Source organism: Treponema ruminis, from assembly GCF_014201975.1.
In the GTDB taxonomy this organism is placed as follows: domain Bacteria; phylum Spirochaetota; class Spirochaetia; order Treponematales; family Treponemataceae; genus Treponema_D; species Treponema_D ruminis.
This window is the reverse complement of the sequence record NZ_JACHFQ010000004.1, coordinates 1-230,686: the sequence shown is the minus strand read 5'-3', so window position 1 is coordinate 230,686 and position 230,686 is coordinate 1. Positions and strand designations below refer to the sequence as shown.

Below are 230,686 nucleotides of genomic sequence, written 5' to 3'. Positions count from 1 at the left end.
TGTTGTGTAGCTAAGATTGCCTACGTAAAGTCTCATATAGTCCTCAAAAAAAATAGAATGCGAATATTATAGCATATTGTAAAATAAAATACAAAAAAAATGTGGAGGGCTTTCCGCGATTTTGATATACTGAATACTATGATTAAGCAAGAAATTAAAGACAAGGACCTGCTCGAACATCTGGGCAGGATTCATAAAGATGAGATGACCATGTTCGTCATGGCAGACGGTCAGTTCCGCGGTGCATTTTTTAACGGAACAAGGCTCGTAAACCAGATGCGCGCCCAGCACAATCTGGGCATTCTTGAAACCATGATTTTAGGTCAGGCCATGCTTTGTGCCGCCATGCTGATTCCAACAATGAAGGGCCGCGAACACCTCACTTTCCGCTACGATACTAACGGACCTGCGGCAGGCTTTTCAGTTGAAGCAGACTCAACAGGCTATGTACGCGGATTTTTGCTTCAGGACAGGATTCCAATCGAAAAGCCTCTGGAAAACTGGGATTTAGCTCCATTTTTGGGCGAAGGCACCCTCACAGTTTCCCGAATCGGCGAAGGAATGAAGGCACCCCAGGTCGGCACGGTCGAAATCATGTACAAAAACATCGCAAAAGACCTTGCCTGGTACTTCCTTCAGAGCGAGCAGATTCACACCGCTTTCAACACAAGCATTCAGTTTGACAAGGAAGGACGCGTAATCGGAGCAGGCGGCATGTTCCTGCAGCATGTTCCGGAAGCCGGCGGCAAGAGCAAAATCAGTGCCCAGACAGAAAATTCCGGAGCCGAGGATAAAAAGACAGCCGAAGAAGACTTGATCCGCCGTGCAGAAAATGCCTTCCGCGCAATGCCTTCTATCGGAAAATGGTTCAGTGACGGCGGCGACATGGAAGATGTAATTTACGGTCTTTTCCGCGAATTCAATCCGACAGCAGTCTTGAACCGCGACATAATTTTTGACTGTCCGTGCAGCACAGAAACTTTTGCAGAGCACATCAGGCACCTTCCAAAAGCAGAGCTCGAAGACATCATCGCGCATGATCCGGATCCGCTGGAAGTTGTCTGCCACTGCTGCGGAAGTCGGTATGAAATAAAAAAATCAATGCTGAAATAAAGCGTTAAAAAAATCAACTGGATAAACAAAAAAAACAGGCTCCCAGTCGTGATAACGGCTTATCGAAACCTAGGGAACGACGGCGTAGCCGGCAAAATGCTCCGATGGAGCATTTTGAGTGAGTCTCCGAACAGCTATGCTGTGAAGGCCTGCTAGCCTGCTACACGCGTTTTGTGCCCGTAACTATATAAGTTTGCCGCTCACGCGGCAGCACAAAACGAGTGTTTTCGTAAGCCGTTTCACTTCTTAACGCCTGTTTTTTTTGCATCTATCGTCTTTTTTAAGAATTTATTTCACAAATTCCTTTTTCAAGAAATCGAGATCAAGTTCTGGATAAAGGACGAACTTGCTCAAGAGGGCCTGGACTCTTTTTGATGCGGCTTCTTTTACGGCCGGGTCAAGGTTGATTTTACCCTTTGCTGGCTTTCCTTCTTTTGTGAGGCCTGGTTTTGTGCCTTTGAGGACCTGGTCGATGATTGAGGCAACTTCCTTCATTTCATCCTCGCCCATACCCAGCGTTGTGAGGGCTGGAGTTCCAAGGCGAAGGCCAGATGTCCACCATGCGCCGTTTTTGTCGTATGGAAGGGCGTTTGCGTTTACTGTAACGCCGCACTCGAACATAGCTGCCTCAGCCTGCTTTCCAGTCAAGCCGTAAGAAGTAACGTCTGCGAGCATGAGGTGGTTGTCAGTGCCGTCGGTCTGCAAGCGAACGCCCAAATCCTGCAAAGCTTTTGCCAAAGCCTGTGCATTTTTAACAACTTTTGCGGCATATTCCTGATAAGCAGGAGTGTTTGCTTCCTTAAATGCGATTGCCTTTGCAGCCATAACGTGTGGCAAAGGTCCGCCGAGAACCATCGGACAGCCCTTGTTAACGTAGTCAGCGAATTCTTTTTTGCAGAGAATCATAGCACCGCGTGGACCACGCAAAGTTTTGTGGGTTGTAGTTGTAACGATATCTGCCCATTTTACTGGATCATAGTCACCAGTGAAGACTTTTCCGGCAACGAGACCTGCGAAGTGAGCCATGTCTACCATCAATACTGCTCCGCACTTGTCTGCGATTTCACGGAAGCGCTTGAAGTTGATTTTGCGTGGGTAAGCTGAGTAGCCTGTGAGCAAAATAAGAGGCTTAACTTCCATTGCCTGCTTTTCGATTGCATCGTAGTCCAAAAGACCTGTTTTTTCATCAACACCATAAGGATGGCTTTCGAACATGCGGGCAGAAACGTTCATTTTGTAACCGTGAGTGAGGTGACCGCCGCAAGAATAATCCAATCCCATCAATTTCTGATTTCCGAAGCGCTTGCGGAGTTCTGCGAACTGTTCTGCAGTCAAGTCATTCAAAGATTTTACACCAAGTTCTTCGAGAGTAGGGGTCTCAACCTTTGCAGAAAGGATTGCCCAGTAAGCAACCAGGTTTGTGTCTGCACCAGAGTGTGGCTGAACATAAGCATAATCTGCCCCGAAAAGCTCTTCTGCCTCGCGGGCTGCTTCCATCTCAACAGCGTCAACGTTTACACAACCGCCATAGTAGCGGTGCTCTGGATATCCCTCAGCGTATTTGTCAGTGAGCAAGTTGCCCATGGCAGACTGAACAGCGAGAGAACAGTAGTTCTCAGAAGCAATCAATTTGAGGTGGCTTCGCTGATTCTGGATCTCATTTACAACAGAAGCGGCAATCTTAGGATTAACCGAAGCAACCTGCTGCAAATTCGCAACATAAGCACACATTGCGGCGCTAGGCTTTCCACCGCAAGACGAAAGGTAATTTTCCAATGGTGTAGACATAAAAAATCTCCCAAAAAAAGTGATAAGTGAGTTTATCAAAAAAAGCATATAAGTTCAACAATACTATTAATAGAAACATTTCGAAAGAAACCGCCCCTATCCACTTTCTAAAAGCATGTTTCCTTTTTTCAATTGATTTGTTATATTAACGTTATGAAAGTCACATCTATCAAAAAAATTTTTATTACGCTTGCCCTTGCGGCAGTATTTGCATCATGCGCATCAACGCCAAAAGAAATTCCTCAGGATTTAACAGCCCAGGAGCTGATTCAAAAAGGTCAGACAGAATTTGAAAACGGAAGATACAAGGCATCCCTTCGATATTATAATGCCGTCACAGAAAGATTTGCGGGCGAACCGGCAGTTTACGTCGAAGCCACATATGAAATCGGTCATCTTTTCATGAAGCAGAAAAAATACGATAAGGCCGAGGCTGTCTTCCAGGATTTAATCGACCTTTACGCCGCAGCCCAGCCGGGAACCCTTCCAGGCTCATACCGAAAGTTGTCTGAGCTCGAAATGGAAAAGATTCAGGCTAAAAAGCAGTAAGGGTTTTAGGGGCAGGAAGCGACCCGCTTGCGGCTCAAGCCCAGCTTTCGCCTTCGGCGACCGGCTCCCCAGGAAGGCTTTTTCCTCCCTGAATTATCGGCCACGGTCGCTCTTGTTGTCCGGCACGATTATCGCGTCAATCACAAGACCTTTCTGCTCGGCAAGGCGGGCGACCAAATCTTTAGAATACTTTCCGCTTCCCCTCGGACTTGGGTGAGGCTCAGCATCGCCAATCAGGATTATTTTCCGCTCGGCATCATTTCGCCACTTGTAATATTCAATCGAAGCATAAAGAGCCTCGTAAACAGCCTCAGGAATGTCTCCGCCCTCAGTACCATGTATATAGAAGCCATTTAAATTCTTTTTGAAATTCTGGACATTTTCAGTGAATTCGAACTTTTTGACCGGCAGATCCATCCACTTGTAGGTGTCGCCGTAATCGCGGTAAAGCAAAAGCCCCAGCCTCAGGCTCTTAAATTCCTTCACTTTTTCAATCAGCTGGGGAACCCAGACTTTACGCAGTTTTTCAATGTCATCCTTCATGCTGCCCGTAGTATCAATCGCAAAAATGACATCAGCCTCATCCTTGTTTTTGATTCTTTCGATGGCAGCCATAATATCGTCAGGAAGGGAGTCTGGTCCCTTTGAGTAAACCATTTCACCGCCGCCAAAAGCCGCAATATTCTTAAAACTCTCGGCTGCGTCAGGATTGTAGTCATCGGTAAGGACGATAACTTCAGGTTCTTCCGGGATTGGCTCAGGTTCCGGCTCGGGTTCAACTTCCTTTACAGGCACTTCGTCAATTTCAGGCTCCGGCTCCGGCTCTTTTGGAGGTGGAAGAGGCTTTTCCTTTACGACAGCTTTTCCCAGATCAAACATAAAGGGGTTGTCAGCATAATCACCGGTATAGTCACCATATTTTTTTTCAAAAGAACGGATGTTGATGAAGGTTCCCCGGCCGATTTTCAAAAGACCGTTGCGGGTCCATGGATAACCATAGGCGATTTCTGAAGGAATGAAGATATGAAAGGCTTCTCCGAAAAGTGAATCAGGCTCAGGAGTTGAGTCCATGAGGGGATATTTTGCCCCTTCTGAATCAAGAACTTTGCCGTTAAGATAGCGTATTTCGTCACCATTTATGGAATTATACTCAAGGGCACGGTAAGCGTAGCTGTCCTGCTTTCCTTCCGGGTCTTTCGTAGTCTCAACAAGCATTACCGACTCAATGCGGCTTTTCTTCCTTATATAAAGGTGATATCCTTTTGCCGAGTCAAAATTGGCTCCATCATCATAGACAAGACGCAAATCTTCAGGATGAATGAGAATGTCTTCCGCCGCAAAAGTTATTTCAAGAGAAAAAATCATCAGAAAAAACAAAAGGATACTTTTCTTCATATTCTAACAATCGGCACGAAAGAATATTGAATTTAGATAAAAGTATGCTATAATAAAATGTCTGAATAATGCTAAGTTTTCAGATTTTGATTATTACGGTAAAATCATGGACGAAATAAAGTTGGAATTCACTAACGTTGACATAAGCGAATTCTTCGATCAAAGCGAACAGCCTCAGGAAGAAATAGATACAGGAATCGTTGTATTCACAGAGCACCAGAGACAGCTGGTTCACACACTCCGCGACAAGCTCACGGGCGACAATGAAAATCAGCTTGCCCCTTTGAACAAGCGAATCGACGACCTTAAAAAACTCGCAATTGCAATCGCAAACTTTCCTTCACTTTTGGAAAGGGCAGACCTTACAGGCGGCACACGCACGCCAAATTCCCTGATAGACTCTCTTGTAAATTCAAATCGTGAGGGCGACACTACCCTTCAGCTTCCGTCAAAGGCTACTCTGGGCAAGGGCTTTCTTGTTGCAAAGCTGCACACATTTTCTTCCATTGAAAAGATTGCCCGCTCAGCAAACCTCGACCAGAAATTCATTCATCAGATTCACGACGAAACGATTTCCATGATGTTCCTCCTTCTTGCCGAAGATGTCTACCTTAACCTCATCCGCGACACAAGCCTCACCATGGAAACCCGCCGCCAGCTGGCCCTGGCCCTTCTCCTTCTTTGGGAACACCGGGCAGACCAGAATATCTCAGACATTTCACCGGTCTTGCAGGCAGTCTGGCAGGCACGCACACGCTTGGCTCCGGCTTTCGGCACCATGATGGGTACAAGCGAGCTCATTATGATTTCCTTCCAGCTTGACGAGCAGTGGTCTCAGTTCATCAAAACCAAACTGGGTGAGCAGGGCGTCAATCAGGCCATGGAAGAATTTCTTTTCGGCATTTCATACGAGCAGATTACCAAGCTCAAAAGCCTTCTTCGTGAACGTGGAATCGCCGCAATCGGTCGTGACGAAGTCTCTTCATTTCTGGGCACAGACGTCAAAACAGACGTAAGCGAGGACTACCGCGATTTCTTCCAGCAGTATTCCCTGCGCCGTGACAATGCCCGAGCCCGAAAGCGCCTCGATCTGCCGGGTCCTCACAAAACCCTCGAAGATTACTTCATCAGCTTTGTAATGGACATGAACCGCGAAAAACAGGAAAAAGACCTGCACAAGCACGAAAAAATTTCAGAATCGGCAGCAGCAAACGCTTGATTTTTTTTGTATTTTTTGATAAATTTGCGGAACTTACGGATTCTTCCGGGGTCAGGAGGTGAACACACATGGCAACAATCTTGGTTGAAGATACAGAGAACCTTGAGAAAGCAATTAAACGCTTCAAGAGAATGGTTGAAAAAGAAGGTATCATCCGCGAGTACAAAAAGCGTGAGTACTACGAAAAACCATCTACAATCCTGAACCGCAAGAACAAGACTCTTCAGCGCAAAATGATGAAGAAGACTCGTAAATCACATGATTCACGTTCAGCTTACTAAGTTCAGAAAACCTTCAGTCTTAACTGAGGGTTTTTTATTTTTTACAGCATTATTACTTTTCTCCTGCGCCACAAACCAAAATTTTCCCAAACAGGCGCAAAATCCCCAAAGCTATCAGGAAGCCGCCCCTGCACCAGAAAAAGAAAACCAGAGCGAATCCAGATTTAAATGGCAGCAGGTTCAGAATGCTGACTGGGCCCAGTATTTTTTCTATGAAAACAAAGAAGTCCCCCTCCGCTACCACTGCCTGAAAATCAATCTGGAGGATGAAAATTTATCAATCCTCACTTTTCCGGCTTCAAAAAATGACTTTACTCACAAAAAGGGCAAAAAAACAGACTTTTTCACAGGACTTACGGCCCAGGAATTTTCAGAAAAGACAAAATCAGTCATAGCCATAAACGCTTCTCCATATTCAGGAAAATTCAAAAACAGCAGGCTATCCCTTCTCTCTTCACCAAGGAAAATCGTCGGCATTCATATCGTAGACAAAGAAATCCTCTCGCCGCCGGTCAGGAAATACAGCGCAATCTGTTTCAAAAAAGCGGAAAAAGGCTTTACCGGAGAAATATTAAAAAAGCAGGAATCCCAGAATTTTACCGACTACGACTTTGCTTTCGCGGGCTTTTTTACAATCCTCAAAGACTTTCAAAAAGAATCTTTCCCGGCCCAGAACTCCGACTCCCGCACGGCCCTGGGGCTTTCTCAGGACGGCAAGACACTCTATCTCCTTATAGTAGAAGGAGAAAAAAAGACTCAGAGTACAGGCCTTTCCTATCAGAAATGCGCCGACATAATGCTTGAACTCGGTGCCAGCGATGCAATTCAGCTTGACGGCGGCAATTCGACAAGCCTCTTCATAAACGGCCGGAACAGTCTGGCCTACACAAGCAGGATTAAGAATGCGGTTTTCATCGGGTTCTCAAATAAATGATAAAAACGGCCTTAAATGATTTTATTGACGATAACGGTTTTATAAGATATTATTAAGGATATGGGAATTGCGACAAGCCAACAGCTTACAAAATATTACGATCAATACCGTGACACCGAAATCACATTTACAAAGGACATAATTCGTGCACTGGGCCTCGACCCACGCCAAGTCTATGTAAAGTGTAACGGCGGTCAGTGGCCTTGTATCATCAACTCTACTTCATTCCAGCACGCAAAAATTATTGTCGGCACAAAAGGTGGCGCATTCCAGGCTCTCGCAGCAAAGAACAATCCTACGGCCAACCTCCGCTTTTGTTTTAACGAGCAGGAAGGCGATGGCATCATAACATTTCTAGTTTCTTCACGAGTTGCTGAAATCCGCCCTTACATGAATTCAAAAGATCTTGTAATTGTAACGCTTCAGTTTGCGGCACGTCCGCCAGATGATTTAATCGAAATTTGCGGCCGTCTGCTTGAGGCAAATGCAAATGCAGTCCGCCGCCGCGAAGAGCGAATTCCAATCACTGAAGACAGCAAACGCAAGCTCAACCTTGCCAAAGAAGAATGTAACGTAATCGTTCAGAGCGTTCCCCGCCATTGTGTGGTCCGCGACATTTCCTTCTCAGGCGCAAGGGTCATTCTTATCGGCCTCTCACAGTATCTTGCAGGCAAGGAAGCAATCCTTCGCCTTGAATTCAACGAACCAAGTGAAATCATATCAATCCGCGGCACAATCGTTGCAGCAGATTTGATCCAGGGCCGCAAGGACATTTGTATTGCCAGCCTCAAATTTGACGAAAGCTCGCTTCCACTGTCCTTCAAAATGCACCTCAACACATATTTAACGGCAGTCCGCAAAGTTCAGCTTTCAGCATCAGAGCAGATTGCCCAGCAAAAGGCGGCTCAGGAAGCCCAGTCGGCACAAGCAGTTCAGGCTCAGCCTGCTCCGTCTGCACAGAGCGTTGCAAGGGCAGCAGTTTCAGCTCTGGCCCAGCAGACAGGTCTTGTTCCGCCGGCACAGGCACAGGCTCAAAACGCAGCCCAGTCTGCTCCACAAGCGGCTCCTGCACAAGCTCAGCCAGCTGCCCCGGCCCAGCCTGCGGCAAGCAGTGAACAGGCAGCAAGTCCTGCTCCGGCAAGTGCAGAAGCAGCCGCCGCTCCACAGGCCTAACAGATCAACAAAAGCACTGATTAATCAATTTGAGCGTTAATCAGTGCTTAAGTTTTTTTCAGACAAAATTTTACATATCCCGTTATAATTTTACACACAAGAAAATTTCCAGGAGTTTTTATGAATCCAGTTTCTCCTTTAGACTCAGTTTACTTTATCGACATTCCAGAGGGCTTCACTCTTTCGGACAAGGCTTTCCACCTCGATACAACAATTCCTCTTCCTGTACAAAAAAAAGCAGAGGACGCCCCAGGCACTTTCAACATGAAGGAGCTTACCGAAGAACAGATTCTCGCAGGCCTTCTTTCAATCATGGCTTACGACCCAAAAAACGAGCACATTCTCTATTACCGCTCAATTTTGCAGCATGCCCGTCCAAACCTCAAAAAAGAACTTGGCGAGGCGGCAATCCTCAAGGCTAAAAACGAGGATTACGAGCTTGCCGAAGAAATTTTTCGTGCCCTTCATGGCTTTGATCCTGAGGACATGACAATCATCCTCAACATGGCCCTCTTCTTTGACCAGCGGGCAGATTCTTACCGCCGCTCAGGCCTGCACGAAGACGCCGATGCCTACGACGAGGACGCTCTCAACTACTACCGAGAGGCACTTGAGGCAGAACCGGCTTTACCGGACGCTTTTTTCAACGCAGGATTCTACTACCTCAAAAAGCACAGCTACAAAGAGGCAAAGGACGTTTTCGAAACTTACCTTGCCCTCACCTGTGACGTAAAGGACGAAGATTTGGGCGAAAACGGAATCTACAAAAAGAACCGTGCCCAGGAAATCCTGAACAACATCGCAAACCGCAACATGGACGACGACCACTTCAAGACAGCCTACGACCTTATCAACCGCGGCCAAGAAGAAAAGGGACTCGAAGAAATCCGCAAATTCATCGAAAAGAACCCCAACGTCTGGAACGCATGGTTCATGCTGGGCTGGGGATTACGAAAGCTTGCCCGCTACGATGAGGCAAAAATGGCTTTTGAAAAGGCTCTCACCCTCGAGGGCGGAGATACAAGCGACACATACAACGAACTTTCAATCTGTCTTCTCGAAAAAGGCGACCTCAAGGGAGCAAAAAGACTGCTCGAAAAGGCACTGGTCAAGGACAGCGAGAATACAAAAATCATTTCAAATCTGGGATATCTGGCCCTCAAGGAAGGAAATCCTGGCATGGCAGCCGGCTACTTCCAGACAGTTTTGGAAATCGATCCTGACGACAAGCTCGCAGCAATGGAACTTGCAAAGCTGGATGTCTAATTTCTGCTAAAAATCTAATTTCAGCTTATCGCCCGCCTTGATTCCCACTTTCTGGTACCAGCCCTGGGGAACTTCGAGGGCGTAAAGCACTTTTGTACTGCTGGTCACGTTTTCAAGGCTGTAGGGCGTCATGTCCAGAATATCACGAATGCGGCCGTTCTTATCAATGTAAGCAATTGAAAGTGGATGAGGCGTATTCTTCATCCAGAAATCAAGCACCTGCTCTTCCTCAAAAATAAAAAGCATTCCGGTTCCGTCCGGGATAGTCTGCCTGAACATAAAGCCGTTCTGCCTTTCCTTAAAAGTTGAGGCAACTTCCGCCTTTACAAAGACTTCCTGGCCGTCAGATTTTGTTATGGTCAGTTTTTTAACAGGCAGATTTGACTTGGATGAACATGCAGAAGAAAATACAGCAAGGGCAAGTATTAAAAATAAAAGAAAAGATTTTTTCATTTGAGACATTCCACTTTTAAAGATATTCAAGCCTTACAGGGAATCCAAAAAATCATCCCGGGCTTTTTCGGCGCTTGTTTTTTCGACGTTTGAAGACTCTTTTTTGCTGTCAAAGGCCTTTGCATCAGTGTATTTGAGAGTGAGGGGCTTTTCCAGCGACAAAATCACGTCACCGTCACGCCAGACAGATTTTTTTGGGGAAAGTTCGTCCGGCTTGCCGTATTTTTCGCAGAGCTTTGAAAAGACTGAATAATGGTCAAGCTTGCTTTTATCAAGATTGAGGGTGATTATATAAAGCTTGTCGTTGGCAAACTGAAACCAGCACCTGCCCAGAAAAGAAAATCCGTACTGGGAACCGTCAGTCTCAATCAAAAACTGGCCGTCCGAAGGTGAAAGGGAAACATCCCTGTCTCCGCGATAACCAAACTGATGATCATTTTTAAGGGCTTCCTTTAAAGAATCAATGTCCATTCCCAGTTTTGCGGAAGAATATCCGTTTGGAAGAGAAAAAAGCGGAATGCAGAGAAAAACAAAAGCAAATAGCGCGAAAACCTTTTTCATAGCTTTCCTATTGATTTTGACGCTGGAGCTGCTTGCGGTAGAATTCGGCCTGTTTGAGCAATTCAAGACAATCAGGAATCAAAATCTTACCTTTTTCGATTCGGATAAGAGGAGAATTCATAAAGTTGTAAAGGCAGCGGGCCTGATCATTCTTTGAAAGGCCGCACATTGTCGCAATATCCTCGGCCGTGAAATTCGTCATGAACTGAGAGCCCTTGCTTACATTGATACGCATTTTCTCAAGCTGAAGGGCGAGCATGTCCACCATTTGAGCGACCGGATTTGAACGGAGCAAGGTGTTTACAAGCTGCCTCTGCATAGACCAAAGGCGCTCTGAAAGTGTTGTAGTGAGGCGGTCAACCATCTGGGCCTGAGTAGTTACCATCTGATTGAAGTTCTGCATGTTGATTGACATGACTACGCTGTCTTCTGTGGCAATCGCATTTGCAGAACGCGGCTTGCGCTCCAGCAAAGCCATCTCACCGAACATATCGCCTGCCTTGAGCATGGCAAGAGTGATTTCCGTACCGTCAACGACTTTTGAGATTTTGATTGAACCAGACCTGATGATGAACATGTCCGGTCCGTTCTGAGCCTCTGAGAAAACCATGGAACCGCGCGGATACTTTCGGACCAAGTCCTGGCTGGGCTCGACATAAGGAGCATTTACGCGGGGCTTGAGGACAGCGATTCGTTTGAGGGCCTTTTTGGCATTTTCGCTGTTCTTTTCCATTTTGATGTACTGGTAGTAAGCGAAGAAAGCGATGTCAAACTGCTGCTGGGCATCAAAATAAGCACCGACATTGTAAAGCTGCTCGTAATCATCACGCGAAGTTGAGCTTTGAGTCTGCTCCATGAGGGTTTCATTGACAACACGCATTCGGTTTGCAAAAGTACGGATGATTTTCAACGCGACGGCAGTATTTTTTTCAATCAGTTCGATATATTGCTCACGCTGAACTGCGATACAAACGACATCAGAAATTGCATAACAGGTTTCAACCTGGGCTCGGCGGGACATACATGAAATGACACCGACAAAATCGCCAGGTCCGAGAACAACAGGCTGGCTGCCGGGCACTTCGTTCTGATGAGTAAGCTTTACATGACCACTCTGAATAATATAAAAACGGTCAGGATTTTCTTTTCCCTCGACCAGAACGTATGTATCTTTTTTAAAATTTACAAATGATAACTGAAGCACTTTTTTTCACTCCGCCTTCTCTTCATTATAATGCATAAACTGCAAATTGTCTCTATCTTTATATCGTCAAAAGTGAAATTATTCTTTTATAAAAAATTAGGATTCTACAAATAAAATTTCATTTTCAAGCCGGATGCCTTTTTTTTCAAAGACGATTTTCTTGACCAGATCGGAAAGCTCCCTGATGTCGCTGGCACTGGCCTTCTGCTCCGGATTGATGATGAAATTTCCATGCCAGGAAGCAATCTGGGCGCCCCCCACAGAAAAGCCCTTCAAGCCGCACTCGTCAATCACTTTTCCAGCGATAATTCCATTGGCCGCATCGTTTTTAAATGCAGAACCAGCACTTGGAGAGCGGAAATGGCCTTTTTCCTTGCGGTCGCTCATGCACTTTTCAGATTTCGAGGCGTCAAAGCCATTGGTGACAGTAAATTTTGCAGAAAGGATAATAAAGGGGGAAAGTCTCCCCCCTCGCTCACACTCCGTTGTTCGCTCCCCTCTCTGCGGGGAGTACCCCGCAACGCCCCCACCCGGCTGAAAGGGAGATCTTTTATAGCCCCAGTCAGAAGCTGCTTTTTCGTATATACGAATTTTCATGTCGTTCAAATCAAGGTAATCCACCGAAATCAGATTGTCGCAGGCACTCAAACCAAAGCAGGTCGCATTCATAAAAAGCGCGCCGCCAACCGTGCCGGAAAGGCCTGTGAAGGATTCAAATCCGCCCAAATCATTTTTCTTACAGAAAGAAATCACGCTGCCCCATGAGGCACCCGAATCAAGCTCAATGATTTTAGAATCATGAAGATTTTCTCCCCCGGTAACACCCTCAGGGCCCGCACTGACATCTGTGAGCGACTTTACTACATTCATCTTCCGGGTAGAAATCACGGCATCAAGGCCGTCATCGCTAATTATCACATTGGAACCGCCGCCGAGGACAAAAAACTTTATATCATTCTCAATAAAATAGCGCAGGGCAAAAATGAGGCTGTCTGAATCAGCAGGCTCAAGAAAGATTTTAGCCGGTCCGCCGACATGCATAGTCGTATGTGAAGCAAGGCTTTCATTTATTTTTACAGCACCAGTAAAATTTCTGCTGTCATTGAAGAATTGTTCGATTTGTTCTATATTATTCATTATATTTATTATAAAAGGAAACAGGATTTTTAGAAATATGTCTTTAAGATTATTCAATACCATGGGACGCGCGATGCAGGAATTTGAGCCTATTCAGGCTGGTCATGTCGGTTTTTACGGCTGCGGTCCTACGGTTTACAATTATGCTCATATCGGTAACCTCCGTGCCTATGTTTTTCTGGACATCCTCGATAAAACTCTCAAATATTTAGGCTACGACATCAAGCATGTAATGAACATCACTGATGTAGGCCACCTTACCGGCGACGGCGATGACGGTGACGACAAAATGCTCAAAACTGCCGAAGAAAGACACCAGAGCGTTCTTGAGGTCGCAAAATTCTACACAGATGCCTTCATGAAGGACATTGACGCCCTCAACATCCGCCACCCGGACGTAATCTGTAAGGCAACTGAGCACATCAACGAAATGATTGAGCTCATCAAAAAACTTGAGGCAAACGGCCACACTTACATGGCAGGCGGAAACCTCTACTACGACATCTCAACTTACCCTGATTACGGCAAGCTCGCCAACCTTGACCTGGAAAAACTCGTTGCAGGCAAAGGCAAGCGCAAGGAAGTCGTAATCGATGAAAACAAGCGCAATCCGGGCGACTTCGTCCTTTGGTTCACAAAATCTAAATTTGAAAATCAGGCCATGACCTGGGATTCGCCATGGGGACGCGGCTATCCTGGCTGGCACATCGAGTGCTCGGCAATGAGCATGAAATATCTCGGACAGCACATCGACATCCACACTGGCGGAATCGACCACGTTCCTGTTCATCACACAAATGAAATCGCACAGAGCGAAGGAAGCTTTACAGAAGAAGAGCGCAAGGCTGGTCCGTGGGTCAAATATTGGCTCCACAACGAATTCTTGATTCTTGAGGGCGGAAAAATGTCCAAATCAAGCGGACACTTCATCACCTTGCAGACTGACCTGCCGGCAGAAAAAGGCTATTCCCTCACAAGCAAGGGCTATGCGCCCCTCGACTACCGCTTCTTCCTGCTTGGCGGCCACTATCGAAAACCGCTCGTATTCTCTATTGACGGAATGGAATCTGCAAAGAACGGCCGGGCAGCCCTGAATGAGCGGGTTGCAAAGCTCGTCAAAAAAGCTGAGGAAAGTGAAAACTTAAAACTGACGATTGAAAATTACCAGGAAGTCCTCAGCAAGACAGCCTCTTCAATGGAAGAAAGCGAAAATCTGAAAAGATTCAAGGAAGGCCTTGAAAACGACCTGGCCACTCCTGTCGCTCTTTCTGCCATGCAGAAGGCTTCAAACGGCAAAAACCAGAAGGCAAGCGAGGCTCTGGCAGACATCTTCACAATGGACAAGGTAATTTCGCTTTCAGTCATTGAAAACGCAATCAAACTTGCCCAGAAACAGGCCGAGGAAGCAAAGGCTGGCACTGATGACCACGCAGGAGATCCTGAAGCAGAGGAAATCACGGCACTGGTAGCAGAGCGAACAGCAGCCAAAAAGGCAAAGGACTTCGCAAAAGCCGACCAGATCCGAAATGACCTGGCTGCCCGTGGAATCACAATCATCGACACTCCACAGGGCCCGACCTGGAAAAGAAACTAATTTTTTTGTAACTAATTTCAGACATCATTGTTAATAAGACGAGGAAGGGAAAATGACGGATTTACAGATTCATAAAACATATGCGGCTGACAATCCGTCTGACTTCAGGGCTATTTACAAGGAAACATTCCCCCTGCTATACAAGGTGGCGTGGCGAGTTGTAAATGACGAAGAGGCTGCTGAAGACCTGGTTCACGACTCTTACATCAAGGCTAGCGAAAAGAAAATGGTCTTTCCAAGCCTTGACGATGCAAAATTCTGGCTTATCCGCGTAGTCAAAAACGCAAGCCTCAATTATGCAAAGCGCAAGACCCGTGAGGCAAAGGCTTATCACAAAGTCCTCTACGAAAGCAAAAAGTCTTCCGAAAGCGCGGACACAAATCTGCTCAAGGAAGATGCAAAGCGAATCGCCCTCGAAGCCCTCAACAAACTCCCGAAAAGTTTGCGCGAAGTCCTGATTTTGCGCGAATACGGAGACCTCAACTACAAAGAAATCGGCAAGGTGCTGGGCATTACCGAAGGCAATGTCAAAATCCGCATGTTCCGTGCGCGAGAGCAGCTTGAAAAGATATTGGAGGCTGATGATGTCTACATCTCTTGAAAAAGATTTACATTCCGTGTACATCGACGGCGAAATGCCAGAGAGTTTCATTTCTCAGTACGAAAGCATTGTTCAGGCAGATTCGGGCGAAAAATCCCGGCTTGAAAAAATGCAGAAAATACACTCGCTTTTGCAGGAAGATTCAAGCGAAAAGACAGTCTCAGACCAGTTTATCGAAGAAAGTTTTGCCCGCCTGCAAACAAAAATGCGCTACGCAAAGAACGTTGAATTTGCAGAGCCGCCAAAATCCTTCGTATCTCCATTCATCAAATACGCATCTTCATTTGCGGCCGCGGCGGCTGTATTCGCAGTCGTCTTCATTCCGCTTCACTATAATTCGCTCAGCAAGGCCAAGGAAACGGCTGTTGCGGCGATTTCAATCATTAAAGGCAAGGACATTGAACCAATTGCCAAAAAAGATGTCGTAATCGACGGCAACATAAATAAAGAAGATTTGCCAAAAGTTCTGGCGGTCAAATCCGAAAGCAAAAAGCCTCGGGCTACAGAAAATCCGGCATCTTCAAAGGTGGCTTCCCAAGAGTCTTCTGCAATCGCAAAGGCAGAATCTCCAGAAGCAGAAAGCACGGAAGCTTTACCGGTCGAGCAGAAGACAATCTATGCGACAAACCTTGCCTCAAACGGCAGCAATTCTTCAATCGGACACCGTTTCCGCGAAAGGCTCACGGCAATAGCTCCTTTCGTTCCGGATTTTTCATCATCTTCCATCACGATTTCTGTTCCAAATTTTCAAGAAATCGGTAATAATATGGAGATGATGGATCTTCCAAATGAGCAAGGAAACGAACAAGAACAAGAATAACATTAAAAATATTTTTTCACTTCTCTTCCGAAAGTACTCTTTTTTCAGGGTGCTTTCTTATCTTTTTGTCATTGTAGCCGTACTGTCTGCAATTTCAGTGGCAACCGTTAAATCAAAGAAAATACCGGTAATCGCGTCATTGAATCCGGTCGTCGGTCAGGCCGGCGATACAATGGTAATCCGAGGGTCAAACTTCGGGGCAATCCGGGGCACAAACTATGTTGAAATCGGCGGAAACAGGGTCACAGCCTCTGGCTATCTTACCTGGGCAGAAAATTTAATCAAGCTGACTATTCCGGGCAATGTTCAGGACGGTCTTGTAGTCGTCGTAACAAAGGCAGGCAAGTCAAAACCAGGATTTTTTGCAAATGAGGCAGAAATTCCTGTAGCCGTCCCCAAAAACATCAAAACCCTGCAGCCGGTCATCACGGAAGTCACTCCGCCGTCTGGAAGCTACGGCACCCTTCTTACAATCAGGGGCTCAGATTTCGGAACGGCCCGGGGTGAAAGCAAAGTCGTTTTTGCGGCAAATGCCGAAGAATCATCTCTGGGAAGCGGTCAGGGCGAACTTGCGGCTGATTTTGATTTCAGCACAATCGCAGCCAGCGAATCTGATTACGACTACGAATATTGGAGCGACTCAGAAATCCGCGTAAGGATTCCGGACGGAGCGGCAACAGGCAGCCTTTATGTCCAGACGGAAAAGGGCAAGAGCAATCTGGTTCAGGAAGAAATCAAGCTTGCAGCAGGCGAAAAATCATATCTTTCGCGAAAGACTTACATTCTGCAGCTGAATTCCGACATTGACTCAATCGACACTAAAAACGGCACCAACATCACCCTAAGAATTCCGCGACCGGTCGCAAGCTCATGGCAGCCGATGGTAGAGCTCACGGAATGCCAGCCGGAGCCGGTTATTTCTGAATATAAAAACACGGTAATTCATCAGATCTGGCTGAAAAAGGCCACTTCAAAAAGCGAGAAGATCCGCTTCAGCCATAATTTTGTCGTCTCAACTTATGCAATACAGACAAAAATCAATGAAAAGGCAGTCAAGCCTTATTCTCAAGAGGCAAAAGCCCGTATTTTGTTTAAGAACGCCGTAAATCCGGATTCCTTGATTCAGAGCGGCAAGGAAGAGATAAAAGCCCTTGCAAAAGAAATCATCACGGTCAACGGCAAGGTTGAAAAAAATCCCTACACAATGGCCAGACTTGTCTATGACTATATGATTCAAAACTATAAAGTCCGGGATGAACTGAGGAAAAGCGATGCCTCACCTTTGGATCTTTTGAAGTCAAAAAGCGGAGACGCCTACGATATGGCTATTTTCTATACCAGCCTTCTCCGCTCCCTTGAAATTCCAAGCCTGCCAATCGCTGGTATTCTTGTAGATTCAGAGATGAAAACCCGAGCCCACTGGTGGACTGAGTTTTACATCGAGGGCTTCGGCTGGCTTCCGGTGGACATTTCACTGGGAATGGGACTCCCCTACAAATCATTCAGGCCGGTTGAAAACGATGCAGAATTTTACTTCGGCAATCTGGACGGCCAGCATATCGCCTTCTCAAAAGGCTGGAAGGAAATCAAGCAGACAATTTCTCAAAACAGCAAGATTGTCTACCGTCCAAAAACATACGCATTACAGTCAATCTGGGAAGAATCAAGCGAGGGTAACGTAAACTACAGTTCCCTCTGGAACGACCCGATTGTACTTGGTTTATATTAATCAGGAGGTTTTATGAACACAAAGGTTTTATCTGTTGGTGGCTCTATCGTAGCTCCAGAGTATCCTGACACGGAATTTGTCTCAAAATTTGTCGCAATGGTCAAAGACTTTTTGAGCAAGAATCCAGAAGACAGACTCATTCTGGTTGTTGGTGGCGGCGGCCCTGCACGCATTTATCAGAAGGCATTCCGGGAAGTTACCGGCACAGGCGAAAATGCGGGAACAGACGCAGCAGACTGGATTGGAATTATGGCTACACGCTTGAACGCACAGTTCGTAAAGGCAAGTTTCGGCGATTTGTGTAAGGAAGCTGTCGTAACAGATCCGACAGTTGCAAAAGACTTCACAGGAAAGATTCTGCTTGCCGCAGGATGGAAGCCAGGCTTCTCTACAGATAACGATGCCGTTCTTCTGGCAGAAAAATTCAACGCAGACACAGTTGTAAACCTTTCAAACATCGAAAAAGTCTACACTGATGACCCTCGCAAAAATCCGGACGCAAAACCGCTCGACGAAATCAGCTGGGCAGATTTCCGCAAAATGGTTGGTGATGAATGGGTTCCAGGCAAAAACTGCCCATTCGACCCGATTGCAAGCAAAAAGGCTCAGGAAATGGGCTTGAAGGTTATCTGTGCAGGCGGAAAGAACATCGAAAATATCCGTGCAATTCTTGACAACAAGGAATATGTAGGCACAACAATCAAATAAGATGATTTTTTGATTAAGCTGATAAAGACGAAAGCCACACTTAACAAGTGTGGCTTTTTTATTATTTTTTTGCCAGGGCTGTGTTGCCTGGAGTTGAATAGAAAGCGAGGACTTCTGTAGAGAATTTGCTCTCCAGATGAACCCGGTAATTTGAAATTTTAGCTACATAATTGAGCGTGTGCTGGGGAGTCTTGTTCTGCTTTACGCGGGAAGCTCCGGCATTGTACATGGCCAGTGCTGTAATTTCGTTACCGGCAATGTCCATGCAGTAACGTAAATGACTCATTCCATATTTTGCACTCACTTTCGGGTCAAAGAATTCTGACTCAGTGAGCTTTGGGAATGTGGCGCTGTTGAGCTGGAAAAGACCACGGTCAATTGTGCGGTTGGTGTTTGCATTTACAGCGTTTGACTTGAAACGGCTTTCAACAAATGCAAGGGCGAATGCAAGCGAAAGCGGAATATCGTTCTTGTCGGCATTTTCAAGAATTGCAAGGGCAACTTCACGATTGCTTGTAACATGAGTGTAGAACCACTCAACCGCCGGGCGAGATTGAGGCTGACGATACAAAGCCAGTCCCTCATCATCTTCTGGAGAATAGTCATCTGCGTATTCTGTCTTAAAGCCGGCCTCTGCAAAATATTCCTCAGTGAAATCCATGCTATTGAGCATATTGAAATCTGGGATTTCTTTTTCCGGCTCTTTCTTTTCGGCGGTAGACGGAATCAGCATAAAAACGAGCAGACAAACTGCCAATAAAAGAGAACTGAATGCTAATGTTCCGCCGAAAATTCTAGCGTTAACTTTATTCATGCCACCCATGATTGCAAAAAAACTATTTTCAGTCAATGGAATTTTCAGAGAATTTTATGTTTTCACGCTGAAAATTCCGCATTTAACGCGCTTTTTCGCAATTTTATTATTTTAATACCATTGTTTTACAGTTAGTATAAAACAACATCACTTCCGGCATTTTCCTTGCAAAAGAAGCAATACTGCTGATGTTTAGCAGAAAGTTCTTCAATGTAGAATGATTTATGTTCAAGAACTTCAGCTGGAATTGCAAAGCCAATAACTGAGACACAATCCTTGATTCGGCGGGCCGTGTGCTTCATTGCGGCCGTAAACTGCTCATACCCTGCGCTTTTATCAAAAACAGGTTCGATAAAAACGAAGAGATTTTTTTCTTCAAGAGCCTTTAGATCGTCACGGAGCTTTGCAAGAAAATCTTCGTTATACTCCTCTGCCCCGCCCTCTACGCTGCTCCATTTTACAGGATAAGCCTTGCCCTCTGTTGGAAAAGCTTCTCCTGAAACTTTATAGAGTTTGCTTTCTTTTACTTCAAATAATCGCTCTAATTTCATAGCAACCTTTTAAATAGTAAAAAATCTCTACTGTAGCTAGTAGAGATTTCCATTGAGAAATAATCTTATTCTTCTTAATCCTATTCGGTAAGGATTTTGATAACCTCAGCCTTATCCTGAGTGTTCAAAATCTGTGCTCGTTTCTCAGCACTCTTGAAGAGCAAGCTTACTTCTGCAAGGAACTGAAGGTGTGGCCCAGTTTTGTTGATTGGCGAAAGAGTCATGATGAAAATGCGGCATGGCTCCTGATCCAAAGAATCAAAATCAACCGGATTGTCAGAAATACCAATACATGCAACCAAATCAGCGACTGTGTCAGTTTTGCCGTGTGGAATTGCAATTCCGTGCTTCATGCCTGTAGACATTTTGCGTTCGCGGTCAAGCACACATTCGCGAGCCGTAGCCTTATCTGCTACTTTCCCAGCTTTAATGAGAATATCAAGCATCTCATCGATAATTTCTTCTTTAGTTTTACCTTTGAGGTGCAATTCTACTGTGTCAGGTGTTAATACTGTCTTTAAGTCCATATATTCAGTGTAGTTTCCATGTAAGCCAAAAGTCAAGTAAAAACGCTACCAATAGTGTAATTTTTTTTGTATAATAAAATCATGACTACAATCGATAAATTCCTTTCGGACATTCAAAAGATAATCAAATTCGACCGTGCAAACAACGGCGGCCACTACGATGCAAAAAGAGCCTGCACTCAAATCGCAAAACTTTTCGCAAACAACAACCGTAATCTCGGTTCACTTGCACTTTCAATCAGCGATTACTGGCTCAACACCTATATCCTGGGCTCAGAAGACTTGGCAAATGAACCAAGCGAGCAGAATATCGAGCGAATCAAGGCATTTCAGAGCTTTGCCGACAGCGAAGAAGACGCTGATTTTTCAGTTCTTACATCAGATGACTGGGAAACACTGCGCGATTTCGTTGACGATGAGGCAGAAAACCTTGACCTTGACTCACTCCAGAGCATGATGAACCTGATTTTGCAGAATGGTGCGCTAGAATAAAATGAATTTGTACGAAAATTGCCGTCAGTGCCCGCGAAACTGCGGGGTAAACAGAAAATCCTCACTCGGTTTTTGCAAGGAACCAGAATCCATCCGAATAGCCGTGGCCTGCCTTCATTTTGGCGAGGAACCCCTGATTACGGTTCACGGGGGTAGCGGCACTATTTTCTTAACTGGCTGCAATTTACGTTGTGCATTCTGCCAGAACTACCAGATAAGCCAGCAGGGAATGGGAGCTGAAGTTTCCAAAGAAGAATTTGCTGAAATTTGTCTGAGGCTCGAAGAAGCAGGTGCAGAAAACATTAATCTTGTAACAGGAAGCCATCACGTTCCTGCAATTGCAGAAGGACTTGAAGAAGCAAGGAAAAAGGGGCTTAAACTTCCGGTCTGCTGGAATTCAAGCGGCTATGATTCAGTTGAGTCTTTAAAAATGCTGGACGGCCTTGTCACAATCTATCTTCCTGACCTCAAAACCCTCAGTTCAGAACTTTCAAAATCCCTTTGCGCTGCCCAAGACTATCCAGATCGGGCAAAAGAAGCGATTTCATGGATGATTGAGCATAATCCCCTCAAAATTGAGAGCGTTACAAAGGAAGTTGACGGAAAGAAAGTCTCAAAGGACAAAATCTTACAGGGCGTAATAGTCCGTCACCTTTTCTTGCCGGGAAGATTTTTTGAGACGGCTGATGTTTTGGAATGGCTTAAAGGCAATGCAAACGGAAAGGCAATCATTTCGCTGATGAGCCAGTACACGCCGGTTCCATTTAAAGGCAGCAAAGAAGAACTTGCAAAGCGAAAGGCATCACTTTCTTCTATAGAAAACCGCCTTGTAAATGAAAACGAGGATGCAGATTTAAAAGATTTAATCGAAGCATACGACTTTGACTATCTTTTCTACCAGGATTTATGCGCCGACACCGAATGGCTGCCCGACTTCGAGCGAAAACAGCCATTCAGCTACGCACTCGCCCGCCCCGTCTGGCATTGGCACTACGGATGGTGCGAGTAGATTCCACTTATTCCTGAGAATCGTGAATCTTTACTACCTGTGCGATTTTTTCAATCAGCTTTTTGTTCTCGGAAAGCTTTTCGACCATGACCGGCATTCGCCATGTCCAGTTGAAAGCAGTTACCGAGCCAGGTACATTGATTCGTTCCGTCTTAACATCAGGAGCATAGTACTTTGAATCAAGGTAAAGCCAGTCCTGCAAAGGATTTACGAACCAGGCACCGCTTGTTTTGGCCAGAGTTTCGAGAAGCAGCTGGGCTGTTTCAGGAATAAGTTCATCCGTAAAGTGGAAATTGTAAGCCTCGGCACCAAAAGAATCGATGTCGTACTTTTCAAAGAAGTGCTCAGGACTGATTTTTTCGGCAGGAATTCCAATGTGCTTGATTTCCTCACCGTACCATTCTCGCAGGGTTGAAGAGTCATGAACACTGGTCGTTACGATGCTGAGCTTTCTGTAGCTCTTAAGGCTTACGAAAGGCTGATTTGTCTTTTCCCATTTTCGGCACCAGCGGATAACTTTAAGGCCCAGAATTCCATATTTATCGAGAACAGTTTCCATGCATGGAATATAAACTCCCAAATCCTCGCCGCAAGGTGTCATTTTAGATTCAGAGATAAGAGCAGAGAAAATTTTTTCGGCTTGTTTCTGCCAGAGTTTTTCCTGTTTTTGAGAAACTTCGTAGAAAATTCCGCCAAGAATGTCCTTTTCACCCTGAGAGAGGGTGTTCCAGGCTCTTGTTTCGTAATATTTCCACAGGGGGGCGAATTTATTTTTGCCGACTTCGATTAAAGTGCGGTTTTTCCACCATGCGCACAGGCGGTTGAAGATTTCCACCTGAATTGACTGGTCGATTCCGTACTTATCAATATTGATTTTTCGAATGTCAGCTTCGGTTTTTACGTTTGCCTTGAAAAGCCAGAGTTCTTCCCAACCGATTCTGTCACAGACCATGCTCAAGATTTCACGGGTAGTCTCCGGATTGCCAATGAGGCGGATAAAGTCTTCGGTAGGAATATGAGGCTGAGAAAGCCAGCGGATGCGCTCTTTTGAAAAGCCTGCCTTGATGAGCTGAGCTTCTGTAATCGGTTCGAAAGGCTCCGTGTGGCCCATTTCAGCGGTTGACTCACCGTCAGGAATAGTCCAAAGGCGGAAGAAGCCCGGAATATGGTCGAGGCGGTAGGCATCAAAGAATTTTGAAGCAAGTCTGATTCGAAGCCGCCACCATGCGAAATTATCTTTTTCCTGACTCGGGAAATCGTAGCATGGGAAGCCCCAGTTCTGACCGGTCGGATTTTCTCCGTCAGGAGGTGAGCCGGCCTTGCATTTCTGGTTAAAGACTTCAGGACAAGCCCAGACATCGCAGGAATCTTCGTTTAGCAAAATAGGAAGGTCGCCCTTGAGAACGATTCCAGCTTTTCGGACATATTCAGCAGCCTTAGCAAACTGGCGGAATGCCACGAGCTGTTCCCAGGCATAGAAATACATATCCTTTTTGAGGGATTCATCCTTCCACATAGCCAGAATTTCTTCTTTTGAGAGCTTTTGATAAGATTTATCCCATTCCTTCCAGCTTGCCTGCATGAATTTATACTTCAGATATTTGTAGACACAATAGAAAGGAAGCCACTCTTCATTTTCTTTGATAAAATCTGTGATTGTCTCATTCATTTTCGGGACATTTTTACTGCCAGCCGAATGAACGAGCTGAGAGAACATCTTGCGCAGGAAGAAATCCTTTGAATTTACGATGAACTCATAGTCAAAACGTTCGTCTTTTTTATGCTGAAGATATGCCTCGTAAGTTTTTTTGAAGTCTGAGTCCTTTTCGAAGCAAATCTTGAATTCTTCGAGATCTTCCAAATGAATGTACATTGGATGAAGGGCAAAAGCCGAAAGAGAAGAGTAAGGTGAACTTTGCATACCTGTGTCCAAAACAGGAAGGAGCTGGATTACAGAAAGCCCAGCCTTTGATGCAAAATCAGCAAATTCGATAAGTGAGCAAAATTCTCCAACAACTGGAGTTGATTCTGTGCGCAATGCCGACAGGGGGATTGCCACACCGGTCTTGTTTTCAATCATTTTTGAATTGTAACACATAAGTTTTCACAAATAAAGGAAAAAAAGTCAGAAAAGATATAATAAAAGTCTGAATTGTTGTAAAAAATTCACATTTTTTGCCAAAAGATGGAAAAAAAGTAGATTTTCTTAAAATAAAAGGATTTTTTTAGTGCAATAAAACGGATTCATGATATAATAGTTGAAATCAATTAAAAAATACTGGGGGCATATTTTGACCTACTCGTACAACGAATTTCATATTGCAAAATCTGTTCGTGATGCATGTAATTTTTCACAGGGCTTGTTTGCCTCGTCAGGTAACGTAATTCTTGCAAATATCAAGGCAGTTCGTGATTTTCAAACTCGCTTCAATGAATATCTTATAAGAAAGAATAAAACACAAATTTCAGCAGGAACCCTCAATGCAATGGGCCTGCTCGACGAAATTTTCCATCTGGCCTGCTACACTTACCGCCGCCAGAAATACCCTGATTCTTTCAAGGAACTTCTTTCAGATTTGGAAGCTTCTTTCGGCAAGGATGTAATCAATCAGGTCATTCTTGATTTCTGCGCAGAATTCCCGCCCACCGAAGTTTACAAGGGTAACATTTCTATAGAAGATTATTTAAACACCGAGCTTACAGAGCGCAAGACCGGCCGGGTCCGCACAAACCGGGAGCAGGTTCTTGAAGAGCTGGTCATGCTTCATCTCGACAATGAAAACCCGGCATTCAAACCTTTCATCGATCTTTTTGATGATTCAAAGCTTGCTTCCAATCCGAAATGGTCAGCAATCTGGACTCAGATTCAGGCATATTTCAAAAAGCTTCCTTACTGGGGCACTTTCGGTCACGATTTAATCACCTTCCTCAGGGAGCCTGTTAATTTTGCACCGGACAACCTTCAGGAACAGCTCAATTATGTCCGCACCCACTGGGCAGACCTGCTTGTTCCGGGCGAGGGCGAAGGCGAAGATTACTGGCTCAAGCGTCTTTTAGGCGGAAGTGACCTCCTTGCTGAGGAATGGAAGGCAGCCTGGCACCCGACGAACGGCGGGGATGCAGACATGTCTCCTCCAAACTACGATTACCTTATGCGCGAGTACGAGCGATTCAGCGACGACAAGGAATGGATGCCAAGGGTTGTCCTCATGGCAAAGACCGTCCTCGTATGGCTCTACCAGCTTTCAAAAAAATACAAGCGCGAAATCAACCGCCTCGACCAGATTCCGGACGAAGAACTTGACCTGCTCCGTGATGAAGGATTTACAGGCTTGTGGCTGATTGGTCTCTGGGAGCGAAGCCAGGCCAGCCGCACAATCAAGCAGATTTGCGGAAACCCTGAGGCAGCGGCTTCGGCATATTCTTTGGATGACTACGAAATCGCATGGAATCTCGGCGGCTGGGACGCACTTGCAAACCTTCGTGCCCGGCTCTGGCAGCGAGGAATCCGCCTTGCAAGCGACATGGTTCCAAACCACACAGGCATGGACGCCCGCTGGGTTGTCGAAAAGCCGGATCTCTTCGTTCAAAGGCGGGACTGTCCCTTCCCTTCATACACATTCAACGGCGTAAATTTAAGCCACGACGGAAGGGTTGCCGTTTATCTTGAAGACCACTATTACTCAAAAACTGACTGTGCCGTCTGCTTTAAGCGAGTTGATACGGCTACAGGTGACACGCGATACATTTATCACGGAAACGACGGCACCGGCATGCCATGGAACGACACGGCCCAGATTGACTTTTTGAATCCGGCCGCCCGCGAAGAAGTCATGCAGAAAATTCTTCATGTTGCCCGGAACTTCCCTATCATCCGCTTTGATGCCGCAATGGTTCTTGCCAAAAAGCACATCAAGCGCCTCTGGTACCCGGAGCCTGGAAAGGGCGGAGACATTGCCAGCCGCTCAGAATCAGCCCTTTCTGCACAGGAATTTGAAAACCGGATTCCAAATGAATTCTGGCGTGAAGTCGTTGACCGCGTTGCAAAGGAAGTTCCTGACACCCTCCTTCTCGCCGAAGCTTTCTGGATGATGGAAGGATACTTTACGCGCACGCTCGGAATGCACCGTGTTTACAACTCAGCATTCATGAACATGCTCAAAAAAGAAGAAAACTACAAGTACCGCCAGACGGTCAAAAATACAATCAACTTCGATCCGCAGATTCTCAAGCGCTATGTAAACTTCATGAACAACCCGGACGAAGAAACTGCCGTAGCCCAGTTCGGTAAAGGCGACAAATATTTCGGTGTCTGTACCCTCATGGCCACAATGCCTGGTCTTCCTATGTTTGGTCACGGCCAGATCGAAGGCTTTGAAGAAAAGTACGGCATGGAATACACAAGGGCCTACAAGGACGAGCAGCCTGACGGATATCTGGTCGAACGCCACAAGCGTGAGATTTTCCCTCTCCTCAAAAAGCGCTATCTCTTTGCTGGAGTTGAAGATTTCCTCTTCTACGACGTATGGAACAACGGCAGCGTAAACGAAAACATCTTCGCATATTCAAACCGCTGCGGAAACGAATATACGGTTGTCTTCTATAATAATAAATATGAGAGGGCAAGCGGCTGGATCAAGCAGTCTTGTGAATACGCTGTCAAAACAGGCAGCGGCGAAAACGACAAAAAGCTCGTCTCACGCTCAATCTCAGAGGGACTGGGGCTTCTGGCCGAAGATGACTACTACACGATTTTCCGCGAAGACAGGAGCAACCTCTGGTACATCAGAAAGTCCCGCGATATCTGCGAGCAGGGCATGTTCATCTCGCTCAACGGATTTGAAACCCAAATTTTCATGGACATCCGTCAGGAACGTGATGTAAACGGCTCCCTCAAAGAACTCTGTGACTTCCTGGGCGGAAGGGGCTGTCAGGACCTGCACACGGCATGGCAGGACTTGCACTACAAGAACCTCTATCAGGCCTTCCAGAACGTTATTTCTTCGGAACTCTGCACTGCCCTCGGCAGCCTCAAAATGAGCGCAAAGGAACTCAAAGAGGCAGAATTGAAGAAAGCGACAGCTTCTGGCGTCAAAAAGCTTATCTCTACCCCTCTCGAATATTTCTACAAGACAGCCAACGAATTTGCTGAAAAGGAATACATCGTAGAGCAAAAGGAGCTTATTGCAAAGGAAAAGGCAGAAATTGAGCTCCAAATTGAAGAAGAAAAAACAAAACTTGAAGTTGCAGGAAATCTTGCCAAGGCAAAATCTTCTGCAAAAGCCAAAAAACTCTCTTCTCCTTTTCTCAAAGAACTGGAGAAAAAGCTGGCCGCCCTTGAAAAAACGACCGTCAAGTTTACGCCTTTTGTCCTTCCAAAATCATTTGCTTTCCCAAGCGGGCGAAAAATCACGAACGATGAGATTTACCTCTACATTTTCAGTGCCCTCGCTCCTATCGCAGAAAGCAAGTTTGCCCGCAAGTGGAGTCTGGAAAGAAAGATTGCAGAATTTACAGGCAATACACCGATCGGCGACATGACTTCATTCGATTTCTTCAAGCGTGCATTCATGATTGCAGAAGAAAAATTGCCACGGCTCACTGAAGCTTCAGCAAAAGAAGACTTGCTTGCAATTGCTTCAAATCTTGCCCTTTCAGAAAATTCATGGACCTTGCTGGGAGCAAACGAATTCAACGGCACAAAATGGTTCAATAAAGAAAAAATGGAATCAAGCCTTGATTTGTACAAGAAGATTCTTCTTCTTAAGGCGAGCGCAGGCAAAAAAGCAGCAATTGAGTCCCTCTTTAAGAAACTCAATGCCGCTCAAAAGAAAGCTGAATACAAGTGTGAGGATTTCGTTAAGGCATTCAAGCCAAAGACTAAAGCTCGTCAGCAATAATCAGCATGACTTCCTCTGAAGAACTGACACAAGGATGCTTGAGTTCAGTTGGGATGAGGGAGTCTGGATTTTCGTTGGGGAGTTCAGGAGCCTTACCCAAAGTATGGCGGATAAACTCGCTGTCAAGAGCCGGGTGGTCGCGCATTACAAGAACAACCGATGAACCTTCGTCACCGAAGATGTCGTTGCGCTTGAGTGCGGCGGCATAAGCCCGGCTCGTTGATTTATTGGCATAAATTCCATAGTCCTTGAAGAGTTTCTGGCAGGCGGCTTCGGTCTCTTCTTTTGAAACCTGAGCCGGATAAACGAAGTGCTTGAGCATAAGGGAACTTGTCGTAAAAATCTCTTCCAGACGCTCAAGGTTTGACGGACTTGCAGGATCAGCATTTCCCCGGTTTTTCAAATCAACGATGCTGTCCATAATCTCGCAGTTTCCTTCCAGGTCAACTTTGATTTCATCGCTGGTCGGGCAGATAAATCCGTTAACCGGCAGGGAAAGCCGCCATGAATAAAGGCCTGCAACCAGATTTGAATAGTTTCCGCAAGGCATTGCATAGAAAATACCGCCAGTCACCTGATTCTTTAGCTGACTGAAAGCATATGGATAGAAAAAAGTCTGAGGCATGAGGCGGCCGATGTTTGCAGTATTTGCAACAGTGAGATTGTATTTTTCGACCAGAGAACGGTTGGCAAAAATCTCCCGGACAAGCTCATGACAGCATTTTTCATCACCGTCAACTTCAACTGGAAGCACGTTTCCGCCGTTCCAGACAAAATCTTCTTTGATTAAACCTCGGACAAAGCCCTTTGGAAACAAAAGGACAGCCTTTAAGTTCTTTTTGCCGCGAATGGCACGCGCAAGGCTTGAAGCAATCTCGCCGGTTGTAGCGTCAAGAAAAGTAGCCGTGCCCCCCTGCAGGGTAAGGATTGTTTCGAGACAGTTTACAAGATATGAAACGCCGAATTCCTTGTGGCTGCCGGACGGAGTGTGATAAAGCTCAAGGGTAAAAAGATTTTCGTCAATTTTCTGGACTTTTGGAGAAAAAGGAAAAGCCTTTGTCGCAATCGTCTCACAAATAATCGGCGAAAATTCTGTATTGATGCAGGCAGAAGTCAAAGTGCCCGCAATGCTTGAAAATGAAGTGTTTTCATTCGTGTACAAAATCCATTTTCGTAAATCTGCGAATTCTTCAGGAATATACAAACCGCCGTCTTCCGGCATACAGTCAAGAACTGCTTTCGCAAAATTTACAGACTCAGACGGATTTCTTGTAGAAGTAAATTTCATGCTGCCCCCTGTAAAAAAGGATTACTTCAAGTGGAGCCTGGCATACACGCTACCAGAATTAAGAATCTGCAGAATATCAGGTACTTTTTTGTAGAAAGTACGCTTGGCGTAGATTTCATCCTCTACACCTATTCTAACGCGCTTTGATACAGGAATCTCGAATCCAAGGTTCGTAACGCCAATAAATTCCCAGCCTGAACTTGGACAAGCAGAATCTTCCTGAAGCTGCTCATAATAATCATACATTGCATATCCGCGGAAATTCAAGTTTAAAGTTTTGCCTTTCTCGCTTATATAGCGCAATTTTAGCACAGTCATAGGACCAGTCGTCATGCTGTAATCCCTGACAACGCCGGCTGTCTGCTTGACGACCGGGCGGTGATAATAATAGTAGTCCGTGGTGCCCATTACGTTCCATGCGCCGTGAAGCTGCCATTCAAGATTTGAATTTTCAAAACGATGGCGCTGCTTGATGGCAAGACCAGGGCCGAGAGCAGAAAGTTCATAGAACTGATGCCAGTCGAACTCATATTCCATTACAAGACCGAGAGTTGTATCAGAGTTTTCAGAAAATTGAGGAGCGCGGGCAAAGAGCATTCCGTCACTAAGAATCCGGATGTCGTACATAATCTTTTTGTCCAGTTCCGTGTACTGACAGACAGAGCCTTTTCCCGAACCTTTTCCTACTGAAGCTGAAATTTCCAGCTCAAACTGAGAATAAGGATCATTTGAATCATGGCCGTAAGGGTCATTGTAAACGATATAAATCGAAGGATTGAAATAGAAAGGATAAACTTCATGCTGATCATAAAGAGAAGAATCAAAATCTGAAATCTCCGTATAGGCGCGTGAAGTTCCAACATTGAATTTGAGGGACAATTCATGAATGTTGCGGCTTGTTCCCAGGGGCTTCTGCCTGAGCCAGGCCTGACTCCAAATCCTCATCGGGTTTACTGCAAGGCCCAAAAGGCTTGAAATTTCATCAGCATTCAAAGAAAGTCGGTAAAGCATTTCGCCCATCGCAAAAGAACCAACCGTCGTGTAATAAAGGTCGTTGGTTGAAGGAGCATTTGTCTCACAGAGATATTCCCAGAAACTTGCTCCGACAAGGGTAACTGCGAAAGATTCAAGCTGATTGAGGTTTGCGTTTCGTGAAGACTGGTAGTAAAGTCCGCCCTGGTAAGGATGAAGGACGAAATTTGTCCAGTACCAGTCACGGTCGTACAAGACTTCGCGCTCCCAGAAATGGTTCCATTGCTCCGGTCCTACCTGAGCCCAGCCAGAACCAAGAACCCAGCGGTTGTATGATGCAAGGCCTACGTTGAAGAACAACATTCCGCCGATTGCAGTAAACCAGTGTTTTTTGCCGTCATTTTCGTGAAGCCAGCCGGAAGACTCCGATTCAGAAGACTCGACAGAAAAAGTTACGTCTGAATCTTCTGAAGCCTGAGCTTCACCAGCCTGGGCAAAAAGAGCTTGATTAAGAAGCAAAGCACCAAGCAGCAATACTGATAAAATCTTTCTCATTTTTATTTTCCGTTTTAAGCTTTAGTTTTCGAATTTTTTGATGATGATACAGCCGTTGTGACCGCCAAATCCAAGGGAAGCACTTGCGGCAACTTTTACATCACAGGCAATGCCCTTGTTAGGAGTGTAGTCCAAGTCACAGCCACCCTCTACGTCCTGATTTTCGATGTTGATTGTAGGCGGAATGAAGCCCTCGTTGATTGCCTTTACGCAGAAAAGAGCCTCGATTGCACCGGCAGCACCGACCAAGTGGCCTGTCATGCTCTTTGTTGAAGAGATGTGCAGTTTTCGAGCGTTTTCCTCACCCAAAGCAAGCTTGAGCATGGCACTTTCACCGGAATCATTTGCGTGGGTAGAAGTGCCGTGAGCGTTGTAGTACTGGATTTCGCTTGGAGCAAGACCTGCATCCTCAAGGGCAAGCTGAACAGCCTTTGCAGCACCGCTTCCATCAGGGAGAGGGGCTGTGATGTGATAGCCGTCGCAGCTTGAACCGAATCCTGCAACTTCTGCATAGATTTTTGCGCCGCGAGCCTTTGCGTGCTCATATTCTTCGAGGATGAACATGGCCGAACCTTCTGCCATTACGAAACCGTCACGGTCCCGGTCAAAAGGACGGCTTGCCTTTTCAGGATTGTCATTGAATTTTGAGGCAAGTGCCTGCAATTTTACGAAAGTCGCAATGCTGAATTCTGTGATTGCGGCCTCTGTACCGCCAGCCAGCATTACGTCAGCCCGGCCGGAACGGATTAAGTCACTTGCAAGGCCCAGGGAATCAGTGCCCGAAGCACATGCTGTATTGATTGTCCATGAAAGCCCCTGGAATCCGTAGTAGATGTTTACGTTTGCAGCAGCCTCGTTTGAAATCATGAGCGGGGTTGTGAGCGGTGGAAGACGGTCAGGACCTGCAGAAGGATCGCAGAATTTGTTGAAGCCAGCCTCTGTTGCCTCGATTCCGCCGAGACAGTTGCCTACCATGACGCCCATTTTTTCGGCCTTTAAAGCCTCTGGAGTGTAACCGGAATCAGAAATTGCCTGAGCTGAAGCGGCAAGACAGAATTTTGAGAAACGAGCCATCTTGCGGGTGGCCTTTGAGTCGATTCCGTATTTTGTGATGTCAAAATCCTTTACCTCAGCGGCAACTTTTACAGGAAGACGGCTTGAATCAAAAAGCGTGATGTTTGTAACGCCGCATTTTCCGTTTTTAACGCTATTCCATGTTTCTTCGACTGAATTTCCAACAGGTGAAACACATCCCAAACCTGTGATTACAACTCTTCGCCTTGACATAAAATTCATTTTCTCCTATTTAAACAAAAAAAATCCACAACAGTAAAAACTATTGTGGATATTATAGCGAATTTTAAGTATCTTGCAAATCCTAGTTTTTTGCCTTATCTTTTGGCAGGACTTTTGCATCATCAAGAAGGAGGGCGTTTGCCTCGGCATACTGGATGCAGCGTCGCTCCCAGTCGGCACCGCCATGCTTGTCAAATTCCTTGAGCCACATTTCCCAGGTATCCAGATCGCGGCGGCCTGTTACGAAGTCTTTTACACATTCTTCGTAGAAGCCCTTGAGCTCTTTTGAAATTCCAGGGAGATTGGCAACAGCAACTGTCCACGGCTTACTCTGCATGTCGCGAAGGAGCTTAAGAGGACTCATTTCCTTGCCGTTTATTGAATACCATGTCGGATAGCGGGAAATAAGTTCGTCATCACCATTATAGAAGACAAGGTTTCGAAGCTGAAGAACCGGGGCGGCAGCCTTTTGAGTATAGGCATATTTTGGATCAGGAAGACCTTCAGTTGTGATTCCGCCGTTATCGTCAATCATGTAGTTTACAGCTTCTTCACCGTATGCAGCAGTGATGTAGCCGTCCGTACTCATCCATTCAAGGAATTTAGCAATAATCGGAAGTTTTCCAAGTTCCTGAGCCCGGCGGGAAACCGCATAGATTCGGTAACCGGTAGCATAGGCACCAACAGAAGACTTGCCTTTTGGTCCGACAGGAGGATCAATCAAAATCCATTCTGCATCAGGGAAGCGCTCGTCAAAATCTTTATAGTTGGATTCAAGGGCAAAAGCGGCGTTCTGTTCACGCATCATGCCGATTTTTCCGGACTTCCATGCCTCACGGAAGCTGTTTTTAGAATGAACTGTCCAGCGGGGATCGATAAGACCGTCTTCCGCAAGCCTGTGGATATATTCAAGAGCCTGCTTGTACTCTGGTTTATGAATGTTGAGGCCGGCATTGCTCTTTGTAGAATTGAATGTACCTTCTACTCCAAAAGCTCCAAAGAAAGGCGCAAAACGGCAGCCCAGGCCTTCTTCAATGGCACGAATATCAACATAAGCGCCATATCCATAGGTGTCATTGCGACCGTTTCCGTCCGGGTCATTGAATGTAAATGCTTTCATTACATCATAATAGTCATCCAAAGTGACAGGGATTGGAAGACCCAGGCGGTCAAGCCAGTCTTTTCGGATCAAAATACCCTCGTTGCGGTCAATTGAGCCAGACTGAGAAAGACCGTAGCAAATTCCGTCAAAGGAAGCTGCCTGTTTTGAGGCGTCATCGTACATTTTGACAGTTCGCTCCGGCATCAGGGCGTACAATCCGTCAACGCGGGTAACATAGTTTTCACGGACAAGAGTTGTAAGGACATCGCGGTTGACCATGAAAATATCTGGCAGAGAGTTTGATTTTGCAGCATCAAGAAGAACCTCCGCCTGCTCATCCTTGTTTGTAGGAAGAGGAACGGCATTAAGAGAAATACCCAAGTCCTTTTCAACGTGGTCAATCAAAACGCTGTCTTCTGGCAAAGGTGCGGCATCACTTGTGTATGGACTGTACCAGAGCTCAAGTTTATTAAGCTCACCGATACCTTCAAGGTCGATCCGTTCACAAGCGGTAAACAAAAAGCCCGCAGCCAAAAAAGACGAAATAATTCCTGTAAGTTTTTTCATGGACAAATCCTTTTTTTATTTCTTCTATATATTATCGGCAAGAAAGTGAATAAAAGCAAGAATTTAAATAGCTTCGAGGGCCTGCTTCAAGTCAGCGAGGATATCCTCTGTGGCCTCGATACCGCAAGAGAAGCGTACCATGTCAGGGCCTACTCCGCATGCTACAAGCTCTTCGTCAGTAAGCTGGCGGTGAGTTGCAGAAGCCGGATGAAGGACACAGGTGCGGGCATCAGCGACATGAGTTGCAATCATGGCAAGCTTGAGGTTCTTCATGAATTTTTCAGCAGTCTTTCTTCCGCCCTTTACGCCGAAACTTACGACACCACAGGTTCCGTTAGGCATGTATTTCTGGGCAAGCTCGTAGTATTTGTTGCCTTTGAGTCCCGGATAGTTGACCCATGCGACATTTTTGTGGCTTGCAAGGAATTCTGCTACAGCCTGACCGTTTGCACAGTGCTGCTTGATTCGGACTGGAAGGGATTCGATTCCCAGGTTCAAAAGATATGCGTTCATCGGAGCCTGGATTGAGCCGAAGTCACGCATGAGCTGGGCTGTACATTTTGTGATGAAAGCACCCTCTTTGCCGAACTTTGTGGCATATGTGATTCCGTGGTAGCTTTCATCTGGAGTGCACAAGCCCGGGAACTTTTCGGCGTGAGCCATCCAGTCGAATTTTCCTGAGTCAACGATACAACCGCCGACAGTTGCGTCGTGACCGTCGAGATATTTTGTTGTTGAGTGAGTTACGATGTCAGCGCCCCATTCAAAAGGACGGCAGTTGATTGGAGTTGCGAAAGTGTTGTCTACGATGAGGGGAACTCCGTTCTTGTGTGCGATTTTTGCCCAGCGTTCGATGTCAAAGATTGTGAGGGCCGGGTTTGCAATTGTCTCGCCAAAGACAGCCTTTGTGTTAGGCTTGAAAGCGGCCTGAATTTCTTCGTCGCTTGCGTCCGGGGAGATGAAAGTGAAGTCAACGCCCATTTTTCGCATGGTGACGTTGAAAAGATTGAAAGTGCCGCCGTAAATTGAGCTTGAAGCTACGATGTGGTCACCGTTCTGGGCGATGTTGAATGTGGCAAAGAAGTTTGCAGCCTGACCGCTTGATGTGAGCATTGCGGCAGTTCCGCCCTCAAGGGCACAGATTTTGCCTGCAACCATGTCATTTGTCGGGTTCTGCAATCGTGTATAGAAATATCCCGAAGCCTCAAGGTCAAAGAGCTTGCCCATGTCCTCGGAAGTATCATATTTGAAAGTTGTAGACTGAATAATAGGAATCATTCGAGATTCGCCGTTTTTAGGCTGATAGCCTGCATGAATACATTTTGTTGCGTTTTCCATTTTTTCCTCGTAAGAATATTTTAGAGAAAAAATGAAAAAAAATAAACCACAGTTGAACAAAGATTTAGACAGATTATTTTTTCTTTTGCTCGGAAAGGCTGTTGCGCTCCCAGAAAACTCCCTTGCTGTAACCCTGAATTGACTTGTCGCTTTCGGCACGGGCCAGGCGTTTTTCTGCCCAGAGACAGTATTCTTCGTTCTGCTCGATTCCGACATAGCGGCGGCCGAGTTTTTTTGCCACCACGCTCGCAGTTCCGCTTCCAAGGAAGGGGTCAAAGACGATGTCGCCTGGTCGGCTTGAAGCAAGCACAAGCTTTGCGTAGAGTTTTTCAGGCTTTTGGGTCGGGTGGTCGGTGTTTTCGGGCATTGACCAGAAGGGAATCGAAATGTCATCCCAGAAGTTTCCCGGATATGTGAGGCGGAAGTTGCCGTCCTCGCTTTCGTCCCAGTCCTTGGGCTTTCCGTTTTCCTTGTAAGGGGCGATTACCCTGCGCTTCATTTTTACGGATTCGACATCGAAGTAATAATCCTTGGGATTTTTGACCGCAAACCAGATGTCTTCCATTGAGTTCTTCCAGTTTGAAGAAGCCCCCCTGCCCTTTTCGCGCTGCCAGGTGATTCTGTTTAGGACTGTAAGTTCCTTTTCAACAACCCTCTGAAGGGAAGAAGTGCACTTCCAGTCGCCACAGATATAGAGGGAGCCTGTGGGCTTTAGTTTTTTACACACGAGCGGAAACCAAGTGGAAAGATAGTCGTCGTAAGACTCTTCCGAGCGGGCATTAAAGACCTTTCCGTGAAAATCCTTGGTGAGATTGTAAGGCGGGTCGATTATGATTAAATCCGCGAATTCATCAGGAAGAAGAGGAAGGACTTCAAGCAGGTCAGCGTTTATTGTTTTGTCGAGGATTTTTTCGACCGGGCAAGAAGAATCATTTCCCAAAAAAGAAGACAAATCTTCTATATTAATAAGCCGTTCCTTGAGAGCGGGAATTTCAGATTCTTCCAGGGTGAGGGTGCGGTTTCTTGGTGCTTTCGTTTTTTCTGTATTCACTTCTAATCCTCAAAATTTAGCGGGCGTTGCGGGTAGGGAGCGACCCTTCAGGGGCAAAACCTGCGAGGCAGGTTTTGAGCGAGTCTCGGTGAAGGCTGCGCCTGAACCGTACCCGCAGAAGGGGGTGTCGGCGCAACGAAGTGCGACGCAGGGGGAAGGCTTTCCCCCTTAATCTCTTCTTCTTCCGCGGTTTGCAATCAGGAGAATACGCACGAACGATGCGATTGCACTGAGCGCACTGGCGACGTAAGTCATGGCTGCAGCCCAGAGAACGCTCCTTGCGCCCGAAAGTTCTTTTTTATCTACAAAAACACCGGCTTCCTTGAGGATTTTAAGGGCCCGGCGGGAAGCATCGAACTCGACAGGAAGGGTTACAAGGTAAAAAAGCGTAGCGCCGGCAAAAAGAAGGAGGCCGATGTCTGTAACCAACTGCAAAACCGGGAGGCGGCCTTCTGCATAAGCCGATGCCCCGAAACCGATTCCAATCAAGACCATAAGGGGGCCAAGCCGGGAACCCAGGTTTGCTACAGGAACAAGGGCGCGGCGGAAATTGAGAGGAAAATAGCCGACGTTGTGCTGGATTGCGTGGCCTGTTTCGTGGGCTGCAACTCCAACTGCCGCAATCGAGGTGCTTGAATAGGTTGAGTCACTGAGGCTCAGTATTTTTGTAACAGGATTGTAGTTGTCGGTTAAATTTCCGTGGATATGTTCGATTTTAACGTCGGTGATACCGTTTGCACGGAGCAGGATTGCAGCCGCCTGGGCTCCGGTAACTCCGCGCTGGGTGCGGATTCTGTCATATTTTGCAAAACGTGATTTTACAGCCGCACTGGCCCACAAACTGAGCAGAAGAGCGGGAATAACAAAAATCAGATAAGTGTAATCAATTCCGTAATAGTACATACACTAATTATAGATTAGGAATGAGAAATGAGCAATCAGTGGTTATTTTCACACACTTTTCTTTGTGCTATTATCTTTTCATGCGTAAATTTGCTATCTGGTTAAAGAATCTTTTCAAAAAAGACATCATGCTTTCCGTGTCGCTTGCGGTGGCAATCATATCACTTTTCATCACTCCGCCATCAAAGGAACTTCTGCACGACATCAACTGGCGCACTCTTGCAACGCTTTTCATGCTGCTTTCCGTTCTGGAGGGATTTAAAAGCGAAAACATCTTTGAGCCGCTTTTGAAAAGGACAAAAAACCTTTCATCGATGAAGACCCTCACTGTCTTTTTTGTCTACTGCGTCTTTTTCTCGTCAATGTTCGTCACAAACGACGTTTCGCTGATTATTTTCGTTCCGCTTACAATAATAATGTTCCGGGCTGGCGGTCAGGAAAAATACATTCTTCCCGTCCTCACTTTTGAAAACATCGCCGCAATCCGTGGCTCGCTTTTAACTCCTTTCGGAAGCCCGCAGAACCTCTTTCTTTATGCAAAGAGCGGCATTTCAACGCCGGAATTCATGAAGATGATGGCTCCACTTTGGATTTTCAGCGCTTTTCTTCTATATATATTCATTTCGATTCTGTATCGTAAAAATTCAAAGGAAAAGATTGAGATTAAGGAAGAAATTGTCTCAGAACCTGAAACAGCAAAAAAAACACACCATAAAAGGCGAATCATGTATCAGGTGCTTTTTGTGATTGTCGTTGCTTCGATTGTAACACGCACTCATTACTACCCTGTCGTGCTCGGTCTTGTATTCATTACGCTTTTGATTGGCGACCGGAAGATTCTCGTCAAAACAGATTACGTTCTTCTGCTCACCTTCCTCTGTTTCTTTACCTTCTCGTCTTCAATCTGCCGTCATCCGGCAATTTCGGGCTTCCTTGAGCGCTCAGTCGCAGGTCATGAATATATCTGGAGTATTCTTTTGAGCCAGGTGATTTCAAACGTTCCTGCAAGCATCGTTCTTTATCCTTTCTCTACGAATCTCCGTGCCCTTCTTTACGGTTTGGACAGCGCTGGCTTGTGTTCTCTGATTGGAAGCCTTGCAAGCGTAATCAATCTCAGGCTTTACATGAGGGAATATCCGGGAAAAGTTTTTGCATTCATCAAGACTTTCACATGGATAAGCCTCGCATTCTTTGCGGTAGTTGTTTTGCCGCAGCTCGCGCTCATCAAGTATTTTCTCTAGACAAAAAAAAATCCGTCTCGACTTGAGACGGATTCTCGATTTAATCAAACTTATTTTTTTGATTTAGAATCAGTTGCAGCCAATGCTGCGAGAAGAGCGTAGTTAGCAGCAAGTCTTTTTGACTGTTTTTTGCTGTTAGCTCGTGTTGTTTTGTTGCTAACCAATGGGCGGAAGCGTCGTGCAAGTCTCATACAATTCTCCTTGAAAAAATGTGAATCAATTATAACAGAAAAAGGATTGCCATATCAAGTACGGCAATCCAAGTCCTTAATTATTTAAGATTTACCATTGACTTATCGTAATCTGTTGGTGGAACGAATCCCATCAAAGTCATGAGTGTTGCAGGCCAGCTTGAGATTCCAAGACCGCTGTTCAACTCGAGATCATACTCGCCCTTGTATTCTGGATCGTAGATGATGCCTGGAACCGGGTTCAATGAGTGAGATGTCTTTGGCTTTGGCTCGCCGTCTGCACCTATAGCAACTGAACCGTCTTTCTTGTGCTCGTACATATCGTCTGAGTTTCCGTGGTCAGCTGTAAGACAGAGGATACCGCCTGCCTTTTCGATAGCTGCCTTAAGACGTCCAAGCTGAAGGTCCATACCTTCCATAGAACATACAACAGCGTTGAATACACCAGTGTGTCCAACCATATCACCGTTAGGGTAGTTGAGACGGATGTGATCATATTTTCCGCTTTCGATAGCTTCGATTACCTTGTCAGTAATTTCTGCACATTTCATCCATGGGCGCTGCTCGAATGGAACAACATCAGATGGAACTTCGATATATGTTTCAAGATTCTTGTCGAATTCACCAGGGCGGTTACCGTTGAAGAAGTATGTAACGTGACCGTATTTCTGAGTTTCAGAAATTGCCATAAGATGAACACCAGTCTTTGTAAGATATTCACCCATTGTGCGGTCAATGCTTGGTGGGTTTACGAGGAACTGAGCCGGCTTGTGGTTATCACCGTCGTATTCCATCATGCCTGCATATTCAACAGCCGGGCGGCGTACGCGGTCAAAGTGTGGGAAGTTGTCTTCTTCGAATGCTGCAGTAATTTCAAGAGAGCGGTCACCACGGAAGTTGAAGAAGATTACGCTGTCGCCGTCTACGATTGGTCCGACAGGTTTTCCGTCTTTTGCAATTACGAACTCGTGCATATCCTGGTCGAGAAGGCCAGCGTTTTCGTTACGGTATGTATTGATAGCTTCAGTAGCAGAAGCGAACTGACGGCCGTCAGCAAGAACATGAGCGTGCCATCCGCGCTCAACCATGCTCCAATCTGCACCGTAGCGGTCCATAGTGATGTACATACGTCCACCACCAGAAGCAATCTGATAGTCTACATCGCTGAATTCAGCAAGGAATTTTTCAAGAGGTTCAAAATATTCAAGAGCAGATGTTGGAGGAACATCACGTCCGTCCAAAAGTGCGTGTACGCGCAAAGTCTTTACACCTTCTTTGTGAGCCTGAGTAATCATAGCCTTAAGGTGATCAATGTGAGAGTGAACGTTTCCGTCAGAAACAAGACCAATAAGGTGGAATGTAGAGTTTTTGTCCTGAACATTCTTTACGAGCTTTTTCCAAGTTGCACCCTGGAACATGCTGCCAGAAGAAATAGACTCACCAACAAGCTTAGCACCCTGAGCGAATACGCGGCCACAACCCATAGCGTTGTGTCCAACCTCAGAGTTACCCATGTCGTCATCAGTAGGAAGACCTACGGCTGTACCGTGAGCCTTGAGCTGAGTGTGAGGGCAGTTTTTTGTGAACCAGTCGAGGTACTTCATTTTTGAAGCTTTAACTGCATCACCCTCTTCGTATTTTCCATATCCAACGCCGTCCATAATTACGAGAACTACAGGACCACGGCGGCCTTTCCAGTTTGGATTTTTTTCCAAAGCATGCATTGTGTCTGCCATTTATATCTCCTATAAAAAGTCAAGAAGAATGTTTCAACATTCGATTGACTTTTTAATGCCACTTCGCAATGAAATGAGAAGCGGCAGTTAATGAAGCAAGTTTCCAACGGAAACTTGTCATGATAAAAAGCAGACAATATTTCTGGCTGCTTTTTATCTTTATCTCCTTAAATCAGATTAAATAATACTGTTTTTAACGGCTTTGTACAATTATAAATGGCAGGCAGATTTTCATAGATTAAGGAATTTTCCCGCTATCTTACCAGTCCGCGGCCACCCTTCATGGCGATTTTGGATTTGTACATTTCGCCGTCGGCTCGCTCGAAGACTGACTGGAAATCTTCGTCTGATTTTGGGTCATAGACTGCAAGGCCGGAAGCGATTGAGATTCTTTCGAAGGCTTCGTTCTTTTCTGCGACAGGCATTGCCATTTCAAGGCGCAGGTCGGCAAGCAGTTCTTCCTTGTTTTCGAAATCTTTTCCAGTGATGATTGCTACGAATTCATCGCCGCCGATACGGTATATCGTGCTGTAAATGAAAGTCTTGCTGATTAAGTTGCAGGCACACTTTATCAAAAGGTCGCCAGCTTTGTGTCCGAATGAATCGTTTATGTTCTTGAGGTTGTTGACGTCAAAAACGATAACTCCGAACTCCAGAGCCAGGTTGGAAACCTTGTTTCTCCTGATTTTTTCATTCATTTCATCGCGGGCGTCGATGTAGGCACGCTTGTTTTTTACGCCTGTCATCGCATCAAGATAGGCAAGATTGTTGATATATTCAAACTGCCTCTTGAGGGACTTGGCCATGAAGGCAAAATTTCCTGTGAGCTCGCCCACTTCATCATTGCTCTTGAAGTCGAATTCAACGTCGTAAACACCGGCAATGATGTTTTTTGCATAGAATGAAAGTTTTTTGAGCGGCCGAGTGAATTTATCAGACATCCACACGCTCCACAAAGATACGAGCAGGGAAATCACAATCACGGAAATTATCAGGCTGTAAATCAGCTTGGTGCGCTCATGGTCAATTTCTTCGGCAGGAACGCTGACCACAAGCAGAAGGTCGCTTTCAAGCTCCTTATAAAGCATGCGGTATTTCTTGCCATTGTTTTTGTACTCGTAAAAGCTGGAATTCAGCTCACTGTTCTCAATCAGCTTAAAGTCCCGGGAATATTCAAAAAGCTTTGTACCTGCCGGAACCGAACGGTGGTAAACGACTTTAAAACTTTCGTCCGTCAAGAAAGCATAGCCTGAGTTATAGATAGTGATTGAATTTACAACGGATGCGATGTCATCAAAATCAATGTCCATTCCGACCAGGGCAATCAGTTTTTCATCTTTGAAGACCGGAATACCATAGGAAATGACATACTCATTAAAATCTTCATTATAATAGGGGGCAGTCCAGACACCATTTCTAAAAAGTCCGTCATGGTAATACCAGCTGTTGTCAAAATCCAAATCAGGAATCGGGAAATTTTTCAATGAATCCTGAATGAGGATGCCGTCCTTTTTGCGCCAGAGGAAACTCTTGGTCTCATTTGTGAGTTTAGGAGAGAATTTGACATAAAGTGCCATTGCAGGAGCGGTACATCTGGAAATGTAATGGGAAAGATCCACAAGATGAGAAAAATAGCCGGAAAATTTTGCTTCGTTGGCCAAATCACCGATATTTTCGAGCTCAGTGCGGACATAATGGGCTAAAACCGTTGAAGACTGCTCCACCTCAAAGAACATGGAATCGAGACCGACTGTCTGGGCCTGAGCCATCAAATCAAGAATTTTTGCAGAACTTCGCTTTACGGCCGTGCTTGACCAGAAGACACCGAATCCGCCGATGACGACTGAAGCCGTAAAAATACCTGCGAGAACTATAAAAAATACCTGATATTTAATAGTTTTCATTTGGAAGCTTTATCAATTCCATACATTGTAATGAGTTTTCGTCTGCAAGAAAAGTATGCGGGAACGAGAAAGGCATCGGCAAGCACCCAGGCAAGAGGGCTTGCAAGACATGCTCCCTGGAATCCCAAAAGCGGAACGAAAACAAGACCAATCACACCGCGCCCGATAAGCTCAAAAACTCCTGCAAAAATAGCGAGCCGTGAAAATCCCATGCCCTGAATCATGAAGCGTACGACGTTGACCAGAGTGAGAAGCCAGTAAGTGCAGCCGTTGGCCATGAGGAAGTAAAAAACGTGCCGGATAACGAATGCCGTAGTCTCCGGAGATTCAGTTTTGCTGATGAAAAGGACAGCCAGATTGTCCGTAAAGAAGAAAAGAATCGCAAGTGCCATAAAAGACCAGACGAAGCCGATTGCGCTGCCCCAGAAAAGGCCCGGATTGAGGCGTTCGATTTTTTGAGCTCCCACGTTCTGACCGCCGTAAGTTGCCATTGTCGTGCCCAGGGCGTCGAATGGTACCGAGAAGAAAATGCTGATTTTTTGAGCCGTAGCCATTGAAGCGACATAAACCGAGCCCAAAACGTTGACTGAGCTTTGAAGGATTACAGAACCGATTGCAGTGATTGAATACTGAAGTCCCATTGGAACGCCTATTCCAAGCAGGGCAAGGCATTTTTTGAGGGATGGAACTTTTTCTTCTTTTTTGAGGCGGAGGACTTCAAATTTTGCCCGCATATAAAAGAAACAAAGGATGCCCGAAAAAGCCTGGGAAATTACAGTCGCATAGGCCGCACCCGGAATTCCCATTTTAAGGACCGCGATAAAAAGCAGGTCAAGGGCGATGTTGAGGCAGGCAGAAATGATGAGAAAATAGAGAGGTGTCTTTGAGTCGCCTACGGATCGGATTATGCCAGAAAGTATATTATAGAAGAAAGCGACCGGGATTCCCGCAAGAATAATCACGAAGTAAGAATATGACATGTCCAAAATGTTTTCCGGCGTCTTGAGGAAGACCAGCATTTCGCGGCAGAAAATCACTGAAAGGCTGGTAATAACAAGTGAAAAAATGAGGACTAAAATCCATGAATTGAAAATGAATTGACGCATTGAAGAATAATCACCGGCACCGAAACGCTGGGCAACAGGAATGGCAAAGCCCGAGCAGACTCCCATGCAGAAACCGATGATGAAAAAGTTGAGGCTGCCAGTTGAACCGACGGCGGCAAGGGCATCAACGCCAAGAAACTGTCCGACGATGATTGTATCGACAAGATTGTAAAACTGCTGGAAGAGATAGCCAAAAAATACAGGAACCGCAAAATTGAAGATGATTCTTAACGGATGTCCTATGGTTAAATCTTTTGTCATGAATAAAACTCCGCCTTGACAAGTTCGAAGATTTCCTTTTCATGTGAATCTGAAAATTGGAAAGTCTCAGCCCGAGAAAAGCATAGCACATTATGGCTTTCAATTTCCTTAAAAAAGGGGAAAAATTCCTGACAATTCTGCTCAAAATGAAGCCAGCAAAGAAGATAGATGAACTGACCGCCCTGGGTGTAGCTGGCTTTTTCTGCAAGGGGGGAATGAATCTCCACGTTCCTGATGTGGGTGGCACCGATTTCGTCCTGATTTTCCTTGTCTATGTCCATGCAGGATTTGAAGAGATTGTAGGCCTTGAGAAGGTTCTGCTCGTCCTTGTCGATTGAAGCGGCCCGGTCTGACTGTTCTCCCAAAGCCTCAAAGGGAGCGCGGAAAACCTTGTAGGTCGAAACCACGGAAGAACGGAGTTTTTCGCCACGCTCGCGGAGTTTTTCTTCTATATAACCATTCCTGACCTTTTCCGGGGAAGGGACTCTTACTGCATCTGGAGATTTATTGAATCGGGATAACTTCTGAGAAAAATTTGAAAAGACCTCGGCAATGTTCTGTGACATAGTAACTCCAAAGGAAAGGACACGAATTATATTTAAATAATCAGTGCAATCTGTATAATTATTATTACTTTCAATTTAACTATAACATAAACATTAAGGAAAAGAAAATGAAAAAAACTAACGCAATGCGAATTTTGGACGGCCTTAAAATCAAATATGAAACTCTCTCTTATGATGACGACGGAGAGCACGAACTCAGCCGGGGAGCGGCAACTAAGACAGCAGAGAAACTGGGCATAAATCCAGCCGCCTGTTTCAAGACAATCGTAATGAGAAGTGAGACAAAGCAGGTATTCGTTTTCTGCCAGAGCGCCCTTCACGAAATCAACCTCAAAAAGGCAAGAAACGCATGCGGAGCAAAGGAAATAAATCCTGTAAAGCCGGATGAACTTCTGGCCCTCACAGGCTATATCCGAGGGGGCTGTTCACCGCTTGGAATGAAAAAGAAATTCCCGACTTTTATCGATGAGTCAGCCCTGAGCCATGAAAAGATCTATGTGAGCGCGGGAATGAGGGGCGAGCAGATTGCACTCGCTCCAGCCGATTTGATTAAAGCGACCGAAGCCGAAGCAGTTGATTTGATTCTTGAAGGCTAAAGTCCTAAAGAAATGCCTGTCTGGAAGAAGGGTCTGCCGCCAAAATGAGGGATTTCAAAGTAGATTCCGATGTGCTTTTCGGGGCAGAACTGGATTCCGAAGGGACAGACGTCAAAGCAGAAATTAAGCTTTTTGTCCTCGTCATCGACGTAATTGAGCCAGCCGATACAGATTTCACCATAAAGAGAAATGCGGGTGCCGATGTCACTGAAGACAAAATGGCCGTAATCAGCATGGGCACCGATGTAGTAAAAATTCATCGAAATGGTCTCGTCCTTGATGCGGCCGTCTGACTGCTTGCGGGACCCCTCCCATGAATCAAGAGCCGCTCCCAGCATGAAGCCCCAGCGCTGATTTGAAATCGGCGGGAAAATCGTAAGGTTCAGGTCGGTGGCGAATTTAGGAAGAGTGCTGTCATAATTTCCGTCAACTGCAAAAGCAGAACCAAAAACGTCAGCAAAACCGACGACAAAAGACTGTACCACACCGTGAGTCGTGAGCATGGGGAAAAATGGCATGGCGCCCCGGATTTCGATAAAGCGGTGACTTGTTAAGCTTGCAAGATTCTGGCCGAAGGAAGGAGTTGACTTTTCAGCGGCAGAGTCTTCTGAAATTTCCTGAGCAAAGGCAAAAGTGCCGGAAAGAAGGATGAAAATCGGGAAAAGTTTTTTGATAAGTTTATTCATAAAAGCTCCTTAAAGTTTATTTTAACATTTTATCCACATTTTATCAAATTTTACTCACTTTTGAGATTTAAATTATAATTGAAAATATTGCCATTTTCTGCTATTCTTTGCCGTATGAAAGAACTCGAACTTAAATACGGATGTAATCCAAACCAGAAGCCTGCAAAGGTTTACGTAGACGAAGGCGATCTTCCAATCACTGTTTTGAACGGAAGACCGGGATATATCAACCTGCTCGACGCACTCAACGGCTGGCAGCTTGTAAAGGAACTCAAGGAAGCAACTGGCCTTCCAGCAGCTACAAGCTTTAAGCACGTAAGTCCTGCCGGTGCCGCTGTCGGAAAGCCACTTTCTGACACGCTCAAAGCCATTTACTTTACAGACGGCGTTGAACTTACACCACTTGCTTCTGCTTATGCACGCGCCCGCGGAGCAGACCGAATGAGCTCTTTCGGAGATTTCATATCTTTGAGCGATGAATGTGACGAGGCTACAGCCCTTTTGATTAAAAAGGAAGTTTCTGACGGTATCGTAGCACCTGGCTATTCACCAAAGGCTCTTGAAATCCTCAAGGCAAAAAAGAACGGAAACTACTGTGTAATCCAGATTGACCCAAATTACGTTCCGCCTGCAACAGAAGTAAAGCAGGTTTTCGGCGTAAAATTCGAGCAGGGACACAATTTCCTCAAGATTGACGAATCATGCCTTTCAAACATCGTTACAAAAAACAAAACTCTCAGCGAAGATGACAAGCACAACCTGATTATCGCGCTGATTACACTCAAATACACCCAGTCAAACTCAGTCTGCTATGTAAAGGACGGACAGGCAATCGGTATCGGAGCAGGCCAGCAGAGCCGCGTTCACTGTACACGACTTGCAGGTCAGAAAGCTGACAACTGGTGGCTGCGCCAGAGCCCGAAAGTCCTCGGCCTCCAGTTCGTAGACGGAATCAAGCGAGCTGACCGCGACAATGCAATCGACGTTTACATCGGTGATGAATACGAGGACGTTCTTGCCGAAGGCAAATGGCAGAACATCTTCAAGGTAAAGCCGGAAGTCTTCACACGCGAAGAAAAACGCGCTTGGCTCGACAAGAACACAAACGTAGCAGTCGGTTCAGACGCCTTCTTCCCGTTTGGTGACAACATCGAGCGAGCAAGAAAGAGCGGCGTTACAGTAGTAGCTCAGCCGGGCGGTTCAGTCCGTGACGACCAGGTAATCGAAACAGCCGACAAGTACAACATGGTTATGTGCTTTAACGGAATAAGACTGTTCCATCACTAGTTTCTAAGATAATACCCACACGGATGTGGGTGATAAGCAAAGAGAGGGCTTCATTGGAAGGCCTCTTTTTTTGTTGTTATGAGCCCGTGCCATCGTATTTCCTAGCTCCAAGCATCCAGAACCTATAGCTCAGATAGAAAAATACAAGTCCGAGCAAAGGCGAAAGCCATGAAAGCAGCGGGATTGAGTCCGGGCGCAACAGCACGAGCGACGGATAGTAGGCAATGAATGCAATCGGAATCACAAAAGTGAATACGAACCTGAAAACCGTGCTGAAAATGCTTGCCGGATATTTTGCAAAATCCTTGAATCGGAACATGATTACCATTACATAGCCAGAATTCTGAATCCAGAAGCAGGTCGCAGCCGCAAAATTCATTATTGCAATCATAAAAAGTGACGCCGCAAAAAGAAAGAGAAGCGTCTGGCAAATCGTCATGAAATTCACCGGAATTCCAAGGTGGTGCCAGGCATAGACTAAAGTTCCGCCTCCGAACACGAGCTGTCCCAGCCCCTTCACGTCAAAAACTTCCGAAATGAAGTAAAAAAACATGTTTATGGGTCGGAAACAGTATTTTATGAAATCCCCGGACTTCACAAGATGACGCAGATTCCAGTTGTTGTCAAAGAAGCACTGAACCGGAGTGAGTGCCAGAAGTGAAAATCCGTAAAGGAAGAGCATTTCATACATGGTCCAGCCGTTTATCGACGGAAAATTGCTGAAAAGAATATAGAAGGTCACGAATCCGACCAGGTTAGACACAATCATTCCGATTGTCGAAATTATGAAGTCGGCCCGGTAACTCATCTTGCTTTTTAAATCCTGAACAAGAATCTTTCTGTAAATGCTGAGATAGAACCTCAGTCCCCTTTTTCCCCTTAAAGTCATAACCTAGCCTCCGTTTACAGTGATTTTTTTGAGCGAAAATTTCCAGAAGATGCTTCCAAGCAAGGCAAGGGCGGCGAACCAGAAAAGCTGCATCAAAAGGGCAGAAAATACCCCGCTTTCAACCGTATAGCCTTCTTTTTGGAGCAGGATGCTCAGCGGCGTGTCGTAAATGCAGCGGAATGGCAGTAGCTGAACCACGGCACGAAGTTTTTCCGGGAAGAAAGCAAGTGGAATCGATGCCCCGGAAAGAAGGAGTACGATGCATTCCTTTACCATGTTGATTCCCCAGGTGGATTCCGTGTGAAGGCAGATTGTCGCCACAATCATGTCCACGCTGAAATTGATGTTAAGTGCCAGCAAAACCGAAATCATAAAGAAAACCAGATTCAGTCCCATCGGAATCGAACCCCTGGTCAGGACGTTTATGATTATGAAAGTCGGCAGGAAAGTCAGAAAGAAGGAGACGATGTTCTCGCCGAAAAAAGACCAGAAGCTGTAGCGGCGGAAACTCATCGGCTTCAAAAGTTTGAGCACTATTCCTCCGCTCTGAATGTCGCGGCTCATTTCCCAGACAAGGAAGACTTCAAGGAAATTGAAGAGCGCGGTCGCAAGTACCAGATAAATGAGGGTATCGTTCAAGGTCATTCCGTTCACGACATCCGTTCCAGAAGAAGCGTAAATCGCACTCCAGAGAAAATAAATCAGCACCAGATAGACCAGATTCCCGAAAAGAGTGACGAAGATACTCAGCCGGTAGTTGAGCCGCTCCATTATGCCGATTCGGGCAAGGGCAAAACAGCTGTTCAATGTCATAAAAACCTCCATCCCTTACGCTGTTTTTGACGCGGCGTTTTCGTAGATTTTCTTGATTACTTCCTCAGTGGAAATATCCTCAATTTTTATGTCCTTTATGTTGCCCCGTGACTGATACTCAGAGATTACGGACATGACGTTGTTTTTTGACTCGTCCACCAAAATTTCCTTCCAGCCAATTCCTTCCATGTTGAGCCTTACGGTGCGGTAGGAACCGAAATATCGCTTGAGGTGTTCGATGTCATTGTCGTAAACCATGCTTCCGTGGTCGATTATTACAATCCTCTGGCAGAGAGCGTCCACGTCCCCCATGTCGTGAGTGGTAAGGATTACCGTAGTGTTTTTTTCCTTATTCAGCCCCTTGATAAGGTTTCGGATTCTTGCCTTCATAGAAACGTCAAGTCCGATTGTCGGTTCATCAAGAAATACGATTTTCGGATTATGCAGGAATGCCGCAAGGATGTCACTCAAAGTCCTCTGCCCCAGCGACATCTGGCGGACAGGCTTGTGCAAAAGGTTATCGATATCCGCAAGTTCCCGGTAAAGCTCAAGCATTTTGTTATAATCTTCTGTCGGAATCATGTAGATTTCCTTGAGGAGCTTGAAAGATTCAATCAGGGGAAGTGACCACCAGAGCTGGCTGCGCTGTCCGAAAACGACGCCTATATTTTCTGCATTTTTCGTGCGGTTTTTATAGGGAATATTGCCGTTTACAATAATCTGGCCCCGGCTTGGCTCCAGAACGCCTGTCATCATCTTGATTGTCGTGGACTTTCCGGCTCCGTTGGGCCCCAGATAACCGACAATCTCGCCCGCTTTTATCTTTATCGAGATATTATCCACCGCTTTTACAGTCCTGTAGTCGCGGGAAAACAAATCCTTGAGGCTGCCCGCAAGGCCTTCGTGGCGGTTGAGAACCTTGAATTCCTTGACGACGTTTTTCATCACAATGGCGTTTTCTTCATTCATAAAGCAAATCCTCCGTTTTTTTTGTATTGAACTTTGTTTTGTTTGCGATTATACTTCTTTAAAAAATGTAAGAAAACAATGTTTTTTACATATTTTGATAACAATTTTCGACATCAAATGTAAGATTGTTATTATTTCAAGAATAAGTTAGGTAAAAAAATGAACAAGGAAAAATGCGGAATAATCATGAAGCGCAAGGACGGCTCGGAAATCGTCAACTACAATGATGATTCTTTTCCTGCCTACATCCACGACGGCTACATTTACCAGAACTGCACATGGGAGCGGGTTCCCCACTATCATGATGACATCGAATTCATTTCTGCTTATTCAGGCGACATGGGCTTTTCCGTAGACGGAGTGAACATCACCCTCAAGGAAGGAGAAACCCTCTTCGTCAATTCAGACAGAATCCACTGGTCCTTTACCCAGAAAACCAGCGTTACAAGATATTTTATCGCAGTCCTTCATCCAAGCATCATCTGCTCAACTCCCGCTGTCGAAGAAAAGGCGGTAAAGCCAGTTATCACGGATAAAAGCGTGCCCTTCATTCATTTTAAGGCAGAAGACTATGACGCGGCGGCAATCCAGCACATCATCAGGGATTTGTGCCGTGACAGGGATGCCAGCGAGTTTACGATTACCAAGGCTTTTTTTGAGCTCTGGGACATAGTCATGCACCGCTTTACGGACGCCTACCGGGTTCACATAAACCACATCGAAGACGGTGACAGCCACAATGCTAAGTTAAAGACCATGATGTCCTATATCGACGCCCACTACAATGACCAGCTCACCCTCAAGGACATCTGCCAGGCAGGCGGTGTGAGCCAGAGCCTCTGCAATCAGATTTTCAAGAGGCTCACGGAAAAATCCCCGATTGAGTACCTGCTTCAGTTCAGGAGCCGCAAGGTCGCCGACCTGCTTGAAACCGGCAGCATGAGCATGGCAGAAATCGCGGAAATCACGGGCTTTTCAGGAGCCAGCTACATGGCAGAGACTTTCAAGAAGTTCTATAAAATGTCGCCCAGGGATTACAGAAAATCCGCCGGCAAAAAGACCATCAAAAAGGAAATATAAAATGAAAGCAATTAAAGACTTTACCCACTTGCTCTTTGACCTTGACGGGACCCTCACCGAATCAGGACCGGGAATCATGAATTCGGCACAGTACGCCCTCTCCTACTACGGAATAAATGACGTTCCCCAATCAACCCTGCGTAAATTCATCGGACCGCCGCTCATGGATTCCTTCAGGGATTTCTTCGGCTTTTCAGAAGAAAAGGCGCGAGAGGCAATGAAAAAGTACCGCGAGTATTTCAGCGAAAAGGGGCTTTTTGAAAACACAGTCTATCCCAAAATCAGGGAAAGTCTCACAGCCCTCAAGGCCCAGGGAAAGCACCTTTATGTCGCGACAAGCAAGCCACAGATTTTTACGGACAGGATTCTTGAAAAGTTTGAGCTCGCAGACTTTTTTGAATTCGTAAGCGGGGCTGACGTCGAGGAAACAAGAGGCGAAAAAGTTCAGATAATCAATTATTTAATAGAAGAAAAGAAGCTTGAAAAAGAAAAGCAGGAAGGAAAACTCCTGATGATAGGAGACCGAAAGCACGACATCATCGGTGCCCACAAAGCCGGTCTTCCATGCTGCGCCGTCCTCTGGGGCTACGGAAACCGCGAGGAATTCAAGGAATTCGAAGCCGACTACGTCATTGAAAAGCCGGAAGATTTGCTCGGCTAAAAAGCACGGAAGAGCCCTGCACGGATGCAGGGAAAAAGCTGAGAGAGAAAATTCTGTTTGCCTTTAGGTGAACAGAATTTTCTCGTAGCATAAAAAATTACAGGATGTAATTTTTTATGCATAGATTGGGCGAACTTTGATTACGCCGTCAATTGCTTCGAATGCCTTGAGAGTGTCACCCTCAACTTTTCCGTCAACATCGATAAGGGCATAAGCCAAATCATTCTTGTTCTGGTCAACCATGCTTGCGATGTTGAGTTTTGCGTTACCGAGGACTGTTGTGAACTGAGCAATCATGTTAGGAACGTTTTTGTGTGCGATACAGAGTCTGGTTCCGTTTGCAGGAATCTCGTTGTTCAAGAAAGTCTTCGGGAAGTTTACAGAGTTACGGATTTCGCCGAGTTCGAGGAAGTCACGGAGCTCTTTTACAGCCATTACAGCACAGTTGTCCTCTGCCTCTGGAGTTGAAGCGCCCAGGTGTGGCAAGCAGATTACCTTGTCGCATTTGAGGAGCTCTTCGTCAGCAAAGTCAGTGATGAGGGCTGAAACTTTTCCTGATTCCAAAGCAGCGAGTACATCAGCGTTGTTTACAAGACCACCGCGGGCAAAGTTTACGATGCGGACGCCGTCCTTCATTGTTTTGATAGAAGAAGCGTTGATCATGCCCTTTGTGTCGTTTGTCTGTGGAACATGAACTGTGATGTAGTCAGATTTTGTATAAACGCCTTCGAGAGTGTCAGAGATTTTGACATTGCGGTCGAGGGCCAAAGCTGCCTTTACAGAAAGGAAAGGATCGTAACCGATTACGTTCATTCCCAAAGCGATTGCTGTGTTTGCAACCATTGCACCGATTGCACCCAAACCGATTACACCGAGTGTTTTTCCCTTGAGCTCTGGTCCTACGAACTGAGACTTGCCTTTTTCTGCGAGGGCAGGAATCTCATCGCCTTTTCCAGCAAGACCTGCAACCCATTTATTTGCGGCAACAGCCGGTCGGCTAGAAAGCAAAAGACCCAGGATAACGAGCTCTTTTACAGCGTTAGCGTTTGCGCCAGGTGTGTTGAATACGACAACGCCCTTTGCAGCAAGTTCTTCGCAAGGAATGTTGTTTACGCCAGCACCTGCGCGGCCGATAGCCTTAACAGATTCTGAGAGTTCCATTCCGTGCATGTCAGCAGAGCGGACGAGGATTGCATCCGGATTGTTGATGTCAGTAGCGATTTCATAGTCATCGCGAGGAAAGTTTTCCAGGCCGATTGTGCTGATTTTATTAAGTGTCTGAATTTTATACATGATATTCTCCAAGTTTTTTATCCACAGATTGGCACCGATTTTCACAGATTATATATATTTTTAATCTGTGTTTATCTGTGGAAATCTGTGGATGCTATTCCTATTTATTTTCTGCTGCGAATTTTTTCATGAACTCAACGAGAGCCTTAACGCCTTCGAGTGTCATTGCGTTGTAGATTGATGCACGCATACCGCCAACAAGACGGTGACCTTTGAGGTTTACGAGGCCAGCTGCAGCGGCTTCCTTAACGAACTTGTCGTTGATTTCCTTCTCTTTTGCAAGAGCAGTTTTTTCTGCATCTGTGCGGTCAGCTTCGTCTTTTTTGCCGGCAGCAGCAGTTTCAGCAGTAGAGTATTTTGTGAGGAAAGGAACGTTCATCAAAGAGCGGCTTCCCTTCTCTGTTGTTGCGTGATAGAAATCGCTTGAATCAAGGAAGTTGTAAAGGTAATCAGCCTTTTCCTGGTTGCGTTTGAGCATTCCTTCTGCTCCGCCGTTCTTTTCAATCCAGTGAAGAACCTTGTCCAAAACGTAGATTGTGTAGCATGGTGGTGTGTTGTACATGCTTCCGTTGTCAGCGTGTGTTTTGTAAGCGAGCATTGTCGGAGTTCCCGGCAAGCAAGCCTCTGGCTCTGGGATCAAGTCTTCACGGACGATTACGAGTGTAACTCCGGCTGGAGCCAGGTTTTTCTGTGCACCTGCGAAAAGAAGACCGAATTTTGAAACGTCGAGTGGTTCGCTCAAAACGCATGAAGAAATGTCGGCAACCAATGGAATATTGCCTGTGTCAGGGATGTACTCGTAGTGAGTTCCCATGATTGTATTGTTGAAACAGATGTAAACGTAGTCGTAGTCACCTGTTACTTTTTCAACTTTTGGGATGTAAGAATAGTTTTTGTCTTTTGAAGAAGCGATTACGTCAACTGCGATTCCGAGTTTTTTTGCTTCTGCGGCAGCTTTTTTTGCCCAAACACCAGTCTCGATGTAAGCAGCCTTTTTGTTTTTGATGCCGAGGTTTTCAGCAACCATAGCGAACTGTGTAGAACCGCCGCCCTGAACGAAAAGAACCTTGTAGTTCTCAGGAACGTTCATCAATTTGCGGACCATTTTTTCTGCATCTTCAATGATTGGCTCATAAGCCTTTGAGCGGTGGCTCATTTCCATTACGGACTGACCTGTTCCGTTGTAATCAAGCATTTCTGCTGCACATTCATTCAAAACTTCTTCCGGCAGGCAGCTTGGACCTGCGCTAAAATTGTAGACTCTAGCCATTTTTTTCTCCTATTCCAAAGGGGGAAGCCTCCCCCTCGCTCCAAAACTTTGTTTTTCCGCTACCCCTTCTGCGGGGACACCCCGCAACGCCCCGAAGCAGCATCTGTGAAATCTTTCACAAAATTGATGACAAGAGTGTAGTGACAAAAAGAAACAAGGTCAAGAAATCTTAAGAAATTCGGGTCATTTACTGTGAATTATTTCACGATAAAAAGATAAAAGGAAACTTTAAGGCCTCTGTCGAAAAAGTCCTTTCTCCAACACTATATTTAGCGTGCTTTTACACAGAATCAAAAATAAAAACGCTATTTTTCAAAATTCTATTGTCTAACTCTACCATTTTCGCTATATTATTGATAACAAATAAGACATTGCTTGGAAACTACAAGCCCTTTTAAGTCGATTTTGGTCACATCCTTTCACCTCACTTTCCTTCTGGAACTTATGTGTCTCGGTGTCTCCATGCGCTTTCTGGGCCGTATCTTTGCCAAGTGATTTCAAATAAAACTTTTAGGAGATTTTTTATGGCAGAACAGGAAGCCTGGAAAGGATTCTACGGAAGACTTTGGAAGGAAGAAGTTAACGTTCGTGACTTCATTCAGGAAAACTACACACCGTATGACGGCGACCAGAAATTTTTGGCTGGCCCAACAGACGCAACAAACAAATTGTTCGCAGAACTTCAGAAGCTTCAGAAAGCAGAGCATGACAAAGTTTCTATCGGCAAAGACGGCAAAAAACGAACTGGTGTTCTCGACATGGACACAGACATCGTTACAGGCCTTACATCACACGCTGCAGGCTATATCTGCCCAGAGGGAAAAGAGCTTGAGCAGGTTGTAGGTCTCCAGACTGACAAACCACTCAAACGCGCTTTCATGCCTTTCGGTGGAATCAAAATGGCAGAGCAGTCATGCGAAATGTACGGCTACACACCAAATCCTGAGCTCCACAAAATCTTCACACAGTATCACAAAACACACTCAGACGCTGTATTTGACATCTACTCACCAGAGATCCGCAAAGCACGCAAAGCACACATCTTGACTGGTTTGCCTGACACATATGGCCGTGGCCGTATCGTTGGTGACTACCGCCGTGTTGCTCTTTACGGTATCGACTTCCTCATCGAGCAGAAAAAGGCTGACTTCGCTAACATCGGCGACGGAACAATGACAGAAGAAGTTGTACGTCTCCGCGAAGAAGTTGCAGAGCAGATCAAAGCCCTCAACGGCATGAAAGAAATGGCTAAAATCTACGGATTCGACATTTCTAAACCAGCTACAAACGCAAAAGAAGCTGTTCAGTGGCTCTACTTCGGCTACCTCGCAGCTATCAAAACACAGAACGGTGCAGCTATGTCTATCGGTCGTGTTTCAACATTCCTCGACATCTACATCGAGCGCGACTTGAAGGCTGGAATCATCACTGAGGCACAGGCTCAGGAGCTCATCGACCATCTCGTTATGAAAGCTCGCATGGTTCGCTTCGCACGAATCGAGTCTTACAACCAGCTCTTCTCTGGAGACCCAATCTGGGCTACTCTCGAAGTTGGTGGTCTTGGACAGGACGGCCGCTCAATGGTAACAAAGAACGACTTCCGCTTCCTCCACACATTGGAGAACATGGGTCCTTCACCAGAGCCAAACATGACAGTTCTCTACTCAAAGAGATTGCCAGAAGCATTCCGCAAATACGCTGCAAAGATTTCTATCGATACATCTTCAATCCAGTACGAGAACGACGACGTTATGCGCCCAATCTGGGGTGATGACTACTCAATCTGCTGCTGTGTATCTGCTACACAGACTGGTAAAGAGCTTCAGTTCTTCGGTGCACGCGCTAACTTGGCTAAAGCACTCCTCTACGCTATCAACGGCGGAAAAGACGAGGGCGACGGTCTCACACCATACGCACAGGTTGGTCCAGAATATGCACCAATCACTTCTGAGTACCTCGACTACAACGAAGTTGTTGCAAAATACGACGCAATGCTTGAATGGCTCGCTGACATCTATGTTAACTCACTCAACGCTATTCACTACATGCACGACAAATACTACTACGAGGCAGCTGAGCTCGCACTCGAAGATACAGATGCAAAACGCACATTCGCAACTGGTATCGCAGGCTTCTCTCACGTTGTTGACTCACTTTCTGCTATCAAATATGCAAAAGTCCGCGTAATTCGTGACGAGAAAGGCTTGGCAAAAGACTTCGAAATCGACGGAGACTTCCCACGCTACGGCCAGGATGATGACCGCGCTGACGACATCGCTGTATGGCTCTTGAAGACATTCATGACAAAAATCAAGAAGCACCCGACATACCGCAACGCAGAGCCAACAACATCTATCCTTACAATCACTTCAAACGTTGTTTATGGAAAAGCAACTGGCGCTCTCCCAGACGGACGCAAGGCTCACGAGCCATTCTCTCCAGGAGCTAACCCAGCTTACGGTGCAGAGACAAAGGGTCTTATCAAATCCCTCAAGTCTGTTGCAAAACTTCCATATCACTACGCTCTCGACGGTATCTCAAACACACAGACAATCAACCCGTCTGCTTTGGGACACGATGAGAACGAGCGCATTGACAACCTCGTAAACGTCCTCGACGGATACTTCTCACGCGGTTCACACCACTTGAATGTAAACGTCTTCGGCGTAGAGAAGCTCAAGGACTGCCAGGCTCACCCAGAGAAACCAGAATATGCTAACTTCACAGTTCGCGTTTCAGGTTATGCAGTTCGCTTCATCAACCTTACAAAAGAGCAGCAGGACGATGTTATCGCTCGTACTTGCCACGCTTCATTGTAATAAAACTCTTTCCGGCTTTGAAAAATAAGCTGGATAATTAATTAAAAAATGGGGCTTCCAGTGAGAACCCGTCAAAGAACTCGCAGTGAACAAGTTCAGGCGAGTTTTTGCCGGAACCTCACTTCCGCCCCATTTTTTATGCCTTTTCTTTCTTTTTAAAGACGGGCGTGATTTTGTTACAATGAATCGTGCTCAGTTTTCATAGGGATTTTTCAATTTTTCGTTTTCATTTTTCAATTTGCTAGAGAGGTACAAAAATGGCATTATCAGGATACATTCATCAGCTGGAATCTTTTGGATGCGCGGACGGACCGGGGTCTCGCTTTATTATTTTCTTTTCGGGCTGCCCTTTCAGATGTCTTTACTGCCACAATCCTGACACTTGGGAAATGACACGAGGAAAGCCCTACACTGCCGACGAACTTTTGGATGAGGCTGAGAGCTGCCGGGATTACTGGGGCAAAAAGGGCGGAATCACCGTTTCAGGCGGCGAACCGCTTGCCCAGCTTGATTTTTTGCTGGAACTTTTTACAAAGGCAAAGGAGCGCGGAATCAACACCTGTATCGACACGGCTGGCGGTCCTTTCAAGCGCGAGGGCGAATGGTTTGAAAAATTCAAAAAGCTCATGGAAGTAACTGACATTCTTCTCGTTGACATCAAGCATATCAATGAAGAAGAGCACAAAAAACTCACGGGCCTCACAGGCAAAAACGTTCGTGACATGTTCGCCTATCTCGACGAAATCAAAAAGCCTATCTGGATCCGCCACGTTCTGGTTCCGGGAATCACTGACAACGACGAATATCTTACTCAGACACGAGATTTCATCCGCACCCTGCACAATGTCGAGCGGGTTGAGATTCTTCCTTATCACGGCCTTGCAATCAGCAAATACAAGGACCTTGGAATCGAATATCCTCTCGAAAAAACAGAAAGCCCGACTCAGGAGCGCGTAGAAAATGCCCGTGCTATACTTGAATGTGAAAAATATGTAAAATGGAAGGAATAAGATAACTTGCTTACAAAAGAGGAGTAACAAATGAAGAAATTTTTACTTTCGGCGATTTTCATTTCGCTGGCTGCACTTTCATTCATTGGCTGCGACAAAAAATCAGATTCTACTGTTAAAACCCAAGGCACTGACTCAAGGCACACAATCAAAGTCGGCTACGTTCAGGTCGGTCACGAATCTGCATGGAGAAACGCAAACACCCTGTCCTTCAAATCAACATTTACCGCAGACAGCGGCTACGAATTCCTTTTCGTTGATGCTGACGGAAGCCAGAAGGTTCAGTTTGACGCCATCCGTAATTTCATTGCCCAGAATGTCGATTACATCGTTCTTGCTCCGGTCGTTGAAACAGGCTGGGATGACATTCTCAAGGAAGTAAGGGAAGCAGGAATTCCGGTCATTCTTTCAGACCGCCAGATTAAGGTCAGCGACGAAAGCCTTTACCTCTGCTGGGTCGGCGCAGACTTCCTCCAGGAAGGTAAAAACGCCGTAAAATGGCTCACGGCTTATCTCGAAAACAAAAACCTCGGTACCGAAGAAATCAATATCGTTCACCTGCAGGGAACAATGGGAGCTTCTGCCCAGGTCGGCCGCACACAGGGCCTTATGGATGGAATCGCTTCTTATCCAAACTGGAATCTTGCCGCACAGAAATCCGGCAACTTCACGACAGAGGGCGGCAAAAAAGCCATGCAGGAAATCATCAAATCTGTCGGAATCAATAAAATCAACGTGCTTTACTCAGAAAATGACGACATGACTTTGGGTGCCATCGAAGCCATCAAGGAAGCTGGCAAAGTTCCAGGCGACGACATCATCATCATTTCTTTTGACGCCGTATACAAGGCATTCATGAAAATTATCACAGGCGAAATCAACTGCGAATGTGAATGTAACCCGCTTCACGGTCCAAGAGTCGGAGAAATCATCCGCACTTTGGAATCAGGAAAGCCGGTCGAAAAAATCCAGTATGTAAACGAATCTGTATTCGACCACACAAACGCACAGGCAGTAATGCTCACACGCCGCTACTAACAGCCTATACAATCGATGAAAAAAGCCGGGAAAACCCGGCTTTTTTGTTATACCACGAAATTGGCAAGAATTTCTGACAGCATTGGAATCAGCTGCTTTTTGCGGCTTACTACGTCCTTCAGGAAGTAGACCTTTTCGTCCTGCTTAGGCAGGTTGAGGAACTGCAGGAAGCGTTCTTCGCCAGCAACCAGCATGACCGAGCTGAGGGTTGAAATATCCGTGACCAAAAGGGATGCAAAAAGAGCTCCCCTGGCCTTTCTCTCAATTTCAAGCCCGTCCAGGAATTCTTTCTTACGCTCGAGGATTTCGTCCGTGCCGTCAACTTCAATCTGACTTACGGTGAACTTGATTTTTCCCTCGTCGTATTCCTTCATATCCTGATTGATGACTTCTTCTGAAGAGCGGCCGCCAATTCGGCTTCCGGCCTTGATGATTTCCTCGCCCAGTTCCTTTACCTTAAGGCCTGTAAGTTCAGAAAGGAAATTAGCCGTATCAACATCGATTTTTGTTGTCGTCGCGCTCTGCAAAATCAGAGTGTCGCTCAAAATTCCACAGAGAAGGAGTTTTGCAACATCAAGAGGGATTTCGATATTTTCTTCGCGGAAAAGGCGGGTGATAATCGTTGAAGTTGAGCCCAGAGGCCTGTTGATGAAAGTAATCGGAGTTTTTGTGCTTGCAGAGCCCAGCCTGTGGTGATCAACGATGTCGAAAATCTTGAAATTTTCAAATCCGTCAACAATCTGAGTCTTTTCGTTGTGGTCAACAAGGGCAAGACCGACTTTTGCATCGTGATGGACATCGATTTCGCTCAAAACGCCGATAACCTTGTTCTCATCATCAACTACCGGCAGAATCTGGCTTGCAACGCCCTTCAATCTCGGCATAATCTGCTGAATTGAATCTTCCGGCTTAATGGGCTGGATTGTCTGGTCGCAAAGGACGCGGACAGGTGTTGAATAAAGGACCAGCATCGATGTTGAAGCCGTGTCATACTTACTGACGATAATGCTTGTTCCGGCCTTTTTAGCCTTTTCGATAATCTCATCGCTTGGAACGCGGCCGGCACTCAAAATCAGGGTCCTAACCTTTCTCTCAAGACAGAGATTCTGGATATCCTCGCGGTCACCTGTAACGACTACAATACTTTCATTGTGGGTATGGCTGTCCAGAGTCAGCTTGAAGGAGTCAAAACTTGAAGCCCCGGAAACGATTGTGTAAGTGTGAAGGACATCTGCGTCATCTCCTCGGCACAAAACCTTTCCGCTCAAAGTCCTGCTCATGAGATTTACGTCGGTTACAACCGAAATATGGTGCTCAGGATTGAGGATATGGAAAATATTGTTGGTAAACGAGTTGTAATTGAGAAGGGCCTTGTAATGTCCCTGGTCATCAACAACCGGAAGAACCTTGCGGCCATGTTCGCGCATGAAAATCGACGCTTCCCAGAAGGGAGTGAGCTGATTGATGACATCAGCCTTGTCGTTCATGTAATATGCGACCCGGGGATTCATGTCCGGGATGAATTCCGGCGGTGTGATTCCGAATTTTTTGTAAATGTACTCAGTCTGCGGATTCAATTTTCCAGCACGACAGGCTTTATACTCAGAAAAGCCTTGAGCATTCTTAAAAGCCGCATAGGCCGTTGCCGAAACAACAGAGTCAGTATCAGGATTTTTGTGTCCGAAGACAAAAATTGTTTTTTCCATAGTTTATTTTCTTCTGCTCTTCTTAAGAACCGGCTCACATGTAAGGTTTACGCCCAGCTTCTTGAAGATTTTTCGGTCTACTTCTGAAAGCATGACCGTAGTGTGAACCTGGCAGCCCTTAAGTTTTGGAAGCTGGTCCAGGGCCTTCTTGCAGTTTTCGTTTGAAGGAGAAAGCATTGCAAGGGCAACGAGAACCTCATCGGTGTGGAGACGAGGATTGTTTCCTGCAAGATAGTTGACCTTCATGTTCTGAATCGGCTCAATCATGTCTTTTGGAATGAGCTTAACCTTGTGGTCGATTCCAGCCAGGTGTTTTGTTGCGTTCAAAAGGAGAGCCGCACATGTTCCCAAAAGGCTTGAAGTTTCTGAAGTGATGATAGTTCCGTCTGCAAGCTCGATTGCAGCGGCAGGAGCATCAGCCTTGGCACCTCGCTCATTTGCAGGAATAACGACCTTGCGATCTTCCGGAGTGATTTTAGCCTGCTTCATGAGAAGGGCGATTTTATTGACTTCGCTTTCCGTGGCCTTGTCTTCGACCAGATCATCGAGGGCCGTAAAATAGCGGCGGATGATTTCCTGATTTGAAGCCTCGCGACAGGCCTCGTCGTCAAAAATACAATAGCCGGCCATGTTTACGCCCATGTCAGTAGGAGATTTGTAAGGGTTTTCGCCGTAAATTCCTTCAAAAATTGCGTTCAAAACAGGGAAAATCTCGATGTCGCGGTTGTAGTTTACGGTTGTCTCGCCATAAGCTTCAAGATGAAACGGGTCAATCATGTTGACGTCATTCAAGTCAGCAGTTGCGGCTTCGTAAGCGAGGTTTACCGGGTGCTTCAATGGAAGGTTCCAGATTGGGAAGGTTTCGAATTTTGCGTATCCGGCCTTGATTCCCCTCTTCTGCTCCTGGTAAAGCTGGCTCAAACATACGGCCATCTTGCCGCTGCCCGGTCCCGGGGCGGTTACAACTACGAGCGGGCGGCTAGTCTCAACATAATCATTCTTTCCGTAACCGTCGTCCGAGTCAATCAATGCGACGTTCTGAGGATAGCCCTCAATCATGTAGTGATAGTAGCACTTGATGCCCATTCTTTTAAGCTTGTTCTTGAATGCCTTTGCGCTTTCCTGACCTTTAAAATGTGTAATTACGACCGAGCCGACCATGAGTCCAAGATTCTGGAACTCATCGCGCAGGCGGAGAACGTCTTTGTCGTAAGTGATGCCCAGGTCCCCGCGAACCTTGTTTTTTTCGATGTCAACAGCACTGATAGCAATGACAATTTCTGCCATATCAGCGAGTTGCATGAGCATTTTGAGCTTAGAATCCGGCTGGAATCCCGGAAGAACGCGGCTTGCGTGGTAATCATCAAATAATTTGCCGCCAAATTCCAGATAAAGTTTATTGCCGAACTTGGCAATCCGTTCCTTAATGTGTTCCGACTGTATCCGCAGATACTTCTCATTATCAAATCCGTTTTTCATAACGGAATTAGATTATAGCAAATATCACAGAAAATTTAAACCACAGATTACACTGATTGCACAGATTTTTTAGGGGAGAAGTCTCTCCCCTACGCCGCACTTTGTTGCGTCGTACCCCACTCTACGGGGCTAATGCCCCGTAACGCCCCAAACTACTCGCTTAAAAGCACATCTTTGAGAATCGAAAGGCCTTCGTCGATTTCCTTGTAAGAAATGTTGAGAGGCGGAACAATTCGGAGGGTATTTTTACCGGCAGTTGATGTGAGGAGACCTTTTGCTAGGAGCTTCTTTTCAACTTCAACGGCATTTACAGGCTCAATCATGTCAACGCCAATCATGAGGCCCTTTCCGCGGATTTCGCCGACGCATTTTGCCCCGAACCCTGCAATTGCCTTTCGCATGTACTCGCCTTTTTCGCTTACGCTTTCAAGGAAGCCTGGCTTTGTAAGTTCATTGAGGACAACGAGACCTGCGGCACAAGCCAATGGGTTTCCGCCGAATGTAGACTGATGGTCTCCGGCCTTAAATACGTCAGCAGCCTTACCACGGATCAAAATGCCGCCGAAAGGAACGCCGCCGGCTGCTCCCTTTGCAAAGCTTACGACTTCAGGCTCAAAACCGAGCTGTTCGCTTGCAAGCAGGGTGCCTGTTCGGCCAAAGCCGGTCTGAACTTCGTCTGCCATGACGATTGCGCCTGCTTTTCTTGCGGCATCTGCGGCAGCCTTTGCCCACTCAGCATCAACGATGTTTACACCGCCCTCGCCCTGAACACACTCAATCAAAAGGGCTGCGGTTGTGTCGTCAAAAGCAGTCTTGATTGCTTCCCAGTCGTTTGCCTTGATTGTCTTGAAGCAGTCAACATAAGGAGCAAAGCAGGCAGGATGGAATTTGTCCTGACCTGTTGCAGTCAAAGTAGCCAGAGTTCGGCCATGGAAAGAAGATTCCAGAGTATAGATTACGCGGCGCTTTTCTCCGCCGTTCAAATATCCGTATTTTCGTGCCAGCTTTATTGCAGCTTCGTTTCCTTCTGCACCTGAGTTTCCGAAGTAAACGGCATCAAAGCCTGTCCGACCAAGCAGCTCAGTAGCATACTGAACGCCGATGTCGCTTACAAAATAATTGCAGACATGAATCTGTTTTTTTGCCTGTTTTGAGATTGCCTTTACGAGCGGCTTGAAATTGTGTCCGAGGCAGTTGACGGCGATTCCCGCCAGAAAGTCGATGTATTTCTTGCCGTTGATGTCATAGCATGTTGAGCCCTTGCCCTTAACCATTGTGACGTCGAAGGAGCCATAATTATTTACTACAATTTTTGAAGCCATAGAACCTCCTAAACTTGCATAATTATACAGAGTATGCGTATATTTATGCAAGCATAAAGTGAAGTTTTATTAGACTTCAAAGAGGTCTGTGCTCAAATATCTAAGGCCTGTGTCCGGGAATACGACTACGATGTTCTTTCCGGCAAATTCCTCGCGCTGAGCGATTTTTGTTGCTCCCCAGAGGGCGGCACCGCTTGAATTTCCGACGAGAACTCCGTCAGTCTTTGCGACTGTTCTTGCGGCTTCAAAAGCGCCATTTGTGTCAGCGACAAATACCTCATCAAAGATTCCTTCCTTTACCTCGCCGTTTTCCTTGAGGCTCAGAGGAACCCGCTCAAGAGGGACGTCCGTAAAATTATGGATTCCGGTGAGTTTTGTATCACTTGCACCCGGCTCAATGGCAAAGATTTTTACACCCTTGCTCTGCTCATGAATGTAATCCGCAATTCCACGGAGAGTGCCGGCAGTTCCGACGCTGGCAACTACAGCAGACAGGTCGCCCTCTGTGTCTTCCCAGATTTCCCGGCCGGTCGTATCGTGGTGGGCTTTTGGATTGAGGGGATTTACCATCTGGTCAACGAAGTAGATGTCGTCTCCGGCAGCCTGTCTGTCGCGGATATGCTGCTTCAAGATATTTGTAGCGGCAACGAAATCATTGTTTGAGGCTTTGAGGGCATCCTGCAATTCAGGAACCTCACCGATTTTTGTTACATTGGCACCGAATGCCTTCATGACCTGTAATCTTTCCCGGCTGACACCTTCCTGCAGATAAATCTGAACTTTGTAGCCCTTCATTGCACCGATTGCACTGACGGCTATTCCTGTATTTCCGCTGGTGTATTCGATTAAAGTCGTTTTTCCAGGCTGGATTTTTCCGGCTTTTTCAGCATCCTCGATAATGCGCAAAACAATACGGTCCTTGATTGAGCCAATCGGATTAAAATATTCGACCTTTGCAAGCAAGTGAGCCTTCAAGCCCAGTTTCTTTTCGTAGCCCTGCAAGCGGACAAGCGGGGTATGTCCGACCAGTTCTGTAAGCGATTCATGAATTTTCTTCGACATTTTCTATCTCCTTTTATTTTTTCAATAAAAATATATCATCGCAATTTTCAAGGGCTGTCTTGTCGTGGCTCACCAGAATTACGGTTTTGCCCTGATTCGAAAGTGCTTTAAAAATGCGGGTGATTTCTTTTGTCTGTCTTTCGCTGACGGCATCAGTCGGCTCATCAGCGACGATAATTTTCGGGTCATTCATAAGGGCCCTTGCAATCAGAAGCCGCTGATTTTCTCCCCCCGAAAGAAGGGATGGATAGAGCTGCTCCAAATCGGCAATCTCAAAATCAGCAAGAAGTTTTTTTGCTCGCTCTATTATCTGATCTCTTGTAAGCTTTGATTTTTTGGAAAGAAGGGCCGGAAGCGCGACATTATCCAGCACGGTCAGGTTTTCCAGAAAGCTCTGTTCCTGAGAGACAAATCCAATATTTGCATTTCGGAAGGAAGAGATTTCCTTATCCGAAAGAGAAAAGATGTCTTTTCCGTCGATAAAAACCTTGCCGGAAGAAGGCCTCTGAAGTCCTGTTATAATAGAAAGAAGTGTGCTCTTTCCTGCTCCTGATTCACCTGAAATGCCGAGGAAAGTTCCGTCTTTAACGGTCAGGGAAAAATCTGAAAAGACGGCCTTGCTTCCCCGGGGAGTCGGAAAACTTTTATACAGGTTCTTAACTTCAATCATTTTACATCTCCGTAAGGCTCAATTTTTGACACACGAAGGGCTCCCCTTAAAGAGGCAAGCAGGCAGGAAAGAAGAGTCACCACAAAAACCCCGGCCGCGAAAGCCAGAATATAACCAGGACCGCTCATGGCAAAAGGAAGGGCAATCTTCTGGGAAATCAGGGCATTGAAGGGAATTATCACCAGGGCCGAAAGTCCTGTTCCAAAAAGACTGCCGCCGGCTCCCAGAATCAAGGCCTCGTAAAAAAGGACTGAACGAAGGCTTGACCTGTCCGCTCCAAGCACCCGGAGAATCGAAAATTCCCGCCTACGCTCGTTAATCGTAATCGTAAAGACAAGTGAAAGCGAAAGGGTCGTAATCAGAAGGACGAGAATCGAAATCGAATACAAGAATACCGAAATCGAAGAAAGCCTTTCAGAAAAATTGCGGATGAATTTTTCTCCAACAATGACCTGAACCTCTGGCAGGATTTTTTTAATCCTCAAGGAAGTGGCATCCGGGCTGGCTCCCTCTGAAAGCCTGACCAGCACCGTGCTGACCTTGTTTTTTGTGTCACCGTCGGAAATAAAGCCGAATCCGCGCGAGCTTGCATCCTCAAAAATGTTATCGAGGCTTGCAAAATCGCAGAAAATCACATTGTCCATTCCGCTTCCGCTTTTTGAAAGGCGGGCAGAAATCTTGTGCTCCCTTCCGAAGAATTTTACGCTTCCCTTTTCTACGCTCACGTTGCTTCCTGAAAGAAGGAATTCTCCATTTGAGTCAGTTTTTATCCGGCTTCTTGACCAGTTCTGAACGATAAAATCGCTTTCCCGGTCAAAACCGATAATCTGAATCGGAAAATCACAGCAGCTTTCAGAAAGGCTTGTAAGGTAAAACTGGGCGCTCGCCTTTTCAACTCCCTCAACCGAGCGAACCGCATCAAGGACAGAAGAGTCCATGTAAAAGTAATTTGGTTCGCCGGAAAGAAGGATATTCTCTGCCCCCCTCTCATAGCCTTTTGGAACTACGAGCAGATCTGCGCCCATTCTTGAGCGGAGCCCGGCAATTCCAGCTTTAAGGCTTTGAGAGAAAAGAAGGGAAGCGAACAGGACGGCGGAGGAAAGAGCGACCAAGCCGGCCATTAAAACCGTTCTGTAGGCTTTCTTCGAAAGATTTGAAAGTGCGAGCGATTTTTCAACCGCTGACTTTGAGCTCAGCGTTTTTTCCATAAAGTTACCAGCTGAAATGCAGAAATAAGGAAAATCAGGATTCCGAAGACCAGAACCGTCGGGGCAGTTACTGCATGACAGTGCATTTTTGGCATCGTGCAGACTTTTGCGAATGTGTAGGGTGCGATTCCAACCAGAAGTCCCAGAAGAGCCGTTACAGCTGAAAGTACGATGTTCAAATTTTTCATTTTTTTAACTCCCATTTTTTTAATTTACAGCGAAGTGAAATCTTTTCTTTCACCGTTGATTTCCCTGTAAGTTTTTGTCGCCTTGTCGTAAGAGTAGCCGTCCGGAACTCCGAAAAGCTCGATGTAGCTCTGGGCTATGTATTTTTCGATGTCGGTCGTCTTTTTTAAGATTCCGGCCTCCTGAAGCTGGCGGGCAGCCTTGTCGAATGTTTTTTTACCCAGAGAGCGGCTTGGGATGAAGTTCAATTCCTCAAGAAGCTCAGCGTTGAAGTCCAAATCACCTGCCACGAGGTTGTTTTCAATCTGCAGCTGGGCGGCAAGTCTTGGCTCGGCTTCAACGAAAGCACTGGCTTTCTGCAGGGCCCTTGTTACGGCAGCGGCTCCCTCAGGATTTTCGCGGAGCAGCTTGTGGGTTACGAACTGCTGGCAGCAATATTCGTTTACGAATTTTTCATCTATTCCAGTGTCGAGGATTTTGCGGAAGTTGTAGGCACGCTCGCCTTTTGTTGCGACCGGGTCATGGGCTCCGATTACATCGACGGCACCGTTGTTCAATGCGATTGCAAGGTCAGCTGAAGCATAGGCCAGGAATTCGACTTCGTTATTTTCAGCCGTAACTCCGATTCCCTCGTCCATGAGCTTTCGCTTGAGGTTCATTACGCTTGAATCAGCCAGTCCCGGAACTCCGATTTTCTTTCCGCGAAGGTCTTTTGCTGAATAAATGTCTGAGTCAGAGCGGACATAATATTTTGTACAGCCTACATGGATTCCAGAAGTGTAGGCAATCGGAAGACCGTTTTCGATTGCCTGCATTTGGGTTGCGTACAAGCCATAACCCGCATCGACTTTGCCAGAAGCAATCATTTCGGCCAGTGTGGCTCCACCCTCAACAACCTGAACATACTCAGCTTTCTGTCCGATTGCGGCAAGTTCCTCTTCAAAAAGCCCCATTTTCATTGCGACGTGAACCGGAGCGGCACAAAGAGTTCCTGTCTGGAAGTTGATGCGGACAACCTTCTGGGCAGAATCCGAAGAAGCAGCCTGTTTTTTGTTGCAGGCGGTGAATGAGAGGAAAGACACAAGTGCCATTCCCATTAAAAGTGATTTTTTCATTTTTACCTCCAAAATATTGTATTTTTTATTTCATGGCTTAGGGATGCGTAAGGCGCGAAGCGTTCCAGAGCGACCGCAGGGAGCGGCGGAATGAAGCGCAAGCGGAACCTGGAGCAGCCCGCCCCGCCTGTTCCCTGAGCGTAGTCGAAGGGCAGGCGGGGAAGCCCCTAAATCGTGTATTCCACCTCTTGAACTTTGCCCGCATAGTCCAGAATTTCCAGAATCTGAGTGCGGTACTTCAAGAAGACGTCCTGGCCACGGGCACGCGGATGACCAAGCTCAATCTTTATGATTTTTTCGACTTTGCTTGGACGGGCCGACATAATCACAACATAGTCGCTCAGATAAACCGCCTCATCGACATCGTGCGTGACCATCACCATCGTGGTGTCGTGCTCTTTTTTTAGCCGCAAGATTTCGTCCTGCATGGTCATTCGGGTAAAGGCATCGAGGGCGCCAAGGGGCTCGTCAAGAAGGAGAATCTTGGGATGACCGACGAGTGCCCTCGCAAGAGAGGCCCTCTGGTTCATGCCGCCCGAAAGCTGGTGGGGATAGGACTTTTCAAAGCCCTTGAGTCCGACAAGATTTATGAACTCATCGACATCAGCCTTGCGGTTTTTGTAGATATGGCGGGCCCTAAGGCCGAATGCCACGTTGTCCCGGATTGTAAGCCAGGGAAAGAGATTGGCCTGCTGAAAGGCAAAGCCCCGGTCGCTACCCGGTTTTGTGATTTTTGTGCCGTCTACGCTAACCTGGCCTGCCGTGGGACTTTCAAGCCCTGCGATACAGCGGAGAAGAGTGGTCTTTCCGCAGCCCGAAGGTCCGATCAGCGAGACAAAAGAGCCCGCCGGAATCGTAAAATCCACGCCGTTCAAAGCCGTGACCTGAGAACTTCCGTCCGAGAAGATTTTTGTGACTTTACTGATATTAATTTCGCCTGCCATTGAAGCCCCTTTATTTTTACCTATCTTCCTAGTAGGTTATTAGTTTTTAAGAACCTTGTCAAGTTAAATTTTTCATGAGAACAAAATATGACAAGAAATAAGCAAAAAAAAACAAGTAAATTAGTGAGGGATATGCTAAGATTCAGAAAAGAACGGAGGTTTAGTAAGATGGTTGACGTAAAAGGTCGCTGGGCTTTTATTACCGGAGCAAGCCGCGGAATTGTTGTGGGAGCATTTGTCGATGATAAAAAATCCGGCCGATGCTTTGGTACGGCTGAATTTTACGGAATGTGTCTTGAAGAAGCTGTCGCCCACGCAGAAAAAGACATTCCAAAATATCTCGGCTCACTTGACTGATTTTAAGGGGCATGTCCCCTACACTATTTTTTAGGAGAAAACATGAATTACAAACTTTTGAACAATATTAAAAGCCCTGCGGACTTAAAAAAGCTTTCCCTTGAGGAAATGAATAAGCTTTCAGCAGAAGTCCGCGAGGCACTTTTTAACAGGCTTACAAAAATCGGCGGTCACTTTGGCCCGAATTTCGGCATGGTTGAAATGACCATTGCCCTTCACTATGTTTTTGACTCACCGAAAGACCAGATTGTTTTTGACGTTGCCCACCAGACCTATACCCACAAAATGCTCACGGGGCGCGCTCAGGCTTACACTGATGACGAACACTTCCGTGATGTATGCGGCTTTACCAACCCGGTCGAGTCAGAGCACGACATGTTCTACATCGGCCACACATCAACTTCGATCAGCCTTGCGACAGGTCTTGCAAAGGGGCGTGATCTGGCTGGCGGCAAGGGAAACGTGATTGCGGTAATCGGTGACGGTTCCTTGAGCGGCGGAGAGGCTCTTGAGGGACTGGATTATGCAGGTGAGATGAAGTCAAACCTCATCATCATAGTTAACGACAACGAGCAGTCTATTGCAGAAAACCACGGCGGCCTCTACAAAAATCTTGCAGAACTCCGTGCAAGCGGCGGAAAGTGCCAGACAAACCTTTTCAGGGCAATGGGACTTGATTACCGCTATCTTGAAGAGGGCAACGATATTGCAAGCCTCATCAAGGCATTCAAGGAAATCAAGGACATCGACCACCCGACAGTCCTTCACATCCACACTTTAAAGGGCAAGGGCTATCCTCTCGCAGAAAAAAACAAGGAAAACTGGCACTGGGCAGCCCCTTTTGACCGCGAGACAGGCGAAAGAAAATTCAAGGGAAGTGGCGAATCTTACAATTCAATTTTCGCTGACTACATGCTCGAAAAAATCAAGAAGGATAATAAGGTCGTTGTCGTGACGGCGGCTGTTCCTGGAGCTGTTGGACTTACACAGGATGTCCGCGAAAAAATGGGCGATAATTATGTCGATGTTGGAATTGCCGAAGAGCAGGCAACTGCAATGTGCTCGGGAATTGCCAAAAACGGCGGAAAACCAGTCTTTGTTACGAACGCGACATTTGCCCAGAGAATTTACGATCAGGTTACACAGGATGTGAGCCTCAACAAGAGCGCGGTGACAATTCAGCTTCATTCGACTTCGATTTTTGGAATGGGAGACGCAACCCACATCGGAATTTCGGCGATTGGCATTTTCGCAAACATTCCGGGCCTGACATATCTCTGCCCGACAAACAAGGAAGAATATCTTGCCATGCTTGAATGGAGCCTTGAACAGAAGGAAAGGCCGGTTATCATTGCAGTTCCATGCGACGGAGTGAACAAGGCCCAATATCCTGTCGAAAAGGACTTCGGAAAGATCAAGTATCAGACTTGTGAAAAAGGCGAAAGGCTTGCAATCCTTGCTTTGGGAGACTTTTTCAGCATCGGAAAGAAAGCCAGTGACTATGCCTCAGAAAAGCTGGGCAAAAAAGTCACTCTGGTAAACCCAAGATTCGCTTCGGGCGTGGACACAAAGCTTTTGGACCAGCTTTGCAAAAATCACGATGTATTTGTAACTCTCGAAGACGGAATTGTTGAGGGTGGATTCGGTCAGAAAATCGCATCGTATCTCGGCCGCAAGAATGTCAAAGTCCTGAATTACGGCTTTGAAAAGAAATTCTACGACGGGATTCCGGCTCAAAAGGCTCTGGAAGAAGCAAGAATCACTCCAGAACTGATTTGGGAAGATATTTTGTCAATTCAAAAGTAATTTTCGTGACGGTTCCCTCCCGCGGCTCAAGCATAGCTTTCGCCGAGACTCGCTCAAAACTTGTGAAACAAGTTTTGACGGCTTCGCCGTCGCTCCCTACCGCGCTCGAAGCATAGCTTCGAACGAGACTCTCTAAAAACTCACCTCGTGAGTTTTTGCCCTGCTTCGCAGTGCCGTTCGCTACCACTTAATCAGCCCTTTCTGCCAGCCTAGGACTCGTTGGCGGACTTTGAAGAGGGCGGTGATGATTACGGTACAGAAGACGGCTATCATGATGAGGCCTGCGTAGACTCCTGAGTAGAGCATCATGGCCTTCTGGTAGCTGATGTACCAGCCGATTCCGTATTTGGCACCGAACATTTCTGCTGTCATAAGCGCGATGAAGGCGGCACAGATTCCGTTGAAAACGCCTTGAAAGATGTTTGGCAGGGCTGCAGGGACTGCAATCCTGAAAATCTGGAAGAAAGTTCCGGCTCCCAGCGTGCGGCCGACTTCAAAGTAGACCTTGCTGGTGTTCTGGATTCCTGAGCTTGTCATAAGCTGAACCGGGAACCAGACTGCAAGGGCGATGATAAAAATGCTTGCCCCCAGGGGAGTCGGGAAAGTCGTCAAAACAAGTGGAATCCATGCCGTAGCCGGAATCGGACCAATCAGTTTGATGTAGGGGTTAATCCAGTAATAGACTTTTTTTGAAAAGCCCAGGCACACACCGGTGATAAATCCCGCAATCGTGCCCCAGATTACTCCCAGAATCAAAAGCCTGAACGAAAATCCGATACATTTCAGTAAAAGCCCTGTCTGCTCCACAAAAACCGCAAGAATATTGTCAAAAGTTGGAAAGAAAATCACAGGAAGCAGGGCAAGTTTTGCGGTCACGAGATTCAATGCAGAAAGCAAAACTCCAGCCCCAAAAAAGAAAGCCCCCTTCTCCACCAGAGCTTCACGTATTTTCGCAATACAGAAAGACAAAGCAAAAAAGGCAAGCGTGACTGAAAGCAATATATATAGAAGAAAGTTGTAATAATGCCTGCCCGCCGCCGGATGAAGAGGACTGTCGGGGAAAATTGTTTGCACCAGAAGCGCAAAAAGCACTCCCAGCGCAGGAAAAGCACGATAAAGAACGTTTTTTAAATTCTGCATTTTTACCTCTTATAACCTATTAACTAACTAGGTATAATATATAAATTATTACCTACTAAGTCAATAGTTAAATAAGGCTAAAAAATGTGGCTTTCCCTTTTTTTGTGTGAGATATAATAGTCGTTCAGTTTTGAAACGGCTTCTTCTATCTCAAAGGGGGCTTCGAGACAGTTAACCTTGTTTTCCTGAAGCAGGCGGTGGGGCTTGGGTCCGATTTTAGCAACAAGGAAATAGGTGCAGTCGCTTACAGTCTGGCCGACTTTTACCGCAAAGTTACTTCCGCAGGAGCAGCCGCTTTCACATTCCTCCTTTTCGGGGTCGCGGGTGATTTTCCGCTCTTCCAGAAAAGAATAGCTTCCGTCGCTCTCGTTCACCTCGTAAACTGAAACTGATTCAATTTCACCGAAGTGAAGGTTTACGTTCTTTTTGTCAGAAGTTCCGATTGCAATTTTGTATGCCATAAATCCTCCGTTGTGCTTCTTTAGAGAACCTGAACGTTCTTGTCGATTGTTCCGTGCTTGAAGATGCCCGAATAAATTTCTTCGGTGAGTTTTAAGCCGCCCGTGTAACCTGTGAAAGTTTTGTTCAGAATTACGTCGTCCACAATCGGCATGCTCAGGTGAATCAGCATATTGTTGTTCTTCTGGGCAACGATTTTTTCCCAGGTGCTTCCGAAAATCACGGCTCTTTTTGAAGTGCCAATCAGTTCGAAAAGTTTCTGCTGGATTTTTCCGCCGTCACTTTCAAAATAAACCACTTCCCTGATTTCTTTGCCCAGAGTTTCGATTGTCTCAAGAATTTTTTCCTTTATTGTGTCTGTTGGCGGCACGTCAGTGATGAAAATTCCTTTTGGCTGAAGTCCAAGCTCGTTCACAAGATAATCCGAAACGCCGATTGCATATTCAGAATCAGCAACGAGATACAAATCGTTCGGGATATTGCTCCTGAAATCCGACATGAAGTCAGCAAGGCCCACGATGTAGCTGTAGAATTTTTCTTCTTCCTTTTTGATTACGGCCGTAACTTTTTCAAGGTCAAGGTTTGCGAAGGCCGTAAGTTTTTTGAGGAAGAGACTTGTCGCTTTTCCGCCCACAGGAAGATACGGGAAGTGGAAAAAAGGCGTTCCGTATTTTTTCTTCAAGAGCTCCACGGTTTTGAGTCCTATCCATGGTGAAAGGAGGATGTTGAATTCTGCGTTGGGGATGTTCTGCCACTCAAAGATGCCTGCACTTTCATATCCGAAGAGAATGTTCACCTTAAGGCCGATTGAAGTCAGAATCCGCTTGATTTCCTCAAGGTCTCCCCGCCAGAAAGGATCCTGATTTGGAACGACAGAAAAGACATTCACCAGTCCTTTCTGAACTTTTGGAGTCACGTTTCCAACGAACTGCTCGATAATCGAATTGACCACAAGCTCGTGTCCCTGATAGTTGTTGCCGGTAAAGCCGGAAGTTTCCGCACCCACGACAGGCCTTCCTTCCTCGCGGAATTCATTTGCAATTGAAACGATGTCGTCGCCGATGATTCCCGAAGTACAGCCCGAAAGAAGGACAAATAAATCCGCATCCAGAACCTTGAAAGCATTTTCCGTAAGAGTGCGAAGCTTGTTTTCTCCGCCAAAAACGACTTCCTTAGTGCCTGTATTGGTGCTTGAAATCTGTCCGCCGCCGCCAAAGCCTTCTCCCTGATTTCCCGCACACTGGGAAAGAGTCAGAAATGTTTTTGAAGCACAGCCCGGACCCGCGTGAACGATTGGCAATGCTCTCGGGATTGCAAGGACTGTAGTCTGGGCCGCAAGGGCACATGAAAATCTTGGTTGTTCAATCAATTTGCTCATTTTGTTTCCGCCTTTTTGTCAAAATAGAATGGGTCTTTCTGGTTAATCCACCATGAACTGTAAGGGAACTTCACATGCTCCGAAATCGTCTTGAAGAATTTATTTGAGTTCAAGGCGTCGATGATTCTTGCTCCCAGATTTACAGAACCGTCGTAGCAGCTCAAAACGTTGATGTCGTTTGCGCGGATTGAAGGGATTCCGAGTTTTGTTCCGATTGTGGCGATTGAGTCGTGCCGTGTAATCAGGATATCCGGCTTGAGTTCGCTAAAGATTTTGTACATGATGAAAGGCTGTTTGTTACAGACCGAGAAACGCTCGACATCGCCCGTGTATTTTATCATTTCACCAAGAGTGTCCAGGGACGGATTTTTTGTGTCCGTGGTCTGGTCGTGGTGAAGTGTCGTAACACCAACGACTTCCATTCCGTATTCGCGGACCATGTTTGTAAGATAGTGGGCGAAAGAATCTCCTGAATAAACGTAGGCTCTTTTTCCCTTAAGGATTTTTCTGTAACCTTCGATAATCGGCTTGATTCTCTCGTTTTCTTCTTTTATAAGTTTTTCTGCAAGTTCAGTGCGGTTTGTAAGTTTTGCAAGCTCGCGGAACCAGCGGTCAGTCCATTCAATTCCATAAGGTGAAGAAACTTTGAGCTGGGGAACGCCGTAATTCTGCTCAAGGGCCGCCGCTCCATAAGTTCCCAGTGACTCACAGATTGAAATTGTGCAGGCAGCCTCAGACATTATTGCAAGCTGGTCTACGCTGGAGTTCGGAACAATAAGGTTCGGACGAAGATTGATTCTCTTGAACAAAGCCGTGTAAGCGTCCTGCCCCGCAAAGTTTATGATGTTGACCAGATCTTCCTGTTTTTTGGTCGGTTTCTTTACGATTTTGCGCAAGATTCCATGGAAAACAGCATCGAAGCCGCTCGTCCAGGTCTTTGATTTGAAGCCTTCGCAGTAAATCGGCACAATCGGGATTCCAAGCTCGCTTTCCGCCTCGTCAACGACGCTTTCAATGTCATCACCGATAATTCCTGCTGCACAGGAAGAGTGAATCAGAATCGCCTTGGGATGGAAGCGGTCATAAGCTTCACGAACTGCCGCTTTCAGGATTTTGACTCCGCCGTAGACAGTTGAATCGATTCCGATGTTGGTGGAAATGACCTGAATTTTCGGTGCTTCGATTCCACGAACTTTGCTTGAAGCTTCAACGCGCTCGTAGATTGAAACAGGCGAAAGACAGCCCAAAGGTGAATGAACGACGATTGCCGCATCACGAATCATGTAGGAAAGGACTTCCGCACAGCCCTGTGAACAGTCGCTGCACTGAGAGTAGATTCGCTCGTCATCCTTTACGGCCCGTTTGCTCGAATCTTTTTGCAATGTGCTGGCTCTTCCGTGAAAAGCAAGCACCGCACCGAGACGATTGTCTCTTGTTTCGACTTCTGACTTTACAATATCAATTGCCATTTTAGTACCTCCAGTTTTATTTGAATCAGGCTAGATTTCTTTGTAATCAAAGCCAGGGAATTTGTTGTCGTTTTCAAGGAAATAGGTCCACATGTCCCGATAGAAATTGTCTTCCGGAAATTCCTGGATTATCTCTTTCAGTGCACTTGCATAAAGGTCGATGTCAAAGAATTCCTCCAGCTTGGCATTGGTCTCAATGTAGTTCCAGTTGGCAAGAATCTCGTAAATAGAAAGCACGCCGTTGTAATTGGGATCAGGATTGTATGAGCGGTCGCCATTTGTCTCCTTTTCGTAGATGTAGCGGGTAATATAGTCAACATTCTCGCCTGTGAGCCGGGCAAGGCTTTTTACAGATTCTTCAGGATTCGTAATATAATCCTTGTAGGCACGAATCTGACCTTTGAGGTAAGCCTTGTATGCATCCTTGTTTTTTGAGAATGACGGTCCATAAGCGTACTGACGGCAGCAGACATAATCTTTCTGAAGGTGAGTAAGATGGAAGACATGCTCAAGACCGATTGAGCAGGCCGCCTCCAGATATTCAGAAGAAATAAGGCCGATATCAAGAGTTCCTTTCGCAACTGCCGAAGAAATTGCAGGATAGCCGTCGATGATTCTGTAGTTTATGTCCTCGCCGACCTTGTAGCCGTAGTCATTTCCCAGAGCAGCCTTTGAAATCATTTCTGCCGTGGAAAGATGGATGACTCCGATTGTCTTTCCCTTCCAGTTTTTTGGATCGCGAAGGAATTCTGCCTCATCTTTTCGGGCAACGACTTCCATTCCGCCGGAAAGGGTTCCTGCAAAAATCGTGATATCCGCACCTTGTGCCCCGTAACTGATTGGCGGAATAACCTGCTGATAAGCCGCATCAAGCTTTCCGGCCACAAGAGCTTCCGGAGTTCCAATCATTTCAAGCGTGGTGTAATTCGGCTTGAAACGATAGGCTTCAAAATAGCCCTTTTCCTGGGCAATTTGAATCAGGGGATTGACGACTTTGTTTGCCGTTACAGCGATGTTGAAAGAATAATATTCTTCCGCAGCCTTTTTCCCATTGCAGGAAGAAAGGCCAAGCGCCAAGACGAGAGCCGTCCCAACCATCATGAATTTTGTCTGTTTTTTCATAATGTACCTCTTCTATTTTTATTTTTTTAATTTCTAATTTAGTAATTCCACTTTATGTAATGCTTTTTTGTAACATCAATGAGCGAATTCAACACCGTAACCACAAGTCCAATGAATATGATTCCTGCTATTGCCTTTGTGTAGTTGGCAAAATTCAGTGAGAATCGGACATAGTAGCCCATGCCGCTGTCAGCACCAAGCATTTCAGCCACCGTAAGCGTCATGAGAGCCGTAGCGAGCTGAATTGGAAGTGCGTTTATAAGACGCGGCATGTTGAATGGAATGATGATTTTGAACAGAATCGTGGGCGTGGAAAGATTTAAAATCTTTGCGGCATTGATGATTTTCTGCTCAACGAAAGCCGTGTTGTTGATTGAGCCCATGAATCCGCCCCAGAAATTGCTGAGAAAAATTACGCAGAGAGATGCCATGCGGAAAGTGGGCACGATAAGCACAATGTAAGGCGTGTAAATAAGTGCCGGAACCGTGGAAATCGCCTTGGCAATTGGGTAAATGGCCTTTGTGAGCCTGTCATTCCAGCCGACGAGAGTTCCCAGAATTGTTGAGGAAGCTCCGGCCAAAACCATACCGATGACAATCAAAATCATTGAATTTACAAAGCCTGTCAGAATCACCTTCCAGTCAGAAAGAAAGACATAGAAGACATTTTCCGGAGCAGGAATAAATATGTATGGAAGAAGATTGAGGCGAGACACACAGAATTCCCAAATCAGCAGGAAAATAAAGACGAAAGTCGTGATGTCAAGAGAAGACTGGCGTTTTTTGATTTTTGTAAGTCCCAGATGAAATCCCAGCTCAATGAGCACAAGCACAATTCCAAAAACAAGGGGAGATTTTAGGCCTGAGCGCATTTCTGAAGCATATTTACTCGGAAGAAGAAAACACAAAAGGATAAGCAGAAAAAGTAAATTTGGAAGGTTAAAGATTCTTTTTTTCATATTACCACCTCATTGTCGTTTACAAAACTCGTGACTTCGTTATAGAACAGATGATTGAGTTTTTTGCTCAATCTTTTGTATTCCGGGCTCTCATACACCGCTTCCCTGACCCTTGGACGTGGAATGTCCACGTCAATAACTGAATGAATTCTGAGCGGCATCATGAACACGATTTTATCTGCCAGCAGGATTGCCTCGTTCAAATCGTGGGTTACGAATACAACCGTCTTTTTCTTTTCATCCTCGCGCCAGAGTTTAAGAAGCAGAGCCTGCAGATTCTCGCGGATTTTTGCATCCAAAGCTCCGAAGGGTTCGTCCATCAGAAGGATTTCCGGATTGCAGGCCATAGCCCTGGCGATTGCAACACGCTGCTGCATTCCGCCTGAAAGCTCACCGGGAAGCTTGTCCTCGTAGCGGTTGAGCTCGACTTTTTTAAGGAAGTCGTCGGCGATTTCATCAGCTGCCTTGTGTGAAATTTTTTCGCCCTTCTTTTTCCTTGTTTCATAGACGGCGAAAGAAACATTTTCCCGGGCAGTCATCCATGGAAAAAGCGAATAATTCTGGAATACCACGGCTCTCTCCACGCCGGGGCCAGAAATATTCCTGCCGTTGATTTTGACAGTGCCGCTGGTAGCCTTGTTCAGTCCCTCAAGAACCGAAAGCAAGGTGCTTTTTCCACAGCCACTCTGCCCTACGATACAGATAAACTCTCCTTTTTTGATGTCCAGATTGATGTCTTTCAGAGCCTCGTAAATTGAATTTTCAGATTCATATACGAGCCCCAGATTTTTGATTTCAATCGCAACTTCATCAGTTTTTTCAGAATCAAAAGGAACGATATATTCAGTCATGAACCCTCCTATAATGCCGGCAAGAAAGCTATAACCTACCAACATGGTATGTTATATAGGAATTACAAAATCTTGTGAAATATAAATTTTTTATTAAGGCTATAGTTTTTTTTGATATGTAAAAAAAGGCTGCCCTTTTTGAAGGCAGCCTGAAAGAATTGACAAAATGAAGCTTATGAACCAAGTTTTTCCTGGAAAGTTTGGCCCGTAATTGTTTTTCCCTCAAACATAGTGTTGTAAATGTCTTCCATGAGGCGAAGTCCACCCTGATAACCAACATAAGTTTTAGAAAGGATTAGCTGCTGGTTTATAGGTGCACTTGAATACAGGAAAATATTTCCAGTTTTCTTTGTATATGCCCTTTCCCAGTCACTTCCGAACACAACCGCACGGCCAGACTTCTTCAATTCAGGTTCGATTGCGAATTTAATTTTTTCAGAATCGGGCTCAAATACAAGCGTATCTTTATGTTCAGGGAATTCCGCCTCAAAAACGCGCCTTACAAAGCCTTCATTTTTCTGATTCGGATTGTCAGTCACAAAAACGCCTTTCGGAACATAACCGACTTCTTCCTCGAGGAATTTTGTGATTCCAATGGAAGAAAGGCTGTCACCAGTCACGTACAATTCATAGGGCAGGTTAATTAGAAGCGTCGCAAAGAAATCTGCCGTGCCGACAAAGTAGTCATAGAAAATTTTTTCCTCACGCTCAATGACTGACTCAACAAATTCTTTTTTTAGTCCTGCAAACTTTCCTACTTCCCGCAAAAAACGGCTGCTTTCATTACCGCCCACAGGCAGAACCGGATAATGAAGGTATGGAGTGCCGTATTTCTTTTTAAGATGCTCCACGACATCAAGCCCGACCCAGGGGGAAACAAGCAGATTGAATTCAGCGTTCGGAATATTTTTCCATTCAGAGACACCGGCACTGCTCGTGCCAAAAAGAATGTTTACTTTAAGGCCCAGTTTTTCAATCAATTCTTTTAATGCCGCAAGGTCGCCACGCCAGAAAGGATTTTGAGCCGGAACGTCTGCAAATACATTCACAAGACCTTTTTCAACGGCAGGGCGAACGTCACCGACGAACTGATCGATTATTGCTTTTTCGACAATTTCATGACCAACATAACTTGTGCCCTTAAATCCCGAAGTCTCTGCACCGACAACAGGAAGCCCCTGCTCTGCAAATGATTTTGCCACGCTTGCAGTGTTGTCACCGATGATGCCCGCCGTACAACCGGAAAGAAGAACGAATAAATCTCCCTTCATTACTTTGAGCGCGCCCTCAACTTCGCTCCGCAATTTTTTTTCACCGCCAAAAACAACGTTGCTTTCGTCAGTATTTGTGGACGGAACCTGGTTTCCGCCTGCATAACATTCCCCCTGATAGCCGGAAGTCGCAAATTCATGAACAACTCCAGAACATCCAGGTCCTGAATGAACGACAGGGATTGCCCTTGGAATTGCAAGGACTGTATTTTGTGCCCCAAGCGCACAGGTGAATCTTGGTTGTGAAATTTCTCCATTCATAAATTTTTCTCCTAATTATTTTTCTACAAAGGTGAATGGATCTGTGTCTTCACTCATCCACCAGTCTGAATATGGAAGGACTGTATGCTTTGCAAAATTCTTATACAGCTTTTTTGACTGCATTGAACGCTTGATGCGTCGCCCCAGGTCAAGGATTCCGTCATATCCAACGGCCTTATCCGAGTCATTTTCCATGATTGCAGGAATTCCCAGCTTAAAGCCAAGAACCGCAAGCCCCGGATGGCGAACAAGCAGAAAATCCGGTTTTAATTGTTTGAGGAATTTGACGACCTGATAGGGCTGTTTATTACAAATCGAAACATTGGGCACGTTTCCGACGGCCTGTACGAGATATTTCGCTGTGTTTACTTCCGGATTATCATATTTTTTATCGTGGTGAAAAGTCGTGATGCCGATAACTTCAAGTCCCAAATCGTGAGCGACACTGGCAAGATTATGAGCAAAAGCATCGCCTGCAAAGACATAGACCTTTTTTCCCTTGAAGAATTCCCTTAGAGAATCCAGTTCCGGTTTAATTCGCTCATGCTCGCTCCTGATTGCAGCCTCAACGATTGAGTGTCTGTTTGTAAGGGCTGCCACAGCACGAAGCCAGCGGTCAGTCCACTGCAAGCCATAGGGAGAAGGGGCTTTTACCTGTGGAACGCCGTATAATTCTTCAAGCTTGTCGCTCATGAATGTAGCAAGGGTCTCACAAATTGAAGATGAACAGGCAGCTTCGGTCATTTCTGCAAGTTCTTCTGTGGTACGGGTCTCAATCAAATAGTTTGGACGAAGCCCGATGGTCTTTAAAAGCGGGGAAAATGAATCAATTCCGTTAAAATTGAAAATATTGACCAGGTCTTCCTGCTTCTTTTTGGGTGGTTTTACGGCAGCATTGAGAACCGCATTAAAAGAAGCATCAAAACCTGTTGACCAGATTCGAGACTTAAAGCCTTCACATTCAACGGCAAAGACAGGGATTCCCAATTCGTCCGTCATTTCCTCTGCAAGCGACTGCACGTCATCTCCGATAATGCCTGACGCACAGGAAGTTGTAATATAGATGACTTTTGGATTATATCGTTTGTATGCTTCATCGACGGCATGGCGCAATTTGTTTATGCCGCCATAAATTGTGTCCGATTCCTGAATATTTGTACAAATTCCATGATGATGGAAGTCCCGGTTTCCGCGCATCTGAGCAACATTCGTATTGGTAAAATAGTTTGCAGAAATTCCGGCATAGCAGCCAATTGGAGAATGGGATACAACAGCTGCATCCAATACGGAATATACCTGCATGATGGCACAGCCCTGCTGACAGTTCCCACACTGACTGAAATTAAAGCGGCCAATCTTAAGTTCATTTTTTTCTGAGCCTTCCACAAGACCTTTTGCATCTCCATGATAGGTCAGAATTGTTTGCAGTCGTTTTTCACGAATCTCAACTCTTTTTTGTAGTCCTTTACTCATTTTTGTACCTCATTTTATTAGTTTGTCAATTATTTTTTCCGTATGAAGATGCAGATAATCAGATTGAAAATCTAGTTGAAAAGTCAGGGTATTGATTATTATTCGCTTCAAAATATGTCCACATATCCTTATAAAAATTTTCATCCGGGTACTCGCTGATTACTTCTTTTAATGCCTGAGCATATAAGGAGATATCAAAAAATTCCTCGAGCTTCCTTAATGACTTTCCCTCATCTGCCTGAAGGTACCCCTGCCCCAGCATAGTCGTAAATACTTCAAGGGTTCCGTTGTAATTGGGATCCGGATTATATGTCATGTTCTGGCTTCCTTCACTGTCATACATATATTCGCGGACAAAATCAAAATCCTGACGTGAAGCGCGGACGATTGCATTTATAGCCTTCTCTTCATCGGTCTTGTAGACTTTAAATGCCCGGATCTGCCCCTTAAGGTAGGCGATATAAGCGTCTCTGTCAGAACGAATTTTTGGTCCATTTGCGGTCTGACGACAGCAAACATAATCTTCCTTTAGAGTTGTCTGCGGAAAAAGGTAAACCAGTCCCTGAGATATACAGCTGTCCACAAAAAATGAATCTACGATTGCAATATCTGTCGTTCCGTTCAATGTGGCGGCGATAATTGCTTCGCATGAGTCAAAGAGCTTCCAGTGAACATCTTTTTCCAATTCCCACCCCTTATTTAAAAAATATCCCTTTGTAATAAATTCATCAGTTGAGAAAATTCGGTCTGCGATTGTCAGCCCGCGCCAGTTGTCAGTATTTGTCAGGTCAACTTTTGCAGCAACTTTTTTGTTTGCAAGAATCGCTTCACCGCCAGTAATTGTTCCTGCAAAAAGCGTCAAATCAGCTCCTTGAGCGGCCTGTGCCAGTTCGGGAATGATTTCAACGTACAGGGTGTCAGTTTTTCCGACCTGAAGGGCCTCGAATTCTGCGGAACGGTCAAAGCGGTCGAATTTCAGGCTCAATCCATATTCCTTAAAATATCCTTCCTCATCAGCAAGCTGAATCAGGGGATTTACATAGGGATCTCCCATATCGACGCCGACACTCAATGAATATTTGCCGGCAACCTTCTTTTCATTACATGACAAAAAGAGAGCGCTTAGACAAGCTAATACAACACAAGCAGTTTTTTTAAAATTTGATTTTTTCATAGTTTTTCCTCTTTTAAGTTTTATTAAACGACCTTTCGTTCCTTTGATTCATCCCAAATAATGCTCTTGTAAAGCAAGTCAAGATTTTCAGAAACCGGAGCGTCTTTTGGACGCACTATCACGTCTGCAAATTTCTCATAGCGTTTTAAAGTCGGAAGTTCGCTTTTCAGATAGCTTTTACGCAAGTCTTCTTCCGTCTCGACCTTATCGTTTACGGCATAGTCATATAAATTTGCGAATTTGCCATAGGAAAACAGCAGAGGATTCTTTTTGCTTTCATCTTTCGCACCTTCTGTTGCTTCCTCAATTATTCTTTTTGCGCCAATCTCCAGATCGCCGTCGAGCCAATAAAACGTACCAATTTGGCTCAGGACACGGTAACCGTCTTCATTTCCTGAAAATCCGCTGCCAGTCGAAATTACAGCGGAGAGTTTCTTTTCATTTTTAAACCGCTCGACCAAAAGACGGCCTACTCCAGCTTCCGCAAAATTATAGCCTTCCTGACCACCATAAAAATAAAACTTTGTAATATGAATTCCGCAAATCCTTGAAACTTCCTGATCAGTGTCAATGAAGGGAACTCCAAGTTTTTCGGCCAGTGCCTTGCCAAGCGTTGTTTTGCCTACATGCTGCGCGCCTATCAAAATAATGCAGGGTTTCATTTTGACCTCCTCGTGTAGAAAGTGAATTTATCAAATTCAACCTACTGACACGCTATGTTATACAAAAAGAAAAGAATCGTGTGAAATACAAATTTTCTATAAAAGTTAAAGATTTTAGCTATTTATATATATTTTCTATATCAGAAATAAGATTTTCTTATATCGTTTGCGTGATTTTAAAACAAAAAAGCTTTCCTTCATTCCACAAAACCTGTGAGCATAAAGGAAAGCTCTCTGTTTTTTATACAGCCGGTCGTATTTTTTCTTCTTTATCCCATCTACCGTCCTATTGGTTAAAGTGTTTTGGGATACAGTTTTTCAAAATCAGGATATGTATTATTGTGGTTCACAAAATAAGTCCACATGTCCTTATAAAATTGATCCCCAGGATTTTCAGCAATGACTGCCTTAAGGGCATCTGCATATATCGAGATGTCAAAATAATCTGCGAACGGACGGGCATTTTCCCGTTCAATGAAGCCAAGCTCCAGCAGTACGTCATATTGTGGAGCACATCCGTTATAGTATGGATCCGGAATGAAGGTAATGTGGCCTGTACCGTCCGGATCATAAATATGCTCATAAACCCACTGGTCATCCTGACTTGTTACTTTTTTTATTACTTTGACAGTTCCCTTTTCGTTGGTGTTGAAGTATTTCCATGAATAAATCAGGCCTTTTGTCCAATTTACAAATGACGCACGGTCAGCCCTCAATTTTGCTCCGTTTGCTGTCTGGCGGCAGCAGGCAAAATCCGGTGAAAGGTCAACGAGCTCACCAATCTGAACAAGACCTGAAGCTTCCGCAACTTCTCTTAAAGCATAATAGGGTGAAATTATATCTACATCTCCATGCTTGCAGGCGGCAATTATTGCCTCATCATTTTCAAAATACTTATAGGTCACTTCATCGTAACCGATTCCATATTTTTCTTTGAGAGAGGAACGGATTACACACTCGTCTGTAGCACCTGCAAATACACCGATAGTTTTTCCCTTCCAGGTTGCCGGATTTTTTGCTTCTTCTGCGACGCTTTTGTTTGCAAAGAGCAAAAGTCCACCACCCATGGTTCCCGCAAATATGACGATATCGCTGCCATTTCCACCGGCGATTATTGACTGCTGCAGGGCGTTCAGCCTTCCGTCACTCTTTCCTGCCAAAACAGACTCCAGTCCGGTTGTATATTCCAGAACCGGATAGACTCCATGCTCTTCAGCGATTCCGCCTTCTGCGTTTAGGTGAAGGATAGGCGAATAATTTGAGCTTAAAAGAAGGGTCAGATTCAGGACGGGAAGATTTTTGGCATTTTTTTTAGCGCAGGAGCCCAGTAACACTGTCACCGCAAGAGTTACGCTCAAAAATCCAAGTTTAATTATGTTTGTTTTTTTCATGTCTTTTCCTCTTTTTTCAATTCTGAGTTAATTTTTCAGCTTGCCGTACGCTCACTTTTGTCATCCCAGACAATGCTGTCATAAAGAAGCTGGACATTTTCTTCAACAGAGGCGTCTTTAGGGCGGACAATGACATCTGCGAGTTTTTCAAATTCTTTCAGAGACGGAATCGTAACCCTGAGATAACTCTGGCGAATATCCTCAAAAGTTTCGACTTTATCATCAAGGTGATATGAATACAAATTATAGAATTTGCCATAGGTCATTAAGTGGGGATTCTTTTTGCTTTCGTCTGTAGTAGCTTCCTCGACAATTCTCTGAGCACCCAAATTGATGTCGCCGTCGAGCCAGTAAAGGGAACCGATTTTACGGAGCTCCTCAATGCCCGTTTCGTCCTGGAAAAACCAGCTTCCTGTTGAAATGACTGCCGAAATAGGCTTGCTTCCACTCAGTTTTTCAACAAGGATTTTACTGGCCTCAGTTTCAGCCCAATTGTAGCCGTCCTTTGCTCCCCGCTCATATGTAAACACGGTAATGTGCTTGCCAAAAGTTTTTGTTACAATCTGGTCCGTGTCATAAAAAGGAACGCCCAGTTTTTCAGCAAGTCCTTTTCCAAGAGTTGTCTTTCCGACATGCTGTGCTCCCATCAATACAATGCAAGGTTTCATATATTTTCCTCCAATTTTTTTAATCTGATTTATACTGCTTTTTGATAGTCAGGCTTTACATCCTCATCCCAGACAATGCTGTCATAAAGAAGCTGAACATTTTCTTCAACCGAAGCATCCCCTGGACGAACGACCACATCCGCAAGGCTTTCATATACTCCCAGTGAAGGAAGCGTCAATTCCAGGTGGTGCTTACGGATATCCTCAAGTTTTTCTACTTTTGGAACTGAAAAATACACATTGTAGAATTTTCCATTCTTCATAAGGTAGGGATTTATTTTTGCAGGATCAGTAGTTGCTTCTTCCATGAGGCGCTGGGCACCAAGTTCTATGTCACCGTCAATCCAATACAAACTTCCGATTTTACGGAGTTCAGCGATTCCCGTGTCGTCCGCCCAAAAGCCACTTCCGGTCGAAATTACGGCAGAAATCGGGGCAGAATTTTTGTATTCCGCTACCAGACGCTTGCACATTTCTGTTTCAGCCCAACTGTAGCTTTCATAACCACCTTCCGCGAAAAAAACACAAATATGCTTCTGAAAGGTTTTTGTAACCATCTGGTCAGTGTCATAAAATGGAACTCCCAGTTTTTCAGCAAGACCTTTACCGAGCGCCGTCTTTCCGACATGCTGTGCTCCCATCAATACAATGCAAGGTTTCATATATACACCTCCGTATAAATTTTAGATTACGCTATTTATACAGAATGTTGACAGGTGTGACAAATACAAATTTCCTATATAAGATATAATTAAAAAATATGTATACAAAAATCTTATTACTGCTATTGAGAAAAAATATTGGCAGAGATATGAAATATATTTTATAAGTATAGCTGGTAAATTTTTACCGGGAAGGGCAGCAGGTTATCTGACCTCTTCTAAATCTGCTGCTTTTCCTTAAAAAATCAGCCGCATCTGGAGCCAGACCACGCCGCCGTGGGTGGAATCCGAGACGCCCTCGCTCACAAAGCCGAATTTCTCGTAGAATGTGCGGAGTTTTTTCTTACAGGTAAGCACGATTCCTTTCCTGCCCTGGTCTTTTGCGTCAGAAATGACCTGCTCCATTACTTTGGAAGCAAAGCCCCTGTGCTGGAAGGCAGGATTTGTGTCCACGCCAAAAATCATCTGCCAGTCGCCCTTTTCTTCGTGGAGCAAAGGATTGTCGTACATTTCGTCCGTCAAATCTTTCCGGCTTGTGACAAGGCCGTTGATGAAGGAAATCAGTTCCCTTTCATTTCCAGTCTCGTCACATTCAAACAGGAGCCAGAAGTGATTTGGAAAGACTTTAAGCCGTCTTTCAATTGATTGCCGGCCTGCAGCCTCAGCTGGTGGAAAGCAGAGGGATTCAACCTCGCTCAGTTTTTCAAGGTCATTTAGACTCGCGTGTCGGATTTTTGTCATACAGCTTTCCTTGCAGGTATTGTGTCCTAAATAATGTAGTCAGAAGGCGGCAATATTCGCTTTAAAAACTGCTTTGTCCGCTCTTCCTTGGGGTGATAAAAAATATCGTTTGGAGAACCTTCCTCAACGACGTAGCCCCCGTCCATGAATACGACTTTATCGGCCACCTCTTCGGCAAAGCTCATCTCGTGAGTCACGACAATCATCGTATGGCCTTCCTTTGCAACCTGCTTTATAAGGGCAAGGGTTTCGCCGACAAGTTCAGGGTCCAGGGCACTGGTAGGCTCGTCAAACAGAATCACCTCAGCGTCCTGAGCCACAGCCCGGGCTATTCCCACACGCTGCTGCTGGCCTCCTGAAAGCTGGCTTGGATAGTAATCTTCTTTGTCGGAAAGGCCGACTTTTTTAAGTTCCAGTTTTGCCCGCTCAATCGCCTGAGCCTTTGGAACTCCGTGGCCCGTGACCAGAGCCTCAACAATATTTTCAAGTGCGGTCTTGTTCGCAAAGAGATTGTAATTCTGAAAGACCATTGAAGTTTTTCTTCTGACGTTAAGGACGTCCTTTTTCTTTGCGGCGTGCAGGTCCACCGAAATGTCTCCGATTGAAAGAGTGCCCTTGTCTGCCCTCTCCAAAAAATTTATCGAGCGCAAAAGGGTTGTCTTTCCGCTGCCGCTTGGGCCCAAAATGACGACGACATTTCCGTCTTCAACCGTAAGGGAAACATCATGCAGCACTTCAAGATGGCCAAAAGATTTTTTCACATGCTCAAGTTTTATCATTTTCCTCACCTTTTTTTCGACAGATGCTTTTCCAGGCGAACCAGGAAGAATTCAACGACCGCGTTTACAGCCCAATAGATAATCGCCGCCGCCACATAGCCTTCAACGTAGCTGTAAGTGTCCGCACAGGGAATCGTGGAACCGTTCAGCACGTCCACCACGCCAAGGACAAGGACAATCGAAGTGTTTTTGATTGAACCCAGCGTGTTGTTCGTAAGATTCGGCAGGGCAACAGGAATCATCTGGGGAATTATGATTTTTTTAAGTGCCTGAAAAGTCGAAAGTCCGCAGCTGTAGGCCGCCTCGTACTGACCTTTTGGAATGGCCAGAAAAGCTCCGCGAATCGTCTCACTCAGAATGATTGTCCTGCTCAGCGTAAATGTAAAATAAGCCAGCAGCATGGTTCCGTTTTTGCCGGGCTTAAAGCAGCTCAGGTAAATCAAGTGAAAAATCAAAAGCGTAACCATGAGCGGAATGCCTGAATAGACTGCGACGAAAACTTTAAACACTTTCTCAACAACCGGAACCTTGAAAATCCTGGCTACCGCAATCAAAGTTCCAAGGACAAGGCCCAGAGCCAGCGGGATCAGGGCAAGTTTGAGGGTGACGGGAATAAAAACCACGCCCGAAAGAAGGCACTTCCAGAGATACTCAAAACTGAATTTCATACTGCCCCCATCCTTACAGGCTTCGCACCGAAAGTCAGCTTTTTGTCGATTTTTGTGGTGATTGCCGTGAGTACAAAATTAATCAGCACAAAAATCACCGCGATAATCACGTAGCTTTCAAGGCTGTGGCCTGTTGTGGCTCCAAGCGCGCTGGCTCTTCCGATAATGTCAATCACGCCAATCATAAAGACCAGCGAAGTTTCCTGAAAAAGACCAATCAGAGTAAGTCCGGTTGAAGGAAGGGCAACCCGCACAGCCTGGGGAAGAACAATCCTGACAAAGGCGTTGAATTCAGAAAATCCGCAGGCAATGGCCGCTTCCCTCTGACCTTTTGGAATCGAAAGAATGGCACCACGGAAAATCTCGCCCAAAAAGACTCCCTGATTTAAAATCAAGGCCAGGTCAACGAAAATGATTTTTTCCCACCTGCGTGAATCAATTCCGAAAAAAGTCTTGAGCACGATTGGAAGTGCGTAATAAACCACCAGCATCTGAACCAGAAGGGGCGTTCCCCGCTCAAAGGAAATGAATACCGTCAGAATCTGATTGAGAACCGGAATTTTTTTGATTCTGGCAGTCGCAATCAGAAGGGCAAGGAGAAAGCCCAAAGTGAAGGCAACCGCCACAATCTCAAAAGTAATCGGAAGCTTTACAATCAGAATCGGAAAATTCTGAATCAGCCTTTGCCAAGAAAATAAATCCGCCATAAGCTAAGCCATTTCTTTGTTTTTATTTGTTGATGTTTTTAGTCGTGTCTGAGCCCAAGTCTTTGATTGCAAGTTTTGCAAGCTCGCCTGAATCAATCAGTTTTTTGAGGGCTCCGTCTACATCAGCCTTGAGGGTCGGATTGTCCAGATTGAAAATGAAATAAGCCGCTGAAGTTGAAATAGGCTCCTCAACGAGACGGAAAATTCCACCATATTCTTTTTGAATCTGGTTGAAGCTTGGAATATTTGTGAAGAATGCGTCATAAGTGCCGTTTTTCATTGCCGCAACGACCTGCTCGTTAGTCAGCGCCGCTGTAAGAATGGCATTAATCTGCTCGTTCGGGTGGTCTTCGTTCCAGTGCTGAAGAATTGCTCCAGTCGCGCTTCCAGTTTGAGCCTGAGCCGCCTTTCCAACCAGGTCTTTGAGGGAGTGAACGTCAGTATTTTCCTTCAATACGACGATGTATTTTGAAAAGTCATTGTAGCCGTATTCCGTAAAAAGATAATTCTTCCTTCGCTCCGGATTTGACTCATAGGCATGGGCACCGATGTCAACTTTTCCTGCTGAAAGGGCAAGCAGAATGTTCTTGAAGTCAAAAGTCTGGAATTCAAATTTATACTGGGGCAAAAGCTCGTCAATCGCCTTCATTACGTCAATCTCGTAACCTGCAAGCTCACCCTTTTCATCAAGATAGCAGTAAAGCTGCATGTCAGAGCCTGTACCAACGATAACGGTCTGAACTTCAGTCTTTTCCTTTTTGCATGAAAGTAAGCCAAAAGTCAAAAGGGCAAGTGCCAAAGCCAAAACAGTCTTACCAAGATTTTTTAAAGTAAATTTTTTCATAAAGCCTCCTCTCTAGGTCGTTATTACCTAGCACAGTAGTAGGTATATATTTTTTTAAGAATCTTTTCTAATATATTTTTTTTATAGGTGTTATAGGATTTTTCTATAAGTTAGGACAAAAAAAATTCTTAAAAGAATTAAACTGTGACTGTAACTTCGACGATGCTCAGTGACCGTACGAATTTAGCACACAAAGCCCGCGATATTCAAAGTCCGCCGCACCGCATCGATGTAATTCAGGCTGATTTTTTCGATTTTTACGCTGCTTTTTGAAATGTAGCCCAGCTCAAAACTGTGGCTAAGTCCGTCATCGGGATTCTGTAGCGGAACAAGGACAAAATCTTCGTTCGTTTCTTCTGCAAATACACCGGAAAGAAAAGTGTAGCCGTCAAGAGTTTTTAGAAGGTTCAGTTCCGTGGCCCGGTCAGCAACCGTAATCGCCTGATTCAGGCCGTAGCGTTCAATCACTTCATCGGAGAAAAATGACTTAACATCGTCGGTGTCAAAGGTCACGAAGCGGTAATCCGAAAGTTCGTCGAGCGAGACCGACTCTTTTTTTGCCAGCGGATGATTTTTGTGAAGGTATACAAAGGCATTACATTCGGTGAGATGATGAAATTCAAGGTTATTCGATTTGAGACTTTTTGAAATTGACTCGCGGTTGGAATCACTCAAGTAAAGAATGCCGATCTGGCTTTTTCCGAGGGCAACATCCGCAATCACAAGCGAAGCTTTTTTTTCGCAGAAAGCAAAATCATAGTCCTCGTCCGAAAAATCCTTTACGATTTCGACAAAGGCCTTCCGCGCAAAGGCATAATACAATGTCGTGACCGAAAAAGTTTTCTTTTCTGACGAAGTATATTTTTTGAGAAGTCTTTCGTAATGTGAATAAAATTCTCTGGCGTCACGGATGAATCTCGCACCAGTTTCTGTCGGCTTCACTCCGCGGGCTGTGCGGTTAAAAATCTGAAAGCCAAGCTCATCTTCCGCGTCATGCAGAGAAGCTGAAAGAGAGGGCTGCGAGACAAAAAGCCTTTCCGCAGCCTTGTTGAGCGAAGTAGAATCTGCCACGCCAAGAATGTATTTTATTTGCTGTAGAGTCATAAAACTCTAGCGTTTGCTTTCAGCGTTGATGAACTTTTCGTTGCTCTGCTCGTACCACCATTTTGTATACGGAAGCTTGATTCGGGCGGCAAGGTTTTTCTCGAATGAGCGGTTTGTAACGGTGTCGCGAATCAGTTTTGCAAAGCTCAAAGTTCCCTCGTAGCCAAAGACTGTGTACTCGTCGGCAACGAAGACTGCGGCATAGCCCTGCTTGATTGCCCAGACGGTTGTACCCGGGTGTCGGCTAAAGTAAACGTCAGGCTTGTAGCGGTTGAGGATGTTCAAAACCTCGTAGTTCTGCTGGTCGGCCACGGCAACCTTCATGTCCTTAGGGCTGTTTTTGAGCAAATGCTCCAGTGCCGGCGGAACTTCCCCGTTGTCGTACTTGTAATCGTAGTGCCATGCAAGGGCGTAATCGATTGTCATGCCGAATTCCTGCAAAACGCGGGCAATCTCGTAAGTAAAGCCTGGTCCCATTCCGATTACAGCCCGAAGTCCACGAAGCGGCTTGATTGCCTCTTCAATCTGCGGAATAAAAATCTCGCGCTGTTTTCTGATGTAAGCTTCAACCTGCTCACGGCGGCCAATTGCATCCCCGATTCCACGAAGCCATGTTTCAAATCCTGTAACACCTGAATGGTTGATTGTGCGGACATAAGGAACGCCGTAAGTCTCTTCCAAAGCGTTTCCAAGATAAGTTCCCAGAGTACCGCAGATACAGACCGTTGCCAGAGCCTCGCTCAAATGGCTAAGTTCTTCGATTGTCGAGTTACAGTACAAAAACTGAGGATCTGCGTCAAAGACTTCGTTGAAAATCTTTGTAATCTGAGGGCGGGCGCTCTCGTAGAAGTTCTTGATGTTGATGATTCTACGTTTTTCTTTCGGTGGCTTTACGATTCCCTGCAAAACGGCGTGATCGGAAATATCAAAACCACTCGCCCAGATTCGGCTCTTGAAGCCTTCGCAGTGAACAGGAATCACAGGAATCGGAAGTTCCTCGTTGATTTCGTCGGCCAGCCCGTCAACGTCCTCACCGATAACGCCCGAAACGCAGGAAGTCGAGATAAAAATTGCGTCCGGCTTGTAAGTGTTGTAGGTGTGCTCAACGATTTTGCGCAGGTCATTCATCGCGCCAAAAACCGTGTCCTTTTCGTTCAAGTCCGTGCAGACAAAGACCGAATTTGTGGTTTTGTTGATTCTGGCTGCAATCTGGCCGAATTTTACGTTGTCGTTTGAGGCCATTGCGGTACAGCCTGCCGGTGCATGATAGACGACTGCCACATTTCGGATTGCGGCAAGGGCATTCAAGGCACAGCCCGAAAGACATGAGCTTGATTGTGAGAAGCATCGCTCGCGGTTTTTGAGTGAGCCGCATTCTGAACGGTATACGAGCGTTTCAAGGTCGCCCACAAAACCTGTGATTGAGCCGAGTCGGTTTTCACGAACGGCAAGATTTGCGTTTTTAAAGTTATATGGCATGGTTATCTCCTAAAGTTTCAATTTGCTCATTGCGGCTGAGAAAATCTGCTCAAGCAGATGAAGTCCGCCTGAGTAGCCTGCGATGTGGTCGTTGATTACGAGCTTTTCAAGCATCGGATAGCTTACGTTCACATAATGCGCACCGATTTCAGCAGCAAGCTTTTTCTCCCAGTTGGAGCCGATAATCAGCGGAGTGCCCGCAAAGTCGGTCTTTTTAATCTGCTCGTGAATGTCGTGACCGTCTGTCGTAAACTGAACTTCTGCCTGAATTCCGTAGTTGAGATTTGAAATCTCATTGGCAATCTGTGTACGGAAGGCTTCCGGCGCATCGTCAGTGATAAAGACTTTCTCCGGGAAGAGTCCCATGTCGTTTACAAGGAATTTTGTGACTGCCATAGTGTACTGGCTGTCGCTTGCAACCGTAAAACGCTTGCCCAGGATTCGGGTTTCAAGCAGGGTGTCTGCAAATCGCTCGATATAATAGTAGAATTCAGCTTCTTTTTCGGTGATTACCTTTTCAACCAGATCTTTATCCGCCCCAGTGAATTCCTGTACAGCACGAAGGAATTTTGTAGTTTCTGTAGCACCAATCGGCAGAATCGGATAATGCAAAAGCGGAACCTTGAATTTTGTCTCAAGATATTTTGCGCTTTCCAAACCAACCCACGGCGAAATCAGAATCGTGAACTCAGCCCGTGCGGCATTTTTGATGTTCTCGATTCCTCGGCCAAAGCCGAAGATCGTATTTGGTTTGAGACCGATTGCAGAAATCAGGCTCTCAATTTCACGAAGGTTTCCGAGCCAGTAAGGATCCTGCTGCGGCGGGCCTGCGAAAATGTTGACCAGACCTTTGATTGTTCCGCCGGCTTCTTCACGCTCGTCGCGGACTTCCGGGCGGTTAAGGTACTGTTCGAAGATTGACTTCAAAATCCAGTCGTGGCCCACGTAGTTGTTGCCTTTAAAGCCAGGAGTTTTTGCCCAGATTACAGGCTTTTCTTCGTCCTCAAATTCCTGAGCAACTTCCTTGATGTCGTCGCCGATAATCTCGCCCGTACATCCAGAAAGTACCACGAACAAGTCAGCGTCGATTACGCGCAGTGCATTGTGAATAGTCGAGCGCAATTTTTCAGCACCGCCAAATACAACTTCCTTCTCCGAAATCGAAGTACAAGGGAAGATGTTCGGGCTGTATCGTCCGCTGGTTCCATTGTTGTCGTTCAGTTTTGAAGCACATCCCGGTCCCGAATGAAGAACAGGAATTGCCCCCGTAATCGACTGAACAGTCTGCATAGCCGCCAACGCACACTTGTATCGCGGCTGATCAAGAATTTTCGCCATACCTAATACCTCTTTTGTTTTCTTTCTTTTATTTTTATTCTGTATTCGTTGATTTTTGCTATTGCTTCTTCAATCGGAAGAACTATGTCGTAGGCAGTCACGTCGTATTTTGCCAGTGCACGGATTGCATGCGGGCCTATGCGCGCAACCAGAACATAGTCAACATCGCTCAGAGCCTTCGCAATCTCGTCCATGGGAGAAGAGCCTGATCCCGCTCCGTTGTGACCGCCGCAGCCAGAATCGCTCCCAGACTGCACTCCTCCACAAGAGCCGCCTGAGCAGGCAGCCGTGACATCTCTCTCCCCGATGTCCTCTGCCTTGCCGCTCTCTTCATCAACTTCGAAAATCAAAAAAGACTGAACATGTCCGAAATGAGAATCGACTGTTTTTCCATCGCTCGTGGCAACCGCAACCTTATATTTTTCTGACATAGTACCCCTGTAAAGCAAAAGATTGTTTCTGGTAATACGGATAACCTATCGCCTTACTAGGTTTATTCTATAGGTTTTAACCTACTTATGCAATAGCTAAAACCTTTTTTTTTATATTTCTGAAAATTTACCTTGACAATTTGAGGCAGAGGCATTATTATAATTTTTAGATTGTATACAATCTAATTTAGTTAAATATTTATTCAAACGGAGGTTATATGAAATTCGCTGTAAGATATTACACTAAAACCGGTAACACAAAGCGTCTTGCAGAAGCAGTTGCAAATGAACTTGGCGTTGAAGCCCTTCCAATCAGCGAAGGCCTTAACGAGCAAGCCGACATTTTGTTTTTGGGAAATTCTTACTATGCTTTTACAATCGACCCGGAAGTCCGCTCTTTTATCGCTGGTCTTTCAAAGGACAAAGTCGGCAAGATTGTAAACTTCGGTTCGGCAGCCCTGCTCAATTCAACTTACAAAAAAGTAAAGGCCGAAGCCGCTAAAGTCGGAATTCCAGTTGATGAAAAAGAATTCCATTGCAAAGGCGAGTTCAAGGCACTCCACAAAGGAAGACCAAACGAAGATGACTTAAAGGCTGCAAGAGAATTTGCACGCCAGTATAAATAATCAACACAAACACAAGGAGATTAAACTATGATTTATGATTACGAAGTAACAACAGGCAAAGGCGAGACACTTAAACTTTCTGAGTACAAGGGAAAGGTAATTCTTATCGTAAACACTGCAACAGGCTGCGGATTCACCCCACAGTACGCACCAATTGAGCAGCTTTACAAGGACTACCACGAAAAAGGCCTTGAGATTCTTGACATTCCTTGCAATCAGTTTGGCGGTCAGGCTCCGGGAAGCGACGATGAGATTCACGAGTTCTGCTCACTTCACTACAACACAACCTTCCCGCAGATGAAAAAATCTGACGTAAACGGCCCGAACGAACTTCCTCTCTACACATACCTCAAATCTCAGAAAGGATTCGAAGGCTTTGACGAGCATGAGTTGAAGGGAGTTCTCGAAAATATGTTCAATGCCGCAGATCCAGACTGGGCTAAAAAACCTGGCATCAAGTGGAATTTCACAAAATTCCTTGTTGACCGAAGTGGAAACGTAGTAGCCCGCTTTGAGCCTACTGCCGACATGGCCAAAGTTGAGGAATGTGTCAAGGCATTGCTTGGCTAAGTTTTTGCCCTAAAGGCAGCTGGCGGTTCTTGAGAAAATAAAGCGGCTCAAAAAAATAGGCTTTAGCGGGCGCAAAAATGTTTTGAGTCTTGGCCTGAACATTATTTTTGCGGCCGCACTGCTTGCACTCTTCCTAAAAGATGGAAAAGGAAACACTTGCGAAACTTTGACAGAAATCACACTCTTCAGCTTTTATTTTCCATAAAATAATCAAGCAGCTCATAAATCCATTCATGCAGATTTGTAAAATTAAATCCCAGTTCGCGGGCTTTGTCGGTGTTTATGCTGTGCTCAACTTCACCGTTATAGGGAGCATTTTCGCCATCGCCAGAAATAACCGCCTTTGAGCCAGATTTCTTTTCGATATATTCTATGATTTGCCTTAAGCTGACTGTGCCACAAGAAGCCCCGTTTACAGCCCCCTTAAAATCTTTGTCTGCAAGAAAAGCCATAAAGGAACCGGCTTCATCGGAGCGGATAAAGCTCATCTGACAGTCAAGGTTGTCGATTTTCATGGGAAGTGAATTAAGGACGTGCTCAACATAGAATTGCAAGCGCCTGGTGTAGTCATCTTTTCCGATTACATAGGGGTAACGCACCGCAATAAAATTTCGGTCTGAATATTTCTGCCACAAGGCACATTCCGCCTGGCGTTTTACCTCGCTGTATGAAAAATCAGGCCGGTCGCACCAGACAAGTTTTTTTGAAAGCGGATCGAATTCAGATTCTTTTATATCAAAATGCTTTTTTTCATAGACGGCCGTGCTTGACATATAAATGTATTTGTCGCAATCAAGCACGTCCAGCAATTTTCTGATGTCATTGGAACTGTAGGCAATCTTATCAATCACAAGATCAAAATGTCTGCCGGAAAGCACATTCTTTAAGCTTTCGGCGTTCGTCCGCTCAAGCACAAGACGGCTGACTCTTTCACCATAAGAATCTGATGAAGTGCCCCGCGTCGCAATCGTAACTTTGTGGCCATTTTTTAGAAGTTCATTTACCGTGTGAATTCCAAAAAATCTTGTTCCGCCCAAAACTAAAATATTCATGCTTAATTTTAACTTATACAAAAGCAAAGAATCAATCCCGAAAAATTCCTTGCTTTTCAGATATTCCCAACTTACAATTATAAAATCATCTGGCACATACCACTATTACGGAGGAAAAATGTTCGGCTTCAATTATTATACACCTACAAAAGTCGTGTTCGGAAAGAACACCGAAGAAAAAGTCGCGGATTTGATTAAGGAATTCGGCGGAAAGAAAGTTTTGATTCATTATGGCGGCGGAAGCGTGGTTCGCTCAGGTCTTTTGCCTCGTGTCAAAGGCTTTTTGGACAAAGCCGGAATCAACTATCTGGAACTTGGCGGTGCTGTTCCCAACCCTCACCTTGGGCTTGTACGCGAAGGAATTGAACTTTGCAAAAAAGAAGGAATTGATTTCCTCCTCGCAGTGGGTGGCGGAAGCGCGATTGACTCAGCAAAGGCGATTGGTTACGGTGTGGCCAACGACGGCGATGTGTGGGATTTTTACGACTACAAGCGAAAAGTAACAGGCTGTCTTCCGATTGGCGTTATTCTCACGATTGCGGCAACAGGAAGCGAAATGAGCGATTCTTCTGTTATCACAAAGGAAAAAGGGCTTGTCAAACGCGGATATTCAAGTGATTTTGGCCGTCCGCGCTTTGCAATCATGAACCCGGAACTTACGATGACCTTGCCGGATTATCAGACTGCCTGTGGCTGCACGGACATAATGATGCACACAATGGAACGCTATTTCACGAACGGCGGCAACATGGAAATCACCGACTCAATGGCAGAAGCCCTTCTCCGCACAGTCAAAGAAAACGCAAAGATTCTTGCAAAAGATCCCAAGAATTATGACGCACGTGCCGAAGTCATGTGGGCAGGAAGCCTCGCGCACAACGGACTCACAGGCTGCGGAAACGACGGCGGCGACTGGATGACTCACAAACTGGAGCACGAGCTTGGAGGTCTTTACGACGTGGCACATGGTGCAGGGCTTGCGGCAATCTGGGGAAGCTGGGCACGATACGTTTACAAAGACTGCCTCCCCCGCTTCAAAAAATTCGCAATCAATGTAATGGACGTTGAAAAGGCTGGCACAGATGAAGAAATCGCGCTCAAAGGCATCGAAGCCATGGAAGATTTCTACCGCGAAATCAAAATGCCGACAAATCTCCGCGAACTGGGCGTAAAAGCCTGCGACGAAGACTTAAAACTCATGGCACACAAATGCTACGTGGGCACCGGCGGCCCCAAAGGCTCAGCAAAACTTCTGAATGAAGAAGATATGCTGGAAATTTTTAAGATGAGCCGGTAAAAGGAAATAAGTGGGCGTTGAACTAACGCCCATCAAGATAAGCGTTCAAAAACTTAGAAGCCAGGCTGTCTGGGAGAATATTCTTTCGGGCTTCATCTGGAGCAAACCATTTGTAAGAATCAATTTCTTTGTTCGGATTAAGTTCGCTAGCATCTTTTACGAAAGCCGTAAAATTGCACATAAGCGTGTTTGACTTTTCAAAGAAACTCGTTCTGTTGAAATGAACTCGGCTTGCAGTCATGCCTGTTTCTTCCTTGATTTCACGAACGGTGGCATCCTCAAGCTTCTCACCACGGTTCACATAGCCCGCAACAAGAATATAAACAGGCCGCCCATATTGCTGAATCAGAAGAATCTTTCCAGTTGACTCATCAATAACAATCATGCTGACAGCCACGTTATAAAGCGGGAACCGATACTGACCGCATTTTTCGCAATAAGGAACAAGCCCCTCACCTTCAAGCTCCTTTTCGACAAGAAGCGTACCACATTCTGTGCAATATGAACTCATGGAAATATTGTAGCAGGAAAAATTGAAGTGGGTAAGATAGTGGAGAAGAAAGCCAACAAAAGAATTTATTGGAAATTTTCAGCAATCATGTTAATCTGTTTCTATGCAGAAATCTACAACGGCATTTTTGAGCAGCAAAGGCAATTATTCAACTTTCTCTTTTAATGGCACAACCCTGACATTTTTGACTTCAAAGAATCTTGAGCGATACACAAAAGTCAAAAAATGGGATAACGGCTACATTGTCGTCATGGCAAAAAACAAATCGAAGAAATAGCAGAAAAAGCATTGTATAATTAAATAGCAAGGAGATTTTACAATGAAAAAAATATTATTGACTTTAATTTTTGCACTGCTTCCATTCACAATTTTAGCAGCTCCATTTGGCTTGAAAATGGGAATGTCTCTTGATGAAATCTCTGCACAATGTGAAGAAGAGCCTTCTTTTATGAAAGATGATGTCTATCTGGTGAAACCAAAGAAAAGTCACCCGATGTTTTCATATTATGCGGTATATGTAAATGAAAAGGTTGGTTTATATCAGATAAGAGCAATTTCTGACTCCGTTACATGTAACAAATATGGTACGGAAATTCAAAATGCTTTTAATTCTGTAAAAGACAGAATCGCTAAAACTTACGGTAAACCGAAGATCATAGATAAGGTTGATCCTAACATACATTCTTTTTTACAAAAAGCTGAGCATTGGTTTCAAAACTTAAAAGACGGTTCTTGTCAGCTTTCTGCAATTTGGGGTGAGAATACTCAACTTGCCGATGATTTAGAAACAGTTGCTTTGGACTGTGTAGCTGATAACAGTGTCTTTCATTTTGAAGATGCTCATCTTGTTCTATACTATTATTTTAGCAATGCTAAAGCTGTCGAAGATGAGCAAGATGATGTGTTTTAGAAATAATCCCATTATCTTGACTTTTACCCGAAATATGCTATATTAAAAAAGACGGAACACCATAGCAATGTGGTTGTCTCCTTTCAGCTGATTGAAAGCCTGCCAGAGTTTGACCACACGGGCAGGCTTTATTTTTGCTTCTTACAAGATTACTTGAAGAGAGCGAGTGCTTCTATAAGCAAAGTTACAATCGCAATGCCAAGCATCGCTTTTTCGTAATTCGTCATATCTGCACGAGTCTCCCATTCGTTAAGATTAGGAGACAGCCCACCTTGCTTGGTGTTCCAACGATTTAAATTTATACTATATTATTATACTAGTCAAGCATTTCTGTTATTCAATTCGCAACTTGTTTTCTGTGCAAATTCTGATATACTTTTGATATAAAATGTCAGCACTCAAAATAAGTACATATTGCGAAACAGAATAAAAATCATTCTATCATTTTATGGAGGATTCCCATGATTTTTGATTATTCAGATGGTGATTTTATTATGCCACTAGACGACAGCATGGGCATGGACTCTGACGGTAATCTGCACATGCGCATGGACGACAATTTATCTATGGAAATGGATTCGGGAGATCTTCATTTTACTTCCCCATGGAATAGAACTGACGATACTGATTTAAGCAATGAAGAAGATGATGATGACAATGATTTTCTTGGTCTAGGCAGATTCTTTCGTGGATTATGGTAACAAATTGATTATTCAGTCTCGCACAATCGAATCTATTGACTTTAGCCACCACACGGGTAGGCTTTATTTTTGCTTCTTACAAGATTACTTGAAGAGAGCGAGTGCTTCCATATAAACATTGCGACAGAATCAGAATAATGTGCTATAATCTATTCAAAAAAAGGACTAAATCATGAGCATTCTCCGCGTATTATTGTGCATTCTCTTTCCGCCACTCGCAGTTTTGGACAAAGGCTGTGGCTCAATCATCATCGTTACCCTTCTTACACTTGTCGGCTGGGTTCCCGGCGTAATCGGGGCTTTGGTGATAAACAACAAGTAACGCGGCTTTTCGGGCATCGTCGCGCTGCTTGAATGTCGGAGTTTCAAGTGCTAATCAGCAGTTTCCTAAGCCCTGACAAGTTTTCGAATTCCCTTGATTTTTGAAAAGATTAATGTCGCAGCAAATGAACTCGTAAAAGTCAGGGCAAAAATCAAAAGAATATACACAAACGGCCTGGATTCGGCGAAAGACTTGTACGGAATGAGCACGAGAAAAACGTCAAGAAAAAAGACATGCGTTATATAAACTCCAAACGAACTAGCCGAAAGAAGCTGCACTGCTTTTCCTTTTGTTTCCTGGCCTCCAGATATGGAGTTCATAAGCGTAAAAATTCCCACACCATAAACGAATGCAGGCAAAGTGTTCATCTCCACCATATAATCACGAATTTTCGGATTTGAATTGATTTTGAACTGAACGGAAAGCACAATAAAAACGAGGGCGACAAAACCAGAAACGATAATAAGGCTCCGGAGTTTACCTTTTGGCGGGAAAGTGACAAGATACCAGCCAGCGAGCATATACGGAATATATCCAGTGGCATATTCAAAATGGAATTTGTTCATAAAATCACGAACTGTGAAATCCATTCCATAAGTAAAAACACCTAAAGACTGAGAAGCAAACTGCACCACAATTGCAAGAACAATGAAGCCCAGAATATAATTACGGTTTTCCTTTTTCACGAAAAGCCTCAGAACAGGAACCGCAAGATAAGCCCCCACAAGCATAAACAGATACCAAAGATGCGGGAACCGACCTCTAAGCCGAAGAAGATAATCCAAGAACAATTTTGATTCGACTGGTTTTCCAGCAAACCGGGGAAGCCCAAAAGTCCGCCACGACGCATAGAAAAAAAGCCAGAACAAAAGGAGCATACAGATTCCCAAAAGAGACTTCGAATAAAATCGCTGCGTATCAAACTGTTTTTCCTCGTTCAAAAGCAGCGCCCCCGAAAGAAGCATAAAAAGCGGAGTTCCTGCACGCCCAAGACCATTAAAAATGTTTCCGATAACAAACGTGATATTGTCTGTGTCAGGATCAAAATATGTTACGACATACGCCGAAACATGAATCATCACAACCATTAAAATTGCAATTATCCTGATTAAGTCATAGCCAAAATCTCTTCGTGCAGCCATTCCCAGCTTCTCCTTTAAGAAAAATATATAACTATTTTAAGGAAAATACCACTGGGATAGGCGATATTTTTGCGTCTCACAAAATTAGAATCGCAATGACAAGAATCACCCGTGAGAAAAAGTTTCCTTCGTGTTAACCCGGCCCATGTAGATTTCACTTCCGATGTCGTACTCGCCTGGAACTCCGATTGCATCCGCACGGCAATGAGCACAGTGGGTAAAAATGTTTATGTATGGGAACGCGGCTTTTCGGGCATCGTCAAGCTGCTTGAATGTCGGAGCTTCCAGGTGCTTAAGCTCATTCTGAGGAATCAGCGGAATGATGTTGTAGATGTGCGCGCCTGCGTCTTTTACAGTGTAAGCGATTTCTTCTATGTGGCAGTCATTGATTCCAGGACATAAAACCGTATTCACTTTGATTAACATTCCTGTGTCTGAAAGGCGTTTGATTCCTTCAATCTGATTTTGAATCAGAATTTTTGCGGCCTCGACTCCTGTGTAAATTTTTCCGTGATAAATTATTCGGTTGTTGAGCTGGGCTTCGATTTCCGGCTGTACGGCATTGACTGTGACTGTGAGCGTGTCTATTCCAACCTCAACAAGCTCGTCCGCCTTTTCCGGCAACAAAAGTCCGTTGGTGCTCATACAGCGAATCAGCTGAGGAAATTCTTTTTTGACAAGCCGGAATGTTTCAAGCGCGTAGGGAGTAGCAAGCGTGTCACCAGGTCCTGCAATTCCCACGACTGTAAGTTCCGGGCAGCGTTCGAGCGCGCGGCGGATGTATTCACAGGCTTCTTCGGGTTTGAGAACGGTGCTTGTAACGCCCGGTCTGTTCTCGCTTTCATTGATTTTTCTGTCACAGAAGCGGCATTCAATGTTGCAGCCTGGGGCGACTGGCAAGTGAATACGCCCCTTGTTGTGTTTGTGCGGCCCGAAACACGGATGCTCGCGGTAAATTGTCTGTTCGTCCAATGCCATTTTGTACCTCTTAAAACTTGGCGTTAGCCATCGGGCACGGATGCCCGATAAAATGCAACTTGCAAAGCAGTTAGATATTCCTAGTAAAATAGTAGGTTTATACTACAGGCAATAGCCTACTTAGTCAATAGGGTTTACTCATCTTCTGCGGACCTGCTATCATTAACTTATTGTCAACCAATAATATCATTTTTAAGTTTACATTCTTCCAGATTTTTGATAGACTTTCATACAATTACACTCGGGTAATGTCCAAGCATCTTTGTCAGTCACCCCCCGAATGTAATTCTCAAAAGGACTGATAAAAAATGTCAAATTTAAAAATAAGCGAACTTGCATCAAAAATAATCGATGGCTTCCGACTTTCACGAAATGACGACCTTTCCTTTTTTAAGGATTGCAATCTTGACGAGCTTACAGCTGCTGCCGACAAAATCCGAGAGCATTTCAAGGGCGAGAACGTGGATTTATGCACTATTATCAATGGCAGGAGCGGTCGCTGCGGTGAAAACTGCAAATTCTGTGCACAAAGCGCGCACAATCACACAGGCTGTGAAGAATACAGTTTTTTGGATGATGAAAAAATCATTCAGGCGGCAAAAGCAAATCAAAACGAAGGCGTAAACAGATTCGCAATCGTCACGGCAGGAAAAGCACTTACTGGAGAGGATTTTGACAAGGCGATTCATGTTTATGAGCGAATGAACAAAGAGCTTTCGATAAATCTCTGCGCGTCGATGGGATTTATCACGCGCGAGCAGTTCAAACGCTTAAAAAAAGCCGGAGTCACAAGCTATCATCATAATATCGAAACTTCACGCCGCAATTTCCCGAACATCTGCACGAGCCACACTTACGACATGAAAATCGAGACAATCAAAATCGCACAGGAAGAAGGTCTTTGCGTCTGCTCCGGCGGAATCATCGGCATGGGAGAAACCTTTGAAGACAGAATCGACATGGCACTCTCTCTTTCTGAGCTTAATATCCGCTCAATTCCGATTAATGCGCTTATGGCAATTCCGGGCACTCCGTTTGCGCAAAACAAGCCTCTCTCCGAAGAAGAAATCTTGCGCACAATCGCAATGTTCCGCTTCATTAATCCCCAAGCAAACATCCGTCTTGCTGCCGGCCGAAAACTTCTTAGCGAAAACGGCAAAAAAGCATTCCAGAGCGGGGCAAGCGCGACAATCACAGGAAACATGCTCACCACAAGCGGAAGCACAATCCAAGGTGACATAAAAATGCTTTCTGAAATGGGCCGAAGCGTCAAAGCCATAAAAGGAAGCACCTGCGACTCATGCGACTGCGGATGTGGTTCTGACTGCTGTGACTCAACTTGCTGCGATTCCAGTGACTGCGGATGTGACTCCAATGACTGTGGCAGCTCTTCCTGTGCTTCTGAATGCTGTGATTAATACACAGCAAAGAGACGGAGTGCAACAAACTCCGCTCGCTTTTGAGAAAATTTCCCTATTTTGCTAAATTCACAAGCCACTTCTCCTTTTTAAGCCAGAAGTGGGCGATTGCGATTTTGGGGATTTCCACGGCCTTGATAATCGCATACATTGCAACAGGACCAATCAGAGTAAACTTGGCCATGAAGAAGATTCCAGGAATAACGATGAAAAGATTACCGATTCCATCCACGAGCATTCCCATCATTGTGTCGCCGCCAGCCCTGCTCACCGAAAACTGTCCGTTTATGTAAACCCAAAGCGGCATATAAAGAGCCATCACAAAAACCATCCGCGAACAGATATTCTGGGATTCGAAGCTGAGCTTTCGGAATACGATTGGGACCAAAAACATGCAGCCCAAACCAACGATTGTAAAGAACAGTCCGAAAATTTTTGCACCATTTAAAAGCCAGACTTTTTCCTGGCGGGCCTTTTCGAGACTTCCACTGCCCAAGTCCTTGCCGATGATTACGCCGGTTGCTGTACAGATTCCGCTGAAAGCCACAAAAAACAAGTTGGCGATTGCGAAACTTGCCGACATTCCCGAAACTACATCCGCACCACCCCTTCCATTGTAAAGAGCCGTTGTGATTGTTTCAGCAAGTGCCCAGACCATTTCCGAGCACATTATCATCCATGCTTTTTTGAAAATTTCTTTGAAGAGACCGAAATTCACGCGGAATAAATCGAAAAACTGAATTACGAAAGGCGGGCGTTTTTTTATCATGTAGAAAATGAATGCCAACATTTCAACCAGCCGAGCGATAACCGTGGCGATTGCGGCTCCCTGAACTTCCAGGCGGGGAAAACCGAAATGCCCGTAAATCAAAATGAAGTTGAGGACTGTGTTCACGACCGTAGCGATTACGGAAATCACGAGAGGCACGCGGACTTCACCAATTTCTCGCAGGGAAGATGAAATCATGGTTGAGATAATCCACGGAAGGCCCATGACGCCCATAATCCGCATATATTTGACGCCCTCATCGAGAATCAATGCAGCCTGGGAGTTTCCCACAACCATAAAGCTCAGTATTTTGCGCGGAAAGACAAAACACGAAAGCATATAGATTGAAAGCACACAAAATCCAGCCCAAAGCTTGAAGCAAAAAGCCTGCCTCATTCCGTTCTGATCTTTTGCCCCGGAATATTGGGTCATAAAAATGCCGCCAGCCATGCAGATTGTGTTGGCAAATACCATGAACATAAAAAGAATCTGCCCGCAAATATTTACGCCGGACATTTTTACGTCTCCGAGGCCGGAAACCATAAAATTGTCAATCAGAGAGACAAGATTCTGAATCAAAAGTTGAGCCATTACGGGAACAGCGATTTTGAGCGCATCAAGATAGAATGAAAATGAGCCAAAACCGCTAAATAATCCGCATTTTTTTTGCAAAGACTGCATATCCTAAATCTAGCAGAAAAAATCTGCTAATTCAATGTGAACTTTACCGGGTATCGGTAACGTACCGCGCAATTTTTTCCATTTGCGTTCGCAGGAACACATGTCACGCCCTCCAGAGCCTTTACGGCAGCCTGAGCAAAACCGTGGCCTGGGTCTTTCAGGACTTTTATCTTCTTTATGGAGCCGTTTGAGTCGATGAAAAGCTCCAGATAGACCACGGCTTCGATTCCCTGTTTGAGTGCCATCGGCGGATAGACAATTCGCGAAAGCACTTCCCGGCTCGGGATAATCGGAACGGAAGAAATTTTGTGCTGAGGGAGATAGACAATTTCCTCACGCTCGACTACAACTTCTTCCTTTGTCTCCACGAAATTCTCAGAAGCCTTGGGCTGATTTGAAACAGTCACAACTTCCTTCTTTTCGACTGGAGCAGGCGGAGGCGGAACAAATTCCTGAACATCCACGAGTTTAAAAACCTCGGCTTCCCTAAAATCAACAGTATCAATCTCTTCTTCTTTTGCTGTAAAATTGATGAAATAAAATGCCGCCAGATGAAGAAGAAGTGCGAAAGCGAAAAGTAACGGGCGGGCAAATCCTGAATATTTAGAAATTTTTTCTGCACTCATTTTTATATTCCTTATTTTTCCTTTACGACAAAACTTACAACCCTGTGCTGAAGCGACTGCAAAACAGCGACCACCGAATTCACGTATTTGTAGGGCGTGTCCTTATCCGCAATCACATGAATCCGGACGGAAGGATTTTCTGCGATTGCAGCAACGATTGCCTTTTCCAGAGAAATTGAATCCAGCTCATTTCCGTCAGCTGAAATGATTCCGTTTTTCTGAACCCATATCTCAAAGTTTGAATCGGCCTGAGTCCGCTCCAGAACAGTGCTTTCCGAATAATTGATTTTCTCTTCATAACGCTGATTCATAAGGGAAATCAGCATGATGAAAATCAAAAGCAGGAAGCCGATGTCTGACATTGATGATGTTGTAATCGACGGATTCCGCCTTTTCATTTTTAGCTTGACCATAATTTACCTCGCTTAGCCCGCGTTTTCCATTCTGAACGAAAAGTTCTCGACTTTCAGCTTTCTTATCGTTGAAATCACATCTACGACACTCTGGTAGTGCGCGTCCGGTGAAATCGTAAGAAGGAATGTCATGTTCGGCCACTTCTGGAGCTTAGCCGTAACTTTTTGTGACAGCTCGTCAATGGCAACTTCGTTTCCTTCTATTAATATTCTTCCGTCCGCAAGCAGGCTGCATTTCAATATGTCCTCGGTATTAACCACAATCGGCTTTTCTTTTGAAGGAAGGTTCAGAAGGAAGCCCTTGTTCACGTTAAAGCCCGCAATAACGATGAAGAAAATTATCAGCAGGAAGGAAAGGTCGTTCAAAGAACCAGAACTTCCCGCGTCCTCAACATTATGCCGTACAAAGCGTTTTATCATCTCTTTGTTCCCCGCTTGTCAGTCAAATGGCCTTTGCTTCGATTAACTCTGGAACCAGATCATTGATTGCCTTTGAAGTCTCTGCCGCAAACTTGTCGATTTTCTGAATCAGGAGATTGTATGCGACGAGGGCGACGATTGCAATAATCAGACCGAAAACAGTTGTAATCAAAGCCTCGTAAATGCCGCCTGCAACGAGCTGTGCGTTTACGTCCGTTGCCTCTGCGATTGACTTGAAGGCTCCAATCATGCCCGAAACTGTTCCCAAAAATCCTGCGAGCGGTGCAAGTGAAGAAAGAGCTGTGAGATAGTTGAATCCGTTCTCCATTCGGCGAAGTCGTTCCTGAGCCTCGCTTTCTGCGGCGCGCTCCATTCGGCTCTCACCGTATTTTGCGTTCTGCAGGAGTGCAAGAAGAACTGATGCAACTGTCTGTTTGTGTGTGCAGGAAGCCAGAAATTCCTCGGCCTCTTCTTTTTTGCCCTGCTGCAAGTAATCCATGATTTTGTTTCGGATAGGCGCGACCTTACAGTTGTGCCATGCAAGATAAATGCAGCGTTCGATTACGATAGCGATTGTCGCCACAGAAAAAGCAAGGAGAACCCACATGAAAGGGCCGCCGAGCTTGAACAATTCGATTAAACTAAAACCTTTTTCCATTTTTTTACTCCTTAGCAAGTCAACGTTATCGGCTTGTTAATTATAAGACACTCCGGAACGGCCGAAGTGTCACTTTTTTTAAGCAAATTTTGTATTTTTTAGAACTTTACTTTCATGCCGACCGACGGAATCGGGATTCCCATGTTGAAATCAGCAGATTCTGCAACATCGCTCATTTCGCCTGTGTATTTGTTGAATGATTTGTCGCCTTTTGGTGAATAGAGATTTACAAATACATCCTGGAGCGCGAAATAGAATTCCCATGAAGTCTTGTCGTTGTTTGATTTCCACTCGTAAGCAATTCGCAAGTCAATCGGGCATGAAATCTGATTTCGCAAAGTATCGCTGTAGAATGAGCTTCGTGTGTAACGCTGGATAACAGTTCCGTCATCCAATCTTGCGGCATAGCATCCAACATCGCCAACTTTGTCCTTTGGTGCACCGGTCGCAAGAGTGCCTTTTACCGTGAAAGTCCAGTTTTTTCTAAAATGCCAGTTTGATACGAGATTCAATGTGTGGAATCTGTGGTAGCGCGGATAATACCATTCATCAAGAGGATCGCCGTACATTGAGTTCGGAGCATAAACGCCGCTCTTGATTCCAGCCGGATTTTTCATTCTTGCCCAGCTGAATGAGTAAGAAAGATAACCGTCCCATGCTCCGCCAGCCTTTTTCTCAATCATCGAATCAATTCCGAATACATGGCCCTTTCCGTTTGAATCGGCACGAATTGCAACGTCCTGGAAGTTGCTGCTGGCATCCGTAGAAGAATATGCATAGATTCGAGAAAGGTAGTAGCGGTAGTAAGACTCAAGCTTGAAATTCCAGCCGCTTTTCAAATCAACGTTTGTGCCAAGGACACTGAAAATTGCCCGGTTCGAATGCATCTCAAAGCTTTCAAGTCCCATGTCCTTTGTGAAAATCATTGTTTCGCGAGGGATTGAAACGAAGAGGCCTGAGCCCGCCGTGAATGAAACCTTGTCAAAGAGGCTGGTATTTCTCCACGGAGTATAGGTGACCGAAGCACGCGGGCAGACATCAGGAATGAAATTCATGGTATAGTCGTCGCCGCTGTTCCTCAGGCTGATGAATTCACCGCGCACGCCAAGTTCAGACTGGATCAAATCATTGTCGTTGCCGAAAGTCCAGCAGAGGAAGGCCGCGTGATCATAAATACAGTTTCCGTCACTTACGCTTGAATAATCCACCCGCCTGAAAAGATTTGTGCCATTGATTTCGATGTCAGTCCAGCCGTTCTGCTTTTCAGTAGTTTTTGCAGTTGAGAAAGTTTCTTCAACTCCGACGCAGAGGTGATTTCTCTCAGTCAGCTCGATTTCTGACTCAAGTCGTCCTGAAACAAGGTGATTGTCAATTTTTTCAGTAATCTGTGACTTCAATTCAGGAATATTGTATGAGCCTCCGTTTTTTACACCCGGGAAGGCAGAACCGTACTTGCTTACGAATTCATCGTTGTACTTGATCGAGCCGCTTTCCGTAACGTTCATGTCCATATCCTCAAACATTCCGTTGTAGGCGAAATTTCCGTGGAAAAGCAATTTATCGTTCGCAAGATATTTTACGTTGATGCCGCCAAGTGCCTGATAAATGTCGTAATCCATAATTGCCTTTGTTTTCAGTCCGTCTTTTTCTTCAGTCTGATTCATTTCAAGGCCGTCACTTCCGAAGAAGCCGATTACAGAAACAAAAAGCTCAGGAGTCGGTGTAAGGTTTGTCTTCATGAAGACATCGCGGATGTATGGAGCCCGCTTGATTGAATCAAGGTCGCTGCTGCCCATTTTCTTGAAGGCCCAGACGACAGGATCAAGATAGCTGACATGAGCTCCGAGAAGCATTCCGCCCACATCCTTGCCAAAAGGAATCTGGGCAAAGGCATCGGCACAGGTCGTTGAATATCCTGCATTTAAGTGGAAATTTTCATAGTCAGGTGTAATTGTCGTTGCTTCAAGAAGACCTGCGCTGGCACGGCCATACTTTGCAGAAAATACGCCGTTTGAAAGCTTGATTGTGTCAGTCATTGACGGATTGAAGATTGAAACTCCACCGCCCCAGTGCCAAGGGAAGATTGTGTACATTCCGTCGAGCAGGCAGGCTGCTTCTCTTGGATCACCTCCACGGATTGAAGGCTCGCTGCCCCAGGCTCCGCTGAAAGAAACTCCTGGCAAAGTGCGGATTGAAGCCATACAGTCCTCTGCGATACCGATGTTCGCCGTCGTGTGCATCTGCTCTTTTGACATTACTGTCGCAACACCGATTTTTTCCTCTTTTTTCTCAGGAGCCGCACGGTTTACGACAAGTTCCTTACCCTCGATTACGTCAGCGATGCTCATATAGATTGTCAGGCTCTCGTCTGTAGAAGAAAATTTTACGCTGCCATCGCGGTAGCCGGGGAATTTTGCCTTGACGGATCCGGAAGTAACTGAATCAGGAATAGAAAGAAGGACATTTCCGTCCTCGTCGGCAATTTCTGTGATTTTGGGGTCGGACTCTAAAGATACTTTTGCTCCCTCAAGCGGGAAATCCAAATCTTTGTCCATGACTGTGATTTTCAGCCCGTCTGCGAAAAGAAAGGCAGCTGAAAATGCAATGATTAATGTGACAATTTTTTTCATTTTGATAACCTCGTTGCTTATTAGACACCCGAGGTCATCAAAACTGTTACTTTTTTTTACATCAGATTTTTTTAGTTGACTGAAAAACGGACGCCGAAATCGATTTCCGGGTAGAGTTTCATGTCACTGGCATCGATTTTGAGCTTGTTTTCGGTGTGCTCAAAGGCTTCGGCATTTTTTTCGTATTCAATTGCAAACAATATGCCGCCGAAAAACTGAAGATGCTGAAGCGGCGTAAATCCGATTGAAAAGCGTACTGACGGGAAGAAATGAGTCTTGTACTCAAAAACGTCGTCCTCATCATCGCCTTTTGCCCGGGCTTCTGCCTTTTCTTTTTCGATAGTAGCATCATCCTTTTTGGCAGTTACGAAATTTGCCAGCCATTCAACATCGAAATTGAATTTGTCCACACAGAGGCGGCTGCCAAGTCCTGCGATATAAAAGGCGTCCTTTTCCTCATCAATCCATTTTCCGAAAGCATTTTCGCGTGCGACAGATGCACCCAGAACAGTGTAGAGGCTTTTTGCTCCCGAATTGAGGGTGTAGCGCAAGTTGTCATTTGAAGTATAGGAAAGGCCGAATTCAAGAATGCCGTTTTTCGAGATATTCAAAAGGCCCAGCTGAACTCCATTGTATTCGCCAGCGATATTGACCACGCCAATCTGAACCAGTCCGTCAGGAGAATCTTTCGCAATGTTTACGACTCCGGACAACTGACAGCCACGGAAATTCCCGGCATAGTTGGCGATACCTGCAAGCTGGAAGCCCTCAAAGTCATCGGCCTTATTCAAGATGCCGGCTGCCTGAAAGCCCCTGGTCTTTTTTGCCACGTTGAAGATGCCCGCCGCCTGCATACCGGTCAAATCATGGGAAACGTTAAAGATTCCTGCGGCCTGTAAGCCCTCTACATCATGGGCGCTGTCAAAAATTCCTGCCGCCTGCAAGCCCATCATGTCTTTCGTAACGTTGAAGATTCCGCTCGCCTGAACGCCTTTTAAATTTTCCGCCTGATTAAAAATTGACGTGTACTGAAGACCCTCAACATAAGCCGCGCGGTTGGCAAAATAGCTGAACTGAAGGCCACGCATATAGTCAGCCTCGTTGAGGCCAAATGCCAGCATGGCTCCGTTTGCCTTGTAAACTTTTGAGTGCAATAAGCCCAGAGAAAATGAAGTCACTACCCTTTTGTTGTAACCCCTTGAAAGTTCATTGTTAATCAGGGAGAACTCAACAGGAACATAGACTTCCTCTTCCGACAAATCCAGATGGAAGCCGATTATATCATCAGCAAGAGAGCTTTCTTCATCGTCCTTAGATTTTTTATCCGCAGGATTTTCTCCACGGAGACGGTGAAAGGCGGCCGCAACCGGCATCAATGAATTTGGTGAAAGCTCGTAGATTTTTCCTGAATTAAGCTGGAAGGAGCCCTGCAAAGTCGCACCCTTTCCGATCAAGGTTGCCCCGTACTCGCCTTTTTCAAGAGCCAGGTAAAGGGGATTGTCATTCAGCTTGTTGATTTCAGAAACCAGCTTGCCGTTTTTGTCGCGGAGAATCAGCCGGCCCTTCAAATCAGGAGTCAGCATTACGATACTGTCAGAATTTGAAATATCCGAAAGAACCAGGTCGCCTGAACCTACAAGAGTGATGTTATAGTTTGGATGCTGGGGACCAACCGTGCTGTTCTCAGTTTTTGAAAGAGTCTCGCTAAAGGCATATGAATAAAGCTCGTTCAAAGTGACTTTTTTATCGCCTGAACTGTCAGCAGCACCACGCAAGCCTGTGAGCATTGCATTGGTAAAGAAGGAAGAGCCGATTTCGTCTGATTCCTGGGAAAATTCCTGGGAAGAGCTTGAAGAAAGATAGGCATGGCCCTTTACGACAGCTGAATCATCAACGAGGAAGGGCTTTTGCTTTTGGCCGCCCTTGGTTCGGATGAAATTTCCTGAATAGCATGAATCAAGGATAACGACGTGAACGTCACTTGGAACATTTGTAATGGCCGCCTTTAATTCTGAATATGAATAGCTTGATTTTCCCAGCAGCAGGGCACTTTCATCAGAATGTCCTGAATAATAGAAGAGAAATTCAGAGCGCTTTGACTTATGCTTGTTGGCGTTTATCATTGAAGATACTGACTCCATGGCATCGTCCAAATCAGAGCGGGTCGGATCGAGCAGGAGGATTCCGTTGGTCTGAGGAATGCCGCCAATCTCGGACATTGTTTTCTTGAAGGCAATGGCGTCTGTTCCGGCATACAAAAGCCTCTGGTGCTCCTTGCCGCCATTATTTGAGCCGATGAAAATCGCATAACGCTCTACACCTGAAGCCGAGTTTTCATTATTCTGGGCAAAAAGTGAAGATGAAACGAATATAGTCAGTGCTGTCAGGGCAATTTTCAATTTTTTCATTTTGGAATTCTCCCCTACCTTTTGTTATTTTTTGTTCAGGACGAAAATTGAGCCGTCACAACCTTTTGGAAGATATGAACCTTTTTTGAGGAAGTCCACGCTGTATGAATCTTTATTGATTTTTTCGATATTGGACAAATCAAATTCATTTTTTGAGGCCACGAAGATAAAGCACTCGTAGTCAGGAGCATTATCAAGCGAGTATGAAAATGGAAGGGGCACTTCTTCGCCGGTTTTCTCAAGTTTCTGAGCCTTCCATGAATTTTCCGGGTAGTGGCGTGTGACGTTTCCGTTTCCATCCACGCTGAAAATAAGGCCGTAATTGTAAAGGCCAGGCGTATATGTAATCTGAATCAAATCGTTTTCAGAAGCCGCTTCCCCGTTTTTGAGGATAATCGCTTCGTTGCCGCTCTGACGGTAAAGCTTAATCTGATGGTGACCATTTCCCTTGATTCTTACAAGACCTGATTCATCTGCGCCAGAAAAATTCCTGATGACGAGGGGGCTGGCCAGGGCCAGGGCAAGCATGGCAGCCAGAGAAAACTTCCAGACAGGAGCCGGAGCCTTTTTTGCAGGCTGGCTGACCTTGTTTTTTTCGGCAAAGGCCTTTTCAATGATTTTATCCTGCATCTCGTCAGCCGGATACATTGCCAGAATTTGCTCGTTTGACTCCCGAAGTTCTGCAAGAGCAGCCTGGAGTTCTTCCTTTCCATATTTTTCGTAGTAGTCTTTTTCTTTTTTCTCACCAAGGAGAATTTCTTCTAATAACAACTGTGGAATCATATACGCCCCCTGTTCAAATAATTCATGGAATACTTTTTTAACTCGGCAATTCTTTTGCGGACCCCTGATACAGACATTCCCACTTGCCCGGCGGTCTCTTCAAGCGTGAGTCCGTCAACAAAATGAATCGTCGCTATTAGCGCGTCTTTTGAATCCCGGCCTGCAAAAATGTTTTCAAGAATAATTCCCGCCTCGATTTTGTCGCGTTCAATTTCTGAAAAATCGTCCGCTATCGTTTCGGAAATGATCTCGAAATCAGGACCTGCACGCAATTTGTCTGACCTGATTTTGTTAAGGCAAATTCTTGTCGCCGTCACATAAAAAAGGCTGGCACAGGCATCTTTGATTTTGCATTTGCTGTCAAGAATACGAAGAAAGACATCCTGCATGGCATCGAGGGCTTTTTCCTCATCCTTAAGGATTGCCCGGCATCGCCTCAAGACCATGGGACCGTACTTTTGATACAGTTCAGCAAAATCACGGTTAGTTAAAGTCTTCATTGCTGTAAATAACTCCGTTAATTATTAGACACTTTACATTAGCATATTTGTCACTTTTTTTTAATGGAATTTTATGATATAATTTGAACATGGAATTAAAAAAAGCGACTTATGGAATAGTCGGACTGGGCATCATGGGCGGCTCTTTCGCCAAGTCCATCCGTCAGAATATCTTGAGCCAGGCAGGAAGCTCCGGCAAAGTTCTTGTCTGTAACCGAAGCACAGCCTGTCTTTCCCAAGCACAAAGCGAAGGCGTTGCCGACCAGACCTTTACCAGCGACAGGGTTGCAGAAATGCTCCCCCTCTGCGACGTCGTTTTCGTCTGCCTCTACCCTCACGCCACCATTGACTTCATGAAGGAGCACCGAGACCACTTCAAAGCCGGCGCCATCGTCACGGACATTTCAGGGGTAAAGGGCATCTTTGAAAAATCCATGCCGGAAATTCTCCGCCCGGACGTTGACTTCATCATCGGTCACCCAATGGCTGGCGGTGAAAAGGAAGGCTATGCCAATTCCGATGCAAAATTTTTCGTAAACCACAACTACATCCTCTGTCCGTCGAGCTTCAACAAGGCAGAAAACCTTGACTTCATGCGCAGCCTGGTTGCAGAAATGGGCTTCACCCGCATCACAGAAACTTCATGCGATACCCACGACTATAAAATCGGCTTCACAAGCCAGCTCTGCCACGTTATCGCCAGCGCCCTTGTCGAGAGTGCCGAAGACCCTGAAATCACGGCTTTTGGCGGCGGTTCTTTCGAAGACCTCACCCGAATCGCAATGATTAACGCTCCCCTCTGGACTGAGCTTTTCATTTCCAACAAGGAAAAACTTGTTTCCCACATCGAAAATTTCGAAAAGCAGCTTGAACGCTTCAAAAAATACATCACAGAAGAAGATTCAGAAAGCCTGCGCCAGATGCTCAGCCACACCCGCGAGCAAAGGCTCAAAATGGGAAGCATACGTACTGTAAGGAAATAAAGCCATAAAGTAGACGATAAATGCTGAACGTGATATACTAACTCGTTATGAACAAAGACGAAATCTTGGACAAGGCAATTCGCCGGGTGCCAGACTTTCCAAAGCCTGGCATTCTTTTTTTTGACGTTACCAGCATTCTCACAAACCCGCCGGCTTTCAAGCACACAATCGACCGCATGGTTGAAATTTATTCTGCAAAAAAGCCGGATGCAATTGCAGCAGTTGAGTCACGCGGTTTCCTTTTTGGAGCTCCTTTGGCAGAAAAGCTCGGAATTCCGCTCGTCTTAATCCGCAAAAAGGGCAAGCTCCCAGGCGAAGTTTACAGTGCAAGCTACGCACTTGAATACGGCGAGGCCACAATCGAAGCCCACAAGGCCGATATCGAAAAGGGCAAAAGCTATCTCGTAATCGATGACCTAATCGCAACAGGCGGCACCCTCAATGCCAGCAAAAACCTCATCGAACAGGGCGGCGGCAAAGTTCTGGAGTTCTTCGGAGTAATCGGAATCCCAGAGCTCAACTACGAAAAAGCCCTTTCCCCGGTTCCAGTAACAACTTTGATTGATTTGTCAGAGAAATAAAAAAAGCCCTCGGTTCATCGCCGAGGGTTTCTTGTTTATAGGGTTTCAGCCGCACGAATGCGGCAGAACTGCAAATTATGCGCGTTTGAGGTGGATTGCAAAACCGCCAACTTCTTTGTCGAGGTAAACAACCTTGAGTGGAGAAGCGTTTTCTTTGCCTGTCCATTTTGCTGTTTCCATAACAGGGTTGAATCCATATGGCTTCAAGAATGCGAGGGCGCGCTCTACGTTGTTGCAGACCATTGAAATGTGACCGTGAGTTCCGCGGCCGTTTTCTTTCATGATTTCAACCTGCTCAGAAGCGAAGATTGAAGAGTTGCCGAATTTTGAAGCGAATCCGAAGAGTTCGAACTGTGCTGCGATTTCTTTAGCCTCAGCTTCGTTCTTTGCATTGATTCCCATGTGGTCAATGTGGAAGTTGTGCATTGCCTTTACAGCATCTTTACAAATCTGAGTGATTTCGTCCCATTTTTCGCCCTCGATGAGTGGCTTTTTAACCATCCAGGTTCCGCCCATGCAGAGGATGTTCTTGCGTTTTGCATACTCGCCGACGTTCTCTGTTGTTACGCCGCCAGTTGGCATGAATGTACACTGTGGGAAAGGACCGCCAAAGTCGTCGATGATTTTGTATCCGCCCTTGCGCTCAGCAGGGAAGAGTTTGAGGTGTGTAACGCCCTTGTTGATGCAGGCAGTGATTTCTGACGGATTTGAGATTCCAGGCATTGTCGGAACCTTGTTTTTGATACACCAGTCAACTACGTCCGGGTTGTATCCTGGGCTGACGATGAATTTTGCACCAGCCTTAACTGCTTTTTCAGCCTGCTCAACGTTGAGGACAGTACCTGCACCAACGAGCATGTTTGGTTCAGCCTTAATCATTGCCTCGATAGCCTCAGCTGCACATGCAGTGCGGAAAGTTACCTCAGAAGCAGGAAGTCCGCCCTTTACGAGAGCGTGTGCCAGGTCAGCTGCCTTAGAAGCGTCTTCAATTGCGACAACAGGAATAATACCGATGTCACGGAATGTGTCATAAATATCTGCCATTTCAATAACCTCTTATTGTTAATTCTTTAACTACCATTATAGAAAGAATTCACAAATTTGCTTTGATATAATCCTACCAGTATTTTCAAAAAAATGTCTTTTATATTTATGGCGCAATCAACTGGCTGCGGGTGTTCCGTGGTTCGCTAACGCTCATTGCGGGCAAGCCCGCAACGCTGCGCGCCACTTCATACCCGGCGCGGCATTTACCGGTTACTTTACAGCCTTCTTCAGTTTTTCAACCATTTCCTCGAATTCTTCCTGAGTTGCGTTGTTGCCCATCATCAGAAGGTTTCGGATTGGAAGACCGTCGAACATCTCGTCACGCATTTCCTGAGAAATAGCCTCTTTTGAAGACTCGCCCTCTTCCTGGTCAGAATGAGCCTCGGTAAAGTCGCGCAGAATCTTTGCGGTTCTTTCGTCACGAAGGATGTCGCCTGCACAGGTGTCCGGCGTGATTTCCAGAGGAATCTTCTGGCTTGTCGTAAAGTCAAGAGTCTCGCTCAGGCGGATGTCACGGCTTGAAGCTCCGATAAGAATCTCGTATTTTCCGCTTGCGGCATACCAGTCGTGAATGTCTGTGTTGTACCATGCGAGGCTGCGCTTATCCAGAGTGAATTTGACCTCAGCAGATTTTCCAGCAGCGATGAAGACCTTTTCAAAGCCCTTCAATTCCTTTGCAGGGCGGCTTGCAGAAGCAGTTTTGTCAGAAACATAGAGCTGGACGATTTCCTTTCCGTCAACTTTTCCTGTGTTCTTGACCTTTACTGTAACTTCGACAGTCTCATTGTCAGAGAATGATTTTTTGCTCACTGAAACTGACTCATATTCGAATGTTGTGTAGCTAAGTCCGTGTCCGAAGGGGAAGAGAACCTTCATTTTGCGGGTATCGTAATAGCGGTAGCCCACGAAAATTCCTTCGCCGTAGTTTGTATTTGTCTTGTCGTTTGCAAAGCATGTGAAAGAAGGAGTGTCCTCAAGGCGCAGAGGGAATGTTTCGGCAAGCTTTCCGCTCGGATTTACCTTTCCGAAAATTACGTTTACGACAGCCTCTCCAACTGCCTCACCGCCAAGATAAGCCTCAACGACAGCATTTACCTTTTCAACCCACGGAAGGACGACAGGAGAACCGTTGTGAAGGATGACGATTACACGCTTTCCAAGAGCTGCGATTTTTTCGATAAGCTCGTTCTGCTCTGCCGGCAAATCGAGGTGCTTTCTGTCATAGCCTTCGCTTTCAAAGCTGTCAGGAAGACCTGCGAATACGACGACAGTTTCTGCCTTCTGAGCAAGGGCAAAGGCTTCGTCAATGAGAGCCTTGATTTCAGATTCGCTCTTGCCCCTGTTCTCGCTGAAAAATCCCTTTGCATAGTCAAAGGCGATTCCCTTTTCCTTGAGGGCAGAGATAGCGCTTGTTACGTTCTTTGTGTTGATGTGGCTTGAACCGCCGCCCTGGAATCTTGGTTTTTCCGCAAACTCACCGATAACGGCGATTTTTGAGCCTTCATTGAGAGGGAGCACGCCGTCGTTTTTGAGAAGAACGATTGATTCTTCTTCGATTTCGCGGGCAATCTTGTGGTGCGCCTCAAAGTCGAAGCAGCCTTTCTGGCGGTTGTCTTCAAAATCATATACCCAGCGGAGAATTCGCCTGCATGTTTTGTCCAGAGTCTTTTCAAGCTCAGGATTCTTTTTGACGGCTTCGAGGACCTTTTTGTCGTTTACGCCGCGGCTTGCAGGCATTTCAAGGTCACATCCGGCTTCGAGGGCTCGGACACGGTCGCTTACGGCCCCCCAGTCACTCATTACGAGTCCCTTAAAGCCCCATTCCTGGCGGAGAACCTGATCCAAAAGCCACTTGCACTCGCCTACATATTCACCGTTAATCAGGTTGTAGCTGTGCATGATTGTAGCAGGCTGAGCCTTTTTGACGGCAATTTCAAATGCAGGAAGGTAAATTTCACGCATCGTGCGCTCGTCGCAGTTTGAAGAATTGGTAAGGCGGCGGTATTCCTGATTGTTCAGGGCAAAATGCTTGAGGGAAGTTCCGACCTTCTTTGACTGAACCGCATTGATGTAAGTAGCGGAAAGCTCACCTGCAAGGTAAGGGTCTTCGCTGACATACTCAAAGTTTCGACCGCACAAAGGAGAACGCTTGATGTTGATTGCAGGTCCCAGGATTGTTGAAACGTCTTCTGCCTGACACTCGTCGCCCAGAGTTTCACCGAGTTTTTTAAGCACTTCACGGTCAAAAGAACTTGCCGTAGCACATGCAGCCGGGAAACAAACAGCCTTGATGCTGTCGTTCATGCCCAGATGGTCGCCGGCCAGATCCTGCTTGCGAAGTCCGTGAGGACCGTCACTAACCATGATGTTTGGAACGCCGAGCCGCTCCACAGTTTTTGTATGCCAGAAATCAAGTCCGCTCAAAAGACCGCACTTTTCTTCCAAAGTCATTTTCTTAACAAGTTCTTCAATCTGAGAATCTGAATGTGCCATAAAACGCTCCATGATAAAATTTATTGTGTCAGACAATTATATTGGTGAAATTTTTATAAGGCAAGAAAATTCTTGATATCTGAATAGGTCGATTTTGATATATTTCAGAAATTGTATTGACATTATTATTTAACAGTGTTAAGTTATCAATGTTAAATAATAACGGGAGAAAGAAAATGAGGACTGCAAATCCGAACATAAAGCCGCTCATTAAGGAAAAGACACTGAATCTTCTCATGCACAAAAATCCGGATCAGATTGGAATGCGGGACATAGCAAAAGAATGCCAAATTACCGCAACTTCCATCTACCACTACTACACAGACAAGGACAGGCTTTTTCAGGAAATTTCACTCGACTGCCTTTACGAACTCAACGAAAGAATCAAGGCGGCCTCAAAAAACGGCAGCAGGGCAAGGGAACAGATAAAAAACGCAATCTCCGCTTTCCGGGACTGGAGCTTTGAAAATCCAAGGCGGGCCCTTCTCGTCATGCAGGGAATCAAATCGGCGGACGATGTAAGTCCCCAACTAATAGAAGAATATTACGTCTGCAACCGGACAGGCGAAGAACTTCTAAAAAAAGCCGTCGAAAACGGTGAGGCAAAGTCAGAAAATCCCCGGCTTGACGTTGCCCTGCTTATTTCAGGCTTGTGGGGCTGCACGGAAGCTGTTTTGTTGAAAAAAAGCGACGTTGAATACTGGAAAAAAGGCAGGGAATTCACGGACTCATTCATCGATTTGTGGATGAAGTCAATTTTTAAAAAATAATGCCTTAAATGGCGAAGGAGAATATTATGAAAAAAATTGTATCGGCAGCAGCAGTCTTAATTCTTGGAACATCTGCACTTTTTGCAAGGGAAGTCAAAATTTCAGTTGGAGCCGGAGAAAACTGGAAGGGAAGGCACACGCCACAGTTTGCAGTCTGGCTTGAAGACACTGAAGGAAACTATATCCGCACCCTCTACGTCACCGCAAAGGCAAGTAAAAAAAACTGGATTTTCGCACCATCAGAAGGACGCCCGGAGTCGCTTCCGGTCTGGTATCACGCTTCAAAGCAGGACACTCGCAAGGGAAAGGAAGCTCAAAAAGCAAACGAATTCCTGGGTCTTGATGCGGTGACAAGCGCAACACCAAAAGGCGGAATAATCTTCGAGGATGAAATCGAGGACACATCCTGCATAATAAAGGCGGAATTCAACCTCAGCTTTGACTACAACGAATTCTACACAAAAAAGAATTCAAGCGATAACGGTCAGCCATCAGTCGTATACCAGGCGGAACTCACAGAAGGCGAAAGCGAGGAAGTAAAGCTCAACTTCGCAGGAACAGGCTCTCTTGACGGTTCGGACGGTCAAATCCACAAGGACACGGAAGGACTCACGACAGCGACATCAATCGTAAAGCTCACGGCGGTAACATTTCCCAAGAAATAATTTTTAGCATCAGGAGTTAAAAAATGAAAAAGATTACAAAAATTCTATCAGCAGTTATCGCACTTTCAGGAATTACAGCCTTTGCAGAAGAAGCAGGAAATTTCTCCCCCCTCAAAATGCAGCTTGTTACGGATTTTGCCTATTATCCAGAATCAAATCCAAAAAAAGGAAAAGGCACGACTTTTGCCCCGATAACAGGAGCCTTTGACAACGTCGAGTGCCGCACGACCTTCAATGCAGACTACAAAATCGACACCCCCCTCGGAAAGCACTGGCTTCTTGCAAGCTCAAACGTGATTCTTTCCGGAGCATGTGAGCTTACACCGGTTTCAGTCCGACCTAAAATCAGCGTTGGCTTTCAGCCCCTGCCTTTTTTTGTGGTAAAGGGCGGATCTTCCGTCGGATTCGGCTGGAACTATTTGGGCTTAGGCGGAATCCGTGAATTCAACCAGGGAAAAAGGGAATACGAGGAAATTTCAACATTCAGCCACCCTTATTATGACTTTTGGGGACAGGCAATGCTCATGTTCGACACAGGCGCCATCATCCCCGGAGACTGGAATCATGTCGTAATGCTGGCCACATTCAAGGCTTTCTACTCGTCAATCGCGGGATTTGAAAAAGGAGAGCCTTATGAGTGGCAGTGCAGCAAAAACAAGGTCGGCGGCGCCCAGTACGAAGCAAGCGGTCTTCTCGCATATCAAATGCCGATTGTCCTTTCAATGGCCGGAGTCATGTATGCGGCAGAAGGACACTTTAAAGGAAGCGACTACGGCGATTTTGACAAAAACTATGACGGTTCTTTCGTCACACACTCAGTCACTCCGATTTTCCAGTTTAAACTCGGCGAAAAGGACGAACTTTTCTGCCTCTTCAACTTTTCAAGCCGCCGAAGATTCACGGAAAAGCTTAAAAAGGACGAGGATGCGCTTTTCATGAAAACAGACGGAAGGGAATGGTTCTTCAACCGGATTGCCTTAAGCTGGACCCACAATTTCTAAAGTCAAACACCAATAGGAGAAATGTCATGAATATCCTTATACTGAACGGAAGCCCCCGCAAGCAGGGCAAAATCTCAAGTCTTCTTCATGAGGCGGAAAAAAGCCTTATCGAAAAGGGAAACAGCGTAACTTTCATCGATGTTTCTTCTATTAAATTCAACTTCTGCATAGGATGCATGGCATGCCGGTCAAAGGGCAAATGCATCCTGCCCCAAGATGATGCCCACAAGGTAGCCGAGGAAATCAAAAAATGCGACGGAATCATCGTAGGCACTCCAGTCTACTGGGGCAACATGTCAGGCTCGCTCAAAAGCCTCTTTGACAGAATGGTTGCCGTAATGATGGGAGAATCAAAGTGGGACATACCCGTTCCACTCCACAAAGGAAAAAAGGCCCTAATCATAACATCCTGCACCACTCCCTTTCCATTTAACATTCTTGCCGCCCAGACGACAAAAGCCGAAAAAGCACTCAAGGAAATCTTGGGTTACTCAGGCTTCAAGGTAAGCAAAAAAATCCGCCTGGCAGGCACAAAGGGAATGAAGGAAGTCCCGGCAAAAGCCCTCAAAAAAGCCAGAGAAGCGGCAAATCTTTTCTAATCTCTTCTTGCATAATTCTAATCTCATGGTAGACTTTAAGGGCTATGCAAAAAGAAGAAAATTTGACTTTTGAAGAAAGAATATCCGACATCCGAGCAAAGTGGGCTTCAAGCGACAAAAAGCGGGATTCAAAGCTCAGCGTCCCGGAGGGCTTAAAATGCCACTACGACATTTCATACGGTCCTCACGGAGAAGCAAACCTGCTCGACATATACATGAGCGCAGAAACCTGTGAAAAGCAGGCTGCAATCGTTAACATCCACGGAGGCGCCTGGGTCTACGGAAGCAAGGAAGTCTACAAATTCTACTGCATGTCACTTGCAAAACGGGGTTTTGTCGTCGTCAACATCAACTACCGCTTAGCCCCGGAAAATCTTTTTCCTTCAGCCCTCGAAGACATAAATCAGGCACTTACCTTCATCGAAAAACAGGGCGAAGAATATTTTATCGACAGGGAAAAACTGATTCTTGTGGGAGATTCTGCAGGCGGTCAGCTGGTAAGCCATTATTCCGCAATCTTCACAAATCCTGACTATGCAAAAGAATACGGATTCACGCTACCAAACATAAAAATCAGGGCAGTTGGATTAAACTGCGGACTTTATGATACAAAAAAGGCCGTAATCAATGATTACGACGGAATGTACAAAGTCTGCTTCGAAAAAGATTCTGATTTTACCGACAGGAATTTTCTTTCAAAAATCGACGTCATTTCAAACATCACCTCTGACTTTCCGCCCTCTTTCGTTATGTCGAGCCATGAAGACTTTCTTTTATACGAAGCCCAGCCCATGTACGATTTACTGAAAAGCAAGGGAGTCGAATCAATCCTTAAAATCTACGGCAGCAAGGGAAACCGCAAAATCGGACACGTCTTCCATGTAAACATGAACCTGGCCGAAGCAAAAATCTGCAACGATGACGAATGTGACTTTTTCAGAAGGTTTGTTTAAGGAACAATAATCGACAATATCTTCGAAATTTGATAGAATCCTCTATATTATTTTATAAATTAGAGGCTTTTTCATGTACCCATTTCAGAACATTGAGCCAAAATGGCAGAAGTATTGGGACGAGCATAAGACTTTCCGTGCCGTCGAAGATGAATCAATTCCAAAAGAAAAACGACGCTATGTTCTAGATATGTTCCCATATCCTTCAGGAGCCGGCCTTCATGTAGGTCATCCGGAAGGCTACACCGCAACTGACATCTACTGCCGCTTCTTGCGCATGAAGGGTTACAATGTCCTTCATCCGATGGGATACGACGCTTTCGGTCTTCCTGCAGAAAACTACGCAATCAAGACAGGAACTCACCCTGCAACTACAACAAACGCAAACATCGAGCACTTTACTCAGCAGATTAAAGCCCTCGGTTTCTCTTATGACTGGGACCGCGAAATCCGCACATGTACTCCGGATTACTACAAATGGACTCAGTGGATTTTCCTCCAGCTCTTCAAAAGAGGCCTGGCTTACGAGGCACAGACTCCAATCAACTGGTGTCCTAGCTGTCTCACGGGACTGGCCAACGAGGAAGTAAAGGAAGGTCACTGTGACCGATGTGGCGCCCAGGTTACCCACAAGGTTATCCGCCAGTGGATTTTGAAAATCACAGCTTACGCTGACCGCCTCCTTGAAGACTTGGACGGCTTGGACTGGCCAGAGAGCGTTAAGGCAATGCAGAGAAACTGGATTGGTCGCTCAGAAGGTGCAGAAGTAAACTTCACCGTAGCAGATAAAGACGGAAACCCAACTGACCAGAAGCTCACAGTCTACACAACCCGCTGTGACACTCTCTTCGGTGCTACATACATGGTAATTTCACCAGAGCACAAACTTGTAAAAACACTCACAACAGCTGAACAGAAAGAAGCCGTTGAAAAATACGTTGCCGAGGCAGCAAAAAAATCTGACCTGGAGCGAACTGACCTTGCAAAAGACAAGACTGGCGTTTTCTCAGGAAGCTACGCAATCAACCCTGTAAACGGTAAGCTTATTCCAATCTGGATTGCAGACTACGTTTTGATTTCTTACGGAACTGGTGCAATCATGGCTGTTCCTGCCCACGACACACGCGACTGGGATTTCGCAAAGAAATTCGGCCTTCCAATCATCGAAGTCCTCAAGAGCGAAGTTGACGTTCAGAAACAAGCTTGGACAGAAGACGGAATCCACGTAAACTCAGAATTCCTGGACGGCCTCAACAAAAAAGACGCTATCGCAAAAATGCTTGAATTCCTGGGCGAAAAGGGAATCGGCAAAAAGGCAGTAAACTACAAGCTCCGCGACTGGGTATTCAGCCGCCAGCGATACTGGGGTGAGCCTATTCCTCTAGTTCACTGTCCTGACTGCGGCATCGTTCCAATCCCGGAAGAAGAGCTTCCTCTTGAATTGCCAAACGTCAAAACTTATCAGCCGACAGGTACAGGCGAATCTCCACTGGCAGGAATCGATTCTTGGGTTAACTGCAAGTGTCCTAAATGCGGAAAAGATGCACGCCGCGAGACAAACACAATGCCTCAGTGGGCAGGTTCTTGCTGGTATTACCTCCGCTACATCGACCCGACAAATACAAAATGCTTTGCTGACAAGGCAAAGGAAAGCTACTGGATGCCGGTTGACCTCTACGTTGGTGGTGCTGAGCACGCAGTTTTGCACCTTCTCTATGCACGTTTCTGGCACAAGGTTCTTTACGATTTGGGAGTTGTCTCAACAAAAGAGCCTTTCCAGCGCCTCATCAACCAGGGCATGATTACTTCTTTCGCTTTCCAGAGAAAGAACAAGTCCCTCGTTGCAGTTGACATGGTCGAAGAAAAGGACGGCAAATTCTATTCAACAGAAGACGGCGAAGAGCTTGAGCGCGTAATCGCAAAGATGTCTAAGTCACTCAAGAACGTCGTAAACCCTGACGAAATGATCAAAAACTACGGCGCAGACTCTGTGCGCATGTACGAAATGTTCATGGGACCGCTCACTGTTTCAAAACCTTGGAACACACAGGGCTTGATCGGCGTAAACCGCTTCCTCGATAAAATCTGGACTTTGAGCGACAAGCCGATGACAGACGTCGACATCAAGGGAAAACTCGACAAAGACCTGGCTGCCTTGCGCAAGACTTACGCAAAGACAGTCAAGAAAGTCACAGAGGACACAAACAACCTCGACTTCAACGTTGCAATTTCTCAGATGATGATTTTCGTAAACGAAGCTAGCAAGTTCGATTCACTCCCTCGCGAAATGTGGGAAGGATTCGTTCTCCTGCTTTCACCATACGCTCCTCACTTGGGCGAAGAGCTCTGGGAAAAACTCGGCCACAAGGAAAGCTGTGCTTACGCAAAATGGCCTGAGTTCAGCGAAGAGTTCTGCAAGGACGACACAAAAGAGTTCCCTGTCATGATTAACGGTAAGCTCCGTGCAAAATTCGAAGCCGCCGCAAACACAGACAACGCAACCCTCGAAGCAATGGCAAAAGAAACCGAAGGCTTCAAAAAGTTCACCGAAGGAAAGACAGTTAGTAAAATAATTGTTGTACCGGGCAAATTAGTCAACGTTGTTGTAAAATAATCCAGCGAGAATTTTACGCAAGTAAAATTCTCGTTAGAATGGCGTAGCCATTCATGCAAATTGGTTAACGTCGTCGTAAAATAACAGTTAACCCAAACCATGCGTAAGCATGGTTTGGGTTCCCCCCTTTCATGACAAAAATTTGATATTTTTAGTAAAAATCAACCTTTACAATCTGCAAATTCTATAAGATAATTTTAGTACATTTTATCCACATCTTTAGCGTTTACTTCCCCATTTAAAAATCGTCGTTTTTTATATCTTTTTCTGGAGGAAGAATGAGCAAGCGCAAGTTTTCATTCAAATCAATAAGGATGAGCCTTATCCTTTCGCTGGGTATTGCCATGGTTGTCATTTCACTTTTTATGACATTCATGATTGGCAAGACGGTTCTTAACAGCAACAAAGAGCAGATTACAACAAGTATCGTCACTCTTACTGAAAACAAAAGCAATTCAGTCGAAAAGAAAATGACGGAAATGGTTTATTCTGCCGAGGCTTTTGCAGGTCTCTTGGGCGGTTCATGGGCAATTCCGGAAAAGCAGCGCTCAACTTCAATCGAACAGGAAGTCCGCGCAATGGTCAAATCGTCTACGATTAATTCAGCATGGGCCTACTGGATTCCAAATATGTTCGACCACAAGGACGAAAGACGAGCTGACAGCAAGGACAATCCGACAGGTCAGTTCAAAGTCCACTACATCCGCGACAAAAACGGCCGAATCAAAAACGATATCGTCACTGAATTCACCTCTCAGGAAATAAAAGAATACACTGATGCGGCAATCACCTTCATCAACGAGCCTAGCATCACAACTCTCGACGGAGAGCGAGTCCTCAGTGCAAAAGTTTTCTCACCGATTCAGAACTCTCTGGGCCAGCGCACTGGTATAGCCGGAATCGACATCGTACTTTCAGGCCTTGAAAGCATGATGGACGGATCTTCAATCTACAAAAAGACAAACTGCCAGTTCCTCACTTCAACTGGCGTAGTTCTTGCTTCCAGCGATGGAAGCTCAGTCGGCTCAAAAAGCGGCCTTTTCTCAGATTACAAGGACTTTTTTGAAAGCCGGGATCCAGAAAGCGGAACCTTAGATCCTTCAACAAAGCACTTTACGGCAAAAGTCAATAACACAAACATGTTTATAACTGTCGTTAAGACTCAGGTTGACCGTTCAGGCTCATACTGGTACTTCGTTTCAATCACGCCTCTCAAAGTAATGGACGAAAGCGCCTGGCGCACAATCTGGAACATCGTATTCGCATTTGTACTTCAGATTATCATCGTAATGGCAATCGTTTATCTCGTCGTTTCAAAAATCACCAATCCACTCAAAACTACGGTAAACGCCCTTCAGAACATCAGCGAGGGCGACGGTGACATGACGGTACGCCTGCACTCAAATCAGGCCAACGAAATCGGAGCCATGTGCGAAAGCTTCAACAAAACGATGGACAAACTTTCTTCTTCTATTAAAGAAGCCAAGGATTCAAGCGCAGAAATGCACGGAATCGGTAACGAGCTCAATGACTCAATGGCCCAGACTTCAATGGCCGTCACTGACATCACTTCAAGCATTCAGTCAATCCAGAATCAGATGCAGGAACATGCGGCTGGTGTTGAGGAAGCCCGCTCAGTCGTCGAGCAGATTGTAAAGAACATCAAAAAGCTCAACGAGAATATCGAAGTTCAGGCTTCAAGCGTAAATGATTCTTCTGCGGCAGTCGAGGAAATGACGGCAAACATCCGAAACGTAACGACAATCCTCGAAAACAACCGCCAGTCAATCACCTCTCTGGAGCAGGCTTCTGAATCCGGTCAGGCCCTCATCAACAACACGGCAGACCTTTCCGCAAAAATTCAGGCCCGCTCAAAGAATTTGCAGGAAGCATCTATCGTAATCAAAAAGATTGCTAGCCAGACCAACCTTCTTGCAATGAATGCGGCTATCGAAGCGGCACATGCTGGTGACAGCGGTCAGGGCTTTGCAGTCGTAGCTGGTGAAATTCGAAAACTTGCCGAAGAATCAAGTTCTCAGGGTACAAAAATCCAGAATGAGCTTATGGAAGTTTCAAACCTCATCGATGAAGTCACAAAATCAACAAAGACGGTTCAGGACCAGTTCAACAGCATCTTCGGGCTTACAAAAACAGTCAGCGAGCAGGAACACGTAATCGTCGAGGCAATGAAGGAACAGAACAAGGGAAGCGAACAGGTTCTCGACCTCATCCACACAATCAACACCATCACAGGCAGCGTCAAGAACGACTCAGACCAGATGATGGAAGGCAGCAGACAGGTTTCTTTCGAAATGGATTCAATCGCAAACATGACTACGGACGTCAATACAAACGTAAAGAACATGACGGAAAAGACTGATGCGATCGGCGAATTCTCAAAGAAGGCCCAGCATTGTGTAGAAATGAACGTAAACAGCATTGCAAAACTTCAGGAAGCAATGAACAAGTTCAAGGTTGAGTAGACGGAGGCGATTTTATGAAAAAATTATTTCTTGGCATGACTATACTGGCTCTTTGTGCTTTTTCGGCATTTTCTCAGGTAAATGTGGAACTTCCGAAAGGCCCGGTAGAGCTTTTTGACGGATTTGAAAAGGGAAATTACTGGATTTGGGCAGGATTTGACTATGACCAGTACGGCCCCCACAAAATTTCCAACGGAGCTAACCTCTCGATGGACTGGGCTTCAGAAGGACGCCACTCCCTTGAGCTCACGATGGAAGCCATGGGGCCTGGTTCATCAAAATCAGCCTCATGGTTTTATGACGGCACAAACGATTTGAGCGGTACAAAATATCTGGCCGTGGACATCTACAATCCGGAAGACTACACCTACAACATTTACGCTGTCCTGCAGGCAACGAATGAATGGAAGTGGTGCCAGCCGCCTCAGAGCTACCAGCTTGGAAAGGGAGTCCACACAGTCGTTTACGATTTCCGTGAATTCACAAGTTTTCTGAGCGACGTCCGCCGAATTTCAATAAACTGCGACAACTGGATGGAATACAACAAGGAATCGCACATTTATATCGATAACATCCGGCTGATTAAATAAAAATTAGAATCCACCAAGCTCGCTCAGAAGTGCGTCCAGTTTGATTCCATAATCCGGGTCTGTAGCCCAGTTTTTGGCAAGGTCGTGGACGGTATGGGCGAGCTTTACTTTATGTGGCCAGCTGTATCGCGGGTCAACAAGTTCCTGATTCAATTCAACATCAACCGTAGTGGCATAGGCCTGCAAGTGCTGGATATGGGCACGCACGCCAATCTGCTCGCTTTCAAAATATTCTCCGGGGTGCTCAGCATCCATTGCCCCCAGTCCGCAAAAATTATTCATTTCAGGCAGAACAAGATTTCCAAAACCCAGAAAGCCTGTCTCATGGCACATCTGAACAAAGGCCACATCCGAATTGATTCCTTCGATTGCGGCTTCCTCAATGTAAAAGCCCGCCAGTCTCTCAACTTTTTCTTTATCCGAATCAGGCTTGTGGTTCATGAAGAATTTTACAAGCTGCTCCTGATTCTTGATTCCGCTTCCCAAAAGTTCACGCGAACATTCTTCCCGGACAGGGGGAGTCACGCAGGAAAAGAAAACTGAAGAAATGAGGGCCAATCCCAAAAAGATGGAAAAAGCCCTCTTAAAGCATAAAGCCTTACCTTGATTTTTAAAAATTGATTTTTCCATGCTCAAATTATCGGCTTTTCAAAAAAATTTGTGATTTTTTTCATTTTTTTTGAAGAATTTTCGATTTGCATTGCCGAAAACGCAAAAATTTTTCCTATATATATAGTGAAAAAAGAGAGGACAGAAAAATGAATGATTTAATTAAATTCCCGGATTCAGCAGCCCTTGAAGAAAAACTCGAAATCCGCGAGCTGGCACTAAAGCACGGACTATCCTATCCCAGCGAGGCGGAGCTTATCATGCTTATTCTTGGAAGCGGAACAAAGGACAGGCCCATCAGGGAACTGGCAAAAGAAGTGCTTTCAATCGTAATGTCGTCCAACGATGAAAACCTGCTGGACAACCTCATGACCATAAAGGGAATGGGAAAATCCAAGGCGCTTATGATTGCGGCGGCTCTGGAATTCGGCAAAAGATGCAACAGGAATCCTCAGGCAGCCCTTTCAAGCCCGGCGGACATAGTTCCCTACATTCAGAATTACGCCATGCAGAAGCAGGAGCACTTCCTCTGCATAAGCCTGAACGGAGCCAGGGAAATAATTTCAATCCGGGTCGTCTGCACGGGATGCGGCAACATGGCTGTCATCAGTCCGGCGGAAGTTTTTTCGGAAGCGGTAAAGGAGCACGCATCGGCAGTCGTCATAAGCCACAATCACCCTTCTCAAAATCCTGAGCCCTCAAAAGAAGACCTGCATACGACGATAAGGCTTTATCAGGCGGCGGAGATTTTAGGAATTTCCCTGCTCGACCATATAATCATAACCAAAAACAGATATTTCAGTTTTCTGGAACATGACTACATGGACGAAGAAAAGCTCTTCGATTTATTGTGAGAAGATTTGTTTTGCGTTATTATAGAAGATATGAAACGAAGCATTTTTATTTTTGGTCTTATTACATTTTTGTCATTCTCCCCGCTTTTTGCCCAGCAGGTGGCAGATTCTTCACAGGCAGGAAGTGATTCACAGGACGCATTTGCAATCATTCCAAACCTGGAGCCGGAAGAAGTCAGGGATATCGAAAGTTCACGCACAAAAGTGATTTTCAAGACAAACGTTAAAAATTGCAGGATTTCCCTCAACCACGAATTCCAGGGATATTCAAAACTCAGCCTGCTTAATCTTGTCGAAGGATTCTATCTTCTTCGAGCCGACAAGGAAGGCTACGATTACCAGGAAAAATTCGTTTACGTTGAGCGGGGCAAGGAAAAGACCTTCTACATCGAACTTGAGCCCAACGAAGAAACAAAAAAGAAGCTTGAGGCAAGGGCAAATGCCCAGTCAGAGGCAAAAGCTACTTCTCAGGCAGAAGAGCCAAAAGCAGAGGCTGAGCCGGAAGTTTCAACAGCAGCCGACCAGTCAATCGGAGACATTCAATGAAGCTTTATTCACGCTCACAGCTAATAAAAACAGCCCTGATCGGGGCTGCTGCAGGAGCAATATTTTCAACTTTCGGTCATCTTTCTTTAAGCCGCCAAAAGCCCCAGGAAAAGACTGAGGAAGCAACATCCCAGGCAGAAGTTTCTGAGACCAAGGCAGCCGCCGAGGAAGTTTCAGAGATTATCTCAAGCGCAGACTCTCCTTCCTCACATTTTATCGAAGAAAAGCCTGTCCAGGTGGCAAAAACTTACGACTCACCCTACACCCAGGACGAGCAGCAGAACATTTCAGTCTACGAAAAGTGTAACGAAGCCGTCGTAAACATCACAACCCAGGTTATGGGAATCAACTGGTTCTTGGAACCAGTCGTTCAGGAAGGCGGCTCGGGTTCCGGCTCAATCATCGATAAACGGGGCTACGTCGTCACAAACGTACACGTCATTTCAAACGCAAGCAAAATCAACATCTCCCTTTACGACGGCACTTCTTACGAGGGAATCGTCATCGGAAAGGACGTTGAAAGCGACATCGCCGTAATCAAATTCAATCCGCCGGATAACGTTACCCTCAAGACAATTGATTTCGGAAACTCAAACAACCTCAAGGTCGGACAGAAGGTAATCGCAATCGGAAACCCCTTCGCCCTTGAGCGCACCATGACAACCGGCATCATTTCAGGTCTCGGCCGCCCGATTCAGGAAAGCACAAACGTCATCATCCGCAACATGATTCAGACTGACGCCGCAATCAATCCGGGCAACTCAGGCGGACCCCTTCTCGACACAAACGGCAAGATGGTCGGAATCAACACGATGATTATCTCAAACTCAGGCAGTTCTGCAGGAATCGGCTTTGCAGTTCCTGTAAGCACGGCCCGCCGCGTTGTAGACGACCTCATCAAATACCGAAAAGTCAACCGCGGAGTCCTCAAAATCGCTCCGGTTCAGATGACTTCATCAATCGCCCGCTACGCAGGTCTTTCAATCAACTACGGAATTCTTGTCAGCGAAGTAGAGCGCGGATCATCAACCGAAAAATCAGGAATCCTAGGCGGAACTGAGCAGGTCCAGTACGGAAGCCGCTTCAACCCGACTACGATTTACCTGGGCGGAGACATCATCACCGGAATCGACAACATCACTGTAAGAACTTACGCAGACTACACAAGCGCTTTGGAATCAAAACGCCCGGGCGACACGGTTACGGTCACAGTCTTCCGCGAAGGTGAATTCAAAAAAAATCAAAGTTACCCTCGATGGAAAGGACTCCAGCCAAAACCGCAGCTCAGCTTCCCTTTCAGACATGCAGGAATCTTCATTATAAAGATGCCACTTAAGAAAAAACTCTGTCTCACCACTTCAATCATCCTCTCCCTCTGTGCTTTTTCTGCACATGCCCGCAAAGTCACTTTCCCTGTGAACGGACTTATGATGTCGGTAAAGGAGCCGGTTCCAGTCGATTTGGAGTGGGATGAAAATACTTTTGTCACAAGCAATCCCCATGCCTACAACCACCAGATTGCCCGCCTTTCAGCAATGCTTTCTACGATTTCCTATGTCCACGTCGACGAAAATCCTGATTCAAACGAAATGCTGAAAAGCTACGAAGTTCTGGGCTTCAAAAAAAGCAACATCTACTGGAACTACAATCTGGACTACAAGAACCACGTTGATAAGGACAATCAGGCCGCCTACAGTTTTGCCTTCAAGGACATTCAGACTGCGGCCGGCACAAAAAAACTCGTATTCCTTATAATCCGCGGCACCCCCCTCAGTGCAAACGAATGGCACTCAAACATCAACATCAGCAATTCGTCAAAGGAAAACGTAGTGATTCACGAGGGCTTTCTTTCAACCTGCGAAATCATAAAAGCCGATTTTTACAGGTTCCTGGAAGAAAACTCAATTTCAAAAGAAGACTCATATTTTCTGATTACAGGTCACAGCCGGGGAGCTGCCATTGCAAACCTTCTGGGAGCCATTTTTTACGACGAGCAGGAAATCACAAGCAATAAAGTTTTCGTCTACACCTTCGCAAGCCCGAACGTAAGTCAGGACAAGCGCACTTCCGACGAAAAATACAACTTCATCTGGAACATAGTAAATGCAGAGGACGCCGTTCCTTCAGTTCCGCCCAACCGGGGCAAGTGGCAGTGGAAAAAATTCGGCCAGACCCGCTACATCGTAAATTACTGGAACTGCGACCTTGAAAAATACTCCGGGGACTACCTTCCCCGCATGAACGAATACTACAAAAAGCTGCTTTTCAGGGATTACGCCCCCTTCAAGACAGGACCATTTCTGCCGGTTCAGGCTGCCAGAGTCCTCACAGGCGTTTTCAGCGATGTCGGCAACTATTACGGTCGCGGACTTCACTTTTTTGCTGGCGTTGGCCTGGACTTTGCCTTTCCAAACGAACCAAAAGACAGAAAAGCAGCAAAAGAATCAGAAGAAAAGAAACTTCCTCTGCTTCTCCGCCCCTTCCGCTACAACATAAACAAGCACTACGACCACGGATTTGAATACCTGATAGATGCGGCTGTCGACATGCATGCCTGTGAATCATATCTTTCCTGGATGCTGGCCTTGAACGAGGACGAAGTTTTCGCCACTCTCGGCAGCTCGGAAATCGTAATCGGCGGTGCAATCGACTGTGCCATTTACGACAATGAGGGCAAACTGCTTGCAAAAGTCATAAACGGAGCGCCGGACTTTTTCACAATCAATGCGCCGGCTGTCGTAATGCAGCTTCCATACCACAATGTCCTGGGCTTCCCTGCAAACCAGAGCCTCAACGTGATTGTTCACAAGGACAGCCTTATCCGCACGGGAGCCAGCTACACAATCGAGCAGTACGACGTCAGCGGAAAGCTTTTAAGCACAAGCGAAAAATCAAAACTCAAGCCGTCCTGGTCACGTTCATTAAAATTTGAAGTGGGGCCCAAGACTCTGAATGAAAGCGAGCTTGACTGCGAGGAACTTTCCAGAAAAGAAGCAAAGGAACTTGTAAAAAAATTCGGCCTCAACGAAAATTTCAAATTCATGATTGAGCCTGAAATTTCCCTTTCTTTCGACAGAATCCTCAACGCTGGCGTCAGAATCGGAGCCCCGGTCTTCTACGGAACGGCACTCGGCGAAATCCACTCGACAAAATCTTTCGGACTTGCAGGCGGAATCGGCCACCAGCACATAATTTACGGCCGTGTCCTCTTCGACACAGAGCTTTTCGCCCGCTGCGTCTGGACAAAAGTCGACGGCGAGAGGGAATTCGACTTTGTTCCACAGGCTCGCCTCTCTCTGGCCTACAAGCCTCTCAGAAGAGGTCATTATTTTATGTCGGCAACCTTCGACATGCACATCGAGGGCTACAACGACGCGGCTTTTTCAAGCACGGCAAGAAAAACGCGTTTCGGCACAATCAGACTGGGCGAAAAAACAGAGCTGCAGCCGGCAATTTCAATCGGAGCAAGGTACTAAAATGTGCGACAAAAACAAAATCATGATTTTATGCAAGGTCGTTGACAATTTCGGCGACATCGGAGTCGTTTACCGCCTGGCCCGCGCCCTCTCAGACCTGAGAGCCGGCCTTGAACTCACTCTGATCGTAAGCAACCTCGAAAGTTTTCACAAAATGGCAAGCCAGATTGATCCCGAAAAGACGGTTCAGGATTTCAAATACAAAAATTCCACCTGGAAAATCATAGACTGGAACCTTACGCAATCACCAGTCAGCACTGAGGACTTTTCAATTATCCTGGAGTGCTTTCAGTGCGGTCGTCCCGACTGGCTTGAGGACCTTCTTTTTGCAGACGATTTTACACGCACGGTTCAGATTATCCAGATTGACTACCTCACGGCCGAAGATTACGCCGACGAGTTCCATCTTTTAAAAAGCGGCACCAGAAAGGCAAACATCAAGAAGGTCTTTTTCATGCCGGGCTTCACGGACAAAACGGCAGGGCTCATCATCAATAAAATAGAAGATTTTACGGGGGCTTCGGCTTCGCCGTCGGGCCTTACGCCCTTCGCTAACGCTCATAGCCTTACGGCTACTTCGGGGCTTCATACCCTAGCCCGCTCAGAATTTAAGATTTTCTTCTTTGCCTACGAAGACGACTGCACATCCGTCGTAAAGGGAATAGCTGACTTTCAGGAAAAGATGCGGGAGAGAAAGCCGGATTTTTCAGTCACGGTCTTTGCCGCAGAGGGAAAATCATGCGCTCCCTTTGAGGAAAGCTGGAAAAAGGCTGGCACGCCTTTCAAACTGGAAAAAGTTCCCTTCATGCAGCAGGAAGAATTCGACTATTTCATCACTCAGATGGACTTTCTTTTTGTCCGCGGAGAAGATTCCCTTGCACGCGCCGCCCTTACAGGTCTTCCATACATCTGGCAGGCTTACAAGCAGGACGAAAACTACCAGCTGGTAAAGGTAAATGCCCTTATCGAGCGAATGCGGCCATATTTTGCTCCCCAGGACTTTTCTCCAGTCGAAGGATTCTGGCAGAATTACAATGACTATGAAAAGGCGACGGAATCAGAAGCCCTCACGCAAATGCTTTGTGACTCAGCCAATCAGAAAAACACCGGCGGATTTAAGGATTTTGCGAGAAAACTCCACGAAAACGGAAACCTGGCAGAAGCTCTTTTAAACTACATTGGCACGCTGAGCATCTGAAACCTTTTGCAGCTCAAAATTCCTGTAGGGACTTGACGGCAGCGTAAAGCGGTAGGGATTGTCCTCGGCGTTGTTGACGTTTGAAACAGGCACAATATCGCCGTTTTCCTTTTTGAAATACCAGCCTGAAGGATCGGTAAATTCGAGGACGACCAGCTTTTCACATCCGTCAAAGGCCTTGGCTCCGATTTTTTGTACGCTGGCCGGAATCGAAATGTGCTCAAGATTCTTGCAGCCGGCAAAAGCCTGATTATTGATGGAAGTAATGTTCTGCGGGAAGTTTATGCTGATTAAATTCTGGTTGTCCTTGAAGGGGCTGTCATAAACTTTGTTGAGTTCCCTAACGGAAGACAAATCCAGAGAAACCAAAACTCCGCTATCACGGATTATGCGGGCGATATTGTGAATCGCCATGTTGCCGACAGTTCCATTGGCAATGACATTGACTTCGCTTTTGTGGGGGAGCATATGCAGGGCAGTTTCGAAATCAGCTACCTGAACAGTATTGTCACCATTTGTAACTTCTACGACTGATGCTGAAAACGAAGACGCTTCATCACCTTCATGGGAAATTACAATCATAAGACGTGAAAATTTTCGCATAGGCTCCTCTCCTCTTGGCAATAATTTAATATTCATTATAGCATATATTCAGTATATTTCAAGATTATTTCTTTCAGATTGTCCGATAATATAATATGTTTTTGAAAAAACTCCTTTTCACTTCAATTTTCCTCATTATCGCCTCACTTTCCTTTGCCTGGGAAAAAGTTCAGGTCGTGCTTCCTTTTAAAAGCGGCGGAGAACTTTACACAAGCTTTTACTGCTTTAACGATCTGGCCGAGGGCAAGAAAATCGCCCAGGAAATTTTCAAAGTAAAAAGATTTGACGAGCTTGCAAAAGGAGAAAAGGAAAAAATGATTCCGGTTCCGCTGGGAACAAGGGTGGGCTACTACGACATGGCGATTTTCTGCTATGGAGAGGAATTCTGGCTTTTCGAAAACAGGAACGGATTTTTATGGGGCCGGGGAATGCTTCTGGCCAAGCCGCGAAAATAAGAATATCTTAATATTTCCTAAAAATTCAATTTAGATTTTGGAGATTCCATGATATAATTTTTACGTGCAAAAAAATAAGATTCTGTTTTTAACATTTTCTTTTTTTATCCTCTTCCTTTCATCCTGTGTAAGCCCTAAAAAGCAGATTCAGTCGCAGGAAATCCTTAATTTAAAAGACCGCCTCTACTGGGCAGAATGTGACAGAAACAGCACTATCGAAGACGTTGAATCACGCCGCTTCCACAAATTCAGCACGGACGGAATCGGAAACATACAGAAAGTCATAAAACCCGGTCAGGAATATATCTGGCTCATGATGGTCTTTCCGGTTCCAGAAAATCTCCGTCACAAATCCCTTGCCCTTCTCATAACCTACCTTCATTTCGCGGACAAAGTCTGGGTAAACGGCAGCTATGTCGGAGGCTACGGCCAGTTCCCGCCCAACGAGCGCAGCGTTCTCTGGGGCACCCATTTCTATTCCATTCCGGCTTCCGTCCTCAATTCAGTGGGCCGCAACGTGATATTCATAAAAGTCTACTGCAAGGGTGTCAGCGGCATTTCAGACACAATCCTTTTGGGCGAACACGACAAAATCGCCTCGATAAACACCTTCCTCAGCTTCTTTCAGTCAACAATCTATCTTTTTGCGGAAGGCGGCATGCTTTTTACAACAATCCTCTTCCTTTTGATTTTCTTGTGGCGCAAAAAAGAGCGGGCCTACCTTTCATTTTCATGCCTCTGCATCGCATCAATGCTTTTTACGCTTCCATTCTTTTCGCCCAATCTTCCCCTTCTCTCCAGCAATCAGATTTCCTTCCTCTTTTTTATAAAATCAACCATGTGCGAAGGACTCTATCTGATTGTATTCTCGCTCGCAACTCTGACAATCCAGTTCATCAAGGGCAGCGAAACAAAAATTTACCGAATCGTAAGGCTTTCAATCCTCGGCTTCTGTTCACTGATAACCTTCTGTGCACCGGATTACGGATTTCTTGAACTCATCTGCCCCCTCATGCTCAGTCTTTCCGGCCTTCAGCTTTTTCTGGGCTTTCTCTTCGTGGTCAAAAAAAAGCAGAGCAAGGAAGAACGGAAGAATTTCAGGATTCTCATATCAGTCCTGATTCCACTTTCAGTTTCAATCATCATCGACTTCATCATCAAGGGCTTTTTCCAGAAAATCGACATTCCCTACATCACGCTTTTCGGCTGGCAGCTTTCAATCCTCTGCTTCCTCATCCTGCTCAGTACCAGATACAACCGGGCCGTCTCGCAAAACGAATACCTCAACATCAATCTCCGCAAGGAAATTGACCGGCAGACTCTGGAACTTTCAAACAAAAACAGCGAGCTTGAGCAGCAGATTTTCCGCGCCCAGACCGATTTGGAAATGGCCTCCCTCGTTCAAAAGAAATTCTTCCCCTATCCGCCTCAAAAACTCCGGGGCTGGGATATTTCCGTCAGCTACAGTCCCCTGGACAAAGTTTCAGGCGACATGTACGACTTTTATGTAAAGGATAACACACTCAACGGCTTCTCATTATTTGACGTTTCAGGTCACGGCATTGCGGCCAGCCTCGTCACCATGCTGGCAAAGAACATAATCTTCCAGTCCTTCATGCGAAATATGCAGAAGAACGAGACAGTTTCCCGCACCCTCTACGAAATCAACGATGAAATCATCGAGGCAAAGGGCGGAATCGAAAATTACCTCACAGGCCTCATGTTCCGCTTCAAGCCATTCAACGAAAAGGACGTCTGCAAGGTCGAAATGGCAAACGCAGGCCACCCAAATCCATTTCTCTATTCAGCGGAAGACGGAATCTGCGACGAAATCAAATCGGGCAGCAATGTAGACCACCACGGAGCAATCGGCCTCGACTTCATCACGGTTTCCTTCCCCCAAATCAGCTTTAAAATGGCCGAAAACGACATTCTTCTATTTTATACGGACGGCCTCACGGAAAGCCGCAACACATCAAACGAAATGTTCGGCAAGGAGAGGGTCAAAAACATAATCCGCTCGAGCTATGCAAAAGATTCCCAGGGCATCATGGAAGACATAATCAGCGCCTTCAATGACTTCACGAAAGGGGTCAAACGTGACGATGATATTACGATAGTTATCCTAAAACGCGAAAATTCTTATAATTTTGTCGAGGAGTTAATGGAAATATGACAGCACAAAAACAATGGTATGATGACGATGGAATCACCTTCCACTCAGAGCATAAAGTTCAGTTCTCACAGAGCGATTCAAACAAAAGAATGAGCCTCTACGACCTTCTTCGTGTCAGCAGCGACATGGCAGTCGAAGATTACGCACAGAGGGGCATGGACAGGGACACACTCACCCAGCACGGCTATGCGATTCTGGTCTCAAGGACGGCATTCAGATTCCACAGGATGCCCAAGGAAAACGAAAACTATGTCTTTACAACATATGAGGAAAAGGCAGAGCCCCTTCAGCTTGTCCGAGCCTACGAATTCACCACGCCAGAGGGCCAGCCTTTAATCACAGGAATCTCTTCATGGCTTTTGGTTGATCCGGTCCTCCACAGAATCATTCCGACCAAAAAATTTGACATGAGGAAGCCAGTGGAATCACAAAAAGAGCACGACTGTCTCAAATATGGCAAGATTCAAATCCCGGAAGACCTGGAAAAATGGGACGAAAGAATCATAAAATACTCGGACATCGACGGAAACAACCATGTAAACAATGCACGTTACGGCGCATTCGTTGCAGATTCAATTCCGGCTGATTTTCGCACGACAACATTCACTGATTTCAGGCTCAACTACGCAAAAGAAGCAAAACTTGGTCAAAAGCTTGAAATTTTTGGCAAAATCAACGAATCAGAAAAGAAGCTCACAATCGTAGGCAAAACCGAAGAAGGAGTTTCTTTTGAAAGCGAATTATTTTATTCCTGAGGATTTTAGGCATCAATGAAGAGAAAGATTTTTTTTCTGGCCTTTTTTTTGATTTTCTCTACAAGCCCTTTTTTTGCTCAACCAGGCGGAGGAAGGGGGCCTTCTGGTCATGGCTGGCCCGGCGGGCCCGGCGGCTCACATTCTCCGTCAGGTCCGGGGGCAGGTCGAGGCGGGCACAGCGCACCAATAAATCCCGGCAATCTGAACACAAGCGGCACATACTCTTTCAACGGAATGCGTTTACCCAGCAAGCACGATCCGTTTCAAGTCGTGCATATCGAAACAACCTCCGAAATCATTCTCATAACTTTCAACATTCCTATAAATCCATCGACCTGCAAACGTGAGAATATTTTTATAAATGGAAAGGAACTCGATGAATCTTCGGATTTCCGCTACAACAAAACCGGTAAAATTCTCGAAATCAAAACAAAATTATCAGTCGGAACGAAATTCACTCTGGAATTCAAAAATTTAAAGTCCTATGATCAGGAAGAGCTGAAAATCAAAAAATTCGGCTCTCTTTTACCATGGACATCAAAAGAATATTCATGCAAAACATCTGCACCCCAAGGAGACTAGCGCATGAGATCCCTCGCACAAAAAACAGCCATCAAATTCTCATTCTTTCTTGCGCTTATGGAGCTGGCACTTGCCGCGCACTTTGTTTACATCGTTGATTTAAATGCACGCAGAACAAAGGATAATGAAATCCACACGGCCCTTGTTTCAATTCTGGACGCACTTAAAGGTGAAAATTCGCTTTATGCCGCCGAATCAAAACTTCCTTACTATATCACATACAGCATTTACGATGGTGAGACAAAAGAAATTCTTGCGACAAACGGGCCATTAATTCCAATTCTCCCCGAAGCAGAAGAAAAACCCAGAATTTATCAGAAAAAATCATTTTATACGGACGGTGACTTAAATGTCGTTTATCAAACCCATAAAATCAAAAAAGGAAATACAACTTACGTAATTCAAGTTTCAAATTCCATTGACCGTGACAAGATGGCAAATATTTTCAATTTTATGACACCGAAATCACTGGCACTGGGATTTATTCCGCTCCTTATAATCTCGTATTTCACTTCATTTTTTATCGCCAAACGAACGCTAAGGCCAATCGTAAAAATGACAAAGGCCGCTGCCAGCATTTCCACCTCAAATCTTGATGCCCTGCTCTCGGTCAGTTCAAAACATGACGAGCTTGATTCACTTGCACACACGTTCAATGATCTTTTCCGCCGTTTAAAGCAAGATTTTATAGCGTTAAATTCAGCGAATCAGGCAAAATCCAGTTTTTTGAGCAATATGAGCCATGAAATCCGAACTCCAATCAACGCAATTCTTGGTCTTGACGAAATGATTACACGAGAAAGCACGGAGCCGCAGATTCAGTCTTATGCGAGGGACATCCAATCCAGCGGCAAATCGCTTCTTTCTATAATTAACGACATTCTTGACTTCTCAAAAATAGAAGCCGGCAAAATGGAAATTATTCCAGTCGATTATGATTTATGCACGACAATTATCGACCTGGTGAACATGGTTTCGGGAAGAGCCGAAAAAAAGGGGCTTGATTTCATCATCAACATTGACAAATCCATGCCCCACAAGCTCAACGGCGATGAAACACGAATCAAACAATGTATTCTCAATATTCTCACGAATGCAATCAAATATACGCCAAAAGGTTCTGTCACGATGAACATCGGCTTTGAAAGAGCAGGAGAAAACAAAATCAACCTTTGGGCGCAGGTAATCGACACAGGAATCGGTATCAAGCAGGAAGACATCAAAAAACTTTTTGACCCGTTCGAACGAATTGAAGAAAGACGAAACAGGACAATCGAAGGAACAGGTTTGGGCATGAATATTGTCAAAAACCTTTTGCAGGAGATGGGTTCCAAACTCGACGTTAAAAGTGAATACGGCAAGGGAAGTGATTTTTCTTTCAAAGTGACTCAGGAAGTCCTCGACTGGGATGAGATTGGCACATACGAAGAAATTAAAGAAAAAGTTGAGGAAGAAGCCGGAGCCTACAAAGAAAGCTTTCAGGCTCCGGATGCAAGGATTCTCGTTGTTGACGATACACCGCTCAATCTTACTGTAATAAAAGGGCTTTTACGCAGCACAAGGATTCAAGTTGAAACTGCAGAAAGTGGATTCGATGCGCTTAAAATGGCCCGGGAAAAGCAGTACGACGTTATCCTGATTGACCACCGCATGCCGAAAATGGACGGAATTGAAATGCTGCACGTCCTCCGGGGCGAAGATACCAGCATAAACCGCCTCACCACCTGCATTGCCCTCACGGCAAACGCAATTTCAGGCGCCAGGGAAATGTATCTTGAAGCGGGATTCGAAGACTATCTTTCAAAGCCTGTTGAAGCCAGCAAGCTTGAGGAAACGCTGGTACGCTATCTGCCGGCAGAAAAAATCCTCCACTCAGGACAGGAAGGCTACATCGAAAAAGACAATTCATGGAACGGAGTCGAAAGGCGCAAAAACGTAACGGCCAGCAAAGAAATTCATCTGGCCCTGGACCTCTGGAAAAATCTTTTCGGACTGGATATTTACTCAGCAATCCACAATTGCAGCACAGGAGAAATATTCCTGGACGCCAGCAGGAACTTCTATGACGCCATCGAAGAAAAAGCCGCTTTAATCGAAGAATATCAGAATACAGAAAAATGGAATGACTACACGGTCCTTGTTCACGCCCTCAAAAGCAGCGCCCGCCTGATTGGAGCAATGGAACTTTCCGAGCAGGCCGCCTTCCTGGAAAAATGCGGAGACGAGGCAAAAATCGGAGATCAGGAAGCCCTGGCATTAATCAAGGAAAAAACTCCCCAGCTTCTTGAGCTTTACAAGAGCTACCATAAAAAGCTCGCATCCCTTCTGGGCATCCCGCAAAGTCCACAGGAAGACACCCGCCCGCAAATCGAGCCAGCAAAACTGGAAGAAGCCCTTTCAGCATTAAAGGAAGTGGTAAGCGTATTTGATTTTGACACTGCCGACGCAATCATGGAAGAACTAGAAAAATACTCAATGCCGGCCGAATACAAAGACCGTTACGAAAAAATAAGAAAAGCAGTGCAGGCAGTAGACAAAGTTGAAATTATGAAATTATTAGCTTAAATATCAAGTTTAGATTCACTAGATAAAATAAAAAAAAGACGGTCTCCCGTCGAAGACCGTCTTTTTCGTGCCAACAAAAGCTGTTTATTAGTCTTTTGCGCGTTCTACGAATGAACCGTCACGTGTATCGATTACGATGCGGTCATCTGTGTTACAGAACAATGGAACTTTAACTTCCATGCCTGTGTCGAGAGTAGCTGGTTTTGTTGATTTACCAGATGTATCGCCTTTAACACCTGGCTCACAGTATGTGATTGTGCGTGTTACCTGAATTGGCAAGCGAACACCAACCGGCTTCTCGTTGTAGTATGTGATTTTTACTTCGTAGTCATCATCCGGAGAGATGTAACCAGCGTTGTCGCCGAGGTAGTCCTTCTCCAAAGTGATGTCATCGAAAGTTTCCTGATCCATGAAGTGGTAGTCGTTTCCGTCGATGTAAGAAAGTTTTACGTTCTTTTCAACGAGCTCAACTTCCTCAAATTTTTCGCCAGCATCAAGACCCAAGTCCTGAGTTCCGCCTGTGACAATGTTAGCAACGCGGAGTTTTGTAACCATGCCCTGGCGACCAGACTTCTGACCGAGCATCTTCTGAACGATGAGTGGAGCACCTTCATACATGAAAGCTGTTCCGACTTTGATTTCGTTTGTCATCAACATAATATGTTACCTCAAAAAATAAAGCTTTATGAGAATATTTTAGTGTATTTTCGGGAGATATTCAACAGTTAGCAAAAGACAGGGAAAAACATGGCGCCAATCCACTGGCTACGCCCTTCCGCAGCTTGCTAACGCGCGGTCGCTATGCGACTGGCTTCGCCACTGCTACACGGCGGGGGCGGAGAGTGGTGGGAGAAAAATATGTTTTACGCTAAGATTAGAAATATCAATCTTTATCTATACCATAGTACATATCAAAAACTTCGTCTTTTATATCTTCAAACAATGGCAACCCCAATTTTTTCAATTCCGCAACAACTTGCTGACCTCGCAATGATTTCAAAGCATCTGAAAAAAAAGCAATAATTCCAGCCGCAGTTGTTTGTTGTTCCATTATACTTTTTGTTTTTAAAACACTATTTCGAATATCATCAGAAAGCTTTTCAGATTTTAGAGTTATATTTGTTGTATTGTCGAGGATATAACTTAACATTTTGTCCTTTTCAGGTTTATGAAGTTCATACAACAGTTCTGACATATCTGAACCAAGTTCGAATGCAGCTTTATCCAAAGATTTTTTCCATGCACGATATGTCTCAATATCATAATCCCAATATTCTGGATGAGCCACTTCATTACGAATCGAGATAATAGAAACTTTGTTTCTGCGATTTACGAAAAGATTGAAATTGTCAAGATTAAAGAAATTAGAATCGGATTTTTCGCGAAACAAATTCCAGTTTTCCTTTAAAAGTTCCAATAAGTAATAACTGTCAATTTCATAGAGATGATTCCATTCTTTTTTGAAAACTTTCTTTTTTTGTAAAAATGAATCTACATAATAATCACGCCAATCTACTTGATTTAATTGAGAAAACTCAGTTTCGAGCAAATTGCCTAATTTTGGCGTTATAGCATACAGTTTTTCGTAAGTATCCTGTAAAATTCTGATTGATTCCATATTTTGACCTCGCTTATTTGTTTTTTATACAAAATGGACAAAGTCGTATTTCTTTTTTTGTCAATTCGGCATTTTTTACAGCGATTTCTTGCGTTGGATAAATATTTATTATAGCGTTATCTAATTTTATCTCACTATGTTTCCATAACTGACCACAGTTTGATATATGAATATGAGCATAAGATTTTTTACGAACTACATATTTCCAACCTGTCAAAATTACAGATTTATCCATTTCATCTTTACTAACAAAATCTTCTGTTTTTACATTCTGAAATTTTTTAGTAAAATACATTTTGAAAGATGTTGAATCGACAACACCACCAACATAGTATTTCCCATATTTTACAGATTTCATTGCGTTACAGATATTTGCAGAATCATGATTTTCACACAATTCTGCAACGCAAGGCCATTTACGAATGTCTGCAACCGATAAAATAATTTCATCTTCTACATAATTGGAAATAAAATCTTCAATGAATGAAATAATTTGCTCTTTTTTGCTCATTTTTTTTCTCCAATATCATTCTCAATTAATCGTAAGATCAATCAGTAACTTCTGTCTTTTACAGTTTGCAAATCTCAGCCCTAACATCATTTTCAATAATATCGGTAATCGCTTTGCGTACTTTCATATCAACAAAGTTTTCGGCTTCCTTAAAGCCTGAAATTTGTTCGGCTGTCTTACTGAATGAAAAAATTGATTCATTGCTGTTCCTTACATCGATTGAAACCGATGGTTGTACAACTATGGTGTCTGAAAAAACAGCCTTTTCAGCTTGAATTGTTACTAAGATAGAATATGAATATTCTGAATTTTTGCGACTGTAGCCTGCATCTGAAATAACCTTTTCTACCAATGCTTTATATGCTTTTCCATCACTGTTTATGATGACTTTCATAGAAATATTCAACTTGGTACTTGCTATTTTTTCATCAATACCTGCAATTACGGAAATATCTTTTTCATATTTTTCATATCCAGACTTATAAAGTATCAAAGAAAAATCGAGCACATCGGAATATTCTTGTCCTGCAATTTTGCTTTCATTAAACAAGGCAATTTTCTTAAATGGGTCTTTTTCATTTAGGGCAGAATTGTAAAACGAATAGAAGCGTTTTTGAGCCGAAATGATTGTACTTTCGTAATTTGAAAAAGCTTCTTTTCTGTTCAGATATGCACAATCATAATATTGCTTATCGCCGAAACTCCTCCAACTTTGGGTATGCTGAACCCCGGCAAGCGTAATTTGAGATTTTACAGTAATTTCACGGTCAATTGATTCTCTGTTTTCTCCCGTGTTAACAAGCGTTTGATGCGCTTTTGTGACTGAATTGATTTCGTGAGTAAAATATGCAGCAAGATTCGCTTCTGCAAGAGTTCTTGCAAGTTCTTCTGTGCTTGCATGAGCGATGCCTGTCACATATTCTTTATGCGGAAAAAACTGCTCGATTGTGTACGAATCTACCCACAAAGGTTTCTCGTATTTTGGAATAGAAGAACATGAAACGAAAAGAGAAAAAAGAAGACTCGCACAAACGATCAAAGCAGATTTTTTCACAGCACACTTTCCAGAATAATTATTTTCGCCATGTAATGCCGCTCAGAACAGGCCAGCCGTCTGTGCCAGCCAACCATGTGCCGTAAGAGTTCGCAGAAGCCCATGCGTTTAAGACTTCAAGAAGAGTGCCAGTATAATCAAGCGTAGTGCTACCATAAGCAGAAATCTGGTCTGTGGCAAGTTTGAATGTGCCTACAGAGCCTCCTACACCAGAGGCAGTAGCCCCGCTGCTGCTAATGAAGTAGTTGCAGCTCTGATATTTTGCAGAAGCTTCGGATGAATAACCGATGCCCCGCAGATAGATGCTGGTACCAGTACCGTCTACAGTTCCATAGAAAGCATTGTTCTTTGCATACGCATATTGATTAATAGATGATGATGTCGATGTTGTAACTTCACTATATCCAAAAATACCACCAGTATATGAAGTTGTGCTTGCTTTTCCTTTAATTGCCCCAGATGAAATATTGTTGTTAATCGAGCTGTAGTAGTTGTTGTAGTAGTTGTAGTAGTAGTAATAGATTCGACCTGCAATACCACCTGCGTAGCATGTAGCAGAAGAAGTAACCGTTACATCGCCATAGTTTTCACAATTAGAGGCAGATCCACACAACATATAGCCACTTATGCCACCGGCATTACAAATTGAAGCAGAAGTGCCCGTGATGTTGCCATAGTTTACACATTTCAAATTTGATGCAAATTTATCGTCATATCCGCAGATACCTCCAACATTTAGCGCGTATGAAGCCGTCATGTTTGCAGTAACAGGACTGTAATTTGCGCAGTTTGTCACATATTCATAACTGTAATTACTTGAATCAGAGAATGATCCTTCTGCATATCCAACAACGCCTCCACAACCGTACTCGGAACCACTACCCATAGTTGCGTTGATTTCAACTTTGTTAGCACAATTTTTTAATTCTGCCTGCGCAATTTTTCCAACAACCCCACCAACATAATAACCATTTGTTACTTTCATGTAGCCCTGTACGCTCACATTTTTTACGACGGCGCTTGAACCGCTTACATAGCCAAACAACCCTGCATACGAACATGAAGAATTAATATACAAGCCTTTTACGGTGTGGTTTGCACCATCGAAATTTCCTTCGAAGGCTTTGCTTGCACCACCAATCGGCTTCCACTGAATGTACGAAGCAGAGGCATCCGTTACAGTAGAGCCATAGTTTAAGTCGATGTCCGCACCAAGCTTAATGTAGTTTCCGCTATAGCTTGTGCCGTTGTTTACCATGTAGGCAAAATCTGCAAGCTGCTGGCTTGTTGTAATGATATAAGGATTGTTCAGAGTTCCTTCGCCAGTCCATGTTAAGGTTGGTTCTGCAGTTGGATATGACCAGTCATGGCTGACACCCTCAGTAGATTTTTCAACTTTTGCATAAAAAGTCACATTATCAGTGTAATCACCTGCATTCCAGCTTTTTATTTCGGTGTCCGAAAAATCACTTTTGGTATACCAGCCACCAAAAGCTGTTCCGTTCGTAAAATTGGCCGCCACAGGCAATGTCACACCTTGACTTGAATTAAAACTTGAAGGAGCTGTAAATCCTTCTGCCCATGAAAGTCCGTTCAGCACATAAGTTATGCTATACACTGTGTTAAGGTTCTCTATATTAATCACTGTTGAAGACTCGCAACCTTTTGCTACATTCACGATTTCCCGCCAGTAACCGATTTGCATTGTTTTTACTGAGTCCTGATACAAATAGAAAACAAGCAGATAAGAACCTGATGGAATATTTGTGTCAGTAAATGTTACTTTCTGTAAACTGTCAGAATGTTCAGCTGGCGTAAGAGTTTTAAGAGCAAAGTCAGCGTTTTCGCTTCCGTCTATGTTACATAGTTGTGCCGTTGCAGCAACAACCTGAGAAGTTTTTGCAAAAGTTAACGTTACATTTGCACCGCCAGTTCCTGTAGCATAGTCAAAAGTCACTCCGGTGAAAGTAAATGTAAGAGTTGATGAAGATGAGCTTATGTTCTGGTTAGGTAGCGTCGCTGTTGCAATTTTTACAGAATCTGCATAGGCATCGAGCGAAAAAGACCAAGTTCCACCTTCAAGCCAAAGTGTCTGGCTCTGTAAATCAGCCGCAGATTTGTTTGAAATTAAGACGCGGCTTTCCCCAGAATGAATGCCTGTGAGAGTGTATGTCGCATTCAAAAATCCCGAAGGCATAACCGTCCGCGCAAGTTCTATGTTAAGCTGTACGCGTACACCAGATTCATTTTCGTCCGTCTCTTTTTCTGCGACAGGCGAACAGCCTAAAAGCAATGCACTTATTAAAAGTGCTACAACTAGAAAAAATCGTTTTTTAATATTCATGCTATGCTCCTTTCTTTTGAATATATTTATATGCTGAATAATAAATTCCATCTTTTACAGCAGTAACCGTGACAAAATGCCAGCCAGTTTCACGAGATACAAGCTCAATTATTGCTGTATTTGCATTTCCAGTGATTGCAACTCCATCAAGTGTCCATGCGTAACTTTCAAATCCACTTGAAGCCGTAAGCGAAACTTCGCTAGCAGAGTTTTCAGAATTTATGGAAAGTAAAACTGAATTTTCTGCAAAATCAAAGTGTATTTTTCCTGTCTGTATATCCGCGATTCCAGCAGAAGTTTTTTTCTGTATCTGCATGGCCGCTGAATAATACACTCCGTCATTTGCATGAGCAGTAACGGTTATGACATGCCAGCCAGCTGACAACTGTGCAAAAGCCACAGTTTCCGTATTTGCATTCCCAGAGAGAGATACACCGTCAACCGTCCATGCATAACCATCTAAACCATTTGTAGCGGTAAGTATAATCTGACTAGCAGAAGTCTTAGCCGTTATGGAAAGAGCATCAGTATTTTTTGCAAAGCCAATGCCTATCGCCCCCAGTTGCACATCAGTAGCTCCGGTCGAGCCTGTCTTCTGAACCTGCATACTTGCTGAATAATAAAATCCGTCACTTGTACTGGCTGTAACAGTTATGTTGTGCCAGCCAATCGATAATTCTTCAAAAACCAGACTTGCAGTATTGCCACTTCCAGAAATCAGTGAGCCGTCTAAAGTCCATGAGTAAGACTCAAAACCGCTGGTAGCCGTAAATGAAACAGACTTTGCACCCGCAAGAGATGTAACGGAAAAGCTCTTGCGGCTTTCAGAATCCAAGACAGTCGTAATTCCAGAGCACAGTATTTCTGGCTCAACAGTTGTTTGCTTTTCAATTTGAGCATTTGCAGAGTAATAAATTCCAGCCTCATTCTTTGCAATCACAGTTACAATGTGAGTACCAGCAGTCAGCGTAGATAAATCAATAACAGCAGAACTTTCACTTTCTGCCAGCACAGCAGCATCCAGCATCCATGCATACGAACTAAAGCCCTTCGTTGCAGTAAATGAAAATAAATTTCCTTCATTTGTATACGACATGGAAATACTTTCGGAGTCACTTCTGTCAAAATTGGTTGTTACACCAGAGCCAACCGGTCTTTTTTCACTCATGACCTGAAAATATGTCGAAGCAGAAAAATAATTTCCGTCTGCATCACAGGTAATAACCGTAGCAAGATGCCAGCCGCCTTCCAAGTTATCATATTTTATTGAAATTTCATTTTCACTTCCTGCAACTGATTTTTCGTCTACAGTCCATGAATATGAGGTAAAGCCTGTACTGGCAGTCAGCTTAACACTGTCATTGCCAGTCACAGTAGCAAGCGATATATCATCGGCGGCAGAAAAAGAAACAACCGAAATACCTTTTATCCTGGCATTGAAACTCTCCGAAAGATTCTCGGCGGCACTAAATTTTTCATTAAGAAAGGCGGCACAAGAAACAAAAATCATTGGAATAAAAATCAAAACAATTTTCTTAATCATTTTTCGCTCTCCTCCTTTCTAAAAATTTATACCAACCCGCAAGCCATAATTATCCACAAAACCACAGCCATAGTTGTAAGTTAAGGCATAAAATGCGCCAACCGTCAGATTCTTTGTAATATAGTAATCTGCACCACCACCAAGGCTTGCACAAAATCCAGATGGAAGTTTAACATCATCCGCACCATCATTTAAATCTGCAGTAGTAAAATAGTAACCGGCTCCCATTTCAACATACGGTCTGACACGAAAAACAGTAACGGATACGCCGCCAAGTGCCATAAATGAAATAAGTCTGCCTTTTTCAAAATTAACAGAATAGTCATCTGCATATTTTGCTCCAAACACACTCATGCCAGCGCCTGCGAACAAGAATTTGTCTCCCCAAAAAGCAGAAAGCCTGCTTCCTGCCTGCCAGTCGTATAAAAAGGATTTTGCAAATGTACCGTCTAAAAAGACACCTTTTCGCGGCTTTTGATTTTGCAGAAAATGCTTTCCCTGTGCAGAAGAACGCAAGAGGTTCTTACCACTACGATAAATCGTTTGTGAATTTTCAACTTTTGTTATTGTAAATGTAGTGAAATTTGCCTTATATTTATTCAGTTTTTCATCATACTGCACATGCAAAGAAAGCGTTGCATACAAATAGGGAACTGCAGCCCTAAAATATAAATCAGCCCATTCAACATTGTCTCTATATCTATTGTATGAATCTACATCGGTGCCCCGAGGAATTTTCTTACCAGTCATGTCGGTATATCGAATCTGAATATTAGGCATATCTTTATAAGGCGATAATAGAAGAGGAATGGATGAAAAATCTGTTTTCGTGTGAACAGTCCAGCTTTCTTCCTGGGCATCATATTCATCAATGTACAGCTGAATATGATTTTCACTGCGGCTGATTGATGTAAAGGTAAATTCAGTCGCCTCAAGTTCCGAAAGCGAGCGGGCAAAGGCTTCTTCATAAGATGCCAATACTTTTTTTACACCCGCTCGAATTTCGTTTTCCGCCAAGAGTTTTCGCTCATCCCATTTTTTTGCTATTTGTGCAAGTTCAGCCTTTCGGAATTCCTTTGCCGCATCAGTAGGTTTTCCTTCTGACAAATCAGCTTTTCTCCAGCCTTCCCTATTTTTAGCTGCTGTTTCCTTACGTTTTTCACTGTCATAATATGCATTGCTTTCTGCAACAGATAATTCAACCTGCTTTTTTATAGTTTTCAAATTTTCCCTATCAGCTTCTATAAGTTCAATTCGCTTTTTTAAAGAGAGCGACCTTACACTTGCTTTTAAAATTTCACTTCGCCTGTTTTCAAGTATTGAAAGTCTCTTTTCAAAATCCAGTCGTTGTTTTTCAGAGAGTTCGTTTATTTCAGCCTGTCGTTTACGCAACTCTTCTGCTTCACTACGCCTGTTTCTTTCAGACTCTTCAAGAACTGACTTTTTACGTTCCGCCATTTCAATCTTCAAACGCAGTGTTCGTTCTGCACTTTCATTTTTTATGCGTTCTTCCGCTGTAAGAGCTTCTTTTTGCAATAAATCCAGCTGTTTTTTCAAATCAAGTGCCCGAGTTTCATATTCTGCTATGTATTTCCTGAAATTTTCTTCAGAATCAGCCTCATGCAAAAGCTGTGTTTTTATGTTAAAAGGCAGAGGCGAAATATAACCTCGCTTACTCAAACTGTCCAAAACAGAAAAACTAAGGGCATCAGTCTCTTTGTCAATTTGCTCCAAAGAAAAAAGTGCAGATTCTTTTGCAAAAAGTATAGTAAGATGCTCGATATCGCTGGCTTTATATGAAAGTTTCCATGAGCCATTAAATTTTACAAGTGAAAAATCGATGATTATATCGGCTTTTGCGCCTGCGTCGATTGCATAGGCAGACTGTACTGAGGCTAAGCCTACGCTCGCTTCTATTTGAGATTTTTTCTGAACCTCTCTGAGTGCATTATCGTTTGATTCAGTCCTTACTACTATTTCGTCAACAAGTGTTAGGTTTCCAATGAACATTTGCAATGCGGAACGAGCATACAGTTGTTCGGTAGAAGTAAGTTTGCCGTATTGTATAGAATTTTCTGAAATTAAGAGCACTATGCCTTTTTCTTCTGCAAAAATCATCGAAAATGGAAGCAGAAGAATAATGAAAAGGTATCGCTTTACTTTATCCAAAAAGTAAAAAATATGTTCAGCCATAAAAGCGATTCTCCTAAATCAAGTAATGACTTTATTAAGTCTATTTTACACTTAATAAAGTCTCTTAACAAGTAAAACAATACTTAATTAACTATATTTTTTACATGAGCTTTTTGGAGAATCTTCGTGATGTTCTTGATTTTCGTAGTATACAGACAAAGGAATTAGCAGCAAAAAATCAGACTTCGACTCTATCCGCAGCATCGTAAAATCTCTGGCAAATTGAAAATATCTTCACAATCGTGTATACTAAACACAAATGAAAGAGATATACAAAAATCACATCTTAAAAGAAGAGTGGTTTGACGGACACCACAAAGTTTTTTGGATAGATCTTGATACAGGCATTAAAATCGCTGATGCTAATGAAGTTTATAAAATATCATACGAAGAATACTTACTTCGCAAAGAATGCAGAGCCGCACTTTTGACTTCAGTATCAAATTTATTTGGAAAAGTTTTCACAAATGCAAGTACAAATATGAAAGCTCGCTTTTCAAAGAATACTGCAAGTAAAATTTCTTCTGATAAAGCAATAACAAAATCCGTGGTAAATGGATTTTCCGTGCAAGAACATTTTGAAGCAGCAGAAAATTTGAAAGGAATTTTTGAGACTGCAGATTTCATTGGAACCTTTTCTGATACGAAAAACGATCCGAACATAGTAGCAATTCATCGTTTTCAAAAAGAGATTGAACTGTCAAATGGAAAAAAATGCGTAGCCTATCTTACATTAAAAGAAGTAAAACTTGGAGGAACAAGGATTTATACGCAGGAGTTGCTGCTAAATAAATATCCCCAGCACGAAGCCGGGGAAGTTATGAGCCGTGGCTTAATAAAAAGCGAATCAACTGCATACAAATGCAGTCCACGAACCACATAGAATATACCACACCAATACCAGAAAGTCAATTTTTGGCTTAAAATCACCCCGAATTTTTTCACCCAAACAACGCCGCGAAGGCTGCCTTTGCCTGGTCGGATTTGCTTTTTGAGTTTTCGACTTCTCCGGCTTCGATTTTTGCTGGTGAGAAATAATCGCAGAAATTTGCGCGGTCTTTGTCCTTTACGAGTTCGTCGATTGTTTCGTGGCAGTCGTAATGGCTTCCAGGGGAATAGAATTGACAGTTTATGCAGGAATGTAAGTCTGCGCCGCAGAATTCACATGTTGACGATCGGCTTATTGAAATTTGAGTTATTGTTTTTCCACACTTTTTACACATGATTTCAGTATAAGGCAGCTTTCCGAAAAACACCAATAAAATCGAAAAGCGGGGTTTGGGGCTTACCCTACGAGCACAGCTCTTCGGGAGACTCGCTCAAAATCTGTCTCACAGGTTTTGCCAGCTAACGCCGTCGCTCCCTAGGGGGACGAGTTTTCTGAACTTCTAGTGAAAATAGAACAGAAAACTCGCTAGCGAAGCGATGACTTCCCCCTTCGTACATGCTATACTGTCCTCATGCGTAAATTCCAAGTCGTAAGCCCTTACCAGCCTTCGGGCGACCAGGGGGAAGCAATTGAAAAACTTAGCGCGGGATTTTTGAAAGGTGACCGCTTTCAGACTTTGAAAGGCGTTACCGGCTCTGGAAAAACTTTTACGATGGCGAAAATCATCGAAAAGGTTCAGCGGCCCACGCTCATCATCAGCCACAACAAGACTCTTTCGGCCCAGCTTTTCCGGGAATTCAAGTCTTTTTTTCCTAACAATGCCGTCGAGTATTTTGTTTCCTATTACGACTACTATCAGCCGGAAGCTTATGTTCCTGCCCGCGACCTTTACATCGAAAAGGACGCTTCCATCAATGACGAAATCGATAAGCTCCGTCTTGCCGCAACTTACTCCCTCATGGAAAGGCGCGATGTAATTGTCGTTGCGACTGTCAGCTGCATCTACGGTCTGGGTATGCCGGACTTGTACAAGGACATGCGCGTTCACATCGAAAAGGGCGAGATTCTTGATTTGCGAAAGTTTGAGCGGGATCTGGCTTCGATTCAGTACCAGAGGAATGACATGGTTTTGGACCGGGGAAATTTCCGTGTGCGCGGGGACGTAATCGAAGTTTATCCGCCTTACATGGAGACCGACACCGCCTACCGAATCGAGCTTGATTTTGATGAAGTTGCCCGCATTTCCAGATTCAATGTCTTAAACCGCGCAACCGAAGAAGAACTTGATGAAATGCAGTTTTATCCGGCAAAGCACTTCGTCGTTCCCCACGAAACCCTTGTGAGCGCGACCGAGCGTATTCAAAAAGAACTTGAAGAACGGGTTGAAACCTTGCAGGCAGCAGGAAAGATGATTGAAGCCGAACGGCTCAAAACGCGAACCACCTACGATATTGAAATGATGAAGGAAATGGGCTACTGCTCGGGAATCGAAAACTACTCAGGTCCGATTTCAGGCAGAAAGACCGGCGAACCGCCGGCAACCCTTCTCCACTACTTCCCTGATGATTTTCTCTGCCTGATCGACGAGGCTCATGTCACCGTTCCCCAGATTGGAGCCATGTACGAGGGCGACCGCAGCCGTAAGCAGAACCTTATTGACTTTGGCTTCCGTCTTCCGAGTGCCCTGGACAACCGCCCCCTTAAAGCTGACGAGTTCTGGAAGAAGATGAACCAGGTCATTTATGTTACGGCAACTCCGCGAGTCGAAGAAATCAAGCAGTCAACTCAGGTCGTTGAGCAGATTATCCGTCCGACAGGCCTTCTTGACCCGATTATCGACGTGCGCCCGAGCGAAGGTCAGATGGAAGACATTTACAAGGAAGTCAAGGCGCGTATTGAAAAAGGTGAGCGCAGCCTGATTCTGACTTTGACAAAGAAAATGGCCGAGGATTTGACCGACTATCTTCTCGGGCTCAACCTCAAGGTCAAATACATTCACTCCGAAATCGACACTTTTGAGCGCGTTGAGATTTTGAAGTCGCTCCGAGTTGGCGAAATCGATGTTCTGATTGGTATCAACTTGCTCAGGGAAGGAATTGACCTTCCTGAAGTCAGCTTTATCGCGATTCTTGATGCCGACAAAATCGGCTTCCTGCGTTCAACGACGAGCTTGATTCAGATTGTAGGACGAGCAGCCCGAAACGAAAACGGCATGGTCGTAATGTACGCCGACAACCTCACGCCAGCAATCAAGGAAACTGTTTCCGAGACAAAACGCCGCCGTGAAATCCAGCAGAAATACAACGAAGAGCACGGAATCACACCGCACACGGTTTCAAAGGCCGTTCAGGACATCTTAGTCCGACAGCAGGCAAATGCCGAGGAAGAAGCCGAAATCGAGCTAGGCGTTTTAAAAAAGAGCGCAAACCTCTTCGACCCGAAGCAGCGTAAAAAGCTGATTGATGCTTTGAAGAAGCAGATGAGCGACTACGCCGACCGCCTCGAATATGAGCAGGCAGCTGCAGTACGAGATCAGATTCAGGAAATTGAAAGAACGTATGGCGGGAAGTAAATCAAAACTTAGCGATTAAAATAAAAGTCTTCGCCGGGGATTTCTTTTCCCAGAATAGTCAGGTATTTTTCCATGTCAGATTTTGCCGTATTTGACTCACGCCAGACCAGGGCCGCACTTGGAATTGAAGAGCGGACTATTTCTGATGAATGATAAAGGCCGTGTCGCTCAGACAAAAGGGCGGCTTTGGCTGGGTTCTGGTTGGTCCAGCTCAGGGCACTTTTGTAAACCTCAGTAACTCTCCGCACCAGTTCCCGGTTTTCCCTGACAAAATCAGCGCGGGCTACAAGAAGCATCGCAGGAAAGGAAGACCATTCCTCGCTTTCATTGTAGATTTTCTGGAAATTTTCGACCCGGCGGATTTCCTTTGAATTTTTGAGAGCGACCGTGGCGTAAGGCTCGGTCAAAATCGCGTAATCGGCTTTTTTAGTGATAAGGGCATTGGCGATATTTGCAGGCGGAATGGAAAAATCAAGCTGAACCGGATTTTCGCCCTGACCAAGCGGGTTTTCTTTTTTGGAAAGCAGATGCTTGAAAATGAGGGAATCAGGCTTTTCACCGGCAGACAGAACTTTTTTTCCCTGTAAATCCTTTAGGGAAGAATAAGATTCATCACTTGTCAAAAGAAAAAGATTGCCGTTCTGAACGACACCAAGAAAAATCACAGCCCCCTTGCCCTTACTAAAAACTTTGGCCGCATCTTGAGGCGCAAGAAAGCCTAAGTCAACCTCGCCCTTCAAAAGAGCCGGAAGTTCAGACTGCTCTGAATCAAAGACTTTAAATGCCATGTTCTGGACGGCGAGTTTTGCCTTGTTCTCGATAAGATAAGCGCAGGGCGTACAGGCAATTCCCTTGAGGATGCCGAGGCGGACTGAAGGTGTTTGTGCAAAAACTAAAGGAAAAATAGAAAAGGCGATAAAAAGACAAAAAAACTTTTTGAACATACAAACTAAAAAAGAGCAAGCAGGGGGCCTTGCGGGGGCTTCCTCCCCCGCAGAGGGGGTAGCGGAAAACGCGAAGCGGTTGGAGCGAGGGGGAGACTTCCCCCTGCTCTTCAATTTCTAATTGCTCATTCCTTATTTCTCATTTTTGATGACTTCATCCATGTCGCACTTTGGCGGGATTCCGTCTACGAGCTCTTTTGAACCTGCGTTTGCATACATGTTGAGCAATACGGCACCAGCTTTGGGGTTCATGATTACGCTTGGACCCGCGATACAGCCGCCCTCACATGCCATGACTTCGATAAGGTTCGGACAGTCTGGCGGAGTGGGAACAGTGCCGGCATTGATTTTGCCATAGTTCTGCAAGTTTTTGACTCCAGCCTTGTCGAGACCGTTGATGACGACAGGACGGAGAATCGAAGCATCCTTGAGGCGGATTTTAACGCTCTCGGCAACACCACCGGTCTTTGCAAAGTTTCGTGCAGAAACAGTCGGATTGTATTTGCCTGGTTTTGCTTCCATCTTGGAAACATCGATTTCTTTTGCAGTCAAAAGTGCGTTGACTTCCTCAACCGAGAGAACATAATCAACGAGCTCATTATCATATCCTTCGCGTTTTTTTGCAAGACAAGGACCGACGAAAACAGTGATGCAGCCCGGGTCTGCTTTTTTTGCAAGCTCGGCAGTGTAAATCATCGGAGATTTTGTCTCTGAGACACAATTCTTGAGCTCTGGAGCATGAATCTGAACGGCACGAACGTAAGCCGGACAGCAGCTTGTCGTCATCATTTTATCACCGCGTTCCATTCGCTCGGCAAACTCTGCGGCCTCACGGTCAGCAGTGATGTCAGCACCGATTGCGACTTCCCAAACACGGCTGAAACCGGCCTGGAGCAAAGCAGTTTCAAGCTGACCGACTTTTGCTCCCTTGAACTGGGCTCCGATTGCAGGAGCGTACATTGCGACAACTTTTTTGCCGCTCATAATGTGCTTGATGACGTCAACGAGCTGGGATTTTTCCATTACGGCACCGAAAGGACAAGAGCTCATGCACTTTCCGCAGAAAATACACTTGTCGTAGTCAATCTGCTCATGGCCAGTTTCTTCGTTGCGGGTGATTGCTCCAACCGGACAAGCCTCTTCGCAAGGAATTGGGATTTTTACGATTGCGTGATAAGGACAGTTCTGGGCACAGAGGCCGCATTTGATACATTTTTCAGGATCGATGTGGGCACGATGGTCGTAAATCTCGATGGCCTGCTTTGGACAGTTGACCTTACAAGGGCGGGCCAGACAAGCCTGACATGCATTTGTAGGAACGAACTGAGTTTTTACACAACCGTTGCATGCGTCATTGATGAAAGTGAGGATTGGCCAGGTGGGCTTTTCACGGTTTAAGGCCTCTTTCGCAAAGTCTGAAAGGCGTTTTTCTTCATCGACATTTTCTACAGAAAAACCAAGGCGAGCCATAACACGGTCACGGACAATCTCGCGGTCATGATAGACACAACACCGGATTGAGGGACTTCCTTTTGGAACCATTTCTTTTGGAATTGAGTGAACGCCTTCTTCAAGCTTTCCTTCCAGCTGCAATTTTGCGATTCGGACAAGGATTTCCTGCTTGCGAAGCGCCGCATTGTTGTTGATATTAAGCATTTAGTACCTCTTTTTTAGCTTTTGACAATTTCAGTTTAAATTATATCACAGTTTTGCTAAAATTACATAATGAATTTTTTGACGAAAAAAGATCTGCGTAAAGCCATGAAGCAGACGCTCACTGATTTTAACGAAAAGCTTAGCTGGAAGGAAAAACACTCACTGGCAGAAAATCTCTGCGAAAAAGTCACGTCACTTGATCAATACAAAAATGCAGACCTGATTCTGGCTTACATTCCAGACACTCTTGAAGCCGACTGCACCCCGATTATTCTGGACTCGCTTGAAAAAGGCAAAAAAGTCTGCGTGCCCAAAGTTGATGCAGAAGCGCTAAAGCAGGGCAAGAGCAAAATGGATTTTTATTTTCTAGACGGAAGCAAGCCTCTTAATGAACAGCTTGAAACAGGAATGTTTGGAATCCGTGAGCCAAAGGCGGGGCTGGAAAAGTTTGTTCTTGAAAAAGATTGCCAGGTAAAGCCCGGTCATGACACGGGAATCCTCATCCTCGTTCCTGGCGTTGCGTTCACAAAAGACGGAAAGAGGCTCGGACACGGCAAAGGATTTTACGACATTTATATAGAAAGAATGAAAAAAGCAGGCATGAATCCTTTTTTATGCGGAATCTGCCTGCCATGCCAGGTTTTAGAAGACCTCCCCGCCGATGAACACGATGTCCTGATGGACGTAATTCTTTCTTGAGGGAAACTCGGATTTCTTTACCTATACAAAATCCGGCGGATTGAATCCGTGGAAAGGGCAAATTCATCGGCAAGTTCTGCGAGCAACTCATCGGGAAAAATATCGCTTGCGTTTCGATATTTCACTTCGCCGTATCGTCAATCGGGCTTGGAAAATACCAGTCTTCCTTTTTTAACAGATTTCCATTTTCATCAAAATTGTTGTTGTAAACTATATTTTTGCTTTCATTTATACCACGAAGCCATTTTAGTTTTTGCAGATGATTGTCCGTCGCAAGAATTTTAATGTCACAATTGTACAGACGGATAAAATGTTTGTTGCGCATCGTGCAGTTGGGCGCATTTATAGTGTTTTTGCTCAAGATTACGCTGTAAGTATCGCTGGAAGGATTGTTCCACCAGCTTGCAAATGTAAAGCCTTCACGTCCGCTGTGATAATATGTTTTTCCAGGCGAGTAATTCCATACACTTTCATCGGTGTCGTCCAAATACATATTAAGCGTATTTCCTTCGATTGTAACATTCCGAGAAAGCGTTGTACCTGAATTATAAATGTTCTTGATTCTTCCCTGAATGTTAAAGGTGTTGTTCCGCATTTCGTTCGCACCGTTAACAAGAGTGCCGTTTGCATTTCCTTTGATATTGACGATGTTTCCGTTTACAATTCCGTTTGTTTTTCCGGCTGAGTTATATTCCAGACTACCATTGTAGTCACATTTCACATTCACAGTATTATTTATGAACTTAGGTTCTATATTTTCTTCGTAGCCATACACAGCAAGAATTGAGCCCCCGATGCTGCCGCTCTCTGAATCCATGTTAAAAGTATTTCCTCTTATTTCAACATAAGGCCGGGTCTCAAACATATAAACACCGCCTGAGTTCTTCAATTCAATCGTGTTGTTCTGAACGATGATATTCTTTCTTCCGTCCCAGGAAAATCCGCCGAAAGTAAAGAGCTTGCTCGGAAGATTATTCGCATAAATATAGTTTCCGTTGATGTCAACATTCATGATGTCAGGGCTTCCGTCATAACCGATTGTAAACACCATTACGCGTGTCTTGATTTTGTCAACATGCTCGTCGCGCATCGCGTAAACCCTGTTGTTAGTAAAATGAACTCCGTTTATGTATTCTCCGTCTTTGTAACAGGCAGACTTTTTTGTCGGCGTAAACACGCCAATCTGCTCGTCATGACAGTTGTGGTACATCGTACAGTTGTTTACGGTTCCGTTCTCGCACTTCTCGCCGTAGAAATCAAGGAAACCAACGCTCGCGCCCCTAAAAACTCCACTCATATTGTACAAAAGACAGTTGTCGACACGTGCATTTTTCCAGCCTGAATAGAAAGAAAGTGTCGTAAACTGCTTGTCAGTGTGAAGGTCGCAGCTTTCAACATAAGGATTTGCCTGATACTTCCATACACTTCCGTCTGAAGTCGGATATTCGCCATAAGCTCCGCCAAAATCGTAAAGGTCGCCCGGATTTTCCCTGTTTGCGGGATACACGGCCATGTCGCGGATATGACTTGTGATTATGAACTCGCAGTCTCTGATTTTGACATTCTGGCACTGTGAGATATTAATCTGCCGGCTGAACCACTGTTCGTCCGCCATAGATTTATCGCTTGTTCCGCGACCGACATAGTTTATATCAAGATAGTTTCCGTTTTCATCACGGGCATAATTTCCTGTGGAATCCCGCTCAGTAGAATGCCAGTAAGTTCGCTTGCTGTCGATTTCGCGGCTTTCGATTGTAATTCCTTCTATTAGAACATTGTCGCTCGGTCCCCAGACCGTGAGGGTCGCACTTCCACCGTTGTCTCCGTACAAAACTGTTCCGCCACTCAAAGCAGAGCCACTTTCGTCTCCCGCTGCAAATGTGCTTTCAAACGAATCCAGCTGGTCAGGAGTTAAATGCCGTGGAACAGTTTCGCCACGCAGAACATAATTTTTGATTCCGATTCCAATGTGAGATGCGACTCGGTAATTTCCACGCGGAATGAAAAGCGTGATTGTCTCGCTTTCGCTCTGCCTGTATTCCTGCAAGATTTTATTCGCTTCATCGATTCGCTCACCGTCGTTATTGTACTTGTAGCTTTCCCACTTTGAATCCAGCGCAGTCTTGTTGCTTTCTGCGAGTTTTTTTTCTTTCTGATACTCACGCCATGAAGGATATTTTTCCCAAGTCACCTGAAAGCACTTTCCCGCCCCTAGCGAAACAAGATTCATAAAATTATTCTGCGGAACGATATTGCACCACTGCCCCGTTGCCGTTTTTACCGAACCGTAAGTGTATTTCGCGCGACCAGAAACTTCGTAAACCGCCTCGCCTCCGTCGCCTTCCTCAAAATAGCCCTTAGTCTTAATTTTTGTTCCATTGTAAAAGGCATTTGTCTCATTTTTTAGGGCAACAGCCGTCGAAACTTCATATTCTGTCGTTTCAAGCTGCTCACAGTTTTCAAGAGCCGTTTTTACAACCTGACCGACAATCTCAACATGATAGCCGCTTCGTGTCATCGTAAACCATTTTATTTCTTCGCCATCTTCAAGATTTGCTTTCTTTTTTAGAAAATCTTCGTCTTCAAGATAACCGCTGTCTTCCATAAGTTTTGTAACAGTTTTCGGATTATTGAAAATGTTCGGCAAACGGTAAATTCCCTGAGAATCCTTTATGCTTGCCGTAAAACCACCCGTATTAGCCATAAAAGCTGAATCGCTGTAGCTTTTTGCCATGTAATGCTCTTCATAATCAGGCCTCAAAACAAATACCCACGCTCCAAGATGTGCGACCTTTCCATCTTCATCGTAACTGTATTCAAAACTTTCTGGAGCTGGTGTCGCCTGAGCATATTTTTTTTCAAGCTCGTTTCCGACCTTGTCTTTGAGAATGAGCGTGTATGTATAAATTGGAGTTTTTTGCGAATTAGAAACCTCAGAATTAATCAGCCCCTCAAAAGTTTTTTCACGCTCGCCGCTTTCAATCAAAATTTCTTTACGAGACTGCTCAACATTTTGCGTAATTTCCGTACCGTCATTTTTTTTTGGAATCTCATCCCAGCCGTCAATAAGAATCAGAGAATAATCAGTGCTGAAGTTTGAAACAGCCCATTTTGCAGTAACCGTTGTATCTCCGCCTTCCGCGACAAATTTCAGAATTGAAGGCACGGCAGTTTTTTTTGGTTTTTCTGACGAATCACTGTTTGAAAAATCAAAACTACATGAAAAAAAACTTGCAAAAACAGCGACAAGAACAAACCGAAAACCCAATTTAAAACAATTTTTCATATTGCGCCCCCAATAGATTAAATTGCTTTAAGTGTAATATTACTTTTTGCGGAATTCTTGCATTTTTCTACTTAAAAATTGGACAAAACTATTATATTACGGCGAGTTTCTTGTATTTCAGCGGCGAGAGCTTGATATATTGCTTAAACGAGCGGATAAAATACGAAATGTCTTCAAAGCCGCATTCATCCGCAATCTGCTGAACCGACTTGTCCGAGCTTAAGAGCATCACGCGGGCGTTTTCAAGGCGAATCATTTTCACATAATTTGTAAAACTTGTTCCCGAGACTTTTTTGAAAATGTTCATGAAATGGCTTTCCGAAAAATGAACGAGCTGTGCCGCATCAGAAACCGAAATCGGATTTTTGTAATTCTCGCTCACATATTTAAAGACCGGGATGAGTTTGTTCGCATAGAGTTCAGAATTATTCAATTTCACTTCCCCGGCAGAAACAATTTCCTGAAGATAATGAAAAATCCTAAACAAATCTGACTTCACCAAAAAAGGCTTTAAGACCGCTTCGTGACGATTTTCAAACAGCGAAATCACGCTTTCAATAATCTCTGTGTTAAAAAGCGTTTCTTTTTTGTGAAAATACGGAACGGTAATCTGGTCATTCTCGTAAGGCTTCAGCAGTTTCTTAAAAATCTCGGAATCAGGCGACTCCAGAAGCGAAAGTGAAAAGACAATGTTCGTGTAATGACAGGGCGTGTTTTTGTACTGAAAAAATCCGTGAATTTTCTGCGGCGGAATAATCAGTATGTCGCCCGCCGAACATTCAAAACGCTGTGCATGAATGATTGCGTCCAATGTTCCTTCAAGAACATAAACAATTTCAAAATCATCATGATAATGAAGCGGAAAAAACGGAAAAGTTTCAGGAATCCGGCAACGGTACACTTCATAGGGAAAATTTGTGAACCCGCGTTTTTTTGTCTCTTTTATCGCTTTTTCCTGCATATTTTTATCCACCCCTATTTCTCGCTATCCTTGCTGTAGAGTCTGAGCGGAGCTTTCTGGTCAAAATAACTTTCCGCAATCAAAAAATAATCCTCGGGCTTTGCCTTTGAAACCGCCTGATACTGGTTCAGGTAGAGCTTGGGATTTTTCTGCACTTCCCCGCCCTGCATGAGCCGCGCCGTTCCAGCCTGACTTGCAGCCCCGCCAATTACCGCCATGAGCCAGTTGTTTTCAAGCCGGGCAAGAAGGTCGGTCTTTTCAAGGTCGATTACGCCTTCGGTCTTTATTTCGATTTCGCGGGAAATGTCCTTTTTAATAGAAGAAACTGCTTCAGACCAGGCAGAATCAACCTGGTCCGTATGCTCAACGCTAGTGACGACAATCCGGGCAAAAGGAAGGTCGTTGTCCGGGAGCTGGGCCTTAACCTTAGTCTCCGGGTATTTTTGAGTAAGACTTGCTTCCATTCGGGCGGCCGTTTCAATCAGAATGGCATCAAAAAGAGCAAGGTCTGTTGAGGCAAGGTCTGGCGAGGGAAGACAGTAAAGGGCCGGATCAAGGAATTTGGTCGTCGGAATCAGGACTGCCGGACGGGGACCCGCTTCTTCCTTGGAAATGTCAGTCAAAAAAAGATGGCGGAGGGCCAGCTTCTTTTCGCCGGTTTTCAGTTTTGCAAAGTCAGGAGAAGGAACTCGCAAATCAGTCGAGCGGGTCTGCTGGATGCTTGTAAGCATGGCAAATGTTGACTCAAGGCCTTTCTGAAGTTTTTCCTGCTCAGGTAAGCCGCCTGAAAGAATCAGGGAAAATCTCGTTGAATCAAGAAGAAGCGGATAGGCTTCAAGGATTTTCGTAAAGTCCAGCGTTTTTGCAGGCTTGTCCTCGCCGTCGCGGTAAAGTTTTGGATAATCCGTGCCGCCGTACAAAAGACGAACCGCCTCGCACAAAAGCTGAAATTCCGTGCTGCCGCTTTTGAGCCGCCACTGGGTCCGCTCGTCGTAAGTCACGCCGTCAGCCGTCGCAGGCGTTATGTCACAGTAAACAAGGGCCGTATATGCCGCCTGAATCGCAAAGTCAAATTCGCCGGAAAGGCAGGTCACCGTGATAATCGAATGAGTGGAAAGAGTTTTTGATGAAACTTCGTAAAAGCCTGAAATCGCACCGTTGGATGCAAACAAATCAAGCTGGCGGTTGATGTTGACCGCAATAGAATCACTTAAAACACTGGCAAGTCCCGGAACCTTGTCACAGAAAAGAAGCTCGCCGCCTGCAATCGTGAGCGAAAGGACTGCCGTTTTTGAATTTTCACTCCGCTTTACCGTGACAGGGATTCCGTTTGAAAGCGTGAAGGATGAAAATTCATCGAGATTTTTGGAAATGAAGCGGTCAGCAGACGAAGCGATTTCCTCAAGAAGATTTTTGTCGCTTTCCGCCTTGCTTCCGTCCTCTTTCAAAAGATTTTTGTAGGCGGTCTGATTGTACCAGGCACTTTCTTTCTGCAAGATTAGCTCAAAGCCAGCCTTTTTGAATTCTGTCTCGTACTTTTGATAGACAGCCTGATTCACAAAGACAAAGACAAATGGCTCTTCTGCAAGAACTTTTTCCTGCAGGTCCTTCATGTCGATTTTTGAAAGACGGTCATTTTTTTCGAAGAATGATTCAAGGGCAAAGGCAGGATTTTTTGAAGATGCAAGGGAGCGCGAAAAGTTTTCCATCGTGGCATCGCTGCTTTCTGAAAGACGGGTAAATTCCGTGGAAGCCTTTTTGAGAGACTTCTGCAATTCCTTTTCTGAAAAAACATCTTCGTCGCGGCTCATCGAAAGGAAAAGCCCTGCCTGAACAACCGGCGAAACCTTAGCTCTTCCCAAAAGTGACTGAATTATGAGCCTTGAGGCATTTTTTTCCTGAGCCGAAGAAACGTCGATGTATTCGTCGCCTAGGATTTTGAGGTTTTTCTGCTTCAATAAAAGTCTTTTGAAGGCAGATCCGTCCTGATTCCATGATGAAGCAAGGGCATCCGCTCCGTCAGAAGGAAGATTCGCGTACTGAAGGACAATCTGAGTCATTTCGTCAGAAAAATCCTTGTGGAAGAGAAGGAACTTGCGCCCCCGGCTGAATTTTTTGTCACCGGCTTCGATTGCCGCACGAATTTTCTCGGCTCCATCGTCAACCGGGCTCAAAAATGAACGGTTCGGAAACTGAAGGAAGTATTTTTTGACCAGGGCAAGGGCCGCCCCCTCGGTGATGTTTCCGCTTACAAAAAGATGCGAATTGGACGGAATGTAGTAATTTTCTGAAATCTGAGCCAGGCCAGAGCGGATTATTTCCTTGCGGCGTGCAGAAAAAGAGCAGGGCACCACTCCGCTTTCACGGCTCCAGGGATTTTGAGCAAAGACCTTTGAGTCAATCGCAGAATTTATGAATCCTGCCGCACTTGCAGAATATTCGGCGTTTTCAGCAGACATGGTGTTTATAATAGAAGAAAGTTCAAAATCAGAAATGTTCAGGGGCTTGAGTTTTGAAGAAAGTGAAATTACGGCTTTTTCTGCCGCACTCGGAGCCGCCTTTGAGACAAAGCGGACGGCATCATTTGAAATCTCTCCGCCGCAAAGACGGGCATACATGGTAAAAAGCCCGCCATTATCCCGCCCCTGATTTGTAAATCCCGCGTTCACGCAAAGTTCCAGCCTCACAGTCGGCGAAGAAGAGTCCTCAAGATAATAGACTTTGAGGCCGTTTTCAAGCGTAAAGAGCTTTATGTCCGAGGCTGTAAAAGCAAAAAGCGAGAATGAAAGAAAAAAAATCGTAAGGGAAAGAATAAATCGCCGCATGACGGATTGAGATTATATCACACAGGCTTTAACTTTTCCATGTTTAGTTTATAGCTCCTTTTCTTTATCTTGACTAAAAGAATCCTTTTTGCAATCATGAAAAGATACAAGTAAAGGAGCTAAAACTATGAAAAAACTTATCGCATTGGCAGCAGCAATTCTGCTCTCTTCTTCGACACTTTTTGCTGAAAATGCATTTCATTTCGGTCTTGGAATTCCAGTCGGAAGCTATTCAGGTAATGACGACGGAGATTTTTCAACTTCCGCAGTAGATTTCTATGCCGACTGGACTCGCATCGCAGAGCGGGGATTCACTTTCAACTTAAACTTCGCAGCAGGTTCGGGCACCCTCAAGCCAAAGGACGGAAATTTTGATTTCGATGTAGACAACTTTGCTTTCGGAGCCGGATTCGGTTATTCTTTCATCCATAATGAAAAAATGACTCTCACCCTCACCGGCGATTTAGGCATTGACATCCTTTCAGGTTCTAAAAATAGCGTAGATATTACAAACATTGAATTCTACATTGGACCAAAAATTTCCTTCACCTACAAGATTTTTTCACACTTCGGACTTTTCGCAAACGCAGGACTTTATGGAACGGCAGGAAGCGCCAGCGTAACAAGCGACTACTTCACTTTATATGGTAAGTCTACCCGCACAGAAAGTGAGGGCAACTCAGGCATCTACTTCCGTCCAGAATTCGGCATTGCAGTTCCACTGTAATCAGATTTTTGCTTAAATCACAGGCTGTCCTTGGGGCAGCCATTTTTTTTGACTGGAGGGGAAATTTGAATTAAAAAAGGACATAAAAAAAGCCCGAGCGATTTGCTCAGGCTTTCCGACCCCTGCTGGGCTTGAACCAGCGACACACGGATTAACAGTCCGTTGCTCTACCGACTGAGCTAAGGGATCATCTTGTTCGTTCGGAACGAGTGTTATATTATACCAAACGAACAAAAGTGTCAACAGGTTATTAAAAAATTTTCAAAAATTTTTGCATTTTTTTGAAAATTTATTTTAGCCGCAAAAAAGCTAGTTTTCACAGCTGACCGTGAATTCAAGCCAGTGCTCGTTGTTCTGCCAGTCAGTTATGTAAAGCCTTCCCTTGCCGCCCTTACCCTTTGAGCGAACATAAGTTCCTGCCATGCCGCCTTTGAGGGAAACAAGCTTGGGACCAATCAACTCGATTTCACCCTCGCAGCGAAGGAAAACCGCTTCCTGGCAATAGGGCTGAAGGTTTCCGTTCTCATCGATGGCTTTAAGACTAACAGAGGCGACATCATAGCTCGATTCTTCGACAAGATTTCGACGTCTGGCTTCTATTTTGAGAGTGGTAGACTTTGCCGGCGTGCGGACGACAGTTTTTACCAGTTTACCGCCCCGGAAAGCCTCAAATTTGTAGACGACAGCCTTGCCGCCCCAGTTTCCGATGTATTTTCCATAAAGGTCGCGGAGTTTGTTTGGATTTGTTACCCCCCTCGCCCATAAACACAATCCCTTGAGGACAATTCCCAGAGGAAGGTTATCCACACCGTACTTTTGAAGGGCGAAAAGCATGTCCTTCATCGGCTTCAAGTCCTTTTCCCTGATTCCGTCCTCGTCAACAAGCCTGTGACCTACATAATCGTCAATCACAATCGGACCGTGCTTAAGATTTTTAAAGGGACTGTCAGAAGCCGTGTATTCCTTGATGAAAATGTCATTCACATACATTTTTACGCTGTCCGCGTTCGTGATGATGTAAACGTCGCCCCTCATGCTGGCTGGATATTCGCCTATGTCCATGCTCGAAGTGACGTAAAGCACATCGCCCGAAAGCTCAGCCTCTTCCTGACTCTGATAAACGTAGGCCGCCATCTTGGGATTTCGGAACATGTCCATTACACCGTGATAGCAGATGTAGTCGCCTGAGCCAAAATCCTTGTGGGTGTTGTAGTCGAATGCACACCAGCCGCTCGAACCAGAGATTTCATCATGACCTGCAACCGCGTCCAGAACCTTTGCGTGGCGGATTGCATGTTCAGTGCGGTGGCTCTCGCAGTCAAAAGTCTTTGTCGGGAACATGTGTCCGTTGTATTCAGTAATCATGTAGCCCTTGCGGGTATCAGTGACCTTTGCCTTTGGAAGACAGCCCTCGTTGGGCCCCCAGAAACTGAAATCGTTGAAAGTGTAGACGTCCTCAAGCAGATGGCTTTTTTTGAGGTAGCGCACGCCACCGGTAGGCCGGGTTGAATCAAGTTCATGGGCAAGCTTGTTTGTCCGCTCATAAAATTCATCATCATCCTGGCTTTCGTTGATTCTGACGCCCCAGATGAAAATCGAAGGATGATTTCTGTACTGCAAGACCATGTCGCGCACATTCTTAACGGCCTTGTCCTTCCATTCAGCGTTTCCGATATGCTGCCAGCCCGGAATTTCAGTGAAAACCAAAAGGCCGATTTCGTCACAGCGGTCAATAAAATACTGGCTCTGCGGATAATGCGAAGTGCGCACCTCGTTCAAGCCCAGCTCGTATTTCAAAATGTCAGCGTCCTCAATCTGCATGTTTTTCGGCATGGCATAGCCCACATAAGGCCAGGACTGATGACGGTTGAGGCCCCGGATTTTGATTTTTTTGCCGTTGAGGTAAAATCCCGATTCGTCATAGCGGATGTCACGGAAGCCGAAGCGGGTCTCCCGTGAATCAAGAAGTTTGCCCGCCTCATCAAAAAGCTCAGTCTCCAGAAGATAAAGATAGGGCTCTTCCGGCGACCACAATTTTATCTCACTCTTTGGGTCGCTGGTAAATTTTGCAGAAACAGCCGATTTGAGGGTGTGAGTGATTTTGTAATTTTTCGCCTCATTTTCCGGGCAGCCCGCAATCTTAACCTCAGCCTGGTATTCTTTTCCCTTAGTCTTTACAAAAACATCTTCGATATAGACAGGATTTTTTACATCAAGATAGACGTCCCGGTAGATTCCGCCGTAAGTCATGTAATCGATAACAAAACCAAAAGGCGGCTGATTCAAATCCTCGTGACTGTCAACACGAACTGCAAGTAAATTCTTCTGCCCGATCGGAGCCAGCTGAGATGTCAAATCAACAGTAAAAGCCGTGTAACCGCAGTCATGAGTGGCAAGCAGCTTTTCATTCAGATAAACTTCGCTTCGGTGGGCCGCCCCCTCAATCGTAAGCAAGACCCGTTTTCCTTCCCATTCAGGCTCAGTCTTAAAACTTTTCCGGTAAATGGCATCCTTTTGATAAAGGTCCGTAGAAAAAGCGTTGAATGGCGTGACTTCAAAAGTGTGAGGAAGACGGACCTTCTCACAATCACCCGCAAAATCAAGCTTAACCAAATCAGTCAAAAAAGCCTGGCAATATTCCCAGTCGTTGTTCAAATAAATTCTAGACATAGAGGATAGTATAAGGGTGAAGTAAAGAAAAGTAAAAGGAATTTTTGGGCGCTTCCCTAGCCTTCGCAGCACAGCTGCTCGGAGACTCGCTCAAAATGCTCCACTGGAGCATTTTGCCGGCTTTCAGCCGTCGCTCCCTAGGGCCGGGCTATCCGCGGTTCCGCTAACGCTCCATTCCTTCGCTCCGCTCCGGAACAAGCCGCTACTATCCCTAGCGCAAAAAAAAGACTGTCTTGTAAAGACAGTCTTGCGATTCGGGAGCGAAGGGGCTCGAACCCTCGATCTCCGGCGTGACAGGCCAGCGCGATAACCAGCTTCGCTACGCCCCCAAAAGGTTGTTATAGTATATGGAAAACCTAACAGAGAGTCAAGAGCTTCGCAAAGAAATTTTGATTTTTTTCGCATTTTTTTTCTTCAATATTAGTAATTGCTCATTGCAAGTCTTTTCACTATAATGTCTTCCATATTATTTTAAAAAGAGGAAACTTATGCTTACTCTCAAATTCGGTGGCACTTCAATGGGAAGTGCAAAAAGGATTCTTGATTCTGTTGAGATTATGATTGGTCGTGCCAAGTCAGACAGAATCAGTGTAATTGTATCTGCTGTTGCAGGCGTTTCAAACAGTTTACAGGCCGCAATTGACGGCTGCATCACCGGCGGGAACGCTACCACCTATGTCGAAAGCATAAGAAAAACACACGTTGAGATTTGCGGTCAGATTGAGGCTGAACTCAAAGGCTTCGACGCAAAGGAAGTTCTCAAAAAAATCGAAATCAACTTTACTGAGCTTGAAAAACTGCTCGCCGGCGTGGCTTCTTTCGGCGAATGTCCAAAATCAATCCACTGCCGTATCATGGGAATGGGCGAACTTTGCTGCGTTCCAATCGTAAACGCTGTTTTGCAGGCAAAAGGCCAGGACGTAATCGTTCTGGATTCACGCCGCTTCATCTTCACAACAGGCAATCAGGCAGAGGGTGACGTTGACTACGGCCGCACAGCAATCGCCTTTGAATCTTACAAGGACGGCGGCAAAAACGGTTCAAACCGCATCGTTCTCCTTCCGGGCTTTGTCTGCTCTTGGAGCGAGCACTACGACGACGAGCCAAAAATGGGCCTGCTCGGCCGAAACGGCTCAGACTTCTCTGCCGCAGTCGTTGCAAGCAGCCTCAATTCAACAAGATGTGAATTCTGGACCGACGTTGACGGAATCTACACAGCTGACCCTCGCGTCGTAAGCGATGCAATCCTCGTAGACGACATGACATACGAAGAGGCAATGGAGCTTTCATTCTTCGGAAGCAAAGTCCTTCATCCAAAAACACTGGCACCACTCGCTGCAAAAAACATCGAGGCATGGAGCCTTAACAGCCACAACCCTGAAGCAAGGGGAACAAGAATCGGTCGCGGCCCGTTTGAATCAGAAAAGAACGTTGGACCAGTTCGCGGCATTTCTTGTCTCAAAAACACAGCCCTTATTTCCGTATCAGGAAGCGGCATGAAGGGTCGCACAGGCTTTGCAAGCCGCATTTTCCAGGCTGTAAGCCGCGCCGGCATTTCAATGCTTTTGATTACCCAGTCTTCATCAGAATACACAATTTCATTCTGCGTAAAACAGGCAGAAGCACAGGCCGTAGAAGACGTTCTTTCTCAGGAATTCGACCTTGAAATCCGCGAGGGGGTAATCAACAAAATCAAAGTCCAGGAGCACACGGCAATCGTCTCAATCGTAGGCGACGGTATGAAGCAGAACTGCGGCGTTGCAGGCAAATTCCTCGACTCACTTTCAGCACGAGGAATCAACCTTCTCGCAATCGCACAGGGGTCTTCTGAACGCTCAATTTCAGTCGTAATCTCAGGAGAATTCGGTGACATCGCAGTAAAAGCAGCTCACCTCTTCTTCTTCAACACAGCCCAGCCAATCGAAGTATTCGCATTCGGTGCAGGAACAATCGGCGGTGCCCTCATTGACCAGATCCGCGACCAGCACGACAAACTGCTTGCCCAGAACATCGACATCAAAGTCTACTGTATCGCAACAATCGACGGCATGATTCTCGACGGAAACGGCCTCGACCTTTCAAACTGGCGTGAAGATGCCAAAAAGGCAACAGAAGAAGCAAGCGTTGACGAAATCCTCGAGTTCGTACGCGACACCAAACCGCTCAACCCGGTTTTCGTTGACTGTACCGCAAGCTACGACCTTCCAAACCGCTACCTCGATATTTTCAAGGCCGGCATGAGTATCGCAACACCAAACAAGCGAGCAAACTCAATGAGCATGGATTTCTACCATGAGCTTCGCCGCGTTGCAAACGAAAATCACTGCCGCTTCCTCTACGAGACAAACGTAGGTGCAGGACTTCCAATCATCGATACATTGCAGAACCTCTTCAACTCAGGCGATAAGCTCACAGGATTCAACGGAATCATGTCAGGTTCTCTCTCATACATCTTCGGAAAGCTCGACGAGGGCAAGAAGTTCAGCGAAGCCGTTCTTGAAGCAAAAGAACTCCGCTACACTGAGCCGGATCCACGCGACGACCTCAAAGGCACTGACGTAGCCCGAAAGGCACTCATCATCGCCCGCGAATCAGGAATGGACATTGAACTTGACTCAATCAAGATGAACTCAATCTTCCCGGAAGGATTCTCAATCGAAGGTACAACAGAAGAATTCCTCAAGAGACTTCCAGAAGTCGATTCATACTTTGAAGAAAAAATGGCAAAGCTCAAAAAAGAAAACAAAGTTTTGCGAATGGGAGCTTCAATCAAAGACGGAAAAGTCTCAGTCGGCATGCTTGAAGTAGGACCGGAAGATCCACTCTACGGAGTACGCGGCGGTGAAAACGCATTCGTATTCCAGACTGAGCGCTACACACCAATTCCTCTCACAGTCCGAGGTTACGGTGCCGGTGCCGGAGTAACAGCCGCAGGTGTCTTCGGCGACATCATGCGAACAGTCAGCTTCAACCCGATGAAGTAAGATAAAACCAGACTAGATTTATTAGGATGGGGATAGATTTCGGCAGAGGGCATTTGTGCTTTCTGCCGATTTTTTTTGAGTAAACAGTCATTCAATCAAAACATCATTAGCATTTTTCAACTCTATTGACCATGTTATCATAGTTCATTATCATCTACTGATTTGCTACGAAAGTAAATGGACGGTCAGGGGCAGAAGGAGTTATTATGTTTAAATTTGTAAGTACCCGAACCGTAAAACGCTACAAAAGTTATTGTGCAGATATTCTTAATCAGTTAAAAATGTCTTTAATTAACAATTATGGAATTGAGATTGGTATTGACCTTATAGGCAGTGGAGCAAAAAATCTTGTAACCCAAAATGAAAACGAACCTTTTGACTTGGATTTTAATCTTATAATCACTTCTTTTGGAGATTATTATAAGCCTAATGATTCAAACGATTTGAGAGAATTGAAAGATTTAATTCGAAATGAATTGAACGAAATTTTGGAAAAAGAACACTTTAGGGATGCACAGGATTCAAAATCAGTTTTAACGGCAAGACTTTTTTTCGCCAATGATCCAAAAAAGAAAGAATTTTCATTTGATATTGCAATTCTTGCAAGAAACTCGCTTGGAAATTATTGTCGTCTCATACACGAAAAAGGCTCTATTGACAGGCTTTATTGGAATGAAGTTCCGAGTTCACATGATATATATGAAAAATCAACTGAACTAAAAGAATATGGTTGGTGGCAAGATGTCAGAGAAACATATCTCAAATTGAAAAATATGTATCTACAGCACAATGATCATACACATCCATCATTTATTGTTTATGTTGAAGCTGTTAATAAAGTTTACAACGACTTTGAGAATTACGATGAATAAAAAAACACCCTGCAAGTTCACTAGAATTTACAGGGCAAAGTCGCACAGCCTAATTTTAATTGAATCTAATTGAACTCATATTTTAAGTATTGACTGTCTTCATAAATTTTCTTATATTGGATTAGGTTTCATGGTAGAGCTAGCGGTCAGTGCGAAGATTTTTATCATACCATATCAATTCTTAATATTTACCATTGGGCATAAGGTTTATTGTTGCTACAGTACTGACAATTTAGCAAAAACAATAAGAAATGCTCAAGGAGAAATATTATGTCTAATCTTGAATTTTTAAAGAAACAAGCAAAAAATTTTTTAAAAGACTGGAAGACTCAAACTAAAACCATCGAAAGTGATGGATTCGTTTCGTATCACTACGATTGGAAGTTCTACAATGTGAAGGATTTATTCTTCTATTATGGATTCGATGATAAGGATGAAGAAGACATTAACCTTGCCAGAGCCCAGCACATAATCGCGAAAATGGTAGGATTCAGAAAATGGAATGACCTGATTCATGCATCAAAAACTGAACTTGAATTAGCAGAACTTTTACTTCGAAGGTTTAAAACTTCGGAAGATATTCAGGATTGGGAAGAAACACTTAATTTTGCAGGGATTTCACAATACGGAACAGAAGCCGTCCTTGATTACGCACGTCAGTATTATAAAATTGACGACAATTTCAATTCAACTGAAACTATATCAAAAAAAGATTACACAGAGCCAACATATTATCTTCATTTTCTCGAAGAAACATTCCCTGACAAGCAGACAAGAAAAATGTTTGAATTTTTTATAGCTTCCATACTTGCTCACGATGATAAGCCACGAAAGGCAGCTTTTTTTGTTGGGGATACAGCTACTGGAAAAAGCACTATGATTAATGTTCTGAATACTGTCTTTAAGAATATGATAGGTGTTTTTTATAGTGGTTCAAATTCACTTAATATGACATCTTGGGATAATTCATATTTAAATAAATGGGCTATGGTCGGTCATCATATCGAAAACAAAATAAGTGGAAAATTTTTCGATATTTTTACAAGAACTCCTTCAAAAGAAGTTAAACCATGTTTTGCAAGAATGATTATTCAAGGCAATTTTATGCCTTATATCACAGGTGATAAATCTCGTTATGATTCCGTACTCGTAATTCCTTTTGAACATCAAATAAAGCGAGAAAATTATTTAGCTTCAGATGATATTTGTAAAAAAATAGAAACAGAGGTTCCAAGTATCATAATGCGTTATGCAAACCTTTATATTGAGTTACGGGATAAACTTAACGGAGTAATTTCAGAATCAGAATTATCAAAATTACGGAAAAAAGAGTATATGGCAAAAAAAAGATTTTAGACTCCATCGATACTACTTGCGTCTATCAAAATGGCCATTTTTTTATAACTTGTGCCAAAATTCTACCGTTTCCGTTGAACTTTAAAATTCTGTGAAAATTATATACAGTTGTTTTTGTAAATAAAAAAAAACCGCGTTCACAAGTAATTTTAAGGATTTTGACACAAATTTTGCAAGAAATTTGGAAAAACAATGGAGACACAATATCGATTATTCCTTAATATCGGAAAAAAAATCTTTATTGCCCACCAATCGTTTATTCTGCACAATTATCAGTCAGCAGAATTATAGGAAAAGATATTACCATTCATACTTCCCAGAGTTAGGGTATGGAGCACCTGCGAAGCAGTTCACCGACATCCATGTCGTAACGAGCTCTTCGTTCTCGCGGTGTTTATTGACTTTAAAAGCACGCGACAGCCATGTCGCGACCTGATAAAGCAGACATGGTTGGTGAGGAATGAGCGTTAGCGAGGTGCGGAACACCCGACCGCCGCTTGCCGGCGGTAACGCCCATAATTCTTGGCGTTATACAAAACCAGCCCTGCAAGAACCATTTAACTCAACGGCACTTGCAGGGCAATTTTTTACCTCACTCTGCTTTCCATCTCCCTATTATACTCATCCGCAATATAATCAGGGCCGTTGCACCAAAAGGCGGTGCGCTCGTCAAAAAGCATGTTTGCTGTCTTTGATTTTATGAAACTATCAAAGGCTTTGATTTGAGGGATTTTCTTTTGTTCTGCAATTGTTTTACAGGCCATTGCGGCTAAAAGCTCCATGCTGTATTCATATTTACTTAATGCCATTTTAGTCCTCCAGTTTTACAGTCTTGTAGCCCTTAAAATGCAGATTCTGAAGAACTTTTTCTGTTCTAAAACAAATCTGGTCTGAAAGATTTTCTGGAAGCAGGAATTTTATGGCAGTTTCATCGGCATCAGCCGAGCCTACTTCTCCATAAAATCCATTGATATAAGCGGTAAGCACCTGGTTTGTAGAATCATTTGCAATTTTTCCAGCAATTATGTCAAAATTTTGCCATTTTTCAAATTCATTTTTTAAGATGCCGCTTTTTCTGTGTGCAACAACGCAATGAAGCCAGTCCGCATCGCTGGATTTGAATTCAAAATATTTGATATCTGAAGCTTTATCGGCTTTGTATTCAAAAATAGAAATATATCCTGTTTTAGAATCTACATTTTCAACATGGTTTTTAAGGGCTTTACCAATAGCAGTTCTGATAAAACGACCAGCCTGATTATAATCTGTAGTTACATAAAAACCTTGTCCGAAATCTTTTCCAGAAGCACAGAGAGACAAATCAACCTTTTCAACAACTTTATAACTTGCATGATACAATTCTATTCCGTCTGTCAAAATCATATTTCTGCTCCGTTATTTTTCAAGTAATTTTCTATATCAGCTAGGTTTGCTTCATCGCCCTGAACATGGAAAAACTCATAGCAGGTTTCAATATAATCATAAATTTTATACCTATTGAAAAGTTCGCTACACTTTTCTTCATCGAGATTCCATTTATTCTGAGCCAAGCGAAACAAACGAATCTGAATCAAAAATAAATCATCTGCCTGTTTTTCCCCAACAAATCCGCCCATAAGCAAATCCTCTGTAAATATAATATACCACGAATTTGCTGTAAAATCCATGATTCTTATAACTTGTGTTTTGTTAGTATTTAAATGAGACTACCCCCTTCCCCTTTCAATCAACTTTAAATTTCCGCCACATTTTGCTATACTTCCCGCATGGTTATCGTATTAAAGAAAGACATTTCTACTTCAGAAAAAGAAAATATAAAGTCCCTTCTGGCGGCCCGTTCGCTTAAGATTAACGAGCTTAAGGGCGAAGAAAGCACTGTTTTTGCGGCGGTTGGAAAGCTTGCTATGGACGTGCGCGAGGTCGAGGTTTTGCCTGGCGTCGAGAAGGTTATTCCGATTTCTAAGCCTTACAAGATGGCTAGCCGTGAGTTCAAGCCGGAAAACAGCATTGTTGAGATTCCCAACAACCGCGGGCAGATTATCCGTGTCGGTGGCAGCCGTCTCGTTGCAATCGCTGGTCCTTGTGCTGTCGAGAGCCGCCAGCAGATGCTTGATGCGGCAAAGGCTGTTTCTGCAAGCGGAGCGACAATGCTTCGCGGAGGTGCCTACAAACCACGCACTTCTCCTTATTCTTTCCAGGGCCTGGGCGAAGAAGGTCTTAAATATCTCAAGGAAGCTGGTGAAAAATACGGTCTTCCTGTTGTAACTGAAATCGTTGCTTCTGAATATATTCCTGTAATGAAGGATTATGTTGACGTTTACCAGGTCGGTGCGCGCAACATGCAAAACTTTGAGCTTTTGAAGAGGCTTGGTGCCCTTGGAAAGCCTGTCATCTTGAAGCGAGGTCTTTCTGCAACCATCGAAGAATGGCTCATGAGCGCCGAATATCTTCTTTCTTCCGGAACTGACAAGGTAATTTTGTGTGAGCGCGGAATCCGAACCTACGAAAAGGCTACTCGCAACACTCTTGACTTGAGCGCGATTCCTGTCCTCCGAAGCATGACTCACCTTCCGATTATCGTTGATCCAAGCCATGCGCTTGGTGTGCGTGACAAGATTCCGCCGATGGCTCTTGCTTCGATTGCGGCGGGTGCAGACGGTATCATCGTTGAGGTTCACTGTCACCCTGAGCAGGCTCTTTCGGATGCGGCCCAGGCTCTCTACCCTGCTCAGTTCGACAAAATCATGCGCGACATTGAGTCTCTTGCTCCTGTCATGGGCAAGGAAGTCGCTCATATTCGCTCGGTTGATTCCCAGAAAAAGGCAAATGCCGAAAAAATCACTCACAAAAAGCCAATCTGCGTTTTCTCAGGCATGAAGGGTGCTTACGCAGAGCAGGCAATCGAGAATTTCTTTGAGGATTCTGTCGAAGCTCAGACTGTCGACTCATTCGATGAGATTTTCCAGGCGGTAGTTGACGGAAAAGCTGATTACGGCATGGTTCCAATCGAAAATTCAACAGCAGGCTCTGTCTACAACAACTACGACAACCTTACCCGATACGAAGACATTTCAATCGTCGGCGCCCTCACTTTGAGGATCCAGCATTCCCTTCTTGCAGTAAAGGGAGCAAGTCTTGAGACAATCAAAAACGTCTACTCGCATCCTCAGGGATTGAGTCAGTGTTCTAATTTCCTCAAAAGCCAGAAGTGGAATGCCGTTGATACAGTCTCAACTGCCACAGCGGCAGCCCTTGTTGCAGAAAAGAAAAGCACGGAAAACGCTGCAATCTGTAACGCTCGAAACGCAAAGATTTACGGTCTTGAAGTTCTCAAGGAAGGCGTGCAGAACGAGCAGAACAACTACACCCGCTTTGTCGTAATTGCGGCAAATCATATCGAAGAGCCGGTAAAACAGTGGGGCGAGCAGAAGCCGAACATGGCAAGCTTTGTCTTCACAACAAAGAACGAAGCCGGTGCCCTTTACGATGCGCTTGGCGTCTTCAAAAATGCAAGTCTCAGCATGAACCGCCTTGAGTCCCGCCCGATTGCAGGAAAGCCGTGGAAATACTGGTTCTACTGCGACGTAGTGATTCCAAGCGAGTGCGAAAATCCAGTCGAGATGATTACAGCCTTCAGCGAAAACTTAAAGAAAGTCGCCGAGGACGTGAGAATCTTGGGTATTTATGCAGAATAGGACATCCTGTCCTGACAAGTTTTCATTCTGAAAACTTGCGGGTTTTACTTTCTTTTTGCCGCATCCAAACAAGGGCGACAACGAATGCCCTTGATGCGGCAGTTTTTTTTACAGCCAGAGATTCATGTCTATTTTACAACCTGGTTTTTGCCGTTGCGCTTGCCGTAATAGAGCTTGTCGTCAGCCTGGCGGATTATGTTTTCGTAGTCCGTCAGGTCATTGCCGGTGCACATTCCCACAGTAACGGTGACTTTGATTTTATGATCGCCGTATTCAACGGTGCTGGCCCGGATTTTGTCACAGAGGTTTTCCAGATAATCGTATGCCTCATTTTCGCCGGTCTGAGGCATGTAAAGGATGAATTCCTCGCCGCCCCATCTTACAGTTACATAGTCTTCCCGCCAGCCTTCTCCCAGGATTTTGCTAACGGTCTTTAAAACGCTGTCGCCAGCCTGATGTCCGTAAGTGTCGTTGACCTTTTTGAAGTCGTCTATGTCAAAAATCGCAATCGTGTATTCGTTTTCATTTTCGGTCTTGTTTCGCTGCATGATGTGCTCGAAAAAACGCCGGTTAAAAAGGCCCGTCATCAAGTCATGGTTTGAACAGTAGGTAAGGGTTTCGCGGGCTGCATTCATTTCAAAGAAGTAAAGGTTTGAAATATAGAACAAAGTGAAGAGGGTTATGCCCAGGTTCATAAATCCGATTTTGCCCTTGCAAGCCTCAACAATCGGCGCGTATTCCGGGAAGATGCAGATTTGCTTCATGTAGACAAGATAAATTGCAATCGCGTAGATGATTCCGATTCCCTGGAAAATATGCTTCATCCGTTTTTTGGGCGGAAGAAGATAGAAGACAACTGAAATCATTCCGACAACATAGAAAATGTAGCAGAAGGCCCCGCCTGCAAAAAGCTCGCTGACAAAAGAAAAAGTGATGATTTCAAAATAAGTGAAGATGACGTAAACGTCCGTGCTTTTCTTAAAAGTCTGAAGGATGACGCCATAGAAAACCGTGCTTAAAACGTTGAGGATCGAGAATGGAGTCAGCCCTAATAAATAGAAGAGAACTGCATTAAAGGCATGCACCATGAGGCACATTATCAAAAACAGCTCCGTTTTCTTTTTAGAAAGGAAATCGAGTAAACATCCGTACATAAGCTCTCCCGGAAAGTTTTCTGAAATTTATCTTATAATATTTTAACACAGAAAATCGAAAAGAAAAGAAAAAAAAACGCGGGCTAAAGGATTTTTCCTGCCCGCGCCTGGTATTTAATATCAAGTCATTTGGATTTTAGTAATACCATGAAAGTTTTTCTCGGTTAAAGTAGCCGTGACGTTCTGCCTTGTCAGATCCTTTCGGATAAACTACCATATTATCCCAGAGAATTATAGAAATATTATTTGCCTTTCCCTGTCCATAGAAACATTCTGCCCATTTTACACGTTCAGAATAATTGTTTTTGTCAGAGGCACTAGTCTCACCAATGATTACAGGATAACCAAGAGAAGAAAGTGTTTTGAAAAGCCAGTTTTCAATATTGTCTTTGTGAGCGTTTGTAAATACGTTGTCTTTTCCCATACAGAAATCATATGGTGTGTAAGCATGAGCAGAAACAATAAGATTTTCACCTTCAGGCATTTTCCAACCGTCAAGCATACTTGGGCTGGCAGCATAAGGTGGAACCATTACATAGCGTGTGGCATTGTTTCCGCCTGAGCTACGGATAATATCAAGAGCAGCCTTTTCATATTCAACGATGATTTTATTTGCGGCCTTTACTTTTGATTCAGTTCCAGAAGCCGTGTACCATTCATATGCTGTACCGACAGCACGAGGTTCATTAAGAAGCTCAAAGATAAGTTTTTCATTATAGTCCTTGAAGTAGTCGGCAACCTGAGTCCAGACAGCCTTGATGTATGCAAGAGACTGCTCCTTCAAGGCAGCATTGTTTTCTGGAACACAGAATCCGTAATTTGACTTCATCTGATCTTCGGTCATGTTGTCATGATGAATGTTGATGATTACGTTCATTCCAGCACCAATTGACCAGTCAACGATTTCCTTTACACGAGCAAGCCATTTTTCATCAATAGTATAGTTTGCATCTTTCATATGGTTGTGCCAGCTGACAGGAACTCGAATTGTCTTGAATCCTTTAGCAGCAACGGCATCAATCATTGCCTGAGTTGTTTTTGGCATGCCCCAGCTTGTCTCTGTTGAAAGTCCGAGGTTGTTTTTGCTTCCGTCAGTTTTGGCATCAAGAGTGTTACCAAGATTCCAGCCATTTCCCCAAAGATTATTCGCAACTGTAGAAACTGCAATATTTGTGATAAGTGTTTTCTCTGTTTCTTTGCCAGAAGAATCTTTCTTTTCTTCACTGCCATCTGTCGAAGCACAGGCTGTAAGGAACAATGCGATTGAAAGAACCGCAAGCACAGTCTTAAGTCTTTTCATAAAAACTCCTTGTATCTATTACCGGTCCTGCCCGATAATGACATTTACAAAAAAAAGACTCCGCCACATGAATAAAATTACATCTGACGAAGTCTTTTTTAATTTCCCCCATTATATGAAGGTTTGCTGCTTATTGCAACATATTTCTTGAATTTTATTCTGTAAGTCCGGCGATTTCTTCGACAACAATTGCATCAAAAGTGATTGTGTGCTTTTTGTTAATCTGCTTGCCGTTTACAGAACCCATTGAAATCGTGAAGATTACCTTCTGGTCAGTGTTGTGTTTCATCTGGAATTCCCATGAATAATCCTGGAAATCTTTGCTGACGTCGAATTTGAGGGTGTCTGAATATGGAACCCAGTTGTTGTCCTTTGAACCGTCGCGCTGCAATGCGAGCATGATTGTGCGGTCAAGGTCAGACTTTGCCTTGAGGCTGATTCTGTAGAACTTGTCCTTTTCAAGGAGACATCCGTTCTGCTTGAGCTGAATCATCCAGTCCATGTTGCCAGTCTTTTCAACTGTAACCTGAGCCATTTTGCTTGCGCCCTCTTTTACGATTTCACAAGCTGCCTTTGAATTTTCGTGAGCATATACATCCCAGCCTGTCATGTCCATCTCAAAGCTGCCGTTTACGAGAACTGCATTTTCCTTGAGTGTAACATTGTCAATCCAGACTGTAGCGCCGTCGCTGCCACAAAGAATCTCGAAGTCACGTGCACTTGAATCTTTTGCGCTGTAAACCCATTCGCATTTTGTAGCCTTTGCCGGCTTTTTACCGTTTGGCTCGCCGGCTGCAACCTTAAATTCTTTTGTCTCGCCACCGATTTTTACAGTTACAGTAGTAGCTTTTGAAGCGAATGCGTCGAATTTAAGGACATAAGCACCGCTTGAAAGTTTGATTCCAGCCTGTTTAGCGATTACGCCGTCGGCACTTGTTCCAGCCTTTGAAAGGACCTGGAGCATTCGGGCACGGTCTTTAGAAACGCTTACTTCAGCGCCAGCCTTGTTTACGATATCCCAGCTTCCGAGTCGGTTCTTTCCTTCCTGGAACTGACCGTTTACAACATAGTTTCCGTCCGGCAGACATCCCTTGTCAGCAGAAAGGTTAGCCTCACCGATTTTTTCGAGGCGGATGTTGCTGATGTGGATTGCAGCCTTTGACCCCTGAGCGCCACAGTTGTATTCGATTCGGCAGTCAGCGTCTGAATCAGCTGTCATTACGAATTCGTAGCTGTAGTGCTTTTTGCTTGTTGTAAGCTCAACCTTTACGTCACCGAAGCGGCGTGTGTAGTTGAAGTTAGGAGCAGAAATGCCTGTAATCATTGTTCGAGCCTCATCAGCAGAAGCATCGAATGAATAGCGGTATTTGAATCCCTTGTTGAGGGCGATTTTTGGCTGAACGTACTGAACGGAATATTCGAGACTACCTTCGCTGGTAGTCTTGATTGTGTGGTTCTTTCCGTCTGTATCAACGCTACCCTGTCCGCCGCCGGCTGTGAGGAAGCCCCACTTGTCTTTGTTGTCAGAAACAAGGTTTCCAGAAGAATCAGCAACTGCAATTACAGGAGCATTTTTCGGTTTCTCTACGTCCTCGTTGTATTCCTTTTTCTGGTAAACTTTTACGTAGTCAACGTACATTTTTGCATCATCTTTCTTCGGGTTGAAGTCAGTTGTCTCGTCAGGATATCCGACCCATGAGCCGCCGACAGCAACGTTAAGGATGATGTAGAAAGGCTGGTCGAAAGGAGCAGGATAAGTTACCTCACCGAAGCCCTGTTTTTTTGTAAACCAGTTGTTTGCAGTATGATAGTTTACGCCGTCACAGTACCAGCGGATTTCACCAGGTTCCCACTCAACGGCGAAAACGTGGAATTCATCAGCGAAGTTACCTTTATCAAGGACATTCTCGCCCTGGCTCATAGCGTGTGGCTCACCGAAGTGGATTGTTCCATAGAGCTTGTTTGTCTCATGGCCCATAACTTCCATGATGTCGATTTCGCCACATTTCGGCCACTGACCGTAGTAGCTCTCGTCATCCGGCATCATCCAGAAGGCAGGGAGGAAGCCCTTTCCCTTTGGAACGCGGAGTTTAGCCTCAAATCGGCCGTATGTAAAAGCGTGTTTTCCCTGAGTGTTGATTCGGCCGGAAGTATAAGCGTCCTTTCCGCCCTTCTTTGACTTGATTGCCTGAATTACGAGGCAGCCGTCTTTAAGATAAGTGTTCTTTTTTGAGTCATCATAGCTCTGAAGCTCCGCATTGACCCAGCCTGGCTCGTGGAATTCATAGTTCCAGTCTTTTGTGTTCAATTTTTTGCCGTTGAAATCTTCCTGCCAGACCAAATCAGCGTCTGTGTAAGCAGAAGGTTTGCCCTGAGCAAAAGCAAAAGTAGAAGCAAGCAGCAACGAAGAAGCCAAAATCATCTTTGTGATTTTCATAGTTTTTCCTCACTTTATTTAAAGGCCCGTAATACAGCAGGCCCAGTTTCCAAAGCCATTTTAAGGCGAATCGCCATAAAAACTATCGATTTTTTGTGATTTATATTAATTTTATACGACAAATACAGAAAAAGAAATAAAAAAATCTGTAGCATAAAAGAAGAGAAAAACACCATGTACATTTCCACATTAACGGCAGGAACAATGCACATGGTGTTCTTCAATCAATATTTTCAGTTAAATTACTTTGTAACACTGAATGCAGTGCATGAAAGTTTTACAGTTGTATCACCTGCAAGACCGTTAATTGCGAGAGTCATGCTTGCAGCACCAGTTCCAACAGGAGCTGTAGTTACAGTGAACTCTGTTGTAATATCAAATTCTGTTCCGATTTCGCAAGCGTATGGATCAGCAAGATTTTTCCACCAGTTTGCAGCTTCTGTTGTATCACACAAAACAAGTTCTGCACTTCCCAAAGCCTTATCAGCAGTTCCCTTCATTACAACTTTTACTTTGTCACCAACTTTCAAAGAATCAAATCCAGTTTCAATTTTAACCTGTGTCTGGTTAGTAGCATACTCATTTTTTACCAGATCGATTGTTTTTACAACTGTTGAGCCAGCTGCTGGAGCTGGAGCCTCTGCAGCCGCAGTTTTTGTAACACTGAATGATGTGCATGAAAGTTTTACAGCTGTATCACCTGCAAGACCGTTAATTGCGAGAGTCATGCTTGCAGCACCAGTTCCAACAGGAGCTGTAGCTACAGTGAACTCTGTTGTAATATCAAATTCTGTTCCGATTACGCAAGCGTATGGATCAGCAAGATTTTTCCAATAGTTTGCTTCTGCTGTAGTGTCACAGATAATAATTTCGGCTTTTCCCAAAGCTTTATCAGCAGTTCCCTTCATTACAACCTTTACTTTGTCACCGGCTTTCAAAGAATCAAATCCAGTTTCAATTTTAACCTGTGTCTGGTTAGTAGCATACTCATTTTTTACCAGATCGATTGTTTTTACAACTGTTGAGCCCTTATTGTTGTTGTTATTTTTGTCGTCATCGTCGTCATTGCTTTTGCATGATGCGAATGCACTCACGAGAGCTACTGCAGCGAAAACTGCGGCCAAGTTTCTAATAATTTTTTTCATAATTGCCTCCTTATTTGCAATCTGTTTTTATTCTTGAAAAAGATTATTAGAGCCGAATTTTGCTAAAAAATATTAAAATATTTTGTTAAATCACACTTTTTTGTCACAAGTTAGGCATTTTTTTTATTTTTTTGAATTTTTTCTGCCTGCTGATGATGAAGCCGCTTGATTTCGTACTGTTTTTCATCCGCCGCTTTTAAAAGTCCGCAGAGACATTTGTCCTTCTCAGAGTAATAACTGACTCCCAGACTGATTGAAAGTTTGAAGGGCTCGCTCGAAGTTTCGTTGTATTTCTGGGTTTCATACTCAAGCTGGCGGATCAAACGGACAAAGCCGCACTCGTCCAGGCCCGGCACCAGCATGGCAAATTCGTCACCGCCAAGCCGGCCGATTAAATCAGATTCAGCAAGAATTTTCTTGAAAATTCCAACCTCGGCCTTGATTGCAAGGTCTCCCATTTCATGTCCGAACTGGTCGTTGATGAGCTTGAGCCTGTCCATGTCGCCGTAAATTACAGCACCGCCCATTCCCTTTTTGAGGGATTCCTCGATTGCCTTTTCGGCAAACTTTATGAATCCGCCCCGGTTCAGCACGCCTGTCAAAGCATCAGTTACCGAGGCAAGCTCCAGATCCTGATTTTCGCTGGCCAGCCGCTTTGTCTCGTAATCCTTGAGGGAAAGAACCCTGTTTGAGGCAAGGGCTATTCCGGTTACGCTGAAAAGGAGCTCGTGCATTCGCGATTCCACGTCACCGGGAGTGTAAAGAACATAGCCGTATTGGAAGGAAGTGTTGAAAAGCGACATGACCACAATCATCTTGCCCGGCTCAAATTCAAAATTCTTTGGGGACATTTCAGTGTGAGGATCAAGTTTTGTACGCTCAAGCTCAGTCTTTACTCCGTCCTTATTATAAGCCAGAAGAACCCGAGCAGAATCTGGAAGGACAAAATCATCCTTACGCTCATAATAAATCGGGTCGTCATAAAGACAGATTACGCAGCTTTTGATTCCATATTCGCGCAAGTGCCAGATAAGCTGGGCCTTGAACTCATCAAGCGAAAGGGAGGCCTGCATTTCCTGAAGGAAAAAGTGAAAATGAGCAAGATTTTCCTTGCGCCTTAACAGAAGAATTTCTTCATTGAAGAGGATTTTGCCTTTACGGGTGGCAGGACAGCCGCATGACTTTCGGTAAACCGGCAATGAAGGCACGGAAATTTCTTCCGGCTCAGCCAGTGGATTTTCGATTTTTTTAACAAGAAGGGCTGCCGCTGAATAGGCCTGAAGCTCCATCTGCTGGTCAATGCTTGAAAGCGAAGGAAAAGAATAGTTGCAGCGGTACTGATTGTCAAAGCCAGTGACTGCGATTTCTTCGGGTACGCTGATTCCAAGTTCCTGCAGGGCCGAAAGACAACCGAAAGCAAGGTCATCACTGCAAGTTACAATTGCGTCAAACCAAAGCTCATCCGCCTTTTTACCGGAGCAGATTTTAAAAATCTTATCTTTTGCCTCTTCGTAAATGTAATCGGCGTAGACAACCTTGTTTTCGTCAAAAGGGATTCCCCTCTCTTTGAGGAATTCCAGATAGCTTTCATAGCGGGAAATAATATCGACCGACGAACACTTGGGCAGCATGAGCATGATGCTTTTTTTGTGGTGCACGTCAACAAGATGGGAAAGCATTTCCTTAAAGGCAAGCTTGTTTTCCGAAACGACGCTGGAAAGCCCTGGAATTTTGGCACCGATGCTTACAAGGGGAAGATAGCACAAGTCACGGACAAGTTCCTCGCGCTTTTCTTCAGGAACGTACTGGCAGTATGTATTAGTAGCAAGAAGGATTCCATCGACATTATCTTTGGTGGCAAGCTTGACCGCAGAAAAAAGCTGGTAATCGAAGGAGCCGTGAGTCCAGTTCTTTCCACGTATGACGTAGACATAAAGCCTGTGGCCGTTTTCGTCACAATAGCGCTTGGCTCCATTCAGCATGAAATTGAAATAATCCGAGTCTAAATCCTGTACCAACAATGCAAGACGTTTCATTTTTAAATTTTCCTTTCGTTCGCCACATTCTAACACATGCTCAAGATAATTTTCAAACTTTTTTTCACTCTTATTAAATTAAGTTTGCCTATATCATTTTTTTAAACTAAAATAATGATATTGATTGTAAAAAATTGATATTTTTTATGGAGGTTTACCGTGTTTAATGAATCAGAGGATAACACTATGAAAAGAGAAGTTCGCGGAAGTCAGGTAATTCTTGACGGAGAGCCATTCTACAAAATCGAAAATTTCGATTGCATGACAGACTTTTTCATGACAATCACAAGTTCCAGCGATATCTGGAATTTCTGCTGGGCACAGGGCGGAATCACCGCCGGCCGCAAAAACTGTGAATACGCAATCTTCCCCTACTACACTTGCGACAAACTCCAGGACACAAAGGGCACGACAGGCCCGGTCACAATCATAAAAATCAAGAACGAAGGAAAGGGCCTCATCTGGCAGCCTTTTGAAAATCTCTACAGCACAGGCAAAGAACGCTACGCTGAGCAGCTCAACCTTCAGCGCAACATCTATAAAAACCTCAACGGAAGCAAAGTCTGGTTCGAGGAAATAAATCTTTCAGCTGGAATTGCATTCCGCTACGGCTGGACATCGAGCGCAAAATACGGTCTGGTTAAAATGACCAGAATCGAAAACCTCACCGGCAAAAAAATCAGCCTCGAAATTCTGGACGGATGCCGAAACATCATGAGCTCAACAAGCCCTTCAGAAATTCAGAGTTCAAAGAGCGTTCTTCTTGACGCCTACAAAAAAAGCGAAGTAATCGACGGGGCCAACATCGCCCTCATTTCACTTTCTTCAGTTGTAACAGACCGGGCAGAGCCAAGCGAATCACTCGCCGCTAACGTATGCTGGTTCTCAACAGCTGACAAAATGATTCTTTCAGAAAACGCAATTCCTTACTTCTTGAACGGAAGCCGGGAACAGCTTTACTCAGAGCCAAACAAGATGAACGGCAAGCGGGCTGAGTGCTACATCGTTCACGACTCAGAGCTTGACGGAAAGGCAGCAGAGTGCTGGGAGCAGATTTTTGACACAAACTACGACATTTCAAAAATCATCCACTTGCAGGACGAAATCACTCAGCGCGAAAATGCAGTCCGACTCCTTCTTGCAGACATTGCCGAAACAGAAGCAAAACTTGAGGCAAACATCGCTGCCGCAGACGGAATTCAGTCAACAAAGAACAAAATCTCCGACCTTCACCACCGCACGAACGTCATGTTCAACATCATGCGTGGCGGAATTTTTTACAATCAGGGCCGAATCCAGCCTGCTGATTTCATCGTATTCGCAAAACACCGCAACAAAAAGCTCGGTGCGGAGCTTGAATCGCTCGTTTCAAAGTCAGCTTTGGCTTCAAAAGATTCAGTTTCTTACGACGAATTAAAAGAGCTTGTTTTCGGAACAAACAATCCCCAGCTCAAGAGATTCTTCCTTGAATATCTTCCGCTCACATTCTCCCGCCGTCACGGTGACCCAAGCCGACCTTGGAACCGCTTCAATATCGAAATCCTCGATTCAAACGGCAAGGATAAAATCAACTACGAAGGAAACTGGCGCGACATCTTCCAGAACTGGGAAGCCCTTCTCTGGTCTTACCCGGAATACGTTCAGAACATCGTCGCAGTCTTCCTGGACACAATGACAGTCGAGGGCTTTAACCCATACCGAATCAGCCGCAACGAGCTTGACTGGGAAGTTCCGGAAAAAGGCAATCCTTGGGCTCAGTACGGCTACTGGGGCGACCACCAGGTAATATATCTTCAGAAGCTTTTGGAATTCCTGGCAAATTACGACAAAGATGCCCTTACAAACATGCTGACCGAAAAGGTCTTCTCAACATCAAACCTTCCATACCGCTTCAAGTCATACAAGGAAATTTACGCTTCTCCGCGCAATTCCCTGGAATTTGACTACGACATGGACAAAAAGCTCAAGGCTCTCGAAAAGGAATACGGCACAGACGCCCGCCTGATTCTCGAAAAAGACGGCTCGGTTCAGCTCACGACAATGACTACAAAAATCATGCAGCTTGTCCTTGCAAAAGTGCTCAACCTCATTCCTGAGTCTGGAATCTGGATGAACGGCCAGCGACCTGAATGGAACGACGCAAACAACGCCCTCGCAGGTTTCGGAACTTCTGTCGTAACAATGTGCTACCTGCAGAGAATGCTGAGCTTCCTCACTGATTTGTTCGGTGAAAGCGAGGCATCATTCCCTGTCAACAAGACTGTTGCGGAAACCCTCAAAAAAGCGGCTGCAATTTATTCTTCTCTCAACAAAAACAAGACACTCACAGACGCACAGCGAAAGGAATTCACTGACAGCATGGGTCTTTTGTTCGAGGAAGAGAGAAAGGCACTCTACGCAAACGGATTCGATTCAGAATACACAGAGCTTAAAAGTTCAGACATTTCTGCAGCCCTCAAAGCCTTTGCAACAGGAATCAAGAATTCAATTCAGGCAAACAAACGCGAGGACAACCTCTATCATTCATACAACTCTGTTTACCTTTCAGAGAATGAGATTAAGAACAGCAATCTCAAGCTCATGCTCGAAGGTCAGGTTGCAATTTTGAGCAGCGGCCTTCTTAAAAAGACTGAGAAAAAGGCACTTGTTGATGCATTGAGAAAGAGTGATTTGTTTGAGCCTAACCAGTATTCTTACATGCTCTATCCGAACAGCACACTTCCGGACTTCATGAACAAAAACGTCCTCACAAAAGAAGATGTTGCTCCACTCACCTCACTCATCGAGCGCTCAGGAAGCATCATCCTCAAAAAAGACGACCACGGCAACTTCCACTTCAACCCGCTTTTCCGAAATGCCGACGTAATGAAGGATTTCTTTGCTACAATGGAAGAAGGCAAAAAGCCGAGTGCAGAAGAAGTCAAGATTCTTGATGCGCTCTACGAAAAGATTTTCAATCATCAGTCTTTCACAGGTCGTTCCGGCGGATTCTACGCTTACGAAGGCTTGGGCTGTATCTACTGGCACATGGTTTCAAAACTTTTGCTCGCCGTACAGGAAAACATCACTGACAGCAAGGATGATTTGATTTCATTCTACAAGGATGTCAAAAAAGGCCTGGGCGCAAGCAAGACTCCGACAGAATACGGTGCATTCCCATTCGATCCTTACTCACACACACCTTACTTGCAGGGAGCTAAGCAGCCAGGCATGACAGGTCAGGTTAAGGAAGAAGTGCTCACACGCTGGGGCGAGCTTGGTCTTAAAATCAAGGAAGGAAAGGCTGTATTTGAGCCGACTTTCCTCGACAAAGCCGAATTCGAAGACGGCAAGATCAACTTCACATGGTGCGGCACAAAGATTCTTTACGACAGCGAAAAGGCTGAGTCAATCGAACTTACCTTCAAGGACGGAAGCAAGGCCAGCTTTGAAGGAAACTCACTTCCTGCAGCAGAGAGCAAAAAACTCTTCGCAAGAAGCGGGGATATTTCACAGATTACAGTTGGCTTGAAAAAGTAAAGTCAATTTTCAAAGCAAAAGCAGGGGCTGTCCAAGAGGGCAGCCCTTTTTGTTTTATTCCTTAAAAATCGTTATTCCAGTTCCCTCGCATTTTCTGCTTTCGGAAGAAAGGGAGCCGCTCTTGTTCATTACCATTGTGCCGCCGCCCTGATAGTCAAAGTCGGCACCAGGATTGATTACGATTTTGAGGGTGCAGTTTTTATTTTCCGGCGAGGAAGAAGAATTCTGGACTGTGTAATAAATTACATTTCCGCTGATTGAAGTTTCTCCCACTCCCCTTCTGTAGCGCAGTCCGTCGTTTTCCTTTCTGAACTGAATCATGTCCCTGTGATAATTGAAGCAGTCGATATTCTTTGCTTTTAAAGCCCAGTCTATCTGATTCATTTCGATTCCCCACATGTAGGAATTGTGAGCCTCGCCGGCAAAATTTCCGACCGCCTTAGTCCTTAAGAATTCGTCTCCGGCATGAATGAAGGGAATTCCCTGGCTTACAAGCAGGATTCCGTGCCCGAATTTCACGATTGCATCGGCATAACCGGTAAAACCAGAGCCCGCCGCCAGAATTTTGTCGTAAAAGCAAAGATTGTCGTGAGCCATGAGGTAATTCACGGCCTGCTCAGGATTTGCCGTAAAGAAGCGGGTCCAGACTCCCTCGCTGTCGCTTCCAAGACCTGTGCCTGAACCACGGATTCCAACGGTCACGTTACCCAGGGTCGCGCTTCCGTCCTTATCTTCCCTTCCGCTGAAAATGTAGCCCAGAGTCTTTCCGTCATCGCTGGAGCCTTTGAGGGTCTCTCGCCATTTTCCAGAGAAGCAGCCTATATGAGCGTTTGAAAGCCCCGGAATCGCGCTGGCATATCCGTAATCTGATGACTGATTATTATTGCACTGCCAGGGTTCGCCCTGCATCAAGAGATTTCTGTCCCTTGTCTCAGGATTCGTGACGTTCAGGTAAGTGCCCCAGTCATTCAGGGCTTTTTTGGTAAAGATTGCCATGAGGTCAAAGCGGAAGCCGTCAATGTTGTAAACTTCCGCCCAGTATTCGAGGGAATCCCTGACCATCCTGCTGACCATTTCATTTGAAACATCGACTGAATTTCCGCAGCCTGACAAATCCTTGGCCGTGTAATAGCGGCTTGTGATATTCTCAAACATTTCGTTGGCAAAAGTGTGATTGTAGACCACGTCCATGACGACCCGGATTCCATTCTTGTGGAATTCGTTCACCATGTCCTTGACCTCACGGATTCGCTCAACATAATCGCCCGGGCAGCTTGAATATCTGTCTTCCGGAACATTGTAGTTCACAGGATCGTAGCCCCAGTTGTAAAACTGACCGGTAGAGCTGACATATTTTGTCGCAAAATCATACATTGGCATAATCTGAACATGAGTTACGCCGAGTTCCTTGAGATGATCGAGACCTGTTTTTATTGTAGCAGAGCCGCTTGTGTAAGAAGTTCCGCCCTCAGTCATTCCCTTGAATTTTCCGCGATTTTCCTCACTTCCATTCCAGCTTGAAGAAGAAGTAAAATCCTGAACGTGGACTTCGTAGACAATGGCATCAGTCCTCTTTTCAAGGACAGGACGCTCAGCCCAGGCCCCGTCAGAAGGAAGAATATTTTCCGCATCAACAAGGATATTTACGCTGGGACCAGCCCATGAAGATCCGACCGGGCCGTTTTCATAGAAGGCCTTGTTGTTGCAGAGGACGTTTTCACTCTGGGGAATGACTTTGTTTCCGCAGGCAGGGACAGTATTTTCGACATATTTGACCATCTTACCGTAAGGATCCCGCACGGCAATACCGCCGATGTAGAACTGATATTCGGCCAGATTGCAGTCACCGGTGACAGTTACGCCGTAGATATTCCCGCTGTCAGGGTAAGAGCCGTCAACAAGAAAGCCCTTTTTGCAGACGTATTCAGTAAAGTCATCTTCTCCCTGCTTTTTGACCGCGACTTTAACGTCACTTGAATCAGGAGACCAGATGCTGAAGGAAGAGGCTCCCTTTTCGTAGAATGTTCCCAGTCTTGTCGGAGTTGCAGGCTCAAAATCATCCCCGCCCTTGTAAAGGACAGTAAGTTTTTCTTCGACTGTAGTTTTTTCGAAATTTGAAGAAATTAAAGCCCCGGTCGAATCAGTATTTCCGCCTTCCCCACCAATGTAATTCCATTCCCCTTCAGTAATGTAAAGGTCGGCAGTCTGACCATTTCCTGCACTTCCGCCAAAGCCATTGTTGAAAATCACAGCCGAGGAAGTTTTATTCTCAATGGTGAAATCATAAAAATCGCCATTTAAGGTCATTTCCTTTCCAGGCCAGTTTCCGCCGGTGTAGTTATCGCCCGTCGGAGAAGGATTCCATGCCCAGATGTGTGAATATCCCAGAGTTTTCGGCACATGAAGGACAATTTTTCCGGTAACAGGACTAGAGCCGTCAACATGAATGATTTCCAGCGAGCTTTCTTTCTTTTCTGAGACCGTAATGTCCCTTACAAAATCAGATTTTAGCCCGCCTTTTTGATCAAAAACCCAGATTTTCCAAGTTCCGGGAGCCGCCTTGAGCAGAAAAGTCTCATCATCGGAGCCGACGACCTTTTTTTCGCTGGCTATGTCCGTGATTTGAACAGTCCAGCCTGAGATTCCCTTTGCAGTCACCCTTACATTCTCATAATCAAGGACGTAATCTTCTGCGCTTTTAAGGGAAGCTGACTTGTAATCACTTGCAATCGCGGCCGAGTTCACAAGGCTTGCATGAAGCTTTGGAATGTATGAATCAAAAGCAGTAGTTTTAATAGAAGAAACATCAATCTTTTCAGTCTTAATCAGGCTGTAGAAAACATTTGCGACTGCGCTTGTAGCCCAGCTAACCTGACAGGACGACGTTTTTCCGGCCTCAATATCAACCAGGGCTCGGATTACGGCACCGTCAAGATTGCTTTTTACGCTTACGACGCGATTTTTCCCGGCAGGAATATTTTCTATCGTGACGCCGCTTGAAATTCCGCCGGAAATGCCCTCAACTTCTTTTGAAATGTCGGCTTCAATACCGCTTCCGCAGACGCTTACAGTCGCACTCGTAATTTCAGAGACATCAAGGGCCCGTGAAGAATCTACTCCGCCAAGGACCAGGCTTCCGTACTGAATTTCAGGCTTCTCAGTCCCGCCATTTTCGCTGACAGAAATCAAATCCGAGCAGCCAGTGAGAAAAATCAAACAGCAGGCAACAAGAGAAAGTTTTCTCCGCATTTTTGAACTTTTTTCCATAAAACCACCGCTTTCCATTAAAAGCCTAGAATGACAGGCCGTAATCAGCAGGATTTCTTTCGCTGACCAGAATAGGCTGCTTCTTGCTGCCGCCAGAGAATGATACAGAGCCGTTGCTTACAAGCGCATGACTTCCATCGTACCAGTTGTAGACAGTCGTACCATCCGCAAAGAGATTGCTGACATCAATTTCCGGGCCGTTGATTCCGATTGCAACCTTGTTTGTGCCGCCTTTTCCAGTGTAAGTACGTTTTGTGGCAGAACCGCTACCAGCTCCGACAGCAGGGTTATATTTTCGGAAGTTACCGATTTTGCCCCAGTGGGCGGTAAGGGCTCCATCGGCCTTAGACCAATCAAAATCACCACGAGTGGCCATATCGCCATCCCCGCAATCCGTATATGCTTTTTCGCGGGAAGTTTCATCGCCATAGTAAATCTGAATGCCACCCGGAAGAAGTACAAACATAGTTCCAAGTTCATCCTGCTTTGACCAGCGGCTAAGCCTTGTGTCGTGGCTTGAAATATATGTGAGCACGTTGTTTCGGTTGCCGTTTGAATCACTGTCTTCATTGCTGTTAATTTTGAGATAATTCTGCCATTTATCTTCATCAATAGAAGGTGAATGATATGCGTAACCAGAGCTTTCCCAATGATTTCCGCCACCGATAGAGAATTCAATCATCGAATCGAATTTTCCCGTCGTGTAATATTCGCCCTTGCCTTCAATTGATTTCCAATCAAAGCATTCACCTGTCATCCAGAAATTTTCAGTCCATTCTTTTGCACCGGCAGTATCAGTTTTTGAAGAATCTTTTCGCCAGGCCTCAAGAGCACTCTGACAAGCCTCCTTCAACTGCCCCCAGCGGTACATATGAACGTGTTTTGCGGTATCACATCTAAAGCCGTCAATACCAAACTCTCGAACCCAGGCCGAAAGCCAGATAATCTGATAATCAGTCGGAGCACACTCCTTGTCTCTACGCCAATCACCAGTCTTTCCGTACCAGTCAACGCTGGCTACAGATGGAAGTTTATAATCACCGTATTTGTTTCCGCATGTATTTCCACTTTCAGAAGGAACAAGACTTGCATCAGGCTCACTCTCCCATTTTGTCTTCAAGAAAGCCGGGATTTTAACACTGTCGGTCATTTCAGTTCTTACGTCCGGCAGACCGGCAAGTGAACTACAAAGTTCGCCACCGGTTTCATAATTTGAGAAACCGAAAGAGCGAATCCAGCAACCCCACCATGAATTATCCCAGTAATCATTTTTCCAATAGTCGCCGTTAAAATTATAGCCGTTGACAGGATTTCCCTTTTCTCCGCCATTAGGATTTGCATTCCAATTTCCGGCATTCTGGCACCATCCGTGGCTCATGGTTACTGCCCCGTAGTTTCCGAATTTATATGTCAGCATGTCTTCAACAGTGTTATATCCGGTATGATTTATAACGACATCCATTACAACACGGATTCCAAGTTTATGGGCTTCATTTACGAATGTTCTGAATTCCTCGATTGTTCCCATGTTCTGATCCATATAAGTCCAGTCCTGAGTATAATATCCATGGAAAGCATAGTGAGGGAATCCGTTTCCGCCGCCCTGACACCAGCCATGAGCCTGCTCGTAAGGAGCAGTAATCCAGATTGCGTTTACGCCAAGATTATTGAGGTAGCCAAGTTTTTCCGTAAGACCTTTAATGTCACCACCATGGAATGTTGCAACATTGTTATAGCCGCTTGCAAGAGTCTGATTATTGTCCTTGTTCTGCCTGTAGTAACTGTGGTCGTTGCCAGTATCTCCGTTAGCAAACCTGTCAGTAAGGACGAAATAGCAGTTAACGTTATCCCAGGTGAATGTATCTTTCACAACCGGTTTTACGTTTGTCGTATAAGATTTTGCTTCAGCAGATACTGTTTTTACGCTGTTTGTTACGCTTGCATTTACAGTGATTGACTTTCCGGCCTCAGAAAGACCAAGTCCGCCCTCGCCCACTTTTATTTTAAGGACATCATTTGTAAAATCTGAATAGGAATAAGTTTTGCTTACATCGCCGGATATAGTCACGCTTGCATCAGAAATCGTGTCATTTCCGTTTGAAAGAGTTACCGTGATTGAATCTTTTACGCTGATTTCGCCGGAAGCAGGTGAAATTGCCACATTTGGAGCAATTGGGAGCTGAGGATTTTCTACGCTGACTTTAAGGCCTGCGACCACAGGAGAAGGATTTTCTGAAGAGCTGGAAGAGCCGTCATACCAGAAAGTTCCGGCTTTTCCTGTAATTTCAGGATCTGACCAGTTCAGTTTAAATGCAATGGTTTTTCCAGTAGCAGAAGCCGTGTAATCAATCATGTACCAGCCGCTTGGCTCAGCCATATATTCTGATGTCACCGCAGACATTTTTGTTGCAGAACTTGAAGTTCCCCAGGTGCTGCCAGTTTTTTGTGTCAAAGCAACACCATCAACTTCCCAAGCCCAAATATCTGGAGCTGAGTTTGCTTTTACAAAAATAATCGTCTTTCCAGTTAAGTCTGCGCCCTCACCGTATTCAAGATTAATCTTCGTAGTTTTTCCGGCTGCAATCAAAAGGTCCTTTGTTTCTTTTAGTTCCCCGCCCTCATCAAAAACCTTTACCTTCCATTCTCCGGGATAGCCCTTCAAGTTTTCAGTTCCGTCCGCGTTAGAAAGTGTTGTTTTTTCAGAAGCAATGTCCGTTACCTGAACCGTGTAGCCCTTTGTGTTCTTGTAATTTACGGTCACACTTCCATAAGAAAGAATATAGTTTTCAGCAGTTTTCAAAGCTGGATAATCATTTGCAATCGCCTCTGCATTTACAAGGCTTGCATGAACGGCAGGAATCGCAGTCTCAAAACCAGTCTTTTCAATAGAAGAAATCTCCTGCTTTTTTGCCAGCCACCAGTAAACATTGCCGACAGCCGTACTTGCCCAGTTTACGCTAACCGAATTTGGCCCGGCCACGACATCGCAGACAGCGCGGAGAACGGCTCCGTCAACATTGCTTTTTACAGTCACAACCCGGCGGCCGACAGGAATATTTTCGATCGTGATGCCCTCGCCCTTACCGTCAGAAATTGCAATGTCATTTTTCACGATGTCTTTAATTCCATAACCGCTGACAGTCACGCTTGCAGAAGTTAAAGTGCCTACATCCAGCGACCTTGAAGCGGAATCTCCACCATTGATTGTGATTGAGCCGTATTCAGGAGCAGACTCAAGGGAATTTGTTCCTGAATCAGAAAGATTTGCGCAGGAAGCAAGAGGCAGGGCAAAAAGAGCCAGCCCCGTAAATCCTGCAAGAATATTTCTAAAAGATATTTTTTTCATAATTTTCTCATTTACAAATGTTTTTAGTTAAAATCGAAGCCGATTCCAGCATTTCCGTTATTATTAGTCTCTTTAAGTTTCTTTACTTCTGCCGTAGACGAAGCCTTACTTTTTGAATCAGATTTCTCACCAAGAGTAAGGGTGTTCGTTACAATGCAGTAGTAGAAAACAGAAGTTTCAGTCAATTCAGGAGTATATGAAGCCCCTGTCGCTTCAGAAATCGGACTTCCGCCCTGATTAGAATTTTCCGTATTCGAGTACCACTGATAAGAAAGATTTCCTCCATCGCTGACACTTACACTTACAGTCAGGGCTTCTGCGCTTGTCGCATCAGCAGCATAAGTTTTGCCCGCCGGCTCCTTTGTAATCACCGGAGTCTGGGCATTTACGTCAGGATTTGGCTTTTCTTCGACTGTGATTTTTGCAACTGAAGAATCAGTGTAAGCCGTGAATTTTTTGCCCTTTGCCTCAAGAGTATTTGTTACGCGGACAAAATAATTGAAAGTTCCCTCTTTCTGGGTGCTGACTCCCTCAAAGTATCTGCCAGTCTGTCCTTCAAGGGCTTTTTCCGCTCCATCAAGAATCATGTACCACTGATAGCTTAGGCTTCCCTTGTCGCTCTGGGCAGTTACAGACAGGCTGTCCGCATCATTTCCTACAATATAATTTGCACTTTTAGGCTCAACTGTGATAAGAGGTTTTGGAGCCTCGTAAGCTGTCACTGTAACCGTTACGACATCAGACTTTACGCTGGCAGTCTTATTTCCGGTTGCCTTTGCATATTCATTAGTTACGACAACATAATAGCTTTCAGAAGCAGGACCTGAAATTTCAGGCAGGTATGATTCCGCACTTGAAAGGACTTTTTCGGAACCGGCCTTGTACCAGGCATATTTGAAGGAACCCGTATCATCGGCTTCTCCAGCAATCCCGGCAATTGAAGCGCTTACAGTCAAAGGCTTGATTTCATCGATTTCACTATAAGTGCCGCCCTGTGGCTGAATCACAATCGACGGAATCTTTGCATTTGTTTTCGAAGCATCATAAACGGTAACGAGACATGTCAGGCTGGCCTCGGATTTTGTTTCTCCGGTTGCAGAAGAATTATTGTTAGTGGCAACAACCTTGTATGTAAACTCGCCATATTTATCAGTCGGAACGGTGAATTCCTTGTTTTTTGCTCCGGCAATCAGGGCTGCCGTACCGTCCGAGCCAATTTTATACCACTGCCAGGTGATTGTACCTCCGTCAGAAACTAAGGCATCGACAGACAGTTTTACTTCCTCACCGACCTTGCAGGCCAAAGACAAGAGGCTTCCGGCAAAATTCGGTTTTTCGGCGTCTTTTTTAGCCTCTTCGCTTACAATGATTTCAATATTTTCAGATTCAGTAGTTGCAGTAGTTCCGTTCAGGCTGCTTGTAACCGCAACCTTGAATTTGTAGGCACCCGGAGCCGCCTTTTCAAAGACATATTCCTTTTCGTTTGCCCCGCTGATTTCTTCATCATCCTTAAACCATTTGTAGCTCAGGCTGCCGCCGTCAAGAGCAAGAGCCCTGACAGAAAGCTTAATGTCCTCGCCTGCCGCATAAGTAAGCTTGTCAGACTTAACCTCGTTCACCCAAGGTTTTTCAGCCTTTGCAGCCTGCTTTACGCTAACCAGAATCTTAATGTTTTCAGAACGCTTTTCCTCTGATTTTCCCTCGAGTGTATTCTTTACAATAACCGCATAAGAAAATTCACCGGCCGTACTTTCCTGAGATGTATAGACTGATTCAGTCGCATTTTCAATCTCAAGGTCTTCTTCGCCGTTAACTTTATACCACTGATAAGTCAGAGTTCCGTTTCCACTGGCAACCGCCTTAAGCTCAAGAGACTCACCGACGTAATAATCAGATTTTGCTGAAGTAACCTGAACGTCAGGGACAAAAGGCCTTACCCAGTCATCTGAGTCATCACCAGACGAAGTGCTGCAGGAAGCAAGCAGGAAAAGAGCCCCCGTCAAAGCAAGCAAGATTTTTTTCATTTTGTATATCCTCCAAATTTTTATTTGCAATTAATTAAGATATGGTCCGCTTTCCCCGATTTGACCTGTCGGTTCACAGCCGTCACCAGTCTGCAAGACATAGATTCTCGCATTTCCCTCGCCGATTGAATCAGATGTAAGGCTTCCCTCACAGTTCACGCTTTTTCCAGTCACAACCTCGACATAAGTTCCTTTGCGGACTCCAGAGAATGTGGCCCCGCCGCCGACAGTGACAAGAACATAGCTGTCAATTTCCTTCTTTTTGTAAGCCCGCTTGTAGGCAATTGCACCGGAACAGCCGTCCGTTGAATACTGGCCCTTTCGCAAAGCAGGAATTGCACGGCGGATTTTGTTCAGGCGGATAAGATGCTGAGAAAGAGGACTTCCCAGAGTTTTTGCAACTGCTCCGCTGGCCTCGTAAACTCCGTAATCACTTGCACTTACGCTTCCTTCAAGATGCTTGCCAAAGTAAGCCCGGCCTGACTCGTCATAAGGGACTTTGTTTCCGTTGGTATAAGGCTCAATCTGACAACCCTTTTTGAATTCGATTTCCGAGCCGTAGTAAACGCATGGAATTCCACGGAAAGTGAACATAAAGCTGAAGTTGTTTGCCCAGGCAGCCGTTCCGCCAGAATAGCGCGTGTACAAATATCCGCCTTCATTGGGGCCGTAATCATGGCTGTCAACATAAGTTACGTTGTATGTGGCATCGTTGAAGTATTTGTCTTCCTGTTTAGCAACTCCAAAAGCACTTCCAGCCGAGCCAAAACAGTGGTGCATGTAAAAATCAATCATATCAAGCCCGCTTGACTGGCTTCTGTCCGGCTCGTGATAATCGTTGTCGTCAAGGAAAGCGTTGGTGCTGACAGGCTGGCTTGCAATATTAAGATTGTCGCTAAAGTGCTGATAAACAGTCGCCTCGTTAGCAAGAGGATCTGTTTCGCTCCATGAATAAGAATCATCATTTCCCTTCCAGGTGTAGAAAGGAATTGAAATCGGAGGCTTGCTGTCATTCCAGACTTCATTGCGTAGAACACAGCCTTCACCGAACATGAAGAAGTTCTTTCCGTTTGCCTCGCCCGCTTGCTTGAAATATGGCAGGAATTCCTTGTTGAAGGTCAGTCGGCTTATGTGCTTAACAGTGTCGATTCGGAAGGCATCGACGCCCATGTTGATGTATTTGATGTAAGCGTTCCGGATATATTCTGCGACCTTGTGGTTTTCAGTATTGATGTCAACGCAGTCGTCCGCCATCTGGGCTGTCTGAACACTGTAGCCTTCCCAGTTCATGCTTTTTTCATGATGATAGGCCCGCTCAGTGTCATTTTCATCTTCCTTCATCGCATTAATTCTGGTCCTGAACTGAGCACCGCCGTCAAGCTGCCAGTAATCGTTTCCGCCAAGAGCCCTTTTGAGGCTTTCAAGTCCGTAAAGCCCGCTCGACAATGAAGAAGCCGATTCGTCCTGAGAGAATGCGTCAACTGGCTTTGTAACTCCGTTTGCTCCAGGTCTTTTGTCAGCAGTATTGAAGATTCTGAAAATTCCTTCCTCGCCAAAGTTTGAGGTGTGGTTCAAAACTATGTCCTGAATGACTTTGATTCCCTTTTCGTGGCAGGCATCGATGAGATTCTGATAAGCCTGCATTGGGTCTTCGTTCAAGCCGGCGTATCGAGGATCAACTTTTGTGAAATTTGTCGCATGGTAGCCGTGGTAGTCCAGCCCGCTAGAATTTTCGACAACCGGAGTAATCCAAATCGCACTGAAACCAAGAGCCTTGATGTAGTCAAGCCGCTTAATAAGTCCAAGAAAGTCACCCCGCCAGCCCGGATCTTTCAAAGTAATTGAATGGAAGCAGGCCTCGTCGTCCCAGCAGTAGGCGTTGTTGCTTTCGTCCCCGTCGTAAAATCTTGTCGTCATAAGGAAATAAATCGTCTCGTCACGGAAGTCCCAGTTTTCGTCGATTTTTACAGTAGTGACCTCAATTGAAGCAGGCTCAGAAGAAGACCCCTGGTCATCAGTTACGACAAGCGAGATTTTTACAGAGGCAGCGGCGGAATCCGGCATTGTGACGCTGATTTTTTGAGCAGTCGTTGAGTCACAGGTCGCCCCGGTCACAGTCCATTTGTAAGAAGTGATTTCCCCGCCGTTGGGATCAGTAGAATTTGCAGCCGAATAAGAGACCGTCTTTCCGACACCGGCAAGAATTGGTCCCGAAATTTTTGCAAGAGGAGGAAGATTTTCATTGCTGGTCGTAAGATTCAAGGTCTTTACAGAAGAAATATTTCCGGCTCCATCATAAGCCACGGCCTGAAGGACATGGACGCCGTTTTTTGCAGTCTGAGTGTTCCAAGTGTATTCAATTTCAGCAGATTTTCCGCTCACATTTTTAACCAGAAGATTTGAATCATCCAGCTTGATTACGATTTGTGAAAGGGCTTTGTCATCACCAGCGCTTACAGAAAGAAGCACTTCGCCCGAAATTGTGCCGCTTTTGCTCGCCGTAAAAGATTCAATAACAGGAGCTACAGAGTCGTCAGGATTTTCCCCGTACCACTTTCCGTCCTTGTACCACCACTCACCTGCCTCGCGGGAAAGGTCTGATGTCTGCCCCGGATTGTTGAAAATCAGCTTGCAGGAAGTTTTTTCGATTGTGACATCCTTCCAGCCGTCGCCGTCAGAGTCTTCCATTACTTTTCCAGGCCACTGGCCGAAGATTTTTTCACTTTCAGAAACCCATGCGTAGATATTTGAGTAAGAGCCCTTGTAGTGGACGATGATTCTGTCGCTTACAGAGCCAAGAGTTACAGAAGAAGTCTGACCGGCTTTTACGGTCACGAAAGACTTTTCGATTTTTCCGTCTGCCTTTGTAACATAAAGGGGCCAGGTTCCTGGAGCGACATTCTCAATCACAGAAGATCCGCCAGGAAGATTTTCCACCACTTCAGAAAGAGTGTCCCCCACTTGAACTGAAGAAGAAGCATCGTTATTGAGTATGGAAACGTTTCCACTCTGGAGAATATAATATGCCCCATCTTTAAGCGTATTGTTTACAAAGTCAGCGGCGATTGAAGCAGAATCAATCAAGGGCCAGTTTCTTGAAGAATCAATTTTTGAAAGGATTTCAGTCTTTTTCTCATCATCGATTTTTGAAAGGTCGTAGCCCGAAGAAAGCAGTTCATTAAAAACATTTCCAAGAGCCGTTGTATTTTTATTGACCGTAACGGTATTTTCACCCTGAGCAATGTCAGTTACCGCACGAAGAAGAATAGTTCCCAGCTTTTTGCTTTCAGCGTCGTAGGCATAGACGGTTACAAGGCGGTTTTTGCCGACCGGAATCCCAGTCACACTTACAGAGCCCTTGCCCAAAAGAACGCTGCTTTCTGCCCTAAGAGGAAGAGAAATTCCTGTGCCAGTAACCTCAACTTTTGCAAAAGAAATGTCAGAGACATTGATTGCCCGCGAGGGATTTTCTGAGTCAGAAGACGTAACAGTCAGGTTGCCGGTCGCCTTGTCCTGATTTGGGGAATTTGAAGAAGAATCTTCAACCGTCAGATTGCTGCAGGATGCAAAAGAAAAAAATGCACAGAGCAGGAAGAAGGGAAAAATGCACTTAAGCAAGTCGCGAAGGATAAAATTTACTTTCTTCATGCTTTAATTTTAAGTTGCAGAAGAAAAAATTTTCAATTTATTTTAGTGAAAAAATAAGGGCGAGTGAAATTTGGACAAGAAAAAGTGAAAATCCGCCATAGAGACCATGTCAAAATGGAGATTTTACTTTTTGGAATCAGCCTGAGCCTGAGTCTTGTCGCCCGAAGAATCTTTGTGGCGGTTATCGAAATATCCACCATCCTCAAGATAACGGCGGCGGGTGCGTATAAGGTCAATCAGCTCCTGATACATGTTGTAGTCGATTTCGAGAGCCATGGGGAGCAAAAAAAACTCGGTTTCGTCACAATAGCGCTCGATAAATTTCGGGTCAGTAACGAATCCGAGTGAAATCATATTGGAAATTCGGTCAGCACACTTAAGGATTTTTGCCTTCTGGCTTCCATTGTTGATGATTCTCCGCAAAAACTGAGTTTTGTTTTCATCCTCACGCCTTGTAACCTCAAGAACCAAATCAAGAACCTGCTGACCTTCCGGATCAGCGTTCACAATTTCGTTGCGGTCAAAGCCAACAATGTCTTCGACAGTGTCGTGAACAAGGGAAGCCTTTAAAAGCACGGAGTCGATATAGCCGTAGTCGATAAGGATTCCGAGAGTGTCAATCTGATGACGGAACATGTTTCCGCCTGCATGACGGCCTTTGCCAATCAGTCCGGTGGAAAGCTGCATGTATGGAGCAAGCACGATATGCTTGAGCTGCTGCATGTGTTCCTTGTCCATCTGGTCAGGTTTGTCAATCTTCATCTCATACTTACTAGCCATACACGACCTCCCGTTTATTCTGTGTTTTATATTTTTACTTCAATGCTTCGATATATGTTCCCAACTTTTCGATTCGGCGTTTTGTCTCAGCAAGCTTGTCGCGCTCAGCCTGAACGACTTCAGCAGGAGCGTGCTCGGCGAATTTACCGTTGAGCTTAGCTTCTGTGCGCTCAGCATCCTTCTGGTCTTTTTCCAAGTCCTTCTGGAAGTGGAGAAGCAGCTGCTCTTTGTTGATGTTCTCGTCGAGGATGATGAATGCCTCAAATCCAACGCCGACTGTACCGATTGACTTAGTCGGTTTTGCATCAACGAACTCAACCTTAGAAAGACCAGCCAAAAGCTGAATCATCTCAACCTTTTCGCGGCAAACTTCTGCTGCGCTGCCCTTTTCGATAAGAACGGCAAGGTTGATTTTGTCAGCCGGATTTACGCCACATTCGTTTCGAAGACCGCGTACAGAACGGATGAGGTCCTGAAGGGCTGCGAATCGGGCTGTAATCTCTGCGTTTTCGCGTCCGGCAGTGAATTCAGGATATGGAGCTGTAACGAGAAGGTCAGAATATGTTTCGTTAGACATAACCTTCTGCTCGCCAGCCTTCTTGCGGTTTTCAATGATTTCTGCCAGAGGCAATTTTGAGTAGATTTCTTCGGTAACGAAAGGAATGAAAGGATGCAAGAGGCGCAAAGATTCTTCCAAAACGTTGAGAAGAACTGAAACAGCGCGGTCTTTTTCGTGATCGTCGCCGTGCCAGAATGAAAGTTTTGTAGCCTCAACATACCAGTCACAGAAGTTGTTCCAGAAGAACTCGTAAACTGTTGAAGCAGCGTCGTTGTAGCGGTAGCCGTCGAGGGCTTCGCGTGCATTTTTAGCAGCTGCGTTGAGAGCAGTGAAAATCCATTTATCAAGCTCGTTGAGGTCAGAATCCTTTACAGGAATCAGATTGCGTCCCTCAAGGTTGCCCAGGATGTAGCGGCTTGCGTTCCATACTTTGTTACAGAAGCGGCTTCCCATCTTGAATGAGTCGTTGTCAACGAGAACGTCCTGTCCCTGAGCAGCCAAATATGAAAGAGTGAATTTGAGGGCGTCTGAGCCGTACTGGTCGATGATGTCGAGAGGGTCAATTCCGTTTCCGAGGGATTTTGACATCTTGCGGCCCTGCTTGTCGCGGACCAGACCGTGGATGTAAATGTCGTGGAAAGGAGCCTTGCCTGTGAACTCAAGACCAGCCATAATCATGCGGCTTACCCAGAAGAAGATGATGTCGTATGCAGTAACGAGTGCTGTTGTCGGGTAGAATTCTGCCAGGTCTTTTGTATTTTCCGGCCAGCCCAGAGTTGAGAAAGGCCAGAGCCAAGAAGAGAACCATGTGTCGAGTACGTCAGGATCCTGCTTAACGTTTGTGCTTCCACACTTAGGACACTTTGTAACGTCCTCGCGGCTTACGATTGTCTCGCCACATTCACAGTACCATGCAGGAATGCGGTGACCCCACCAGATCTGGCGGCTTACACACCAGTCACGGATATTCTCCATCCAGTGTGTGTATGTGTTTTCCCATTTTCGTGGGTAGAATACGATTTCACCGTCGCGCCATGCTTTCAAAGCCTTTTCTGCGAGAGGCTTCATTTTTACGAACCACTGATAGCTCAAATATGGCTCAACGACTGTCTTACAGCGGTAACAGTGACCGACTGAGTGAACCATTTTTTCTTCGCCCTTGAAAAGGCCTGCTTCGGTAAGATCTTCGATTACGAGCTTGCGTGCCTGCTCGCATTTAAGTCCGCGGTATTTCTCTGGAACATTGTCGTTTAAAGTTCCGTCCGGGTTCAAAAGATTTACGACCTCAAGATTGTGGCGGAGACCTACTTCCCAGTCGTTAGGATCGTGAGCCGGAGTGATTTTTACCATACCGGTTCCGAATTCTTTGTCAACGTAAGAATCTGCAATGATTGGGATTTCTTTGCCAGTGAGAGGCAGCTTGAGCATTTTGCCGACAAGAGCCTTGTATCGCTCGTCATCAGGATTTACGGCAACAGCTGTATCACCGAAGAATGTTTCAGGACGGGTTGTAGCAACTTCGATTTTGCCTGAGCCGTCTGCATATTCGTAGAAAAGGTGATACATTGCACCCTGTGTGTCAACGTGGTCAACTTCGTCATCAGCAAGGGCAGTTCCACAGCGAGGACACCAGTTTACAAGGCGCTGGCCTTTGTACATAAGACCGCGCTCGTAAAGTGTTACGAAAACGTCACGAACAGCCTTTGAAAGACCTTCGTCGTATGTAAAGCGCTCGCGGCTCCAGTCAACTGAGTTACCGAGTTTTTTCTGCTGCTTAACGATTGTGTCATGATGCTCGTGAGTTACTTCCCATGTGCGCTCGATGAACTTTTCGCGGCCCAAATCATTGCGTGATTTGCCTTCCTTTTTGAGGGCGCGCTCTACTACGTTCTGAGTTGCGATACCTGCATGGTCAGTTCCCGGAATCCAGAGAGTGTCGTCACCCTTCATGCGGTGATAGCGTACAACGATGTCCTGCAAAGTGTTGTTGAGGCCGTGGCCCATGTGAAGAACGCCTGTTACGTTTGGTGGCGGAATGACGACTGTATATTTGATGTTTGATTTTTTCTGTGAGTGTACAGGTGAGTCTGAATCACTTGAAGGCTTGAAATATCCCTTCTCGACCCACTGAGAATAAATTCTGTCCTCAAATTCTTTTGGATTATAAGCTTTTTCCAATTCAATAGCGTGCATAAAACAACGTCCTCAAAAAAAATTATGACGCTATTATAGTGAATTAGGCGTTTTTCTTCAATAAAAATATATAACCACAGATTATTTACATCTTATTTGTAAGAGATTTTAATCTGCGGCCTATTTTACAAATTATCAGCGTAATCGAGAAGTTTTCGGAAAGCTGAATCGTCTTTTTTAAGCTCCCGGGAACCGCGGGTGATTTTGCAGAGCGAGATATGGAATTTTCTTGCAATTTCACGCTGGGTTGTGCCCTTGTCAATTTCGCGGACCAAAAGCCATCTTTTTGCAAAGTCGTTCATTTCTGCCGGAGTAAAAAGGCAGCCGAAAAATTCATAAATAAAATCAGCATCATTATTTTTTGAAAGGAGCTTGCACATTTCACGGAGTGCCCCCTCCAAATCTTTTGAACTGAGTTCTTCAGTATTCTCTGTATTTTCCATTTTTTTACCTTACCTAAAATATTTTTCCTCAAATTCGTTGACCGGAACAGGTCTTGAAAAATAATATCCCTGGAACAAGTCACAGCCGGCAGCCGAAAGGAAATCAATCTGCTTATCGCTTTCAACACCTTCCGTAAGGACTTTCATTCCCAGCTCTTTTGCAAGAATAATGATTTTTTCAAGAATTTTGTGGCTCTTAGCATCATCTTTTGACTTCTGCAGGAAAGCCATGTCAATTTTGAGTACATCGACAGCAATATCTTTAAGCATGTTAAGACTAGAATAGCCGCTTCCAAAATCGTCCATTTCGACGATAAATCCCAACTCCCTCAACTTATCCAAAACATTGAGCTGATTTTCAACATCATAGATGACGGCAGTTTCTGTAATCTCAAGATTCAAACTCTTTGGCGAAATCTCATACTTTTTGATAAGATTGACAAGAGTTTCCAGCAAATTCATGGTGAAGAAATCCCTGGCGGAAATATTTACCGAAATTGTAAGATTAGTTTTGCCGGCTCGTTTCCATTCAGCAAGTTTTGCACAAGCACATTCCCAAATATAACGGTCAACATCAGAAATTATATTGATTTTCTCGATAATTTCAATGAATTCTCCGGGCGGAATGATTCCCCGGATCGGATGATGCCAGCGGACAAGGGCTTCGGCACCGACCAGAGTTCCGTTTTTGGTGACCTGGGGCTGAAGATACATCTTGAGCTGGTTTGTTTTGAGGGCAACAGGGAGTTCATTCATGAGCATCTGCAGTTTTAAAACTTCCTGGCGCAAATGGTCATCGTAATAGGCAAAAGCCGTCTTGTAATCATTTTTGATTGAACGCAGGGCAAGGAAAGCCCGGTCGCACATTACAGGAACAGGCATGGTCAAATCATCGATTTCATATAAACCCATGTGAATTATGAGATTGTAGGAAAAATTCTGAAGATAAGACATGTCGTTCTTAAAGGCATTAGCATAAACTTCTTCATCAAAACGCCGCTTTGGAACAAGCATGATAAAATGGTCATTGTAAAGTCGGCCGTAAATAACGTCGCGGGCCGCATATTTTCGGATAGCATCGGCACTTCGCCTCAAAATCGTGTCTCCGAAAGGCTTTCCGTGCAAGTCATTAACCAGCTTGAAATTAACGATATCCGAAATGATGAGGTAATATTTTGTAAAGCGGTCATACTTGAGGCGGTGGGCAACCTTTTCAAAGAAGTATTCCTTATTATAAAGCTCAGTGAGAGGGTCCCTGGTTCGCAAAAGCTTTTCTTCGTAAGCCTGATTTTTGAGGGCCGTGATGTCTTCAATCAGATAATAGCGGCCGACAATCGACTCACCGTCTTTTATTATGTAGTCACAGATATTCAAAGTTAGTCGCTTTCGTTCCGACTGGTACTCGACCTCGCATGAAAAAGAGTCCATGGGCTCCAGAATGGCCTCTTTCCGCCGTGAAAAATAGTCAGCAAAAACTTCATTATGGAGGATTTCATCCTTGCCGCACTCAAAATTCTGCTTTACAAAGGCGTTAACATAAATACAAAGGCCGTCATTATCAAGCAGGACGATTCCATTTTTTAATTCATCGGCAATACGGCCAAGCACATGCTGAATCAAAATATTTGGGACTGCCCTGTTGAGGACGTTGTAGGAACTGATAAAACAGAAGGCGTAGACAATAATCGAATAGTTGTAGGGAGAATCCAGACCAAGATAGAGGATATTAATGAAAGTTATCAGGGCCAGATAAATGAGGAAGGAATAATATTTAACCCGCAGAGTGGGCGGTTCCTTCAAAAATCTTTTAAGAATGATGATAAAAGAATAGACAAAAAGCCCGTAAGTAAAGACCAGCCGGCCTACAAGAAATAATGAAAAGGAGTAGCGGAAAAATTCTCCTGAACCATACTGGATTTTATGAATTGTGAAGAGGAAATGGTTAAAAACATTGGCAAATAGTAAAAGCGTATCAATAATACTGACAGGAACGACAAAAAATTTAATGACCTTATTGTGGATATCGCTGTTGGTGTAGCAGACACAGAAGGCCAGCACCCCTACCGACATCCAGTTTGCAAAGGCGAAATAAAAGGCATAGACCAGATAGGCAGGAAATTCTTTGGTAACAAAAAGCAAAATACAATGGGCGATAAGAGAAAAAGACGCAGGAACAAGAACCGCCAGCATCCTTTTGGAAAGAGAATCCTTCTTAAAAAAAAGTTTCTTCACGCCCACCGGGAAAAAGGCAAGCGTAATACCCATTAAAATTACAAAAATTGTTTTCATTGATTTTAATTATATTTTAACACAATATTCTATAGAAAGAAACAAGATTTTAAGAAATTTTAAGATAAAAAATTAGCAAAAAAAAATCCCCGCAAGAAGCGGGGCATAAGATTTACTCTGTTGGGCGTTTTTTAAGGTTCTTGCTTTCTTTTACAGCCTGACCTTCACCAACCTGCTGTTCCATCATTGCGCGTACTTTTAGCGGCAATCCGAAGAGAGTGATGAAGCCCTGAGCATCGTGGTGGTCGTACAAATCACCAGTTGTGAACGAAGCAATGCTCTCGTTGTAGAGGCTGTATTTTGAATATGAGCCAGCGCCACGGATTGAGCCCTTGTACAATTTGAGGTTAACCCAGCCTGTGCAAGTCTCCTGAGTTTTATCAACGAATGCCATGCAGGCATCCATTAAAGTTGTAAACCATTTTCCGTCATAGATAAGCTCGCTCATTCGCAAAGAAATCTGCTGCTTGAAGTGATATGTGTCACGGTCAAGACAGAGGTGGTCAATCATCTCGTGAGCTGCATAAAGGATAGCTCCGCCCGGTGTTTCGTAAACGCCGCGGCTTTTCATGCCGACGCAGCGGTTTTCACAGATGTCAACAAGACCAACGCCGTTTCGTCCGCCGATTTTGTTGAGTTCTGTCATAAGCTCAAGACCGTTCATCTTTTTGCCGTTTACGCTGACAGGAATTCCTTTCTCGAATTCGATTTTAACATACTCACCTGCCTCTGGAGCTTCCTCCGGGCAGACAGTGTTTTTGAGCATGTGCTTGTAGTTTGGCTCGTTCTCTGTTTTCTCAAGCTCAAGACCTTCGTGGCTGATGTGCCAGATGTTCTCGTCGCGTGAGTAAGACTGGTCTTTTTTCATCGGAACTTCAAGTCCGCGGTCTTCAAGGAATTTGATTTCTGCATCGCGGCTGTCCATGTCCCATTTCGGGTCACGCCATGCTGCGATTACGCGCAAGTCAGGAGCAAAAGCCTTGATTGCAAGCTCAAAACGAATCTGGTCATTGCCTTTACCTGTAGCACCGTGACAGATTGCAACTGCACCTTCCTGGCGGGCATATTCAACCAGGATTTTTCCGATCAATGGGCGGGCTGTAGAAGTGCCCAAAAGATACTGGTCCTCGTATTTACAGTTAGCCTTGAGGGCTGGCCAGATGTACTCTTCGATGTATTCCTGACGAGCGTCTACAACATAGCAGGCAGAAGCACCGGTTTTAACAGCACGACCCTTGATAAGTTCCCAATCGTCGCCCTGACCGACATCGATACAGACAGCGATGACATCATAATCATAATTTTCTTTGAGCCACGGAATGATTACCGTTGTGTCCAAACCGCCAGAATAAGCAAGAATTACTTTATCTTTTGCCATAAAAATGCCTCTCTATGCATAAAATGTATTAAAATTGAATATTTATGCAACAATATTAGCGTTTTATGAAAAAATATGCAATAGATATACACTAACAATCATCATTCTGCTACTCATCCGCACCTTCACCGGAATCTGCCCCGCTGCAGCATGAACCGCCGCTTTCTGCTCCGTCTCCTCCGCCGCTAGAACTGTGTTTTTTACCTGCTGACTTTCCTGCAATCGTACGCACAAGCCTGAATCCCACGGAAGGACTCCGCTCGGAAGGAGAAAGACAGTCCCTTGCAGAAACCTCACAGTATCTTGAATCGGAATTAAAAGCCCCGCCACGCAAAACGCGTTTTTCACCGGAATCTGCTCCTAATTCTCCCGTTGAAGAAGTTACCTCTCCGTACCAGTCCCAGCACCATTCCTTGACATTTCCTGCCAGGTCATAGATAAAAATGGAATTTTCCTTCTTTTGTGCTAGAGTGTGGATTGCAGAAGCTGAGTTTGCCTTGTACCAGGAAACAGAATCTGCACTGTTGCTTCCAGGGTATTTCGTCTGCTTTTTGGGGATTCCGCCGTCTCCACCACGGGCAATGTATTCCCATTCAGCTTCGGTCGGGAGCCGGTAACCGTCTGCAGTTTCGTTAAATTCAATCTGCACCCAGAGACTTTCCGCATCGTCCGGGGCACGGTATTTCCTTGATGTGTTTTCGTAATTTTCTGCCCCTGGAAAAAGTGCCGGATTAACGCTTCCGTTAACTGAATAGGCCGGTGTAAGTCCTTCCTTTATGCTCAAAAAATTGCAGTAAATTATGGCGTCAAACCAGCTTACATTGAAGGCCGGAAAATTTTTACCTTTTCCCGTATCTTCGTCTGGAGCAACTTTATAATAGCAGAAACATTCGTACTCTGACTGTGTAACTTCATGGTCGCTTACCCAGAGGCTGTTTATGTGAACCTCACGGGAAGGCACAAAAATATAGTCACCGTAAGAATTTGAATATTCAAGGCTTCCAGTAACGTCTGCGCCGTTAATTTCTTCATAGGGGGCTGGAATTCCGGCTTCCTGAACGCAAGAAAGTAAAATTAACGAGGCAACAGAGGCACACACTGTCATGAAAGTTTTTTTCAGCATAATTTTCACACTTTATACAATTGAATTTTAATTATTCTGCGTTGCGGACAAGGCGGAAACCAAGGAAGGCATAGAAACAGCCGCATCCGTCATCCTTGTTGCATTTTCTGCTTCTACGGCTTTCCGGAACTTTGTTCTTTATGTTTGAAACATAGTTTTCGTTTTTTGTACCGCCTTGATAAAGCACCTTTTCTTCTGCAATCACAGAAAGAGATTTTTCAGAAATTGCGGAACCACCGCGCAAGACACGGGTATAATAATCTTTTCCATTAATTTGAGCAGGAGTTGCAGGACCAGAAGAAGGAGTATCTGCGTCAATGTCTCCATAAAGATCCCAAACCCATTCAGAAACATTGCCGGCAAGATCATAGATTCCGTTAACAGCCTTTTTTGTCTTTACAGGATGCGTAGTAAGAGCCGCGTTATCTGCATACCATGCAACATCCCCGATTGTGTTACTTCCCGGGTATTTTGTCTGCTTCGGAAATACTCCCTTGTTTCCGCCTCGGGCAATGTATTCCCATTCGGCTTCGGTCGGAAGCCGGTATCCATCAGCACTTTCATTGAATTTTACGGCGTTCCACAAAGCTATAGTTTCCGTGTTGGCATTTTCACCAGTAACTGGTTTGGGAGCGGCATACTTTCCGTTATCTTCTATTATTCCGGGCCACTTTCTGGGGTCTATTTCGTCCCTGCCTTCAACCTGAATGCTGTAAACAGGAGTATATCCTTCTGCAATGCTTCTGAGGTTTGAGTAAACTAGAGTATCATACCAGCTTACTCCATAGGCCGGATAATTGTCTCCAAGCCCGGATATTTTTGCAGGTTTTGTTTCTGTATTACTGCCTCCGTATGCATTAAAAATCGCCTCATCTCCAATGCTTTTCGGATTGCTCATTTTTGCCCCGCTGTTCATACCCTTTACAGGACCATCTTCAAAAAAGTTATATTTCTGGAATTCCTGCTGGGTAACTTCATGGTCACTTACATAAAGGTTTTTGATTGTTATACTTCTTCCTTCAATAAAGACTTTTGAGTTTTTCAGCCCCCTGCTTTCTGCGTCTTCGGAATTTTCTACTTTTACCAAGCCGCCTTCAATTTTTACAAAGCCAGAGTCTGAAGACTCCCCGTCATCATTGCCGTCGTTTGAGCAGGAAGCAAGCGACAGGAATAAAGTCAGAGCCGCAAAAGAGACGGTCATTACATTTTTTGAATTAAATCTTTTCATATTTCCTCCAGAATACATTTGGTAATTTGTAAGGAAACATTAAAAAATAGCCTGCGTTTTGCCAACAGACTTTTGACGCAAGACTCTAAACGGAATCTAAACAGAGATAAACAAAAAGTAAAAATTATAACCTAGTTATAAACTAGGTTATAAAAGCCTTGTCCGGCATTTTTTTTATAAATAGACTAGCAGGTGCATTTAAAAAAAATAAAAATCTGGAGGTTTTATGAAAAAAATTCTTTTTGGAGCAGTCTTACTGTTTTTTGGACTGGAAATTTCTTCTGCAAAGGACAACGTATATTCTTCCTTTGTAAATGTTGAGGGGGGAACTTTTCAGATGGGAAGTTCAGATTCAAATGCCAAGAGCGACGAAAAAGTCCACACGGTTTTCGTAAAATCCTTTTCGATTTCAAAATATGAAGTCACGAGAAGCCTCTATAAAAAAATTACAAAAAAATCGCCGGGTTATTTTACATGCGGCGGAACCTGCTGCGATGATCCCAGCCTTTGTCCAGTGGAAAACGTTACCTTCCAGGAAGTGCTTGAATTCTGCAATGCCTTGAGCAAAAAAGAAGGCTTGCAGAGTGCATACATAAAGAAAGAAGGTGAAAACTGGGAATGGGACAGAAAAGCAAACGGCTACAGGCTTCCCACCGAGGCTGAGTGGGAATTTGCCGCCCGTGGAGGAAATTCAAGTCAGGGCCACGTTTATTCTGGAAGTGGAAAGCTCGGTGACGTGGCCTGGTATCTTGGAAACAGCGACGGCTTTCCCCATCAGGTTGCAAAAAAAGAAGCCAACGAACTTGGACTTTATGACATGACGGGAAACGTCTGGGAATTTGTCTGGGACATTTACGGTGAATACGATGACTCCATAAAGGAAAATCCATCCGGACCTGAAAAAGGACGGAACAGGGTTCTAAGAGGAGGCGGCTTCAACGATGTGGGAAGCCTTCAGAGGGTAAGCGCAAGATGGCAGCTGCGTCAGTCAGGTTACTGCGGAAATTATGCAGGCTTCCGTCTTGCAAGGAATGTTGACTGATATGAAAAAGACGATTTTACTTCCGGCACTTTTGCTGCTGATTTTTGAAGGCTCAGCCTTTGCCCAGACATTGACCTTTACAAACACATTTGGAGGAAATGTCGATAACCTTAGCTCCTCAGACTTCATCCGCTATTTAAAAGACGAAAACGATGAATTTCAGAAAAAAAAGTTTTCAATTGGAGAGCGCGCGCAACTGGACCTCTCTTCCCCTGAACTTGACGGCCGCATCCGACTCGATCTGGCAAGCCTGGACACAAAAGAAGATGAAGATGAGAATTTTTCCCTGAACTTAAAAGGCTACCTGGGCTTCAAGCCTGTAAGTTTTGCCACCCTTCTTGCAGGAAATTCCTTCTTCTCAAAATTCGTCATTCCGGCTTCTTACCTTCCGGCAAACGACGAGTATACCATTCACGGAAAGCTTACCGGTGCCGATGGAGCAGGAATTCTTTTACAGGCGGCAGGCTTCCGTCTTGGGGCAGCAACAGAAGCTGGTGAAGAGGCAGTCTTCAACTTTGGCGCTTCTTATGAACTAAAAAACGCCTTTAACATAGGAGCCACCATCCAGAACATTACCGACAAGGCCGGAAGTTTCGGCGTTTTTGCTGGATTCGATGCAATATATGACTTCAAGGTGGCAGGCGGCTACATCCGAAATTACAAGGGTGCCTACCTTCAGAATACAAAAGACGCCCTGCAGCTTTCTTTGCAATGGATTTTAAGTGGAACAGGTTTTTCTGTATATGCAGAAGGACTTTTGGGACTTACAAACGACATTGGAGACGGCTCAGGCAAGCGTTATTACGACACCAAATTTCCCTGGTATACTGCCGCAAGGCTTCTTTACAAACTGAATGAAGACACGACTTTTTACCTGAAAGGCACTTCAGGATACGAACTGAAATCCAGCAAGGCAGGCGAAACGCTTACAAGATTCCAGCTTTACCCGCATTTTGACCACAAGACAAGCATGGGAACATTCCGCTCTGGAGTTCGATTCAGCTTTACCGACAAAAGGCAGCTGACAGCCGTTTCAATTCCCGTAAGCTGGTATTACAGTTTCAAAGTAAAATAATGCCGCAAAAGAAAAACTGAAAAACCTTTATTTTCCTATTTACCCAGTAGGTTATTATGTGATAAAATCTCCTTGCAAATCAGCAAACTTGTTAAGGGGATTTTCATCGTGAATTTAAGGAATAAAATTGCAATCACGAATTTCTGCTCTGTAATAATTCCCCTGACAGTAATTTTTATGGTTGTTTTCATCAAATCAGGGAAACTTCACCCGGAGAAAAGCGAAAAGTTTTCTTCGGCAGAAGTCATATATCATTTTGAAGAAAATGTCTCAAAGCTCACCTCAACCAATGTTTTTTCAAAGACCGGGGAAAATTACATTTCTTCTTCAGCAGCAGACTTAACAGCTGAACTGGACTCAATAGGCTTTCATTTTAAAATTTTTACTGAAAATGCTGAATTTTTTAACAATTTAACGGAAAAAGAAACTGAGCTCATTTCTGAATTTCAAGAGAATTTCCTGAATGAAAATAAGGATGACAGGCTCGTCTTTTTTTTAAGGGCGGACGGTAAGAACCTGATTTATAAAAAAACTTCATTAAAAGAAGTGATTGCACTTTATGACCCAAGCCACGCCGACAAAAAATCACTGAACTCAGTCCTTCCAATTTCGTTTTTAAATTATGAAATAATAGTGATAATCGTTTTTTCAGTTGCCCTTTTTGTAATTTTTGTAAGTTTTCTTTCAAATTACTGGATTCAAAAATCCCTGCTGGAAACAAAAGAAAAAATCACCTGCGGAAAATTTACGATTTATCTGAGCACCATGAAGGTCTTTGTCGGCGGAAAAGAAATCGAGCTCAAGCGGCGGGAATTTGACCTTCTTGCATTTCTGGCGATTCATCGCGGAGAAGTTTTTTCAAAGGCAGATTTACTTGAAAATGTCTGGGGTATGGATTCCACGGCAAATGAGCCGACTGTAGCCGTCCACATAAACCGTCTCAGGGAAAAGATTGAAAAGACACCGGAAAATCCCCGCTATCTCAAAACCGTGTGGGGAAAAGGCTATGTCCTTGTTCCCTAGCCTGTGAAGTAAACGAGCCCCCCCCTGCAGCAAGGATGCAGGCGAACATCTTCGCCGTCACTCCCAGCACAACAGCAGTTTTATCCAAAAATCTCTTTTTTATGAAGGCTTCCAAGCTCGTGAGCAGCCTCCACAATTCCCAAACCGCTATGCTTAGACATAAAAGTTTTTAAATCAATGGAAAATCGATTCATTGAAAAGTGCTGGAAGACATATACCCTGTTCCAGAATTCTTCCGTTTTATCATAATCTTCGGAAAGTTCCTTTTTGTAACCCAGAAAAAGCCCCTTATCCTTTAACTCGGCATAACCGACAAGCCAAAGTTCAGGCTTAATTCCATCCTCACCGGCATTATTGCACAAGGCCTGATGAAGCATAGCCGTTTTTTCTGCCATGAAAATCTGACTTTCCAAAATAAGAGTGCGGACATCGTTGCCACCCTTTTTCAAAAGATATTTAAGGTGTGTCGTTTTTGCAGTATGAACAGGCGTTTTATTAAGAATTATGACATTTTTTCGGAAATCAGTGTTAAATTCAGCGTTCTTCTCAAAGAATCCTGCCGCAAGTTTGCCACTTTGACCAACGAGATATTTTTTATTCTTATCCAGCTGCTCGTCTTTGCCAGGGTTGTCACCAATCACAATCATACGAATATCAGATTTTTCTGTAATTTCATCAAGAGCAGAATTATAAACAACCGGAGTTTCAACCGGATAATCAGGCGTATCATCAGCAGAGGCCGCAATCTGCAACGGCTTAAGCAAATCCCCATAAGCCTTATTCATCTTCATACAATATGTACAAAATTCATCACGAAAATCAGAAAAAATCTCAAATTGGTTCGGAGTCATGAATTTATTATAAACTGAAAACAAAAAAATTGAAAATGAAATCTATGAAAAACACAGGACAGGGCAATTTATCACAAAATCAGTCTGTTACAATGCCTTGATAAATGTAATTATCATTGACTAATCTTTTTTTATGAATAAAACTTTGAATGTTATGAAGAACAACGAAATTTTAAATCACAACGAAGATGACAAAAATTTGACAGTCAGTGTCAAAAGCTTTTCATATAAAAAAGGTATTCCACATGATGAAAGTGGCCATGGAGGAGGATTCGTTTTTGATTGTCGCACACTCCCAAATCCGTATGATGACGAAAAATTACGCCCGCATACAGGCAAGGACAAGAATGTCGCGGAATTTCTTTCATCAAAGCCGCAGGTTGCAGATTTTTTGGACTTGGCAGAAAAGCTAGTCTCAATGTCAATAAAAGAATATCCTGGAAAAAATTACAATCATCTTGAAGTTTGTTTCGGTTGTACTGGTGGTCATCACAGAAGCGTTTATTCTGCAGAAAGAATGGCAGAATTTTTAGGTAAAACTTTCAAAGGTATCAAGGTTGAACTACGGCACACAGCCCTGGAAAATTCAGAAAATTCATGATCACCCTGACCGATTCAAAATCTGACAAAAAAGCCACACAGAGAAAACTCCATGTGGCTTTTTGTTTATCTAGTGGGTTTATAAAAACTCAACTTAGTTTTTCTCGTAAGAAAGGAACTTTAGTTCTTTGCGACCAAGAACGGCAAAGCCGTTCTTGTAAGAAAAACAGTTTACTGTTTTTCAACAAACTCTTCAGTGTAGTAAGCGTCTGTAAGAATCTTCTTCATGTCCTCAACGAGTGGAACACGTGGGTTAACTGGAGAACACTGATCCTCGTAAGCGAGGTAAGCGAGTTTCTCAACGTTAGCGAGATACTCTTTTTCATCCAAGCCCTGTCCCTTGAAGTTCATTACGATTCCAAGGCGTTTTCCGAGCTCACCACAAGCCTTAGCGTATGATTCTACGCCCTCTTCAATTGTCTTAGCTGGAAGACCGAGCATGCGAGCCAATTCTGCATAGCGCTCAGCAGCCTTGAAGTAGTTGTATTTTGGCCATGTTGAAAGTTTGTCCGGCTGTGTTCCGTTGTAGCGGATTGTGAATGGCAAGAGGATTGCATTTGCACGTCCGTGTGGAACGTGGAATTCACCACCGATTTTGTGAGCCATAGAGTGGTTCATACCGAGGAATGCATTTGCGAATGCCATACCTGCGAGACAAGAAGCGTTGTGCATCTTTTCGCGAGCTTCTGTGTCTGCACCACCGTTGTTGTAGCTTCTCTCGAGGTACTGGAATACCATCTTGATAGCCTGGATACAGAGACCGTCTGTGTAGTCGTTAGCCATTGTTGAAACATAAGCTTCTGTTGCGTGTGTAAGAACGTCCATACCTGTATCGGCAACGATCTTCTTTGGCAAGCCATAAGTGAATGTTGGGTCAACGATAGCGATTGTTGGTGTGAGTGAGTAGTCAGCGAGTGGATACTTTTTGTGCTCTGTTTTGTCTGTGATAACAGCGAACGGAGTAACCTCTGAACCTGTACCAGATGTAGTTGGGATACAAACGAGCTGAGCCTTTTTGCCCAAGTCTGGGTAGCGGAAAGCACGCTTACGGATATCCATGAACTTCTGTTTGAGGTCGTTGAAGTCAACTTCTGGGTATTCGTAGAAGAGCCACATACCTTTAGCACAGTCCATAGAAGAACCACCACCAAGAGCGATGATTGTGTCTGGAGCGAATGTACGCATAAGTTCAACACCTTCGCGAACTGTCTGGATTGATGGATCCGGCTCAACGTCGCAGAAGAGCTGATACTGTACTGGATCGCGGCGGAGTTTGAGCTGATCAGTGATTTTGTCAACGAATCCAAGCTCAACCATAGAGCGGTCTGTTACGATGATAACTTTGTGAACATCCTTCATCTGGTGGATGTACTCGATTGAGTCACGCTCAAAGAAGATTTTTGATGGAACTTTGAACCACTGCATATTATTTCGTCTCCTACCCAATTTTTTAACGTTCAAGAGGTTGATTGCGCTAACGTTGTCGTCAGTTGAGTTGTGTCCGTAAGAACCACAACCAAGTGTAAGAGATGGGATGAATGCGTTGTATACGTTACCGATACCACCGAATGTTGAAGGTGAGTTCCAGATTACGCGGATAGCTGGAACGAGGTCGCCGAATTTCTCTGCAAGCTCTTTGTTAGAAGTGTGGATTGCAGCTGAGTGACCGAGACCACCAAATTCGAGGAACTGTTTAGCCTTGCTCATACCGTCTTCTGTTGAAGAAGCCTTGAGTACTGCCAAAACTGGAGAAAGCTTTTCGCGAGTGAGTGGCTCGTTAACGCCAACTTCTTTACACTCAGCGAGGATGATGCTTGTGCGCTCTGGGATATCGAAACCAGCGTTCTTAGCGAGAACAACAGGGTTCATACCTGGAACTACAGAGTTGAGTTTAGCAACAGTTGGGTCGCCGTCTACGCCGAACATGTATTTCTCGAGCATTTTCTTTTCTTTGTCGTTACAAAGATATGCGCGGTACTCTTTGAATGTTTTGATTGCGTCGTTATAAATTTCTTTATCGATGATTGCGCCCTGTTCAGAAGCACAGATCATACCGTTATCGAATGCTTTTGACATTACGATATCGTTGATAGCCTGTTTGAGGTTGCAAGTCTTCTCAACGTATGCAGGAACGTTACCTGCACCTACACCGAGGGCTGGTTTACCCTGAGAGTAAGCAGCGCGAACCATTGCGTTACCACCAGTTGCCAAAATTGTAGCAACACCTGGGTGACCAATGAGAAGGTTTGTTTTTTCGAGTGATGGATCAACGATCCACTGAATACAATCTTTTGGAGCACCAGCTTTTACAGCAGCATCATATACAACTTTTGCAGCAGCGATAGAACAGTTGATTGCGCTCGGGTGGAATGAGAAGATGATTGGGTTTCGAGTTTTCAAACAAATGAGAGATTTGAAAATAGCTGTTGAAGTTGGGTTTGTAACAGGTGTAAGACCAGCAACAACACCGACTGGCTCTGCGATTTTTACAACGCCTGTAACATCATTGTCTTCAATAACACCGACAGTTTTGAGGTGGCGCATGTGGTTTACAACATACTCACAAGCAAAGAGATTCTTTGTAGCTTTGTCCTCAAATACACCACGTTTTGTTTCCTCAACGGCAAGTTTTGCGAGCGAGCCGTGCTGATCGAGTGCGGCTACACTGGCTTTTGCAACGATGTAGTCAATCTTTTCCTGATCGTAAGAAGCATATGCTTCCAACGCCTTCTGAGCTTTTGCAACAAGCTCATTGATTTCTTTCTGTGGTTCTGAAAGTTCAGTTTTTTCTTCAGCCATCTGAAATACTCCTTTGCATTTATACAAAAAAATTCTGACTTATATTAGCACAAAATCAATTGCTCTGCTATAGAATTTAGAATTTTCTTGCAAGATTTTTAACTATTCAGTGGAGATTTACACTAAAAAGTGAAAAACCGACCCCGTCTTAATCTTCTATAAACTGTGTTTTTTTAATATAATTCAAGCTATGAGAAAAGTTTTAACAGCATCATCAAACAAGATTATAATCAACACCGTAAAAAATGCCTGCGAGCTCTATCCCGCCTTTTTTGCAACCGACATATTCGACACAACGGAAGAAATCATCCGCTACATCGATTACGAACTCCCGGAAATTAAAGTCATCGACTTCACATCAGAAAATATTGACTGCGACAAAATCCTTCAGAATATCGCAGATGACACCTGGCTGCACTACGGCGGTGTAATTGCAGTCTGCAACAGCCACAAGCAGGTTGAGGAAATCGAGCACCGCAAGAACCCTAACATCCTTGCAATCCAAACGGTCGGAGACTTCCAGAATCACTTCACCCGAATTCTCCGCATCCTTTACCAGAACCAGCGCTTCCTTTTCAACCGAGGTATGAGGGACATCATCGGCAGCGAAGAATCAGCTTCATTCACTTTCGGCAACGATCCCATGGACTGCCTTTTCTACACAAACTTCCTCGTCAACTATCTTTACAATACCAACCGAATCTCTGACGGCGAGCGCTTCAGCCTGCAGATGACTTTCAGCGAGCTTGTCACAAACGCACTTGAGCATGGCAACCTTGAAATCGACTACGACACAAAATCAGACTGGCTCAACAAGGGCGGCAACATGATTCAGCTCATCCGCGAAAGGGCAAAAGACCCGCGCTATGCAAAAAGACGGATTAAAATCTCATACAACATCGGCCGTACAACCTCACAGTTCTCAATCGCCGACGACGGAAACGGCTTTAACTGGAGGGAGCGCCTGGCAAAAGCCGAAGCTGACGAGAGCATGCTTCACGGACGCGGAATTTCCCTGAGCAAGAGCGTCGTTCAATCAATGACTTACAACGAAAAAGGAAACGAAGTCACCTTTACAATCGCAAACCTCAGAAACACATCTTCAGCCGTTCCTGGCAAAATGACCCAGTTCGAGACAGTCGAATACAAGGACAAGGATGTGGTCTGCCGCGAGGGCGAATACAGCAACGACCTTTTCTTCATTCTTTCGGGCAGATTCGCCGTTTACGCAAACAATAAGCTGGCAACAGTTCTCACGCCAAACGACCTCTTCATCGGAGAAATGGCCTTCCTTTTAAATGACCGACGCACGGCAACAATTCTCGCCGTTGGTGACTGCCGCCTCATCCGCATTCCAAAAGCAGACTTTCTTCTAATGATTCGAAAGAACCCCCACTACGGAATCTTCTTGAGCAAAATGCTGGCCCAGCGCCTTTTGAGGCAGACAAACCAGACAATCGAACTTAAAAAACAGGTCGGAGAAAAGGCCTGAACGCGATTTTATTTGCGAACTTTCAAGTCCTCACGCAATTGTCTTATTTTCAGCAATCTGCGTGAGGATTTTTTTCATCAGGACATAGCTTTCAGGAGTCAGGCTTAAGAAATTGTCGTATTCAGTGTGAAAAAGCCTCCAGGTCATGGGCATTTTCTCACTGTATTTGAACTTTTGAATCGAAAGGTCAGCCGCGTTTTTTGAGTCAGAATCTATGCGGCAGTTCATCACGGCCTTTTCAAGATTCTTGTCCGACATCAGGTTACTATAATAGAAAGAAACTTCATCTTTTGGCAAAAAAGTGATTGCAACGGCAGGAATTCCACAGGCGAGGAAGCCCGCATTATCGCTGTAAGGAACCGGAAGAGTCATCCAGGAATTGGGCATTGATTTTTTAAGGAGATTCTGGGTGCGCTCATACAAATCAAGGAATTTTTTCTTAAAGGGCCCCGAAATTTTTGAATCCAGACCGGCACGGGCAAGAACCGCAACCTCTCCCCGCCCGCAGGCATCAAAGACATAAACATCATCGTTAGTGATTCCAATCTTTCTGAACAAATCCGCCAGGGCAAAGGCCCCCTGGGAAGAAACGCCCTCCGCTCCAAGTTCCTCGCCGTCAGTAAAAAAAATGCGGACATTGTGGACCGGCCGGCTCTTAAAGAGATTTGCCGCAAAGTCAGCAAGAGCAAAATTGGCAAGGGAATTGTCATTGGCTCCGGGACTTCCGGCAACACGGTCATAATGAGAGATTATCGTCTTGACTTTGAACATTGGATTATAAGCCGTCGATGGAAAATTGACGTAAAGGTGCTTTTTTTCGCCCAAAGGAATTACGGAAGTCTTAACGCCCAACTCAGAAAGATAATCACGCAAAAAATTAAGCCTGTCACAATCCGCGGCAATATACTTTTGAAAAGAAGAAGAATCAAAATCTAAACCGTGAATATCTGACAGGCCGTTCATGTAAAAAGTATCGGCATATTGCAGCCGAAACTTTGCTATCTGCTCAAAGAAGAAAGAGGCACGCAGCTTGGAGAAGTCGTTGCATTCTCAATCCGTGCGAATTCTTCCATAAGGCGTTTCTGCTCGCTGGTCAGGCGGGTTGGAATCTGAACGATGATTTTAACGTAGAGATCACCCTTGCGGCCTTCGGCATAAGGAACGCCCTCGCCCTTGATTTTGTAAAGCTTGCCGTTTGTTGTTCCGGCAGGAAGGGCAAACTTGATTTTCTTGCCGTCAAGCGATGTGATGTCAAGAGTAACGCCAAGGGCAGCCTGAGCGAATGTAACAGGAACCGCACAATAAAGGTCGCGGCCGTCACGTTCGAAATATTCGTGCTGCTCGACATGAAGGACGACAATCAAATCACCGGCAGGACCGCCGTTAGCTCCTACATCGCCCATGCGTGGAATTGCGATTCGCTTTCCGTCATCAACGCCAGCCGGAATTGTAAGAGACATCTTTTTGGTGACTGTCTCGTAACCTGTTCCGCGGCATTTTTTACAAGGATTGTCGATTTTTGTTCCGGCACCACCACAGGCAGGACAAGTCTGCTGAACTGCAAAGAATCCTGCCTGACGGCGAACCTGACCGGTACCGCCACAAGTCGGACAAGGCTTTCTTTTTGCACCCTTTGCTCCGCCTGTGCCGTGGCACTCAGAGCAGGCTTCGTTGTGCTGGAATGTAATTTCGGCTTTTGTGCCGTAAACTGCGTCCTTGAATGAAATGTTGAGGTCGTAGCGCAGGCTCTGTCCCTGGCTAGGCTCGTCCGGTCTGCGGCGAGAAGATCTTCCGCCACCACCGAAGATGTTTTCGAAGATGTCGGAGAATCCGCCACCCATGCCTCCGCCCATTCCTCCAAAGAGGTCTGAGAAGTCGTGGAAGGCCCTTGAGTACTGGGCACCGCCGCCACCGCCCATGCCTCCCATTCCGTCGAGGCCGGCAAAACCATACTGGTCATAGATAGGTCGTTTCTGGTCATCAGAAAGAACTTCGTAGGCTTCCGTGGCTTCCTTAAATTTTTCCTCCGCCTCTTTATCCCCCGGATTTCGGTCAGGATGATATTTGACGGCAAGCTTTCGGTAAGCTTTTTTAATTTCATCCTCGGTAGCGTTTTTCTGAATTCCTAAAACTTCGTAATAATCTCTTTTCCCAGCCATGATTTTGTTCCGTTTTTCGAATAATTAACTGTTTAAAAAATTACCCTGCGGGTCCCAGCGACGACAAAAAACAAGGTATCTCCCCTCACGGGGGCCCCCTTATTTTTTGTCTGCGTCCCGCAGGTCAATTTTTTGAGCAATTTTCAGTCTTATGAAAACTGCCCAAAATCTTCATAGATTAGTGTACCTCGTACTCTACGTCGTCAGCACTGCCTTTGTCGAATTTGCTTCCGCCATTGGCATTTCCGGCGTTAGGATCAGCTCCTGCATCGGCACCTGCGGCACCTTCAGCTCCTGGCTGTGCTCCCTGAGCGCCCTGCTGTTTGTAGACTTCCTCGGCAATTTTGTATGAAACGTTCTTCAAAGCTTCTGTTTTTGCCTTGATGTCGTCTGTGTTGTTAGATTCAAGAGCTTTCTTGAGGGCTGCAACTGCATCATCGATAGCCTGTTTGTCAGCACCGCTGATTTTGTCACCGAGCTCTTTCATGCTCTTTTCTGTCTGGTAAACGAGGCTGTCAGCTTCGTTCTTAACATCGATTGCTTCACGCTGCTTTTTATCTGCCTCTGCGTTTGCTTCAGCATCTTTTACCATGCGGTTGATTTCTTCTTCGCTCAAGCCGCTTGATGAAGTAATCTGAATGTGCTGCTCTTTGCCTGTTCCCAAGTCTTTTGCAGAAACGTGAACGATACCGTTTGCATCGATATCGAATGTAACTTCAATCTGTGGAACGCCACGTGGAGCAGCTGGGATTCCGACGAGGTCGAAGTTTCCGAGAGTGCGGTTCTGGCTGGCCATTTCGCGCTCACCCTGCAATACGTGGATAGAAACTGCTGTCTGTCCGTCGGCAGCTGTAGAGAATACCTGGCTCTTCTTTGTAGGAATTGTTGTGTTTCGTGCGATGAGCTTTGTCATTACGCCGCCCATTGTCTCGATACCGAGTGAAAGTGGAGTAACGTCGAGCAAGAGGATGTCTTTTACATCGCCCTGGAGAACGCCGCCCTGAACTGCAGCACCGATTGCAACTGCTTCGTCCGGGTTTACTGCGCGTGAACCTTCTTTTCCGAAGATTGCCTTAACAACTTCCTGAACTTTTGGCATTCGTGAAGAACCACCAACGAGGAGGACTTCATCGATGTCGCTTGTTGAGATGCCAGCATCAGCCAAAGCTTTGCGGCAAGGCTCCTTTGTGCGCTCGAAGAGGTCATCTGTCATCTGCTCGAACTGAGCGCGTGTGAGTGACTTCTGCAAGTGTTTAGGACCTGTTGCATCAGCAGTGATGAACGGAAGGTTGATGTCAACTGTTGTCTGGTTAGAAAGACCGATTTTTGCGTTCTCAGCAGCCTCACGGAGACGCTGGAGAGCCATTGAATCGTTAGAAAGGTCGATTCCTGTATCAGCCTTGAATCCGTCGATGAGCCAGTTTACGATAGCGCGGTCCCAGTCATCGCCACCAAGGTGTGTATCACCGTTTGTTGACTTAACTTCGAATACGCCGTCAGCAAGCTCAAGAATAGAAATATCGAATGTACCGCCACCCAAGTCATAGACAGCGATTGTTTTTTCTTTTGACTGGTCTTTGTTGAAACCGAAAGCGAGGGCTGCTGCTGTAGGCTCGTTGATGATTCGTTTTACATCGAGACCTGCGATTTTACCAGCATCTTTTGTAGCCTGTCGCTGAGAGTCGTTGAAGTAAGCAGGAACTGTGATTACAGCCTCTGTAACTTCCTGACCGAGATAGTCTTCTGCAGTTTTCTTCATTTTCTGAAGGATGAAAGCAGAGATTTCCTGTGGAGAGAACTGTTTGAGGGAGCCGTTTTCTGTGACTTCAACACGAACGTCCTGACCATTGTCTTTTACTGTATATGGAACTCGTGTAGCCTCACCTGTAAGCTCGCCGTAGCGGTGACCGATGAAACGTTTAATAGAATAAACTGTGTTCTTCGGGTTTGTAACCATCTGGTTCTTTGCAGGAACACCGACGATTCGCTCACCTTTTGCAGTGAATCCGACGATAGAAGGAGTTGTGCGTCCGCCCTCAGAGTTCTGAATGACGACCGGCTCACCATTTTCCATTACGGCAACACAAGAGTTTGTCGTTCCCAAGTCAATACCAATAATCTTTCCCATTTTATTTATCTCCTATAGTTTTCTATTACTCAGCAGGTTTAACTACCATGACTTTTGCGTGGCGGATAACCTTATCTTTAAGTTTGTAGCCTTTGAGGTAGACAGCGGCAAGTTCTTCTTTTTTGACTTTGCCTTCCTGCATACCGATTGCCTCGTGCAAGTCTGGATCGAAAGCATCGCCCTCTTTTCCAAAAGCAACGAGATTGTATTTATTCTCAAGCATGCTGACAAGTGACTTGTTGATCATCTTGATTCCGTCAGCGATTGATTTTGCATCCTTTGCATCTTTTGCCGCGTCAAGTGTGCGGTCAAAATTGTCCAGTGAATCAAGCAGGTCTTTGAGAAGGTTTGCATTGCCGTAATCGAATGCATCCTGCTTTTCCTGCATCATGCGCTTGCGGTAGTTGTCAAAATCCGCAGCACGGCGCAAAAGCTGGTCTTTAAGGTCAGCGTTTTCTTTTTCAAGCTCAGCGATACGCTCTTCCGGAGTCTTTTCTTTTGGAGCTTCGGCAGACTCTTTTGACTCGCCGGCATCCTCCGCTTTTTCAGAAGACTCTGAAGCCTGAGCCCCGCCCTCTTCTGTCTTTCCAGCAGTCTGCTCAGTTTTCTGCTCAGACTCGTTTACTGTTTCTTTTTCTTCGGTTTGTTCATGTTTTTCTTGTTTCATGATTACTTCCTGAAATCTTTTTCTTATTATAAAGATAGTAAAATCTATCAAAAAACGTCAACAAAAAAAAGATAAATTATGAGAAATTTTTCAAGTTTTTCCCACTGCAGAATCCAATAAGCTGAAAAAGCAAAAGTACTTCAAACTTCTCTTAAAATATGCTATTCTATCGAGGCTTTTGAATGGAGAAAATTATGAAGAAATATGTACTTTCGGTTTTAGTTGAAGACCATGCAGGCGTTTTGAGCCGCGTTTCAGGACTGTTCAGCCGCCGCGGATTCAACATCGATTCCCTCACAGTATGCGAAACCTACAATCCTGGCCAGTCACGCATGACAATCGTCGTTCAGGGTGACGAATATGTTTTGGAGCAGATTAAAAAGCAGCTCTCAAAGCTCGTTGAAGTCATTTCAATCACACACTGCCACAAGGAAAGCTCAACCCAGCGCGAAATGGCGCTCATCAAGGTTAAGGCTTCAGGCACAGACCGCGCAGTCATCATCGAAACATGCGACATTTTCCGCGCCCACATCGTTGACGTGGCACAGAATTCCGTAATCGTTGAGGCAACAGGAAGCGAAGAAAAGATTTCCAGCCTCATCCGCCTCCTTGAGCCATACGGAATCCTCGAGCTCTGTAAAACTGGTCTCACAGCAATGGGCCGTGGCGAGGAAGTTCTTAAATAATCCAAAAACTTAACGGTCTTATCCTTGCCTCTTTGTGCTAATCTAATGCTGTTTATGGCAAGTCTAAATTTATCCGAAAAGGAACTCCGCCGCCGCGAACTAATGCTTTCTGGAAGCCAGTTCAAGGCGATTCTGACAATTTCCCTGCCCCTCGTTTTTTATGCCAGCGTAGGGCAGGTTTTCCAGCTGATTGACACTTTCATCGCCGCAAACATGAGTGCTTCCACAATCTCGACAGTAAGCTTTGTCTATCAGCTCGAAAAAATGCTCATGGCGATAGCAAGCGCCCTTTCAATCGGCGGTGGTGTCATGATAGCCCGCACATTCGGTTCAGGTGACATGCAGACAGTCCGCCGCCAGATCAGCACCCTTTTCTTCTTCGCCCTTTTCGTCGGTGCGGGAATTCTAGCTATAATCATCCCCCTCATGTACCCCCTTCTTTCCCTCATGAAAATGCCCCAGGCCCTTCTTTTTCAGGGAACGATTTATTCCTGCCTCATGGTCGTGAGCGTAGTCTTTCAGTTCATAAATACGATTTTCTTCGCCGTCCAGAAATCCCGCGGAAGCACAAAAATCATCATGTGGGGAAACCTTCTGGTCCTTTTCATAAAGACTTCCCTGAACATCCTGACAATCCGCCTGATTGCCCACGGCGTTTTCGAGCGTGACCAGGGAATCTATTTTCTTCCTCTCGCAACAATCACGGCCCATCTTGTCCTGACAATCATTGCAATCCAGAACCTGACTTCAAAAAAGAATCCATTCCGCCTCAGTTTTAAATGCACGGAATTCAAAAAGACTTTCATGGCCCCTCTTGCATCGCTTGGGATTCCGGTCTTTCTCGAAAAATTCGTATTCGCATTCGGGAAAGCCCTGGTCAACTCCCTCTGCGCGACAATGGGAACGACAGTCGTGGGAGCCCTCGGTGTCAGCGACAGGATTTGCGGTCTTTCTTCAAATCCAATCAACGGCTTTCAGGAAGCAGAATCAAGCTTAATCTCCAACAATCTGGGAAACAACAATGTCCGCCGGGCAATCGGCTTTTTCTACCGCACACTTCTGCTCACGATGAGCTACACGGCAGTCTTTTTCGTAATCATGTGCATCTTTAGGACTGCAATCATCGACGCCTTTGCCAAGGGAAACGCCTCTTTTGCCCAGGAAATCGACCAGATTTACTATTGGGAGAGGCTGGACACCCTTTTAATCGCCGTAAACACCAGCGTCATGGGTCTTTTGTATGGCTTTGGAAAGACAAAAATCAGCATGGTCATAAACATAGCCCGCCTTTTCGTTTTCCGAATCCCGATTCTTCTGCTCTTCATGAAAATTCCGGCATTGTCAGCGGCAGTCGGAATCAGCGGCGTGGGAATGGCCATGTGCCTTTCAAACGGACTGACAGGCCTCACAGCAGGAATCGTAGCCATCCTCTTCATAAGGAAGCAATGAGAAAAAGATTCCGTATATATAGAATATTATAGAAAATTATGATAAAATAACGTTCGGACTTTTTAATGGAACACAAAATCGAACACAAGATTCAAGAAAAAGCGACTGAGATAATCGAACATAAAAAAGAGCAGGCGATTGACATTCTTGAAACAAAAACAAGTCTTCTCAAAAAAATATTTCTGGTTTTGCTCGCTATCGCAGTTGTCGGAATTGGAATCTGGTTCTTTTATGAGTATAGGCTGGGCACTTTCCGCGATGTAGAATCTTTCAAAATCTTCATCAATTCCTTTGGAGTTCTCGGCCCAATCCTGCTTACACTTTTTCAGTGCATCAAAACAGTATATGCCGTCATTCCAAGCACCCTGGGCTGCATCGTAGGCCCTGCCCTTTTCGGCACATGGACCGGAATTCTCTGCAATTACATTGGAATCTGCACCGGTTCCTTCCTTGCTTTCGCCCTGTCACGCAAATTCGGAGTATCACTAGTCAAACAGATATTCTCCGAAAAGCAGTACCAGCGGGGCCTCAAAAAAATGGAAAAGTGGCACAGAAGCTATCCAGTCTTTTTATGGATTGCAATTCTCCTGCCTATTTCACCGGATGACTTTTTGTGTTACTTCACCGGCCTCACCGAAATGAAGTTCAAAAAATTCGCCATCATAATTCTTACATCAAAACCGTTCACAATAATCATTTATGGCTTGATTTTTGGTTACAGTTTCAATTAAAATTCAAGTATTGAAATAAAGTAAAAGGGGATAAATTATGGACAAAAAACAGCGTTTACATTTACTAGGAGTTTACAACTATACGGTCATCCTTACTTATGTAGGAATGCTTTTTGCTTTCGCTGGAATTCACTTCGTTTTTTCAAATAACGACCGAAGTTTCATCCTTGCCCTTCTCTGCCTCATGGTTGCAGGCTTAATGGACATGTTTGACGGCAAAGTCGCTTCCACCAAAAAGAACCGCACTCCTTCCGAAAAGCTCTTCGGAATCCAGATCGACTCAATGGCAGACATCATCAGCTACGGTGTTTTCCCATCCCTCATCGTTTACAAGCTCGCAATCGGTGACAAACAGTATCCGGTCGAGCATCCGTGGCAGGCAAGAATCGTAATCTGCATCTGCGCCCTTTATCTTTTGTGCGCCCTTATCCGCCTTTCTTATTTCAACGTAGACGAAATGGAGCGCCAGAATCAGACTTCAGAAAGCCGCCATGAATACCGGGGACTTCCTGTAACAAGTGTTGCCGTAGTCCTCCCGGCTGTTTTCATCGCATCTTACTTCATGGGCAATTCACGACCACCAATCAACACAGCGACAATTTTCCTTCTCATCATGGCAATCGCTTTCATCACGCCTTTCAAAATGCTCAAGCCTCACCTTATCGGCAAAATCGTCCTTATTCTTATCGGCCTTGTTGAACTGGCACTCCTTCTTCTGGGCAAAGCATATTGCGTTCCAACAGCAGAAAAGGATCCGTCAATCGTATTTGAAAACAAAGCCACAATTCAGGAAATCGAAACAAAAAGCGAAGAAGCTTTTTAAGGAATAACAATGGCAGAAAACGCAAACGATAAGTCAGTACAATTTCTCTACGGAAGCAAATGCGGCCGGGTTTTACTCCATGCAATACTAGCCCTCCGTGTTCCAAAATTGCTGGGAGTCGTTCTGCGCTCACCATTTTCCAGATTTTACATAAATTCATTCGTAAAAAAGAACGGAATCGATATGACAGGCTTTGAAGGCGTAAAATTCAAGTCCTTCAACGATTTTTTCACCCGCAAAAAGGAAATCTCATTCGATTCAGAGCTTTCACATTTAATTTCCCCGGCTGACAGCCTTCTTTCAGTCTACGAAATCACAGAAGATGCAAAATTCCACATCAAGGGATTCGACTACACTCTTCAGGATTTTTTTGAGCCAAAACGCTTCAAAATGAGCGAAGAAGAAACAACCGAGCTCTTCAAGGACGGCCTCTGTCTGGTCTTCCGCCTCTGCGCAACAGACTATCACCGCTTCTGCTATGTCGATAACGGCAGCCAGAACGGAAATCACTTCATTCAGGGCTCCCTTTACAGCGTTCAGCCGCTGGCAGCCGAAAATTTCCGCCTCTATACCAAAAACCGCCGCTCATGGACAATCATGGACACAGAAAATTTCGGCAAAATTGCCCAAATCGAAGTAGGTGCCTTCAGCGTAGGCGGAATCAAAAACAACATCGAGACCGGCTCCTTCAAAAAAGGCGATGAAAAAGGATATTTCGACCTTCACGGTTCCACAATCGTACTTCTCATCCAAAAAGACAAAATCCAGCTCCTTGACGAAATCAAAAGTCTGACCGGCACCGGCAAAGAATACCGCGTAAAAATCGGCCAGACAGTAGCCACAAAGCAATAATTTTCATTTTTTTGGCGCGAGTCACCTGCAATCCCGGCTTTGCGCCCTTCCGCTAACCGCTCCATTCCTCCGCTACGCTCCGCGGGCACTCTCCTTGTCGTGCCCGTTCGAACGCCTTACGGCGGGGCTCCAATCCGGCGCGAGCGCTTCACGCCGTAAGGAAAAGATTTTCCTAACCCTCAAATTTTTTTTTGGAACTTTCTGACTTCTTTCGTTCTGGACTGCCGAAAACATCGACATCCATGTCGTTTATTATTTGCTCTTTTGCCCCCCTACGAGCACAGCTCTCCGGGAGACTCGCTAAAAAACTTGTCTCACAAGTTTTTACACGGTATACCGTGCCGCTCCCTATCCGTGTGGCAGTTTTTTTGTAATTTTCTGACTTTTTTCGATTTGCATTGCCGAAAACGCAAAAATTTTGGCAATTAATATGTTTAGAAAGAAAACGGCTGAGATGCCGTGAAAAACTACGCAGATTATTCAAAGGAGTTCGTATGAAAAAGAAAACAAAGGCAATCAAGAAGAATCGAACGAAAATGCAGGAGAAGACGGTAAAAACAGTAAACTTGCCGGGCATTGATGCGACAAAAAGGACCTTCCGCGACACGTTATTCCGCTCGATTTACAGCGGCAAGGATGATCGGAGCAAACGCTGGCTTTTGTCATTGTATAACGCACTTAGTGACAAGAATTATACCGATATTTCAGCTCTCGAAATCACCACGATTGATGACGTCATCTATGTCACCATGAAGAACGACCTGTCCTTCCTGATAAACTCGGAGATGCATCTTTTCGAGCAGCAGTCCACGGTCAATCCAAACATGCCGCTAAGGGGACTGATTTACTTCTCACAACTTTACCAAAAGGAAGTCGCCAAGCGGAATCTGGACATTTTCGGCCGGGCAAGAATCAAGATTCCTTCGCCGAAGTTTGTCGTCTTTTACAACGGAAAGCAGGAACAGGATGACATCGTAAAATACAGGCTTTCCGATTTGTTCGAAGTCAAAGATGAGAGCAGAGAGTTCGAGTGGACTGCAACCTTAATCAACATCAACAAAAATCACAACGAAAGTCTTCAAAAAAAGTGCGAGTCGTTGTATCATTACTGTGTCTTCGTTGACCGCGTAAAGGCGAATCTGGACAAGAGAATGGAGCCGGAAGACGCAATCAACGAGGCCGTGGACTTTGCCATTAAAAGCAATTTTCTAGACGGATATTTCAAGGAGCAGCGGATGAATATTGTCGGAAACCTTCTCACAGAATTCAATCAGGAAGACTATGACCGCAACCGCCGTGCCGAAGGCTTTGAAGACGGCGTGGAGTATGGCAAAGAACTTGGTGAACGACAGACTGCCATTTCCAACGCGAAGAATCTGTTAAAACTTGGAGTAACACCAGAAACAATTGCTCAAGGTTGTTCCCTGCCGCTGGAACAGGTGCTGGCACTTAGGGAAGAAATCGCGAAAGGGGTGATGGCTTAGACTTAGAGTACGCAGCTACACTCAGCCTACCGAAGCGGGGATTGCTGTCGGTCACACAGTCTTTAGCACCCACGCGTGATACGAAAACAGCCAGGTCAGACATTGCTGTCTACCTGGCTGTTTTTGACTGCCCGGTGTGGCGCCCGGCTCCGGACGAGACTCGCTCAAAACGCTTCTCAAGCGCTTTGCCGGCTGCGCCGTCGCTCCCTACCTACTTTCCCCGGCTCCCGGGGCTTATCAGAAGATTTTTTTATTTAAAAAAGAAAAAAGCCGGCGGCTCCCTACTTTCCCCCGTATCGGAGTATCATCGGCGCAGGGGTGCTTGACTTCCGTGTTCGGAACGGGAACGGGT

Annotated in this window: 190 protein-coding genes, 2 tRNA genes and 1 rRNA gene (1 of these 193 cut by a window edge); 72 read left to right on the top strand and 121 right to left on the bottom strand. The window is 44.9% G+C overall.

Translation table 11 applies throughout. From position 1 onward, the window contains the following. A protein-coding gene (locus HNP76_RS14455; RefSeq protein ID WP_184658966.1) for an RNA recognition motif domain-containing protein crosses the window boundary here: on the bottom strand, positions 1-36 show its 5' portion. Its footprint begins 366 nt before the window's first position; 36 of the gene's 402 nt are visible here — the first part of the coding sequence; the start codon lies at positions 34-36; its stop codon lies off the left edge, out of view. A 102-nt stretch (positions 37-138) separates the two neighbouring features. Between HNP76_RS14455 and HNP76_RS07130 the strand changes: the two genes are divergently transcribed. Beyond that, the gene (locus tag HNP76_RS07130) at positions 139-1,113 is read left to right on the top strand and encodes an Hsp33 family molecular chaperone HslO (RefSeq protein ID WP_184658964.1); all 975 of its coding nucleotides are present in this window, start codon (positions 139-141) and stop codon (positions 1,111-1,113) included. Between the two features lie 288 nt (positions 1,114-1,401). On the opposite strand, the gene HNP76_RS07125 is transcribed toward HNP76_RS07130, so the two are convergent. Next, on the bottom strand, positions 1,402-2,901 hold the full coding sequence (locus HNP76_RS07125) for a glycine hydroxymethyltransferase (RefSeq protein WP_184658963.1): 1,500 nt from the start codon (positions 2,899-2,901) through the stop codon (positions 1,402-1,404). Between the two features lie 153 nt (positions 2,902-3,054). Here HNP76_RS07125 and HNP76_RS07120 point away from each other — a divergent pair, with 153 nt between their 5' ends. Continuing rightward, complete coding sequence (locus HNP76_RS07120) at positions 3,055-3,450, top strand: tetratricopeptide repeat protein (RefSeq protein ID WP_184658961.1); 396 nt, start codon at positions 3,055-3,057, stop codon at positions 3,448-3,450. Between the two features lie 93 nt (positions 3,451-3,543). Here HNP76_RS07120 and HNP76_RS07115 read toward each other — a convergent pair whose 3' ends face one another. Continuing rightward, positions 3,544-4,845: a vWA domain-containing protein gene (locus HNP76_RS07115; RefSeq protein WP_184658959.1), complete on the bottom strand. Its 1,302-nt coding sequence runs from the start codon at positions 4,843-4,845 to the stop codon at positions 3,544-3,546. Between the two features lie 106 nt (positions 4,846-4,951). Between HNP76_RS07115 and HNP76_RS07110 the strand changes: the two genes are divergently transcribed. From HNP76_RS07110 to HNP76_RS07090, 5 genes are all read left to right on the top strand, one after another. Beyond that, positions 4,952-6,064: a hypothetical protein gene (locus tag HNP76_RS07110; protein WP_184658957.1), complete on the top strand. Its 1,113-nt coding sequence runs from the start codon at positions 4,952-4,954 to the stop codon at positions 6,062-6,064. Between the two features lie 68 nt (positions 6,065-6,132). Beyond that, positions 6,133-6,345, top strand: coding sequence for a 30S ribosomal protein S21 (gene rpsU, locus HNP76_RS07105; RefSeq protein ID WP_184658955.1), 213 nt, complete (start codon positions 6,133-6,135; stop codon positions 6,343-6,345). Next, positions 6,323-7,279, top strand: a complete 957-nt coding sequence (locus HNP76_RS07100) for a phosphodiester glycosidase family protein (RefSeq protein WP_184658953.1) — start codon at positions 6,323-6,325, stop codon at positions 7,277-7,279. The genes rpsU and HNP76_RS07100 overlap by 23 nt, the downstream gene beginning before the upstream one ends. A 60-nt stretch (positions 7,280-7,339) precedes the next feature. After that, entirely contained in the window at positions 7,340-8,452 is a 1,113-nt protein-coding gene (locus HNP76_RS07095; protein ID WP_184658951.1) for a PilZ domain-containing protein, read from the top strand. A gap of 120 nt (positions 8,453-8,572) precedes the next feature. Then, on the top strand, positions 8,573-9,718 hold the full coding sequence (locus tag HNP76_RS07090; RefSeq protein WP_184658950.1) for a tetratricopeptide repeat protein: 1,146 nt from the start codon (positions 8,573-8,575) through the stop codon (positions 9,716-9,718). A gap of 6 nt (positions 9,719-9,724) precedes the next feature. On the opposite strand, the gene HNP76_RS07085 is transcribed toward HNP76_RS07090, so the two are convergent. The 4 genes from HNP76_RS07085 to murB all read right to left on the bottom strand — a co-directional run bounded on the left by HNP76_RS07085 (position 9,725) and on the right by murB (position 13,073). After that, positions 9,725-10,171 carry a DUF192 domain-containing protein gene (locus HNP76_RS07085; RefSeq protein ID WP_184658949.1) on the bottom strand — a complete coding sequence of 149 codons (447 nt, stop codon included), beginning with the start codon at positions 10,169-10,171 and terminating at the stop codon, positions 9,725-9,727. A gap of 33 nt (positions 10,172-10,204) precedes the next feature. Further along, positions 10,205-10,732, bottom strand: a complete 528-nt coding sequence (locus HNP76_RS07080) for a hypothetical protein (protein WP_184658947.1) — start codon at positions 10,730-10,732, stop codon at positions 10,205-10,207. Between the two features lie 7 nt (positions 10,733-10,739). Continuing rightward, complete coding sequence (locus HNP76_RS14450; RefSeq protein WP_184658946.1) at positions 10,740-11,936, bottom strand: Crp/Fnr family transcriptional regulator; 1,197 nt, start codon at positions 11,934-11,936, stop codon at positions 10,740-10,742. A gap of 96 nt (positions 11,937-12,032) precedes the next feature. Further along, positions 12,033-13,073: a UDP-N-acetylmuramate dehydrogenase gene (gene murB / locus HNP76_RS07070; RefSeq protein WP_184658944.1), complete on the bottom strand. Its 1,041-nt coding sequence runs from the start codon at positions 13,071-13,073 to the stop codon at positions 12,033-12,035. 37 nt (positions 13,074-13,110) lie between these two features. Here murB and cysS point away from each other — a divergent pair, with 37 nt between their 5' ends. The 5 genes from cysS to pyrH are packed head-to-tail and all read left to right on the top strand — an operon-like array spanning position 13,111 to position 18,525. Then, on the top strand, positions 13,111-14,667 hold the full coding sequence (gene cysS / locus HNP76_RS07065; protein ID WP_184658942.1) for a cysteine--tRNA ligase: 1,557 nt from the start codon (positions 13,111-13,113) through the stop codon (positions 14,665-14,667). 52 nt (positions 14,668-14,719) lie between these two features. Beyond that, a complete protein-coding gene (locus tag HNP76_RS07060; RefSeq protein ID WP_184658940.1) occupies positions 14,720-15,268 on the top strand; it encodes an RNA polymerase sigma factor in 549 nt (182 codons plus the stop codon). Further along, positions 15,252-16,088 (top strand): hypothetical protein, encoded by an 837-nt coding sequence (locus HNP76_RS07055; RefSeq protein WP_184658938.1) that lies wholly within the window; start codon positions 15,252-15,254, stop codon positions 16,086-16,088. Before HNP76_RS07060 ends, HNP76_RS07055 begins: the two co-directional genes overlap by 17 nt. Beyond that, positions 16,057-17,817, top strand: a complete 1,761-nt coding sequence (locus HNP76_RS07050) for an IPT/TIG domain-containing protein (protein WP_184658936.1) — start codon at positions 16,057-16,059, stop codon at positions 17,815-17,817. Before HNP76_RS07055 ends, HNP76_RS07050 begins: the two co-directional genes overlap by 32 nt. A 12-nt stretch (positions 17,818-17,829) precedes the next feature. After that, complete coding sequence (pyrH, locus tag HNP76_RS07045; protein WP_184658934.1) at positions 17,830-18,525, top strand: UMP kinase; 696 nt, start codon at positions 17,830-17,832, stop codon at positions 18,523-18,525. A gap of 61 nt (positions 18,526-18,586) precedes the next feature. On the opposite strand, the gene HNP76_RS07040 is transcribed toward pyrH, so the two are convergent. The 3 genes from HNP76_RS07040 to HNP76_RS07030 all read right to left on the bottom strand — a co-directional run bounded on the left by HNP76_RS07040 (position 18,587) and on the right by HNP76_RS07030 (position 20,417). Further along, the gene (locus tag HNP76_RS07040; protein WP_246462638.1) at positions 18,587-19,339 is read right to left on the bottom strand and encodes a lytic transglycosylase domain-containing protein; all 753 of its coding nucleotides are present in this window, start codon (positions 19,337-19,339) and stop codon (positions 18,587-18,589) included. 131 nt (positions 19,340-19,470) lie between these two features. Further along, a complete protein-coding gene (locus HNP76_RS07035) occupies positions 19,471-19,890 on the bottom strand; it encodes a hypothetical protein (protein ID WP_184658932.1) in 420 nt (139 codons plus the stop codon). A gap of 80 nt (positions 19,891-19,970) precedes the next feature. After that, positions 19,971-20,417 carry a PTS sugar transporter subunit IIA gene (locus HNP76_RS07030; protein ID WP_184658930.1) on the bottom strand — a complete coding sequence of 149 codons (447 nt, stop codon included), beginning with the start codon at positions 20,415-20,417 and terminating at the stop codon, positions 19,971-19,973. Positions 20,418-20,498: 81 nt separating this feature from the next. Between HNP76_RS07030 and HNP76_RS07025 the strand changes: the two genes are divergently transcribed. Continuing rightward, on the top strand, positions 20,499-20,909 hold the full coding sequence (locus HNP76_RS07025) for a hypothetical protein (protein WP_184658928.1): 411 nt from the start codon (positions 20,499-20,501) through the stop codon (positions 20,907-20,909). 1 nt (position 20,910) lies between these two features. Continuing rightward, on the top strand, positions 20,911-21,918 hold the full coding sequence (locus HNP76_RS07020; RefSeq protein WP_184658926.1) for a radical SAM protein: 1,008 nt from the start codon (positions 20,911-20,913) through the stop codon (positions 21,916-21,918). A 7-nt stretch (positions 21,919-21,925) separates the two neighbouring features. Here HNP76_RS07020 and malQ read toward each other — a convergent pair whose 3' ends face one another. After that, positions 21,926-24,016: a 4-alpha-glucanotransferase gene (gene malQ, locus HNP76_RS07015; protein WP_260309203.1), complete on the bottom strand. Its 2,091-nt coding sequence runs from the start codon at positions 24,014-24,016 to the stop codon at positions 21,926-21,928. Positions 24,017-24,209: 193 nt separating this feature from the next. Here malQ and HNP76_RS07010 point away from each other — a divergent pair, with 193 nt between their 5' ends. Next, entirely contained in the window at positions 24,210-27,818 is a 3,609-nt protein-coding gene (locus HNP76_RS07010; RefSeq protein WP_184658922.1) for an alpha-amylase family glycosyl hydrolase, read from the top strand. Here HNP76_RS07010 and HNP76_RS07005 read toward each other — a convergent pair. The 7 genes from HNP76_RS07005 to HNP76_RS06975 all read right to left on the bottom strand — a co-directional run bounded on the left by HNP76_RS07005 (position 27,799) and on the right by HNP76_RS06975 (position 36,890). Continuing rightward, entirely contained in the window at positions 27,799-29,106 is a 1,308-nt protein-coding gene (locus HNP76_RS07005) for a pyridoxal-phosphate dependent enzyme (protein WP_184658920.1), read from the bottom strand. The genes HNP76_RS07010 and HNP76_RS07005 overlap by 20 nt on opposite strands. Positions 29,107-29,127: 21 nt before the next feature. Beyond that, entirely contained in the window at positions 29,128-30,633 is a 1,506-nt protein-coding gene (locus HNP76_RS07000; protein WP_184658918.1) for a DUF3943 domain-containing protein, read from the bottom strand. 21 nt (positions 30,634-30,654) lie between these two features. Next, positions 30,655-31,920, bottom strand: a complete 1,266-nt coding sequence (gene fabF, locus HNP76_RS06995; protein ID WP_184658916.1) for a beta-ketoacyl-ACP synthase II — start codon at positions 31,918-31,920, stop codon at positions 30,655-30,657. A 91-nt stretch (positions 31,921-32,011) separates the two neighbouring features. Beyond that, on the bottom strand, positions 32,012-33,598 hold the full coding sequence (locus HNP76_RS06990) for an extracellular solute-binding protein (protein WP_184658914.1): 1,587 nt from the start codon (positions 33,596-33,598) through the stop codon (positions 32,012-32,014). A gap of 63 nt (positions 33,599-33,661) precedes the next feature. After that, positions 33,662-34,936 carry an O-acetylhomoserine aminocarboxypropyltransferase/cysteine synthase family protein gene (locus tag HNP76_RS06985; RefSeq protein ID WP_184658912.1) on the bottom strand — a complete coding sequence of 425 codons (1,275 nt, stop codon included), beginning with the start codon at positions 34,934-34,936 and terminating at the stop codon, positions 33,662-33,664. A 73-nt stretch (positions 34,937-35,009) separates the two neighbouring features. After that, complete coding sequence (locus HNP76_RS06980; RefSeq protein WP_184658910.1) at positions 35,010-35,987, bottom strand: DNA-methyltransferase; 978 nt, start codon at positions 35,985-35,987, stop codon at positions 35,010-35,012. Positions 35,988-36,155: 168 nt separating this feature from the next. Next, on the bottom strand, positions 36,156-36,890 hold the full coding sequence (locus HNP76_RS06975; RefSeq protein WP_184658908.1) for a zinc metallopeptidase: 735 nt from the start codon (positions 36,888-36,890) through the stop codon (positions 36,156-36,158). 80 nt (positions 36,891-36,970) lie between these two features. Between HNP76_RS06975 and HNP76_RS06970 the strand changes: the two genes are divergently transcribed. Beyond that, positions 36,971-38,131 carry an SLC13 family permease gene (locus HNP76_RS06970; protein WP_184658906.1) on the top strand — a complete coding sequence of 387 codons (1,161 nt, stop codon included), beginning with the start codon at positions 36,971-36,973 and terminating at the stop codon, positions 38,129-38,131. 50 nt (positions 38,132-38,181) lie between these two features. Here HNP76_RS06970 and HNP76_RS06965 read toward each other — a convergent pair whose 3' ends face one another. From HNP76_RS06965 to HNP76_RS06945, 5 genes are all read right to left on the bottom strand, one after another. Next, the gene (locus HNP76_RS06965; RefSeq protein WP_184658904.1) at positions 38,182-38,322 is read right to left on the bottom strand and encodes a hypothetical protein; all 141 of its coding nucleotides are present in this window, start codon (positions 38,320-38,322) and stop codon (positions 38,182-38,184) included. Between the two features lie 80 nt (positions 38,323-38,402). Beyond that, positions 38,403-40,058 (bottom strand): 2,3-bisphosphoglycerate-independent phosphoglycerate mutase, encoded by a 1,656-nt coding sequence (gene gpmI / locus HNP76_RS06960; protein WP_184658902.1) that lies wholly within the window; start codon positions 40,056-40,058, stop codon positions 38,403-38,405. Between the two features lie 254 nt (positions 40,059-40,312). Then, positions 40,313-41,962, bottom strand: a complete 1,650-nt coding sequence (locus HNP76_RS06955; protein ID WP_184658900.1) for a sensor domain-containing diguanylate cyclase — start codon at positions 41,960-41,962, stop codon at positions 40,313-40,315. Continuing rightward, complete coding sequence (locus HNP76_RS06950) at positions 41,959-43,329, bottom strand: MATE family efflux transporter (protein ID WP_184658898.1); 1,371 nt, start codon at positions 43,327-43,329, stop codon at positions 41,959-41,961. Before HNP76_RS06950 ends, HNP76_RS06955 begins: the two co-directional genes overlap by 4 nt. Continuing rightward, positions 43,326-43,895: a hypothetical protein gene (locus HNP76_RS06945; protein ID WP_184658896.1), complete on the bottom strand. Its 570-nt coding sequence runs from the start codon at positions 43,893-43,895 to the stop codon at positions 43,326-43,328. Before HNP76_RS06945 ends, HNP76_RS06950 begins: the two co-directional genes overlap by 4 nt. 107 nt (positions 43,896-44,002) lie before the next feature. On the opposite strand from HNP76_RS06945, the gene ybaK reads away from it, so the two are divergent. Further along, positions 44,003-44,491, top strand: a complete 489-nt coding sequence (gene ybaK, locus HNP76_RS06940) for a Cys-tRNA(Pro) deacylase (RefSeq protein WP_184658893.1) — start codon at positions 44,003-44,005, stop codon at positions 44,489-44,491. On the opposite strand, the gene HNP76_RS06935 is transcribed toward ybaK, so the two are convergent. Continuing rightward, positions 44,488-45,177: a hypothetical protein gene (locus HNP76_RS06935; protein WP_184658891.1), complete on the bottom strand. Its 690-nt coding sequence runs from the start codon at positions 45,175-45,177 to the stop codon at positions 44,488-44,490. The genes ybaK and HNP76_RS06935 overlap by 4 nt on opposite strands. A gap of 114 nt (positions 45,178-45,291) precedes the next feature. Between HNP76_RS06935 and HNP76_RS06930 the strand changes: the two genes are divergently transcribed. After that, positions 45,292-46,464: a phosphoribosylaminoimidazolecarboxamide formyltransferase gene (locus HNP76_RS06930; protein WP_184658889.1), complete on the top strand. Its 1,173-nt coding sequence runs from the start codon at positions 45,292-45,294 to the stop codon at positions 46,462-46,464. A gap of 76 nt (positions 46,465-46,540) precedes the next feature. Here HNP76_RS06930 and HNP76_RS06925 read toward each other — a convergent pair whose 3' ends face one another. From HNP76_RS06925 to HNP76_RS06915, 3 genes are read right to left on the bottom strand one after another with little or no spacing between them, the layout of a single operon-like run. Next, positions 46,541-47,353 (bottom strand): ABC transporter permease, encoded by an 813-nt coding sequence (locus HNP76_RS06925; protein ID WP_184658887.1) that lies wholly within the window; start codon positions 47,351-47,353, stop codon positions 46,541-46,543. Positions 47,354-47,356: 3 nt separating this feature from the next. Continuing rightward, positions 47,357-48,166, bottom strand: a complete 810-nt coding sequence (locus tag HNP76_RS06920; RefSeq protein WP_184658885.1) for an ABC transporter permease — start codon at positions 48,164-48,166, stop codon at positions 47,357-47,359. A 15-nt stretch (positions 48,167-48,181) separates the two neighbouring features. Further along, the gene (locus tag HNP76_RS06915; protein WP_184658883.1) at positions 48,182-49,135 is read right to left on the bottom strand and encodes an ABC transporter ATP-binding protein; all 954 of its coding nucleotides are present in this window, start codon (positions 49,133-49,135) and stop codon (positions 48,182-48,184) included. Positions 49,136-49,294: 159 nt separating this feature from the next. Between HNP76_RS06915 and HNP76_RS06910 the strand changes: the two genes are divergently transcribed. Then, positions 49,295-50,215, top strand: a complete 921-nt coding sequence (locus HNP76_RS06910; protein ID WP_184658881.1) for an AraC family transcriptional regulator — start codon at positions 49,295-49,297, stop codon at positions 50,213-50,215. 1 nt (position 50,216) lies between these two features. Next, entirely contained in the window at positions 50,217-50,876 is a 660-nt protein-coding gene (locus HNP76_RS06905; RefSeq protein WP_184658879.1) for an HAD hydrolase-like protein, read from the top strand. A gap of 114 nt (positions 50,877-50,990) precedes the next feature. On the opposite strand, the gene HNP76_RS06900 is transcribed toward HNP76_RS06905, so the two are convergent. Together HNP76_RS06900 and serC are read right to left on the bottom strand one after the other, a co-directional pair. Then, positions 50,991-52,169, bottom strand: coding sequence for a phosphoglycerate dehydrogenase (locus HNP76_RS06900; protein WP_184658877.1), 1,179 nt, complete (start codon positions 52,167-52,169; stop codon positions 50,991-50,993). Between the two features lie 100 nt (positions 52,170-52,269). After that, on the bottom strand, positions 52,270-53,439 hold the full coding sequence (serC, locus tag HNP76_RS06895) for a 3-phosphoserine/phosphohydroxythreonine transaminase (protein WP_184658875.1): 1,170 nt from the start codon (positions 53,437-53,439) through the stop codon (positions 52,270-52,272). Positions 53,440-53,963: 524 nt separating this feature from the next. Between serC and pflB the strand changes: the two genes are divergently transcribed. From pflB to HNP76_RS06880, 3 genes are all read left to right on the top strand, one after another. Next, complete coding sequence (pflB, locus tag HNP76_RS06890; protein ID WP_184658873.1) at positions 53,964-56,258, top strand: formate C-acetyltransferase; 2,295 nt, start codon at positions 53,964-53,966, stop codon at positions 56,256-56,258. Positions 56,259-56,515: 257 nt separating this feature from the next. After that, complete coding sequence (gene pflA, locus HNP76_RS06885; RefSeq protein WP_184658871.1) at positions 56,516-57,268, top strand: pyruvate formate-lyase-activating protein; 753 nt, start codon at positions 56,516-56,518, stop codon at positions 57,266-57,268. A gap of 30 nt (positions 57,269-57,298) precedes the next feature. Further along, on the top strand, positions 57,299-58,306 hold the full coding sequence (locus tag HNP76_RS06880) for an ABC transporter substrate-binding protein (RefSeq protein WP_184658869.1): 1,008 nt from the start codon (positions 57,299-57,301) through the stop codon (positions 58,304-58,306). A 47-nt stretch (positions 58,307-58,353) separates the two neighbouring features. Here HNP76_RS06880 and HNP76_RS06875 read toward each other — a convergent pair whose 3' ends face one another. The 9 genes from HNP76_RS06875 to HNP76_RS06835 form a co-directional block, all read right to left on the bottom strand. Then, positions 58,354-60,012, bottom strand: a complete 1,659-nt coding sequence (locus HNP76_RS06875) for a putative manganese-dependent inorganic diphosphatase (protein ID WP_184658867.1) — start codon at positions 60,010-60,012, stop codon at positions 58,354-58,356. Positions 60,013-60,015: 3 nt separating this feature from the next. Next, complete coding sequence (locus tag HNP76_RS06870; RefSeq protein ID WP_184658865.1) at positions 60,016-61,491, bottom strand: DUF1846 domain-containing protein; 1,476 nt, start codon at positions 61,489-61,491, stop codon at positions 60,016-60,018. A gap of 152 nt (positions 61,492-61,643) precedes the next feature. Continuing rightward, the gene (locus HNP76_RS06865) at positions 61,644-62,813 is read right to left on the bottom strand and encodes an acetylornithine/succinylornithine family transaminase (RefSeq protein ID WP_184658862.1); all 1,170 of its coding nucleotides are present in this window, start codon (positions 62,811-62,813) and stop codon (positions 61,644-61,646) included. A gap of 69 nt (positions 62,814-62,882) precedes the next feature. Continuing rightward, on the bottom strand, positions 62,883-63,875 hold the full coding sequence (locus HNP76_RS06860; protein WP_184658860.1) for a PLP-dependent cysteine synthase family protein: 993 nt from the start codon (positions 63,873-63,875) through the stop codon (positions 62,883-62,885). A gap of 13 nt (positions 63,876-63,888) precedes the next feature. Beyond that, on the bottom strand, positions 63,889-64,545 hold the full coding sequence (locus tag HNP76_RS06855) for an ABC transporter ATP-binding protein (protein WP_184658858.1): 657 nt from the start codon (positions 64,543-64,545) through the stop codon (positions 63,889-63,891). Beyond that, a complete protein-coding gene (locus HNP76_RS06850; RefSeq protein WP_184658856.1) occupies positions 64,542-65,753 on the bottom strand; it encodes an ABC transporter permease in 1,212 nt (403 codons plus the stop codon). Before HNP76_RS06850 ends, HNP76_RS06855 begins: the two co-directional genes overlap by 4 nt. Continuing rightward, positions 65,738-65,941 carry a DUF4418 family protein gene (locus tag HNP76_RS06845; protein ID WP_184658854.1) on the bottom strand — a complete coding sequence of 68 codons (204 nt, stop codon included), beginning with the start codon at positions 65,939-65,941 and terminating at the stop codon, positions 65,738-65,740. The genes HNP76_RS06850 and HNP76_RS06845 overlap by 16 nt, the downstream gene beginning before the upstream one ends. A gap of 24 nt (positions 65,942-65,965) precedes the next feature. Then, positions 65,966-67,054 carry an ABC transporter substrate-binding protein gene (locus HNP76_RS06840; RefSeq protein ID WP_184658852.1) on the bottom strand — a complete coding sequence of 363 codons (1,089 nt, stop codon included), beginning with the start codon at positions 67,052-67,054 and terminating at the stop codon, positions 65,966-65,968. Positions 67,055-67,221: 167 nt separating this feature from the next. Further along, on the bottom strand, positions 67,222-67,998 hold the full coding sequence (locus HNP76_RS06835; RefSeq protein ID WP_184658850.1) for an ABC transporter ATP-binding protein: 777 nt from the start codon (positions 67,996-67,998) through the stop codon (positions 67,222-67,224). Positions 67,999-68,166: 168 nt separating this feature from the next. Here HNP76_RS06835 and HNP76_RS06830 point away from each other — a divergent pair, with 168 nt between their 5' ends. Both HNP76_RS06830 and HNP76_RS06825 read left to right on the top strand, forming a co-directional pair. Next, positions 68,167-68,355 (top strand): hypothetical protein, encoded by a 189-nt coding sequence (locus tag HNP76_RS06830; RefSeq protein WP_206173053.1) that lies wholly within the window; start codon positions 68,167-68,169, stop codon positions 68,353-68,355. Between the two features lie 42 nt (positions 68,356-68,397). After that, positions 68,398-70,161: a 1-deoxy-D-xylulose-5-phosphate synthase gene (locus HNP76_RS06825; RefSeq protein WP_184658847.1), complete on the top strand. Its 1,764-nt coding sequence runs from the start codon at positions 68,398-68,400 to the stop codon at positions 70,159-70,161. Positions 70,162-70,341: 180 nt separating this feature from the next. On the opposite strand, the gene HNP76_RS06820 is transcribed toward HNP76_RS06825, so the two are convergent. From HNP76_RS06820 to HNP76_RS06710, 23 genes are all read right to left on the bottom strand, one after another. Continuing rightward, entirely contained in the window at positions 70,342-71,301 is a 960-nt protein-coding gene (locus HNP76_RS06820) for an ABC transporter permease (protein WP_184658845.1), read from the bottom strand. Between the two features lie 77 nt (positions 71,302-71,378). After that, positions 71,379-71,762: a NifB/NifX family molybdenum-iron cluster-binding protein gene (locus HNP76_RS06815; RefSeq protein ID WP_184658842.1), complete on the bottom strand. Its 384-nt coding sequence runs from the start codon at positions 71,760-71,762 to the stop codon at positions 71,379-71,381. 20 nt (positions 71,763-71,782) lie between these two features. Continuing rightward, entirely contained in the window at positions 71,783-73,138 is a 1,356-nt protein-coding gene (locus HNP76_RS06810) for a nitrogenase component 1 (protein WP_184658840.1), read from the bottom strand. Then, complete coding sequence (locus HNP76_RS06805; RefSeq protein ID WP_184658838.1) at positions 73,135-74,607, bottom strand: nitrogenase component 1; 1,473 nt, start codon at positions 74,605-74,607, stop codon at positions 73,135-73,137. The genes HNP76_RS06810 and HNP76_RS06805 overlap by 4 nt, the downstream gene beginning before the upstream one ends. A 30-nt stretch (positions 74,608-74,637) precedes the next feature. Further along, positions 74,638-75,729 (bottom strand): ABC transporter substrate-binding protein, encoded by a 1,092-nt coding sequence (locus HNP76_RS06800; protein ID WP_184658836.1) that lies wholly within the window; start codon positions 75,727-75,729, stop codon positions 74,638-74,640. A 38-nt stretch (positions 75,730-75,767) separates the two neighbouring features. Beyond that, the gene (locus tag HNP76_RS06795) at positions 75,768-76,688 is read right to left on the bottom strand and encodes an ABC transporter permease (protein WP_184658834.1); all 921 of its coding nucleotides are present in this window, start codon (positions 76,686-76,688) and stop codon (positions 75,768-75,770) included. Next, positions 76,685-77,539, bottom strand: coding sequence for an ABC transporter ATP-binding protein (locus HNP76_RS06790; protein ID WP_184658832.1), 855 nt, complete (start codon positions 77,537-77,539; stop codon positions 76,685-76,687). Before HNP76_RS06790 ends, HNP76_RS06795 begins: the two co-directional genes overlap by 4 nt. Before the next feature lie 173 nt (positions 77,540-77,712). Further along, on the bottom strand, positions 77,713-79,071 hold the full coding sequence (locus HNP76_RS06785; RefSeq protein ID WP_184658830.1) for a nitrogenase component 1: 1,359 nt from the start codon (positions 79,069-79,071) through the stop codon (positions 77,713-77,715). 15 nt (positions 79,072-79,086) lie between these two features. Further along, a complete protein-coding gene (locus HNP76_RS06780; RefSeq protein WP_184658828.1) occupies positions 79,087-80,544 on the bottom strand; it encodes a nitrogenase component 1 in 1,458 nt (485 codons plus the stop codon). A gap of 58 nt (positions 80,545-80,602) precedes the next feature. Continuing rightward, positions 80,603-81,718 (bottom strand): ABC transporter substrate-binding protein, encoded by a 1,116-nt coding sequence (locus tag HNP76_RS06775; RefSeq protein ID WP_184658826.1) that lies wholly within the window; start codon positions 81,716-81,718, stop codon positions 80,603-80,605. A gap of 23 nt (positions 81,719-81,741) precedes the next feature. Next, positions 81,742-82,380, bottom strand: coding sequence for a shikimate kinase (locus HNP76_RS06770; protein WP_184658824.1), 639 nt, complete (start codon positions 82,378-82,380; stop codon positions 81,742-81,744). 293 nt (positions 82,381-82,673) lie between these two features. Beyond that, entirely contained in the window at positions 82,674-83,771 is a 1,098-nt protein-coding gene (locus HNP76_RS06765; RefSeq protein ID WP_184658822.1) for an ABC transporter substrate-binding protein, read from the bottom strand. A 35-nt stretch (positions 83,772-83,806) separates the two neighbouring features. After that, positions 83,807-84,439, bottom strand: coding sequence for a shikimate kinase (locus HNP76_RS06760; RefSeq protein ID WP_184658820.1), 633 nt, complete (start codon positions 84,437-84,439; stop codon positions 83,807-83,809). Positions 84,440-84,468: 29 nt separating this feature from the next. Next, a complete protein-coding gene (locus HNP76_RS06755) occupies positions 84,469-85,101 on the bottom strand; it encodes a shikimate kinase (RefSeq protein ID WP_184658818.1) in 633 nt (210 codons plus the stop codon). 237 nt (positions 85,102-85,338) lie between these two features. Beyond that, a complete protein-coding gene (locus HNP76_RS06750; protein ID WP_184658816.1) occupies positions 85,339-85,842 on the bottom strand; it encodes a GNAT family N-acetyltransferase in 504 nt (167 codons plus the stop codon). A gap of 26 nt (positions 85,843-85,868) precedes the next feature. Beyond that, positions 85,869-86,621 (bottom strand): amino acid ABC transporter ATP-binding protein, encoded by a 753-nt coding sequence (locus tag HNP76_RS06745; protein ID WP_184658814.1) that lies wholly within the window; start codon positions 86,619-86,621, stop codon positions 85,869-85,871. A gap of 5 nt (positions 86,622-86,626) precedes the next feature. After that, positions 86,627-87,289, bottom strand: a complete 663-nt coding sequence (locus HNP76_RS06740) for an ABC transporter permease subunit (RefSeq protein ID WP_184658812.1) — start codon at positions 87,287-87,289, stop codon at positions 86,627-86,629. Further along, positions 87,286-87,996: an amino acid ABC transporter permease gene (locus tag HNP76_RS06735; protein WP_184658810.1), complete on the bottom strand. Its 711-nt coding sequence runs from the start codon at positions 87,994-87,996 to the stop codon at positions 87,286-87,288. The genes HNP76_RS06740 and HNP76_RS06735 overlap by 4 nt, the downstream gene beginning before the upstream one ends. A 22-nt stretch (positions 87,997-88,018) precedes the next feature. Then, positions 88,019-88,840: a transporter substrate-binding domain-containing protein gene (locus HNP76_RS06730; RefSeq protein WP_184658808.1), complete on the bottom strand. Its 822-nt coding sequence runs from the start codon at positions 88,838-88,840 to the stop codon at positions 88,019-88,021. A 183-nt stretch (positions 88,841-89,023) separates the two neighbouring features. Then, positions 89,024-89,944: a LysR family transcriptional regulator gene (locus tag HNP76_RS06725; RefSeq protein WP_206173054.1), complete on the bottom strand. Its 921-nt coding sequence runs from the start codon at positions 89,942-89,944 to the stop codon at positions 89,024-89,026. Between the two features lie 6 nt (positions 89,945-89,950). Beyond that, positions 89,951-91,423, bottom strand: a complete 1,473-nt coding sequence (locus HNP76_RS06720; protein ID WP_184658804.1) for a nitrogenase component 1 — start codon at positions 91,421-91,423, stop codon at positions 89,951-89,953. A 9-nt stretch (positions 91,424-91,432) separates the two neighbouring features. Beyond that, complete coding sequence (locus HNP76_RS06715; protein WP_184658802.1) at positions 91,433-92,761, bottom strand: nitrogenase component 1; 1,329 nt, start codon at positions 92,759-92,761, stop codon at positions 91,433-91,435. A gap of 2 nt (positions 92,762-92,763) precedes the next feature. Further along, complete coding sequence (locus HNP76_RS06710) at positions 92,764-93,192, bottom strand: NifB/NifX family molybdenum-iron cluster-binding protein (protein WP_184658800.1); 429 nt, start codon at positions 93,190-93,192, stop codon at positions 92,764-92,766. 218 nt (positions 93,193-93,410) lie between these two features. On the opposite strand from HNP76_RS06710, the gene HNP76_RS06705 reads away from it, so the two are divergent. Together HNP76_RS06705 and HNP76_RS06700 are read left to right on the top strand one after the other, a co-directional pair. Continuing rightward, on the top strand, positions 93,411-93,818 hold the full coding sequence (locus tag HNP76_RS06705) for a flavodoxin family protein (protein WP_184658798.1): 408 nt from the start codon (positions 93,411-93,413) through the stop codon (positions 93,816-93,818). Positions 93,819-93,845: 27 nt separating this feature from the next. Further along, a complete protein-coding gene (locus tag HNP76_RS06700) occupies positions 93,846-94,388 on the top strand; it encodes a glutathione peroxidase (RefSeq protein WP_184658796.1) in 543 nt (180 codons plus the stop codon). Between the two features lie 185 nt (positions 94,389-94,573). Here the strand turns inward: HNP76_RS06700 and HNP76_RS06695 are convergent, their stop codons facing one another. Continuing rightward, a complete protein-coding gene (locus HNP76_RS06695; RefSeq protein WP_184658794.1) occupies positions 94,574-95,440 on the bottom strand; it encodes an NAD-dependent epimerase/dehydratase family protein in 867 nt (288 codons plus the stop codon). A gap of 118 nt (positions 95,441-95,558) precedes the next feature. On the opposite strand from HNP76_RS06695, the gene HNP76_RS06690 reads away from it, so the two are divergent. Continuing rightward, positions 95,559-96,737 carry an iron-containing alcohol dehydrogenase gene (locus HNP76_RS06690; protein ID WP_184658792.1) on the top strand — a complete coding sequence of 393 codons (1,179 nt, stop codon included), beginning with the start codon at positions 95,559-95,561 and terminating at the stop codon, positions 96,735-96,737. A 22-nt stretch (positions 96,738-96,759) separates the two neighbouring features. Here HNP76_RS06690 and HNP76_RS06685 read toward each other — a convergent pair whose 3' ends face one another. Continuing rightward, entirely contained in the window at positions 96,760-97,248 is a 489-nt protein-coding gene (locus tag HNP76_RS06685) for an NAD(+) diphosphatase (RefSeq protein WP_184658790.1), read from the bottom strand. Positions 97,249-97,351: 103 nt separating this feature from the next. Here HNP76_RS06685 and HNP76_RS06680 point away from each other — a divergent pair, with 103 nt between their 5' ends. From HNP76_RS06680 to HNP76_RS06665, 4 genes are all read left to right on the top strand, one after another. Continuing rightward, entirely contained in the window at positions 97,352-97,525 is a 174-nt protein-coding gene (locus tag HNP76_RS06680) for a DUF7724 family protein (protein WP_184658788.1), read from the top strand. Positions 97,526-97,567: 42 nt separating this feature from the next. Then, positions 97,568-98,158, top strand: a complete 591-nt coding sequence (locus HNP76_RS06675; RefSeq protein WP_184658786.1) for a hypothetical protein — start codon at positions 97,568-97,570, stop codon at positions 98,156-98,158. A 461-nt stretch (positions 98,159-98,619) separates the two neighbouring features. Continuing rightward, complete coding sequence (locus HNP76_RS06670) at positions 98,620-98,859, top strand: hypothetical protein (protein WP_184658784.1); 240 nt, start codon at positions 98,620-98,622, stop codon at positions 98,857-98,859. A 172-nt stretch (positions 98,860-99,031) separates the two neighbouring features. Next, entirely contained in the window at positions 99,032-99,181 is a 150-nt protein-coding gene (locus tag HNP76_RS06665; RefSeq protein ID WP_184658782.1) for a YqaE/Pmp3 family membrane protein, read from the top strand. Between the two features lie 65 nt (positions 99,182-99,246). On the opposite strand, the gene HNP76_RS06660 is transcribed toward HNP76_RS06665, so the two are convergent. Together HNP76_RS06660 and HNP76_RS06655 are read right to left on the bottom strand one after the other, a co-directional pair. Further along, positions 99,247-100,323 carry an acyltransferase gene (locus HNP76_RS06660; RefSeq protein ID WP_184658780.1) on the bottom strand — a complete coding sequence of 359 codons (1,077 nt, stop codon included), beginning with the start codon at positions 100,321-100,323 and terminating at the stop codon, positions 99,247-99,249. Positions 100,324-100,428: 105 nt separating this feature from the next. Next, complete coding sequence (locus tag HNP76_RS06655) at positions 100,429-101,301, bottom strand: radical SAM protein (protein ID WP_184658778.1); 873 nt, start codon at positions 101,299-101,301, stop codon at positions 100,429-100,431. 308 nt (positions 101,302-101,609) lie between these two features. Between HNP76_RS06655 and bioB the strand changes: the two genes are divergently transcribed. After that, complete coding sequence (bioB, locus tag HNP76_RS06650; RefSeq protein WP_184658776.1) at positions 101,610-102,719, top strand: biotin synthase BioB; 1,110 nt, start codon at positions 101,610-101,612, stop codon at positions 102,717-102,719. Between the two features lie 55 nt (positions 102,720-102,774). On the opposite strand, the gene HNP76_RS06645 is transcribed toward bioB, so the two are convergent. The 9 genes from HNP76_RS06645 to HNP76_RS06605 all read right to left on the bottom strand — a co-directional run bounded on the left by HNP76_RS06645 (position 102,775) and on the right by HNP76_RS06605 (position 112,607). After that, entirely contained in the window at positions 102,775-104,169 is a 1,395-nt protein-coding gene (locus HNP76_RS06645; protein ID WP_184658774.1) for an MATE family efflux transporter, read from the bottom strand. Positions 104,170-104,195: 26 nt separating this feature from the next. Then, on the bottom strand, positions 104,196-104,795 hold the full coding sequence (locus HNP76_RS06640) for an energy transducer TonB (RefSeq protein WP_184658771.1): 600 nt from the start codon (positions 104,793-104,795) through the stop codon (positions 104,196-104,198). An 11-nt stretch (positions 104,796-104,806) separates the two neighbouring features. After that, positions 104,807-105,208 carry an ExbD/TolR family protein gene (locus HNP76_RS06635; protein WP_246462640.1) on the bottom strand — a complete coding sequence of 134 codons (402 nt, stop codon included), beginning with the start codon at positions 105,206-105,208 and terminating at the stop codon, positions 104,807-104,809. 12 nt (positions 105,209-105,220) lie between these two features. Beyond that, entirely contained in the window at positions 105,221-105,628 is a 408-nt protein-coding gene (locus tag HNP76_RS06630) for an ExbD/TolR family protein (RefSeq protein WP_184658769.1), read from the bottom strand. A 22-nt stretch (positions 105,629-105,650) separates the two neighbouring features. Further along, positions 105,651-106,286 (bottom strand): MotA/TolQ/ExbB proton channel family protein, encoded by a 636-nt coding sequence (locus tag HNP76_RS06625; RefSeq protein WP_184658768.1) that lies wholly within the window; start codon positions 106,284-106,286, stop codon positions 105,651-105,653. 98 nt (positions 106,287-106,384) lie between these two features. Then, a complete protein-coding gene (locus tag HNP76_RS06620) occupies positions 106,385-108,916 on the bottom strand; it encodes a TonB-dependent receptor plug domain-containing protein (RefSeq protein ID WP_184658766.1) in 2,532 nt (843 codons plus the stop codon). Positions 108,917-108,987: 71 nt separating this feature from the next. Beyond that, a complete protein-coding gene (locus HNP76_RS06615) occupies positions 108,988-111,324 on the bottom strand; it encodes a caspase family protein (RefSeq protein ID WP_184658764.1) in 2,337 nt (778 codons plus the stop codon). A 24-nt stretch (positions 111,325-111,348) separates the two neighbouring features. Beyond that, entirely contained in the window at positions 111,349-112,107 is a 759-nt protein-coding gene (locus HNP76_RS06610; protein ID WP_184658762.1) for a hypothetical protein, read from the bottom strand. Then, a complete protein-coding gene (locus tag HNP76_RS06605; protein WP_184658760.1) occupies positions 112,104-112,607 on the bottom strand; it encodes an RNA polymerase sigma factor in 504 nt (167 codons plus the stop codon). Before HNP76_RS06605 ends, HNP76_RS06610 begins: the two co-directional genes overlap by 4 nt. Positions 112,608-112,696: 89 nt before the next feature. On the opposite strand from HNP76_RS06605, the gene HNP76_RS06600 reads away from it, so the two are divergent. Continuing rightward, positions 112,697-113,590 carry a prephenate dehydrogenase gene (locus HNP76_RS06600; RefSeq protein ID WP_184658758.1) on the top strand — a complete coding sequence of 298 codons (894 nt, stop codon included), beginning with the start codon at positions 112,697-112,699 and terminating at the stop codon, positions 113,588-113,590. 47 nt (positions 113,591-113,637) lie between these two features. Continuing rightward, positions 113,638-114,171, top strand: a complete 534-nt coding sequence (locus tag HNP76_RS06595) for an adenine phosphoribosyltransferase (protein ID WP_184658756.1) — start codon at positions 113,638-113,640, stop codon at positions 114,169-114,171. Positions 114,172-114,246: 75 nt separating this feature from the next. On the opposite strand, the gene eda is transcribed toward HNP76_RS06595, so the two are convergent. After that, on the bottom strand, positions 114,247-115,215 hold the full coding sequence (gene eda / locus HNP76_RS06590; RefSeq protein WP_184658754.1) for a bifunctional 4-hydroxy-2-oxoglutarate aldolase/2-dehydro-3-deoxy-phosphogluconate aldolase: 969 nt from the start codon (positions 115,213-115,215) through the stop codon (positions 114,247-114,249). Between the two features lie 213 nt (positions 115,216-115,428). Then, positions 115,429-117,711: a glycoside hydrolase family 3 C-terminal domain-containing protein gene (locus tag HNP76_RS06585; RefSeq protein WP_184658752.1), complete on the bottom strand. Its 2,283-nt coding sequence runs from the start codon at positions 117,709-117,711 to the stop codon at positions 115,429-115,431. 176 nt (positions 117,712-117,887) lie between these two features. Between HNP76_RS06585 and HNP76_RS06580 the strand changes: the two genes are divergently transcribed. The 8 genes from HNP76_RS06580 to HNP76_RS06545 all read left to right on the top strand — a co-directional run bounded on the left by HNP76_RS06580 (position 117,888) and on the right by HNP76_RS06545 (position 127,386). Further along, complete coding sequence (locus HNP76_RS06580; protein WP_184658750.1) at positions 117,888-118,481, top strand: TetR/AcrR family transcriptional regulator; 594 nt, start codon at positions 117,888-117,890, stop codon at positions 118,479-118,481. Between the two features lie 26 nt (positions 118,482-118,507). Then, positions 118,508-119,146, top strand: coding sequence for a DUF2271 domain-containing protein (locus tag HNP76_RS06575; protein ID WP_184658748.1), 639 nt, complete (start codon positions 118,508-118,510; stop codon positions 119,144-119,146). 23 nt (positions 119,147-119,169) lie between these two features. Next, on the top strand, positions 119,170-120,147 hold the full coding sequence (locus tag HNP76_RS06570; RefSeq protein ID WP_184658746.1) for a hypothetical protein: 978 nt from the start codon (positions 119,170-119,172) through the stop codon (positions 120,145-120,147). Between the two features lie 26 nt (positions 120,148-120,173). Continuing rightward, entirely contained in the window at positions 120,174-120,746 is a 573-nt protein-coding gene (locus HNP76_RS06565; protein WP_184658744.1) for a flavodoxin family protein, read from the top strand. A 44-nt stretch (positions 120,747-120,790) separates the two neighbouring features. Continuing rightward, on the top strand, positions 120,791-121,699 hold the full coding sequence (locus HNP76_RS06560) for an alpha/beta hydrolase (RefSeq protein WP_184658742.1): 909 nt from the start codon (positions 120,791-120,793) through the stop codon (positions 121,697-121,699). A 73-nt stretch (positions 121,700-121,772) separates the two neighbouring features. Then, positions 121,773-124,313, top strand: coding sequence for a leucine--tRNA ligase (gene leuS / locus HNP76_RS06555; protein WP_184658740.1), 2,541 nt, complete (start codon positions 121,773-121,775; stop codon positions 124,311-124,313). Between the two features lie 278 nt (positions 124,314-124,591). Next, complete coding sequence (locus tag HNP76_RS06550; RefSeq protein WP_184658737.1) at positions 124,592-126,796, top strand: methyl-accepting chemotaxis protein; 2,205 nt, start codon at positions 124,592-124,594, stop codon at positions 126,794-126,796. A gap of 14 nt (positions 126,797-126,810) precedes the next feature. Next, on the top strand, positions 126,811-127,386 hold the full coding sequence (locus HNP76_RS06545; RefSeq protein ID WP_184658734.1) for a hypothetical protein: 576 nt from the start codon (positions 126,811-126,813) through the stop codon (positions 127,384-127,386). 3 nt (positions 127,387-127,389) lie between these two features. On the opposite strand, the gene HNP76_RS06540 is transcribed toward HNP76_RS06545, so the two are convergent. Beyond that, positions 127,390-128,016 carry a glucosaminidase domain-containing protein gene (locus HNP76_RS06540; protein WP_184658732.1) on the bottom strand — a complete coding sequence of 209 codons (627 nt, stop codon included), beginning with the start codon at positions 128,014-128,016 and terminating at the stop codon, positions 127,390-127,392. A gap of 128 nt (positions 128,017-128,144) precedes the next feature. On the opposite strand from HNP76_RS06540, the gene HNP76_RS06535 reads away from it, so the two are divergent. From HNP76_RS06535 to earP, 4 genes are read left to right on the top strand one after another with little or no spacing between them, the layout of a single operon-like run. Further along, entirely contained in the window at positions 128,145-128,849 is a 705-nt protein-coding gene (locus HNP76_RS06535; protein WP_184658730.1) for a JAB domain-containing protein, read from the top strand. A gap of 30 nt (positions 128,850-128,879) precedes the next feature. Next, positions 128,880-129,395 (top strand): PEGA domain-containing protein, encoded by a 516-nt coding sequence (locus HNP76_RS06530; protein ID WP_184658728.1) that lies wholly within the window; start codon positions 128,880-128,882, stop codon positions 129,393-129,395. Next, positions 129,392-132,871 carry a trypsin-like peptidase domain-containing protein gene (locus HNP76_RS14445; RefSeq protein WP_184658726.1) on the top strand — a complete coding sequence of 1,160 codons (3,480 nt, stop codon included), beginning with the start codon at positions 129,392-129,394 and terminating at the stop codon, positions 132,869-132,871. The genes HNP76_RS06530 and HNP76_RS14445 overlap by 4 nt, the downstream gene beginning before the upstream one ends. Position 132,872: 1 nt before the next feature. Further along, entirely contained in the window at positions 132,873-134,069 is a 1,197-nt protein-coding gene (earP, locus tag HNP76_RS06520) for an elongation factor P maturation arginine rhamnosyltransferase EarP (RefSeq protein ID WP_184658724.1), read from the top strand. Here earP and HNP76_RS06515 read toward each other — a convergent pair. Next, positions 134,040-134,672 (bottom strand): leucine-rich repeat domain-containing protein, encoded by a 633-nt coding sequence (locus tag HNP76_RS06515; protein ID WP_184658714.1) that lies wholly within the window; start codon positions 134,670-134,672, stop codon positions 134,040-134,042. The two genes, earP and HNP76_RS06515, sit on opposite strands and share 30 nt — an antisense overlap. Positions 134,673-134,773: 101 nt before the next feature. Between HNP76_RS06515 and HNP76_RS06510 the strand changes: the two genes are divergently transcribed. The 3 genes from HNP76_RS06510 to HNP76_RS06500 all read left to right on the top strand — a co-directional run bounded on the left by HNP76_RS06510 (position 134,774) and on the right by HNP76_RS06500 (position 138,058). Next, positions 134,774-135,127 (top strand): hypothetical protein, encoded by a 354-nt coding sequence (locus tag HNP76_RS06510; RefSeq protein WP_184658712.1) that lies wholly within the window; start codon positions 134,774-134,776, stop codon positions 135,125-135,127. 64 nt (positions 135,128-135,191) lie between these two features. Then, positions 135,192-137,303, top strand: a complete 2,112-nt coding sequence (locus HNP76_RS14440) for a PP2C family protein-serine/threonine phosphatase (protein ID WP_184658710.1) — start codon at positions 135,192-135,194, stop codon at positions 137,301-137,303. Further along, positions 137,300-138,058, top strand: a complete 759-nt coding sequence (locus HNP76_RS06500) for an acyl-[acyl-carrier-protein] thioesterase (protein ID WP_184658708.1) — start codon at positions 137,300-137,302, stop codon at positions 138,056-138,058. The genes HNP76_RS14440 and HNP76_RS06500 overlap by 4 nt, the downstream gene beginning before the upstream one ends. A gap of 58 nt (positions 138,059-138,116) precedes the next feature. Here HNP76_RS06500 and HNP76_RS06495 read toward each other — a convergent pair whose 3' ends face one another. Continuing rightward, entirely contained in the window at positions 138,117-138,269 is a 153-nt protein-coding gene (locus HNP76_RS06495) for a hypothetical protein (protein ID WP_184658706.1), read from the bottom strand. A 23-nt stretch (positions 138,270-138,292) separates the two neighbouring features. On the opposite strand from HNP76_RS06495, the gene HNP76_RS06490 reads away from it, so the two are divergent. Then, positions 138,293-138,640, top strand: coding sequence for a hypothetical protein (locus HNP76_RS06490; protein WP_184658705.1), 348 nt, complete (start codon positions 138,293-138,295; stop codon positions 138,638-138,640). A gap of 3 nt (positions 138,641-138,643) precedes the next feature. After that, positions 138,644-141,205: an ATP-binding protein gene (locus HNP76_RS06485; protein WP_184658703.1), complete on the top strand. Its 2,562-nt coding sequence runs from the start codon at positions 138,644-138,646 to the stop codon at positions 141,203-141,205. Positions 141,206-141,292: 87 nt separating this feature from the next. On the opposite strand, the gene efp is transcribed toward HNP76_RS06485, so the two are convergent. From efp to HNP76_RS06450, 7 genes are all read right to left on the bottom strand, one after another. Beyond that, positions 141,293-141,862, bottom strand: a complete 570-nt coding sequence (gene efp, locus HNP76_RS06480; RefSeq protein WP_184658701.1) for an elongation factor P — start codon at positions 141,860-141,862, stop codon at positions 141,293-141,295. Positions 141,863-142,088: 226 nt separating this feature from the next. Further along, entirely contained in the window at positions 142,089-142,823 is a 735-nt protein-coding gene (locus tag HNP76_RS06475) for a hypothetical protein (RefSeq protein WP_184658699.1), read from the bottom strand. 13 nt (positions 142,824-142,836) lie between these two features. After that, complete coding sequence (locus HNP76_RS06470) at positions 142,837-143,334, bottom strand: hypothetical protein (RefSeq protein ID WP_184658697.1); 498 nt, start codon at positions 143,332-143,334, stop codon at positions 142,837-142,839. Between the two features lie 58 nt (positions 143,335-143,392). Then, positions 143,393-144,388, bottom strand: coding sequence for a hypothetical protein (locus HNP76_RS06465; RefSeq protein WP_184658695.1), 996 nt, complete (start codon positions 144,386-144,388; stop codon positions 143,393-143,395). A 19-nt stretch (positions 144,389-144,407) separates the two neighbouring features. After that, on the bottom strand, positions 144,408-146,732 hold the full coding sequence (locus HNP76_RS06460; protein WP_184658693.1) for an InlB B-repeat-containing protein: 2,325 nt from the start codon (positions 146,730-146,732) through the stop codon (positions 144,408-144,410). Between the two features lies 1 nt (position 146,733). Beyond that, positions 146,734-148,275 carry a hypothetical protein gene (locus tag HNP76_RS06455; RefSeq protein ID WP_184658691.1) on the bottom strand — a complete coding sequence of 514 codons (1,542 nt, stop codon included), beginning with the start codon at positions 148,273-148,275 and terminating at the stop codon, positions 146,734-146,736. Between the two features lie 18 nt (positions 148,276-148,293). Continuing rightward, positions 148,294-150,468, bottom strand: coding sequence for a putative outer membrane beta-barrel protein (locus HNP76_RS06450; RefSeq protein WP_184658689.1), 2,175 nt, complete (start codon positions 150,466-150,468; stop codon positions 148,294-148,296). Positions 150,469-150,727: 259 nt separating this feature from the next. On the opposite strand from HNP76_RS06450, the gene HNP76_RS06445 reads away from it, so the two are divergent. Further along, positions 150,728-151,351: an LPD3 domain-containing protein gene (locus tag HNP76_RS06445; protein WP_184658687.1), complete on the top strand. Its 624-nt coding sequence runs from the start codon at positions 150,728-150,730 to the stop codon at positions 151,349-151,351. A gap of 58 nt (positions 151,352-151,409) precedes the next feature. Here HNP76_RS06445 and HNP76_RS06440 read toward each other — a convergent pair whose 3' ends face one another. Next, positions 151,410-151,691 carry a hypothetical protein gene (locus HNP76_RS06440; RefSeq protein WP_184658685.1) on the bottom strand — a complete coding sequence of 94 codons (282 nt, stop codon included), beginning with the start codon at positions 151,689-151,691 and terminating at the stop codon, positions 151,410-151,412. A gap of 237 nt (positions 151,692-151,928) precedes the next feature. On the opposite strand from HNP76_RS06440, the gene uvrB reads away from it, so the two are divergent. Continuing rightward, positions 151,929-153,929 (top strand): excinuclease ABC subunit UvrB, encoded by a 2,001-nt coding sequence (gene uvrB / locus HNP76_RS06435; RefSeq protein WP_184658683.1) that lies wholly within the window; start codon positions 151,929-151,931, stop codon positions 153,927-153,929. Between the two features lie 8 nt (positions 153,930-153,937). On the opposite strand, the gene HNP76_RS06430 is transcribed toward uvrB, so the two are convergent. Both HNP76_RS06430 and HNP76_RS06425 read right to left on the bottom strand, forming a co-directional pair. Beyond that, positions 153,938-154,873, bottom strand: coding sequence for an ABC transporter substrate-binding protein (locus tag HNP76_RS06430; protein WP_184658681.1), 936 nt, complete (start codon positions 154,871-154,873; stop codon positions 153,938-153,940). Between the two features lie 132 nt (positions 154,874-155,005). Beyond that, on the bottom strand, positions 155,006-156,529 hold the full coding sequence (locus HNP76_RS06425; protein ID WP_184658679.1) for a monomeric [FeFe] hydrogenase: 1,524 nt from the start codon (positions 156,527-156,529) through the stop codon (positions 155,006-155,008). Positions 156,530-156,598: 69 nt separating this feature from the next. Between HNP76_RS06425 and HNP76_RS06420 the strand changes: the two genes are divergently transcribed. Then, positions 156,599-157,228 carry a 5-formyltetrahydrofolate cyclo-ligase gene (locus HNP76_RS06420; RefSeq protein WP_184658677.1) on the top strand — a complete coding sequence of 210 codons (630 nt, stop codon included), beginning with the start codon at positions 156,599-156,601 and terminating at the stop codon, positions 157,226-157,228. A gap of 121 nt (positions 157,229-157,349) precedes the next feature. On the opposite strand, the gene HNP76_RS06415 is transcribed toward HNP76_RS06420, so the two are convergent. The 3 genes from HNP76_RS06415 to HNP76_RS06405 all read right to left on the bottom strand — a co-directional run bounded on the left by HNP76_RS06415 (position 157,350) and on the right by HNP76_RS06405 (position 164,300). Continuing rightward, positions 157,350-160,514, bottom strand: coding sequence for a hypothetical protein (locus HNP76_RS06415; RefSeq protein WP_184658675.1), 3,165 nt, complete (start codon positions 160,512-160,514; stop codon positions 157,350-157,352). 91 nt (positions 160,515-160,605) lie between these two features. Beyond that, positions 160,606-161,475: an AraC family transcriptional regulator gene (locus HNP76_RS06410; protein ID WP_184658673.1), complete on the bottom strand. Its 870-nt coding sequence runs from the start codon at positions 161,473-161,475 to the stop codon at positions 160,606-160,608. Between the two features lie 14 nt (positions 161,476-161,489). Next, positions 161,490-164,300, bottom strand: a complete 2,811-nt coding sequence (locus HNP76_RS06405) for an insulinase family protein (protein WP_184658671.1) — start codon at positions 164,298-164,300, stop codon at positions 161,490-161,492. A 127-nt stretch (positions 164,301-164,427) separates the two neighbouring features. Between HNP76_RS06405 and HNP76_RS06400 the strand changes: the two genes are divergently transcribed. Further along, positions 164,428-165,027, top strand: coding sequence for a hypothetical protein (locus HNP76_RS06400; RefSeq protein WP_184658669.1), 600 nt, complete (start codon positions 164,428-164,430; stop codon positions 165,025-165,027). A gap of 116 nt (positions 165,028-165,143) precedes the next feature. On the opposite strand, the gene HNP76_RS06395 is transcribed toward HNP76_RS06400, so the two are convergent. The 3 genes from HNP76_RS06395 to HNP76_RS06385 all read right to left on the bottom strand — a co-directional run bounded on the left by HNP76_RS06395 (position 165,144) and on the right by HNP76_RS06385 (position 168,026). Beyond that, positions 165,144-165,216: transfer RNA gene (locus tag HNP76_RS06395), tRNA-Asn, on the bottom strand. 120 nt (positions 165,217-165,336) lie between these two features. Further along, a complete protein-coding gene (locus HNP76_RS06390; RefSeq protein ID WP_184658668.1) occupies positions 165,337-167,697 on the bottom strand; it encodes a glycoside hydrolase family 2 protein in 2,361 nt (786 codons plus the stop codon). 255 nt (positions 167,698-167,952) lie between these two features. Then, positions 167,953-168,026, bottom strand: a tRNA-Asp gene (locus HNP76_RS06385). A gap of 159 nt (positions 168,027-168,185) precedes the next feature. Between HNP76_RS06385 and thrA the strand changes: the two genes are divergently transcribed. The 3 genes from thrA to HNP76_RS06370 all read left to right on the top strand — a co-directional run bounded on the left by thrA (position 168,186) and on the right by HNP76_RS06370 (position 172,909). Next, complete coding sequence (thrA, locus tag HNP76_RS06380) at positions 168,186-170,681, top strand: bifunctional aspartate kinase/homoserine dehydrogenase I (protein ID WP_184658666.1); 2,496 nt, start codon at positions 168,186-168,188, stop codon at positions 170,679-170,681. 206 nt (positions 170,682-170,887) lie between these two features. Next, positions 170,888-171,553: a hypothetical protein gene (locus HNP76_RS06375; protein WP_184658664.1), complete on the top strand. Its 666-nt coding sequence runs from the start codon at positions 170,888-170,890 to the stop codon at positions 171,551-171,553. A 270-nt stretch (positions 171,554-171,823) separates the two neighbouring features. Further along, entirely contained in the window at positions 171,824-172,909 is a 1,086-nt protein-coding gene (locus HNP76_RS06370; protein ID WP_184658662.1) for a hypothetical protein, read from the top strand. Between the two features lie 587 nt (positions 172,910-173,496). Here the strand turns inward: HNP76_RS06370 and HNP76_RS06365 are convergent. The 3 genes from HNP76_RS06365 to HNP76_RS06355 are packed head-to-tail and all read right to left on the bottom strand — an operon-like array spanning position 173,497 to position 174,525. Next, positions 173,497-173,718, bottom strand: a complete 222-nt coding sequence (locus HNP76_RS06365; RefSeq protein WP_184658660.1) for a hypothetical protein — start codon at positions 173,716-173,718, stop codon at positions 173,497-173,499. A 1-nt stretch (position 173,719) separates the two neighbouring features. Further along, complete coding sequence (locus HNP76_RS06360) at positions 173,720-174,292, bottom strand: DUF3990 domain-containing protein (protein WP_184658658.1); 573 nt, start codon at positions 174,290-174,292, stop codon at positions 173,720-173,722. After that, positions 174,289-174,525 carry a DUF3791 domain-containing protein gene (locus HNP76_RS06355; RefSeq protein WP_184658656.1) on the bottom strand — a complete coding sequence of 79 codons (237 nt, stop codon included), beginning with the start codon at positions 174,523-174,525 and terminating at the stop codon, positions 174,289-174,291. Before HNP76_RS06355 ends, HNP76_RS06360 begins: the two co-directional genes overlap by 4 nt. Before the next feature lie 150 nt (positions 174,526-174,675). On the opposite strand from HNP76_RS06355, the gene aroF reads away from it, so the two are divergent. Continuing rightward, positions 174,676-176,604, top strand: a complete 1,929-nt coding sequence (aroF, locus tag HNP76_RS06350) for a 3-deoxy-7-phosphoheptulonate synthase (RefSeq protein WP_184658654.1) — start codon at positions 174,676-174,678, stop codon at positions 176,602-176,604. Positions 176,605-176,732: 128 nt separating this feature from the next. Here aroF and HNP76_RS06345 read toward each other — a convergent pair whose 3' ends face one another. The 5 genes from HNP76_RS06345 to HNP76_RS06325 form a co-directional block, all read right to left on the bottom strand. After that, positions 176,733-177,692, bottom strand: a complete 960-nt coding sequence (locus HNP76_RS06345) for a GGDEF domain-containing protein (RefSeq protein ID WP_184658653.1) — start codon at positions 177,690-177,692, stop codon at positions 176,733-176,735. 202 nt (positions 177,693-177,894) lie between these two features. After that, positions 177,895-179,058: a glycoside hydrolase family 5 protein gene (locus HNP76_RS06340; protein WP_184658651.1), complete on the bottom strand. Its 1,164-nt coding sequence runs from the start codon at positions 179,056-179,058 to the stop codon at positions 177,895-177,897. 154 nt (positions 179,059-179,212) lie between these two features. Further along, the gene (locus tag HNP76_RS06335) at positions 179,213-181,495 is read right to left on the bottom strand and encodes a carbohydrate binding domain-containing protein (protein ID WP_184658649.1); all 2,283 of its coding nucleotides are present in this window, start codon (positions 181,493-181,495) and stop codon (positions 179,213-179,215) included. Positions 181,496-181,737: 242 nt separating this feature from the next. Next, positions 181,738-182,640 carry a hypothetical protein gene (locus tag HNP76_RS06330; RefSeq protein ID WP_184658647.1) on the bottom strand — a complete coding sequence of 301 codons (903 nt, stop codon included), beginning with the start codon at positions 182,638-182,640 and terminating at the stop codon, positions 181,738-181,740. A 110-nt stretch (positions 182,641-182,750) separates the two neighbouring features. After that, positions 182,751-184,676, bottom strand: coding sequence for a diguanylate cyclase (locus tag HNP76_RS06325; RefSeq protein ID WP_184658645.1), 1,926 nt, complete (start codon positions 184,674-184,676; stop codon positions 182,751-182,753). Between the two features lie 186 nt (positions 184,677-184,862). Between HNP76_RS06325 and HNP76_RS06320 the strand changes: the two genes are divergently transcribed. Continuing rightward, positions 184,863-188,195 (top strand): 1,3-beta-D-glucan phosphorylase, GH149 family, encoded by a 3,333-nt coding sequence (locus HNP76_RS06320; protein WP_184658643.1) that lies wholly within the window; start codon positions 184,863-184,865, stop codon positions 188,193-188,195. 54 nt (positions 188,196-188,249) lie between these two features. Here HNP76_RS06320 and HNP76_RS06315 read toward each other — a convergent pair whose 3' ends face one another. The 11 genes from HNP76_RS06315 to HNP76_RS06265 form a co-directional block, all read right to left on the bottom strand. Then, positions 188,250-191,462, bottom strand: a complete 3,213-nt coding sequence (locus tag HNP76_RS06315; RefSeq protein ID WP_184658641.1) for an alpha-amylase family glycosyl hydrolase — start codon at positions 191,460-191,462, stop codon at positions 188,250-188,252. Between the two features lie 25 nt (positions 191,463-191,487). Then, a complete protein-coding gene (locus HNP76_RS06310) occupies positions 191,488-194,808 on the bottom strand; it encodes an alpha-amylase family glycosyl hydrolase (RefSeq protein ID WP_184658639.1) in 3,321 nt (1,106 codons plus the stop codon). 23 nt (positions 194,809-194,831) lie between these two features. Further along, positions 194,832-196,832: a PKD domain-containing protein gene (locus HNP76_RS06305; RefSeq protein ID WP_184658637.1), complete on the bottom strand. Its 2,001-nt coding sequence runs from the start codon at positions 196,830-196,832 to the stop codon at positions 194,832-194,834. Positions 196,833-196,862: 30 nt separating this feature from the next. After that, complete coding sequence (locus HNP76_RS06300; RefSeq protein WP_184658635.1) at positions 196,863-200,480, bottom strand: alpha-amylase family glycosyl hydrolase; 3,618 nt, start codon at positions 200,478-200,480, stop codon at positions 196,863-196,865. Between the two features lie 123 nt (positions 200,481-200,603). Beyond that, on the bottom strand, positions 200,604-201,242 hold the full coding sequence (locus HNP76_RS06295; protein ID WP_371733676.1) for a hypothetical protein: 639 nt from the start codon (positions 201,240-201,242) through the stop codon (positions 200,604-200,606). Positions 201,243-201,294: 52 nt separating this feature from the next. After that, entirely contained in the window at positions 201,295-204,012 is a 2,718-nt protein-coding gene (locus HNP76_RS06290) for a valine--tRNA ligase (protein WP_184658617.1), read from the bottom strand. Positions 204,013-204,137: 125 nt separating this feature from the next. Then, positions 204,138-204,455, bottom strand: a complete 318-nt coding sequence (locus tag HNP76_RS06285) for a Trp family transcriptional regulator (protein WP_184658615.1) — start codon at positions 204,453-204,455, stop codon at positions 204,138-204,140. 9 nt (positions 204,456-204,464) lie between these two features. Then, positions 204,465-206,744 (bottom strand): GGDEF domain-containing protein, encoded by a 2,280-nt coding sequence (locus tag HNP76_RS06280; RefSeq protein ID WP_184658613.1) that lies wholly within the window; start codon positions 206,742-206,744, stop codon positions 204,465-204,467. Between the two features lie 112 nt (positions 206,745-206,856). After that, positions 206,857-208,122, bottom strand: a complete 1,266-nt coding sequence (locus HNP76_RS06275) for an argininosuccinate synthase (RefSeq protein WP_184658611.1) — start codon at positions 208,120-208,122, stop codon at positions 206,857-206,859. A 109-nt stretch (positions 208,123-208,231) separates the two neighbouring features. After that, positions 208,232-209,245, bottom strand: a complete 1,014-nt coding sequence (locus tag HNP76_RS06270) for a formylglycine-generating enzyme family protein (protein ID WP_184658609.1) — start codon at positions 209,243-209,245, stop codon at positions 208,232-208,234. A 31-nt stretch (positions 209,246-209,276) separates the two neighbouring features. Beyond that, complete coding sequence (locus HNP76_RS06265) at positions 209,277-210,473, bottom strand: formylglycine-generating enzyme family protein (RefSeq protein WP_184658607.1); 1,197 nt, start codon at positions 210,471-210,473, stop codon at positions 209,277-209,279. A gap of 226 nt (positions 210,474-210,699) precedes the next feature. Here HNP76_RS06265 and HNP76_RS06260 point away from each other — a divergent pair, with 226 nt between their 5' ends. The 3 genes from HNP76_RS06260 to HNP76_RS14435 all read left to right on the top strand — a co-directional run bounded on the left by HNP76_RS06260 (position 210,700) and on the right by HNP76_RS14435 (position 213,613). Beyond that, entirely contained in the window at positions 210,700-211,515 is an 816-nt protein-coding gene (locus HNP76_RS06260; RefSeq protein ID WP_184658605.1) for a formylglycine-generating enzyme family protein, read from the top strand. Between the two features lies 1 nt (position 211,516). Next, positions 211,517-212,590 (top strand): hypothetical protein, encoded by a 1,074-nt coding sequence (locus HNP76_RS06255; RefSeq protein ID WP_184658603.1) that lies wholly within the window; start codon positions 211,517-211,519, stop codon positions 212,588-212,590. Positions 212,591-212,698: 108 nt separating this feature from the next. Further along, positions 212,699-213,613, top strand: a complete 915-nt coding sequence (locus HNP76_RS14435; RefSeq protein ID WP_184658601.1) for a winged helix-turn-helix domain-containing protein — start codon at positions 212,699-212,701, stop codon at positions 213,611-213,613. 80 nt (positions 213,614-213,693) lie between these two features. On the opposite strand, the gene HNP76_RS06245 is transcribed toward HNP76_RS14435, so the two are convergent. Then, positions 213,694-214,464 carry a hypothetical protein gene (locus HNP76_RS06245; RefSeq protein WP_184658599.1) on the bottom strand — a complete coding sequence of 257 codons (771 nt, stop codon included), beginning with the start codon at positions 214,462-214,464 and terminating at the stop codon, positions 213,694-213,696. Between the two features lie 133 nt (positions 214,465-214,597). On the opposite strand from HNP76_RS06245, the gene HNP76_RS06240 reads away from it, so the two are divergent. After that, positions 214,598-215,065, top strand: coding sequence for a RapZ C-terminal domain-containing protein (locus HNP76_RS06240; protein WP_184658598.1), 468 nt, complete (start codon positions 214,598-214,600; stop codon positions 215,063-215,065). 170 nt (positions 215,066-215,235) lie between these two features. Here the strand turns inward: HNP76_RS06240 and adhE are convergent, their stop codons facing one another. Further along, positions 215,236-217,863, bottom strand: a complete 2,628-nt coding sequence (adhE, locus tag HNP76_RS06235) for a bifunctional acetaldehyde-CoA/alcohol dehydrogenase (protein ID WP_184658596.1) — start codon at positions 217,861-217,863, stop codon at positions 215,236-215,238. A 190-nt stretch (positions 217,864-218,053) separates the two neighbouring features. On the opposite strand from adhE, the gene HNP76_RS06230 reads away from it, so the two are divergent. Then, positions 218,054-219,355, top strand: a complete 1,302-nt coding sequence (locus tag HNP76_RS06230) for a cyclic nucleotide-binding domain-containing protein (RefSeq protein ID WP_184658594.1) — start codon at positions 218,054-218,056, stop codon at positions 219,353-219,355. A gap of 30 nt (positions 219,356-219,385) precedes the next feature. Here HNP76_RS06230 and HNP76_RS06225 read toward each other — a convergent pair whose 3' ends face one another. From HNP76_RS06225 to HNP76_RS06210, 4 genes are all read right to left on the bottom strand, one after another. After that, entirely contained in the window at positions 219,386-220,318 is a 933-nt protein-coding gene (locus HNP76_RS06225; protein ID WP_184658592.1) for a M28 family peptidase, read from the bottom strand. A gap of 35 nt (positions 220,319-220,353) precedes the next feature. After that, positions 220,354-221,514 (bottom strand): molecular chaperone DnaJ, encoded by a 1,161-nt coding sequence (gene dnaJ / locus HNP76_RS06220; protein WP_184658590.1) that lies wholly within the window; start codon positions 221,512-221,514, stop codon positions 220,354-220,356. Positions 221,515-221,692: 178 nt separating this feature from the next. Further along, complete coding sequence (gene dnaK / locus HNP76_RS06215; RefSeq protein ID WP_184658588.1) at positions 221,693-223,642, bottom strand: molecular chaperone DnaK; 1,950 nt, start codon at positions 223,640-223,642, stop codon at positions 221,693-221,695. A 25-nt stretch (positions 223,643-223,667) separates the two neighbouring features. After that, positions 223,668-224,309, bottom strand: coding sequence for a nucleotide exchange factor GrpE (locus tag HNP76_RS06210; protein ID WP_184658586.1), 642 nt, complete (start codon positions 224,307-224,309; stop codon positions 223,668-223,670). A gap of 194 nt (positions 224,310-224,503) precedes the next feature. Here HNP76_RS06210 and ilvN point away from each other — a divergent pair, with 194 nt between their 5' ends. The 6 genes from ilvN to HNP76_RS06180 all read left to right on the top strand — a co-directional run bounded on the left by ilvN (position 224,504) and on the right by HNP76_RS06180 (position 230,334). Beyond that, positions 224,504-224,995 carry an acetolactate synthase small subunit gene (gene ilvN, locus HNP76_RS06205; RefSeq protein ID WP_184658584.1) on the top strand — a complete coding sequence of 164 codons (492 nt, stop codon included), beginning with the start codon at positions 224,504-224,506 and terminating at the stop codon, positions 224,993-224,995. Between the two features lie 54 nt (positions 224,996-225,049). Continuing rightward, positions 225,050-226,444 (top strand): MATE family efflux transporter, encoded by a 1,395-nt coding sequence (locus HNP76_RS06200; protein WP_246462641.1) that lies wholly within the window; start codon positions 225,050-225,052, stop codon positions 226,442-226,444. Positions 226,445-226,509: 65 nt separating this feature from the next. Beyond that, positions 226,510-227,175: a TVP38/TMEM64 family protein gene (locus HNP76_RS06195; RefSeq protein ID WP_184658580.1), complete on the top strand. Its 666-nt coding sequence runs from the start codon at positions 226,510-226,512 to the stop codon at positions 227,173-227,175. A gap of 37 nt (positions 227,176-227,212) precedes the next feature. Next, positions 227,213-227,998: a CDP-alcohol phosphatidyltransferase family protein gene (locus HNP76_RS06190; RefSeq protein ID WP_184658578.1), complete on the top strand. Its 786-nt coding sequence runs from the start codon at positions 227,213-227,215 to the stop codon at positions 227,996-227,998. A gap of 9 nt (positions 227,999-228,007) precedes the next feature. After that, the gene (locus HNP76_RS06185) at positions 228,008-228,850 is read left to right on the top strand and encodes a phosphatidylserine decarboxylase (protein ID WP_184658576.1); all 843 of its coding nucleotides are present in this window, start codon (positions 228,008-228,010) and stop codon (positions 228,848-228,850) included. A gap of 494 nt (positions 228,851-229,344) precedes the next feature. Continuing rightward, positions 229,345-230,334 carry an RpnC/YadD family protein gene (locus tag HNP76_RS06180; protein ID WP_184658574.1) on the top strand — a complete coding sequence of 330 codons (990 nt, stop codon included), beginning with the start codon at positions 229,345-229,347 and terminating at the stop codon, positions 230,332-230,334. Between the two features lie 268 nt (positions 230,335-230,602). Here the strand turns inward: HNP76_RS06180 and rrf are convergent. Beyond that, positions 230,603-230,686 (bottom strand): 5S ribosomal RNA (rrf, locus tag HNP76_RS06175); the annotation flags it as partial.

What these genes read in the sequence shown, in the direction of transcription:
- HNP76_RS06585 (WP_184658752.1), bottom strand. Translation starts at nt 117,711, where the DNA reads ATGGCACATTCAGATTCTCAGATTGAAGAACTTGTTAAGAAAATGACT.
- HNP76_RS06355 (WP_184658656.1), bottom strand. Translation starts at nt 174,525, where the DNA reads ATGGGCGGATTTGTTGGGGAAAAACAGGCAGATGATTTATTTTTGATT.
- HNP76_RS06365 (WP_184658660.1), bottom strand. Translation starts at nt 173,718, where the DNA reads ATGGCATTAAGTAAATATGAATACAGCATGGAGCTTTTAGCCGCAATG.
- HNP76_RS06640 (WP_184658771.1), bottom strand. Translation starts at nt 104,795, where the DNA reads ATGAGTGCAGAAAAAATTTCTAAATATTCAGGATTTGCCCGCCCGTTA.
- HNP76_RS06180 (WP_184658574.1), top strand. Translation starts at nt 229,345, where the DNA reads ATGAAAAAGAAAACAAAGGCAATCAAGAAGAATCGAACGAAAATGCAG.
- HNP76_RS06260 (WP_184658605.1), top strand. Translation starts at nt 210,700, where the DNA reads ATGAAAAAAATTCTTTTTGGAGCAGTCTTACTGTTTTTTGGACTGGAA.
- HNP76_RS06230 (WP_184658594.1), top strand. Translation starts at nt 218,054, where the DNA reads ATGAGAAAAGTTTTAACAGCATCATCAAACAAGATTATAATCAACACC.
- HNP76_RS06610 (WP_184658762.1), bottom strand. Translation starts at nt 112,107, where the DNA reads ATGATTCCACAGTTGTTATTAGAAGAAATTCTCCTTGGTGAGAAAAAA.
- HNP76_RS06665 (WP_184658782.1), top strand. Translation starts at nt 99,032, where the DNA reads ATGAGCATTCTCCGCGTATTATTGTGCATTCTCTTTCCGCCACTCGCA.
- HNP76_RS06745 (WP_184658814.1), bottom strand. Translation starts at nt 86,621, where the DNA reads ATGATAAAACTTGAGCATGTGAAAAAATCTTTTGGCCATCTTGAAGTG.
- HNP76_RS06530 (WP_184658728.1), top strand. Translation starts at nt 128,880, where the DNA reads ATGAAACGAAGCATTTTTATTTTTGGTCTTATTACATTTTTGTCATTC.
- HNP76_RS06780 (WP_184658828.1), bottom strand. Translation starts at nt 80,544, where the DNA reads ATGAGTAAAGGACTACAAAAAAGAGTTGAGATTCGTGAAAAACGACTG.
- HNP76_RS06975 (WP_184658908.1), bottom strand. Translation starts at nt 36,890, where the DNA reads ATGTACTATTACGGAATTGATTACACTTATCTGATTTTTGTTATTCCC.
- HNP76_RS06860 (WP_184658860.1), bottom strand. Translation starts at nt 63,875, where the DNA reads ATGTCGAAGAAAATTCATGAATCGCTTACAGAACTGGTCGGACATACC.
- HNP76_RS06725 (WP_206173054.1), bottom strand. Translation starts at nt 89,944, where the DNA reads ATGACTCTACAGCAAATAAAATACATTCTTGGCGTGGCAGATTCTACT.
- HNP76_RS06935 (WP_184658891.1), bottom strand. Translation starts at nt 45,177, where the DNA reads ATGAATAAACTTATCAAAAAACTTTTCCCGATTTTCATCCTTCTTTCC.
- HNP76_RS06310 (WP_184658639.1), bottom strand. Translation starts at nt 194,808, where the DNA reads ATGAAAAAAATATCTTTTAGAAATATTCTTGCAGGATTTACGGGGCTG.
- HNP76_RS06945 (WP_184658896.1), bottom strand. Translation starts at nt 43,895, where the DNA reads ATGTCACAGAACATTGCCGAGGTCTTTTCAAATTTTTCTCAGAAGTTA.
- HNP76_RS07035 (WP_184658932.1), bottom strand. Translation starts at nt 19,890, where the DNA reads ATGAAATTAGAGCGATTATTTGAAGTAAAAGAAAGCAAACTCTATAAA.
- HNP76_RS06685 (WP_184658790.1), bottom strand. Translation starts at nt 97,248, where the DNA reads ATGAGTTCATATTGCACAGAATGTGGTACGCTTCTTGTCGAAAAGGAG.
- HNP76_RS06605 (WP_184658760.1), bottom strand. Translation starts at nt 112,607, where the DNA reads ATGAAGACTTTAACTAACCGTGATTTTGCTGAACTGTATCAAAAGTAC.
- HNP76_RS07025 (WP_184658928.1), top strand. Translation starts at nt 20,499, where the DNA reads ATGACTACAATCGATAAATTCCTTTCGGACATTCAAAAGATAATCAAA.
- HNP76_RS06905 (WP_184658879.1), top strand. Translation starts at nt 50,217, where the DNA reads ATGAAAGCAATTAAAGACTTTACCCACTTGCTCTTTGACCTTGACGGG.
- HNP76_RS07120 (WP_184658961.1), top strand. Translation starts at nt 3,055, where the DNA reads ATGAAAGTCACATCTATCAAAAAAATTTTTATTACGCTTGCCCTTGCG.
- HNP76_RS06515 (WP_184658714.1), bottom strand. Translation starts at nt 134,672, where the DNA reads ATGCGAAAATTTTCACGTCTTATGATTGTAATTTCCCATGAAGGTGAT.
- HNP76_RS06460 (WP_184658693.1), bottom strand. Translation starts at nt 146,732, where the DNA reads ATGAATATTAAAAAACGATTTTTTCTAGTTGTAGCACTTTTAATAAGT.
- HNP76_RS06500 (WP_184658708.1), top strand. Translation starts at nt 137,300, where the DNA reads ATGACAGCACAAAAACAATGGTATGATGACGATGGAATCACCTTCCAC.
- HNP76_RS06200 (WP_246462641.1), top strand. Translation starts at nt 225,050, where the DNA reads ATGGCAAGTCTAAATTTATCCGAAAAGGAACTCCGCCGCCGCGAACTA.
- HNP76_RS06545 (WP_184658734.1), top strand. Translation starts at nt 126,811, where the DNA reads ATGAAAAAATTATTTCTTGGCATGACTATACTGGCTCTTTGTGCTTTT.
- HNP76_RS06445 (WP_184658687.1), top strand. Translation starts at nt 150,728, where the DNA reads ATGAAAGAGATATACAAAAATCACATCTTAAAAGAAGAGTGGTTTGAC.
- serC (WP_184658875.1), bottom strand. Translation starts at nt 53,439, where the DNA reads ATGGCTAGAGTCTACAATTTTAGCGCAGGTCCAAGCTGCCTGCCGGAA.
- HNP76_RS06965 (WP_184658904.1), bottom strand. Translation starts at nt 38,322, where the DNA reads ATGAGACTTGCACGACGCTTCCGCCCATTGGTTAGCAACAAAACAACA.
- HNP76_RS06710 (WP_184658800.1), bottom strand. Translation starts at nt 93,192, where the DNA reads ATGTCAGAAAAATATAAGGTTGCGGTTGCCACGAGCGATGGAAAAACA.
- HNP76_RS07060 (WP_184658940.1), top strand. Translation starts at nt 14,720, where the DNA reads ATGACGGATTTACAGATTCATAAAACATATGCGGCTGACAATCCGTCT.
- HNP76_RS06705 (WP_184658798.1), top strand. Translation starts at nt 93,411, where the DNA reads ATGAAATTCGCTGTAAGATATTACACTAAAACCGGTAACACAAAGCGT.
- HNP76_RS06340 (WP_184658651.1), bottom strand. Translation starts at nt 179,058, where the DNA reads ATGAAAAGACTTAAGACTGTGCTTGCGGTTCTTTCAATCGCATTGTTC.
- bioB (WP_184658776.1), top strand. Translation starts at nt 101,610, where the DNA reads ATGTCAAATTTAAAAATAAGCGAACTTGCATCAAAAATAATCGATGGC.
- HNP76_RS14445 (WP_184658726.1), top strand. Translation starts at nt 129,392, where the DNA reads ATGAAGCTTTATTCACGCTCACAGCTAATAAAAACAGCCCTGATCGGG.
- HNP76_RS06490 (WP_184658705.1), top strand. Translation starts at nt 138,293, where the DNA reads ATGCGTTTACCCAGCAAGCACGATCCGTTTCAAGTCGTGCATATCGAA.
- HNP76_RS06390 (WP_184658668.1), bottom strand. Translation starts at nt 167,697, where the DNA reads ATGTCTAGAATTTATTTGAACAACGACTGGGAATATTGCCAGGCTTTT.
- HNP76_RS06440 (WP_184658685.1), bottom strand. Translation starts at nt 151,691, where the DNA reads ATGTGTAAAAAGTGTGGAAAAACAATAACTCAAATTTCAATAAGCCGA.
- HNP76_RS06550 (WP_184658737.1), top strand. Translation starts at nt 124,592, where the DNA reads ATGAGCAAGCGCAAGTTTTCATTCAAATCAATAAGGATGAGCCTTATC.
- HNP76_RS06900 (WP_184658877.1), bottom strand. Translation starts at nt 52,169, where the DNA reads ATGTATAAAATTCAGACACTTAATAAAATCAGCACAATCGGCCTGGAA.
- HNP76_RS06370 (WP_184658662.1), top strand. Translation starts at nt 171,824, where the DNA reads ATGTCTAATCTTGAATTTTTAAAGAAACAAGCAAAAAATTTTTTAAAA.
- HNP76_RS06645 (WP_184658774.1), bottom strand. Translation starts at nt 104,169, where the DNA reads ATGCAGTCTTTGCAAAAAAAATGCGGATTATTTAGCGGTTTTGGCTCA.
- HNP76_RS06535 (WP_184658730.1), top strand. Translation starts at nt 128,145, where the DNA reads ATGAATGATTTAATTAAATTCCCGGATTCAGCAGCCCTTGAAGAAAAA.
- HNP76_RS06570 (WP_184658746.1), top strand. Translation starts at nt 119,170, where the DNA reads ATGAAAAAGATTACAAAAATTCTATCAGCAGTTATCGCACTTTCAGGA.
- adhE (WP_184658596.1), bottom strand. Translation starts at nt 217,863, where the DNA reads ATGGCTGAAGAAAAAACTGAACTTTCAGAACCACAGAAAGAAATCAAT.
- HNP76_RS06330 (WP_184658647.1), bottom strand. Translation starts at nt 182,640, where the DNA reads ATGAAAAAAATTATTAGAAACTTGGCCGCAGTTTTCGCTGCAGTAGCT.
- HNP76_RS06560 (WP_184658742.1), top strand. Translation starts at nt 120,791, where the DNA reads ATGCAAAAAGAAGAAAATTTGACTTTTGAAGAAAGAATATCCGACATC.
- earP (WP_184658724.1), top strand. Translation starts at nt 132,873, where the DNA reads ATGTGCGACAAAAACAAAATCATGATTTTATGCAAGGTCGTTGACAAT.
- HNP76_RS06850 (WP_184658856.1), bottom strand. Translation starts at nt 65,753, where the DNA reads ATGGAAAAAACGCTGAGCTCAAAGTCAGCGGTTGAAAAATCGCTCGCA.
- HNP76_RS06875 (WP_184658867.1), bottom strand. Translation starts at nt 60,012, where the DNA reads ATGGAAAAAACAATTTTTGTCTTCGGACACAAAAATCCTGATACTGAC.
- HNP76_RS06320 (WP_184658643.1), top strand. Translation starts at nt 184,863, where the DNA reads ATGAAAAGAGAAGTTCGCGGAAGTCAGGTAATTCTTGACGGAGAGCCA.
- HNP76_RS06825 (WP_184658847.1), top strand. Translation starts at nt 68,398, where the DNA reads ATGAATTACAAACTTTTGAACAATATTAAAAGCCCTGCGGACTTAAAA.
- dnaJ (WP_184658590.1), bottom strand. Translation starts at nt 221,514, where the DNA reads ATGGCTGGGAAAAGAGATTATTACGAAGTTTTAGGAATTCAGAAAAAC.
- HNP76_RS07100 (WP_184658953.1), top strand. Translation starts at nt 6,323, where the DNA reads ATGATTCACGTTCAGCTTACTAAGTTCAGAAAACCTTCAGTCTTAACT.
- HNP76_RS06690 (WP_184658792.1), top strand. Translation starts at nt 95,559, where the DNA reads ATGTTCGGCTTCAATTATTATACACCTACAAAAGTCGTGTTCGGAAAG.
- HNP76_RS06970 (WP_184658906.1), top strand. Translation starts at nt 36,971, where the DNA reads ATGCGTAAATTTGCTATCTGGTTAAAGAATCTTTTCAAAAAAGACATC.
- HNP76_RS06255 (WP_184658603.1), top strand. Translation starts at nt 211,517, where the DNA reads ATGAAAAAGACGATTTTACTTCCGGCACTTTTGCTGCTGATTTTTGAA.
- HNP76_RS06925 (WP_184658887.1), bottom strand. Translation starts at nt 47,353, where the DNA reads ATGACTTTAAGGGGAAAAAGGGGACTGAGGTTCTATCTCAGCATTTAC.
- HNP76_RS06775 (WP_184658826.1), bottom strand. Translation starts at nt 81,718, where the DNA reads ATGAAAAAATCAAATTTTAAAAAAACTGCTTGTGTTGTATTAGCTTGT.
- HNP76_RS06405 (WP_184658671.1), bottom strand. Translation starts at nt 164,300, where the DNA reads ATGCGGCGATTTATTCTTTCCCTTACGATTTTTTTTCTTTCATTCTCG.
- HNP76_RS06910 (WP_184658881.1), top strand. Translation starts at nt 49,295, where the DNA reads ATGAACAAGGAAAAATGCGGAATAATCATGAAGCGCAAGGACGGCTCG.
- HNP76_RS06720 (WP_184658804.1), bottom strand. Translation starts at nt 91,423, where the DNA reads ATGCCATATAACTTTAAAAACGCAAATCTTGCCGTTCGTGAAAACCGA.
- HNP76_RS06695 (WP_184658794.1), bottom strand. Translation starts at nt 95,440, where the DNA reads ATGAATATTTTAGTTTTGGGCGGAACAAGATTTTTTGGAATTCACACG.
- HNP76_RS06290 (WP_184658617.1), bottom strand. Translation starts at nt 204,012, where the DNA reads ATGCACGCTATTGAATTGGAAAAAGCTTATAATCCAAAAGAATTTGAG.
- HNP76_RS06245 (WP_184658599.1), bottom strand. Translation starts at nt 214,464, where the DNA reads ATGACTCCGAACCAATTTGAGATTTTTTCTGATTTTCGTGATGAATTT.
- HNP76_RS06420 (WP_184658677.1), top strand. Translation starts at nt 156,599, where the DNA reads ATGAATTTTTTGACGAAAAAAGATCTGCGTAAAGCCATGAAGCAGACG.
- HNP76_RS07080 (WP_184658947.1), bottom strand. Translation starts at nt 10,732, where the DNA reads ATGAAAAAGGTTTTCGCGCTATTTGCTTTTGTTTTTCTCTGCATTCCG.
- HNP76_RS06870 (WP_184658865.1), bottom strand. Translation starts at nt 61,491, where the DNA reads ATGAAAAACGGATTTGATAATGAGAAGTATCTGCGGATACAGTCGGAA.
- HNP76_RS06210 (WP_184658586.1), bottom strand. Translation starts at nt 224,309, where the DNA reads ATGAAACAAGAAAAACATGAACAAACCGAAGAAAAAGAAACAGTAAAC.
- HNP76_RS06655 (WP_184658778.1), bottom strand. Translation starts at nt 101,301, where the DNA reads ATGGCATTGGACGAACAGACAATTTACCGCGAGCATCCGTGTTTCGGG.
- HNP76_RS06410 (WP_184658673.1), bottom strand. Translation starts at nt 161,475, where the DNA reads ATGCAGGAAAAAGCGATAAAAGAGACAAAAAAACGCGGGTTCACAAAT.
- HNP76_RS06670 (WP_184658784.1), top strand. Translation starts at nt 98,620, where the DNA reads ATGATTTTTGATTATTCAGATGGTGATTTTATTATGCCACTAGACGAC.
- HNP76_RS06660 (WP_184658780.1), bottom strand. Translation starts at nt 100,323, where the DNA reads ATGGCTGCACGAAGAGATTTTGGCTATGACTTAATCAGGATAATTGCA.
- HNP76_RS06360 (WP_184658658.1), bottom strand. Translation starts at nt 174,292, where the DNA reads ATGATTTTGACAGACGGAATAGAATTGTATCATGCAAGTTATAAAGTT.
- HNP76_RS06195 (WP_184658580.1), top strand. Translation starts at nt 226,510, where the DNA reads ATGGAACACAAAATCGAACACAAGATTCAAGAAAAAGCGACTGAGATA.
- HNP76_RS06790 (WP_184658832.1), bottom strand. Translation starts at nt 77,539, where the DNA reads ATGACTGAATATATCGTTCCTTTTGATTCTGAAAAAACTGATGAAGTT.
- HNP76_RS06325 (WP_184658645.1), bottom strand. Translation starts at nt 184,676, where the DNA reads ATGAAACGTCTTGCATTGTTGGTACAGGATTTAGACTCGGATTATTTC.
- HNP76_RS06375 (WP_184658664.1), top strand. Translation starts at nt 170,888, where the DNA reads ATGTTTAAATTTGTAAGTACCCGAACCGTAAAACGCTACAAAAGTTAT.
- HNP76_RS06265 (WP_184658607.1), bottom strand. Translation starts at nt 210,473, where the DNA reads ATGAAAAGATTTAATTCAAAAAATGTAATGACCGTCTCTTTTGCGGCT.
- ilvN (WP_184658584.1), top strand. Translation starts at nt 224,504, where the DNA reads ATGAAGAAATATGTACTTTCGGTTTTAGTTGAAGACCATGCAGGCGTT.
- HNP76_RS06400 (WP_184658669.1), top strand. Translation starts at nt 164,428, where the DNA reads ATGAAAAAACTTATCGCATTGGCAGCAGCAATTCTGCTCTCTTCTTCG.
- cysS (WP_184658942.1), top strand. Translation starts at nt 13,111, where the DNA reads ATGTCTTTAAGATTATTCAATACCATGGGACGCGCGATGCAGGAATTT.
- pyrH (WP_184658934.1), top strand. Translation starts at nt 17,830, where the DNA reads ATGAACACAAAGGTTTTATCTGTTGGTGGCTCTATCGTAGCTCCAGAG.
- HNP76_RS06880 (WP_184658869.1), top strand. Translation starts at nt 57,299, where the DNA reads ATGAAGAAATTTTTACTTTCGGCGATTTTCATTTCGCTGGCTGCACTT.
- HNP76_RS06810 (WP_184658840.1), bottom strand. Translation starts at nt 73,138, where the DNA reads ATGAGCAAATTGATTGAACAACCAAGATTTTCATGTGCCCTTGCGGCC.
- rpsU (WP_184658955.1), top strand. Translation starts at nt 6,133, where the DNA reads ATGGCAACAATCTTGGTTGAAGATACAGAGAACCTTGAGAAAGCAATT.
- eda (WP_184658754.1), bottom strand. Translation starts at nt 115,215, where the DNA reads ATGGCAGATATTTATGACACATTCCGTGACATCGGTATTATTCCTGTT.
- HNP76_RS06190 (WP_184658578.1), top strand. Translation starts at nt 227,213, where the DNA reads ATGGACAAAAAACAGCGTTTACATTTACTAGGAGTTTACAACTATACG.
- HNP76_RS06990 (WP_184658914.1), bottom strand. Translation starts at nt 33,598, where the DNA reads ATGAAAAAACTTACAGGAATTATTTCGTCTTTTTTGGCTGCGGGCTTT.
- HNP76_RS07125 (WP_184658963.1), bottom strand. Translation starts at nt 2,901, where the DNA reads ATGTCTACACCATTGGAAAATTACCTTTCGTCTTGCGGTGGAAAGCCT.
- HNP76_RS07005 (WP_184658920.1), bottom strand. Translation starts at nt 29,106, where the DNA reads ATGAAATTTACTTCTACAAGAAATCCGTCTGAGTCTGTAAATTTTGCG.
- HNP76_RS06185 (WP_184658576.1), top strand. Translation starts at nt 228,008, where the DNA reads ATGGCAGAAAACGCAAACGATAAGTCAGTACAATTTCTCTACGGAAGC.
- HNP76_RS06755 (WP_184658818.1), bottom strand. Translation starts at nt 85,101, where the DNA reads ATGAAACCTTGCATTGTATTGATGGGAGCACAGCATGTCGGAAAGACG.
- HNP76_RS07020 (WP_184658926.1), top strand. Translation starts at nt 20,911, where the DNA reads ATGAATTTGTACGAAAATTGCCGTCAGTGCCCGCGAAACTGCGGGGTA.
- HNP76_RS06715 (WP_184658802.1), bottom strand. Translation starts at nt 92,761, where the DNA reads ATGGCGAAAATTCTTGATCAGCCGCGATACAAGTGTGCGTTGGCGGCT.
- HNP76_RS06485 (WP_184658703.1), top strand. Translation starts at nt 138,644, where the DNA reads ATGAGATCCCTCGCACAAAAAACAGCCATCAAATTCTCATTCTTTCTT.
- HNP76_RS06540 (WP_184658732.1), bottom strand. Translation starts at nt 128,016, where the DNA reads ATGGAAAAATCAATTTTTAAAAATCAAGGTAAGGCTTTATGCTTTAAG.
- HNP76_RS06415 (WP_184658675.1), bottom strand. Translation starts at nt 160,514, where the DNA reads ATGAAAAATTGTTTTAAATTGGGTTTTCGGTTTGTTCTTGTCGCTGTT.
- HNP76_RS07095 (WP_184658951.1), top strand. Translation starts at nt 7,340, where the DNA reads ATGGGAATTGCGACAAGCCAACAGCTTACAAAATATTACGATCAATAC.
- HNP76_RS07085 (WP_184658949.1), bottom strand. Translation starts at nt 10,171, where the DNA reads ATGAAAAAATCTTTTCTTTTATTTTTAATACTTGCCCTTGCTGTATTT.
- uvrB (WP_184658683.1), top strand. Translation starts at nt 151,929, where the DNA reads ATGCGTAAATTCCAAGTCGTAAGCCCTTACCAGCCTTCGGGCGACCAG.
- leuS (WP_184658740.1), top strand. Translation starts at nt 121,773, where the DNA reads ATGTACCCATTTCAGAACATTGAGCCAAAATGGCAGAAGTATTGGGAC.
- HNP76_RS06345 (WP_184658653.1), bottom strand. Translation starts at nt 177,692, where the DNA reads ATGGTGCATGCCTTTAATGCAGTTCTCTTCTATTTATTAGGGCTGACT.
- HNP76_RS06830 (WP_206173053.1), top strand. Translation starts at nt 68,167, where the DNA reads ATGGTTGACGTAAAAGGTCGCTGGGCTTTTATTACCGGAGCAAGCCGC.
- HNP76_RS06915 (WP_184658883.1), bottom strand. Translation starts at nt 49,135, where the DNA reads ATGAATGAAGAAAACGCCATTGTGATGAAAAACGTCGTCAAGGAATTC.
- HNP76_RS06840 (WP_184658852.1), bottom strand. Translation starts at nt 67,054, where the DNA reads ATGAAAAAATCACTTTTAATGGGAATGGCACTTGTGTCTTTCCTCTCA.
- HNP76_RS06820 (WP_184658845.1), bottom strand. Translation starts at nt 71,301, where the DNA reads ATGCAGAATTTAAAAAACGTTCTTTATCGTGCTTTTCCTGCGCTGGGA.
- pflB (WP_184658873.1), top strand. Translation starts at nt 53,964, where the DNA reads ATGGCAGAACAGGAAGCCTGGAAAGGATTCTACGGAAGACTTTGGAAG.
- malQ (WP_260309203.1), bottom strand. Translation starts at nt 24,016, where the DNA reads ATGTGTTACAATTCAAAAATGATTGAAAACAAGACCGGTGTGGCAATC.
- murB (WP_184658944.1), bottom strand. Translation starts at nt 13,073, where the DNA reads ATGAATAATATAGAACAAATCGAACAATTCTTCAATGACAGCAGAAAT.
- HNP76_RS06800 (WP_184658836.1), bottom strand. Translation starts at nt 75,729, where the DNA reads ATGAAAAAACAGACAAAATTCATGATGGTTGGGACGGCTCTCGTCTTG.
- HNP76_RS06760 (WP_184658820.1), bottom strand. Translation starts at nt 84,439, where the DNA reads ATGAAACCTTGCATTGTATTGATGGGAGCACAGCATGTCGGAAAGACA.
- HNP76_RS06275 (WP_184658611.1), bottom strand. Translation starts at nt 208,122, where the DNA reads ATGGCAAAAGATAAAGTAATTCTTGCTTATTCTGGCGGTTTGGACACA.
- HNP76_RS06600 (WP_184658758.1), top strand. Translation starts at nt 112,697, where the DNA reads ATGGAATTAAAAAAAGCGACTTATGGAATAGTCGGACTGGGCATCATG.
- dnaK (WP_184658588.1), bottom strand. Translation starts at nt 223,642, where the DNA reads ATGGGAAAGATTATTGGTATTGACTTGGGAACGACAAACTCTTGTGTT.
- HNP76_RS06315 (WP_184658641.1), bottom strand. Translation starts at nt 191,462, where the DNA reads ATGGAAAAAAGTTCAAAAATGCGGAGAAAACTTTCTCTTGTTGCCTGC.
- HNP76_RS06635 (WP_246462640.1), bottom strand. Translation starts at nt 105,208, where the DNA reads ATGGTCAAGCTAAAAATGAAAAGGCGGAATCCGTCGATTACAACATCA.
- aroF (WP_184658654.1), top strand. Translation starts at nt 174,676, where the DNA reads ATGGTTATCGTATTAAAGAAAGACATTTCTACTTCAGAAAAAGAAAAT.
- efp (WP_184658701.1), bottom strand. Translation starts at nt 141,862, where the DNA reads ATGTTGATGACAAACGAAATCAAAGTCGGAACAGCTTTCATGTATGAA.
- HNP76_RS06595 (WP_184658756.1), top strand. Translation starts at nt 113,638, where the DNA reads ATGAACAAAGACGAAATCTTGGACAAGGCAATTCGCCGGGTGCCAGAC.
- HNP76_RS06985 (WP_184658912.1), bottom strand. Translation starts at nt 34,936, where the DNA reads ATGGAAAACGCAACAAAATGTATTCATGCAGGCTATCAGCCTAAAAAC.
- HNP76_RS06240 (WP_184658598.1), top strand. Translation starts at nt 214,598, where the DNA reads ATGAATAAAACTTTGAATGTTATGAAGAACAACGAAATTTTAAATCAC.
- HNP76_RS06795 (WP_184658834.1), bottom strand. Translation starts at nt 76,688, where the DNA reads ATGAAAAAAAGAATCTTTAACCTTCCAAATTTACTTTTTCTGCTTATC.
- HNP76_RS06680 (WP_184658788.1), top strand. Translation starts at nt 97,352, where the DNA reads ATGCAGAAATCTACAACGGCATTTTTGAGCAGCAAAGGCAATTATTCA.
- HNP76_RS06815 (WP_184658842.1), bottom strand. Translation starts at nt 71,762, where the DNA reads ATGGCATACAAAATTGCAATCGGAACTTCTGACAAAAAGAACGTAAAC.
- HNP76_RS06950 (WP_184658898.1), bottom strand. Translation starts at nt 43,329, where the DNA reads ATGACAAAAGATTTAACCATAGGACATCCGTTAAGAATCATCTTCAAT.
- HNP76_RS07030 (WP_184658930.1), bottom strand. Translation starts at nt 20,417, where the DNA reads ATGGACTTAAAGACAGTATTAACACCTGACACAGTAGAATTGCACCTC.
- HNP76_RS07000 (WP_184658918.1), bottom strand. Translation starts at nt 30,633, where the DNA reads ATGAGAAAGATTTTATCAGTATTGCTGCTTGGTGCTTTGCTTCTTAAT.
- HNP76_RS06305 (WP_184658637.1), bottom strand. Translation starts at nt 196,832, where the DNA reads ATGAAAAAAATCTTGCTTGCTTTGACGGGGGCTCTTTTCCTGCTTGCT.
- HNP76_RS06770 (WP_184658824.1), bottom strand. Translation starts at nt 82,380, where the DNA reads ATGAAACCCTGCATTATTTTGATAGGCGCGCAGCATGTAGGCAAAACA.
- HNP76_RS06270 (WP_184658609.1), bottom strand. Translation starts at nt 209,245, where the DNA reads ATGCTGAAAAAAACTTTCATGACAGTGTGTGCCTCTGTTGCCTCGTTA.
- HNP76_RS07090 (WP_184658950.1), top strand. Translation starts at nt 8,573, where the DNA reads ATGAATCCAGTTTCTCCTTTAGACTCAGTTTACTTTATCGACATTCCA.
- HNP76_RS06765 (WP_184658822.1), bottom strand. Translation starts at nt 83,771, where the DNA reads ATGAAAAAAACAAACATAATTAAACTTGGATTTTTGAGCGTAACTCTT.
- HNP76_RS06285 (WP_184658615.1), bottom strand. Translation starts at nt 204,455, where the DNA reads ATGGAAAATACAGAGAATACTGAAGAACTCAGTTCAAAAGATTTGGAG.
- HNP76_RS07130 (WP_184658964.1), top strand. Translation starts at nt 139, where the DNA reads ATGATTAAGCAAGAAATTAAAGACAAGGACCTGCTCGAACATCTGGGC.
- HNP76_RS06475 (WP_184658699.1), bottom strand. Translation starts at nt 142,823, where the DNA reads ATGGAATCAATCAGAATTTTACAGGATACTTACGAAAAACTGTATGCT.
- HNP76_RS06855 (WP_184658858.1), bottom strand. Translation starts at nt 64,545, where the DNA reads ATGATTGAAGTTAAGAACCTGTATAAAAGTTTTCCGACTCCCCGGGGA.
- HNP76_RS07055 (WP_184658938.1), top strand. Translation starts at nt 15,252, where the DNA reads ATGTCTACATCTCTTGAAAAAGATTTACATTCCGTGTACATCGACGGC.
- HNP76_RS06300 (WP_184658635.1), bottom strand. Translation starts at nt 200,480, where the DNA reads ATGAAGAAAGTAAATTTTATCCTTCGCGACTTGCTTAAGTGCATTTTT.
- HNP76_RS06575 (WP_184658748.1), top strand. Translation starts at nt 118,508, where the DNA reads ATGAAAAAAATTGTATCGGCAGCAGCAGTCTTAATTCTTGGAACATCT.
- HNP76_RS06470 (WP_184658697.1), bottom strand. Translation starts at nt 143,334, where the DNA reads ATGAGCAAAAAAGAGCAAATTATTTCATTCATTGAAGATTTTATTTCC.
- HNP76_RS06865 (WP_184658862.1), bottom strand. Translation starts at nt 62,813, where the DNA reads ATGGCTTCAAAAATTGTAGTAAATAATTATGGCTCCTTCGACGTCACA.
- HNP76_RS06625 (WP_184658768.1), bottom strand. Translation starts at nt 106,286, where the DNA reads ATGGAAAAAGGTTTTAGTTTAATCGAATTGTTCAAGCTCGGCGGCCCT.
- HNP76_RS06845 (WP_184658854.1), bottom strand. Translation starts at nt 65,941, where the DNA reads ATGAAAAATTTGAACATCGTACTTTCAGCTGTAACGGCTCTTCTGGGA.
- HNP76_RS06740 (WP_184658812.1), bottom strand. Translation starts at nt 87,289, where the DNA reads ATGAAATTCAGTTTTGAGTATCTCTGGAAGTGCCTTCTTTCGGGCGTG.
- HNP76_RS06450 (WP_184658689.1), bottom strand. Translation starts at nt 150,468, where the DNA reads ATGGCTGAACATATTTTTTACTTTTTGGATAAAGTAAAGCGATACCTT.
- thrA (WP_184658666.1), top strand. Translation starts at nt 168,186, where the DNA reads ATGCTTACTCTCAAATTCGGTGGCACTTCAATGGGAAGTGCAAAAAGG.
- HNP76_RS06430 (WP_184658681.1), bottom strand. Translation starts at nt 154,873, where the DNA reads ATGTTCAAAAAGTTTTTTTGTCTTTTTATCGCCTTTTCTATTTTTCCT.
- HNP76_RS06335 (WP_184658649.1), bottom strand. Translation starts at nt 181,495, where the DNA reads ATGAAAATCACAAAGATGATTTTGGCTTCTTCGTTGCTGCTTGCTTCT.
- HNP76_RS07110 (WP_184658957.1), top strand. Translation starts at nt 4,952, where the DNA reads ATGGACGAAATAAAGTTGGAATTCACTAACGTTGACATAAGCGAATTC.
- HNP76_RS06455 (WP_184658691.1), bottom strand. Translation starts at nt 148,275, where the DNA reads ATGATTAAGAAAATTGTTTTGATTTTTATTCCAATGATTTTTGTTTCT.
- HNP76_RS07115 (WP_184658959.1), bottom strand. Translation starts at nt 4,845, where the DNA reads ATGAAGAAAAGTATCCTTTTGTTTTTTCTGATGATTTTTTCTCTTGAA.
- HNP76_RS06565 (WP_184658744.1), top strand. Translation starts at nt 120,174, where the DNA reads ATGAATATCCTTATACTGAACGGAAGCCCCCGCAAGCAGGGCAAAATC.
- HNP76_RS06805 (WP_184658838.1), bottom strand. Translation starts at nt 74,607, where the DNA reads ATGGCAATTGATATTGTAAAGTCAGAAGTCGAAACAAGAGACAATCGT.
- HNP76_RS06280 (WP_184658613.1), bottom strand. Translation starts at nt 206,744, where the DNA reads ATGAAAACAATTTTTGTAATTTTAATGGGTATTACGCTTGCCTTTTTC.
- HNP76_RS06425 (WP_184658679.1), bottom strand. Translation starts at nt 156,529, where the DNA reads ATGCTTAATATCAACAACAATGCGGCGCTTCGCAAGCAGGAAATCCTT.
- HNP76_RS06930 (WP_184658889.1), top strand. Translation starts at nt 45,292, where the DNA reads ATGAAAGAACTCGAACTTAAATACGGATGTAATCCAAACCAGAAGCCT.
- HNP76_RS06700 (WP_184658796.1), top strand. Translation starts at nt 93,846, where the DNA reads ATGATTTATGATTACGAAGTAACAACAGGCAAAGGCGAGACACTTAAA.
- HNP76_RS07040 (WP_246462638.1), bottom strand. Translation starts at nt 19,339, where the DNA reads ATGAATAAAGTTAACGCTAGAATTTTCGGCGGAACATTAGCATTCAGT.
- HNP76_RS06615 (WP_184658764.1), bottom strand. Translation starts at nt 111,324, where the DNA reads ATGAAAAAATTGAAAATTGCCCTGACAGCACTGACTATATTCGTTTCA.
- HNP76_RS06295 (WP_371733676.1), bottom strand. Translation starts at nt 201,242, where the DNA reads ATGAAGATTGACAAACCTGACCAGATGGACAAGGAACACATGCAGCAG.
- HNP76_RS06835 (WP_184658850.1), bottom strand. Translation starts at nt 67,998, where the DNA reads ATGGCAGGCGAAATTAATATCAGTAAAGTCACAAAAATCTTCTCGGAC.
- HNP76_RS06620 (WP_184658766.1), bottom strand. Translation starts at nt 108,916, where the DNA reads ATGAAAAAAATTGTCACATTAATCATTGCATTTTCAGCTGCCTTTCTT.
- ybaK (WP_184658893.1), top strand. Translation starts at nt 44,003, where the DNA reads ATGAAAAAAACTAACGCAATGCGAATTTTGGACGGCCTTAAAATCAAA.
- HNP76_RS06730 (WP_184658808.1), bottom strand. Translation starts at nt 88,840, where the DNA reads ATGAAAAAATTTACTTTAAAAAATCTTGGTAAGACTGTTTTGGCTTTG.
- HNP76_RS06920 (WP_184658885.1), bottom strand. Translation starts at nt 48,166, where the DNA reads ATGACATTGAACAGCTGTTTTGCCCTTGCCCGAATCGGCATAATGGAG.
- HNP76_RS06675 (WP_184658786.1), top strand. Translation starts at nt 97,568, where the DNA reads ATGAAAAAAATATTATTGACTTTAATTTTTGCACTGCTTCCATTCACA.
- HNP76_RS06580 (WP_184658750.1), top strand. Translation starts at nt 117,888, where the DNA reads ATGAGGACTGCAAATCCGAACATAAAGCCGCTCATTAAGGAAAAGACA.
- HNP76_RS06630 (WP_184658769.1), bottom strand. Translation starts at nt 105,628, where the DNA reads ATGATAAAACGCTTTGTACGGCATAATGTTGAGGACGCGGGAAGTTCT.
- HNP76_RS06735 (WP_184658810.1), bottom strand. Translation starts at nt 87,996, where the DNA reads ATGGCGGATTTATTTTCTTGGCAAAGGCTGATTCAGAATTTTCCGATT.
- HNP76_RS07050 (WP_184658936.1), top strand. Translation starts at nt 16,057, where the DNA reads ATGAGCAAGGAAACGAACAAGAACAAGAATAACATTAAAAATATTTTT.
- gpmI (WP_184658902.1), bottom strand. Translation starts at nt 40,058, where the DNA reads ATGGCAGACACAATGCATGCTTTGGAAAAAAATCCAAACTGGAAAGGC.
- HNP76_RS06785 (WP_184658830.1), bottom strand. Translation starts at nt 79,071, where the DNA reads ATGAATGGAGAAATTTCACAACCAAGATTCACCTGTGCGCTTGGGGCA.
- HNP76_RS06750 (WP_184658816.1), bottom strand. Translation starts at nt 85,842, where the DNA reads ATGACAAAAATCCGACACGCGAGTCTAAATGACCTTGAAAAACTGAGC.
- pflA (WP_184658871.1), top strand. Translation starts at nt 56,516, where the DNA reads ATGGCATTATCAGGATACATTCATCAGCTGGAATCTTTTGGATGCGCG.
- fabF (WP_184658916.1), bottom strand. Translation starts at nt 31,920, where the DNA reads ATGTCAAGGCGAAGAGTTGTAATCACAGGTTTGGGATGTGTTTCACCT.
- HNP76_RS06955 (WP_184658900.1), bottom strand. Translation starts at nt 41,962, where the DNA reads ATGAAAACTATTAAATATCAGGTATTTTTTATAGTTCTCGCAGGTATT.
- HNP76_RS06225 (WP_184658592.1), bottom strand. Translation starts at nt 220,318, where the DNA reads ATGAACGGCCTGTCAGATATTCACGGTTTAGATTTTGATTCTTCTTCT.